The following is a 228,622-nucleotide window of genomic DNA, read 5'->3' on the forward strand; positions in this document are numbered from 1 at the left end:
CAGGGCCACAGCGTCTTCATGGTATCCTGGATCAACCCGGATGCCGGTCTGGCCGAAAAAGGCTGGGACGATTACATCAGCGAAGGCATCGACTTTGCGCTTGATACCATCGAGGAACGGACTGGCGAAAAGGAGATCAACGCCGTCGGTTATTGTGTCGGCGGCACGCTTTTGGCCTCGGCGCTGGCGCTGCATGCGCAGCAGGACAATGAGCGCATCCGCAGCGCCACGCTGCTCGCCGCCCAGACCGATTTCATCCATGCCGGAGACCTCAAGGTCTTCGTGGACGAAGGTCAGCTGGCCGCGCTCGACAGACACATGCAGGCCGTCGGTTATCTTGACGGTTCGATCATGGCCACCGTCTTCAACATGCTGCGCGCCTCCGATCTTATCTGGCCCTATGTGGTCGATAATTATCTGCGCGGCACCGAACCCCTGCCATTCGACCTGCTCTACTGGAACTCCGATTCCACCCGGGTGACGGCCGCCAGCCACTCGTTCTATCTGCGCAACTGTTACCTCGAGAACAATCTCGCCCGCGGTCTGATGCGCGTTGCCGGCAAGCGCATCAATCTCGGCGATATCAACATACCCGTCTACGATCTCGCCACCCGCGATGACCATATCGCACCCGCGAAATCGGTGTTCACGGGTGCTGCCCTGTTTGGCGGGCCGGTGGAATTCGTGCTCGGCGCTTCCGGCCACATTGCCGGCGTCGTGAACCCGCCGCAGCTCGAGAAGTATCAGTATTGGACGGGGCCATCACCAGCCGGAGACTTCGACACCTGGCAGGCCGCCGCCACACCTCACAAGGGTTCGTGGTGGGTGTACTGGCAGAACTGGATCGAAAGCCAGAACGCCGAGAAGGTAAAGGCGCGGAAACCGGAAGACGGCAAGCGCCCGGTGCTCGGCGATGCGCCGGGAACCTATGTTCTTTTGTAGGATATCTGTGAAAAAGATGACCAGTACACGGCAGAAAGGCCTCTTCCACAGGTGTTCCCCGTCACCCTCATCCCTGTGCTTGTCACAGGAATCCAGTAGGCGCCGGTCTACGCGGCGAAAGACTTGCTTCAGCCCAAGGACTTGGGCTGGCTGGTTCTCTGTGACAAGCACAGGGATGAGGGATAAAAAGACCCTGCAAACACACAAGCTCACCTCAAGGCATCATGATCTTCACGCCCCCGCTCGTTCCCGCAACGCTGATCTCCCGCTACAAACGTTTCCTCTTCGACGCAGTTCTGGAAGACGGCACGGCGATAACCGGGTCCTGCCCCAACACCGGCTCCATGCGTGGGCTGACGACGCCGGGTTCCCGCATCTGGCTGTCGCAACATGACAGCCCCACCCGCAAATACCGTCATATGCTGGAAATGGTCGAGGCCGACGGCACCGTCGTCGGCATCAATACCGGCATGCCGAACCGGCTGGCGGAAGAGGCGATCCTGAACGGCCGTATCCCGGAACTCGCCGGCTATTCGATAATCCGCCGAGAACAGAAATACGGGCGCAATTCCCGCATCGATTTCCTGCTATCCGAACCCGGTCGGCCGGACGCCTATGTGGAAGTCAAGAACGTGCATTTCATGCGCGAGAAGGACCTTGCAGAATTCCCCGATACCGCCACCAAACGCGGCGCAAAGCATCTCGAGGAACTGGGCGATGCAGCGGAAGCCGGTCACCGGGCGGTGATGCTTTATCTCATCCAGCGCGGCGATTGCGATCGGATGCGCATCTGCGACGATCTCGATCCGGTCTATGCGCTGGCTTTCCAACGGGCAATGGCGCGGGGCGTGGAGGCCTATGCCGTGAAATGCGCGGTCACCCCGGCACAAATTTCAGTCAACGGAACGGTTAAGATGGACGAGTGGCGTCCGGCTGTTTTATGAACAGGGACGTAAAGAGACAGAAAGCACTATGATGGTCACCTATATCGACGCCGCCTCCGCCCCCCTCAAGAATACAGGCGTCATCCGCCTCTACACCCCTGAGGATTTCGACGGCATGCGCAAGGCGTGCCAGCTGACGGCGCGTTGTCTCGATGAACTCGCCGCAATCGTCAAGCCGGGTGTGACAACGGACGCCATTGACCGTTTCGTCTTCGAATTCGGCGCCGATCACGGCGCGCTGCCGGCAACGCTCAATTATCGTGGTTATACCAAATCCGTCTGCACTTCGATCAACCATGTGGTCTGCCACGGCATTCCCGATGAGAAGCCGCTGCGGGAAGGCGATATCGTCAACATCGATGTTACCTATGTGCTCGATGGCTGGCATGGCGATTCAAGCCGCATGTATCCGGTCGGCCAGATCAAGCGCGCTGCCGAGCGGCTGATGGAAGTGACCTATGAATGCCTGCTGCGTGGTATCGCGGCTGTAAAGCCCGGTGTGCGCACCGGCGCGATCGGCGCGGCGATCCAGACCTATGCGGAAGCCGAACGTTGCTCGGTGGTGCGCGATTTCTGCGGGCACGGCGTTGGGCGGCTGTTCCACGATACGCCAAACATCCTGCATTACGGCCGTCCGGACGAAGGTCCGGAAATCCGGGAAGGCATGATCTTCACCATCGAGCCCATGATCAATCTAGGCAAACCGCATGTGAAAGTGCTTTCCGACGGCTGGACGGCGGTGACGCGCGACCGTTCGCTGTCCGCCCAATATGAACACGCCGTTGGCGTCACGGCCACCGGCTGCGAAATCTTCACGCTGTCGCCCGGCGGCTTCGACCGTCCGGGCCTGCCGCCGCTTACCCCTTCATAAGGCCAGACCGCCCATGGCAAGACGCCCCGCCCCGCCTCCCGCCGAGCTTTCCACGACGTCCGGCTTTCAGGCGGGCGAAGGCGATCTCTTCGACGGGGCGGACGAGCGCGGTTTTTTTGCCGAGCCGCGAAATGCGGTGAAGAAGCCGGTGCCTGTCATCGAACCGCCGGCGGATGCCGCCCATTATCATGGTCACCGGGACCGGCTGCGGGCGCGGTATCGCGATGGCGGCGACGCGGCGCTTGCCGATTATGAGTTGCTGGAGCTTTTACTGTTCCGGCTGATACCGCGGCGCGACACAAAGCCCATCGCCAAGGCGCTCCTTGCCCGTTTCGGCACGCTGGGCGGTGTACTCGGCGCACCTCTGCCGCTGTTGCAGGAGGTGAAGGGCGTGGGCGAAGCCGTGGCGTTCGACCTGAAACTCGTCGCCTCCGTTTCCCAGCGCATGCTGAAAAGCGAAATCCGCAACAAGCAGGTTCTGAGTTCCTGGTCCTCGGTCATCGATTATTGCCACGCCGCCATGGCCCATGAAACACGCGAACAGTTCCGCATTCTGTTATAAGCGGTTGATTTAACTAACAGTCGTCCCTCACCCGAGCTAGCAGCCCCCTCCCACATCGCCAATACATTCAACGTCCGGCGCTGCCGGCGAAGGAGAAGCTATGACTGAAGACCACGAAACTATCGTCGCGAAAATTATGCAATTCGCCGAGGAGAACGAGGCAGTACCAATCACGCAGGTTCTGCGGGAAGCTGAAGCAGATGATTGTTACGTCGACAATATCGCCGCCGTGTGTGGCGGCGAAAACGGTCGTCCGTATGAGGTTCAGTTCGACTACTCGCCCGGTAACGTTAGCTACTGGTCGACACATGAAGAAGCTCGCGCCGAGGCGGCGCGTCTATGGCTAAGTGGACAAGCCTCTCGTGTCGAAGATCACATTGTGTCGGCGGTCAACAAGCGCATCGCCCAGCGCGTTGAGGAATATGACGACCGTATGGCCGCTTACGCCGCTGAACTGAAGGCGGAGATTCGATCGAGGCAGGCCGCCTGACCACCTTTACAATCATCAGCAAACAACAACCTGCCGGCGCCCACCGGCAGGAACGCGCCTATATGCGCCGAACGGAGACTTCATGAAGATTTTGTACTGCCACCCTACGAATGAACGTGGCGCGAAGGACTGCGTCGCTTTCGTTGACGTTGAGCTCAACGACCATATCCGCCTCTACGGCCTACGCCTCGTTAGGCAGCCGGATGGTGCGCACTTCCTGTTCGCACCGCAAGCTGGCCCACGCCGCACCGCCACGTTTTCCAAGCCCCTCGCAGAACGTTTGACTGCCCTTGCGGTTGAGGCTCTGGAGGGCTGCCGATGAGGGATATCGACTGGTTCGGAGCAGACCAGCCCAAGTTCGCGTCCAACACGACTTCGAAGTTTCGCTTCCATCGCACCTTCGGAAACATCCCTCCTAAGAATTACATCGTCGATGGCTTCCTTGCCAAAGGCGAAGTCTCTTGCTTCTTCGGCGAGCCTGGGGCGACGAAGAGTACCATCGCCCTTGATATCGCCTGCCATGTCGCGAGCGGCCGCCCTTGGATGGGCAGAGGCGCGGGCATGTACTGCGAGGCAAATTCCACACAGCCTGCAGAATGGCTAAGGGGTGACGTCCTGTACATCGCTCTTGAGCGCGCCGATCAGGTGCAGCGCCGTGTTGAGGCTTTTACCGATGAGCACAATCTGCAAGAGCCCATGAGGCTCGCCATCTATGACGGCGATCTGGATTTCATCGGCGACGACTCCGACCGACTATCGCAGATCGTTTACGACGTCGAGCAGCAGTCATGGGATGTTGAGCAGGATAATGGAAGCGATGGCTTCAATGTCGACCTGATTGTCATCGACACCCTATCGCGCACCTTAGGCAGCGGCTCCGACAGCGGCGGTGAAGAAACGGCAAAGATAGCCCGTCATCTTCAGCGCACGTTGAAATGGACAGGCGCTCATATCCTCCTTGTCCATCACACCCCAATCGGTGACGACAGCCGTCTGCGCGGGCATGGTAACCTACTTGCCGCATTCGACCAGACCGTGCGCGTTCAAAAGCTCAAGGGCGGTTCGCTGGCCACGGTCCAGAAGGACAACGACGTCGCCGAGAACCTGAAGCCGAAGTTTGCTTACGGAATAAAAAGCCGCGTCGTCCAGGTCGATGAGCGCAGCTGCCGAGAGATCACGGCATCGGTTGTGGTGCCGCTGGATCTCGACCAGGTGAAGCAGAAGCTGCCGAAGATAGCGAGCGCAAGCAACGACAACACTGCGGCGGCCAGCAAGAGCGAAGAGCCAGTGCTTGCGGCCCTATCATCGCTCGGCAGGCCTGCGACCGAGGCGGAGTGGCGTGAAGCGTTCGACACTCACAAAGAAGAAGGCTTGTCAGGCTCGGCGCATCGTAAGCGGTTCTCCGTCGGCAAGCCTAACCTCGAGAAAAAAGGGCTGGTTACGAAGGATGAGAACGGCCTTTGGACCGTTACCGTTACCGCGTTACCAACTGCGTTACCGTAACGCCCTTTGGTAACGGTAACGCTTTTTCACGGGGTTAAGGCGCAGGCGTTACCGCGTTACCGTTACCCCACCCCTTCTTAGAAGGGTGGGTACGTAACGTAACACGTAACGCTTCGCCCAGTCGGATATCGGAATGGATACATCAACAACCATGGGGAATAAGTGATGAGCATGTTGGTTCACGCCGCAAAGGCAGAAACAATACTGACTGTTGTGGGATGCTTTCGAGTAGCGCGCCCACTTCTGGCTTGGCACGTCAGAGACGATGGCACCGTCTGGCCAATTACCATGCATGGCCCGCAAAACCCGGCAAGGTCTGGCATCCTGCTTGAAGATGGAAGCGTCCAGCACATCGGATCTTGCGGTTGTTCATTGGATGCACGAACTTTTGCTAAGATGGTCGCGTTTCGTAATCCACAACCTGGGAATACAGCATGAACCTAGCCACCGACCTTCACGCGCTGGCCGACCGGCTGGCGCGGCTTTGCGTCGAGCCTAGCTGCCCGCTTTATTCATCTCCAATATAGGGTCTCCGCCAGCGTTCACATGATCCAAACTTTCCCACACGCTCCAATTATCCACTGGAGCACCTCCAGCGTCGAAATCTACTTCCGCATTATCGCTCAAATTAAAATGGACGAACCCGAATCCGCCAGAATGTTCAGGAGCTCGAAAGCTCATAACGGGACCATTCTTTGTCAAATGAATTGTCGCAGACTGTTGCCCGTAGCGCCCTCTGCATGCCGTCTCCGGTCCATGGATCTCATCAACTACCCAGTCCACGCCGTAGGACAGCACGTGATCCTGCAGGTCTCCTACATACCAGGTCATCGGATTGGCGAATGATTCAGATTTTAGAACGCCGATAAGAGACCGACCACGATCTAGGTGCTTCATGAAAACAGCAATCGATGCTGACGCGCCAAAACTTATGCGTACGAGTTCGCCACTCACCAGGTCTGCAGTTTGCTTCACTGATAGGTTACTTGTCCGGTGCACTGTCACTTTTCCTTTTTACGAAGTCCTTGATGTTAACGAACGTGTGGGGGGCATGAACAGCTTTTTCCAATTCAATCTTTAGATCATCATCGTTCTGTATGATTAGTAGGAGGTCGCGTAACAAGGACTCAGCAAGAACACCGGTTCGGCCGGACAGCTGCCCATCAAGGAAAATCGCGCACGCAAGCTCTAGATCGTTAAAGAGTTCCCTGACCTGCTCACCCCAAGCTTCAGTGTCACCGCCTGAGCCAGCGTTATGAACCCGGTCAATGCGATCCATTATGCCGATGCGCATAGCACCGACTGCCCCCGCAGACACAGCTAGCTTGTCGTTCCTCATTTGCCGGACAACAAACCATATACTCGCCAAAGCGAGCGGCAGACCGAAAATTGTGATTAGGTTGGCTATTAATTGTGCCCACCATTCGAAATCTATCAGAGACAATGCGTCACCCTACTTTGGCTTCGGTTTCCCGAGCTTATTTGGTATGTGCGTCGTCGTGAAAGACTTCTGAACCTTAATATTTTTACTGCCGTCGTTGAGCGTTTTGCCATCAGCGGTACGCCTGGACCCAGTCGACTTAACTACCTTTTTTTCTGTCATCTCTATCTTTCAAACGTGGCTTGTTCAGCATTCGGAAAGAGACAGCAGGTTGTCATTCCATTGTCCGTCCGCATAAGTCCTTACATACTTCCCGTTTGGACCGTTAACGACACCAATGTTGCCGCGGTTTCCGTTTACATACGTGTAGAACGTATTTGTCTTTGCTTCGATTGAAGCAATGACGTCAGCCCTCGTCCACTTCCAACCACCACCATCAGCGTTCGGATTGCCGAGATGAGTAATACCCTCGTGGCTGCTGTTCCGGTCTTTTTTATTGATGCATGTCACAAGCACATCTGCCATGGCGAATCTCCCTTATACCAAGTGAATTATCTTCTTAAGATTTTTGCAAAGCAACGAAAATTCAGATTTCGAGGTATTTACTCACAGCTAACAATATAACTTTTTATATAATTTGTTATAGTGTATAATTTTACTGGATATATTTCACTTTATACACCTGCGTTAGACATCAAAAAAAATTTCAAAATCGACTACCCGTTTTCGGCCCTTTCTCGGAAAGTATGTGCATCCGGCGCCTCGTCGGTATGCAGCCCTAAACACCCCTCTTTCATAAGGTGACGGCCTAATGGAAAAAGAAACCCCGGTTTTTGACCGGCGCGACACGCCGACTGCACTTGACCTCGATGCTGGCGAATGGTCGCCAAGTCGCGCGCGCATGAAAGCACCAGGCATCACGGTGAGGCTGCCAGGTGATCCGCCTCCGCCCGTCACAGCATGCAGCGCGAAAGAAGAGATTGACCAGTGGCTGACTAATGGACGCGCTTGGTATTCCTCCCAATGGTACGACGGCCAAGCGGCCAACGACAATGCGGATTGGCCGCTGCAGAAGCTTTTGCGAACCGAAGGCAAAGACTACTTCCTTTCGCTCGCAGGTCGGTACCGAGACCTGCACGACACCGCTTCGCGGCCGACGCAGTTGATCGGCAAGGAATGCGAAAACCTCTTCTTCGTAGAGAACCAAGATGCAGAAGGCCGGTCAAAAGGCGTTAAGGTCGTGACAGGCAAGAAGGCGAACGCTGACACCGCACCAACCAAAAAGACATCTGCCGGCGAGACCACCCGCAAGCTTGCGGCACCGGTGCCTAAGAAGTGGAACGGCGACTGGCCAATCCTGGCGGCGATCGATGCAAAGCGAGAACTAGCGATCCTTCGCGCCAAGCTGGCTTATGTCCCGGCCATCCTTGAAGCTTTCGAGTGGTCGGTCGTCGACGGCATGACGCTTGACGAAATCGGCAAGCGACTCGGCGCAGGGAGCAAAGGAGCCAAAGGTGAGGCGCGCGCCAGGATCTTCGACGGGTTCGGGATTGTGGATCGGCATTGGCGCACTCAAGACAGGCTTGCCGCATAGGGGTACCCCATTTCCCCGCGCCACAGGTTATAAGAGAGAGAGGCTCGCAGCGATGCGGGCCTTTATCATTTCCGGCAGCCGTCACTGCCGTGATGGTGGGTTGCCGCGCGCGGTAGCTCACCCCAGTTTCCAATCATGGTGCGCACGGATGTACTGCCACCCTGAAATCCCGCGAGTGGTATCGCGGTTCGATCGCGCGCTCTGCCGACGTCTGTCTCCTCGACGACCGGCAGGGCGCCTGCGATTTTTTTAACCCACTTAATCCCAATTCTCAAAAAATGGAGGCGCCAATGCGACTTTACGAAGTCGTACACCTTTTCGCGCGTCGGCTCGGCTTAAAGGTTGGGCGCGTCCGGGCCATTGCAGGCAAACTGCAAGACGAAGGCAAGCTACAAAAGACCGAAGGCAGTCGCAGGTTTCCACTCGACGTATCAGAGCCAGAAGTAGTCACCTTGCTTCTAGCCTTGCTCGGCGAAAGCGGCATTGCCACAGGCCCGTCGGCTGCAAAAACTTTCGGCGATCTTGCGACGATGAATGGCGAGCGTTTTGCGGTCTTTCTGGAAAACCTGCTTTTCGGTCAGCCGAAACACGTTCGCCACCTCATGGTGCGGCAAAACCCGGCTGGCGTTTCGGTCACTGCTGACAACATGCATTTGCTGTTCGGAGAGCCGCCATCTCGCGGCAACGCCTCACCCGCGCGCATCGTGCCTGGTGAAGCCCTAACCGCGATAGCGGCGGAGCTTCAAGGCCAAGCACCAGAGCAAGCCGATGCTGCCGCAGCCCTCAATGCCATCGGAAGACTTTAATGGACATCAAAGACCTCATCACCGCTGCGGCCAATGCGGCCGGAGCGCAAGAACCGCATGCCGACATTTCCGCGCTCGTGGAACACGGCAAGGAAGCCAGACAGCATGTCTGGGACTGGCACTACGCCGGCACAGCAGAACGCAAGCGACTGGCGGAAAAGCTAGCGGCATCGACCCCAGAGTTTCAGCGAGCCGTGGCCGTAACTGAAAAAGCATTGGCTGAAGAATTGGCCGATAGCAGCGCACGACGCGCCAGAATTCGTGCCGAAAACCCCTCTCTTTTTAAGGACTGAATATGACTGATGTAGCAACACTTATTCGCCAGGTCGGCGACAGATTCGACGCGACCGCCGCCGACCTCGGCACTCGCCTTTCTGACCTTGAGCGGCGCGCAGCGCGCGAAAACGACGACTATGGGCAAGACGCAGGCGAAAGCCTGGCAAGTGCGCTGGTCAACACGCCGGCCTTCAAGGAGCTCAACGGTGGTGCCAATCGTGGCCGCGCCTATGTCGAATCTGCCGCCATCACATCCGGCAATACGACCGTCGGCACTGGTCGATCGCAGGGCACGTCTCTCGTCCCCGCTGACCGACGCCCGGGCATAGTCACACCAGCCCAGCGTGTTCTCACGGTGCGGGACCTCATCGCGCCAGGCAAGACCACTGCCGGCTCGATCGAATTCGTACAGGAAACCGGCTTCACCAATAACGCAGCACCTGTCGCCGAGACTACGCAGAAGCCCTATTCTGACATCACGTTCGACCTGAAGACCGCGTCGGTTCGGACCATTGCGCACCTCTTCAAGCTCTCCAAGCAGATGCTTGATGACGTCGCCGGACTAATCTCCTATCTGGATCTGCGCGGCACAACCGGCTTGAAGCTGGTCGAGGAGCAGCAGCTTCTGTTCGGTAGCGGCACTGGCCAGAATATCCTTGGCCTTATTCCGCAGGCGACCGAATTCGACGAAAGCCTGCGCCAGACCGGCGATACGCGCGTTGACACCATTCGCCGAGCCATCCAGCAGGTGCGTCGCGCGGAGTACACTGCAACCGGCATCGTGATGAATCCCGATGACCTCGCGGAGCTTGAGCTGACCAAGGATGCTGGGGGCAATTACATTATCGTCGACCCAGTAGAGGGAGGACAGGGCCGAATCTGGCGCCTTCCCATCGTGGACACCACGGCTATGCCAGCCGGCCAGTTCCTCGTCGGTGCACTTGCTACCGCTGCGCAGATCTTCGATCGGCAGCAGGTCACGTTCGAACTCAGCACAGAGAACGACAAAGACTTTGAGCTCAATATGGCGACGGCCCGGATCGAGGAGCGTCTTGCCCTCGCGGTCTATCGCCCTGAGTCTCTGGTCACCGGTGATTTCGAGGCCTAAGCGCCAAGCATCCAGATAGCGTGGGTATGAGTGGCCACGCTATCACCGGCCTGCTGCTGAGCCCCGGCAGCAGGCCACCTAGATCGCTAAGCGTAAGCGCAACACACGCTCGACGACGAGCGAACTATTTTCGTGTAAGGGTTCCGGACATTGTCACGCCCGACGCCGAACCAGAATACTCAATTGAGTTGGCAGACTTACGCGTAATCACGACGTTCGCTGTCTCGCCACCCATAGGCTGCGCATAGTCGAACGTGACGCGGTTTCCTGAAACTCGGCCATTCCTAATCTGATAGTCGCCCGTGCCGTTATGAGCGTGGCTTCCCCCGGTAACCGTGGATCCGTTCACATTCATCGTCAAAGTCATGCCCGCCTTTAGGAACATCATGCCAACCTGACCTTCCCAAGTCCCATTAAAAAATTTCGGGCCCGCGACGTCATTTGTGGCATCGCCACCGTCCTTTGAAGTCACGGCGTCTCTGTCTTCATACGCAGTGCACTTTGTAATTTTTACAGTTTTTTTGGTGACAGGCGACGTCCCGAATAAGCTCTCACTATCGGAGTTGCTGGATTTTAGAATCGTCTGATTGGGGGTGTTATCGATCAAGTACTCTACTTTGGAGCATGTCGGAGCAGAACTTCTAACTGTAGCTTCTGCTGAATAGTTCCCCTTGGATCCTTTCGTACTGTCAATAGATATCGTTCCCTTACAACTACCTATTGGCTTTGAGAAATTACAGGAGGCCGCATCGGCACTTGATAAACCTGCCAGAACAATGATTGCCGATAACGTTGCTACACCACCAAAGCGCATGACTGTCTCCCCAGAAATAATGGAGAATTGTCCACACTATGAACACCGAGTCCAGTGGGCATCATTACTTATCTCGCCTCGGCGAGCGATACGCACGACTGAGAGGGGGGTGCCTTGAAAGTATCAGCCTGCCCAGCCGCGGACCGGCGCGGGAATGCACTTTAAATGCAAACACAGTTTTTCGCCTCACGCGTGCGCAAACGCGCGCGCGAGAAAACATCGGGTTTTTTCGCCTGGTACGGGGCCTATCGAAACTCCGAAAGCCACCTTTTTCAGGGACCGGCCGGGGTCATTCGCGTGCATTTTTCCAATTCAAAATATGACCCAGGGAGCTCGATTATAGTCAGCGCGTCCAAGGCTCCCAAGGCGTATCATCGGTCAGACCGTACTTGTTGATAATAGTGGTCGCGGAGGTGCTCCAAATAACTGAAGACATTGCAGCCCCCACTTCGCGCCTAGTCACGAACGCCGGATGTGCATCGGAAAACCCCCTAGCGTAATCGAAATATGACGCGGCTCTAGCCATCAAATCAGATGCGTTCACGATGTAAGCTTCAATATTGCTTTCTGATACAATCGAGGAAGTGGATAGGTGAGAAATCCTCAGACTATCAAGGCGGGATCGCAATATCTGCAGGCTGACCAAAATTTGCCAGATAAACCTGCGGTCCTCAATTTTTGAGAACTCTATCAGTTCCTTAAGGTCGCCCACTATTGACGTTGGTGCAGTTGGAAACGCTAGGGGCGGCGCCGTTTTGGGCAATATATGTCCAGCACAGTGAGAGTGTGCGTTCGCCAATTGTGCAAGGACCGCACTACAGTAATCCATGAGATCTGAAAGCGTTAAGGGAGTGGAAGCCCTGACGGCCGTGTGCTTTGCCTCGTTCCTGTTATTTTCGATCCACGTGGCATGGTCAATCTGCTTTTGTGCCGCGAGCTCAGAAGATTTTATCTGGTCCCGGACCGCCCGAACACTTAGCCATGCCGCACCTACGGCCGCCGCGCCAGTCAATAGCGTCTGATATTCCCTTAGCCACTCAAACGTTCCAATCCACTTTATCACATTAAAGAAAGCTTGAGCGGCCCCAACTTCCGATACCACTAGAACGGATTGGATGGCGACTGACAGCACCACTATGCCCAAAACTACGCCACCCCAAAACTGAGCTGTAGTTCCAAACTTCAGCATCTGCGCGCTCCCCAACAATCTGAACGTCAACGTAATAACGCAAATCAACCAACTTGGAATGGATCAATAATGACCACAGCACAACCTTTTGCCATCGTTGAAGCAGACTTCGCCGACGGCACGTACAAATTCGCACTGACTTGGGATTTGGCCAGTGAATGGGAGAAAACAACAGATCGCTCGATGTATGCGACGCTGCTTCACGCCGTCCGCACTGGCATCGTCAATCTCAATGACGCACGCGAAATTCTGCGCCTCGGACTGATCGGCGGCGGCATGGAGCCTGTGGCTGCGCTGCGTTTGGTTCGTACCTACGTCGAGAACCGCCCTGCGGCAGAGAATTTCCCATTGGTGGTTCGGGTAATGGATGCCGCATTCCATGGAAAGGGCGTGCCCGAAGCCGATGACGAATCCGAGCCTGCCGCAGTAAATGGTTAAGCGTACGATTCAGGGCTGGGACCGCCTAAAGCGCCGTCTCGAAAAGATACCCAAGGCCGTGCGCGAGCAGACCCAACCCGCGATAACGTCTGCCGCACAAGACGTGGCGGACGTTATGAAGGCGCTGGCACCCGTCGACGACGGCGACCTCAAGGATAGCATTGTGGTGACCGCAGGCGGGCAGAGAACACCGCCCCATAGTCAGCCAGGCGGAGCAACCACCGTGCCTGAAAACGCGGCGATGATCACGGCCGGCAATTCCAAGGTCCGTTATGCGCACCTCGTTGAATTTGGGACGCGCGCGCATATCGCCGGCGGCCAGTTCGAAGGCGCAGAGATACCCGCCATACCCGCGCACCCATTCTTTTTCTCGGGCTTTTGCACCGCAAAGAAAAAGGCTGGCCAGAAAATCAAGCGCGCGATGTCGAAGGCGATAAGGAGCACAAAGAATGGCAATTGAGTATGAACGACTTGCCGTGTTGCTTGAAGCGCGCGTCAGCGACTTCGAAAGAAAGATCGCCAATGCCACGCGTAATGCGGAGCGCAATTTCAAGCGCGTCGAAACCACTTCCGCCAGAATGCAGGCCCGTCTGAATTCGACCTATTCGGGAATCGCTGCCAGTGCGGCGAAAGCCTTCGCCCTTATCGGTGGTGCCCAGGGCTTTCGGCAATTGTCGGATAGCGGGACGCGCATTACCAACTCCCTAAAAGTTGCGGGCCTCGCTGGCGAAGAACTGGAAGGCGTGTATCAGAAGCTGTTTACAGCTGCCCAGAAGAACGCTGCGCCGCTAGAAACGTTGGTGCAGCTCTACGGCCGCGTCTCGCTGGTTCAAAAAGAGCTAGGAGTATCGTCGGACGATATCATCAGCCTTTCCAGCAACATAGCCCTAGCACTGCGAGCGTCTGGCCAGTCCAGCCAGGAAGCGTCGGGCGCCCTGTTGCAGCTTTCGCAGGCCCTAGGCGCCGGCGTAGTTCGCGCTGAGGAATTCAATTCGATCCTCGAAGGCGCGCCGACTGTCCTGCAGGCCGCGGCCGCTGGTATCAAGCAGGCCGAAGGATCGGTCGCGAAGCTCCGCCAGATCATGTTGGAAGGAAAGCTTTCGTCTAAGGCATTCTTTGACGGCATCAATGCGGGTGCACCCGTGCTCGAGCAGAAGGTTGCCGGTGCGGTACTGACGGTAGACCAGAGACTTGAGAACCTTCGCACCGCCCTGACGAACTCTGTCCGCAGGTTCAACGAATCCACGCAGGCTGCGAACACGTTCGGCGGCGCGATCGACAACATGGCGAACTTCGTCAACAGCGTCGACATGGATGGCCTGGCTTCCGATATTCAGTACGTTATCGAGAAGCTTAACGCTGGTGCAAAAGCAGCACAAGACTTCGCCGAATGGGTAGGAAAGGCGAGCGGCCTTCAGAACATTGGTCAAGGTGCTATTAGCGCGTTGGACAGCGACGGCGATGGCAAGCTATCAGTTCTCGGTGGCGCGCTGACGGTCAACTCAACTGTTAAAGCCAGCGAAAAGCTCGTCGACAACACCCAGAAGCGGCTGGAACTGGAAAAAGAGATCGCGGATCTCGAATCGCAGCCAGTGCGCCGCGCAAGGGCGAACGGATCTCGACTTGATGGCGCCAGGGCCGAGTTGGCGGCCTTGAATGAACAGGCCACAAAGACAGCGTCCAGCATCATTCAAGACGTGCTGAATGACAAGCCGCTGAAATATCCCACCAGTGCGCCCTCGATTGTGGGGGGCAGCGGAAAGACCCAAACCGTCAACGGCAAGAAATTCACGCCCGTCGACATCACCGACAAGAAATATCAGGTCACAGCCGACAAAGACGGCAAATCCAGCAGGAAGCGGGCTGATGAGTATGCCCGAGAAGTTGAGCAGATCACCAAGCGAACGGCGGCTCTGAACGCTGAGACGGCAGCGCAGGCTGGTCTCAATCCCCTCCTGAATGACTACGGGCATTCCATCGAGTTCGCCCGCGCCAAACAGGAGCTTCTGACCGCGGCGCAAGAGGCTGGCGTTAAAATCACGCCTGAACTGACGGCCAGCATCGAGGATTTAGCGGCAGGGTATGCAAACGCGGTCGTCGAATCCGAGCGGCTTCCCGAAAAGCAGGATGAGATACGCCAGCGCGCTGAAGAGGCGATGGAAACCGCCAAGGATGTTACGCGAGGCATGATTGACGGCTTCATTGAGGGAGCCAGCGCGGCAGACATTCTCGCCGATAGCCTCAAGAAGATCGGCAACGCCCTGATCAACGACGTGTTGAACAACATCTTCAAGATCAACAATGCCGGCGGCAGTGGGGGCGGACTATTTAGCCTGTTCAGTGGCCTCTTTGGTGGTGGCTCGCAGTGGGCGGGAATTAAATCCGGAGCGATCACTGGCGGCCTGTTTGCTAACGGCGGCTACACCGGCGACGGGGGCAAATACCAGCCAGCAGGCGTCGTGCACAGAGGTGAGTACGTATTCGACCAGGCGGCCGTCAAAGCTGCCGGCGGTCCTGCGGCGATGGAGGCCATGAGGCGTGGCCTTAAGGGGTACGCTGATGGCGGCTACGTCGGCGCAATGCCGGCGCTCTCGCCTCCCAGTATTCCGGATATGAAGTCAGTCACGGGCGGATCGGGTGGCGGCGCGGTTAACGTGAATTTCTCTCCCGTTTACAACGTGCAGGGCACCGGCCCCGAGATCGCACAGCTTCGTGCGCAAATGGCCAAGGACAAAGCAGAAATACCGCTTAGAGTGGAAGCAGCAGTTAGAGACGCTCGAAAAAGGAACGTGAAACTTTGATTGAGGAATACAACAGACGACTTTTGACGGTTGAGGGAGAAATGTTCGCCCTCAAAAACGCGACGCATCTTATCGCGTCGATTTTACGCGAAACATTGCCTGAGCAGGGCGTAATACTCGATGAGTTTCTGGAAACGGCAATAAGTTCCTACCGCAACGCGCTGCCATCTGATGAAAGAACGACCGTGTATCTTGAGGCTGCAATAAAGGCCACACGCGGCCTAATGGACGCCCCACGCATGGCGCCGACGTTTTCCGTTATCGACGGCGGCAAAAGCGAAGAGTGAGGCCTAGGGGCAGCCGAGATGTCGGCTTCAGGTCTGCGCAGAAGCGAAACGTGAAGCTCAACTGGACACTCGCCCCAGTCCACCAGTAAAGCGTTTCGCTCAAAGGTATGGCGTAGGTCTCCTCAAAATTGGGGAGACCTAGGGCCCCAAAGTGCCCGTCGTTATTTCAACCCCTACTATCCACACAAAAGTTCAATACACGCCTAATTGCATTCACGGAAGTGTCGTAGTAATACACCAGAAAAAATGGGGATGAGTTATGGGGTTTTGGGAAGAGTTACCGGATCAGTGTCCGCCGGCGAAAGCCGCCGACATTGAAATAGCCGATGCCTATAGATGCGTGACATCTGACTCCCCTACAAAGGACGACTTTCTGTCGCAAGCCGCCAGGAAGCGGCCCCTAAATCCCTTAGCTGATCCGTGCAAGCACGCATCTTGCTCGTTATTTACTTGCGCTGATAAAGCCAAGAATATTGCTTATCGCCTTCCAAAGCCACGCGAGGGCGGCCCGTTCGTTGCGCATTTAACGATCGAATCGGGCGCTGGCGTTTCACTGGAAAAAAACAAGCACGTTGATTTCTGGATGTATGATACTTTTGATCCTGTCGCTGCAATCAAAAAGATAGAGACTGTCTGATGGCCCGCCGTTCAGCTCAATATGAAGCGACGCTAGTTTACATGGATGAGCCCCAACTAATAACTTTGCTTTCTCAAAAGAAGCGAATTGTGGCTGTGGCGATACCCCATGAGGATTCTAGTAGATCGTTCTTCCATGCAACCACCGTCTCAATCGCAGACTGGGATAAGTATCTTTCGGGCACCGTGGATCTTCGATACCTCTTTACCTACCCGAAAGTGAGACTCCATTTCCATTTTGATCTTCATGATATGGTCGATGGGAAAATAATGATGGAACCGTGGCAGGGTGAGATTGCTGAAAAATACATGCCGTCGCCGCGTTTTTTCTCGACCAACCATACTGAAGATTACGAGCATCAGACAATCAAAGCTTCCGATAAAGAGACTCTGCTGATTGATGGTGAGTGGGAGTTGACCGATTTCGGCCAGTTTCAGCAGAAATTCTCGGACGTTTATGCGTTTATTATATCCGCTGAAAACTGGCAGGACGACTCCACACCTACTACGACTAAGCGAAAGATAAAAGAAGCGTTTCTTGATCGACCGTTTCAGGGCGGCTTTAGCTACGTCCATCTTTTCCGCGATCTGGCGGATAATATCCCTCCGAGAGACCAGTTAAATCTTGATAAAATTCAGTACGCATCGCCAGGTCACGTTGATGTTTTAGGAAAAGAAAGCGCTTTCGAAGCCTTGCAGGAAATAATTCCCAACTTCGTCGAAAATAGAAATAGTATTCACGATAGTTACCGCGGCTTCTATCAGTACCTGTCCGAAAATTATTACCTTCGCATGAGCGGTAACGAGTTCAAACCGGGAGATGGTGCCGAAAAGTATATCAACAAAAATGCGCGCGATTTGTCCAAGATGATGCTGGCACCTTCTTACGACACAATCCTCGATCTCGCTGATCACAACGCTTTAGTAGCCGCAAAGATTGTGTTGTCGCTTTATCGCAGATTATCAGATGCTGCGTCTTATTTTGCGCAGGGCCGAGTAGCGTACTCCTGGTGATCCATATAGAGTCGAAGTAACGGTTAGATCGCGCGCACGTCCGTCGCGAAGATAACTTCACGTCGATCGCGCGCCAACCCTTTTTCGGAGGTGATAGGGGGATTTTGCCCGTGGCTGCGCACTAACAGAGTACTATTCGGCGATCTCGAAATCACGGGCCGCAGCGGATGAGAGTGTGTACCCAAGTTTGCGACTTCTAACCGTCACGAAATGGGCCGCCGGTGATCCTGAACAATGTTTCGCTGTAAGGTAGGCGCAGCAAGATTTTACCACTATCAGCTATCGCGCCGAGCGCCGCAGCCCGACAGAGAAGACTTACTCCGCCTTGCTGCCTGCTGCACATGGCATCTGGGCTATCAATCAATCGAACGTTGCCCAGGCCGGCAGCAACGATTGTTGCGCCCTCAGGAAGCGCGCCTATAGGCTGGACTACGATGATCCTAATTCCACCCAGCCATATGCCTATTGATGCGAAAATCACTACCGCGAACGCCAACAGCAATTTCATTCTTGCCCCCCAGACCCAGGGAAGCAAGATGGTTTAGCCTGCCAAGATGGTCAAGGCTTAATGGTCACCCCGTAGCCTTGGGCGGTCTCTCCGGTGTCGATGAACATGACGCCGGCATCTTCAAGGGCCGACTGGATATCGCGTAGAGTCCTGTCGTACGGCGTGGATTTTTCGCTTTCGAAGTTTGCCAGCGTGGCTCGCCCCACTGCTGACGCCTTGGATAAGTCATCTTGCGACCAGTTAATTAGGGCACGCGCTGCCCGGCATTGTGACGCCGTAATAGACATTTTGTATAACTCTATCATTTTTGTGTTGACTTACGGCCAACTCGATGTATTTTGTATCGTGTTATAGCGAAACAATCGCTTCGCAGCAACCGAGGAGAACGTTGAAATGACGCATGCCAGCAGAAGACAAGAACCGGCGCGGAGCAACGCCAGAGAGCAGTTGCCGCGTGCGCTGGTCGGCAGAAGAAGACCGACCTTCCATGATGTTTTCGAGCAGCAAAACCCCCCGAAATTTTCGGTGGGTGATATGCTCAAGTTTCAGAAATCCGACGGCTACGTTTGGTACCTGACAATACTGGGCTTTCGCCCTGGTGGCGTGGTCGATGCGATGTACTATGATGGCCTCCCACATCCATTTCTTTGCACGCTGAGCGAATTGAGCAATCTTCGCATTGTCGAAATCACGACCATATCAAGGGAAGACGTCGAGGATTACCGCGCCGCCCTTGGGATGGATCCAAAACTAGTTAACTGACCTTTCCCAGCCAGCCTCCGCATTCCCGGGCTGGCCAACTTGCCCAGCGCGCCTTTGTGGCTGCGCGGGCCTCTTATACCGGCAGAAATAGCGACGGCGTAGTCACCACCTAAGGCCTCACCAGCAACGAACCGTCGCGGCCCTGCTCCATCTTGGTTGAGCGGGGCCAAACTTTTTCATCAAGCGACATTGGACTTTTTGCAGGCTGGTTCTGAAAGTTACGTCACGAACAATAGAGGAGGACGCATGCGCGCAGCAAACGATAACAGCCCGCTATATCTTTCTGAAGCGTCGATCGCCGCGCGCATCCTTGGCCCCAAGACGAAAACGCAATGGGATGCCCTTGCATTAGTTTGGGAGCGCGAGGGCTTGCCGCGGATTGATCCCCTCACCGGCTGTCGCTATTGGCCGGCTGTACGCGCGTTTCTCGATCGTCGGCACGGATTGACCCAAAGCACCCTGCCCTCATCCATCGATGGCGTGGAGAACTGGTCATGACCGACGCACCTGGCCTGAAGCGGAAGCGCAATAAAGACGGATCGTACCGGGAGTATTGGGAAGCACGCGCCGACATAGCAAAGCGTGGATATCGCCCGTCTTCAGTTCGACTTCACTACCCGGAGACACCCGAAGGCCGCCAGCAACTGGCAGCGCGATGCCGCATTCTCCAGGCTGAAATGCTCGCGTGGTCGGCTACGGGCGAACACAACGCACCGGGTTACGACGGCACGATTAAGAGTCTCTCTCGCGCCTATCAGACAAACGAAGATTCACCGTTCCATTCGATGAAATGGAACAGCCGTGAGAACGTGCTCAAGTCCCTCAAGATTATCGAGGCGACCGTAGGCGCGAGGCACGTCAGCAAGCTGCTGGGCCCGGATTTCAAGCGGTGGCACACGGCATGGGGGCAGCCCAAGGACGGCCAGCTGAAGCCTAGGCCTTGGCGCGCCAAGCACTCCATGGATACTGTCCGCCAGTTGATTGGCTACGGAGTTACCTTGGGTCACGAGGATTGCTTCCGAGCGGACACCATCCTCAGCAAAATCCGGTTCAAGGCGCCGCTGGCTCGCACATCGGTGATGACCATCGAACACGTCAACGCACTGCGAACATCTGCCCATTCAGAAGGCTTCCATTCGGTTGCCCTCGCCACCGTACTGCAGTTCGAACTCGCGCTCCGCCAAAAGGACGTGGTGGGCGAATGGGAACCGCGGGACGAGACTGACGATGGCGGAATCACCTACCGTGACAAACGCTGGGTAAATGGGTTGGTGTGGTCTGACATCGACGATGATTTTATACTGCGCAAGGTCCACACAAAGACCGGCTTCGCTGTCGAACATGATTTGAAGCTGCACCCCGCCGTTCTTGAGGAAATTGACAGGGTTCCCGCCGGTAAGAGGATCGGTCCAATCATCATTTCTGAGGCAACCGGCGCTCCTTATAAGAACCGAAAATTCACCGAGAGGTGGCGTAAGGTCGCCGATAAGGCGGGCCTACCGAAGCATGTCTGGAACATGGATGCGCGCGCTGGCGCCATTACCGAAGCGTATGATCTGGGCGCATCCGAGACCGACGTAATGAAATCTGCGGGACATAAAAACCGCCAGACAAGTGCCCGCTACAATCGCGGCACCATCAACCAGACCAGCCGCGTTGCCGAAATGCGTCTGGCAAAACGCAACGAGAACAACGAGTGAGGGACGCGCCGGGGACGTTTGAGGGACGTCTCCGGCAAACGGTTGATTTTGCTTACTGACTTGAACAAGGGGAACACCTCCGCATCCTGTTCCTCGATAAGCGCAATGTCCTCATTGCCGACGAAGTGCAGGGGCACGGGACCGTGGACCATACACCGGTCTATCCCCGCGAAGTGGTGCGACGCGCTCTCGAACTATCCGCTACAGCCTTGATTTTGATTCACAATCACCCGAGCGGCGACCCGACACCTTCGCGTGCTGATATCGAGATGACCAAGACCATCATCGGTACGGCAAAGTCGCTCGGTATCGCCGTCCACGACCATATCATCATCGGCAAGGATGGCCACGCCAGCTTCAAGGGCCTTCGCCTGATCTGAAGCAGACGCGAAGGTTTACACAGGCCTGCAACCCATAAGCGCACGTCAACACAAAATTAACACCTATAAATTAGCATTTCCGAAAATAATAAATCAAGGCATCGAACCTTGGTGCCTTAAGGAACGGGGGTGCTTTATGCGTAATGCAGTGCGTTTCCTTCGCGATCGGTCCGGCTCGAACGCTGTCGAGTTCGCCATTGTCGCGCCAATCTTCTTTCTCGTCCTCCTGACCATGATTGCCTACGGCATTTATCTGATGGCGGCCTATTCGGTGCAGCAGATCGCCGCCGACGCGGCAAGAACGGCGGTCGCCGGCCTTAACACAACCGAGCGCCAGCAGCTCGCCCGGGATTTCGTCGCCAAGAGCGATCTCGGTTACGCCTTCCTGGATAAAAGACACTTCACGGTCGACGTCGCCACTGATCCCGCCAATGCCAACCAGTTCACGGTGAAAGTCGAATATGACGCCCGTGATCTGCCGATCTGGAGCCTCTACAGCTACACCCTGCCCGAGCCGGTCATCCGGCGTTTTTCCACCATCCGGATCGGAGGAGCATGACATGAGGACCATCCATTCCCTGCTCTCCGGTTTCCTGAGGGATCGCGCCGGCAACATCGCCATCTCCGCCGGCCTGACGGCGCCGCTTTTTATCGGCATCCTGGCGATTGGCGTCGATTACGGTTATCTGACCCTGCAGAAGCGGCAATTGCAGCAGACCGCCGATCTCGCGGCCATTTCGGCAGCAGCCAACGTCACCGACGCGGAAAAGACGGTGCAGCAATATTTTGCACTCAACGGCCTGGACCTCGGCGTCAGGACGGCGCAGGGGCTGCTAACGCCAACCGGGCTGCAGCCTTTCGATCCCCGGAATGAGTTTGCCAAAACCCACGGCTACGCCGAGGTTGTCAAAGGCCATTATGAACCGGATGCCAGCCTCCCGGTCGGACAGCGGTTCGTCGAAAACGCCCAGCCGACCAATGCGGTGAAAGTAAACATCTTCGAAAAGGGCCAGATCTTCTTCGCTTCGGCCTTTACAACGCCGCCAAGGATTTCGGCCGCCGGAACCGCCTCGTCTCAGAAAGTCGCCGCATTCTCGGTGGGATCGCGGCTTGCCAGCCTCAATGACGGCCTCCTGAACAGCCTGCTCGGCGGTCTGCTCGGCACCACGGTCTCGCTCAAGCTCATGGACTATCAGGCCCTCGTCGATGCCGATGTCAACGCGCTGCATGTCGTCGAAGCTCTCGCGATCGATCTTGGCCTCACCGCCGGCACCTACAAGGACGTGCTGCAGACTGAGATTACCTACGGCAAGTTCCTGAACGCGCTGACGAAAACGACGGGCCTGCAGCCAGCCGTCGTCACCGTTCTGAAGACATTGGAAAAAACCGCCGGCAAGAGCAACATCAAGCTCAAGCTAGAAGAGATCGTCAATCTCGGTCCCTTCACCGAAAAGCTCATTGGCAGCGGGGAAAATCTCAAGGTCAATGCCAGCGTCTTCGACCTTCTCAATGCCGCAGCCGTTGCCGGCAATGGCGGCAACCAGCTGGCGCTTGATCTCGGCGCTAATGTTCTCGGCCTCGCCTCGGCCAAGGTGACACTCGCCATCGGCCAGCCGCCGGTCGAAACGCCTTCGCTCGCCGTTGGCGGCCAGGGCACCGTGGTCCGTACCGCCCAGACCCGCCTTGCGGTCAATGTCGTGGTGGATGGGCTCCAGGCAATCGCCGGCCTCAAGGTCAATGTCCCGCTTTATGTGGAAGTCGCCCACGCGGAAGCCCGGCTTGCGGACATTCGCTGCACGGGCGGCGGACAGGGAACCGTTGATGTCGAAGTTGTTCCCGGCGTTGCAGAAATTGCACTTGGCAATGTCGATACCACGGCCTTCGCCAATTTCGGACGGGACCCGCGGGTGACAAAGGCGGCAATCGTGGATTCTGCCCTGCTTGCCGTCAACGGCAGCGCCCTCATCAACGCCACCAACATGACGAAGACCAAGCTGACCTTCACGCAGCTGGATATTGCCCAGGGCAAGATCAAGAGCGTCTCCACGAAGGATACCGTCACGACACTCGTCAGCTCGCTGCTGAAGAACCTTGATCTCGACATCAGGATTCTCTTCCTCAACCTTGGCGGCCTCGGCGTCATCCAGACGGCGCTCGCCAACACGCTGTCCCTCGTCACCGCACCGGTTGATACGCTGCTTTACAACACGCTTCTGGTTCTCGGCGTCAAGATCGGCGAAGCCGATGTTCGTGTTACCGATGTCCGCTGCCAGCAGCCGGCTCTGGTACAGTAAGCCTATAGCCACAGATAAAAATAGCCGCCGGAAATCCGGCGGCTTTATCATTACCAGAGGCTGAAGCGTCCGCGAGCGGGAGCCTCACACTCCCGAAGCCGGACCAGATCTTCAGTCCGGCACGATCAGACCTCGCGCAAGCGCAGAGAGACTTTCAGCTCTTCCATCAAGCGCTGGCGATTGCCAGGCGCTTCTCGTCGCGCCCGCTTTTCATGCGCTCTGACAGCAGGAACGCCAGTTCCAGTGCCTGATCGGCATTGAGGCGCGGGTCGCAATGGGTGTGGTAACGGTCGGACAACGAATCCGCCGTCACGGCGCGCGCGCCACCCGTGCACTCCGTCACGTCCTTGCCGGTCATCTCGATATGGATGCCGCCCGGATGCGTGCCTTCGGCGCGGTGGATCTGGAAGAAGCTTTCGACCTCCGACAGGATACGCTCGAACGGGCGCGTCTTGTAGTGGTTGAGCGTGATCGTGTTGCCATGCATCGGATCGCAGGACCAGACGACCTTGCGGCCTTCCTTCTCGACAGCACGGATGAGCTTCGGCAGGCTGTCCGCCACCTTGTCGTGGCCGAAACGGCAAATCAGCGTCAGACGGCCGGCCTCGTTTGCCGGGTTCAGCGCGTCGATCAGCTCGATCAGATTGTCGGGCGTCAGCGACGGACCACATTTCAGGCCGATCGGGTTCTTGATGCCGCGGAAATATTCCACATGCGCATGGTCGAGCTGACGCGTGCGGTCACCGATCCAGATCATGTGGCCCGACGTGGCGTACCAGTCACCAGAGGTGGAATCGATACGGGTCAAGGCTTCTTCGTAACCAAGCAGCAACGCCTCATGGCTGGTGAAGAAGTCGGTCTCGCGCAGGCTCGGATTGCTGTCCGCGCTGATGCCGATGGCCTTCATGAAGTCCATGGTTTCGGAGATTCGGTCGGCCAGCTTGCGGTAACGGTCGGCCTGCGGGCTGTCCTTGATGAAGCCGAGCATCCACTGGTGAACGTTTTCGAGGTTGGCATAACCGCCCATTGCGAAAGCGCGCAGCAGGTTCAGCGTCGCCGCCGACTGGCGATAGGCGTCGAGCTGACGCTCCGGGCTCGGAATGCGCGAGGCTTCGTTGAATTCGATGCCGTTGATGATGTCACCGCGGTAGGACGGCAGCGTCACGCCATCCTGCACTTCCACGTTGGAAGAGCGCGGCTTGGCGAACTGGCCGGCAATGCGTCCCACCTTTACGACTGGCAGCTGTGCGCCATAGGTCAGCACCACGGCCATCTGCAGGAAGGCACGGAAGAAGTCACGGATATTGTCCGCGCCGTGCTCGAGGAAGCTTTCGGCGCAATCGCCGCCCTGCAGCAGGAAGGCGTTGCCTTCCGCCACATTGGCAAGCTGCTTCTTGAGGCGGCGGGCCTCACCGGCAAATACCAGCGGCGGATAGGTTGCAAGCGTGGCTTCCGTTGCCGCAAGCGCTGCCGCATCAGGATATTCGGGAACCTGCTGGATCGGTTTCTGCCGCCAGCTGCCGGGGGTCCAATTCTGTGCCATGTTCTTACCCTTCTTTCGACCGCGCAACCGCCGCGCGACCGCCTCGGAAATTTGAGCGGCTTATAGCTCCAAGCACAGGCTTTGCATAGACATCCGCGCGCCGCCCGCCCTCTTTCGGACCGTTTTGATCCGCCATGAAGCAGAAAAATGATTTCAAACGATTTAAATAGTTTCCGTGGATGGTTGCCCATCCCTCCGAAGTCACCGACTTCCGGGCTTGATGCAGAGATATCGGCGCAGGGAATGGTGCAGATGCAAGAGAAACACAACAAGCCGGTCCAGTGGCGAGCAAGGCCAGTTCTCCCATTCGGAAACACACCCTCCTCTTCCGTGGCGGATTTCCATGTGTCTAATCTTCTCCATAAGGAACATCGTTTCGGGTAACATGTCTGTCTCCTTTGTTGGAGACGAGTTAGGTTGCGCCCTGCAGCAAGCATAGAGGCAGGACTGAAAGACCCGTTTCATATCTGAACGGAGAGGACAGGCCCTGATGCGGCTAAGATGCTGCCATGATGTGGAGAGGATGCCGTGACAGAAGTGGACTGGGACGAGTTGAGGCTTTTCGACATTGTCGCCACAGAGGGCGGCCTCGCCGGCGCGGCGGGTAAAGCCGGGCTCAGTGCGCCAACGATTGGCCGAAAGATGATGCTTCTTGAACGCAAAATGGGGCGAACGCTCTTTATTCGGAGTCAGAACGGATACCGGCTCGCACCGGACGGCCAGGTCCTGTTCGAGAAAGTAAGGTCCATGCGCAACAGCGCGGCGGAAATCACTCAATGGCACAGCGACGCTTTTTCGCTACCGATCGTTTCTCTGTCGAGTGACATCTGGACTGCCGGTTTCATAGCCACCAATGCGGCGGCCATTCGCGGCCCGTCAGACGCTTTCCGCCTGTGCTGCAAGCAATGTGAGAATGACGACGAGTTGACTTACAGGCGCGGCATGATCGCGATCAGGCACGTCAGGCCAGCCACCGGGAATTTCGCCGTCCGGAAATCGGTCGACGTTGCCTATTGCGCCTATCGCGCGCGCGACGGCTCAAGCAAGAATGTTGAGCAATGGATTTCGATCGGCACCGAGGTCGCGAAATCCGACGCCGAAAAATGGGTGTTCCGGCATCGGGAACCGCTGATCCACACCTGGACGAATGCCCCTGCCCTTTTGCCGAGCCTCATCCAGAGCGGGGCCGGAAAAGGCGTCCTGCCCTGCTTTATTGGTGATAACGTCCCCGGCCTCGTCCGCGACGGCGAGATCATCGAGGAACTGTCCCATCCGCTCTGGATCATCGTCAACGACGACGACCGGCACGCCCCGGAAATGCGACTCGCCATAGATCGCCTCGTCGCTCTCCTGAAGGGCAACGAGGCGTTATTCGATGGCAGCCGCCATTATCAGGCAGAGACGAGCTGGAAGCCGGAGCGGAAGATGAGCTAGACCCGCTCACCGTTTACGACGCGATAGCTCGGCGAATACATCGTCACCAGTTCCTCTGCAGCCGTTGGGTGAACGGCCATGGTGCGGTCGAAGTCATCCTTCGTGCAGCCGGCTTTCAGCGTGATGCCGAGAAGCTGCGCCATCTCGCCGGCCTCATGGCCGAGGATATGCACGCCGACGACCTTGCGGTCAGCGGCATTGACGATCAGCTTCATGATCGTTTTCTCCTGACGGCCAGATAGCGTCGCCTTCATCGGACGGAACTGGGCGCGATAGACTTCCAGTTCCGGATATTTCTTGCCGGCTTCCTCTTCCGAAAGGCCGACAGTGCCGATTTCCGGCTGCGAGAATACCGCCGTCGCAATCAGCTCGTGATCCGGCTTGGTCGGGTTGTTCTTGTATTCCGTCTCGATGAAGCACATCGCCTCGTGGATCGCCACCGGCGTCAGTTGTACCCGGTCGGTGACGTCGCCAAGTGCGAAGATGCTGGGCACGTTCGTGCGCGAATAATCGTCAACGACGATCGCGCCGCGGGCGTCCACCTCCACACCGGCATTCTCGAGACCGAGCCCCTTGGTATTCGGATCGCGGCCAAGCGCCAGCATCACCAGGCCCACATGCAGCGAAGCGCCCTGCTTGGTGCGGGCCACGAAACCGCCGGCGCCGTCCTTGCTGACTTCCTCGATGATGTCTTCCAGAATGATGCGGATGCCCTTGGCCTCCATCGCCTCATGCAGGCCCTTGCGCATATCCTGATCGAAGCGCGACAGGATTTCCTTGCCGCGATAGATCAATGTCGTTTCAACGCCGAGCCCGTGGAAGATATTGGCGAATTCCACCGCGATGTAACCGCCGCCGGCAATCAGGATCGATTTCGGCAGCTCCTCGAGATCGAAAGCCTCGTTGGACGAAATCGTCAACTCGTGGCCGGGCAGCGCCTTGTGTTCGTTCGGCGTGCCGCCGACAGCGATGACGATACGCTCGGCGGTGAAGGTTTCGCCGGTTTTCGTCAGCTTGACGGTATGGGCATCCACGAGTTCCGCCCGGCTGTCGAAAATATCGGCCTTGGCGTTTTCCAGACCCTTACGGTAGAGCCCTTCGAGACGGGTGATTTCCTTGTCCTTCGCCGCGATCAGCTTTTTCCAGTCGAAGCTGCGCTCGCCGACGCTCCAGCCGAAACCTTCAGAATCCTCGAAATGCTCGGGGAACTGCGAGGCGTAGACGAACAGCTTCTTCGGCACGCAGCCGCGGATGACGCAAGTGCCGCCATAGCGGTATTCCTCGGCGATCGCCACGCGCTTGCCGAGCGAGGCAGCCACACGGCCGCTGCGCACGCCGCCGGAACCGCCACCGATGACGAAGAGATCGTAGTCATAAGCTGTCATAGTCAAAACCCCTGATCAAAACCGCCATCAGCCGCAAACGGGCAGCGGTGCATTCACGCCCACATATAGGTGCTGCGGCGCACAAATGAAAAGCCCGGTCTTGCGGCCGGGCTTTGAATATTTCTGAACCTGGAAAAGCGCCTTATGGCTTGGCAGCCGGAGCGCCACCCGTGGCATTGTGATCCGCGGGAAGCGGCTTCAGATCAGCGCCGGCGACCTTCTGCAGTTCGGTCATGCTGGCAGCGTTGAGATCGCGGTTGATACCGGCGGCCCAGATATCGGCAGCCTTCATCAGTTCGCGGGTCGCAATCGGGCCGTCCTTCAACAGCTTCTTGCCAGCTTCGCTGCTGTAGAAGGTGGAGATGGCGTTCAGTTCCTCGACCGAAAAAGCACGTGCATAGGTCAGCGCGGCCTCACGCTCGAGATCGGCGCGGCGCGGTGCAAGCTCAAGCGCCTTGGCGTCAACCGTCGCGGTGATCGCATCCTGAACATTCGGCGAAGCCTGAATAAGTTCTGCCTTCAGACGCTCGGCCAGTCCCGGCAGAATGTCGTCGAAACGGTCGGTAACGCCAAGAGAGGCGATCGCCTGCCGCGCGGCAGCAATATGCGCTTCGGAAATTTCCTGGGCGCGTGCGGCAGTACCGAACACGATGCCGGAAATGAGGATCGAAGCAGCGGCAGCTTTGCCCAGTCCCGCTAGTTTGATCATGAAAATCTCGCTCCTGTTATACTGCCTGCATCACGCGGGCGCCTTCAGGGCCAGCGATAATGGCAAGCGATGCCAAATTTATGAAAAGTCCGTGCTCGACGACACCGGGAATCGTGTTCAGCTCGCGTGCTAGCGCTTCTGCATCAGGAATACGGCCAAAAGATGCGTCGAGAATAAGGTGTCCGCCATCCGTCATGAAGACGCCGTCACCGGAAGAGCGAAGCTTCAACTCACCCGACAGGCCGGACCGCGATGCCAGCTTTTCGATGGCGATGCGGGTCGCAACCTGACCAAACGGATTGATCTCGATGGGCAGAGGAAAGGCGCCCAGCGTCTCCACAACCTTGCTCTGGTCGGCGATGACGATCACGCGTGCGGATGCCGCCGCGACGATCTTCTCGCGCAGCAGTGCACCGCCGCCGCCCTTGACGAGCCGCAACGCGTGGTCAACCTCATCCGCACCGTCAATGGTCAGATCCAGTTCCGGCAATTCATCGAGAGATTTCAGCGGCACGCCAAGCTCGACGCACAGACGCGCGGTGCGCTCGGATGTCGGCACGCCCTCGACCTTGAGGCCGGCGGCGACCTTCTCGGCCAGAAGCCGGACGAATTCCTCGGCCGTCGAACCCGTGCCGATACCGAGCCGCATCCCATCCTGTACATGGGACAATGCGGCCTCGGCGGCCTTGATCTTCATCTGGCGGGCATCCATGTGCCTGAAACTCCGGTAGCTTTGTCGTCGCCGTGCTGTTTACACGGGTCGAAAGCCAAACGAAAGCCTTTTTCAAGGCAACGAACAGAACGTTGTGATGCGGTTGCAAAGACAGGAGGCTTTGCCTAGGCTTGGCGCGAATGAAAGCATGAATAGCTCAGCCCCGCATTCTACAAGAGGCCGTTTCCGTGACATCCCGCCCGCTCGCCCCGCTCGCCATTTTCGATCTCGACGGTACTCTGGTCGATACCGCCGCTGATCTCGTCTCGAGCCTCAACCATACCATTGCCGCCGCCGGGCTAGCGCCCGTCACCTATGACGACCTGACGCATCTCGTCGGCCAGGGCGCACGGGTCATGATCAAGCGCGCCTTTGCACTGCGCGAAACGGAACTGCCGGAAGCCGAAATCGATCCGCTCTACGAACGCTTCATCACCCATTACCGCGCTGAAATGCCCGGCGAAAGCCGCCCCTACCCCGGCATCGTCAAAACGCTGGATGCGCTTTCGCAATCCGGCATCACGCTTGCCGTCTGCACCAACAAGACCGCAGTCCTCGCTGTACCGCTGCTCGAAAAACTCGGCCTGACCCACTATTTCGCCGCCATCACCTGCGGTGACACTTTCGAATTCCGCAAGCCGGATGCACGCCATATTCTCGGCACCATCGAAAAGGCCGGCGGCGATATCAGGCGCACGGTCATGGTCGGCGACAGCATCAACGATATCCTCGCCGCCCGGAATGCAAACGTCCCCTCCATCGGCGTCACCTTCGGTTACACGGATGTACCGATGGCCGAGCTCGAGCCAGATGTCGCCATCGATAATTTCGAAGCCCTGACACCTGATTTGTTCGCGAAGCTGATTGAAAAAGGCGCTGCTGCGGCTTGAGTGCTGCGTGCTGACGAAATCGGGATGGTCGACGAAAAGTTCTTTTTCCCGCGCAAGGCTGTAAGCATCATCGCGGTGGGCGACACAGGCGAAGCTCTACTTTTGCGCGCTATATTGGAGAGCCTGGGAGCCGCGGTTCGCCTGCACCTCCCGGGAACGCCGGAAGATATTCTGGCGTGCCTGAATCAACCTGATAACCCGCCGCCCTATCTCATCATCAGCGGCCATGGCGATCAAAATGGCCTCGTGATCGGAGACATCAATCCCGACGTGACCCAATTGAAATTGCGCGAGGGCAGCCTGCCTGTTGAAGCAATTCTGGGAAAAGTCCACCTGTCGGGCACTGTAATTTTCAGCACGGCGTGCTGCACGGGCTACGATGCTTTCGGGAAGGCCTTTATTGAAGGCGGCGCGAAAGCCTACATTGCTTCGGCGGGTTACCCGGACGGTGCGGCGACGCCACTTTTCGTCCATATGTTGTTTTACGAACTGCTAGTCGGCAAATCATCGCTTGAAGACGCGCTTAGCCGCGCTGCAACGATCGATGACGATGGCGACCTCGCATTCGCACTTTTCAAGCAGTAGCCAGAACCGCAATCGCCGGAACAAAAAAGCGCCGTTTCCGGCGCTTTTTCTAGGTGCGACCTATCAGATCGAAGCAGCCCTTGCCTTCGTCGTCACCGCAAAGGCCTTCTGCACGTAGCTGTCGCGATCATAGACATCATCGAAGAACTGGACCTTGCCGTCCTTATCCGGCCAGGCGGTGAAATAGGCCACATAAACCGGAATCTTTTCCGGCACCTGCACGGCGCGGTTCTTGCCTGACGCAATCTGCTCGCCAACCTTGTCAACGCTGGTGCCGAGAACGGCAGCCGCCATGCGGCGCGGGTCGACCAGGCGGATACAGCCGTGGCTCAGCGCCCGCATGTCGCGGTTGAAGAAGCTTTTGGCCGGCGTGTCATGCATGTAGATGGCATGTGCGTTGGGGAAGAGGATTTTCAGGTCGCCCAGCGCATTGTCGCTGCTCGGCGGCTGGCGCACGGAGACGGCATTGGTCGAGCCATACCAGTTGACGCTGGAGGACGACACGGCGCGGCCATTCACCTGCACTTCGTAACCCATGCGATCGAGGTATGATGGGTCACGGCGCAGCTTCGGCAGCATCTCGTTGATGATAATCGACTGCGGCACGCCCCAATAGGGGTTGAACTCGACGGTCTGAATCTCGTCCTGGAAGAAATAGGTCTGGTTGGCCTTGGAGCCGACCACGACCTTCATGCCGAACTGTTCGACGCCTTCATTGTGGTAATAGGCCATGAAGGCGGGCTGGTTGATGAAGACGTAACGCTGGCCGAGATCGGCCGGCAGCCAGCGGATCTGCTCCATGGCCACCTGCACCTTGGCGATCTTCGCGTCGTTGCTTTCGCCGACCATGGCGCGCACGGTCGCACGACCGATGACGCCATCCGCCTTCAGGCCATTTTCGCTCTGGAACGCCTTCACCAGATCGACGAGATCGGGCGTGTAATCCGGCGTCTGCTGGTAAGCGGAGATCGTTGCGGCATGTTCCGCCTTGAAGGCGGGAGAAGCCCGATGTTCGATAGCCTTGACGACACTCGCCATGTCAGCGCTGCTGTTGCCGGGCTTCAGCACCAGATCGGCGGGAACACGAACGACATGGGCGGCATCGCCCTCGCCACGCAGGCGGGCAAGCTCTGCCTTCAGCGCCTGATACTCGGTGCTGGAGGGCTCGCGGCTGCGCAGATAAGCGGCCACATCTGGGCTCAGGCCAGCAAGCTTCAGCACGGGAGCGAGGTTCACCGTCTTGCGCTTGAAATCATGGTAACCGGACAGCCGGTTCGGATCGACGCGGCCACGGGTCGTATCCTGCACATAGGCGAGAACCTTGGCGGACAGCGCCAGCTCGAACTGCATCTGCGCCCGCTGATAGGCATCGGAAACAGGCGCCGAAGCCGTCTCGACCGGTGTGCCGTTCGATGTGGTGCCGGCAACATTGCTGCTGATACTCGCGGTCACATCCTTGGCCGGTGCGGAAATGCTGTAGTCGGCGGGATCGAGACCGCTTTCGCCAACCGTCTCCAGGAAAGCGATGGCGGCGTTGGCGCGCTCGGTCAGTTCGCCACCGGATACCCACAACGTCTTTCCGCCAGCGCCGTAATAAGCCTCAAGCGCCTTGGCGATCTCGGGCGTGGCGCTGAACTTGAGATTGGCAAGGCCTTCGCCGAAATTCGCGGTGTTCACCGCCCGGGCTGCATCCGCCTTGTAATCATAATAGCGTGGGCCGGAAACGCGGGGCAAAGGCTCGGGATCGGAAGCATCAGCACTCTGACCGGCGCCCGATCCGGATCCGGATGGCGAGGTGACGATGCCGGCCGGCGGCAACTCGCCGCGATCCCGCGCGATCTTGCCGGGCCCGCCGCGCAGGAGGTCCATCAGAGTCACCGCACCGGCGGTGCCGGGAAGAGCGGTGGAAACGGAAAGACCGAGAGCCAGCACCAGTGCTGCCGATGATTTTCCAGATGTGACTTGCAATTTGATCCTCGTAGCACCCAGCACCACCGGGAAAACGGCGGGCATTAGTTTCATGCCTGTCTAGCCGATCAACGGCCTGTTGAAAAGAAAACGCCCAAAGCTCAAAATCGTGCCGAAATGAACCTCATAATACAGCCAAAGCCGTAAAAACGTAATTTCCAGAATTGGCGAGAATGGTTAAATTTCTATTTATTTCATTCACTTTGCTTTGAGCGCCCGCCCCGGTACAAGCCCGGTTTCCCTGCCTTTTCATGACGTAGTAAAAATGCCACGCGGCCGGGTTTTTCGCCTTGCTGCATTCGCTGCAGGCAAATCGCCGCGCAACGACCGGAAATATCTTCCCGCGCCGCATTGCAGCGGCTTTCTTTGCCGCCGCGATGATTCTATATATCGGCCGCGCAAGGCGGGCGAAGGCGCCGTTTTGGCGGAGGAACACGAGTAAAAAGGCAAGATTGATGACAGCCACACGGACGGAAACCGATACATTTGGCCCTATTGAAGTTCAGGCCGATCGCTACTGGGGCGCGCAGGCGCAGCGCTCGCTCGGCAACTTCAAGATCGGCTGGGAAAAGCAGCCCGCCTCTGTCGTTCGCGCGCTCGGCATCGTCAAGCAGGCCGCCGCCCGTGCCAACATGGCGCTTGCCGGCCTCGACCCGAAGATCGGTGAAGCCATCATCGCCGCCGCACAGGAAGTCATCGACGGCAAGCTGACCGAACATTTCCCGCTCGTCGTCTGGCAGACCGGCTCAGGCACCCAGTCCAACATGAACGCCAATGAGGTGATTTCCAACCGCGCAATCGAGATGCTCGGCGGCGAAATGGGCAGCAAGAAGCCGGTTCATCCCAACGACCACGTCAATATGAGCCAGTCTTCGAACGATACCTATCCGACGGCGATGCACATCGCCTGCGTCGAGCAGATCGTTCACCACCTGCTGCCGAGCCTGAAGCACCTGCACAAGGCGCTGGAAGCCAAGGTCAATCAGTTCGAAAAGATCATCAAGATCGGCCGCACCCACACGCAGGATGCAACGCCGCTGACGCTCGGCCAGGAATTCTCCGGTTACGCCGCGCAGGTTGCCTCCGCCATCGCCAACATCGAAACCACCCTGCCTGCGCTGTCCAAGCTCGCCCAGGGCGGCACGGCCGTCGGCACGGGCCTCAATGCCCCTGTTGGTTTTGCCGAAAAGGTCGCCGAGGAAATTTCGAAGATCACCGGCCTTTCCTTCGTCACCGCGCCGAACAAGTTCGAAGCGCTTGCCTCGCATGATTCCATGGTCTTCTCCCATGGCGCGATCAACGCGGCAGCAGCGGCACTCTTCAAGATCGCCAACGACATCCGCTTCCTCGGCTCCGGCCCCCGCGCCGGTCTCGGCGAACTCTCGCTGCCGGAAAACGAGCCCGGCTCGTCCATCATGCCGGGTAAGGTGAACCCCACCCAGTCGGAAGCACTGACGCAGGTTTGCGCCCACATCTTCGGCAACAATGCAGCGCTTTCTTTTGCCGGTTCGCAGGGCCACTTCGAGCTCAACGTCTATAACCCGATGATGGCCTATAACTTCCTGCAGTCCGTCCAGCTTCTGGGCGACGCGGCCGTCTCCTTCACCGACAATTGCGTCGTCGGCATCGAGGCCCGCGAAGACAATATCAAGAAGGGCGTCGAAAACTCGCTGATGCTGGTGACGGCACTGAACGGCAAGCTCGGCTACGACATCTGCGCCAAGATCGCCAAGACCGCCCACAAGAACGGCACGACCCTGCGCGAGGAAGCCGTTGGTGGCGGATACCTCACCAACGAGGAATTCGACCAGTATGTGCGCCCGGAGAACATGATCGGGCCGAAGTAAGCCTGTTTGAATTTTGGTGGAATGCAAAACGGGCCTTCGGGCCCGTTTTTGTTTGCTTGATTGACACGCCGCAGAGAGACAGCGACATCGCTGACCCGAACCGGAATATCTTGTTGCAACCATATTGTCCTGTTGGTTTTTATATAGGCCTCATAAACTGCTCTACCGGGAGAATACCGGATCCAAGTGCCTGATGGAGGAAGACATTATGATCTGCCGCCGCAGCCTTCTTTTTGCCGGGGCATTCCTCGCCACATCAGTGAAAATCCCAAATCTGCTTGCTAAAGACAATCCGCGCCGTCTTGCCCTTTGGGCCGGCAGCCCGCCCGGTGGTGGCGGTCCAAACGGCCCTACGGATATCAGCAAAAAAGGCGCCGTCACCAACATCGCCATACCAGGCCTTGAGATATTTGCCCCTGACAGGCCCAATGGGTCCGCAATGATAATCGCTGGAGGCGGTGGATATAAACGCATCGAGGAGGGCAAGGAATCCAATCCCGCCGCCCGCTGGCTCGCGGCCAGAGGCATTCATACCTTTGTCCTCAGCTACCGCCTGCCGATTGAAGGTTGGGCTGCCGGGCCGCTCGCACCGCTTCAGGATGTGCAACGCGCGTTTCGTCTGGTGCGTGCACACGCCTCGGACTGGCAGATCGATCCGCACAGGGTCGGCGCGCTCGGTTTTTCAGCGGGCGGCCACCTCATGGGGCTTGCCGCCGCCCGCTCGGCTTTTACGTCTTATGATCGTATCGACGACATTGACGGGCAATCAGCCCGCCCGGATATCGCAGCGCTGATCTACCCAGTCATCACGCTTGCCGCTCCCTATGACGATACCTCGACCCGCAGATCGCTTGTCGGCAGACACCCGACAGATAAGGCCACACGCGAATGGTCGGTGGAAAGCCATGTGCGCAAGGATTGCCCGCCAATTTTCCTGGCACAGGCGGATGACGACCGGATCTCCAATCCAGCCAACAGCCGGCTCATGCGAGACGCCTGTGAAAGGGCTGGCGTGGATGTCGAATTTCATCCGATCGCGTCGGGCGGTCACGGCTTTGGCATGGGCAAGGCCGGCACCCCATCGGAAGAGTGGCCAAACTGGTACGAAGTGTGGTTGCGGAAGCATAATTTTCTCGCGTGAGGCCGTTAGCGAACGATAGCAACGTGCATCTTCGGACGGTCGCCCTTCTTCCGTCATCCTCGGGCTTGACCCGAGGATCCGTAACCGCCGAACGATGGATCCTCGGGAGTCAAGCCCGAGGATGACAGAGCAATACGCATCGACGAATGCTCAGCCGAAAGTGCGCATACCGCAAACAAAAAGGGCCGCTTTCGCGACCCTCTTCATAATCCTTCAAACCGTCAAACCAGCCGGCTCTGCTCCACCGCCGCTTCTATGAAGCTGGCGAAAAGTGGATGCGGGTCGAGCGGGCGGCTCTTCAATTCCGGATGGTACTGAACACCGATGAACCACGGATGATCAGGATATTCCACCGTTTCCGGCAGCACACCATCCGGAGACATGCCGGAGAAGACGAGGCCGCATTCTTCCAGCCGGTCCTTGTAGTCCACGTTTACCTCGTAGCGGTGACGGTGGCGCTCGGAAATATCCGTGGAGCCATAAATCTCGGCGATCTTGGTATCCTTCTTCAGCGCCGCCTTATAGGCGCCGAGGCGCATCGTGCCGCCGAGATCACCCTTGGAGGAGCGCTTCTCCAGCTCGTTGCCCTTCACCCATTCGGTCATGAGGCCGACAACCGGCTCGGACGTCGGACCGAATTCGGTCGAAGAGGCATTTTCGATGCCGGCCAGATGACGAGCTGCTTCCACGACCGCCATCTGCATGCCGAAGCAGATGCCGAAATAGGGCACGTTGCGCTCACGCGCAAACTGCGCCGCCATGATCTTGCCTTCCGAACCGCGCTCGCCAAAGCCGCCCGGCACCAGAATGCCGTTGACCTTTTCAAGGTATGGCGTCGGATCTTCCTTTTCGAAGACTTCCGACTCGATCCACTCGAGCTTGACCTTGACGCGGTTGGCGAAGCCGCCGTGATGCAGCGCCTCGATCAGCGACTTATACGCGTCCTTGAGGCCGGTATATTTGCCGACGATCGCAATCGTCACTTCGCCTTCCGGCGTGCGGATACGGTTGCAGACCTCTTCCCACTGCTCCAGACGCGGCTTAGGCGCCGGCTCGATGCCGAAAGCGGCCAGCACTTCCGAATCGAGGCCTTCCTTGTGGTAGGCAATCGGAACGTCATAGATATTCGCCACATCCAGCGCCTGGATGACGGCGGAGGGACGCACGTTGCAGAACAGCGAAAGCTTGCGTCGTTCCGCTTCCGGGATTTCCCGGTCGGCGCGCACCAAAAGGATGTCGGGGTGAATGCCGAGAGCCTGCAGTTCCTTGACGGAGTGCTGGGTCGGCTTGGTCTTCAGCTCGCCCGCTGCCGGAATATAGGGCATCAGCGTCAGGTGAAGATAGATCGCCGTGCCGCGCGGCAGGTCGTTACCGAGCTGACGGATCGCTTCCATGAACGGCATCGCCTCGATGTCACCCACCGTGCCGCCGATCTCGCAGATGACGAAGTCGTAATCGTCATTGCCTTCGATCACGAAATCCTTGATCTCGTTGGTGACGTGCGGAATGACCTGAACCGTTGCGCCGAGATAATCGCCGCGCCGTTCCTTGTCGATGATGTTCTTGTAGATGCGACCTGTGGTGATGTTGTCGGTCTTGGTGGCCGAACGCCCAGTAAAGCGCTCATAGTGGCCAAGGTCGAGGTCCGTCTCGGCACCGTCGTCAGTCACGAACACTTCGCCGTGCTGTGTCGGGCTCATGGTGCCGGGATCGACGTTCAGATAGGGGTCGAGTTTGCGAAGCCGCACCCGATAACCACGGGATTGCAGCAAAGCTCCGAGTGCAGCAGCTGCGATGCCCTTACCGAGAGAGGAGACCACGCCGCCTGTGATGAATACATATCGCGCCATGGGATTCACCGGATACCTTTTTACCTCTGATTCCGCCAGCCCAAATTTCATGCTGTTGCAAATTCGCTGTTGACGAATTCACAATTCAACTGGCCGGAATGCGAACAAAAGAAAACCGGCAGGCTTTTGGCCTGCCGGAGCGTTAAATCAGAACCGGGCTTATTGACCGGTCGGAACTGCGTTCGGATCGGCGGGCTGCGCCGGGGCCGGAGCGGCCGTGCCGGAAGCAGCCGGAGCCGGTGTGGTCTGTGCGGGAGCAGCAGCGCTGTTATTGGTCGGAACACCATTTTCAGCCGGAGCCGGCGTCGAAGGCGTCGTCGACGGGCCGAGCGTGTCGAGAATGCCGTTACCCTGGCCCTGCGTGGCCGGAATACGGTTCAGGATATCGGTCGGACGCGATTCGTAACGGGTCAGAAGACCAAGGCCGAGCGACGTTGCGAAGAACAGCGCCGCAAGGATCGCGGTGGTGCGCGTCAGGGCATTGGCCGTTCCGCGCGCGGACATGAAGCCCGAACCGCCGCCGATACCGAGGCCGCCGCCTTCGGAACGCTGGATCAGGACCACGCCGACAAGCGCCAGCACGATCATGAGGTGAATAACAATCAAAACGGTCTGCATGACAATCCATTCCATGCCCCGCGCGGAGCACCATAAAGAAGGTTTTGCGGCTCTTTACATGAGGCGAAGGCTTATTCCAAGCCCCTTTCCCGATACTCTTTCAGGAAAGCCTCATTCAGGCCGTCAGTCGCTCATATGCCGCATAGATGGACAGGAAGTCCGACGCTTTCAAGCTCGCGCCACCAATCAGCGCGCCATCGACGTTTTCAACGCCCATCAACTCCAGCGCATTGGCCGGCTTTACCGATCCGCCATAAAGGATGCGCATGGTCTTGCCGGCATCGCCGAAGCGCTTGACGAGCTCGTCGCGCATGAAGGCATGGGCCTCGCGCACATCTTGCGTCGTCGGGGTAAGACCGGTGCCAATCGCCCATACGGGTTCATAAGCGATAACGGTATTTTCCGCCGTTGCCTCATCCGGCAGCGAGCCGGCAAGCTGGCGTTTCAAAATATCGAGCGTCTGGCCCGCTTTGCGCTCATCGGCCGTTTCGCCAATGCAGACAATGGCGATGAGATCGGCCGCATGGGCGGCAGATGCCTTGGCGCGAACCAGGTGATCAGTCTCGGCATGGTCGGTGCGGCGCTCGGAGTGGCCAACGATGACGTGGGTACCAAAGCAGTCGGCAATCATCTCGGCGGAAATATCGCCCGTGTGCGCGCCGGAGGCGTTCTGGTGGCAATCCTGAGCGCCGATCATCAGCGGGCTGTCATCGCAGAGCGCAGTGGCGACGTAAAGCAAGGTCGAAGGCGGGCAGATCAGCGCATCCACCTTCTCGGACAGCGCGCCCTTGACACCCTCTGCCATGGCCTTGATCTGGTCGAGCGAGGCACGCGTGCCGTTCATCTTCCAGTTTCCGGCAACAAGCGGTCGAACATTCGGCGTCATGCGTATCCCATTCCCTTTGTCTCGGGGCGCAGCCCTAGCGGCGCCCTATCCCTCAGCCGCTGACGGCCCTTGATCACGACAGAAGCTCTGCCGCAATTTCCCGGATATTCCTTTAACCGCAGCGGGCAGCAATTGGTACAAAAAAGCGGCCCAAGGGTTAAAACCAGCGGCAAATCTGGCAAAATTTGTCGTGACCGAGCCCGCCGCGATCCCTTATCGGCTCAAAATCCAGTTCAGAACCGCCCGCCAGTCGGTCATTCGCACCGGCGTGCCGTGGCTTCCGGTCTCGTAACGCGTGAACCGCGCGGGCTCCCCAGCCTTCAACAACGTGCGGAAGATCGTCGCCTGCTGATCGGCCGAATAAACCTTGTCGGCGCTGCCATGGGTAAACCAGACCGGCTTCTTCGCCTTCGCGAAAGCGCTTTTGGGAAAGTCAGGATCGACCGCGCCACCCAGGATCGCCATTCCCTTGAGATTGGCAACGGCTGCCTTGTCGCGGCTAATGCCATAGCAGATGAAACTGCCCATTGAGGCGCAGGTCAATATGACAGGCTTGCCGTCGGATTTTTTGGCCGCATCCGCAATCAGCGCCGCAATGTCGGCAACGCCGTTCTCATCGAAGGAACGAACACTCGGCACGTAATAGGTGCCGCCATTGGTCACGGCCAGATTTTTCAGCCGGTTGAAATTACCGCCGAACGTATAGTCGTTCATGCCAAGCCGCCGGTCACCGCCGCGCCCATGGATGAAGATGATGGTGAACGCCTGCCCGCTGGCCGGGCCGACGCGACCGACCTCAAGCGCCCTGCCCGCGAACGTCACGGTTTCCAGTGCCTGCACCTTCTTCGGCGCCATATCCACATATTGCCGCTTCACCCGGCGCTCCGGCACCTCGTCGCGGCCGTTGATGTCGCGCATCTCCTTGTAGTCGATGACTTCGGATGCGCCGCCATCGCCCGTGGAAAGCACCGTCTGCGCGGAAAACAACTCGTCCTTGAAAGGCCGCAGCGGCCCGTCAGACGCAAAGGCCGTAACCGGCATTGCCGCCACAGTCAGGCTGAAAAGAGTACAAAACGTGAAATGAGCTGTGGACATGCCTTGGCTAACCGTTCATTCGTGGCTGCGAGACTTGCCATCGCAAGGCCGGCAGCGCAATCCTCCTGTTGCGAAACCCTGACACAATCGTGGCATAGGATGCGCCGCGCTCGCCCAGGCGGACCCCGGTTCAATCGGACGGGAACCACATTTGGCGGTATATTGACGCTGATGGCAAAATGATTCGCATGGCGAAATTCTGACACACGCTTTTGAACTTTGGACATGATGGACGACAGCAACGATCTCTTCTCCGGTCTTCCGGCGGCACGAAACAGCGACACGGACACGAACGAGGACGCGGCGAAGCCCGTGAAGGCCCCGGCGACCGCTGCTGCCAATGTGAACGTGCAGCAGAAACCCGCAGCCGTTGCAGCCGCGGCCCCCGTCGCGTCGTCTGCCCCTCCGCCGCCCGCGTCTCCAGCCGGTGACGACTACGGCGCATCATCGATCCGCGTGCTTGAGGGCCTCGAGCCGGTGCGCATGCGTCCCGGAATGTATATCGGCGGCACGGACGAGAAGGCGCTGCACCACCTCTTCGCCGAAGTCATCGACAACTCCATGGACGAGGCCGTCGCCGGTCACGCCAATTTCATCGAGGTTCATCTCGATGCCGAAGGCTTCCTGACGGTCACCGATAACGGCCGCGGCATTCCCGTGGAGAACCACCCGCAGGTTCCGGGCAAATCGACGCTCGAAGTCATCATGACCAAGCTGCATGCCGGCGGCAAGTTCGACGGTAAGGCCTACGAGACCTCTGGCGGCCTGCACGGCGTTGGCGTCTCCGTGGTGAATGCGCTCTCCGATCTTCTCGAAGTGGAAGTGGCGCGAAACCGCAAGCTTTACCGCCAGCGTTTTTCGCGCGGCCTGCCGATCGGTCCGCTGGAAGAGCTTGGCGACGTGCATAATCGCCGCGGCACCCGCGTGCGTTTCCATCCCGATCCGCAAATCTTCGGCGATCACGCGAAATTCGAACCGGCCCGCATCTTCCGCATGGCCCGCTCCAAAGCCTATCTCTTCGGCGGCGTCGAAATCCGCTGGAGCTGCGATCCCGGCATGGTGCCGGCCGATGGAGAAATCCCCGAAAAGGCGGTGTTCCATTTCCCGGGCGGCCTGAAGGATTATCTCGCCGCCACGCTCGGCAAGGAATTTACCGTCACCCGCGAGATTTTCTCAGGCCGTACCGAAAAGACCGGCGGCCACGGCGCGCTGGAATGGGCGGTGACCTGGTACGGCGGCGACACGCAGATCCATTCCTATTGCAACACCATCCCAACCCCCGAAGGCGGCACGCACGAAGCGGGCCTGCGCATCGCGCTCACCAAGGGCCTGAAGAACTATGCCGACCTGACGCAGAACAAGCGCGCCAAGGACATCACCACCGATGACGTGATGATTTCGGCGGCCGGCATGCTCTCCGTCTTCATCCGCGAGCCGGAATTCGTCGGCCAGACCAAGGACAAGCTCGCCACCGTCGAAGCCCAGCGCATCGTCGAAAACGCGCTGCGCGATCCATTTGACCATTATCTGACCGGCAACCCGGCCGAGGCGGCAAAGCTGCTCGACTGGGTCATCGAGCGCTCGGAAGAGCGTATGCGCCGCCGCAAGGAAAAGGAAGTCAACCGCAAGACCGCCGTGCGCAAGCTGCGCCTGCCCGGCAAACTCGCGGATTGCTCCCAGAACACGGCCGAAGGCGCCGAACTTTTCATTGTCGAGGGTGACTCGGCTGGCGGCTCGGCCAAACAGGCGCGCAACCGCGCCAATCAGGCCATTCTGCCGCTGCGTGGTAAAATCCTCAACGTTGGCAGTGCCAGCCGCGAAAAGCTTTCCGCCAACCAGCAGATCGCCGATCTCATCCAGGCGCTCGGCTGCGGCACCCGCACCAAGTACCGCGAAGAAGACCTGCGCTATGAGCGCATCATCATCATGACCGATGCCGACGTCGACGGCGCCCATATCGCCTCGTTGCTCATCACCTTCTTCTATCAGGAAATGCCGGAACTCATTCGCGGCAACCACCTCTATCTGGCAGTGCCGCCGCTCTACGTCATCCGTCAGGGCGCGAAATCCGCCTATGCCCGCGACGACGCCCACCGCGCCGAGCTGATGGAAACCGTCTTCAAGGGCAAAAAGGTCGAAGTGGGCCGCTTTAAAGGCCTCGGTGAAATGATGGCCGCCCAGCTCAAGGAAACCACCATGGACCCCGAAAAGCGCACCCTGCTGCGCGTCGAGATCGATGACGTGGACTTCGAGGGCACGCGCGAGGCTGTCGACAATCTGATGGGCACCAAGGCCGATGCCCGTTTCCGCTTCATTCAGGAGCGGGCGGCTTTTGCAGATAATCTGGATATTTGATCATCCGGATAGACCTTTGAAAGGCAGCGCATTGGCGCTGCCTTTTGTGTTGATATGGAAACAACATCTTGCGGATAGTACCCGGCACTACGCCGCAATATCCTCACGAACGCCCAGAACGCGGTCGATCAGACCCCATTCCAACGCTTGCTCCGCCGTCATGAAAAAATCCCTATCCATGGCCGCTTCGAATTTCTCATAACTCTGTTTGCAATGTTCGGCGTAAAGCCGCGTCATGCGGTGCTTGGTCTGCTGCATCTCCTCGGCGTGGATCAGCATGTCCGATGCCTGTCCATGGAAACCGCCCAGCGGTTGATGAATGTGGATGCTGGCATTGGGAAGTGCTGTGCGCTCGCCCGGTTCGCCTGCCATTAGCAGGAACGATCCCATGGAACGGGCCGTGCCCATACAGAGTGTGTGAACCGGGGCGCGGATGTAATGCATCGTATCATACATCGCCAGACCGCTCGTCACGACGCCACCCGGAGAATTGATATAAAGATGGATCGGCTTCTTCGGGTTTTCCGCTTCGAGAAACAGCAATTGCGCGCAGACGAGCGCTGAAACTGCATCGTTGACCTCGCCATTGAGAAAGATGATCCTTTCCCGCAGCAGGCGCGAATAAATGTCGAAAGATCTTTCTCCCTTTGATGATTGTTCGACGACCATAGGGACGAGTTGCATCACTTCGCGCATCGGCGAACTCCTGTGTTTGGAAATGTCGGGAAACGAGTGGGATCAGGCGGCGAGCTTGATCGGCGGGCCGTTGTGGTTTGCAGCGGCCTTCATCGTCCGGCCGGTATTTGTGGGCAGTTCATGAATGATGCGAAGGCTGGTGCCGCCCTCGGCATTGGCCGCGATCCTGAAGGTTACGGTGCTTTTCAGAAATGGTGGAATGTCTTCGCGCAGCCGGTAGCGCACTTCCTCGCCGGGTTTGATGTCGATCGCGTCAGGTTCCGCCAGAGCCTCGTTCGGCAGCCAGTTTTCACGGAACGCTGCAATGCTGATGGCGCGCCAGACCTTTTGCGGCGGCTCGTCCAGATCATATTCAAGTTCAATGCCGTTTTTCGGCGCTTCCGCTGCATCCCTGTTCATTGGTCCATATCCTTCAGCAGGAGTTTGAGAGCCTCAATGCGCTGTGGCCAGTAGGCGCGATATTTGCCGAGCCACGCAGCAATGCGTGTCAGCCCCTCCGGATCGACCTCGTAATTGACGAAACGGCCCTGCCGTCTTTCAACCACTAGCCCGGCGCCGCGAAGAACCGAAAGATGCTGCGACATGGCCGGCTGACTGATCTCGATCCCTTCGCGCAGGGCAGAGGCATTCATGGCACCATCCGCCAGCTTTTCGAAAATGGCACGGCGCGTGGGATCGGCCAGTGCCCGGAATATATCGTTCTCTGCCATAAAAACACATAAGCACGCACTTATGTGTTTGGCAAGCCCGTTGTCGCGCCTGTACCGGTTTTTCGTACTGCCGCCGAACCGAAATGAACGCTTTATTCCCTCGCGCGTTTCCATCCCGCCTGATACTCTCCAGGCCGGGAGCGATCAAAACAAGTGACTGCATTTACGGTCTTCATCATCATTCTTCTGCTGCTCGTCGGGCCGAGCCTGTTTGTCGTCATCGGTAAACAGCGGGAAAAATCCATTCCCAAACGCCCCTCCGCCGCCCTGCCCGTCACTGAGGACGAAACTGTGCTGGATCGGCACTGGCAGACCATAAAGAACGGCTGGAGCGAAAAGAATGCGCTGTGCCTGCTACATTCCAATCTCGATGCATTTGCGGTGCGCGTCGCGGCGGCGCGCGCGGCCGGGCGTAGCCTCGATCTCATGTATTACATGTGGAATGCGGACCTGACGGGACGGCTGATGATGCGCGAGGTCATCGCGGCGGCCGATCGCGGCGTGCGGGTACGGCTGCTGCTCGATGATCTCGGCGTCTCCATGTCAGACCGAATTTTCCACGCCATCGACAGCCATCCCAATATCGAACTTCGCCTGTTCAACCCCACCCGGGCGCGGGAGAACATGCTCCATCGCGGCATGGAACTTTTGCTGCGCTTTCGCAGTGTCAATCGCCGCATGCATAACAAGTCCTGGATTGCCGATGGCCGCGCGGTGATCGTTGGCGGTCGAAATATCGGCGACGCCTATTTCGATGCGGCCGAACGGGCGAATTTCCACGATTTCGATATTCTCGGCTTCGGTGACGTCGTGGCCGACGCAACGGAAATATTCGATGATTACTGGAACAGCGCCGTTTCCGTCCCCGTTCGCTCGCTTCTGGCGCGCAGGCCGAGCAAACTCGCAAGATTACGGCGCGAGCTGGACGCACTGCCAAAAAGCGAAGCCGCAAAACCTTATCTGGAGCGCGTTGAAAGCCAGTATGACCGAGATCATTTCCTGATGTCGGACCGCATGCACTGGGTGGATTCCGTGGATGTGCTTGCCGATCCTCCGGAAAAAGCGGCAGGCAAGCGGCGGAAGGGCCACAACTTCCTGATGGAAAGCCTGCTGCCCCTGCTGCAGGCGGCAAGCGACAGCCTGCACGTCACATCCCCTTACTTCATTCCCGGCAAACAGGGCGTTGAGATTTTCCTTGATATTGCCGAACGGGGCGTATCGCTGGCCATCCTCACCAATTCGCTGGCGGCAACGGATGTGGCCGCCGTTCACGCCGGATATGCCCGCTATCGCAAGCCGCTTCTCTCGGGCGGCGTACGCCTGCACGAGCTGCGTTCGCAGGTGGACCAGCCGAACTTCACCCTGCGCGGTTCCGGACAGGCGAGCCTGCACACCAAGGCATTCACGCGTGACGGCATGACAGGTTATATCGGCTCGCTGAATTTCGATCCGCGCTCGGCCTCCCTCAATACGGAGATGGGCGTGGTCTTCACATCGCCGCCGCTGGTCGCTTGCATGGACGAAATATTCGCCGAGGAAATCCGCCGCACGATGAGCTTTGAACTGGAGATCGACAGCAGCAACCGCATCGTCTGGACGACGGAGGAACAGGGCCGTACCAAGACCTACCGGCGCGAGCCAGACGCCGCTATCGGCCGCCGCGTCATCGCCGGCATCATGCGTTTCCTGCCGCTTGAATCTCAGCTTTGAAGACGAGCGTCCGGCTCACGCAGCCGGCCGCACCCCGGACTTCGCCAACTGTATCTGCACCAGCGTATCGAGGTTCTGGTTGACGCGGCAATAGAACTCTTCATCAATGAAGGGCCGCAGCATGAAATCATTGCCGCCAGCCTTCAGGAAACGCGCCGACAGCAGACGGTTGGTGGAGGAGGAAACACCGATGATGCGCAGTTCATGGGAGCCGCGCACGGTGCGGATGCGCCGCGTCAGCTCGAAACCGTCAATATCGGGCATGTTATAGTCGGTGACGACGAGGCCGATATCGGGATTGGCCCTTAGAATATCGAGCGCCTTCGCACCGCTGTCTGCCAGGCTGACGCGGAAATTATAACGCTTGAGACGGCTCGAAAGCAGCGCCCGCGCCGTCGGGCTGTCGTCAACGATAAGCACATGATGGCGGTGGTTGGTGAGGAAGCGACAGACGGATTCCGTCAGCATATCCACGGCGAAGATATTGTCTTTCAGAATATAATCCACCACGTCCTTGGCGATCAGCGTTTCACGCGTCGCCTCGTGGAAGGTGCTGGTGAAAACGATGGTCGGGATCGATAGATCGATCAGATATTCCAGCGCTTCGCCCTTTTCCGCGCCCGGCAGGTTGATGTTGGAAATGGCGAGCGTCACCGGCTCGGAAGAATGTTCGTAGCAGGCCTGCAATTCCTCGAAGGAGCGGCATACTTCCACGGTAACGCCCAGCATCTCGTTGAGCCGCCTGCTCACCATCTGGGTAAATACGTTACTGTCTTCCGCCAGTAAAATGCGGTTATTGGTAAAAGGCACGCCCGAATATTGCATGCCCGTGATGCCCAGGAAATTCATTCTGCCCCGATCCCCCATCGTATGTCAGCGGAAGATAGCAGGCTCATTTTGCGGAATGATTAATAGCATTTTTCCTGAAGCGTCAGTTCAGCATATGCTTACCTAAACGGAAATACGGCCCGCGAGGGGCCGTATTCCGATTTTGGGAGGGGATTTTGGTCTTATGCGCGCAGAAGCGCGTTGTCGGTGTCGAACGGGCTTTCTTCCACCACCTCAGCGTCATAGGACGTGCCGAGAATACGGATCTTCAGCTTGGTGCCGACTGCGGCATATTCCGGCTTGAGCATGGCGAGCGCGATCGACTTGCCGAGACGCCAGCCGAAACCGCCGCTCGTCGCGCGCCCTGCAAGTGCGCCGTTTTCATCGAAGATCGCTTCCGAACCGCGCGCATCGACATCCGTATTGCCCGACACGGTGAGCGTCGAGAAGACCGACTTCAGGCCCGCCTCCTTGTAGGCCACCAGTGCGTCGCGGCCAATGAAGCTCTTCTCCGGGCGCAGGAAACGGTCGAGACCCGATTCATAGGCATTGTATTCCACCGAAAGCTCGCGGCCCATATTGCGATAGGACTTTTCGAGCGACATGGAAACCATGGCGCGGATACCGAAAGGCTTGATGCCGAATTCGGCACCGGCTTCCATCAACCGGTCGAAGATGTAGTTCTGCATCTCGATCGGGTGATGCAACTCCCAGCCGAGTTCACCCACGAAGTTGACGCGCAGCGCATGCGCCGTCGCAACGCCGACGGAAATCTGCTTGCCGGTGAGCCAGGGGAAGTCCTTGTTCTCAAGGCTGGTGCGGGTCAGCTTCTTCAGGAGATCACGCGATTTCGGACCGGCCAGAACCAGCACGCCGTATTTCTGGGTGATCGGCTGCAGCACGACCGAGCCATCGGTCGGCGCCAGACGGAACAGCACGTCGTGGTCATGCGCTTCGAGACCACCGGCCGAAACCATGTAGAAGCGGCCCGGCGCCCATTCATAGACCGTGAACTCCGCCTTCACGCCGCCATTCGGCGTCAGAAGATGGGTGAGCGCGATGCGGCCTCGCTTCTTCGGCACCGCGTTGGCGAGAATGCTGTCGAGCCAGGCACGCGCGCCGGGGCCGGAAACCTCCATCTTCGCGAAGGCCGACATATCGAGCACGCCGACATTCTGATGCACGTTCTTCACTTCGTTGCCGACATGCTCGAAGTAGTTCGAGCGGCGGAACGACCACTTCTCAACGATACGGCCATCATCCAGAGCCGGTGCATGGTTATGACTGGTGATGACATCGGCGCCAACGCCGAGGTCTTCCTCACGCAGCGCGTAACCTTCGGGCGCATACCAGTTGGCGCGCTCCCAGCCATAGACGGAGCCGAACACGCCGCCGAGCTTCTTCAGACGGTCGTAAACCGGCGTCGTCTTCAGCGGGCGGGCGGCAGAGCGCTCTTCATCCGGGTAATGCATGGTGAAGACGTTGGCATAGGCTTCCTCGTTCTTGGCGATGAGGTAACCTTCCGTTGCGTAAGGGCCGAAGCGGCGCGGATCGACACCCATCAGGTCGAGCGTCGGCTCGCCATCGACGATCCATTCGGCTAGCTGCCAGCCAGCACCACCAGCGGCGGTGATGCCGAAGGAGTGGCCTTCATTCAGCCAGAAATTCTTCAGGCCCGGCGCAGGACCGACGATTGGATTGCCATCAGGCGTATAGGCAATCGCGCCGTTATAGACCTTCTTGATGCCCACTTCGCCGAAGGCCGGAACGCGCACCATGGCTGTTTCGATATGCGGCATCAGTCGATCGAGTTCTTCCTGGAACAGCTCATATTCGCTGTCATCGGATGGACCGTCGACATAACAGACCGGCGCGCCAACTTCATAAGGACCGAGGATCAGCCCGCCTGCCTCTTCACGCATGTACCAGGCCGAGTCGGATTCGCGCAGCACGCCCATTTCCGGCAAGCCCTGGCGGCGGCGTTCCTGAATGGCCGGATGCGGCTCGGTGACGATGTACTGATGCTCGACCGGAATGACCGGAATGTTGATGCCGACCATCTCGCCGGTCTTGCGCGCGAACGAGCCCGTGCAGGAGATGATGTGTTCGGCGATGATCTCGCCCTTGTCGGTCGTCACCTTCCAGTGACCGTCTTCAAGCTGCTCGATGGCGGTGACTGTCGTGTTGCGATAGATGGTCGCCCCGCGGTCACGCGCGCCCTTGGCCAGCGCCTGCGTCAGATCGGCGGGCTGGATATAACCATCGTCAGGATGCTGGATAGCGCCGAGCAGGCCGTCCGTCTCGCAGAGCGGCCAGATCTCCTTCACCTGCTCCGGCGTCAGCATGTTGACGCGCACGCCGATGGTCTCGGCAATGCCGGCATAATACATATATTCGTCCCAGCGATCCTTGGTGCGGGCGAGACGGATGTTGGAGACCTTGGAGAAACCGACATTCATGCCGGTCTCTTCCTGCAGTTCCTCGTAGAACTTCACGGAATATTTGTGGATCTGGCCAACCGAGTAGCTCATGTTGAACAGCGGCAGAAGCCCGGCCGCGTGCCAGGTGGAACCGGAGGTCAGCTCCTTGCGCTCGATGAGCACGCTGTCGCTCCAGCCCTTCTTGGCCAGATGATAAAGCGTCGAGACGCCGACGACGCCGCCACCGATCACCACCGCCCGTGCATGTGTCTTCATTTACAGAACCCCTGAAAAGCGCCGGCCTTGCCTTATTCCGCCAGCTTTGGATGGGAGGAATATGAAGCGCTTGCGGGTCGTTCAGCCGCCTGATTGCGACATGGCCATAGGGTGCTGCGACAGGGAAGAAATTGCGGAGCGTGCCGGACGAACGTTGCACAGCTTTGCCGCTCTTTTCTTCTCCCGCCGGAGAGAAGCTGGCGCGGAGGATCGGATGAGGGGCAACGTTGCCGGACTCCGCAGAGCGCGCCCCCTCAACCCGCTGCCGCGACCTTTCTCGCTGCCGGGGAGAAGGGGAAAACCGGCGAGCCCACTGGCCGGAACTCAATGTCCGCGATCAACAGCGATCTACGCTTTCGCGCCGGGTTTCTCCTTCGGCTCTGTCGCCTTGTCGTTTTTCGGCGCCTCTTTCTCTGGCGATGCGGCGCCCGTATGGGCCACCACCGCCTTGTCGCCCTCCTCCGAAAGCAGGGCTGCCAGCATCTGCGGATTGGCGTCGCCTTCCACGTGGATGTTGAGGTTGCGTTGCGGGAACGGGATGGCGATGCCCTCCTCGCGGAAGCGCTGGAGAATGGCGATCCTCAGGGAGTTCTTCACGGCAAGCCCATTCGAGAGGTCTGCGAGATGGAAGCGCAGTTCGAAATCCAGCGAAAAGTCGCCGAAACGGAGGAATTCCACATGCGGCTCGGGATTGCGCAATACCGGCGGCTGGGCGCGCACCAGCTCAAGCAGAATGTCCATGACCCTCTGCGGATCGGAATCATAGGCAACAGAGACCGGGATTTCAGCGCGCATGATGCGGTTGCGGTGCGTCCAGTTACCAACGGAGGAATTGATGAATTCGGAATTCGGCACGATGATCGATTGGCCGCGGAAGGTCTCGATTTCCGTTGCGCGCACCGAAAGCCGCTTGACCGTGCCTTCGGTCGTTCCCGTCACCACCCAGTCGCCAACCTTGAAGGGGCGCTCCACCAGCAGGATGAGGCCGGAGACGAAGTTCGACACGATATTCTGCAAGCCGAAACCGATACCGACCGAAAGGGCGGAAGCGACCAGCGCCAGACTGGAGAGGTTGAGGCCGGCGGAAGACACGCCGAAAATGGCCGCAACCGCAATGCCGAGATATCCGATGCCTGTTTTGACGGAGTTGCGTACGCCGGCATCCACCTGGCCGCGCGCCATGACGTTGCTGTCCAGCCACTTCTGGAACCAGCGGGTGATGATGTAACCGATGGCGAAGACGAGAATGCCGCCGAAAATGCCGATCAGCGAGATCGAGGCATTGCCGACGGTGATGCCCGTCAGCAGGCGATAGGCCCAGCTTTCTATATCGCCGGGCTGGAAGCCCCAGGAAAACAGGATGAGCGGCACACCGAAGGTCAAGGCCACGGCATAGATGCCAAGCCCCGCCACGAGCCCGGCCTGATCGAGCGGCACGGGTCCAAGGCCATAACGGCGGGCAAGGTAACGGCCGACGAGCGATTCGGCGAAGGCGCCCTGCCGGGAAATGGCCTTGCCTGAGAGAATGCCGATATACATGGTGGCCAGCACCGCGCCTGTCGCAACGATCTGCGTGGCGAGGAAGCGCGCAAGACCGACATAACCCGTCAGGCACGCGCCGATGAGAACGAGGCCGCCGATGCGCAGCAGAATGACGAGCCAGCGCGGCAGGCGCTGGTTGCCGGTCTCGTAATCCTGCCCCTCGCCGATCACCGGCCTCAGGAACGATACGGCGAGCAGAATGAGACCGATGATGATCGAGGCGACGAAACTCTTGGCAACGGTGACGATAAGCGGCGAATAAAGCGTCTCGCTGATGGTGCCGAACAGATAATCGAGACCATTCACCAGCGCCATCAAAAGCACGGCCGAGGACAGCTGATGTGCGCCGCGATTGGAAACCTTCAGCAGGCGCCATTCCGGCTGCGTCGGCGCAAAGATCGCATAGCTCAGCCGCGACACGAAATAAACGAAGCCCGTGACCGCCATGGCGCCGAACAGGATCGGCGCGATGTCGGACCGCAACACGTTGAAATTATCAAGGAAAAACGCCGACGTGAGCAGAAACAGGAACAGCGACAGCGACTGCACCATGGTGGACCAGAAGGCCACCGATAGCCGTCTCAAATAGGATGGTGCCCCCGTGAAGGCGCGCCGCTCCATACGACTGCCGAAAAGACGGTAGCCGCCAACCAGAAACAGCAATGCGGCCATGATCGACAGCGTCACCGCCCCGAACATCGGCAGCCGCTTGTAATTCCATACGTAGGCTGCCCAGCTGCTGAAGGCATTGTTGAGGTTGGTGAGTTCCGTCACGAAGGCGGATGAGGCATCACCGAGCGTCTCGGCGGAGACTTCCGTTCGCTTGAACAGCGTTGCGGCAAACAGCGCCCGGCGGACGGCTGTTATATTGTTGGAAATTTGTGCGGCATTATTGGCCGTGGCCTCCACCTCGCCGGCCATGGCATTCACTTCGCCGCGTTCCGCCGTCAGCCGGTTACGCTCGTCCGTCACCATGTCGGCTTCCGGAGGCTGCCCTTCGCCGGGCGCGGCACCCAGTGCATCCAGCCGGGTTTTGATCTGGTCCAGCCGCGCTCGAAGCTTGGTGTTGGTTGCGGCAGCATCGGCGGCGATACCGTCCGCCCGCCCCTTGAGATCGACAAGCTGGGCGTCATCGCGTCCGCCTGCCTCCACCTGTCCCGAAATAAACGCCAGATCCGATTTCCATTTTTCCAGATCGGCTTTTGCCTGCTCGATGGTCGAGGGCTGGATGGCGCCCGGCGCCGTGGGCGTCGTCGCCTCCTGCGCCGAGACAGGCGCAACGCGCAAGACGCTGAAAAGCGCAAAAATCGCGACCAGAAAGGCGGCAAGTCCGCCGCTCCGCCGGCCACGGCCCGCCCGCTTGTGAAGCACTCGCCTGCCGCTCATCCATCCGCCAAACATCAACCGCACATCCACGCCTTTCATCTCTTGCACCGCATCAGGCTATTTAGCGCCTGCAGCGCGGAAAACCACCCGCATGAAGCGAGGTTTTCAGGAGTTTACCTTGCTTTTCCCCGCGCGAATCATCACCTTTGATCGTGCAGCAAACATGGGAGGAAATCATGGAATCTGCTGGCATTGGCTGGATTGCAGCCATCATCATCGGTGGCGTCGCGGGGTGGCTCGCCGAACAATTCATGAAAAGCAATATGGGTGTTTTCATGAACATCCTTCTCGGAATCGTCGGCGCCATCATCGCCAACGCCATCCTTTCGGTCTTCGGAATCGTTTTGACCGGCTGGCTGGGATATTTGATCGCCGGCTTCATCGGCGCTTGCATCCTCATCTTTATCGGGCGGGCGTTCAGGCGCGGATGACGAAAAGAAAAAATCCGTAAAACCCCGGATTTCCAGGCTTTTCCAGCGCGGCCGAAATTTTTTCGTCACAAAAATCGAAGAAATTTCATTTACGCGCTGGACAAGCCCAAACTTCCCCTTTATACGCCCCCTCACACCGCCACACGGTGCCGGTCGGGTGATTAGCTCAGTTGGTAGAGCAGCTGACTCTTAATCAGCGGGTCGTAGGTTCGAGCCCTACATCACCCACCAAATTTCTCCATAATGACAAGACATTGCGATGCCGGATTGAAGCATCGCGTGAGCTTCGGAAGCCTCGTCTTAGGTCGGGCATTCCGCGCGATAGCAGTAAAATTGCTGCGGCAGTCACGACGCCAGCGCTCGAAGCGTCGCGTGTTTTCGCCTGACCTCCTCTAAAGTTCCAGCGTCGGCACAGGCTCTTTTACACCGACAAAACGCGGCGCCAGCGGCCGGCCGGCGATACGGCTTCCAAACTGCTCGGTAAAGGGAACAGGTGCCGCCCGCCTTACCGCCTCGATGGCGGATTCGATGAAGGCCCTGCGTCTTGGACTATCCTCCTGCGGGCGCCCGGCAATCACCACCACCTTGTCCCTTATCCTTCCGTCCTTGTGCAAAATGAACTGCAGCGTCACCACCAGTCCCTCCGTGTCCTCCGGCGGCACCCAGCAGGCGAAGATGGCATCGAACATTTCGTTGAGATTGCCGACAGGCGTAGGGTCCTTGCAGGCGCGCGACTGAGCGGAAGCCTGCGCCAGGAAACCTGTCAGCACGATGGCGCAGGCCACAAGGCCCGAGAGCTTGCCGGTCGGGCAAGCCGGGAATGAAAGAATGAACAAATCTGCTATCCTTTCCTCGCGACACAGCCGCAGGATGGTGAGCCCGTGCCGCCTGTCAGCAAGTGATGGTTAAAATATCAATGAAATAAAAATCGGATATACTGCCTAACCTAGATACAAAATTATGAAGCAAAAATACTCATGAACCTTATAAAATCTATCAAAAAAATATTTATATTACATAATATATTACCCAATAAGCCCCTCTTAATCAAGATATGCATTAAAACCGCACCCCAGAAAGGAAATTGACATAATCCCCGGGCGGTTCTTCAGTCATGCTGCGTCGAGGCACCCAACGATCCCGGGATGCCTCTTCAAATTCTTGCGATGAAGCGGACGAAAGCGCGATTCTCGGCGTTGTGGTGACGTTACTTCCGCAAAGCTGTCTCAATCATCCCTATGATCGAGATTATGAGATTACTCATCACCATATTGCTGTTCGTCCTCGGCGCGGTCGGGAGCGGGGTATGTGCGTTTTTATTATCGGCAGCCCTTGCCGATTCCGGGCTCCTCGGCTCCTGTTTCGAGGGAAGCTGTGCTTTTGCGGCGCTTTTCATGGTGCTTCCGGTCACATGGTTCGTCCTTTTCGCGCTTTATGTCATGGCTCTGCTGATCTGGAGACGAAAACCCTTCCGCAACCGAAGCCTCTGAAAAAGCGCATCCCCGCCTCATCGCTACCGGGCATTCGTTGACAGCGACGGGCACTTGCCGTTAACTCCCGCCTGCTGGGGGATTCGCTGCCAGTGATATCGGGCCCTGCGGGGCATATCCGGTATCACCGGCCTCTGAATGTGCATGTTCCAATTTGCGTTTCGCGTTTGAAGGACATGACGGAAAACAGGGAGACCAAACGATGCGGGCCGCAATCAATTCCCCGTCGCTTTCGATCGACACCATGGACTATCAGGCCGAGTGCCAGTTCGCACTGGAACCCTCCATTCAGGGGCTCATTGAAAAAGCCGAACATGCCGGCTGGAACCGCCAGCAGGCCGCACTCGCCATCGTGGCGCTCGCCAGCGAACATCTCACCGATATGTTATCGACGCTCGCAGCGCCGGACCAACGCCCCCACTCCTGAATGCACCCTGCCGCCGGGGCGGATCAGCGCCCGGGCACTTCTGATATTCATCCCCACACACCGATCCCCAGGCTGGCGTAGGCTAAACGCCTCCACCGCAGGCGCATGATGCGCCTTGCGGAGCCGTGCCGGGCCCCACGCCCGCTGCCACGTGATACGCCCCTGTTTACCCAGCAATGTCGGAATGGCGCTGACAGTCTGCCTTAGTGTTGACACAAGCAGCCAATAATTAGAACATATAGTGAACATTATGGAGGTCAGCGATGAACACAGCAGACGCAACCATAGAAAATGCCCTCACCGTCGTGGCCCGTTCCCGTGACATGCGCGAGCGCGCGCTGGAACGCCGGCGCGAATTGCAGCGGCGCACCGAGGTCATCATCACCCGGCCGCTTTACGTGCTCAAGAAGAGCGAAGGACCGCGGCAATTGTCGCTGAAGCTCGACAGCTGAGGCTGTCTGCCTTTCTGGTGACGTTCAAACGCCTGCAAAACGGCGGCGCGACGCAGCCAGACAATGAAAAATCCCGTGCGGATCACATCGCGCACGGGATTTTCAGAATGAAGAGATCATGGTCCTGTCTTATTGCATGCGTTGCATTGCGGCTTCGGGCTCGCCGGTCGTGGCAACCGCCGCGGCGGGAAGGCGATCGGTCTTTTTCAGGATGACGACGGGCTTGTCAGCCGGTTCCGTCGGCGGAACGATGCTTGCGGTTTTGAATTCGCGGTCGACGGCAGGGACGGAAGCGTTGATCTTTTCATGACCCGCGCATTCCGCAAGCGCTGCGCTGGCGGAAAAACCAAAGACAGCGGCGATAATGAGAACTGATTTCATGTCATTCTCCCTTCGCTTTTATGGCAATCTCCAGTCTAGGTGGAGACGAACCGGATTGAAAATCACACTTTAGAGACACCTTATAAACTTCACGTCGGCAGTCGTCGTTTCGATATGCGAATGGTGCGCCAGAACTGGCCATGCCTTATTATTTCTTCCGCAGATCCAGCGGATTTCCGCAAAGCGGTCTGCGAAATATCATCGCCACGTAACTTCCCTTGAGGGAAATCAGGCTTGGCGTGTAAGTCGAAACCTTAGCCTGGTTGGCGGCCTTGATCGTTCTTCCTTCGAGGGAATTCTGCTGCATTGCACGACTCCTTCCGTAAGCGATAACGAAAATGCACTGGTCTTGTTCCGATCACGGTTTCGTTGGCGCAGTCGAAAGAATGAACGCGTCGCCGCCTGTTTTTTCTTCCGCGACGGCGAGACGAAGCAGGCGGAACACTCCCCAAGTCCCCCATGCTTGAAAAATCCGCCCGAAAGCTATACATGACCAGGCGCGAGGACGACCTCGGCCACATCGGCGACAGCATGCGGGACGGCCCGGTCACACACCGGAGAATAGAATGCGCTCCCTGCAAGATCGTATCCGCCACGCCCTCAGTTTCGAGATCATCGGGCTTCTGCTGGTCATTCCACTTGGCGCATTGCTGTTTGGCATGCCCATGGAGGATATCGGCGTCGTGGGCCTCGTCAGCGCCACGCTCGCGACCATCTGGAATTACGTCTATAATCTCGGTTTCGACCACGCCATGCAGCGCCTGAAGGGCACCACGCTCAAGACACCCGCCATTCGGGTCGGGCACGCGGTGCTGTTCGAACTCGGCCTGCTGATCGTTCTGATGCCCTTCATCGCCTGGTATCTGAATATCAGCCTTGCCCACGCGCTGGTGATGGATATCTCGTTCGCGCTTTTTTACGTGGTCTATGCTTTTGTCTTCAACTGGAGCTACGACCGCGTCTTCCCCCTGCCGGAATGGAAGTCGCAGCAGGACGCCGCCTGAAACGATCGGGAAAATACCGATAGCGTCCGTGCCGGCACCGCGCCTGCACGGACCAACCGTCAGAGAGACTTCAGCGTCCAGGCCACAATCTCGCGCGTCGCGGCGGCAAAGGCCTGGTCGAGTGCTTTCACGAAATTGGCGTTGCCTGAGCCGCTGACGCGGGCGCTGGAACGGAACACCTCCTGCGCCTTCACCGTGCCGTTTCGGTCGTTGAGGAGCTTCACCGAGATTTCGATATTGGCGAGGTTCTTCGCCGTATCGATCTCGAAGGCACGGATATCGCTCACGACCTGATAATCGATCGCCAGCCCCTGCCCCGGCCTGCCGACGCCGCCGAGTTTGCCGGTATCCTCGAACGCTTCCACGAGCTTGGATTGCACCATACGCGGCAGGCGGTCGCTCCACTGCGAATTGCCGAGATATTGCACTTCCGAGCCCGAAAGCCGCACCACGATGTTTTCGCTGTCCAGCGCCTTCAGGGCGGTCGGATCGGCAATCAGCAGCTGACGGCTTTTCAGCGACGGCCCCTGTGTCACCGCCGCCGGCGAGACGGAGAGATCGAAGGTATCGTTCTTCGGCGCGCCCGCGCAGCCCGCCATCATTGCAGCAAGCAGCGGAGCCAGAACGAGGGCGCGGCGTTGGCCGTTCATCGATAGTCTCATTGGCCCATACCCCTCTTAGCGCCTTGTTCTGCCGTCATATTGTTTCACGGTTTCGCCGCCGAAAATCAACCGTTGCGGATCGCGGTCGATATTGGTGATGGCATTGTTGAGATTGTCCACCGTCTGTCGCGTGCTGCCGATCAATGCCTGGAAATCTTTCAGGCCCGAGCTTGAGAAGCGGGTCAGATTGTCGGCGATCGGCCCGATGCGGGCATTGAGATTGTCGGCCACCGCCTTGAAGGAGGTGAGCGTCTCACGCGCCTTGGCAAACAGCGAATTGGCGTCGTCAGTGCCGAGCATGCCGTCCACCTTGGCGAGAATCCCATCAACGCGGCTGGAGGCCAGGTTCAGCTTGCGGCCCATCTCGGTGAAATCGGAAACCGCCTGATCGATATCGGCGCGCCGTGCGCCCACATCATCGGCGATCCGCTTGAAGTTCGCGACAGCATCGCGCGCATCGGCGGTCGCAGAGGAAACGTCGTCAACCACGGTGCCCACCTTGGCGGGATCGACGGAGGCGAGAAGCTCATCCGCGCGCTTGACGACCGTCTGCACTTCCGTGCTTGCCGCCTCGAAATTGCGCGCCGTGCTCTGCACCGTTTCCATGATGCCCTGAATATCGCTCGAAGCCGACGCGACATCCTTCGTCACCTTGTCGACATTGGACAGGATGGAATCGATCTTGCCGGCATCCACTGCCTTTACCAGATCTTCGATGGCGCTCAGCGTGCCGTCGAGGCGCACCGAGACCGACTGTACGGTGGTGGAAAGCGAGCTGAGGCTGGCAATGAAATTCTTGATGCCATCGGAGTTTGCCGCCAGCGCATCGGAGAATTTTTCAGCATTGCGAACCGTCTGCGTCAGCGGGCCGCGCGCATCCTGCACGAAGCCCTGCAATTCGCCGATGGCGCCATCGGCGCGCTTCAGTATCTTGTCGGCGGTGGCAAGCAGGTTGGTGACGCTGGAAAGATCGGCCGTCAGCTCGGCCGGAACACCGCTTTCGACGGCTTTCTGCAGAATGCGCTCGCCATCCTTGTTGCCGCCGGAAAGCTCGATATACGCCGCTCCGGTCAGGCCCTGAATTTCAAGCACGGCGCGTGTGGAAGGGAAAACCGGCGCATCCGCCTGTACCTCGGTAAAGGCGATGGAATAGGCCGGGTCGTCGCGGTCGATTGCAAGCCCGCGCACCGTGCCGACGGGAATACCGTTGAAGCGCACCGGAGAGCCGACCGAAAGGCCATTGGCGGAGCCCGGAATACGCACCACAAGCTGTGCTGTCGGGCCACCGCGGCCGAATTCCGCCATCCAGTAAACGAAGCCGAATGCAGCGGCGATCACGATCAGCGTGAAAATTCCGACTATGGTGTAGTTCGCCTTGGTTTCCATGCTTCTCGTTACTCCACCGGATGTTCCTGCCTGTCGTCCGGAAGAACGACAGAGCGCGCCCGTTTACCGCGGAAATAGGACTGCACCCACGGGTCGTCGCAGGCAAACATGTCCTGCAGCGTCCCTTCCACCAGCACCTTCTTCTGGCCGAGAACCGCAATGCGGTCACAGACGGAGAACAGGCTGTCGAGATCGTGCGTCACCATATAAACGGTCAGGCCGAGCGAATCGCGCAGCCGCGCGATCAGCATATCAAATTCCGCCGCCCCGATGGGATCGAGGCCGGATGTCGGCTCATCGAGGAAGACGAGGTCAGGATCGAGCGACAGCGCCCGGGCAAGCGCTGCGCGCTTGATCATGCCGCCTGACAGTTCGGACGGGTATTTGTCGCCCGCATCGGGCTTCAGCCCCACCATCTCGATCTTGAGATAGGCAAGCTCGTCCATCAGTTTCTTCGGCAGATCGAGATATTCGCGCATCGGCAGCTGGATGTTTTCCTTCACCGTCAGGCCGGAAAACAGCGCGCCCTGCTGGAACAGCACCCCAAGCCGCTGGTCGAGCCTCATGCGCTCGTCCTCGCCCGCCTTGTCATAATCAGAGCCGAGAATGCTGATCGTGCCCGCCTGCCGTGGCAAAAGCCGCAGGACCGTGCGCATCAACACGGATTTTCCGGCCCCGGAGGGACCGATGAAACCCAGGATTTCGCCGCGATAGACATCGAGATTGAGATCTTCCAGCACGTTCCGGCCGTTAAAGCCGACTGTCACGCCCTCGACGGAAAGCACCACCTCGCGGCCGTCTTTTCCGGTGTTTGTCTGCTGCTGCGGTTTCTGGTCCAGTGTTTCCAACGCGCCCTCCCTAGAAATCGATGGCTGCGTAGAAGATGGCAAAAAGACCATCCACCAGAATGACAACGAAGATCGACTTCACCACCGAGGAGGTGACGTGCTGGCCGAGCGATTCCGCCGAGCCGCCCACTTTCATGCCCTCCACCGCCGCGACGATGCCGATGATGAGCGCCATGAACGGCGCCTTGATCATGCCCGCTGCGATGGTCGATTCCTCCACCGCGCCATGCAGACGCGAGAGGAACACCTCAAAAGTGATGCCGGAATAAAGCAGCGCCACGATGGCAGCACCAAAAAGCGCGGCAAAATTGGCGAGAATGGTCAGAAGCGGCAGCGCAATGGTGAGCGCCACCAGTCGCGGGAACACCAGCACGCCCACGGGATTGAGGCCAATCACCTTCAGCGCGTCGATTTCCTCGCGCATCTTCATGGAGCCGATTTCGGCGGTGATGGCGCTGCCGGAGCGGCCGGCAATCATGATCGCAGTCAGCAGAACACCGATTTCACGCAGCTGGAGAATGCCGACCAGATCGACGACGAAGACCTCAGCCCCGAAATATCTGAGCTGGAACGCGCCTTGCTGGGCGATGATGGCACCGATCAGGAACGACATCAGCATGATGATCGGCACGGCGCGCACGCCCATATGGTCGATCTGGTTGACGATTGCCGCCGGCGAGACGCCGCGCCCGCGTCCGAGCTTCATCTGCGCACCGCGCACTGCCGAACCCAGAATATACATGCCCGCCAGGAAATCCGCGCCATTCTGGACCACGGCCTTGCCGATCGGAGAAAAGATGCGCTCCACCAGTCCCTCACGCGCGACCGGCTCCGCCTCCATCTCCGCCTTGTCGGGCAGCTGCCCGATCACCTGCTCGATACGGTCGTTGCCGCTGAGCGTGACTGTCGCACCATTCGCCTCGAGGTCCTTGCGCAGGCGCTGGATGATCCAGGCGCCGGTCGTATCGATGGACTCGACGGAGGAAAGCTCGATCTCCACCGGGCCGGCGGGTCTGCTTTTTTCGATCTTATCGAGATCAGGTAAAACGGCGGAGAGATTACTGTTGCGCCAGGAGCCGCTCATGACATAGCGCAGGCCGCCGCCGGAGACGGTGCCGTCTTCGGTGATTGCGGCCGGGGTCGCCTGTTGCCGTGTGTCCTGTTCTTGCATAATGCTCCGAGCGAATGCAGCCGTCACGAGATTCTTAAAGGTTTCATAACGTTTCGGCCTCCGGCAAGCCACAGTGGCAGCCGACAATTCGTGATAAATTTGGCGTCATGTGTCATTTGACGCCCAATCGGAAGTGAAAAAACATGCCCCGTTACCTTCAAGCCACAACAGAACGTTTCGCCGTTGCTGGCAGCTTCACCATTTCACGCGGCACCCGGACGCATGCGGATGTCGTAACGTGCACCATCCGCGATGGTTCCTTCACCGGCAGAGGTGAATGTGTGCCCTATCCGAGATATGGCGAAAGCATCGAAGGCGTCATTGCCGATATCGAGGCGATGGCGGAGCGGATCGCCGCAGGCCTGACGCGGCAGGAGTTGCAGCAGGCGATGGAACCGGGTGCGGCCCGTAATGCGGTGGATTGCGCGCTTTGGGATATCGAGGCGAAGATGAGCGGCCAGAGCGTCGCCGAGCAGGTCCTCGGACAGGAGGCAGAGCCGCTCGTCACAGCCTATACGATTTCGCTTGCAGACCCGGAGACCATGGCCGCAAAGACCGCAGAGAACGCCGGACGTCCGCTTCTGAAGATCAAGACCGGCACAGCCGACGATGAAGCCCGCCTGCGGGCCGTCCGCGCAGCCGCACCCGAGGCGCGCATCATCATCGATGCCAACGAAGGCTGGAATGACGATAATATCGAATATTATCTGAGGCTTGCGGCAGAGCTGAAGATATCGCTGATCGAACAGCCCCTGCCCGCCGGCAAGGACGCCATTCTCTCCCGTATCGACCATCCGGTGCTGATCTGCGCCGATGAAAGCGTGCATTCCACCAAGGACCTCACCGGCCTGCGCGACCGCTACGACGCGATCAACATCAAGCTCGACAAGACCGGCGGCCTGACGGAGGCGCTTGTCATGAAGGCGGAGGCCGAAAGGCTCGGTTTCACCATCATGGTCGGCTGCATGCTCGGCACCTCGCTGGGCATGGCACCTGCCGTGCTTGCCGCGCAGGGCACGGCCTTTGCCGATCTCGACGGCCCGCTGCTTTTGGCCGAGGATCGGGAGCCTGGGCTGGTTTATGAAGGGTCGCTTGTTTATCCGGCGCGGCCGGAATTGTGGGGATAGAGCTCTCGCTAAGGGTCCGGACTGGGTTGGTGCCTAGAGGCTGCATTCGCACCCTCTCTCCGGTGCGTCACCGGAAGGTTACTGAGAAGCCTCTAAAGCCTCACCTCCGTCATGCCGGACCTAATCCGGCATCCAGCCACGGCGCGTCTGCGCCGTGAGAAATAAGTCTTACGCGATCAAAGACTTGATCGCACTGGATCCCGGCTCAGGGCCGGGATGACGGTATGCGGATGCTACAATTTCAACCAACACTCGTTTACAGGTGAGCCTACCATCAGCGCCCGTCAAACGCTCCAATCACGCCGCGTGCTTGCCAATCAGCCCCGGAATATTCACCGGCTCCATTTCGTCCGATGTCTGCTCGGCAACCACTTCGCTCGTCTGCATCCAGGTGATCAGCTCGAAGCTGCCATCGGCGTTCTCGGCAATCGCCGTGCAGCTTTCCACCCAGTCGCCGGTGTTGATGTAACGTATGCCGTCCATGTCTTCCATGACGGCGTGGTGAATATGGCCACAGATCACGCCGTCGACATTGTTGCGCCGGGCTTCATCCGCCACCACACGCTGGAATTCACCGATGAAGTTGACGGCGTGTTTCACCTGCAGCTTGGCCCAGGCCGAAAACGACCAGTAAGGCAGGCCGATGCGGCGGCGTACGGCGGCGATGGCGATATTGATGGCGATTGCTGCGTCATAGGCCCAGTCGCCGAGATAGGCGAGCAGGCGGGCGTTGCGCACCACCACGTCGAACTCGTCGCCATGGATGATGAGATATTTCCTGCCGTCGGCCGCCTCATGGATCATGCGCTCGGCCACTTCGATGCCGCCGAAATGCATGCCGGGGAACTCCCGCAGGAATTCATCGTGATTGCCGGGAATATACACGATGCGGGTTCCCTTGCGGGCCTTGCGCAGCAGCTTCTGCACCACGTCGTTGCAACCCTGCGGCCAGTACCAGCTGCGGCGCAGGCGCCAGCCGTCGACGATGTCACCAACGAGAATGATCGTTTCGGCCTCGTGATGTCTGAGGAAGTCCAGCAGATAGTCAGTCTTGGCCGCCTTGGAACCAAGATGAACATCCGAAATGAAAAGCGTTCTGAACTGTCTGGTTTCGATTTGACCGGCCACGGATTTCATCCCCCTGTTCGGTTGCGTCCCTGCGGCTTTCTTCCCTCTCAGAACCAGACTCGTGTTTCAGCAACATGACAGCGGCCGTTTTTTGCAGGGAATATGACGAAACGCTTCACGAAAACGCGAATAAGCCGTGGCCGCATTTGCATGAGACGCCCGTAAATAACGGCTGTACCACGGGGAAGTTTGTTGTATTCAGGGGTCCGAAATAAAACCAGATACGACGGTGGAAGACATGACCTCTCACGATAAGAACAACACGCCCGCCAACACGGCAAAGGCCGACATCGAAGAACAGGCGCTCTTTTTCCACCGCTATCCGCGCCCCGGCAAGCTGGAGATCCAGGCCACCAAGCCGCTCGGCAACCAGCGCGATCTGGCGCTCGCCTATTCGCCGGGTGTCGCCGCACCCTGCCTCGCCATCCATGAAAACCCGGAGATGGCGGCGGATTACACCGCCCGCGCCAATCTCGTCGCCGTCATCTCCAACGGCACGGCCGTGCTTGGCCTCGGCAATATCGGACCGCTTGCCTCCAAGCCTGTGATGGAAGGCAAGGCCGTCCTTTTCAAGAAATTCGCCGGTATCGACGTGTTCGATATCGAGATCGACGCGCCCGGCATTAACGACATGGTTTCCACCATCGCGGCGCTGGAACCCACCTTCGGCGGCATCAACCTTGAAGACATCAAGGCGCCGGAGTGTTTCGAGGTGGAGCGCCAGCTGCGCGAGAAGATGAACATCCCCGTCTTCCACGACGACCAGCACGGCACCGCGATCATCGTCGCCGCCGCTGTCACCAACGCTCTGGAACTGGCCGGAAAGTCCCTGTCCAGCGTCAAGATCGTTGCCTCGGGCGCCGGTGCGGCAGCCCTTGCCTGCCTCAACCTCCTCGTTGCGATGGGCGCGAAGAAAGAAAACATCTGGGTCCACGACATCGAGGGCCTCGTTTATGACGGCCGCAATACGCTGATGGACGAGTGGAAGGAAGTTTACGCCCAGAAGACCGACAAGCGCGTGCTGGCCGAAACGATCGACGGCGCCGATGTCTTCCTCGGCCTGTCGGCGGCAGGCGTTCTGAAGCCGGAACTGCTGGAGCGCATGGCGGAGAACCCGCTGATCCTCGCGCTTGCCAACCCCAAGCCAGAAATCATGCCGGAAGAGGCGCGTGCCGCCCGCCCGGACGCGATGATCTGCACCGGCCGTTCGGATTTCCCGAACCAGGTCAACAACGTGCTTTGCTTCCCCTATATCTTCCGCGGCGCGCTCGATTGCGGCGCGACGACGATCAACGAGGAAATGAAGATGGCCGCCGTGCAGGCCATCGCGGAACTCGCGCGTGAGGAAGTTTCCGAAGTGGCCGCCAAGGCTTACAGCGGCGAAACGCCGATCTTCGGCCCGACCTACCTCATCCCCTCGCCCTTCGATCCGCGCCTTATCCTGCGCATTGCCCCGGCCGTTGCCCGTGCTGCCGCCGCAAGCGGCGTTGCCGCCCGGCCGATCACCGATTTCGAAGCCTATCTCGACCAGCTGAACCGCTTCGTCTGGCGCTCGGGTTTCATCATGAAGCCTGTCTTCAACGCCGCAAAGGCCGCCGAAAAGAAGCGCATCATCTTTGCCGAAGGCGAAGACGAGCGCGTGCTGCGCGCCGCCCAGGTGCTCTTGGAAGAAGGCACCGGCATCCCGATCCTCATCGGCCGTCCGCAGATCATCGAAACGCGCCTCAAGCGTTTCGGTCTGCGCATCCGCCCGCATACGGATTTCGCCGTGGTGAACCCGGAAGACGATCCGCGCTACCGCGACTACGTGGACGATTATTTCGCCCTGGTCGGCCGCGCCGGCATCAACCCGGAAGCGGCACGTACCATCGTGCGCACCAACACGACTGTCATCGGTGCGCTGTCGGTCAAGCGTGGCGAAGCCGATGCGCTGATCTGCGGCCTCGAAGGCCGTTACGACCGCCATCTGCGCGATGTGAACCAGATCATCGGCAAGCAGGACGGCGTCCGCTCCTTCGCCGGCCTCAGCCTACTCATCACCCAGCAGGGTGCGCTGTTCCTCACCGATACCTTCGTCAACAACGACCCTACATCGGAAGAAGTGGCCGAAATGGCCATTCTTGCCGCGAAGGAAATCCGCCGCTTCGGCATCACGCCGAAAATCGCGCTCGCCAGCCATTCCAATTTCGGCTCGCGCGATTCCGAAAGCGCCCGCAAGATGCGCCGCGCGCTGAAGATCGTGCAGGCGGCTGCACCCGAACTGGAAGTGGACGGCGAAATGCAGGGCGGCTCGGCCCTGTCAGAAGCGCTGCGCAAACGCGCCATGCCCAACAGCGTGCTGACCGGCGAAGCAAACCTGCTAGTCTTCCCGAACCTCGATGCGGCCAACATCACGCTGGGCGTCACCCGCACCTTGACGGAAGGCCTGCATGTCGGCCCGATCCTGCTCGGCACGGCCCTGCCCGCCCATATCCTGTCGCCCAGCGTCACCTCGCGCGGCGTCGTCAACATGGCGGCCTTTGCCGTGGTGCAGGCCTCGCACCCTTCGGTCTAACACCCCGCTAAATTGATCCAGAAAGCCGCGCGCATTGACGTGCGGCTTTTTAGTTGCGAGTATAGAAAATAATACAGATTTTTAGATTTAATATTTTATTTTATTATTTATGAGCGAACGATATGCTTGATCACGTTGAGATATATGTTTCAGATATCGAAAAATCGTTTCAGTTCTGGTCAAGCATTCTGCAAAAGATTGGCTACGATGTAGCCTCCCGTTGGGAAAGCGGCTTTACTATCGCAAATGACAAGGATGCCTACCTGACCTTCGTACAGGTGGAGAAAAAGCATCGTGAACGCGATTATCATCGTTGCGGCGTTGGGCTCAATCATCTCGCGTTTCAGGTCGCGTCTCGCGGCGTGGTGGACGAACTCAAGATGCATTGCGCCCAAAACCATGTTTCGGTTCTCTATGACGACCGATACCCCTATGCGAACGGCGATAAAAATTATTACGCGCTGTTCGTTGAAGACCCTGACAGGATCAAGGTCGAATTCGTGTCCGCCGAATAGGTGGAAAAGCGACACGCGGTCGGCGTTAACGCAGTTTTGAACATGCTGTTGCCGCAATGCGTCAACAGCTTATGTTATCTTCCTGAAACACGGATTTCCTGAAGCATAACACCCCTGCCACCGGCCAGGGACATCAAACGGATCGCACAATTGACCCGGCGCAGCCGCATCATCGGCCTTCTGCTTCCCCTTGTTTTCATTGCTCCTGCCGCCGCTCTTGCGGATCAGGTGTGCGATACGCTTTATCAACAGTTGCGAGAACCACCCCGTGTCATCGGCAACACGGGCGAGGTGCGGCGCTATGCCAATGCGCTTGCCCACCAGAACATCGTCATCCGCAAGATCAGGAACGACATGCGCAGCTATGGCTGCTCGTCCGGCAGCGTCATCGTTTATGGCAATCCCAATGCCGGGCTCTGCGCCGAGATCGGCGATGCGCTGGTGGATGCCGAGGCCGAACGCGACGCGATCATCCGCGATCGCGACGACGCCATGGCGGCGGCGAGGAGCGACGACGGCGATACCAGGCGCGAGCGCATTCTTGCCGCCCTCGATGCCAATGGCTGCACCCCCGCTGAGGAGATGAACCGTCAAGCATCGCCTGCACCCGATGTGACGCGTTATCCCGATGCCTTCAGGCAGAACGGCGGTGAGCCGGGACAGGCGGGCCTTTCCCCTTACCTCAACGCCGCGGAGGGCGGGCTTCGCACACTCTGCGTGCGCACCTGCGACGGCTCATTCTTCCCGATCGCCTCCAACGCATCGCCGCTCGATTTCCGCGTCCAGGCCGAACAGTGCCAGAAAATGTGCCCGGGAACCGAGACGGAGCTCTATTTCCACTCCATGACGGATCAGGAAACAGCAGACATGGTGTCCGCTGAAACCGGCAAACCCTACAAGGACCTGCCGACCGCCTTCGCCTATCGCAATGCCTCAAGGAAAGCGCCCGGCTGCGCCTGCAACATGGCCGCCTATCACGAGGAGATGCAAAAGCAGGAACAGGCGTCGCGGCCGGAAGCCGAAAAGCCCTATTCCAGCATCACCACCATTCCATCGCCCCAAGGTGACAAGGCTCCGAAGCCCGCCGAGCAGCAGGCCGCAAAGCCGCCGGAACAACCTGTTCCTGAGCGCGACTATGACCCGAACGACACAAAAGTGCGTGTCATCGGGCCCAAATTCCTGCCGGACCAGACCGGCAAGATCGACCTGAAGAACCCGGCGCTGAAGGGTATCCAGCCACAGCAGTGAAGTCTCTTCTGCACGCGGAATGGTGCGAGCGCGTGCCCCTTGTTTCCTCTCCCCGGCGGGGAGAAGTCCGCGGCAGCGGGATGAGGGGGCAAGCTCTCCGAAAATCTCCGCCGTTACCCCCTCATCCGACCCTTCGGGCCACCTTTTCCCCGGCGAGGAGAAGAAATGCGCGGCAACGTCCCGCCCTGTTCGCAGGCCTCCGGGTCTACACCCCACCCCAGCGGTTACGAAACACAAGCTCTTCCAGCGGCACGCGCTGCCGCCAGCCCTTCACCGCCAGTTCCGGTTCGGTATAAAGCGTATCGACACGACCGAGGCACAGCCAGGCGACAATCTCGATATGATCGGGGATATCCAGAATGGCCCTGATATCGCTGTCATGGAAAATGCTGACCCAGCCGACGCCGACGCCTTCGGCGCGCGCCGCGAGCCAGAGGTTCTGGATGGCGCAGACGGTGGAATAGACATCCGTGCGTGCATTATGGGTGCGACCCAGCACCACCTTGCCACCCCGTGTCGGATCGCAGGTGACGCAGATGCTGAGCGGCGCCTTGCGGATGCCTTCGAGCTTCATGCTGCGATAAAGCGCCTGCTTTTCACCCGCAAACATCGCCGCCGCCTCTTCATTGGCGCGGCTGAAGGCTTCCCACGCCGCCTGGCGCACGGCGCTATCGGTAACGAGGGTGAAATTCCACGGCTGCATGAAACCGACAGAGGGAGCGGCATGCGCCGCTTTCAGGAGGCGCTCGATGAGATCATCCGGCAGCGGCTCTGGCAGGAACTGGTCGCGCACATCACGCCGCGTCTCGATGGCGCGGTAGATCGCTTCGCGCTCGTCCGCGGAAAACGGGCGGGCGGGTGAAAGCGCGTGGTCGAGCGGGTTAGCGTCCGGTGGCGTAGTGACGGGCGGTTCGGTCGGCATCGTTTATCCCTAACAATGCGGCGGGCCGGTGCCGAAACCATGAGAGGTTTGCAGCGACAACGCGCTTTCCAGCGACCTGCCGCCGTCCGCGCGGTTCGGTCCATCCTGCCAGGCCGGTCTTCTGACTAAGCTTCATCCGCCCTGTTTCGCCTTCCCGAATTGCTTCAGTGGCATGAGAAACAGAGCATCCGCCTCACAGCGTTGGGCACGTTCCGGTATTTCACCGGATTCCCGATTCTCCCGCCGAAGGGCGGGCACCTGACGGGTGAAGCTATGGGCAAAAAAGCTTGCGAACACAAGTGTCGTGCAGGTGGTGCGGCAATGTGGCCTGCCGCACCTTACCTTCATCACTCCGCCGGGAAATATCTGACATAAGCGAACTCGTCGCCATCAGGTGACCAGTTGGGAGAGTTCATCGTGCCCTGCCCGCCAAACAGCTCGAAAAGCGTTTCGACATTGCCGCCATCCATATCCATCAGCCGCACCCGCACGTCGAGATCGCGGGGATGATCGAACACGTCGCCGTCATAGGAAATGAAGACAACCTTGTCCCCTCTTGGTGACGGGTGCGGAAACCAGTCGCCATAGGAGCTGTCGGTGATGCGCTCCACCGCTGAGCCATCCACCCGCACCCGCCAGATTTGCATCCGTCCGGTGCGGCTGGAATTGAAATAGATCCACGCGCCGTCGGGCGAATAATCCGGCCCGTCATTGCGGCCCTCACCATGGGTAAGGCGTGTCTCAACGCCGCTGTCTATGTCCATGGAATAGATATCGAAAATCTGATCGCGAATGCCGCAATAGGCGAAGCTTTTCCCATCCGGTGACCAGCCGTGCCAGTAGGAAGGAAGGTTCTCCGTCATCAGCCGCGGCGTGCCGCCCGCCGCGGACAGGAGATAGATGGCGCTCTTGCCGAATTCCACCTTGTCGGAAATGGCATAAAGCGAACCGTCAGGCGAAATGCCGTGGTCGTTGTTGCAGAGCGTGGCAAAGCCGGTATCGACCTTCTCCGGCGACGCGTCACCGGAAAGGGACAGGCGATAAAGCAGCCCATCGCTGTTCAACAGCAGATATTGTCCATCCGGCGACCAGTTCGGCGCTTCGAAAAGATCGGGCGTCTGCCACACCACCCGCATCTGCCGGGTGCGGATGTTGAAGATTTCGATGGAGCTGCGCATTCTGCCTCCCGGGCGGGTCCGTGTTCTCATTCATAGCGCTTGGTGACGCAGACATTCCGTTTGCATCCACCATCGCCTTGATTATGATCCTAGGGCGGCAGGCACCGTCCTGCAAATTCAAACCGGAAAAAACGCTAGCGCCCCGGCACCGTCCGCGGCCCGCCCCGTTTCTCCCAGATCAGAGGTTCCGCGATGAATACCATCGCCGATCACGGCATCCGCTTCGGGCGGATCGCCGCCATGCTTCCTGTCACGAATATCGAAAAGGCCCATGATTTTTATGTCGGTGTGCTGGGTTTCGAAAAGACCTTCGCAAACGGCAACCCCGTCGGCTTCATGATCCTGAAACAGGGCAATGCCGAGCTGCATCTGACATTACAGCCGGCCCACAGGGCAGCTCCTTTCAACGTGGCGCATATGATGGTGAGCGATGTCGATGCGCTGCATGCGATTTGCAAAAGCCATGGGCTGCGCATCATCAAAGGGCTGCAGGACAAGGATTATGGTCTGAGGGCCTTTGTGTTTGAAGACCCTGACGGCAATCGTATCGATGTGGGGCAGGTTATTTGAGGTGAGCGGCGCGGAGTTTTCCGCGCCAATCAAGACGCTCCGCTGTGGATCGAGCGCATGACACTTGTTTCTTCTCCCCGAGGGGGAGAAGTCCGCGGCAGCGGGATGAGGGGGCAAGCAAGCTTCATCATATACGGAGGGGTTGCCCCCTCATCCGACCCTTTGGGCCACCTTCTCCCCGGCGGGGAGAAGAAATATGCCGCACCGTCTCACAATGCGCTTGCCCAATTCATTAAGCAGGGACGGCGTTAAACGCGCCTTTCCAAAACGCCCTACCGATCCCGGAACCGGTTGGTGATCGGATAACGCCGGTCGCGCCCAAAGTTCTTCTTGGTGATCTTCACACCCGGCGCCGATTGCCGGCGCTTGTATTCGGCGAGATAGAGCAGATGCTCCACCCGGTGCACGGTCGCCACATCATGGCCGCGCGCCAGAATTTCCTCGACCGACATTTCCTTCTCGACAAGGCACTCGAGAATATCGTCCAGCACCGGGTACGGCGGCAGCGAATCCTGGTCGGTCTGGTTGGGGCGCAATTCGGCCGATGGAGCCTTGGCGATAATGTTGGCGGGGATCACTTCGCCGGAAGGGCCGAGCGCGCCCGGCGGCACATGGGCGTTGCGCCAGGCGGAAATGGCATAGACCTGCATCTTGTAGAGGTCCTTGATGGGGTTGAAACCACCATTCATGTCGCCATAAAGCGTCGCGTAACCCACCGACATCTCCGACTTGTTGCCCGTCGTCACCACCATGGATCCGAACTTGTTGGAAACGGCCATCAGGATGGTGCCGCGCGTGCGGCTCTGCAGGTTTTCTTCGGTAATGCCCTCTTCCGTGCCCTCGAAAAGTTCTGACAGCGCAGACAGGAAACCTTCCACCGGCTCCACGATCGGCACGATATCGTAACGGCAGCCGAGCGCTTTCGCACAATCGGCGGCGTCCTTCAGCGATTCTTCCGAGGTATAGCGGTAAGGCAGCATGATGCAGCGTACCCGCTCCTCGCCCAGCGCATCGACGGCAAGGGCGGCGCAGATCGCCGAATCGATGCCGCCGGAAAGGCCAAGAACCACGCTCTTGAAACCGTTCTTGTTGACGTAATCGCGAAAGCCCAGCATGCAGGCGCGGTAATCCGCCTCCTCACCCTCGGGAATCTTGGAAAATGGCCCGCTTTCGCAGCGCCAGCCATCCGCTGTGCGTTTCCAGTCGGTGACGGCAAGCGTGGCTTCGAACTGGCTCATCTGGAAGGCAAGCGTCTTGTCGGCGTTGAAACCGAAGCTCGCACCATCGAACACCAGCTCGTCCTGCCCACCCAGCTGGTTGGCGAAAACCAGCGGCAGGCCGCTTTCAATCACCTGTCTGAGTACCACCTGATGGCGCACGTCCAGCTTGCCGCGGTAATAGGGCGACCCGTTCGGCACCAGCAGGATTTCCGCGCCGCTTTCGGCCAGCGTCTCGCAAACACCCATGTCGTTCCAGATTTCCTCGCAGATCGGAATGCCGATCCGCACACCACGGAAATTATAGGGACCGGAAATCGAGCCTTCGGCGAAAACACGTTTTTCGTCGAACTCGCCGTAATTCGGCAAGTCGATCTTGTCGCGCAGCGCAATGATCTTGCCGCCATCGAGAAGCGCCACGGAATTGTGCCGGCCCGTCTCGCCCTGTCGCGGAAAACCGATAACGATACCCGGCCCGCCATCGGCGGTTTCCGCCGCCAGTTCTTCTACCGCTTTCAGACATGCTTTCAGAAAAGCAGGTTTCAGCACCAGATCCTCTGGCGGATAGCCTGAAATGAAGAGTTCGGTGAGAAGCAGAAGATCGGCGCCCTGCGTTGCCGCATCGGCCCTTGCTTCACGCGCCTTGGCGAGATTGCCCGCCACGTCGCCAACGGTGGGATTGAACTGCCCGACGGCAATCCGGAGATGGTTCTCTATATCGTGTCTGTCGCTCATAACCCTTCAATACCGCGCCCGTGATCGCTCCGCAACGCAGCAATTCCCACTTGCATTCATTCGTGCGCTCCTCGACACAGCCGCCCTCACGCGAAGGTTATCGCGCTTATATGCACATCTCATAAAGTTCATGTCGCGTTCATCGCGCTTATGTGACAGTTACATGACACTTTTGCGACACCCGATTCACCTCCCCGGATCGGTGCTGGCGCCTGAAATACCGGAGTATGGGTTTGAGAGATTCGGCGCCAAAAACAACGGCTTCCGAAAAGGCTGGTTTTGTCTTTTCGCCTGCATGGACAAGGAGCCTTTCGAAGCTTTCTGGCACGGCCTACACGCTTGCCAACCTGACGGTCGCGTCCGTCGTGCTGGTCGTGGCGTTGGAATGGGTCGTCCGCGGCTCGCTTCAGGATGTCGGCACTTTCATCACCTCCTCCGCGCGTCCGGGCATGACAACCATTGCCGCCGTGCTCGCCCTTCTCGTCGCGCTGGATTCGATCCTCGGCCGGCGTTATCTTTCACTGATTGCGGTCGCGCCGCTCTGCGCACTGGTGGGGCTGATCTCAGCGCAGAAACAGACCTATCTTTCCGATCCGCTTTATCCCTCAGACCTGTTGTTCGGGCGGCAGATTCTCGAACTTTTGCCAACCATGCTGAAGGCGCAGCCGTTTACGGCGATGCTGGTGGGTCTCGGCCTCAGCGCCGCAATTGCCTCTCTCGCGGCTCTCTGGCTGCTGGCGCACCGTCATTCGCCGGTGTTGCGCTGGCGTGAGCGCGCCGCCGGCCTTGCGCTGGCGCTGCCGCTTCTCGCCAGCATCGCCTCGCTGATGGACTATTCGCATTATTCCTGGGTGCGCGATCGCCTCAACATCATCCCCATGATGTGGGATCAGCAGGAAAACTACCGCCACAACGGCTTCCTGATGGCCTTCGCCTTCAATATTCCCATGGCCAATGTCTCGGCGCCGGAGGGTTACGGCGAAAACAGCATCGCCGATCTCACCTCGGAACCGGCATCTTTCGCCGCCAACAAGGGTGATTACCCTGACGTCATCATGCTGATGAGCGAATCCCTGTGGGATCCGACCCGGCTTGAAAACGTGAATCTCTCGGCCGATCCCATGCCGACCATCCGCGCCAAACAGTCCGGCAACGTGTTTTCGCCCGAGTTCGGCGGCATGACGGCAAATGTGGAATTCGAGGCCTTGACCGGCTTTTCGAACGCCTTCCTGCCCTATGGCAGCATTCCCTACCAGCAATATATCCGCCGCCCGGTGCCCTCTCTCGCCAGCTTCTTCCGCGGCGAAGGTTATTCCGCCATCGCAGTTCATCCGTTCCAGGAATGGTTCTGGAACCGCAAGCAGGTCTATAAAAATTTCGGCTTCGAGGAATTCCGCTCCGAAGAGACGCTACCGGCCATGGAAAAACGCGGCAATTTTGCCTCCGACGACGCGCTGATGGAAGAGATCATGGCGACGGCGGACCGGACGCAGAACCCGCTCTTCCTCTTTGCCGTCACCCTGCAGGGACACGGCCCCTATGAGACAAACCGTTACGCCGAAAACACCATCGGCATTGAGGGCGAACTCTCGGCTTCGGCCTCGCAGGCGCTCGCCACCTATTCTCAAGGGGTGGTGGAAGCGGACGAAGCGCTGCTGAAGCTGATGCGCTGGGCAAAGAAGCGCGATCGTGAGACCATCATCGTCCTCTTCGGCGATCATCTGCCGCCGCTCGGCCAGACCTTCGTGGAAAGCGGCTATATGCCGGGCATGGTGGCAAGCCGCCGCGCACCGCTTGAGGTGATGAAGAAGGAGCACGAGACGCCGCTCGTCGTGTGGTCTTCGAAGAAGGGCGTGCGTAAGAATATCGGCACCATCAGCCCGGCGCTTTTGCCCTATCACGTGCTGAAGACCGCAGGCTTTTCCGATCCTTTCTATACCGGCACGCTGGGTGAAGTTCAGCAGGCCTTTTCCGTGATCGACCGGCACATGCTGGTGACGGCCGGTGGCGATGCCCTGCCTGACTGGTCGATCGCGCCGAACGCGGTCCCTGACGTGGTGCGCAATTATCGCCTGCTGCAATTCGACATGATGTTCGGCAAGCAATATGGAAAAGAGCGCTTTTTCCCCGGCTTCAATTGGCTGCACGAGGGCGCGCCGTCGGTGTAATGAATTTCGGCGAGGGACGCCTGAACGCATGGTGGCGGAAAACGTTTGAATTCCGCCATCATGCGGGTTTATCTCGGGAAAGCTCCGCACCGCCAATCAGAACCGGAGACACGCCCGTGTCAGATATCTCCGACTATATCGTCTCTCATTTCAAGCGCTCCTCTCGTGAAATCGGCGAGGTGGAACGGCGCATTCTCGAGCTGGCGCACCAAAAAAAGCTGGTTTCGAGCGATATTAATGCGGAATTTTCCGCCGGCGCCAGTTTCGGCGACAGGCTGGCAGACAAGATTGCCAGGGTCGGCGGTTCCTGGAGTTTCATCCTCGGCTTCTGCTTCTTCCTGATTTTCTGGGCTATCATCAACACCATCGTACTGACCACCCGCGCTTTCGATCCCTACCCCTTCATCTTCCTCAACCTGCTTCTTTCCATGCTGGCGGCCATTCAGGCGCCGATCATCATGATGTCGCAGAATCGTCAGGCCGCCCGCGACCGCTTCGAGGCCGCCAAGGATTATGAGGTGAATCTGAAGGCAGAACTGGAAGTGCTTTCACTGCATGAAAAGATCGATGTGAAAGTGCTGGCCGAACTGGCTGCGCTGCGGCAGGACCTTGCAGCACTTCACCGCCACGTCACCCGCAAGGAAGACTGACACCGGAAAAATTCACCCCCGCTTTTCCCCGCTCCGCGACAGGCTGTTATATTGATCGCAGTCCTGCCGGGTGGACGCCAGACGTGGCGGAAACCAAGGGACGGTCCTGGTGGTGGAACGCTGGCAACGTTCGTGGAAAGGACCATGTCGCAGGGTGCAGTGCACGGTCCTTGCGAGATACGGCATGGTGAAAGACCCGGCTGCGCAACGCATCCGACCCACACCAAACCAAATCAAGGCGCAGCCGGGCAATCGCCCGACCTCTCTAGCGATCACCCGTTCGGCAGTGCCGTGCGGGATGAAGCTGTTGGGGTTTTAGAGTACAGCGGAGCGGGGGTGCGTGAGGTTTTACCCCCCTCTGCCCTGCCGGGCATCTCCCCCTCAAGGGGGGAGATCGGCCAGAGGCCCTTTCGCCACTTTACCCTCGACATTGAGATGGCCGAAACCTAGCCGCATGTCGATCTCCCCCCTTGAGGGGGAGATGCCCGGCAGGGCAGAGGGGGGTAAAGCCATACGCACCCTACGACAGATGCAAACGGACCCCCGCGCCGAATATCCCCACCCAGTTACGAATCCGTCAGATTCTTGCGCTACAGATTGACGCAGGCGTTTGTTGCATTGCACTCTAGCGGGCAAGGCAAACGGGGGAATCACTCCCCATCGTCAAAATGGCATCACGACCATTTCGCGGCGACGCCATGCCGGATGCGACATCCGGTATCGAAATGCATTCTATTCCGGGGTTTTTCATGCACCAGTTCGATCTGATTGTTGTCGGCAGCGGTCCGGCGGGAAGACGGGCCGCCATTCAGGCCGCCAAGCTCGAAAAGAAGGTTCTGGTCATCGAGAAAGGCAGCCGCGTCGGCGGCGTTTCGGTGCATACCGGCACCATCCCTTCCAAGACCCTGCGCGAAACGGCGCTCAACCTCACCGGCTGGCGCGAGCGCGGTTTTTACGGTCGCTCCTACCGCGTCAAGCAGGAGATCGACGCCGAGGACCTGCGCCGCCGCCTGCTCATCACCCTGGATCACGAAGTGGAAGTGCTGGAACACCAGTTCGCCCGCAACCGCGTGCAGCACATTCGCGGCACGGCAAGCTTCGTTGACGCCAACACCATGAAGGTGGTGAAGAACGACGGTGAGATCATGAATGTCACCGGCACTTCCATTCTGTTGACCATCGGCACCCGCCCCTACCGGCCGCCGCATATTCCCTTCGATGGCGAAGCGGTGCTCGATTCGGACGAGATTCTCGAAATCAAGGAACTGCCGCGCTCCATGATCGTGGTTGGCGCCGGCGTCATCGGCATCGAATATGCCACCATCTTCAGCGCGCTCGACACGCAGGTGACGGTGGTGGAACCGCGCGAAACCATGCTCGAATTCATCGACAAGGAAATCGTCGAGGATTTCGCCTATCAGCTGCGCGACCGCAACATGAAGCTGATCTTCGGCCAGAAGGCGGAAAAGGTGGAGCGCGACGAGAGCGGCAAGTGCCTCGTCTCGCTCGGCAATGGCCGCGTTCTGAAGGCCGAGACCGTTCTCTTCGCCGCCGGCCGTGTCGGCGCCACCGACACGCTCAACCTTTCGGCCTGCGGGCTGGAAGCCGACAGCCGGGGTCGCCTGAAAGTCGATCCTGAAACCTTCCAGACGTCCGTGCCGAACATCTATGCCGCCGGCGATATCATCGGTTTCCCGAGCCTTGCCTCCACGTCCATGGAACAGGGCCGCATCGCCGCCCGCCATGCCGTTGGCGCACCGGCCGGCGAACCGCCGCAGTTCTTCCCTTACGGCATCTATGCCGTGCCGGAGATCTCGACCTGCGGCCTGACGGAAGAGGAAGTCATCGAACGCAACATTCCCTATGAATGCGGTATCGCCCATTTTCGCGAGACCTCCCGCGGCCACATCATGGGTCTCGACAGCGGCCTCCTGAAGATGATCTTCTCGCTGAAAACCCGCCGCCTGCTCGGCGTCCATATCGTCGGCGAAGGCGCCACCGAACTGGTGCATATTGGCCAGGCGGTGCTGAACCTCAAAGGCACGGTGGAATATTTCGTCGAGAATACGTTCAACTACCCGACACTGGCGGAAGCCTACAAGATTGCCGGGCTTGATGCGTGGAACCGCATGGGTGAGATCAAGAAGGATTGAGGTTGCACGGGGGCGGCTTTTGAGACGGCGGAGTTGCCGTAATCGGCCTTCTGAGAAAGCACAGCATCCCCATCCCGGCCTTGAGCCGGGATCCAGCGCGATCAAGTCTTTGATAGCGAAATACTCTTTCACAGCGCCGACTCGCCGTCACTGGATGCCGGGTCAAGCCCGCCATGACGGAGGAAAGGTTTTCGCCCCTAAAGAGACTTTCTCACCTGCGAACCAACCGTATACAGCCAGCCCGCCCCTCACCACCGAATACTGTACCGCGCACTTACCCCCGGCCGGAAATGATCCGCATAACCCTGATCCAGCGTCCCGCGCACCGTCAGGTGATCGCCCAGCTTCTGTTCCACCGCGACACCGCTGCTGAACTCGTTGAAACTGTTGCGGCTCGCCCCCGTCAGCACGAAGGCCGTGCCGGTTTCCGAGCGGGACAGGCGCAGCGATTGTGAGACATCAAGCCCGTTCCATTGCTGCGCCGTGCCGTCATACCGCACGGTGAAATTGCGGTTCGCCTCGATATCCAGCTCCGGTGTGACGATGCGCTTCTGCTGCGAGGTCATGGAAACGCTGCTCGACCCTGTCAGGGCGTTGAACATGACGCCGACATCCCGCGCAAGCGAGACGCCCGGCAGTTGTTCGGCCAGCAACGTAACATTACCCCACAGCCGCACCGGCGTATCCACCACCCGCCCCGTCTTTGAGGCATTCATGCCCATTTCCAGCCCGGCCCGGATCGGGGTATCGACCGGCAGTTTCGCGCCGATGCGCGCCGTATAGGACCGATCGGAATTCTTGACCGGCTTCCAGATCAGCCCCGCCTCATCGGCATGGGCGGCCGCGGCTGCGGTGAAGAACGATAATACAAGGGCAGAACCCGTTCGGAGCGACATACTTGTCCCCTGGCAAATTAAGGGCGCACCGGGAGAACCCGGCAAGCACGGTAAAAGCTAAGGCCAATGGTTTGGCTGCGATGAAGCCACATTCAAGCGGCGCAATGCCCGAACGGCCGCTTGATACGACCAGGCAAATCATGCTGCGCAGGGTGCCAGATGAACGGGAGATGAACAAGAGCATATGCAGCAAAAAATCATGCTGCACTGCATTGTGATCGGGAAGCTTCACATGGCCAGGTATCCCGGCCGCTTGACGAATCGGCGTTTTCCAACGGATATTCGTGAGCGCGTGGCCTGCGCCTAACCTCCACGACCTTCCCCAGCAGGGTCTTCCACGGAGGCAAAGGGACTAGTGTCTCAGGCAATTGTCTTGGTCCGATCGTTTCGGGCGGGTTGCTGGGGAACTGCGTCTGAGACGTGAAAGGCCTGACAATGACGCAAATAGCAATTTAAAACGTCGGGTGAGAGCTCGCGCGGCCAAAACAGGCGAATCTTATACAGCTGCTCTCCAGCATATTCGCAGAATACCGGACGCTCCTATCAGCAACTCAATAAGGGTGGCGGTCGCGCAGACATCCTTGGTCAACGATCCTCGTGATATCTCCGCCCTAAAAAACTGCGGACAGGAAATACGCCGTCTTATGAACGATGCCCATCTTGCTGGCGCACGTCTCATACACTTCCCTGAAGGGGCAACGTGCTGGCCGCATAAACGGATCATGTCAGAGACTGGTCCGCGGGAAATAGGCCCTTCCGACTGGACACGCTTTGAATGGGACACTCTGCGCAAAGAACTGGAGGCGACCAGAAAACTGGCGCGCAAGCTGAAACTCTGGACAGTTCTCGGTGCTGTCCATCGACCGACGCCGCCCCACAGACCATATAAAAGCCTGTACGTCATCTCAGATCGTGGCGCGATTATAACCCGCTATGATGAACGTCTGTTGTCGAAAACCAAAATCTCGTTCATGTACTCGCCGGGACACCTCCCCGTGACGTTCGACGTTGATGGGTTCCGCTTCGGTTGCGCGCTTGGCATGGAGGCGCATTACCCGGAAATATTCATGGAATATGAGAAGCTCAGTGTTGATTGCATGCTGTTTTCTACCGCAGGTGAAGACGCTTCAAATGCCCCTGCATTTGCCGCCGAGATATTGGGGCATGCAGCAAGCAACACCTACTGGGCCAGCTATTCCACAATTGCCACCCAAAGTCCCGGCGCCCCATCGGCAATAGCAGCGCCGGATGGTCAATGGGCGGCTCAATGCCCGGTCAGTGGTTTACCGGCCATTGCGGTGGCGGACGTCATCATCAATCGAGAACATCCCGCGCGACCATGGCGGCAAAAAGCGCGTGGCGATCTATATGCACCTCACCAGGTGGATAACGATCCTAGAAGCGATAGCCGGAACCAGTTCTAGCAATCTACACCTGCCAGTGGCGCTGATTTGTGCCACTGGCTACGTCGCTCAGGGCGGAACCATTCGCATCTTCCCAAACAAAAAGGCCGCAGCTTTCGCCACGGCCCTTCAATTCAAATCAGCTTGCGCTGAAGAAGATTATTCGGCGTCGCCTTCAGCAGCCTTCTTCTTGGCCGGAGCCTTCTTCTTCGGAGCGGCTTCTTCGCCTTCAGCGGCGTCGTCAGCCTTGGCAGCAGCCTTTTTCTTGGCAGGCGCCTTCTTCTTGGTTTCCGTGGCTTCTTCGCCGTCGTCAGCCAGCAGCTCTTCCTTGGAAACGGTCTTGTCCGTTACCGAGATTTCGGTGAGCAGCTTATCGATGACCTTTTCTTCGAAGATCGGAGCGCGCAGAGAAGCGGAAGCGCCGGGGGTGTTGCGGAAGAAATCGAGAATTTCCTTCTGCTGGCCCGGGAACTGCTGCAGCTGCTGGAACAGCGCGCGCTGCATTTCCTCTTCGGTCACTTCGACACCGGCCTTTTCGCCGATTTCGGAGAGAACGAGGCCAAGACGGACGCGGCGTTCAGCCAGCTTGCGATATTCTTCGCGGGCTTCTTCTTCGGTCGTGTCTTCGTCAGCGAAGGTCTTGCCGGACTGAGCGAGATCGGTGTTGATCTGGCGCCAGATGTTGTCGAACTCGGCGTCAACCAGGCCAGCCGGCGTGTCGAACTTGTACATCTCGTCCAGCTGGTCGAGGATCTGCCGCTTGACCTTCTGACGGGTGACGTTGCCGTACTGGCTTTCGATCTGACCCTTGACGATTTCCTTCAGCTTTTCAGCCGATTCCAAGCCAAGCTTTTCGGCCAGTTCGTCGTTGATTTCAACCGGAGCGGCAGCAGCAACTTCCTTGACGGTGATGTCGAAGTTGGCTTCCTTGCCGGCAAGGTTCGCCGCCGGGTAATCGGCCGGGAACGTCACGGTGATGGTCTTTTCGTCGCCGGCCTTGACGCCAACCAGCTGGTCTTCGAAGCCGGGGATGAAGCGGCCCGAACCGAGAACCAGTTCAGCGTCTTCAGCAGCGCCGCCGTCGAAGGCAACGCCGTCTACCTTGCCGAGGTAGTTCATGGTGACGCGGTCGCCTTCAGCGGCCTTGCCGTTCTTGGTCTCGTAGGTGCGGGCGCTTTCGGCGATCTTGAGGATCTGCTCGTTGATTTCGTCTTCGGTCACTTCCACAACTTCGCGGGTAACCTTGATGCCGTCATTAGCCTTCAGTTCGATGGCCGGAATGATTTCGTAGGCAACGGTGAATTCGAAGTCGGATTCGGCCGACAGGATCTTTTCAGCTTCCTGCTCGTCTTCGGTCATGGAGATCGCAGGCTGCGTTGCAGACTTCTCGCCGCGGCTGGAGAGGATTTCGGACGGCTTTTCACGAACCAGCTCGTTGACGAGGTCGGCCATGATGGACTTGCCGTACATCTTCTTCAGGTGGCCAACCGGCACCTTGCCGGGACGGAAACCGTTGATGCGAACCTTGTCCTTGGCGTCGACCAGGCGCTCGTCCAGACGGGCCTTCATGTCGGCAGCCGGAATAACGACCTTAAGTTCGCGCTTCAGCCCTTCAGCGAGCGTTTCGATAACCTGCATTTTCCTAACCTTCACATCATGGCGGCGGTGCTCAGACAGCCGTTGGTTTACTTTCGAGCACTGCGCCGGAAACATCGTTCCCCGGCCGTGGCTTCCGTTATTTCTTACGCAAGCGCCTGCCGGACACCGTTACGCCTGCACCGGAGAATAAAGACCAAAGGGGAGAAATGAACCCCGAAGCTCCCCGCATCCTGTAAGGATGCACTCTGGCGCAAGCGTGGCACAGCCATGCCTTGCTTGTGGTGCGGGTAGAGAGACTCGAACTCCCACGCCGAAGCGTTGGTACCTAAAACCAATGCGTCTACCAATTCCGCCATACCCGCACGTTGGGCGGCGGTATGTCACAATGTTCAGAAAGGGTCAAGCACGCCGTTCCGTTGCCTTTCGTTTCGCCCGGACTTTTCTTGCCGGCCGGGCTGGGCAGAAGGAGGCGCGGCCCGCTTTCGCGACCGGCCAATGGATTTTCGGAACACGAAAGCCTCCAGGATACAGGGACGGCAGCGGCGTAGCGCGCCATCGTCCTCCCCGATTACCGACCCCCTTCATATGGCCGCTTCATGCTAACACGCGGCTGCATTGACATTATATATATTATGGCATGGCGGGCACATGATGGCGCCGGTACCGCCGCACGCAGCCGCCGCATGACGCACCGCCGCAGGGCTGCAGGCGGATGACTCCATCAAAAGCACACAAATTGGTCACAAATTATGCATGAATCGCCGCAATCGGGGCATTTTACCGGATTGCATTGCGTTTAATGCATAGGTGGCATCTTGCTTTGTCTGTTTTTGTTTTGATTAAACCGATTATATTCGTGGTCATACAGAGATCGAGTTCAGCCCCGGACCAAAGCCTCCCAAGACTGGCCGCGGCGACTGAACAGCACGAAGAGGAAGATGAAAATGAACATTGCACGCTCGCTCACCAACTGGCGCAAGTATCGTCAGACCGTAACCGAACTCGGCCGCATGACCGACCGCGAACTGAATGACCTCGGCATTGGCCGTCAGGACATCCGGCGCGTCGCCAAGACCGCCGTCGGCTTCTAATTGGACGTCCCGCCGCTCTGCGGCGGATGCGAGACGACCTACCCAAAAAGGCCTGAGGCTTCCGCCTCTGGCCTTTTTTCGTTTTGGGCGGCTCCCCACCTCGAAGCAATTCTTCTGTACCGCCTGCTGGGCCGACGGATAAATGCATTGATGCCGAGTGTTGGCGTACGGCAGGATGATGTCCGGGCCTGCTCCGATTGCCCTCTCACGCCGCAGAGCCCCTTCGAAAGCCGTCTAAGGCCGCCATACCCCTCGAAGCCGCCTCAGAGGCAGGCATTTCCGCTCATATTTTGCCCATATTATACCCAAAGCCGCAAATTTAGACGACATACTGCACAAATGCATGGCAGTAGCCTAAATTCTGCACTGCACAACATGGCTTCATGTCTATATATAAACCTCAACAGCCGAGAGCACAGAGAAACCGCTGAGCCGGCAGACGAAATCAACAGAGATAGATTGAGGAAACGACCATGAACCCTATCCGCATCGCAAAGAACTGGATCTCCTACCGCCGCACGATCAACGAACTCGGCAGCCTCTCCAACCAGGCTCTGAGCGACATCGGCCTGACCCGTTACGACATCCGTAACGTAGCAGCCCGTTCGTTCCGCTAAGGCGTAAACGATCGTCCCGCTGCCCGACCTCCAGGGCGCGACGATTGAGCGACAGGTTAAGAAAGCGGCGCCTCTGGCGCCGTTTTTGATTCTGGAGTTTCCGCTGCAAGCGGCTTTTTTCCGAAGATGCACTCCTGGCTTCCGCCACCATTCGGTTTTACAGGGCCGGCCGGCATTTCGGATACGGGCGCTACGCCAAATACATCGGGTTCGAGATCGCCGCTTGTTTCTTCTCCCCGCCGGGGAGAAGGTGGCCCGGAGGGTGGGATGAGGGGGCTAGCTCCCCTGATATCTCCAACCTCGCCCCCTCATCCCGCTGCCGCGACCTTCTCCCCGGCGGGGAGAAGAAGCAGGCAGCATCCGCCCGCTTCAAAATGCGCGCCTGCTCCTCGATCCCGGCGGGAGCTTCGTAGCCCACTAGCCTCCATCCGCCAAAACCATTTGGCTGCCCCCGCCATGCATGCTAGTGCATCGGCAAACAATGCCGCGTCCTTTTAGGACCCGCGCGGAACTCTCACTCGAATGACGGCCGCCGGACGGGAGCCTTGGCCCCGCGGCCGCCCATGGACATCGACATGCAGGACAAGACCATTTCTCCCATTCACGTCGTCGGCGGCGGGCTGGCCGGCTCGGAAGCCGCATGGCAGATTGCGGAGAGCGGCGTTCCCGTCATCCTGCACGAAATGCGCGGTGTGCGCGGCACCGATGCGCATAAGGGCGATACGCTGGCGGAACTGGTCTGTTCCAACTCCTTCCGCTCCGACGATGCGACGGCCAATGCGGTTGGTGTCATCCATGCGGAAATGCGGCTTGCCGGCTCGCTGATCATGGCCTGCGCCGATAAACACCAGGTGCCGGCCGGCGGCGCGCTTGCCGTTGACCGCGACGGATTTTCCGAGGCCGTGACGAAAACGCTGGAGGGTCACCCACTGGTGACGATCCTCCGCGAAGAGGTGAACGGCCTGCCGCCGAAGGAATGGGGCAACACGATCATCGCGACCGGGCCTCTGACCTCGCCGGATCTTGCCGCCGCCATCCAGGCCGAGACGGGTGAGGATGCGCTCGCCTTTTTCGACGCCATCGCCCCGATCGTCCACCGCGACAGCATCAACATGGATATCTGCTGGTACCAGTCGCGTTACGACAAGGTCGGCCCCGGCGGCACGGGTAAGGACTACATCAACTGCCCCCTGGATGAGCAGCAATATAACGCCTTCATCGACGCGCTGATCGCCGGCGACACGGTCGGTTTCAAGGAATGGGAAGGCACGCCCTATTTCGACGGCTGCCTGCCGATCGAAATCATGGCCGAGCGCGGACGCGAAACGCTGCGACATGGCCCGATGAAGCCGATGGGCCTCACCAATGCCCACAACCCCACCGTCAAGGCCTATGCCGTCGTCCAGCTGCGCCAGGACAATGCGCTCGGCACGCTCTACAACATGGTCGGTTTCCAGACGAAGCTGAAATACGGCGTTCAGGCGGATGTGTTCCGCATGATACCCGGCCTCGAAAATGCGGAATTCGCGCGCCTCGGCGGCCTGCACCGCAACACCTATATCGATTCCCCCACCCTGCTTGACCCCTCGCTGAAGCTGAAATCCCGGCCGGACCTGCGTTTCGCCGGCCAGATCACCGGTTGTGAGGGTTATGTGGAAAGCGCCTCCGTCGGCCTCCTCGCCGGCCGCTTCGCCGCCGCCGAGCAAAAGGGCGAAATCCCGAGCCTGCCGCCGGCCACCACCGCGCTAGGTTCGCTGCTCAACCACATCACCGGCGGCCACCTGTCTTCCGATGATGAACCGGGCAAACGCTCCTTCCAGCCGATGAACATCAATTTCGGCCTCTTCCCCGAACTGGAGCCAGGCTCGATCGTCAAGCCAGAAGGCGTCAAGCGTTTTCGCGGCAAGGACAAGACGATCATGAAACGTCAGCTGATCGCGGCGCGGGCGTTGAAGGATTGTGCAGCGTGGCTCGCGACGCCCAAAGGCGGCGCGGCGACCTGACTGACGCCGAGACATGGCAACCTGGCATGACCGCCGTCGTTACATCACGTTCCATTTGCCAAAATCGGATTTGCCGGTCTGATAGGGATAATGCCTTGAGAAGAAGGGATTGACTGCGGCAACATGCTCGAAGGTGATCGTCGTTCCAAAGAGGATTGAGAACAACGGCTTGTAGCTGTAGCGCCCGGAGACAACGATGATCGCTTCCTTGGGGCCAAATCCACCGTCAGTCACTGCCTTTTGCCATCGCACGTCCTCGGCCGATCCAAAGAAATTATATGGCCTGAATTGTTCTTTAGGCGTGCCGCCGGTCAGCTCAACGCTTCGCAAAGTCAGATTGAGCTTATCCGTTGCGAGGATGCCGTTGCCCGCGATGATCGCGAATTGGGACACACCGGTTCTGACCCGTGTCTCGAACTCCGGAAATCGTGCCGACCATCTGGCCGCATTATCGATCACGGTGACAAAACGATCATAACTGATCCAGCCTCGCCCGACCTCGACAATGACTGCCAGAAAAAGAATGAGGACCGGCGCCAGAAGTCCCATTTCGACGGCAGCGGCGCCGGATCGGCAGGAAAAGAGCCGGAAGATGCGGTGTGAACCCATGCCGATCATTCCGTCACCCGTACGGCCGTGACCGCCAGAGACACATTCTGCAGCTGACGAACGCCTCCGAACTTGGGCACAAGCAGATGTGTCGTCGGCATGACGAAATTCCAGTTGTAGCCGATCGCAAGTATATATTGGCCGGCAGAACTGTTCGGCGCCTGAAAGCGGTTGACGATGGGGAAGGAGATCGGCGTCGCGACGATGTCGTCATCGGCTATAGGAACAAGCGTTATCTTCAGGGTTTCCGTGTCCGTCGCCCCGATAAACTTGGCCGCGATCGCACGCCGAAGCGCGTCCGCAGTCACCTGCTCCCGCTGCATCGCCGCTTTACGAAGATATTCTATGCCTGCAGTCGTGGCCGTCGACAGGTTGAGATGATAAAGGAACAACAGACCGATTTCCAATATCCCGAAGATCAGAATGAGGAAGAGCGGCATCAATATCGCGACCTCAATCGCTGCTGCCGCCTGCCTGTCATCGGCAAAACGCCGATAATGCCCGAGCCACCGGTTATTGAAACGAGAGGACGTTGGACGTTTTTTTGGCCGTCGAGCTTCGACGCGGTTACCGGCGCTCATCGCCGTACCTTCCGATATATCTCAGTTCGAACCCGGTGATGATGCCGCCGACGCTGTCACTGAAACCCGATGCGGCGATGGTGAGCTTGTATACGGAGTAGGTGTCGACCGTGAATTTCTTCTGGTAATAGCGCCACTTGATGGCCTGATCGACGGGATTTTCCATGCCCGGTCCCTGCCGCATGTTAAAGACCGGTTTTACAGTGCCCAATTGTGGCAGAAGCTGCTGCAGGGTGACATCGATGCCATTCGTCTGCTCAGCGGTAATCAGCCTGCCGGGATTGGAAGGGTCCTTGAAATGACTCTTACGGCCGTTGTACCACACGGATATCTCATAGTAGCCGGGATGAAGCTCCACTTTTTTGAAGATGGAGCTGTTGGCGTTCATGGGCTTTTTACCTCCCTGCCTCACCGCGCCCCAGTCGCTGTCCAGCTCGATCACGTAGCGCGTCGGCAAGGACGCATTATTGCCCATGGAGTCGTCGACCATATCTCTGCGCGTGTTGGCCGCCTTGTCTGTGTCTTTGATATCGCAGGCCTTGTCGTTGAGGGTTTCCTTGTCTTTCTCAACTTTCTGCGCAAACCCGTCCGGATAGCCATCCCAGTCGTGATTCTTGCGGCAGCAGGGGCTGCTCCAGTCCTGCAATTCGATACCGGGGTCTGTCCCGCCGTCCCAGCGGATCTCGGTATAGCGATAGACCCCCCAGCAACCGCCGGGGGTCCTTGCGGTGACCCCGTTTTTTAGAACGCGCTCTTTATCGAGTGAGGTTTTCTCAAAATCATTATTGACCAGCACTTCACCATCATAGGGATAAGGCGGGATGCCCTGGCAAGTGTAGTTCAAACGATACTTGAATTCGTCGAGGCTGAGCATCTTGGCAAACAGCAGATTATAGCCGAACTCCGCCTTCATATCCGTACGCAGCCAGTCAATGACAACATCGCGGGTGATCACCTTTTGTTTTGTAGACTGGATCATCGAATCGAAGGTTGTAAGCACGGCTTCCCGGCGGTCCTCATCTTCAGGCGTATCGGTACGCGTGGGCTTGGTCGATCGTTCGCAGGCCAGCGCCATGACGCGCTTTGACTGGTTGTAATAGACCAGCGCCCGGCCGCCTTCGAAAAGCACCCCTAACAGAAGGACGAAGAGGGGCAGCAACAGTGCGGTCATAATGGCGAAAGCGCCCTTGCGGTCCTTGAGCAGCGAGAAAAACGCTCCCCTTTCCCGTGCTGCTTTTTTTATCCACCTGCTCGTCATCAAAACACCGTCTCATGTCGCTCATCACCATGGGAAAGGCGCGCTGTGAAAAGCGACTGGCCTGCGACGCTAAATATGTCCGGCTAACGCCGGTTGATTGAAAATAGCTCTTTGGCAGCCTGCGGCGCTGCTTTTCGGGCAACGTCGCCTGACCACTGAAATACAGGGGTCAATTAACACGCAAACCGTAAATCAAAGCTCAATCGGAACTGAAAAATATGACGCAAATTCATATGCTTAGTTTATTTATTAATAAATTAGCTATCTTCGATAGAAGCGTATGAGCGTGTGACGCCGGTACAGGATTTGCATCCACATTGACATGCGTAAACACAAACTTGGGCTTGCCCCTTGTCCCTCCAGCCAAGCTCGGGCAAAACAGCCCATCCAATCACGAGACAATGCCAGGAGATAAGATATGGACGTCCGCGCCGCCGTTGCCATTCAGGCAGGAAAACCGCTCGAGGTCATGACCGTTCAGCTCGAAGGTCCCCGGGCCGGCGAAGTGCTGATCGAGGTCAAGGCGACCGGCATCTGCCACACCGATGACTTCACCCTTTCCGGCGCCGATCCGGAAGGCCTGTTTCCGGCCATTCTCGGCCATGAAGGCGCCGGCATCGTCGTGGATGTCGGAGCGGGCGTTACCTCCGTCAAGAAGGGCGATCATGTCATTCCGCTCTACACGCCGGAATGCCGCGAGTGTTATTCGTGCACCTCGCGCAAGACCAATCTCTGCACCTCCATCCGCGCCACGCAGGGCCAGGGCGTGATGCCGGACGGCACCTCGCGATTCTCGATCGGCAAGGACAAGATCCATCACTACATGGGCTGCTCGACCTTCTCGAACTACACGGTTCTGCCGGAAATCGCCGTCGCCAAGATCAACCCGGACGCCCCCTTCGACAAGGTCTGCTACATCGGCTGCGGCGTCACCACGGGCATCGGTGCGGTCATCAACACCGCCAAGGTCGAAATCGGCTCCACGGCCATCGTCTTCGGTCTCGGCGGCATCGGCCTCAACGTGCTGCAGGGCCTGCGTCTTGCCGGCGCGGACATGATCATCGGTGTCGACATCAACCCGGACCGCAAGGCCTGGGGCGAAAAATTCGGCATGACCCACTTCGTCAACCCGAAGGAAGTCGGCGACGATATCGTGCCCTATCTCGTCAACATGACGAAGCGCAACGGCGACCTGATCGGCGGCGCGGATTACACCTTCGACTGCACCGGCAATACCAGGGTCATGCGCCAGGCGCTGGAAGCCTCCCATCGCGGCTGGGGCAAGTCGGTCATCATTGGCGTTGCGGGTGCTGGCCAGGAAATCTCCACGCGTCCGTTCCAGCTCGTCACCGGCCGCAACTGGATGGGCACCGCATTCGGCGGCGCGCGCGGCCGCACGGATGTGCCGAAGATCGTCGACTGGTACATGGAAGGCAAGATCCAGATCGACCCGATGATCACCCACACCATGCCGCTCGAAGACATCAACAAGGGCTTCGATCTGATGCACAGGGGCGAAAGCATCCGCGGCGTCGTCGTGTACTGATCGGCTGGCAACGTCAGCAGGCGCGCAGCACGCGCGCCTGCCCATTCATGCAAATGTGATCGCTCCTTCGGCCTTGCAGCCAGCGCGATTAACGGGACGGTAAATCTATCGTTGTAATCCCATAACGCGCGGTGGGGTTGAAAAATCTCTTCCTCAGGCCGAGTGACGCCAGACAGCGGAGAGCGCCCCTGAAAATCGTATCGATCGATAACGGAAACCGCGCCGCCGCCATCAGTCTTCTGACGAAAGGTTTCCCTGAAAAGAGCGAGGCCTTCTGGTCCCGCGGGCTTGCGCTGATCGCCGAACATCACGAACGCCGGCAACTCGGTCCCGTCGGGCAATTGCTGATGAAAGGTGACGCCACCGCCGGTGTATTGCTGACAATCAAAAGCCGCCTGCCGGATACCGGCACTGTCGTCATCAATCTGTCCAGCTGGTATGTCGAGCCGGCTTGCAGATGGTTCGCGCCGCGCATGCTGCAAATGGCGTCGTCTTCAAAGGATGAGGTCTTCACCGACCTCACCCCCTCGGCCGAAGCCTGCAGGCTGAATGAGAGGCTGGGCTTTCACACGGTGACGGATTGCACGCTTTTTTATCCCCTGCCGTTGAAGGCGTTGCGCCCCTCGAGCGCCCGCCTCATAACGCTTGCCTCCGCTCAACCCGGTACGCTGACCAGCGAGACGCGTGAGATGCTTGAAGATCACGCGCGCCTCGGCTGCATCGTCGCCATCATGCAGGCGGATGGCCGTCATTACCCGCTGGTCTTTCTGAAAACGGCGACCAAAAGGGCGCCCTCCGCGCGCCTCATCTATTGCGAGGACCGCGCAGTCGTACAAAGACACATTTCCGCGATCGCCCGCCATCTCCTTCGCCACGGCAGATTTGCCATGACGATGGCTGCACTCGAGGGTGAACGAAACGCGGGCGGCTTCGCTGCACATAAATCTGCGCCGATACAAGTAAAAGGCGCATGGAACCCACAATTTATTAACGAAACATACTCAGAGTTGGTGTTATTGCCACCCTAGGTATTTTAGTGGTGCTGGGGTTGTCCTGACCGAAACCTGGCCTTTACAGATAAACGGGGTTCCGGTGCGGGAGCCATGGAAAATATACGGGGAGATCGGGGAATGAACATGCTTGCAGCAAAAACAAGCGAAATAGAGATTGCTGATACCATTCACTCCTATCTTTCGGACCGTTTCCCTGCCTATGCACCTTTTTCGGCGGACACGCCACTTCTCGAGGGAGGCGTCATCGATTCGCTCGGCTTTCTGGAGCTGATGATCTTTCTTGGTGAAGGCTTCGGCATCATTCTCGACGACGAACATTTCACCCCCGACAACCTTGGCACGCCCGCCGATCTCGTCTCCTTCGTCCTCAGGGAACGGAGGAGATGACACCTCCTTACCTGCTGCACCACCTGCTGGGCGCGCGCGCGGCAAGCGACGGGCAGGCGATCGTTTATAAAGACACATCCCTGAGCTACCGGCAATTTGCCGAAGCGGCGGAACGATGCGCGGCTGCCTTGCAGCAGGCCGGGGCGCAACGCGGCGACCGGGTCGTCATTTTTCTGCCGCGAGGCACGGAAGAATGCTGGTCGATCTTCGGCGTCAGCATGGCCGGATGCGTCTTCGTGCCGGTCAATGCGCTGCTGAAGGCGCAGCAGATACGCCATATCATCGTGGATTGCGGCGCCGAACTTGTCATCAGCAATGCGACCATGCGCGACGAGCTGAGCGCGGCGCTGGAAGGTCTGGCCGGTGTCCGCGTGCTTCTGGCGAACGATATCGCCGAAGGCGGCAAGACGTCAGTCAAAAGCCCGGCGGCAATCGGCGAAGACCTCGCGGCGATCCTCTATACATCCGGTTCTACCGGCTCACCCAAGGGCGTGATGCTGTCGCATCGCAATCTCCTGGCCGGCGCGCGCATCGTGCGCACCTATCTGGAGATTACCGGCAAGGATCGCATTCTTTCCCTTCTGCCCTTCAGCTTTGACTATGGCCTCAACCAGCTGCTGACGGCAGTGGAACAGGGCGCGACAACAATCATCTCCACCTTTAGGCTCGGTGACGATATCGTCCGCGACCTGCGCGACCATGCCGTGACCGGGCTTGCCGGGGTGCCGACAGTCTGGGCGATCCTGACGAGGGCGGCGCCGTCGCTTGCCAGGACGCCGCTTCCGCATCTGCGTTACATCACCAATTCTGGCGGGCGCGTGCCGCAGGAAACTGTGAAGGCACTGCGCGAAAAGCTGCCGGACACGAAAATCTACCTGATGTACGGCCTGACCGAAGCCTTCCGCTCCACCTTCCTGCCGCCGGATGAAATCGATCGCCGCCCGACCTCCATCGGCAAGGCCATTCCCGAATGTGAGATATTCATCGTCACCGCTGAGGGACAGCGGGCAAAGCCCGGCGAACCCGGCATTCTCGTGCATCGAGGCCCGACCGTTTCGCTGGGCTACTGGAACCGGCCGGAAGACACGGCGAAAGTCCTGCGCCCGCATCCCTTCATTCCGGCGGCACTGGGCGGAGAAACCGTATGTTACTCCGGCGATCTGGCGGTGGAAGACGAAGACGGGTTCTTCAGCTTCGTTGCCCGTAACGATGCGATGATCAAGTCTTCGGGTTATCGCATCAGCCCGACCGAAGTCGAAGAAAGCCTGATGTCGACAGGCTTGTTCCAGCAGGTCGCCGTCATCGGCCTTCCGGACCCCTTTGCGGGGGAAAAGGTGCATGCCGTGGCGACTGCCGCCAATGAAAATATCGATGTTTCCGCGGCACTGAAGAAGGCCGCTGAAATGCTCGCCCCCTTCATGATCCCGCGCGCCATCGAGCTGGTCGACCGGTTGCCCGTCACCGCCAATGGCAAGGTGGACTACCGCGCGCTTGTGCGCGAACGGACGGACAATGGCGCCCACGGATAAACCCCAGAGCCACGGTCCCGCCCTTGCGGCCGCGTCATTCGATATCAGTGAAAACGATCTTGTGATCGGCGGGCTTGCCGTGCGCGATATCGTCGCCGAAACCGGAACTCCATGCTTTCTCTATGATGCTGGCGCGATGCGCCGCGCCTACCGCGATCTCCAGGCGACGCTCTCCGGTTTTGCCGATATCTATTATTCGGTGAAGGCCAATCCCCTGCCCGCCATCATCGCACTCTTCCGGCAGGAAGGCGCCGGCGCGGAAATCGCTTCCGCTGGCGAATATCGCGCCGCTATAAAGGCTGGTGTCGCGCCGGAAAACATCATCTTTGCCGGGCCCGGCAAAAGCAGAGCCGAATTGCACGAAGTGATCACGGGCGGCATCGGCGAAATCCATATCGAAAGCGCCGAGGAAATTGCCCGCATCGAGGCAATCGGCAAACCCGTCAAGGCCTCTGTCCGCATCAATCCGGTGCCGGATGCGCAAGCCGGCGCCATGCGTATGGGCGGCAAGGCCACCGCTTTTGGTTTCGATGAGGAAGAACTGGAAAATATCCTGCCGCTTTTCCGGCGCGCGGGCGTTATCGATCTCGTCGGCATCCATATCTATGGCGGCACTCAGATCCTCGATGCGGACATGCTTGTCTCGCAATGGCGACATGCCATCTCAATTGCCGCCCGCATGGCGGAAATGCTCGGCAAGCCGCTTGAAACCATCGATCTCGGCGGCGGCCTCGGCATCCCTTACTTCGCCGGCGAAGCACCGCTCGATCTCGCGAAGGTAAAAGCCGCCGTCCCCGATCTGAAGGCACTGCTGAAAGCGCATCCGCTGATCGCCGACGCCCATGTCATCGTCGAGCCCGGCCGCTTCCTCGCCGGTCCGGGCGGGATCTATACGGCCGAAGTCAATTCCGTGAAGACCTCGCGCGGAACCACCTTCGTTGTGACGGATGGCGGCATGCACCATCACCTGGCCGCTTCGGGCAATCTCGGTCAGATCGTCAAGCGCAACTACCCCATCGTTGCGCCCGCCATGATGCAGGCCGACCACGCGGAGACTGCAAGCATCGTCGGCCCGCTCTGCACGCCACTCGATACGCTGGCTCGCAATGCGGCATTGCCGAGGCTCCAGGCCGGTGACCTCATCGCCATCCTGCAGTCAGGCGCCTATGGCGCAAGCGCCAGTCCCGGGGGTTTTCTAAGCCACGCGGTGGCGAAGGAAGTGCTGGTGGAAAATGGGGCGTTTGAGATGATCGGGCGATAATCACCTTCGCAGCAGCCTGTCCCCCACAGCGAATTTCGATTTCAGCAGGCACTCGTCATATTCCGCCTCAGCCATGGAATCGAAGACGATGCCGCCGCCGACATTAAAGACGGCGCGACCGTCATCGAACAGTGTCATCGTACGGATCGCCACCGAAAAGCGCATTTCACCACCAGGAGACATGAGGCCGATGGCGCCGCAATAGGCGTCGCGGGGCGTCGCTTCCAGTTCGCGCAGGATTTTCATCGCCCACATTTTGGGCGCACCGGTAACCGATCCGCAGGGAAACAACGCGGCGAAAATGTCTTCCACCGTCATGCCAGGCAACAGTTTCGCCCTGATATGGCTGACCATCTGGTGCACGGTCGGATAGGTCTCGATATCGAAAAGCCGTGGCACATCGAGGCTGCCGACCTCGGTGATGCGGGAAATATCGTTGCGCAAGAGATCAACGATCATCCGGTTTTCGGCGAGCGTCTTTTCATCCGCAAGCATTGCCGCGATGATCGCCCTGTCCTCCTCCGCATCCGCTCCGCGCGGCGTCGTTCCCTTCATGGGATGGGTTTCGATGAACCCCTGCCCGTCAACCGAGAAAAACAGTTCCGGCGAGCGTGACAGGATGACCGGGCCGCCGAGATCGACCAGCGCGCCATATTTCACCGGCTGGCGCTCGATCAATGACCAGAATGCCGTCAGCGGATCGCCGCTCCAGCGGGCATGGACGGGCATGGTCAGATTGCCCTGATAACAGTCGCCCCGGCGTATATGGTCGTGCAACAGCTCGAAACGCCGCCGATACTCGGGAAGTGTCCATGCCGGGACCGGATCGGCAAGAAACGCATCCGCGCCCGGAACTTCGTCAGGCCGCGCAAAGCGGCCGTCATCCGGCTGCGGGCCGGAAAAGACCCCGAAATTCAGGAACGGCACGTTGCGCGGTTCGGCCGCAAAAGACGCAAGCTTCGGCTCGAACAGGAAACCGGCCTCATAAGACACATAGCCAGCTAAATATTTTCCGGCACGGCGCAGTTCTTCCATGCGCTTCAGCGCTGCAAAAAATGCTTCTCGCTCATCCGCGACGATGATTTCCTCCGGCTCGGTGAAGGCTGTCACCGTGCCGGTCGTGTCATCCCGGAAAAGAACGTAAGGCGCATGTGCCAAGGAAAAATCCGTAGAAGGTAAATCTAGAGACTGCAGGGCGTCGGAAAGATACCTTTCCATCGTCATCCCCGGTTCCCGGATCAAATCCGAGGATGTCCCGAGGATCTACCACCCGTTGACTTTAGCGATCTCGGCAGATCCTCGGCACGAGACCGAGGATGACGTCGAGTGTGGAGACAGGTCACGAGGCATTAAACCGGGTCTATATCGCCCCGCGCCCACATTTCGATGGTTTCCGCATAAAAATCGGCGAAACGGCCTTCCTCGATCGACTTGCGGATACCCTGCATCAGCTCCTGATAATAGGCAAGATTGTGCCAGGAGAGCAGCATGCCGCCCAGCGCCTCGTTGGCGCGTACGAGGTGATGCAGATAGGCGCGGGAGTAATCGCGCGAGGCCGGGCAGTTGGATTGTTCGTCGAGCGGGCGCATATCCTCGGCATGGCGGGCATTGCGGATATTGACCTTGCCGCGGCGCGTAAAGGCCAGACCATGACGGCCGGAACGCGTCGGCATCACGCAGTCGAACATGTCGATGCCGCGCGCCACCGATTTCAGGATATCGTCAGGCGTGCCGACGCCCATCAGGTAACGCGGCTTTTCAGTGGGCAGCACCGGCAGGGTAATATCGAGCATGCCCAGCATCACATCCTGCGGCTCACCGACGGCAAGGCCGCCGACCGCATAACCCTTGAGATCGAGCTGCTTCAGCCCTTCGGCGGAGCGAATGCGCAGGTCCGGCTGGTCGCCGCCCTGCACGATGCCGAACATGGCCTTGCCGGGCTGGTCGCCAAAGGCGACGCGGCAGCGCTCGGCCCAGCGCAGCGACATTTCCATGGCGCGCTCGATTTCCTTGCGCTCGGCCGGCAGCGCGATGCACTCATCGAGCTGCATCTGGATGTCCGAATCGAGCAGTCCCTGAATTTCGATCGAGCGTTCCGGTGACATGTGGTGCAGCGAACCGTCCACATGGCTCTTGAAGGTCACGCCCTTCTCGTCCAGCTTGCGCAGGCCGGACAGCGACATGACCTGAAAACCGCCGCTATCGGTGAGGATCGGGTGCGGCCAGCGGATCAGCTCATGCAGGCCGCCAAGGCGGGCGACACGCTCGGGACCGGGCCGCAGCATCAGGTGATAGGTATTGCCGAGAATGATATCCGCCCCCAGCTCGCGCACCTGATCAAGATACATGGCCTTGACGGTGCCGACAGTGCCGACGGGCATGAAGGCGGGCGTGCGGATGACGCCACGCGGCATGGCGACTTCGCCGAGGCGCGCGCCGCCGCTCGTGGCTTTCAGGGTGAAGGTGAATTTGTCGTGCATCAGTTTTTCCGGAACAACAGGCTGGAATCGCCATAGGAATAGAAACGGTATCCTGTTTCGATGGCGTGCTTATATGCGTCACGCATCGTTTCGAGACCGCAGAAAGCCGAAACCAGCATGAACAGCGTCGATTTCGGCAGGTGGAAATTGGTCATCAGCATATCGACCGCGCGGAAACGATAACCGGGCGTGATGAAAATGCCGGTCGCATCGGACCACGGGTGAATGGTGCCATCCTCCGCAGCCGCGCTTTCGATCAGACGCAGCGACGTCGTGCCCACGCAGACAATGCGCCCGCCCCGCGCCTTGACCGCATTCAGCCTGTCGGCTGTTTCCTGCGAGACGTGGCCGATTTCGAAATGCATCTTGTGATCGTCGGTATCATCAGCCTTGACCGGCAGGAAGGTGCCTGCCCCAACGTGAAGCGTCACGAAATGCCGCTCGATACCGGCCTTGTCGAGCGCCGCAAATAGCTCAGGCGTGAAATGCAGCCCGGCGGTAGGCGCGGCAACGGCGCCCTTCTCGCGGGCGTAGATGGTCTGGTAGTCGGTCTGGTCCTGCGCATCTTCCGGCCGTTTGGCCGCGATATAGGGCGGCAGGGGAATATGGCCGACGGAGGCAATGGCCTCGTCCAGAACGGGACCGGAGACGTCGAACAGCAGCGTGATCTCGCCCTCCTCGCCCTTCTGCTCGACGGTGGCCTCCAGATGGGCAAGGCCGCAGGCGTTGTCGCGCTCATAACCGAAACGGATGCGGTCGCCCTGCTTGATGCGCTTGCCGGGACGCGCGAAAGCCTTCCAGCGGGACTGATCGGCGCGCATGTGCAGCGTGGCCGAAACGGCCGTCTCCGGCGCGCCTTCGCGCAGCCTGACACCTTCAAGCTGGGCGGGAATGACGCGGGTGTCGTTGAAAACAAGCGCATCGCCGGCCCGCAGGAAGGACGGCAGGTCGAAAACGCGATGGTCTTCCATGCGATTTTCATTCGGATCGACCACCAGCAGGCGCGCGCTGTCGCGCGGGTTGGCCGGGCGAAGGGCGATATTCTCCTCGGGCAGGTCGAAATCGAACAGGTCTACACGCATTGCAAGGGCTCTCGAAAATATCAAAACCCGCCCTCAATGGGGCGGGCGGTGTGTAGTGACAAGGCTTCGTCTAACGAGACGTCATCCTCGGGCTTGTCCCGAGGATCCAACCACGTTGCCGTTGGGGATCGTTAGATCCTCGGGACATCCTCGGGCTTGATCCGGGGACCGAGGATGACGGCTGAGAGGTTGGCACCCTTGTCATCAATGTGAAACGCCCCGCAGTTTCCTGCGGAGCGGGTAAACACGTTATACGCTACCTTCAAGCCGCCGAAGCGAGCTTCATGGACACGATCGAATCGGGGTCCTTCACCGGCTCGCCGCGCTTGACCTTGTCGATGGCTTCCATGCCCTCGATGACCTGGCCCCAGACGGTGTACTGCTTGTTGAGCCACGGGGAATCCGTGAAGCAGATGAAGAACTGCGAGTTGGCGGAGTTCGGGTTCTGCGAACGGGCCATGGAGCAGGTGCCGCGCACATGCGGGATGGCGGAGAATTCTGCCTTCAGGTCCGGCTTTTCGGAGCCGCCCATGCCGGCGCGGGCCGGGTTGAAGCTTTCGGAACCCTTCTTGCCGAATTTCACGTCGCCGGTCTGGGCCATGAAGTCTTCGATGACGCGGTGGAAAACGACGCCGTCATAAGCACCTTCCGATACCAGTTCCTTGATGCGGGCAACGTGGCCCGGAGCAACTTCCGGAAGCAGCTGGATCACGACCTTGCCGGTCGTCGTTTCCATGATGATGGTGTTTTCCGGATCCTTGATCTCGGCCATGATTATTCTCCTCTGTTCGGGCTCTATTGCCCTGTCTTACTTCTTGCCGACAGTGACCTTGATCATCCGGTCGGGGTTGGAAACTTCGCCGTTGCTGCCCTGCCCGCGCTTGATCTTGTCCACGGCTTCCATGCCGGACACGACCTTGCCGACCACGGTGTACTGGCCGTTCAGGAACGGACCGTCGGCAAACATGATGAAGAACTGCGAATTGGCGGAATTCGGATCCTGCGAACGGGCCATGCCGACCACGCCGCGCGTGAACGGAACCTTGGAGAATTCGGCCGGAATATCCGGCAGGTCGGAGCCGCCAGTACCTGCGCGCTGGGCGCTGAAGCCCTTCTCCATGTTGCCATACTGCACGTCGCCGGTCTGCGCCATGAAGCCGTCGATGACGCGGTGGAAGGCGACGTTGTCGTAAGCGCCCTTCTTGGCCAGCGCCTCGATCTGCGCCACGTGCTTCGGCGCGACGTCGGGCATAAGCTCGATGACAACGGGGCCGTCCTTCAGCTGGACGGTGAGAAGTTCGGCGGCAGACGCAAAGGTGCTGGCGGCAAGCGCGCCCGCAAACATGGCGCCGGCAAAGGCAAATCGAACGAGTTTCATCGGATTGGCTCCAAATGTAAGGCTGAAGTCAGCGCTTCAGCTTGGCGTTAAGGGCTTCAAGCACGGCTTTCGGCACGAAGGCTTCGACATTGCCGCCCATGGCGGCGATCTGCCGAACCAATGTGGCTGTAATGGGTCGCGACGAGGTGCCGGCGGGCAGGAACACGGTCTGGATATCGGGCGCCATCTGGCGGTTCATGCCCGCCATCTGCATTTCATAATCGAGATCGGTGCCGTCACGCAGGCCGCGCAGCAGAAGTCGCGCGCCATGCTGACGGGCCGCATCGACAACCAGATTATCGAAGGAGACGACGTCCATGCGCGCCGCTTCGCCCGGCAGCTGCTCCGCAAGCGCCTGCTTTATCAGCGCTGCCCGTTCCTCGAAACTGAACATCGGCGCTTTTCCGGGATGAATGCCAACCGCGACAATGACCTTTGACGCCACGTTCAGCGCCTGGAGAAGCACATCCAGATGTCCGTTGGTCATCGGATCGAAGGATCCTGGATAAAAGGCAATCGTCATATCGCTCTCAGATGGTGGGCGCGTCTCGACGCTTCAGCATATGTGCCGCCTTTTGTCATGGAGAAGCACGCGGCGCAAGACTTTATAACCACCCCTCACAAGCGCGGCCGTGCCGTGAACCCCCGATGAACGGGCCGTTCAGTGCGGTTTCAGAGCCATTTTGTTTAAATGCACAGCATCGGGAAACCGAAATGCCTTTCGCCCGTTAAGCAACCGGAGAATCGAAAATGCTGGCCTTCATGATCGTCGTTTCGGTCATCTCGTCATTCGCAGCCGAGTATCTTTTCCTCGAATGACGGCCTCAGCCAGTTTCCTGAACGCCAGATGAACGAGCCATTCAAGGAAGTTTCACCGGGGCGATGCTAATCGATTTTTATGATTGACGCGGAACATGATCGGACATGGTGCGTTAACAAGAAACCAAAGGAACAGACAAATGTTTGTAAGAGAAAAACAGTCTACTTCGGCGAAAATCAGCGTCATCAGCACCGCCTGGACAGTTCTGGTTATCGCAATGGTAGCAACGACGTTTAGCCTTTATGAACAGAAGCCTGAAAAGCTTGGACCTGACTATCCGCAACTGACCGCCCGCTACCAGTATATGAATTATTACTGATAACGGGGAGAAACTCTCGAAACTCCGGAGACGACATCATGTTCACATTTCTGACGATGCTTCTTGCCCTGATCAGCGTAATGTTCGTGATGTCAATGATCTCTGTCGTCGCTGAGATGCGACGCGAGGACGAGGAGTTCAAGGCGATGATCCGGCGCGACCGCGCTTTCTGAGTGCGGCAGGCTGGCATAAATCCGCTTTAAGAATGATTTTTCTCAACCGCCCTGGACCCTCCGGGCGGTTTTGTTTTGAAAGGCCTGCGATGGCCGCCCTCGTTCCTCTGCTTGTGACGAGAATCCAGTCAACACACGTCTGTGCGACGGAAAGACTCTTTTCAGCCCAAGGACTTGGGCGGGCTCGATTCCTGTCACAAGCACAGGAATGACGGTGTGGACGCCGCTGATATCCATCCGTTGCCTCCATTTCGGCACCTCCAATCACACAACCGTTTTCAAAACCCCGTTTTTCCAAGGGAAATTCCCTTCAATTTCCGAATGGATTGATTTAAGGAACGCCGATACGTTGCGGGCCGGACAGCCGGCGACCGCGATGACGTTCCTGTGAGGTTTGCATAACGATGCTCGATTCCCTGAGAAATGCTTCTCGAACCATGGCAGCCAAGCTGCTGCTTCTCCTGCTTGTTGTTTCTTTTGGCATCTGGGGCGTTTCCGCATCGCTTGTCACCGCCAATTCCCACGCCGTCATGACGGTGGGTGACCAGACGGTCAGCCCGGAGGAATTCCGCCTCGCCTATCAGCGGCAGATTTCCGATCTCAGCCGCCAGTTCGGCACAAGGCTGACGACCGAACAGGCCAAGGCCTTCGGCATCGACCGCCAGGTCTTCAGCCAGCTTGCAGCCGGGGCATCGCTTGACGAACTCGCTTCGAAGATGAACCTCGGTCTTTCGGAAGACCGTCTTGCCAAACTCATTGCCGAAGACCCCGCCTTCAAATCGGTCAATGGCCAGTTCGACCGCAACCTCTTTACGGAGCGCCTGCGCAATTCCGGTTTCCGCGAGGACGACTACATCAAGGAACGCAGCAAGGTCGCCGTGCGCAGCCAGATCGTTGAAGCCGTCTCGGACGGTTTTGCCGCACCGCAGGTTCTCGTGGATGCCCTGAAGCAATATCGCAACGAGCAGCGCGCCGTTGATTATGTCATTCTTTCAAACGCCGTCATCCCGCCGGTCAAGGCCCCCGGCGACGACGTGCTCGCCCCCTGGTTCGAGACGAACAAGACGAAATATCGCGCGCCGGAATTCCGCAAATTCACCTATGTGAAGCTGGAACCTTCCGACATCGCGGAGCCAGCCTCGGTAACGGACGCCCAGATCGCCGATTATTATAACAGCCACAAGGACAGCTTCCGCACCGCCGGCCGCCGCACGGTCGAGCAGCTGACCTTCCCGGACAAGGAAATGGCCGCCGCCGCTGCCGAACAGATCAGGCTCGGCAACACCACCTATGACCAGGTGGTGAAGGATCAGGGCAAGACGCCGTCCGACGTCACGCTTGGCGAATTCACAAAGGATACCATCCCCGACCAGTCGATTGCCGATGCCGCTTTTGCGATCCAGAAGGATGGGGGCGTTTCGCCGGTGGTTGAAGGCTCGTTCGGCCCGGTACTCCTGCGCGTCACGGGCATCAAGCCGGAAACCACCCGCACGCTGGAAGAGGCAAAGGAAGACATCCGCAAGGATCTCGCCACCGCCGCCGCCGCGGAAGAAATCACCAATGTGCACGACCGTTACGAGGATCTGCGCGCCGGCGGTTCTTCGCTTGCGGACGCCGCACAGCAGCTGAACCTGAAACCGGTCACCATTGCCGCCATCGACGCAGCCGGTCTCGACGAAAAGGGCGATGCGGTCGAAGGCCTGCCCTCCCCGCAGCTCGCCCAGGACGTGTTCAAGACCGAACCCGGAACCGAGGCCCTGCCGATCAATCTCGGCCGCGAAGGTTACATCTGGTTCGACGTCGAGCAGATCATCCCTGCCCGCGACCGCACGCTTGCCGAAGTCCGCGACGATGTCGTGGCCGACTGGACGGCAGAGCAGCAGCGCACCGCACTTGCCGCCAAGGCCGACGAGCTGAAGGCCCGCGTTGAAAAGGGCGAGACGCTGGAGGCTGTCGCGGGTGAGCTGAGCCTTGCAGTCGAACAGAAATCCGGCCTGCGCCGCACCAGCGAAGATGCGATTTTCGGTCGCCAGACCATCGCCGCCGTCTTCTCGGGCGCCGAAGGCGTAGTCGGCACCGCGGCCGATGCCGATGGTTCCAGCCGCATCCTCTTCAAGGTCACCTCTGTCGACACCAACGCGACGCCGGACGCGCTCGCCAATGACGACCAGCAGTTTGCCGCCATTGCCCGCGCGGCCGGCGACGACATGCTGGACCAGATGGTCAACCGCCTGCAGAATGACTATGGTGTGACGATCAACCAGGCCCTCGCCGATCAGGCGATGGTCGGCTTCTAACCCGGGAGGCGACGAGATGGCCGAACTGAAGCCGCTGATCGCCAGGGTCGCGAATGGAGAAAGCCTGAACCGCGAGGATGCGCGCACGGCTTTCGACATTCTGATGTCGGGCGAAGCCACGCCGTCGCAGATCGGCGGTTTCCTGATGGCGCTGCGCGTGCGCGGTGAAACGGTCGACGAAATCGTCGGCGCCGTCTCCTCCATGCGTTCCCGGATGTTGCCGGTTTCCGCCCCCGCCAATGCCATCGATATCGTCGGCACCGGCGGCGACGGCATCGGCACCTACAACATCTCGACACTCGCCTCGATCATCGTCGCCGGCACGGGCCTGCCGGTCGCCAAGCACGGCAACCGGGCATTGAGTTCCAAATCCGGCACGGCAGATGCGCTTTCCGCACTCGGCGTGAAGCTCGATATCGGTCCCGATCTCATCGCCCGCTGCATCAGCGAGGCGGGTCTCGGCTTCATGTTCGCGCAGATGCACCATTCCGCCATGCGCCACGTTGGCCCGAGCCGCGTCGAACTCGGCACGCGCACGATCTTCAACCTGCTCGGCCCCCTCTCCAACCCGGCCGGCGCAAAACGGCAATTGCTCGGCGTGTTTTCGCCACGCTGGCTGGTGCCGCTTGCCGAAGTGCTGCGTGACCTGGGTTCAGAAAGCATCTGGGTCGTGCATGGCGACGGCATGGATGAAGTCACCACCACGGGCGTCACCCGTGTGGCGGCGCTCGAAGGCGGCAATATCCGCACCTTCGAGCTGACCCCAAAAGATTTCGGCGTTGAGCCGGCGCGGATGGACGACCTCAAGGGCGGCGACGGCATTGCCAATGCGGCGGCGCTGCGCGAGGTTCTTTCAGGCAAGCGCAATGCCTATCGCGACGTATCGCTTTGCAACGCAGCCGCAGCGCTTGTCATCGCCGGCAAGGCGGAAACGCTTGGCCAGGCCATGACGATTGCCAGCGATGCCCTCGACAGCGGCAAGGCCGCCGCCGCGCTGGAGCGTCTGGTCGCCGTATCAAACGAGGAATGAGAGCGAGACCATGAGCGACATTCTCAAGAAGATCGAGACTTACAAGCTCGAAGAAATCGCCGCCGCCAAGGCGAAGGTTTCACTGGCCGATCTGAAGGCCATGGCTGCCGACCAGAGCGCACCCCGCGGTTTTTACAGGGCGCTGAAAACAAAGCAGGCCGAGGGCAAGTTCGGCCTTATCGCCGAAATCAAGAAGGCCAGCCCCTCCAAGGGCCTCATCCGCCCCGATTTCGATCCGCCGGCGCTGGCTGCGGCCTATGAGGCTGGCGGCGCTGCATGTCTTTCTGTCCTGACAGACAGGCCGAGCTTTCAAGGCGCTCCGGAGTTCCTGACCGCCGCCCGCAATGCCTGCGCCCTGCCCGCGCTGCGCAAGGATTTCATGTTCGACACCTATCAGGTGCACGAAGCCCGCGCCTGGGGCGCGGACTGCATTCTCCTCATCATGGCCTCGCTGTCGGATGACGACGCGAAACGGCTGGAAGACGAGGCTTTCGCGCTTGGCATGGATGTGCTGATCGAAGTGCACGACGAAGAGGAAACGGAACGGGCGCTGAAGCTCGACTCGCCGCTTTTCGGCATCAACAATCGTAATCTTCGCACTTTCGAGGTTGGCCTCGAAACCAGCGAAAGGCTGGCGGGACTGGTGCCCGCCGACAGGCTGCTGGTGGGCGAAAGCGGCATCTTCACCTTCGAGGATTGCCAGCGCCTGAAAAAAAGCGGCATCAGCACCTTCCTCGTCGGTGAAAGCCTGATGCGCAAGGACGATGTGACGGCGGCCACCACGGCGCTGCTGACGGGCCAGTCCGGCATTCTGGCAGCGGAATAAACCCGGATGAGCGACGCCCAGAAGCTCACCCATATCGACGCGGCCGGTGAAGCGCATATGGTCGATGTTGGCGACAAGGCGGAAACCGTGCGTGTTGCGGTGGCCGAAGGCTTCGTGAAAATGAAGCCGGAAACGCTGGCGCTTATCCACGACGGCAACGCCAAGAAGGGCGATGTCATCGGCACCGCACGGCTGGCCGGCATCATGGCCGCGAAGCAGACCGCCAATCTCATTCCGCTCTGCCACCCGCTGATGCTGACCAAGGTGGCGGTGGACATAACCGAAGATGCCACCCTGCCCGGCCTCCGCGTTGAGGCCAGGGTGAAACTGTCAGGCAAGACCGGCGTGGAAATGGAAGCGCTGACCGCCGTCTCCATCGCCTGCCTGACGATCTATGACATGGCGAAGGCCGCCGACAAGGCGATGGAGATCATCAATATCCGCCTGCTTGAAAAGAGCGGCGGCAAATCCGGTGATTTCAAAGCCAGCGATTTCGGGCGACAGGAGAACTGAATGAAGCCGCTGCTGCCCGTGGATGAGGCCATCGCGCGCCTTCTGGACGCAGCGGTTCCGGTCACCGACACCGAAACTCTGCCGCTCGCCGAATGCGACGGCCGCGTTCTCTCGGTCGATCTCATCGCAAGCCTCACCCAGCCCCCCTTCGATGCCTCAGCCATGGACGGTTATGCATTGCGCAGCGCCGATGCACCGGCCATCGGCTCGGTCCTCGCCGTCATCGGCCAGGCCGCCGCCGGTCATGCTTTTGCCGGCACGGTGGGTGAAGGACAGGCGGTGCGCATCTTCACCGGCGCGCCCGTGCCGCAGGACGCGGATACGATCCTCATTCAGGAGGATGCCGAAGTCCTGGAAGGCGGAAAGATCCGCACGGCCTTCGATGTCACCGCCGGGCGACATATCCGACCGCGCGGGCAGGATTTTACCAAAGGCGAAACGGTGCTGGAGGCTGGAAGGGAACTCGGCTTTGCCGATCTCACGCTGGCGGCGGCGACGAACCACGCCACGCTTACCGTCTATCGCAGGCCACGCATCGCCATCCTCGCCACCGGCGACGAGTTGCTGCCGCCTGGAAGCGTTCCGCAGCCGGCACAGATCATCGCGTCCAACACCTTTGGCGTCGCCGCGCTGGCCCGCAAGGCCGGTGCAGAGGTACTGGATCTCGGCATTATCCCCGATGATGCCGCGCTGATCCGCGCCGCCATCGGCGAGGCCGTTGCGGCGAAGGTTGATGTGCTGGTGACACTCGGCGGCGCCTCCGTCGGAGACCACGATCTGGTGCAGGCTGCATTGAAGGCGGAGGGCATGCAGCTCGATTTCTGGCGCATCGCCATGCGCCCGGGAAAACCGCTGATGGTGGGCTCCATCGGCAGCATGCAGGTTCTCGGCCTGCCCGGAAACCCGGTGGCCAGTCTCGTTTGTGGTCTGCTTTTCCTCGAACCCTTGGTCAGCCGGATTGGCCGGCGCGTGCCGCCGCAACGCATCGCGACCGCAAGAACCGCGACGGCGCTGAAGGCCAACGACCACCGCCAGGATTATCTTCGCGCCCGCCTGGTTAGCGGTCAAGGCGGCGTGGTCGTGGCGGAGCCTTACGCCAGACAGGATTCATCCATGATGAACATCTTGGCCCATTCCGACGTCCTGATCATACGTCCTCCCCATGCGCCGCAGGCTGACGCCGGGGCCGAATGCCCGGTCATCAAACTCAGGGCCTGAACCCGCAGCCAAACGACGACAACACGCTTTCACGGCACTCGGATGAGGCATTTGTGCACCCGCCTGCTGACATCGCCCGGAACGGCGCCGCGTTCAATCCCCTCAGGTCCGCCAGACAAACTGTAACGTTGCGCCTTTGGAGACGGCCGACAAATATCGGCGTCCCCAAAACCATGTCTTGGCGAATGGAAATTCCTCGCCCCTTGAGCTTTTTTCCTCTCCACGAATCACGTTGCTGTGCCAAAATAAATCAGCTGCAAAGCGTTATCGGGATTGACAGAATAAATGCGAAACTGTCACCAAGGCGGATAGTAGAGGTCAAAAATTCCGGAAATTCCAAAAAATGAAAATTACTTATAATTATCAATTAAATAAGATAAAAATCGTACAAAATAGAATTTCCTGCAATAAAAATTAGTTCTCCATAAATTAAGCTTTCCAAAACAGCCTCCATAATAATAATCATAGTCTATAAGCAGACTCACTGGAGTTTCTTGATGAACACGGCATCCACGCCCAAGACCACGGGACCCGACATTGCCGGGCAGATTGCCCACGCCATGCGGAGCATGGGTGTTTCGCCGATCCCGCGCAACTACAGCCTTTTCTACGAAGCCTATATCGGTTCGAACCCTGCGCTGACCAAGGATCTGGCGGCGCTGGGAAACCGGGTGACGCAGGACGATCTGGACGAGCTATCCGCGCGTTACGGTGATGGCGGTCCCGCGCGCTTCATCGACGATGCGCATGAAAAGCTGCGACGCGAACTGGAAGCCCTTCTGGGGACCTTACGGCGGGAACAATCCTCCATCGAGAACTACAACAGGATCCTCGGCGAGACGCGGCAGCGTATCGATGACAAGAATGCCGCCAGCAGCAATATTCTGAGAAACGCAATTGCGTTGCTGGCCGAGGCCACCGGCTCGAAGATCATCGACGGCGAAAAGGCGTTCAACGACGTCAACCGCCATGCCGAGGAAATGCACCAGGTGCGCCTGGAGCTGGATGAATACAAGCGCATCGCCAATACCGATTCGCTGACCCGCCTTTCCAACCGGCGGGCTTTCGACGACCGGCTGGCAACCGTTTATGATACCTCCATCGGCCTGCAATATACGTCGCTCGTCCTGCTCGATATCGATCACTTCAAGCGGATCAACGACACGTTCGGCCATCCGGTAGGCGACAAGATTCTGGCTACCGTCGCTTCGGTCATTCGGGCGAATGTCCGCAAGGACGGCTTCGTCGCCAGAAGCGGCGGCGAGGAATTCGCCATCATTCTCGACGGCAATACGCCGGAGGAAGTCATGGTGATGTGCGAGCGCATCCGCCTGTCGCTGGAGAGCACACCCTTCCGCAATTCGAGATCAGGCGCGGATTACGGCACGGTAACGATCTCGATCGGTTTTGCCGCTGCCGCGCAGGCCACCAATCCGACCGAACTTTACGCCCATGCGGATACGGCGCTCTACCACGCCAAGGAAACCGGCCGGAACCGCTCGGTCTTCTACGAGGACGGTATGCAGAAGAACTATACCGGCAAAAACTGGCTGATTTATCGGACTTGAGGCAAATTGCGCCGATTTGGGCGCATTAAAAACACAGCGCTGTCCCCGCCCTCATTCCTGACAAGCATAGGAATGAGGGCGAGAGGGGGAAGCCTCACCACATCGTCTTCGCCGCGCGCGCCGCCCATTCGCGATCATAGGTCTCCTGATCGAATTCCGCCTTGGCCGCCTTGAGCAGCAGACCCGGCGTCGGAAGCGACGACGGGTCGACAAAATTGTCGGGATTCCACAATTCAGACCGCATCAGCGCCCGTGCACACTGGAAATAGACTTCGTCGATCGTGACCACGATGACGGTGCGCGGATGTTTGCCATCCATCTCGAAGCTCTGCAACAACGTGGGGTCAACGGAAACCAAGGCGCGGCCATTGATGCGCATGGTCGTATTCGAGCCGGGGATCAGGAACATCAGCGCCACGCGCGGATCCCGCACGATGTTGAGAAGCGAATCCACGCGGTTATTGCCACGCCAGTCCGGCAGCAGCACGGTCTTGTCATCGGCCACGCGCACCACACCGCCCTTGTCGCCGCGCGGTGAACAGTCCATGCCCTCCGGCCCCACCGTCGCCAGAGCGAGAAACGGTGACGTTTCGATCATCAGCCTGTATTCGGCCGTCAGCGCGGCTGTCACCTTGGCGATGGATGCCTTGCTCGTGCCGTCATAGATGGCCTTCAATTCCTCGACCGTGCGAATGATCGTCATGTCAGTTCCTATCCCTCGAAATCACCCTGCGACACCGCCGGGCGCAATCCCTTACTCTTCCGCCGCCTCCGCCTTTTCCCGCTCCGCCCGCTCACGCGCCGTGCGCGCGGCGACGAGATCGGCTGGCTGGGCGTTGCCGCGGATCAGCGAACGGCCGGCATAAATGCCGCCGACGACCTCCATGGCGAAACGCTCCTCGTCGCGGTCGCGGAATTCCTCCACCAGACGGGCGGCGTCTTCCCGCTCCTCGCCCATGGCGCCCAGAACCTCCTCGCTGAAATTCAGCGCCGATTCCAGCGTCTCGCGAATCTGGTAATCCACGCCGGCCTTCAGCAGATCGATGGCGTGGCCGCGGTCATAGGCGCGGGCGAGAACCGGAACCAGCGGGAATTCATGCTTGACGATCTCCGCGATCCGGACGGCTGCTTCCTTGTCGTCGACGCAGATGAGAACAGCACGCGCCGTGCTGGCGCCGGCGGCATGGAGGATTTCCGCCCGCGAGCCATCGCCATAATAGACCTTGAAACCGAATTCCGCCGCATCGCGCACGAAGTCGGCATCCTTGTCGATCAAAGACAGCGTGTAACCGCGCGCCAGAAGCGGCTGGCTGACGATCTGGCCGAAACGTCCGAAACCAATCAGGAGAATGCTGCCCTCGACATTTTCAGGCACGTCGAGATCGTCAGTATTGGGCACCGCCGCCGGCACCAGCCGGTCGTGCAGGATGACCATCAGCGGCGTCAGGACCATGGAGATGATGATCGTCGCCGTCAGGATGGCATTGGCCTCCCGGTCGAGAATGCCGGCGCTGACAGCGGCAGAATAGAGCACGAAGGCGAATTCGCCGCCCTGCGCCATCAGCACCGCCCGTTCCAGGCTTTCACGCCTGGTGGTGCCGAGCGCCCGCGCCACGCCATAGATGAGGAAGGCCTTGAGCAGCATGTATCCGGCGACACTGACCAACACCAATTGCCAGTTGGAGGCAATGACGGCAAGATCGATCGCCATGCCGACGCCGAGGAAGAACAGGCCGAGCAGAATGCCGCGAAACGGCTCGATATCCGCCTCCAGCTGATGGCGGAAGGAGGATTCCGACAGCAGCACGCCGGCCAGGAAAGCGCCCATCGCCATGGAAAGGCCGCTGACCTGCATCAGAAGCGCCGAACCCAGCACCACCAGCAGCGCCGCAGCCGTCATCACCTCGCGCGCACCGGAGGCCGCCAGCAGGCGGAAGAACGGGTTGAGCAGATAACGTCCGGCAAGGATGAGCGCACCGACGGCGGCAAGCGCAATGCCGACGGAAACCCAGCGCTCCGACGCCGTGACATCTTCCCCGCCCGAACCGAGGAAGGCGACGAGCGCCAGCAGCGGAACGATGGCCAGATCCTCGAACAGCAGGATGGCGATGATGCGCTGCCCTTTCAGGCTGGACATGCTGTTGCGCTCCTGCAGCATCTGCATGACGATCGCCGTCGACGTCAGCACGAAGCCCGTGCCAGCGACGAAGGACATGATGACAGGAAAGCCGAGACCGACCCCGATCAACGTCAGGCCGCCCATGCAGACCAGCACCTGCAATGCGCCGAGTCCGAAAATATCCTGCCGCATGGACCACAGCCGCGACGGCTGCATTTCAAGGCCGATGATGAACAGGAACATCACCACGCCGAGTTCCGCTATGTGCAAAATGGCCTGCGAATCGGAAAAGAAACCAAGACCGTAAGGCCCGATCACCAGGCCGGCGGCGAGATAACCCAGCACAGAGCCGAGGCCGATGCGCTTGAAGATCGGCGCGGCGACAACGCCTGCCGCCAGCAATACGACCACCTGGGCCAGATCATTTCCGTTCGCTTCTACGGCCACACGCCACCCCGTTTAAATAGTGAGACAAGAGCTTTGCCCTCGTCCGATTATCGGCAACGCGCGAGAACATTTCCTCCGTCATGCCGGACTAGATCCGGCATCCAGCCACGGCGCGTCTGCGCCGTGAAAGGACTCTCCCGCGATCAAGGACTTGATCGCGCTGGACCCCGGATCAAGTCCGGGGTGACGAAGAGCGAATGCAACAACGTTGCCAAACGCAGCAGTTCTTCGACCCCTTTGCCATCATTCTCACGAGGGCGTCTCCCTCGCTGTTTTCTCTACCGGTACCGTGGCTCCCTGCTCAAGCCTTTTTCGGCAAGCTCCCGTTCATAATCCGCAAACAGCCTGTCCCCGGTCTCACCCAGTTCCTTCAGGTATTTCCAGGTGTAAATGCCACTGTCATGGCCGTCGTCAAAAACGATGCGCACCGCATAGTTGCCTGTCGCGACCATGGAGCGGATGGCGACATCGCGTTTGCCCGGCACCGTGACCTTTTGTCCCGGCCCGTGGCCCTGCACTTCTGCCGAAGGCGAAAGCACGCGCAGCATCTCGGCCTTCAGCCGGTAAACGCTTCCATCGTCGAAGGAAACGGTCAATTCGCGCCGGTCTTTCGACACAAGCAGCTCTGTCGGCCAGGCATCACTCATTTTTCACTTCCGCAAGCTCATCACATGCGTCAGAATTACGGACTTGCCTCAGGATAGGCAAGCCACTACATCATTTGAGGGGCACATCGCGCAATGAGGATGGAGACGTGAACAGTTTCCCCGGATCGCTTGGAAAAGCGCAGTTCCTGACGGAAAACAACGCACCGATGGTGGACCCTTTCGGCCGCGCCATCACCTATCTGCGCGTTTCCGTGACCGACCGCTGCGATTTTCGCTGTACCTACTGCATGTCCGAACACATGACCTTCCTGCCGAAGAAGGACCTTCTGACGCTCGAAGAACTCGACCGGCTCTGTTCCGTCTTCATAACGCGCGGCGTCCGCAAGCTCAGGCTGACCGGCGGTGAGCCGCTGGTGCGCAAGAACATCATGTCCCTGGTGAGGAACCTCGGGCGGCATGTCGAGAGCGGTGCGCTCGAGGAATTGACACTGACCACCAACGGCTCACAGCTGGCGAAATTCGCAGCCGAACTCGCCGATTGCGGCGTGCGCCGCATCAATGTCTCCCTCGATACGCTCGACAGCGATAAATTCCGCCATATCACCCGCTGGGGGGATATCGACCGGGTGATGGAGGGGCTCGATGCCGCACAGGCGGCAGGCATCAAGGTGAAACTCAACGCCGTTGCGCTGAAGGACTTCAACGATGCCGAAATGCCGGAGCTGATGCGCTTCGCCCACGGCCGCGGCATGGACCTGACGGTCATCGAGACCATGCCGATGGGCGAGATCGAGGAAGACCGCACCGACCGTTATCTGCCGCTTTCAAAGTTGCGCAGCGATCTCGAGCAGAGCTTCACGCTCATCGACAGCGATTACCAGACCGGCGGCCCGGCCCGTTACGTGACGGTGAAGGAAACCGGCGGCCGGCTGGGCTTCATCACGCCCATGACCCATAATTTCTGCGAAAGCTGCAATCGTGTCCGTCTCACCTGCACCGGCACGCTCTATATGTGTCTCGGCCAGGACGACGCTGCCGATCTGCGCACGGCGCTGCGCGCTTCCGACAGCGACGCCTATCTTTCCAGCGCCATCGATGAAGCCCTTCTGCGCAAGCCGAAAGGACACGATTTCATCATCGACCGCACCCACAACCGACCCGCAGTCTCCCGCCATATGAGCGTGACAGGCGGCTGAGGCTGGCTGAACGTCTTTCTCATCCACCCACCCATATAAACGGTTGAATTGCCCGCTCTGCCGTGCAACGTCTCTTTATATGGAGGAATGCGTGGTTGCGCCGTAACGGCGGCTCCAGATCGCCCGGAGGGGCGGACGGAGTAAACCGCGCATGGTCTGGGATATTTGGGAATGGCATTGACGGACAATACGCGCGGCGCGCTTTTCATGGCGCTCGCAATGGCAAGCTTCACGGCCAACGACGCGCTGACGAAGTCCGTCACCCCCTACATCAACACCGGTCAGATCATGTTCGTCCGCGGCATCATGACCGTGGTGCTGATCTATATCGCGGCCCGGCATTTCGGCGCGCTCCGGCCCCTGAAAACCCTTTTGCGCCCCATCATCATCCTGCGCTGTCTCTGCGAGGTGACCGCCGCCGTTCTTTATCTGACGGCGCTCGGCCTCATCGAATTTTCCAATGCCTCGGCCATATTGCAGTCCCTGCCGCTGGTGGTGACGCTGGGTGCGGCGTTGTTCCTGCGCGAACCTGTGGGCTGGCGGCGCTGGGTGGCGATCATCGTCGGTTTCATCGGCGTGCTCGTCATCATCCGGCCCGGCCCGGAAGGCTTTACGCCGGGCGCGCTGCTGGTTGTCGCATCGCTGGCCGTCACCGCCGCGCGTGATCTGCTGACGCGGAAAATGTATGCCGATGTGCCTTCGCTTGCGATCACCGTCATCACCGCCTTCGTCAACATGGCAGTGGGCGGCCTCTTAATCCTGCCCTTCGGCGGCTGGCAGCCCATGAACGTCACGATCGTCTCGCATCTGGCCGCCTCGGCCATTCTGGTGCTGGTCGGCTACCAGGCGATCATATTGTCGATGAGATCGGGCGAAATTTCCTTCGTCGCGCCGTTCCGTTATACCGGCCTGCTCTGGGGTTTCATGATCGGCATATTCTTCTTCAACGAGAAGATCGACAATTACACCATCATCGGCGCCATGATCATCATCGGTTCGGGCCTTTATACCTTCTACCGGGAAAGCCTCCGAAAGCGCTCGCAGATGGCCAAGCGCGCGGCCGCCACCCCCACTGCCGTGACCACCGTACGGCCGGCTTCCGTAACGAAAGCTGCCGTTACGGAAGAGGCGGGAGAATGACATGAACGGCGGCCGTTTTCTGGACAGAACCACCCCACCCCACATCATCACGCTGGTCGTCATCGCCGGTGTCGCGGCGCTGTGCATGAATGTGTTCCTGCCCTCGCTTGCAACGATGGCAGTGTATTTCGAGGCCGATTACGCGGTGATGCAATTCGCCGTCTCGGGTTATCTCGCCGCCACCGCCTGCCTGCAGCTCGTCATCGGCCCGCTCTCCGACCTCTTCGGGCGCCGCCCCGTCATGCTCGCCAGCATCGCCGTCATGATCGTAGCGACGCTTGTGTGCATGCTGGCGCCCAATATCACTGTCTTCATGATCGGGCGCGTGGCGCAGGCGGCCGTCGTTTCCGGCTTCGTGCTCGCCCGCGCGATCGTGCGCGACATGGTGCCCATGGAACAGGCGGCCTCGATGATCGGCTATGTGACGATGGGCATGTCCGTGGTGCCGATGGTGGGACCAACGGTTGGCGGCCTGCTCAATGACATCTCGGGCTGGCAATCGAGCTTCGCCCTCCTCTGCCTGCTTGGCCTCGGCATCCTGGCGCTCGCCTGGCTCGATCTCGGCGAAACCAACCACAACAGATCGGCAAGCTTCTCGCAGCAGTTCCATGCCTGGCCGGAACTTCTGCGCTCGCCGCTGTTCTGGGGTTACGCCCTGACCTCGACCTTCTCATCGGGCATGTTCTTCTCCTTTCTCGGCGGCGCGCCTTTTGTCGGCAGCGTGCTTTATGGGCTTTCGCCGGCCATGCTCGGCCTGCAATTCTTCTTCATGGCCAGCGGATACATGCTCGGCAACTTCATCTCCGGTCGTTATGCCAGCGAAATCGGCATCACCCGCATGATGCTGTCGGGCAATGTCATCGGCATTGCCGGCATCATCGCCGCCATCGCGCTGATCTCGGTCGGGGCGGAAAGCGCCTATGCGTTTTTTGTGCCGCTCGCCCTGATCGGCGTCGGCAACGGCGTGACGCTGCCCAGCGCCAATGCCGGCATGGTCAGCGTCCAGCCGCATTTGGCTGGCTCAGCCTCCGGTCTCGGCGGCGCCATGACCATTGGCGGCGGCGCGGCACTCTCGGTTCTCGCCTCCTCGGTTCTTTCAAAAGAGGATGGAACCTGGCCGCTTCTTCTGGTGATGCTGGCGACCGGCCTTGTCGCGTTCCTCACCACCTATATCGTAAGGCTGCAGGAAAAGCGGGAATGACGGCCCCTTTTGAAATACCGGGCCTGGTACTCGCCGGTGGGCTTTCGCGGCGTATGGGCAGCAACAAGGCGATGGTGCAATTGGGCGATGCGCCTCTCATGTCCCATGTCATCAGCCGCATCACGCCGCAGGTCTGCGACGTCACCATCAATGCGGCCAATGGCTGGGCGGAAAGTTTCGGCCTGCCGCTGCTGCCCGATACGCTGAACGGCCACGCCGGTCCGCTCGCGGGCGTTCTGGCCGGCATGCGCCATTTCCAGCATCGCGGCGACGCGGTCAGCCACTTTCTGACAGCGCCCGCCGACAGCCCGTTTTTCCCTGACGATCTTGTGATGCGGCTTTGCGAACACCTGTCCGACAATGCAATCGTCATTGCCGCCTCCAGCGGCCAGCTTCATCCGGTCTTTGCGTTGTGGCCGGTCGCTCTCGCCGATGATCTCGATGCATGGCTGAAGAACGATGCCAACCGGCGCATCCGCGCTTATCTTGCCCGGCATGTCACCATTGGGGTTGCTTTTGCGCCGCTGGAAACGGCAAAGGGCAGCCTCGATCCGTTCTTCAACATCAACACGCCGGATGAGCTTGCACTGGCGCGCAGCTATCTGGAGAGCATGGAAGCATGACGGCACAAAAGGTCTTTGGCATCGCCGGCTGGAAGAACTCAGGCAAAACTGGTCTTGCCGTGCGCATCGTCACCGAACTGACCGCGCGCGGCTACCGTGTCTCCACCATCAAGCACGCCCATCACGATTTCGATATTGACAAGGTCGGCGCCGATAGCTGGCGTCACCGGCAGGCCGGCGCGCACGAGGTCACCATCGTTTCCGGCACCCGCTTCGCCATCATGCATGAATTGCGCGGCGAACCGGAGCCCTTCTTCGAAGACATCCTCTCCCGCCTCGCGCCGTGCGACCTGGTGCTGATCGAAGGTTATAAATACGAACCGGTCCCGAAAATCGAAGCGCGCCGGGTTGAGGCGGCGAAAACGGAACCGCTGGCGCCGCTCGATCCGCATATCGTCGCCATTGCCGCCGATCACGCGGTGACGGACACGGCGCTTCCGGTTTTTGATCTCGACGATACCGGCGCGATTGCCGACTTCATCGAGACGACGGTGGGTCTGGTCAGGGGTTAGACACGTAGCGGTTCGACGTGACTTGGGCTGCATCCCAAATCCGTCATACCGGCCTTGAGCCGGTATCCAGCCAGCCCAAGTCCTTGGGCTGAGGAGACTCATTCCGCCGCGCAGACGCACGTCGGCTGGATGCCGGATCGGGTCCGGCATGACGGAGGAGAAAACCGCGAGAAACCAATGCCCACTAAGCCCGAGGCACCCATTCCAGAACTTTTTCCGCACGCATCACCCCATAAAATGAAAAAGCCGGGCTCATCACCCGGCTTCATCATTCCTTGAGACGCAATACCTATTCAAGGAAAGTGGATGGGTTCACCGGCGTCGCATCCTTGCGAACTTCGAAGTGAACCTGCGGACGTTTGGCGCTGCCGGTCATGCCCGAGGTGGCGATGGTCTGGCCGCGCTGAACCTTCTGGCCACGCTGCACGTCGAGATTGGCAGCGTTGCCATATACCGTGACCTTGCCGTCGTCATGGCGGACAAGAACCGTGTTGCCGAGCTGCTTCAGGCCATTGCCGGCATAGATGACGACACCGTTTTCAGCGGCCTTGATCGGCGTGCCCTCGGGAACCGAAATGTTGATGCCGTCGTTGCGGCTGCCTTCGACATTGTCACCGAAATTATTGATGACCGCGCCGCGCACCGGCCAGCGATATTTGCCGATGCCGGTGGATTCCGGTGCGACCGACGCCATGTCGGCCTTTTTCTCGATATCGCTGACACTGGCGGTGGCCGGAGTTGCGGGCGCAGCCGGAGCGGCGGCGGCGGCCGGCGCCTTATAGGGCTCTGGCTTGACGGATGCGGTTTCGACGGGCTTTGCGGCTTCCTTGGCGGGAACGGAAGCGGTCTTGATGGCATCCGTCGAAGCACCCGGCATGTTGAGCGTCTGGCCGACGCGGATGCTTTCGTTGCCGAGACCGTTTGCCGCCTTGAGAGCAGCCACCGACACCCCGTTTGCACGGGCGATCTTGGCGAGGCTGTCGCCCGGCTGAACCTTGTAGCCACCAGAAGGCGGCAGCGGCTTGCCGCCCGGAGGCGTCAGTTTGCCAGCTTCAGCAGAAACCTTGTCACGGGCGGCGGCCTGCGACGGCAGCACGGCCACGTTTCCATCCGGCGCACGCAGCGGTGTCGGCTGGTCGCCATTGCGGTTGAGCGCAATATCGCCGGCGGCATCCTTGGCGGCGTTGCGGACCTGGCCGAACTTCGGAATGAGGATCGACTGGCCGGCCTGCGCGGCGGAAGCGGTCTTCAGGCCATTGACCCGCAGCAGTTCCTTTTCCGGAACGCCGTAGCGGTTGGAGAGGGTCGCAATGCTTTCGCCGGGACGCAGGGTCACGGAGGCGGCGCCATCGGTGTGCCAGCCGTTTTTGTCGGAACGAACGGTCGCGGTGGTCAGGTTGTCAGCGGCGGGTGCGGCAGCCTGCCGTGCGGGCGCTGCCAGAGACGGCGCGGCCTTGGGCTGGGCGGACGGGAAAGGCTGGGCCATGGCTTCGTTGCGGGTCGACGGATCGCGGCTCGCCACGGCTGTCGGCGCGGACAGCTCGGAACGCTGCACCGGCGAGGCCGAGGCACGGGCCGTGGACGGCTGAACGCCACCGTAACCACCCGATTGCTGCGGATAGGAATTGCCGGCCATGTTCTGGTTGGCATAACCTCCCTGTGGCGCGGCAGAGGCGTAACCGCCATTCATGTCGCCCTGCGGAACCGGGGCCTGCCCGTAAGCACCGCCGCCCTGACGGGCAGGAATTGACGCCGTGGTCATCTGATCCGGTCCACTGGAAAAGAGGCCGCTGAACCGCGTTGCATCCGAGCTACAGCCCGTTGCGACGCTTGCCAGCAATGCCGCTGCGAACATTTTTGCGACTGATTTTCCGATTTTAGACGAATGTCTCATACGCATGACTCGATCTACACTGACGCCAACCCGCCGCATCGAGATCGATCCGGCACAAATTTCAATTCTTGCAAGGCCCATTTCCCGAGGTGGGGAAAACCATGCGTCGATGTTTATGATTAAAGCGCGTTAGTGTTACCACGCCGTTAAAACGTTAAGCCGTTTGGCGCTTTTTTGACACTTCGATAACCATGACGAAGAGAGGATGCGCCATGACGAAACAATAAAATCTCTTAAAATCAGATGTTTGCGAAAATTCAGAACATTAGGAGACCAAAATACAATGTCTCGAAAATTTTCATTTTGTCACAAATGACGCGCAATATGGGTGCTGAGCGGCAGGTAGGGCGCCTCGAACAGTTCTTCCTTCTCGAAGCGGCTGCCGGTCTTGGAAAAGCGCGTCATCACGCAGCGATCACCTTCAACGATGATCGGCGCGATCATCATGCCGCCGGAAACGATCTGCTCGGCAAAGAAACGGGGCATGGTGGTGAACGCCGCCGTGGAAACGATTCGGTCAAAAGTGCCCTCACCCACCAGGCCGTTGCTGCCATCCGCCTGGCGGATGACGACGTTGCGGATTGCAAGATCATCGAGACAGTTTTGCGCCTGCTGCACCAGCGTCTTGTACCGTTCCAGCGAAAAGACGCGCTCAACCCGGCGGGCAATGATCGCCGTCATGAAACCGCTGCCGGTACCGATTTCCAGCACGCGCTGGCCGGGTTTCAGCTGCAGGCGGGCGAGGATTTTCACCGCCATGTCGGCCCCTTCCATGAAGGAACCGCAGTCGATCGGGATGGTGCGGCTGGAATAGGCGTCGGCGGCAAATTGCGGCGGCACGAATTTGGATCGTGGCGTCTGCTCAACCGCCGTCAGCAGGTCGAGATCGGAAATCCCCTCGCCCCGCAAGCGCAGAACGAGAGCTGCAAAACCTTCCTTTTCGACCATGGCAGATTTCAATCGGCGACTCCGAATCCAAGCGCTTGCGCAACCCGATCCTTCACCGTGTAATCCGTCAGGTCAAGCTTCAGCGGCGTGACGGAAATCTTGCCATGCTTTAAGGCGTGGATATCGGTGCCTTCGCGGAAGGTACCCATGCGTTCGCCGAAACGCAGCCAGTAATAGGGAAAACCGCGGCCATCCTGGCGTTCTTCCACCGTCAGGCCGAAATCGAGCTTGCCCTGCCCCGTGACGGACACGCCCTGCACATCCTTTGGCGCGCAATTGGGAAAATTGAGATTGAGGAAGGTGCCGTCAGGCAGATCGACATCGATGAGCTTGCGAATGAGATCGGGCGCATAGGTCTCGGCCACCTCCCACGGCACGACGCGGCCTTCGGCATGGCTAAAGGCCTGGCTGAGCGCAAAAGACCGCACGCCCTGCAGCGTACCTTCAATGGCCCCGGCAATCGTGCCGGAATAGGTCACGTCATCGGCCATGTTGGCGCCGGCATTGACACCTGACAGTACGAGATCTGGCTTTTCCGGCAGAACCTCGCGAATGCCCATGATAACGCAATCAGTCGGCGTGCCGCGCAGAGCGAAATGCTTGTCGGAAACCTTGCGAAGACGCAACGGCTCGGACAGCGTCAGGGAGTGAGCAAGCCCGCTCTGGTCTGTCTCCGGCGCAACGATCCAGACGTCGTCGGAGAGCGTGCGAGCGATACGCTCCAGCACGGCCAGCCCTTCGGCGTGGATACCGTCGTCGTTTGTCAGCAAAATCCGCATGTTTTCCTCCCGCTCTTCATTTTGCTCAGGCAGAACACTCCCCGAACCGTCATCCCGGCCTTGAGCCGGGATCCAGTCGACGCGCGACTGCGCCACGGGAATAGTCCTTTTCAGCCCAACGACTTGGGCTGGATGGATGCCGGATCAAGTCCGGCATGTCGGCATCTTTGAAATCAAGCCGCCTTTTCGATCCGCGTAAGACCGCCCATATAGGGCAGCAGCACATCAGGAATTGTGACAGAGCCATCGTCGTTCAGGTAATTTTCGAGAACGGCGATCAGGCAGCGGCCGACAGCCGTGCCGGAACCGTTCAGCGTATGCACGAACTTCGTCGCCTTGTCGTCCTTGCCGCGATAGCGCGCATTCATGCGGCGCGCCTGGAAATCGCCGCAGACCGAGCAGGACGAGATTTCGCGATAGGTATTCTGACCGGGCAGCCACACTTCCAGATCGTAGGTCTTGCGCGCGCCAAAGCCCATGTCACCGGTGCAGAGCGTCATGGTGCGGAAATGCAGGCCCAGCCGCTTCAGCACCTCCTCGGCGCATGCCGTCATGCGCTCATGCTCGGCGACAGCGCTTTCCGCATCCGTGATGGAGACGAGCTCGCACTTCCAGAACTGGTGCTGGCGCAGCATGCCGCGCGTGTCACGGCCTGCCGAACCCGCTTCCGAGCGGAAGGACGGTGTGAGTGCGGTGAAACGCAGGGGCAGCTTTTCCTGCTCGAGGATTTCGCCGGCCACGAGGTTGGTCAGGGTCACCTCCGCCGTCGGGATCAACCAGCGGCCATCGGTGGTCTTGAACAGGTCCTCGGAGAATTTCGGCAATTGCCCGGTGCCGAACATCGCCTCGTCACGCACCATCAGCGGCGAAGAAACTTCGGTATAGCCATGTTCCGAGGTGTGCAGGTCGATCATGAACTGGCCGAGCGCCCGCTCCAGCCGCGCGAGCTGGCTGGTGAGAACGGTGAAACGCGAACCCGAAAGTTTGGCGGCCCGCTCGAAATCCATATAACCAAGCGCTTCGCCGATTTCGAAATGTTCCTTGGCCTCATGGTTCCAGCCGGGCTTCTGGCCGACGACGCGGGTCACCACATTGTCATGCTCGTCCTTGCCATCGGGCACATCGTCGAAGGGCATGTTCGGCAGGCGCGACAGGGCGTCGTTCAACTCAGCGGTGACCTGACGGTCCTCCTCCTCGGCGCGCGGCATCTTGTCCTTGAGGTCGGCGACCTCGGCTTTAAGTTTTTCCGCAAGCTCCATGTTCTTCTGCGCCATGGCGGCGCCGATTTCCTTGGAGGCGGCATTGCGGCGGGACTGCATGTCCTGCAGGGACTGGATGACGGAACGGCGCTTTTCATCGAGCGCGATCAGACCTGCGGCCGCAGGCTCCGCGCCACGGCGTGCGAGCGCCGCGTCAAAAGCTTCGGGGTTTTCACGTATCCATTTAATGTCGTGCATCGTCGTTCCAGACCGTTGTTGCATCACCGGTGTTTTACAGCAAAACGCCGGGCAGAAGCCCGGCGCGAGGAGATGTCTTGAGCGGCGAGACCTTCGAAAACTCAGGTCTCCTCCAGCTCCGTGCTTGCGGATTCCGCAGCGCGCTTCCTCTCCACGAGTCGAGCCATGTAGATGGAAATCTCGTAGAGAATGATCGCAGGCAGTGCAAGACCGATCTGGGACATCGGGTCCGGCGGGGTCAGCACGGCGGCGACCACAAAGGCCATGACAATCGCGAACTTGCGCTTCTCACGCAGCCAGTCGCTGGTCAGAAGGCCCACGCGCGCCAGAAGCGTCGTAACCACGGGCAGCTGGAACACCAGACCGAAGGATAGCACCAGCGTCATGATGAGGCTCAGATATTCCGACACCTTCGGCATCAGCGAAATCGCAACCTCGCCATCTTCTGGCAATTGCTGCATGGCGAGGAAGAACCACATGACCATGGGCGTGAAGAAGAAATAGACGAGCGCCGCTCCGATGAGGAACAGGATCGGCGATGCGACGAGGAACGGCAGGAAAGCGGCGCGCTCGTTCTTGTAGAGGCCGGGCGCCACGAATTTATAAAGCTGCGAGGCGATCACCGGAAAGGAGATGACCATCGCGCCGAACATGGCGACCTTGATCTGCGTGAAGAAGAATTCCTGCGGCGCGGTATAGATCAGCGACGACTTCGTCACATCAAGGCCAGCCCAGAGAACCGCCCACTTATAGGGAATGACAAGCAGGTTGAAGAGATGCTTGGCAACGGCAAAACAGGCGATGAAGGCAACGAAGAACGCACCCAGCGACCAAATCAGCCGTGTGCGCAGTTCCATCAGATGTTCGATAAGCGGCTGCGGCTTGTCCTCGATGTCCCCGCTCATGCTTCATCCTTTTTGGGCTTTGCAGCCTTGGTTCTCGCCGGCTTCACCGGCTTGGCATCGGCGGCCACGACAGGCTTTTCAGCCACGACTTTCCTGGCGGCCGCTTTTCTCGCGACGGCTTTTACGGTCGGCTTTTCAGCTGAAGTCTCCGTGGAATTGACAGCAACGGGTTCGGACGCCGCGACCGCTTTGGCGCGGCTGGCGCGTTTCGGCTTGGCGGCAACCGCTTCCGCCTCGACGGTCGCAATCGATTTAGCCCGGGCACGCTTCGGCTTTTCCGCCGGTACGACCGGTGCCGCAACGGGGGCGCTGGCAGTCACGGGCGGGGTATCCGGCAGCTTCATCTCAGGCTCGGGAATGCTGACGAGCGGTGCAACCGGCTCACTGGTCGCCGGTGCGGCGGTCGACGTAGCAGGCGAGGATGACAGGCCCTCAGGCGGCGTGGTCGCCTTCTGAAGATCGGACTTGATCTCGTTGCCAAGCTGGCGAAGCGGGTTCATCGCATCACGCAGCGAGTTGGTCGGGTTGAGATCGCGGACATCCGATATGGTCTGGCGCACATCGTCCATGTCGGCCTCTTTGAGGGCCTCATCGAACTGGGTACGGAAATCCCCCGCCATCTTGCGAAGGCCAGCCATGGTCTTGCCAAAGGCGCGGATCATGGGCGGCAAGTCTTTCGGCCCGACAACCACGATCAGTACGACCGCAATCACCAGCAGCTCGCTCCAGCCGATATCAAACATAATATGCTCCCGAGACCCTAACGCGCGTCAGTCTCAAACCAAACGGCAGGGCCGCTTACTTGATCTCGTCAGCCTTGTGGTCGACGGTCTTCGTGTTGGCATCGGCCGGCGGCGGCGTCTGGTCTTCGTCAGCCATGCCCTTCTTGAAGCTCTTGATGCCCTTGGCGACATCGCCCATCAATTCCGGGATCTTGCCGCGTCCGAAAAGGACGAGAACAATCACCAGCACGATGAGCCAATGCCACACACTAAAAGAACCCATAACTGAAACTCCTGAATTTCGCTTTCAGACGATGTAAGACGTTTGAAAGGCTTTTTCAAACAACAAATTGCCGCTTCAACAGGGTGTGAGCATAAAGTTTTTGCGTCGTGTCGCCCGCGCGATAACGATCTCAATCGTCGCCGTCGCCACCACCAGGCGCAAGCAGGCCCAGCTCTTCCAGATCAAGTTGCGTGATCGGGTCTTCATCCTCACGCAATTCGTCGCTCATCATCGGCAGGGGCACGCCGAAATTGGAAGGTATGCGGCCGGAAAGCAGCCCTGCTCCCTTCAGCTCCTCGAGCCCCGGCAGGTCGCGCAACTCCTCGAGGCCGAAATGGTCGAGAAACTCAACCGTGGTACCGATCGTCACCGGCCTGCCGGGGGTGCGACGGCGGCCACGAAACCGGACCCAGCCCGCCTCCATCAAGACGTCAAGCGTGCCGCGTGAGGTCTGAACACCGCGGATTTCCTCGATTTCAGCGCGTGTCACCGGCTGATGATATGCGATAATCGCCAGAACTTCCAGCGCCGCGCGAGAGAGCTTCTTCGGTTCCTTTTCCTCGGCGCGGATGACGAAAGAAAGATCGCCGGCAGTGCGGAAGGCCCATTGCCCGCCCACCTGCACGAGATTGACGCCCCGGCCCGCATAAGCGGCTTTCAGATGCTGAAGAACGGCGTCGACATCCATGCCGCGCGGCAGGCGCTCCGCAATGAAACCCGGAGAGACCGGCTCGGCCGAGGCGAAAACCAAAGCCTCGGCGATCCGCTCGGCCTCTTTCAACTGGCGCTCGGAAAATACCGTGGGTTCTAATCCCACCCCATCCGTCGCGATCGTCGCCCCGGCTGTCTCATCATTATCAGTCATTGTCAGTCCTCTCGGCGACCGCACGATCATCCCTCGTGCCACGGCGCATATAGATGGGCTTGAAAGCCCCCTCCTGCCGGATTTGCAGCGACCCCTCGCGCACCAGCTCCAGTGACGCGGCAAAGGCGCTGGCGATCGCCGTCACCCGCATCGCGGGATCGGGGACATATTGCAGCAGATATTGATCGAGCGCGGTCCATTCTCCGACATCGCCGAGGAGACCGGTTAAAAGCTCCCGCGCCTCGACCAGCGACCAGACCTGCCGTTTTTCAATCGTGACCTGGGTGATCGCCTGTCTCTGCCGCAGATTGGCGTAGGCGCTGAGCAGGTCATAAAGGCTCGCCTCGTAGGCAGAGCGGTTGATGTGCGGAATATGCTCCGGCGCACCACGGGCAAATACATCGCGGCCGAGCTGGGCGCGGTTGACGAGGCGTTCCGCCGCCTCGCGCATCGCTTCCAGCCGCTTCAGCCGGAAGGCAAGGGTTGCGGCCATTTCCTCACCCGAGGGGCCGTCATCCTTGGATTGCTGCGGAATGAGAAGCTTGGACTTCAGGAAGGCGAGCCACGCCGCCATGACCAGATAATCGGCCGCCAGCTCGATACGCACGCGCCGCGCGCTTTCCACGAATTGCAGATATTGCTCGGCAAGCGCCAGCACTGAAATGCGCGACAGGTCCACCTTCTGCGTGCGGGCAAGATGCAGCAGCAGATCGAGCGGTCCTTCGAAACCCGCGACATCGATGACCAGTCCGGCCTCGCCCGTCAGCCGCTCCGGCGTCACATCCTGCCAGAGCTTGTCCATCGGCGTCGAATTGCGAGATTTGTCTGCGGCCATCGTCCCATCCGCCGGATCTTCCGGCCTTGATCCCGAGTAAGCGGCCGCCCGACTGTCAGGAAACGGCCCACATGGCGTTGAATTCGGCTCTCAGTTCCGCTTCGTCGGATGGGTCCGCAGTCGGGAAACCCGCTTCAACTGCCCGCACCCGCTCCAGCGACCGGCCGGAAAGAACGGGAACCTCTTTCACAACCTCGAGCATTTCACCCATCACGCCGTTGCAATGCAAGACTATATCGCAGCCACCAGCAACAATATTCGCAGCTCTTTCACCCAGCGTACCCTTCAACGCGTTCATCGAACTGTCGTCGGACATCAGCAGGCCGTCAAATCCGATCCGCCCGCGAATAATCTCCTCGATCACCTTCGGTGAAGTCGTCGCCGGCCGTTCGCGGTCGACGGCGTTGAATACCAGATGCGCGCTCATCGCCATCAATTCGCGGTTCAGTGCACGGAAGGGCACGAAGTCATGCGCATCCAGTTCATCGAGCGGCACGTCGACCACAGGCAGTTCATGATGCGAATCCACCATGCCGCGACCATGACCCGGCATATGTTTTATGACAGGCAGCATGCCACCCGCCTTCAGCCCGTCGGCCGCCGCCTGCCCCATCTCGGCCACCATGGTCGGCGTATAGCCATAGGCACGGTTGCCGATGACATTGCTGGCGCCTTCCACCGGCACGTCGAGCACCGGCAGGCAATCGACATTGATGCCGAGTTTCATCAGGTCAAACGCGTGCAGTCGCGACATCAGCCAGGCGGCACGCAAACCGGCACCCCGGTCGCGCTCATAGATTTCACCGAGAATGCGGGCATTCGGATAAGCCTGCAGGATCGGCGGCTTGATACGCTGAACCCGTCCGCCCTCCTGATCAATCAGCACCGGCGCATCTGCCCGCCCGACGGCATCGCGCATGGCGGCGACGAGATCGGTGATCTGCTGCGGCTCGCCAATATTGCGCCCGAACAGGATGAAACCCCAGGGCTGCTCATCGCGGTAAAGGGCAATCTCGTCGGCAGTCAGCGAAAGCCCGCTGCATCCGAGGATCATAGCTTTGCAATCGGTCATGGTGTCACGCCTGTTACAGAATAGATGGGAAGAACTTTGCCTGCTCCTCGGCCAATGCCGGGGCAGCGACGTTTACCGTCCGTCACCCCGGCCTCCGAGCCGGGGTCCAGCGCGATCAAGTCCTTGATCGCGTAAGACTCGTTTCACGGCGCAGACGCGCCGTGGCTGGATGCCGGATCAAGTCCGGCATGACGGAGGTTGGCTGCTCCGTCACTGTCGTTAGACAATCAGCGCCGGGGTACTACCCCCGGCGCATCTCTGTCACCGCGCCACCAGGCAGCTGCCACCGGCCGAACGGAACTTTTCGCACAGCGCCACGGCTTCGTTCTTGTCACCGGCCGGGATACGGACGCGGTAGAAGGTGCCCTTGCCGGCGATTTCGGCAGCCTTGATGTCGACGCCGCGTCCACCGATGACCGAGCCGAACTTGGCCGACATGTTCTGGTAGGACTTCTGCGCTTCCGCCTGGCTCGGCAGCGACGCGATCTGGATATAGTAGCCACCGGCGGACGGCGTGCTGGTCGCAGCCGGCATAGCGGCTGCGGTCTGCTGCTGCGCGGCCTGCGGCTGAGCAGGCGCAGTCGTCGTCGGACGAACATTGCCCTGATTGGTCACCGTCGCCACGACGTTTGCGGGCTGCGAGGACGGACGTGTTGCCGGAAGCGGCGCGGCGGACTGCGCAGCCGGCTTGGTGGCGGCAGGCGTGTTTGCCTGCGGCTGAGCCTGTTCCGGCGCGACCGGAACCCGCGATGCGGCGATGACGGCGGGAGCGCCCTCACCCGGCTTGGCGGTCTGCGGCGCAGCAAGTTCCTCGACCTTGTCAGCCTTCGGCGGCTGGGCTGCCGGCACCTCGACTTCCTGTGCGACAAGCGTGCCGTCAGGCTTGACGATCATGGTGCGCACCTTGCGCGGGGAAACGCCGGTCGCAGCCGAACCTTCGTTCTGCGCGGCCTTTTCTTCCGGCGAAAGCAGGCGCGGATCCTCGGTCTCGCCAACCGGCGTGCCAGCGGCTTCCATATCGGCGTCGTTTTCGCCTTCCAGCGGCAATTGTTCAGGAATCAGAGTCCGCTGAACCACGTCCACGGGCTGTTCGTTGCTGGAAATCAGCGCCGGCTGCTTCGGATCGGCAGCGCTGCCGCCGGCAACGCGATCATATACCGCCTTGTCCTGGTTCGGCACGACACGACCGCCCGGATTTTCCGGCACGACCTTCATCGGGTCGTTATCGGCGGAGATGATGACCGGCGCGCCATTGGAACCGGTGCTCGACGAACCGCCGGAGACCAGCGCGTAAACACCGCCGCCGATCAGCACCAGGCCGATGGCAGCCGCAACCGGCATGATCCAGCGGCGACCGCCGCGTTCATCCTCGTCACGATAAGCAGCCTGATTGTCGACGTACGTATTTTCGGGCTCGCGAGGCGCATTGCCACGGGAAGCGGCAGCCTCCTGCATGGAGCGGCGGAAATCCTCTTCCAGCGCCCGTTCGAACTCGTCGGCCTCTTCCGGAGCCTGAACAGGACGAGCCTGGGCAGCTCCTCGGTTTTCCGCGTGCTTGTGGCGGTCGAGACCACCGGCAACAGCAGGAGCAAACAGCGTCGCAAGCTCGGTGTCGATGTCGAGGTCTTCCTCATGGCGGCGGGGAGCCGGCTTCGGCTCAAAAACGCCAACCGGCAGTTCCGGTACATCCATCTCGACGATGGTTTCCGGATGCTCTTCCGTCTCACCGATCTGCGAGGGATCGAAAGGCAGGCTTTCCAGCGTCTGTGGCGCGACAGGCTGGGGAGCGGCCGGGCGCGGCTGAACGGGAGCGGCAGCAACGGGTGCGGCGGCAACGGCAGCAACAGGTGCGGCAACGGGCGCAGGCCGGGGCTGCGGTGCGGGCTGCACCTTCACCGGCTGCGGTGCGGGTGCCTGAACGGCCACCGGCGCGGCCGGCTGCTGGCGAACCGGCTGCGGTGCAGGCGCTGGCGCGACCTCCGCTTCAGCGATGTCGGACAGATCCAGATCGAGATCGTCAAGCGCAAGCTCGAAATCATCATCGTTGAAGCCGGCGAAATCGAGCTCCTCGGCGGGTGCTGCGGGCGCTGCATCGGCAACCGGCGCTGCCTTCACCGGAGCGGCAGTAACCACGGGCGGTTCGACCTTGGCAGCCTGCGCTGCGGGGACCGCCTGCACGAGCGGCGCTTCACCGCGACCGGGAATGGAATATTTCGCGACGTCGTAAATCAACTCGTCCATCGGCGAGAGATGTTTCGCCGCCGGCTTCTCGGCAATCTCAACCGCCAGAGGCTCTGCGGCAGGCGTAAAGACCTCGGCGACCGAAGGCGTGAAGGATGGCGCGGTCTCTTCCGCCTGGACGACGGCAGGCACGGGAGCGACTTCGACCTGCGGCTCTACCCGGGCCGCGACAGGCTGCCGTTCGGAGCGCGGCTCAACCCGCTTCGGGTCGGCGGCCGAAACATCGCGGCGGGCGCCGAAATTGGCAAGCGGCAACCGCAGGCTCGAAAATTCCAGCGAAGACCGGCCGCCATGCGATGGCGGACGAACGGAAATCGGAGCAGGGGCCTGTTCGGCGACGGCGATTTCCACTTCATCGGCGAGATCGAGGCTCTGGGACTCCGGTGTAGCAGCATAAGCGGCGGCAGCAATATTGCTGGAGACATCTGCCGGAAGCTCCGGCATGGCGTGCCATTCCGGCTGGACGGGTTCCGCGGCCTGCGGCTCTTCCCATGCCACCTGTGAGGCAGCCTGCTCGTAGACCATCGGCTCGGCAGGACGCGCCTGGCGCGAATGCACATCGAAAACTTCAGCCACCGCGCCGGCATCATCGCGGAAATCCGCCCGGATATCCTGCGTGGGGGTTTCGACGTAATTGTGGATATAGGCCTCATTGACCTCTGGAAGCAGCTCTTCCGTCACTTCGGGAGCGAATGTCACCTCGGGTTCCGGTTCAGCTGCCGGCGCAAGTGCGGGCTCGCGGCGAGCGAAAACGGATTCGACCCGCTGCATGAAATCGCTCGGATGGATGCCTGCACGAACATCGTTTGCCGGATCAAGAACGATCGGATCGGCATGCGGCGCATCGTAAACCTCGAATTCCCGAAGCAGCTCGTCCTCGAGATTAAATTCGGGTTCGCGGCGGGCAACCGGTGAGGCAGCGCGTGGCGCAGCTTCGGAACCCGCATGCGAAGGACGATCTTCGAAGCCGACGATACGCGCCAGTTCTGCCAGAGGATCGTTGTCAGCGAAGCCTTCGGACCGGGCGTCCCGGTTATACGCGACATTTTTTTCGACCATTACGTGTTCCACCATCTACGCATTGCAGCTCTTGCCAGCGTATTGTGAGCAAATAATGGTGAGATGTTATCGCATTTCGTCAGGTGCGTCCGCTCCTAAAAGCGTCAGTCCAGACCTCAGAACATTCGCGACAGCATTCACCAGCCCAAGTCTGGCAATGCTCAATTCTCGGTTTTTATCGTTAATAAAACGTAATTCCTGATGGTCTTTACCCTTGTTCCAGTGTCCATGGAAGGAACTGGCGAGATCATAGAGGTAAAAAGCAAGCCGGTGCGGCTCATGCGAAAGGGCCGCGGATTCGATCAGGCGCGGATATTCCGCGAGTTTTGCAACCAGCTGCAACTCATTGATATCGCTGATCAAAGATACAGATGCCGCCATCTCCTCAGCCGAAGGAGAAAGCCCCGGAAACGCTTCCTGCGCCTGCCGAAAGATCGACATTGAGCGGGCATGCGCATATTGCACGTAAAAGACCGGATTATCCTTCGATTGTTCGGTCACTTTCGCAAAATCGAAGTCCAGCGGCTCGGAATTCTTCCGATAAAGCATCATGAATCGCACCGGATCGCGACCCACTTCGTCGACAACGTCGCGCAGGGTCACGAAGTCGCCGGAGCGCTTCGACATCTTCACCGGCTCACCGTCGCGGAACAGCTTGACGAGCTGGCACAGAAGAACAGTCAGCTTCGACTTGCCCTCGGAGACGGCGCGCGCGACGGCTTCAAGACGCTTGACGTAACCGCCATGGTCGGCGCCGAGCACATAGATCATCTCGGAAAAACCACGGTCGAACTTGTTCTTGAAATAGGCGACGTCGGCGGCGAAATAGGTGTAGGAACCGTCCGACTTCATCAGCGCGCGGTCCATATCGTCGCCCACTTCGGTGGAGCGGAACAGCGTCTGTTCGCGGTCTTCCCAGTCATCAGGCAATTCGCCCTTCGGCGGCGGCAGCGTGCCCTTGTAGACATGGCCCTTGAAGGTGAGGTCGTTGATGGCCGAGAGGATCGGCCCGCCATTGCCCTCATGCAGCGTGCGCTCCGAGAAGAACACGTCGTGCCGGACGTTGAGAAGTGCCAGATCCTCGCGGATCATCGCCATCATCGCGTCGATCGCCTTGTCCTTGACGATAGGCATCCACTTCTCTTCAGGCATGGCGCGCAGCTTGATGCCATATTCATCGGCCAGCGCCTGGCCGACGGGAACGAGGTAATCACCGGGATAGAGACCGGACGGGATGGTGCCGATATCTTCGCCCAGCGCCTCGCGATACCGCAGGAACACCGAACGGGCCAGCACATCGATCTGCGAGCCGGCATCGTTGATGTAATATTCTTTGGTGACGCCGTAACCAGCAAATGCGAGCAGGTTCGCCAGCGTGTCGCCGACAACGGCGCCACGGCAATGGCCGACATGCATCGGGCCGGTCGGGTTGGCCGAGACATATTCGACGTTGATCTTCTGGCCCGCACCGATGGTGGAGCGGCCGAAATCGATACCCTGGTTGATCATATCTGCCAGCAGACGCTGCCAGTAACCAACCGACACCTTGAGATTGATAAAGCCGGGACCCGCGACATTGACGCTATCGACATCGCCATCCGCCTGAAGCGCCGGCACGATGAGTTCGGCCAGGGCGCGCGGATTGGTGCCGAGCGGTTTCGCCAGCACCATGGCGGCATTGGTTGCGACATCGCCGTGGCTGAGATCACGCGGGGATTCGACGGTAATTCGACTGAAATCGACCTTTTCGCGGTTCTCTTTCACGAGGTCGAGGGTCTCGAGCGCGTTTTTGATCCTGGTATCGAAATCGGCAAAAATGTTCATCGTTCCAACCTGCGCGAAGGGCTTCTGTTCATGTCCGGTATTTTAGCCGGTCGGCTTCGCGATCGCCCGCTGCCCTATCTCAAATCGGGGGTGTGGTCAAACAGCCGCTGGTGGGCGCGCAGTGCATAACTATCGGTCATGCCGGCCAGATAGTCGCCCACATGCCGGGCTTTTGCGGCCACGCTCATGCCGGAAATGCTGTCCACCCAGTAGTGGCTCTGCATTTCCGCCGGCGTTTCCATATATCGGTGGAAAAGATCGGTGACGATCTGCGTCGCGCCGGCGCGAATGCGCATGATGTCCGGGTGCCGGTAGATATGGGCAAACAGCAGCTTCTTGATCTGCCGGTCGGTCTCGGCCATTTCGGGCGAAAAGGTGGCGACAGTAAAATCGGCGGCCCTGATGTCGGCAGGCCGCTGCGGCTTCAGCAGGGCAAGATTTTGCTGCGCCACGCCGATCACATCCTCAACCATGTGAGTGATCTGGCGGCGCATGATCTCGTTGGCGAAACGTTCCTTGTCGAGCACGGGATATTTCGCCCGCACCTGCGCCATGAGGCCGCTGAGGAATGGTACCTCCTCCAGCATCTCGAAGGTGAGATAACCGGCGCGCAGACCGTCATCGATATCGTGGGTATTGTAGGCGATGTCATCGGCAATCGCCGCCACCTGCGCCTCAAGGCTGGCATAGCTGCCGATCTCGAGATCCTGCAACTCGCAATATTCGAGGATGGGCAGCGGAACCGGCCCCTTGATCCCCTCACCCTTCGCGTTCACCAGCGGGCCATTATGCTTGACGAGACCTTCCAGCGTTTCCCAGGTCAGGTTGATGCCGTCATATTCGGCGTAGCGGCGCTCCAGCTTGGTGACGATACGCAGCGACTGTGCATTGTGGTCAAACCCGCCATAGGGCAGCAGCACCGCATCGAGTGCGTCTTCGCCGGTATGGCCGAAAGGCGTGTGGCCGAAATCATGCACCAGAGCCACGCCTTCGGCCAGATCCTCGTCCAGCTTCAGCGCGCGGGCCAGAGCGCGGGCGATCTGCGCCACCTCAATGGTGTGGGTAAGCCGCGTGCGGTAATGGTCTCCGTCGGGGCTGATGAAGACCTGCGTCTTGTGCTTCAGGCGGCGAAAGGCTGTCGTGTGGACGATGCGGTCCCGGTCACGCTGGAATTCGGAACGCGTCAGGCTTCCTTCTTCCGGAAACAGACGCCCGCGCGTCGTCCATGGATCCGAGGCGAAAACCGCCCTCTCCCCACTTCCGAAACCCAATGCGCGCTGGTCTATGATCATGCATCCACCTGTTGACTTCTTATGGCCGCGACTTCCTTTTGGTCTCGGCCATTGACCTTTTCATTCAGCCTTCATACCTATCGCAGAGGTCAGCGCAAAGCATCATCGCCGCGCAGACGCCCTCACACAGGCTATAGACCGTTAATTTGACCGGTTTATAATAGTGACAACGAGATTATTGCTCTCCGGTTCTTGACCCCGGCAGGAGGAACGACATGGAAAACAGCGACATTACCCTTTCGGAAGCAGCAGCGAAGCGAATCGCCCAGATCGTCGCCGCCGACGCCGGCAAACAGGCGCTGCGCGTCTCCGTCGAAGGCGGCGGCTGCTCGGGCTTCTCCTACAAGTTCGATCTGGCCGAAGACCCCGCCGATGACGACATCGTGATTGCGCGCGGTGATGCCAAGGTGCTGATCGACAGCCTTTCGGTCGTCTATATGGCGGGCTCTGAAATCGACTTCGTCGATAATCTGCTCGGCCAGTCCTTCCAGATCAAGAACCCGAATGCCGTGGCAAGCTGCGGCTGCGGCACCAGCTTCTCGATCTGACGATATCTATCCACCACATCCTCGCCACCACCTTCCAAAAACGGTGGCAATCGCTTTTGCATCGGGTAAAAGTACCCTCACAAAAGGGAAACTCCGATGAAGATTGCCACCTGGAACATCAACGGCGTCAAGGCGCGCATCGAAAACCTCTGCCAGTGGCTGAAGGATTCTTCGCCTGATATCGTCTGCCTTCAGGAGATCAAGTCGGTCGATGAGGGGTTTCCGCGGCTGGAGATTGAGGCGCTTGGTTATCACGTCGAGACCCACGGCCAGAAGGGCTTCAACGGCGTTGCCCTGCTTTCCAAAGTCAAGCCTGATGAGGTCAATCGTGGCCTGCCGGGTGATGATGCCGACGAGCAGGCGCGTTTCATCGAAGGCGTGTTTTCCGTCGACGGTGGCGCCATCCGCGTCTGCTCGCTTTACCTGCCGAACGGCAATCCGCCTGACGATCCGGTCAAATATCCCTACAAGCTCGCCTGGATGGAGCGGCTGCGGCGCTTTGCCGAAGATCGCCTCGCGTTCGAGGAGCCGCTGATCCTCGCGGGGGACTACAACGTCATTCCCGAACCGTTCGATTGTCACGACCCCCGCGTGTGGGAAGGTGACGCGCTGTTTCTGCCGAAGACCCGCGCAGCCTTCCGCAAGCTGGAGAACCTTGGCTTTACCGATGCCGCACGTGCGACGACGGATGAAGCAGGACTATATTCCTTCTGGGATTATCAGGCCGGCGCGTGGCCGAAAAATAACGGCATCCGCATCGACCATCTGATGCTGTCAGCCGAAGCGGCCGACAGGCTGGAATCGGTCAGCATCGAAAAACATGTGCGTGCGTGGGAAAAACCATCCGACCACGTGCCGGTCTGCGGTTATTTCGATTTCAGCCCCGCTGGCTGACAGGCCATCTTTACCGAGCTCTGGCGCGGCAATTTTCAATCCGGATCGTCAATCCGCATGGTCTGCGCCATTGCGATTGCCGCGCGGCGATCGTTCTCACCCGCCAGCGAAAAGGCCTGCTCCTGCAGGTTCTGAATCCAGGTGCAGTCCGCCGCCGTGCATTTATCCAGCGCCGCCGTCATGAAGGCGAGGCCCTGCGTCGTCTGGCCTTCCTGGAAGATCAGGTTGCCGAAAATCGACATGGCGCCGGCATGGCCGTGTTTGCGGGCCTGGTTGAGCCATTTCTTTGCCTGCTGCACATCTGCGCGGCCACCCTCGCCTGCAAGAATCATCTCTGCCAGACGGAATTGGGCCTCAGCCACACCGAAGGTGGAAGCAACCTGGAAATAAAGCTGCCGGGCCTGTGAAAGGTCCATTTTGACGGGGCTTCCGGGAATGCCGTGGCGGTAATAATCAGCGAGAGACAGCAGCGCATTGACGAAAAAGCCCGTATCCTCCGATCCCGGTTCGACACCCTGATTGGCGATTTCGCTGTAGATCTTGAAAGCTTCGAAGTCGTTCTTGGCGACGCCATCGCCATAGGCATACATGTTGGCAAGCGCCCAGCGTGAGCCGGTATGGCCCTTTTCGGCCGCGTAGCGATAGGCCTCGACAGCTTCACCCTTGTTTCCGTTCTTGTAGGCCTTGAAGCCGAACTTGAACAGGTCGAAGGGGCCGGATTCCTTGGTCACGCCCGCATTGATGTCAAAAGCCGCGGCAGGCATTGCGAGCGACGCAAGCAACATGCCCATGAGGAGCGGCTTTAAAACGTTGGCTTCACATTTCAGCATTTCAGCGAACTTCTCTCACTCTTCCCGGCATATAGCCAATACTTGCGGAATACTGCAAAGCCGAACCCCGCCGGGTCGCGATTTTTCGAACACACTGCGTCTTTCCGGCAGCACTTTCCAGCGCACCACCGGTGATCTCCTGCGGCAATTGCCCAAATTTTCCAGTTAGACAGATATAGGCATAATTTCCGGCAATATAACGGCGTTCCGCCATCCACCGGTCAGCGCCAAACAAGAAATCCGGATGAAATTCCCGTATTACTTGCTTAAACCCTGAATCCAAACCTGTTTTCACTTTCTGCAACCCCGCGGGCCCACATCAAACGCCTGCATGTTCTTCCGATCCCGCTGCCCTAAACATAAGCCAAGCACCCTGTTTGTGGCGGGAAATGGACAGATATGCTCACATTCCAACGCGACCCCACGCTTGCAGAAAAGTGTTGCCAAATCGTCACAAAACTTTCGGGCCAGAAAATTTTGTCGAGAAGGAATCATAGTCGGACATGAAAAAAGGCCCGGTTGGTAAACCGGACCTTTATTTTAGCATCGGCGAAAGGATCAGATCAGAACTTGACCTTCACACCCGTCGAGATGGCTGCCACGAGGTCGTTGCCGAAATCGTAGCCTGCCTCGTTGCCGCAGGTGAAACCAGCGCCGCAGGGTCCGCCATTGATGGAGGAGCTACCCGAGGTCAGGAGGCCGAGAGCGCCGGCAATCTTGAACTCGATGTTCTTGTTGGGCGAATAGACAATCTGCGTGCCGAGCGTCCACGTATCTGTCTGGGTGCCGATGACCGTGGACGTACCGCGATCCCAGGTCAGGCTGACGGCTCCGCTCCACTGTTCGTTGAACTTGTGACCAACGCCGCCGGAGATCGTCCAGCCGTCGCGATAGAACAGGTCAAGCGTGTTCAGGGTGTCTGCGCCACTTGGGACGCAGGGAGATGTGCCGACCGCGCAGAAAGGAATGACCTGAATCTGGCTCCAGTCAGTCCACTTCACGGAACCGAAAGCAAGCCAGTCTGGCGCTATGCCGGATTGAACTTTTAGTTCGATGCTGTCTGGCATGGAAACAGAGCCATAGATCGGCACGAGCTTGCCGCCGTATTTTGCAAGCGTCGGAGATATGGACGGCGGTGTCTGTGGGATCCCTCTAACATCGGCGAAGCCGGTCAAATCGTGATCGACAGCGCTGTTATAAACAAGGCTGGCGCGGAACGCGATCTCGGGAATCTCGTAGGCCATGCCGGCGCGCCAGCCCCAGCCGTCACCTTCCATCTCAAGTTTGCCGACGCCGCTGAAGCTGGACCAGGCCGGATTGAGGCCCAGAACGGCCGGCCCCAGAACCTGACGATACTTATAGCCGCTCAATTCCTGATAGAAGCCGCCGCCGATAATCGAGAAGTCACCCTTGCCAAGATCGAACTTCACCCGGCAGGTGGTCGCGTAATTGTGCGACTTGACCTTGGTTTCGATATTGTAGCTCGATCCCTGCCAGATACCGGGATTGAGATGCGCGCCCCAGGGCTGTGAATAGTCGAACATGCAGTCGCCGAAATCGCCGATCGATGCCTTGGCCCCGATGCGGGTCGACCAGAAGTTTTCGGAATCATCTGCCGTCCTGGACCAGGATGCAGGCAAGGGACCACTTTTCAGCGGATTGTCCCGCGCATTCTCTACCTTGCGCTGCGGTGCGACGAAGGTCGCGGAGCTGTCGAGAACGTAATCGGACGGATCGAACAACAGATCGATATTATAACCGCCGCGCTCGAGACCGCCGGCCAGTGAAGGCGTTACCGCCGCGATGCTGACTGCGAAACATACCGCGCCGCGAAAAATTGCAGTTTTTGCCATCTCTCTCCCCAATCAAGGCAATGTGATCATCAAAAGAGTGAAGCGCTTCGCGGAAAATGACAATCTGCCGCACACTGGCACAGTTCTGCGACACTTCTCCATTTTTTACGTAAGAATTTCATGTCGATCCCCTTGCATAATCATTTTAGGTTATTTTTCTAATTAAACGGAAGCGACGCGACACAAAATGAAACAATTTCCCACGCGTGACGGGAATTGTCGCCAAATAACCACACACGCGCGTTTCCCGAAGAAAGCCGCTTATCACGCCGTTTTTGTTGGCTTTTTTGACTGTTCGGGAGATTTTCGAGCGCGAGATGGCGAGAAATGATCGCCCTCCCGCGAGCAACATGATTCGTCGTTGCAACGCAGCAATCGATAGACGGCGACCCTGTCGCTCCATAACAAAAACGCCCCGTTTTTAGCGGGGCGTTTTTGTTCATGCAAAGCCGCAAGCGGCATGTCACCCCGCTTCGCTTACCCGCGTGAGCGCTGTTCTCAGGCTTGCGAGCTGAATTTTAAGCTCAGCCTTGCGCTCGCGTTCGGCGGCAACGACTTCCGGATCGGCATTGGCCACGAATTTCTCGTTCGACAACTTCTTGTCGATGCGTTCCATTTCCGCGTCCACCTTGCCGATCGCCTTCTCGAGACGAGCCTTTTCGGCCGCAAGATCGACCAGATTGCCAAGCGGCAGGCAGATGGTCGCCTCACCGACGATGATCTGGGCCGACCCCTTCGGCGCGACATCGGCGGCACGGATTTCATCGGCCCGCGCCAGACGCCGGATAGCGGCGGCGTGGCGATCGAGCCGTGCTTCCGTGGAGGTATTGGCGCCAACGACCACCAGCGAGGCAGTGGCACCCGGCGGCACGTTCATCTCGGCGCGCGTCGAACGAATGCCGGACACGAGATCGATCAGCCAGTTGATTTCCGCAGCCGCGGCGTCGTCGCGGAACTCCGGCTCCGGCCAGTCGGTAAGGCAAAGCAGATCATCGCGCTCCTTGCCCTCACCGGCCGTATGCGCCCAAAGCTCTTCCGTCATGAACGGCATGAAAGGATGCAGCAGCTTGTAGATCTCATCCAGAACATAAGCCGCGCAGGCCTGCGATTCCGACTTGGCCTTTTCATCGTCGCCGCCGAAGACCGGCTTCAGCAGTTCCAGATACCAGTCGCAGAACTGGTTCCAGACGAAACGGTAGAGAATGCCTGACGCATCGTTGAAGCGGAAGTTCTCAAGTGCCGCCGTCACATCGCGGGCCGTGTTGGCAAGCTCGGTCAGGATCCAGCGGTTGATCGTCAGCGAGGCGGTTTCCGGCAGGAAATGCGGGTCACGCTTCACGCCATTCATCTCGGCAAAGCGCGTCGCATTCCAGAGCTTCGTGCCGAAATTGCGGTAACCCGCAATACGTGCCGGATCGAGTTTCACGTCGCGACCCTGCGCCGCCATGATGGCAAGCGTGAAACGCAGCGCATCGGCACCATATTCATCGATCAGTTCCAGCGGGTCGATGACGTTGCCCTTGGATTTCGACATCTTCTGGCCGTTCTTGTCGCGAACCAGCGCATGAATATAGACCGTGCTGAACGGCTCAACCGGGTTACCGGCGTCGTCCTTCATGAAATGCAGGCCCATCTGCATCATCCGCACCACCCAGAAGGGGATGATGTCGAAGCCGGTGACAAGCACGTTTGTCGGATAATAGCGCGCCAGTTCCGGCGTCTGTTCCGGCCAGCCGAGCGTCGAAAACGGCCAGAGCGCAGAAGAGAACCAGGTGTCGAGCACATCTTCGTCGCGCGTCAGGATTTCGCCCGGAGCGAAGTTCTCAAGCTTTTCCTCGACCCAGGCCTTCCACGGGCCTTCATGGGCGATGTAATGCTGGATGGCCGCCTGCAGCGCCTCTTCCTCGGTCTTCTCGACGAACACCTGCCCGTCCGGGCCGTACCATGCCGGAATCTGGTGTCCCCACCACAATTGCCGCGAGATACACCAGGGCTGGATGTTCTCCATCCATTGGAAATAGGTGTTTTCCCAGTTCTTCGGCACGAAATTGGTGCGGCCTTCGCGAACCGAGGCAATCGCCGGCTGCGCCAGCGTCTTGTTGTCGACCCACCACTGGTCCGTCAGGCGCGGCTCGATCGGCACGCCGCCGCGGTCGCCATGCGGCACCACATGCTTGTGCGGCTCGATCCTGTCGAGCAGGCCGGCTTCCTCAAAAATTTCGACGATGATCTTGCGGGCGGCAAAACGGTCCTGACCTTCCAGCCGGTCCCATGCGCCGTGCAGCGCCGCCGGATGGTCGAGGCCTTCGAGGAAATCCTCGTTCTCCTTGATGGAAATGGTACCATCGATATTCATGACATTTATGGCGCGCAGGCCACAGCGCTTGCCGACTTCGAAGTCATTGAAGTCATGCGCGGGCGTGATCTTGACCGCACCCGTGCCGGCGGTCGGATCGGCGTAGTCATCGGCGACGATGGGAATCCTGCGACCGACAATGGGCAGGATGACGTGTTTGCCGACGATGCCCTTGTACCGCTCGTCTTCCGGGTTCACGGCAATACCGGTATCGCCAAGCATGGTTTCCGGACGCGTCGTGGCGACAACGATATAGTCGCGGGTCTCGAACTCGGTGGGCTTGCCCTCCTCGTCGAATGCGGTCGGGTACTGATAGGTAACGCCCTTTTCGAGCGGATAGCGCAGGTGCCAGAGATTACCCTTGACCTCGATCTGCTCGACTTCCATGTCGGAAATCGCAGTCAGCAGCTTGGGATCCCAGTTGACGAGGCGCTTGTCCTTGTAGATCAGGCCCTGCTTGTAGAGCGTGACGAAAACTTCGAGAACAGCCTCGGAGAGACCTTCATCCATGGTGAAGCGTTCGCGCGACCAGTCGCAGGACGCGCCGAGACGTTTCAGCTGGTTGAAGATCAGGCCGCCGGATTCGGCCTTCCATTCCCACACCTTCTCCACGAAGGCCTCGCGGCCCATGTCGCGACGGCCTGGAAGCTGCTGCTCCATCAGCTTGCGCTCGACGACCATCTGCGTGGCGATGCCGGCATGGTCCATGCCCGGCTGCCACAGCACATCCTTGCCGCGCATGCGCTCGAAGCGGACCAGAATATCCTGCAGCGTGTTGTTGAGCGCATGGCCCATGTGCAGGGACCCCGTCACATTCGGCGGCGGGATGACGATGGTGAAGGTTTCCGCGCCCGGCTTGGCGTTGGCGCCGGCACGAAAAGCGTTAGCCTCGTCCCAGGCTTTGGCGATCTTCGGTTCGACGGTGGCGGAATCGTAGGTCTTTTCGAGCATTTCCTGACCTGAATTTTAGAGTTCTTGTGTGGATTTTTTAAATAAGGATGGACAGTCGAGAGTCAACAGAAACCGACCCTCAGGACGCTCCGTGAGCGACCCGATGGCCGACTATGCCCCGATAACGCTTTCATCTTCAATAAAAAAGCCGCCCCTGTGCCGGGCGGCCCCTGTTTAACGCCAATGCCACGCCTCCCGACGCGGGCGGGAGGCACGCGGCCCTGCGGCCAGCGTAAAATCAGCGGCGCGAGCCGCGCGCCACGCGCTCGATTTCTTCGCGCACGAGACGCTCAACCAGGGTTGGCAGATTGTCTTCCAGCCATTCCTGCAGCATCGGACGCAGCATCTCGGCCGCCATGTCCTCGATCGAACGACGTTCGACGCCATCGAAAACCTCGGCCAGCTCACTGAAGGAACGCGCGATCTGCGCGCCCGCGGCGGCCGAGATGAGGTTGAGCGACAGGTCGGAGCCGGCCTGCGCTTTGTCTTCCGGCTGCGGCGCAACCAGATCGAGTGACGGTGCCTCGGCAATGGGTTCCTGCACGTCGATGTCGAAAACCTCCTCGGCGACAGCGGTTTCAATCGCACCGCGCAGCGCCATATGATCAAAATGGTTTTCCGGTACAGGCGCGCTTTCAATGGCAGCGGCAGCGGCCCGGTCCTCGGAAGCAGCGGTCGCCTGCTGTTCTGCAGCAGTTGCCGCAGCCGCCACCATCAGCGGCCGTACATCCGTCGGACGCTGTGGGGCGGGCCGTTCGGTCTGCGCCACGGCGGGAGAAGAGGAAGCCGGAGAAGCCTGCATCGCCGCGCGCTGGCCCTGCGAGGCGAAGGCCTGCGGCCCCATGGCGGCGTTGCGGTCTGCGGCAGCGCGAACCCGCGCGGCGACATCGGCGAGCGACATCGTCTTTTCGACGGGGATTTCCTGGGGCTCGGCCAGGGATTGTTCATAAGCCGGTGAAAAATCCTGTGCAGGCCGTGCGCCAAAGGCCTGGTTTGCCGGCGGAGGGACGCGGGCCGGCGGGCTGGCTGGCTCCGTCATGTAAGTTGCGTCGCCTGCCGCCTCGTCCTCATCGTCATAAACCGGCGGTAACTGGCCGGAAAATGCGCCGGCGGGCCCTGGCTCGTTGCTTTCGATGATCCGGCGTATCGACGCCAGAATCTCTTCCATGGACGGTTCACGCGCTACGCTTGGCTGAGCCATATCAATCCCCGGTTTCCACTCTCTAGCACCCGGCCTCGCATCACTTCGGATGCCAGGGGCACTTCGCACCTGTTCAATCTGCACATCACGGCAGCGGCAGCCGAAAACAACCGCCGCGCCGACAGTCTGCAACAGGCCTGAGAAAGACGCTCCGCATCTTCGCAACCCGCTGCAGGGGTCATGCGGGGCAGAAATACGCACACCCCGAATCACCTTAGTTTAGGGTAGCATAGCCACGAACTAAATCACTGATTCGACAAGTTTCGTGATGATACACAGCTTTGTGGGCGCGATGTTCTCGAAGACGCACACGGGATGAATTTCCAATCCTCACAAAAACGCCGGGGTGGAAATTCCACCCCGGCGTCAAGAACAGAATGATGGTACGGTGATCAGAAAACGAATTCGGCTGCCTTGGCGAAACCCGGCAGCGGCTTGACCGAAGCATTGAAGAAGGTCGCGGCCGACGTGCTGGCGCCATCGCGGCGATAGACGGTGGCCTTTGCGGCATTGCCGTATCCGACAACGACGACGAGACGCCCGCCATCGCGCAACTGCTCGGTAAGTGCCGCCGGCACTTCCTCGACAGCGCCGTTCACGAAAATCAGATCGTAAGGCGCTTCGCTCGCATAACCTTTTTCGAGATCGCCGGTGACGACAGCGACATTGTCATAGCCAAGCGAAGCGAGCGTTTCGGTCGCCTGTGCGGCGAGCGCTTCATCGCATTCGAGCGAAACGACGGAGCCGGCAAGCTGGGACAGGATGGCGGCCGCATAACCGGAACCACCGCCGACTTCCAGGACCACGTCCTCCCTCGAAACGGCCGCGAGCTGCAGCAGCTTCGCGAGCGGCGAGGCCTTCATGACATAACGTGCCGGGCGGCCATCCCGGGCGGGACAGATCTGCAAATCCTCATCCACATAGGCAATCTGCCGTGCACCCGTCGGCACGAATGCCTCGCGCGGCACACTCAAAAACGCCTTCAGCACCGAATGCGAAGTCACGTCGGTCGTACGCAGCTGGCTGTCGACCATATTGGCGCGCGCGGTTTCGAAATCCATCATGTCGTTATCGCCTCAATTTCACGGATGCCGGTCGGGAAGTCCCGGCTCCAAAAGCTCAAAACGGCGCGGGCCTCCCCTCGCCTTTGAGTAATCTCATAATTGGCCAAGAGCGCGCTTTCAAGCGCGGTAAGACGGATGTGGGGTAAAAAGCAGGATGGCAGCGGTTTTCTTCGCGGAACAAACGGCGAGACGTCGCCAATCGTGACGCGGAACAGGAAAAATCATCGTACCGTGGGAGAATTTTGGAGGCCTCGCCCGGAATTGAACCGGGGTACAAGGATTTGCAGTCCTCTGCGTCACCACTCCGCCACGAGGCCTCACACGCTCATCAATGGAGCGATGGCGGGCATTTAGAACGAATCCATTTGGGGCGCAAGAGGGATCGTTCCGAATGTCGTGTTTTTTCAGCCGGGTACGTGGAGTTCAACCGCCCACCTTGTCTAAGTCACTAAGATGACATGGCTTTTGGCGTCATACCGTTGCTCCGGACGAAAAATTGCCCGCAGCCGAATGACTTTCGACTGCGGGCAACCCGTGCATTTTCAGGAACGGTCGATCAAATCCGTCCCATCAGAACCAGGATCAGCACGATGACCAGCACCAGTCCGAGACCGCCCGAAGGGCCGTAACCGTAATTATGATAACCCCAGCTTGGCAGCGCGCCGATGAGGAACAGAATGAGCAGGATGACAAGGATGGTGCCGAGCATGTTTAACCCTCCACTATTGGCATGTGTCCGACTGCTTCAATGACGCAGCGCGTGAAAAGTTCCCTCTTCCGGCCTCTCCAGCAGGCTGAAAGAATGACGGCAGACGTGCCGTTTCAACAGGTTACACCGCTTTTGCACAGACATGCTGGTCCGGCCGGAAGGGGCGTGCCGTCCCCCGCGCCTGGCGGATCAATGTCCCGGACAGTGAAGATGAGGAACTGTGCATAGTCTCGCGCGTCGCATCCATCGCGAGTTCTGGATCGCTGCAATTTATTCGAGGTAATTTCTCGCTCTATGTCTATTTTCGGTTGTCCGCCATAGTGAAGACAGTCCCCCGTACCCTGAAACCGGCGGGAGACGGAGAGATCCGGCTTCGCTGGCAGTGCGCCGGATCTCTCCCGCCCCCTCCCTCGCTCCGTCCTACTCCTGCCGCAGGCAGGTCGGCACACGTACATGTGACCGACGACCATGCGTGCTACCCCTTGCCTCGTCTCAGCCTCTCCGGATAGACCCCCGTGACGGGAGGGAGAAACGAGAATCATATGTCCGGTTTTGCGAACCTCATCCCGCTTTTCATCTTTGGCTTCCTCGTCTATTTTTTCTTTCGCTGGGTCGCGCGCGACATTCAGAACCCAAAGCGCAAGTAGTCGGAAGGAATAATACTGCCGCATCCGCCGCTTCCGGGAACCTCCGCGCCTCCATATCGTTTTTGCAGATGGACCTCGGAGGACAGGATGAAAACGCTCGCATCATCGGCCGCAATAGCCCTTTCGCTCGCGCTTGCGGGATGCACGACCGCCGGTCCGGCACCCTATGTGGAGCCCATTCCCGGGAGCATCATCTATAAAGGCCAGCCGCGCACAAAGCTGACGAAGTCACCGATCGGCAGCACCTTCACCCATGAGTTCCGCATAGACAGCAGCACAAGGGCGGTGGAAACCTATCGCATCGCGCCGGATCGCTCACTGGAACTCATTGACCGGCGCATCCTTCGCGAATGGCTGTTCGGACGCGACGACTGACCGCACCGGTCGGCTCCGAAACGGATTGCGCATCCCGCCTGCTTCGTTTAGAGCCGGGCGCGAAACCAACATGGATGAGCGATGAACACGCGCTGGCAGAAACCCGTCCTGATCGCCTTCGAAACGCCGGGTGATTATACGAGCATCGAAACAACCCAGGCCGCCTCCTGGGCCCTGATCGAGGACTGGCCGGTGGAGGATGGCGAGGCGCTAGACAAGGCGCTGCTGGTCTGCGCCGCCGTGGATGCCGGCAGGAAAAAGCCTGAAGACGCGCGCAAGGCCTTCATCGCCGCCGCGATCGAAGCGGGGCTCGACATCAAGGCGTAACGGCCCCGTCACGCGTCGCGACGGAGGCGCCAGGGGCGCTAACGTCAAGTTCATGGTTCGATCGATCGATACAGAGGAAAGCGTCCGGATATATGAAAAAAGCCCTGTTCATCTTTCTTCTCTCCTGCCTGGCGATCGGCCTTCTCGGCCACCTCGTCGTGGCGTTCGTCGTCACCGGCTGACACGCCGTAAATCAGGCGTTAAGAATCCCTAAATTTCATTCTGCTGTTATGGAACCGCGTTAAACTTTTTCCGTTCTCTTTTCGATCGAACAAGGAGGATTGAAATGCGTGACGGACTGAACGGTTTTCTTGAGATTTCGATGATCGGCTTCGTGGTTGCAAGCTGCCTCTTCATGGTGAACCTGCCGATCTGATCGGGGAACGAGCTTCGCAGGAGAGCATTGCGGTAAAGCTGGTGATGATGCCACCGGCACAGAAAATGCGGCCTTTTGGGCCGCATTTCTTTTTCATAGGACTTTCAGGATCAGGCAGAAAGCTTGGCGGCGATTTTCGCCACATGCGCGCCCTGGAAGCGCGCACCTTCAAGTTCGACTTCGGATGGCTGGCGGGAGCCGTCGCCATCGGTAATGGTGGAAGCGCCGTAAGGGGAGCCGCCCTTGATTTCATCGACACCCATCTGGCCCTGGAAGGCATAGGGCAGACCGACGACGGCCATGCCGTGGTGCAGGAAGGTCGGCAGGAAACCGAGAATAGTCGATTCCTGGCCGCCATGCTGGGTGGCGGAAGAGGTGAAGGCGGAACCTACCTTGCCGACGAGCTTGCCGCCGAACCACAGGCCGCCCGTCTGGTCCCAGAAATTGCGCATCTGCGAAGCGACCGTGCCGAAGCGGGTGCCGGCGCCGACGATGATGGCATCGTATTCAGCCAGTTCGTCCACGGTGGCGATCGGCGCCGCCTGGTCGAGCTTGAAATGCGAAGACTTGGCAACCGCTTCCGGCACCAGTTCCGGAACGCGCTTGACGACGACGTCTGCGCCCGCCGATTTTGCACCCTCGGCAACAGCATAGGCCATCGTTTCGATGTGACCGTAGGAAGAGTAATAGAGCACCAGAACTTTCGTCATTTTCTTTGTTTCCTTTGGGTTTATCGTTTCCGGCGTCCCGGCCAGAAGCCTTTTCAAAAACGTGATGATGATTAGCGGCGACCCGTTACAAGCATGTGATGAAAATCTAGCTCACAGGCTCCTTCCACGCCAGCGGCCTATCGGCATACGCACTGTTCACCATAAGTGAACGGAAAAGCGAGACGTCAACTATTTGCCGAAATACATTTTTTCAAAACCGCTTTGCAATCATCGGGCGCGGGGCTAACGTCTGATAAAACAGATGACGAGTACACCCATGTCCAATCCCTCTTCCGCTCAATCCGTCGTGACCGCCGCCATGCTCGCCATTGGCGACGAGTTGCTTTCGGGCCGTACCAAGGACAAGAATATCGGCCACCTCGCGGACGTGCTGACCATGTCCGGCATCGACCTCAAGGAAGTGCGTATCGTTGCCGATGAGGAGGACGCGATCGTCGAAGCGCTGAATGCGCTACGCAGCCGCTATGATTATGTCTTCACCTCGGGCGGCATAGGCCCTACCCATGACGACATCACCGCGGATGCGGTGTCCGTGGCGTTTGGCCTTCCCTGCGAGCACGATGCCGAAGCCTTGCGGATACTTGGCGACATGTATCGTGCCCGTGAGATGGAATTCACCGATGCGCGCAAGCGCATGGCGCGCATGCCGAAAGGTGCTGCCCACATCGCCAACCCCGTTTCCGTCGCCCCCGGCTTCATCATCGGCAATGTCTATGTCATGGCCGGCGTGCCGCAGGTGTTCCAGGCGATGCTCGACAACGTCATGCCGACGCTCCGCACCGGCGCCAAGGTGATGTCGCAGGCCGTACGCTCACCGTATGGCGAAGGCGATATCGGCACGCCGCTGACGGCCATCCAGAAAGCCCATCCCGAAACCAGCATCGGTTCCTATCCGAAATATGACGGGCAACGCTTTTCGACGGAAATCGTGGTGCGCGCCCGGGATGCAGGCGTGCTGAAGGCCGCGGCGGATGCGGTCGCGGCCATGATCGAAGCGATCGGACAGGAGAAAAGACTGGCGGCAGGCAAGGGCGACGCAACGGCTTGAGCGAGAAAGGGCCTTTGACGAACGGGCTTTGACCGAAATCAAGGTGGCGGCCTGCAAAGGCGGCCACTCTCCCCACAGAAATTAGATGTCACCGAGGAGAGATAAATGGGTTACAAAACGATATTGGCAGTGGTCGACAATGTTTCGAACACACAGAAGCTCGGCGAATTCGTGGTGAGCCTTGCAGACCAGTTTTCCTCGCATGTCATCGGCCTGCACATGGAAACGCTGGCCGCCGTTCCCCTCGTCGCGCCGATGGAAATTCCCGATCCCGCCACCGTGCAGGCCCTGCAGGATGTGGCACACAAGGAAACCACCGATGTCGGCACGCTTTTCGAGCGCACGCTGTCGGCCAACGGCATCTCGCATGAATGGCGAAGCTTCGTTACCTCGGTGGGTTACGCCTCCGCCTCTGCCATCGACAGCGCCCGTTGCGCCGATCTCGTCGTCGCCCGCCAGAGCAGTTCCTCGGCTTTGTCGGACAGCCGCACCGATATTGACAGCTTTCTCTATGAAAGCGGCCGTCCCGTTCTCCTCGTCCCGCATGTGCTCACCGTCGCCAAACCGATCAAACGCGTCCTGATCGCCTGGAATGGCTCTCGCGAGGCGACGCGCGCCACTTTCGACGCCCTGCCCTTTCTGAAAGCCGCCGACAGCGTCGAGATATTCTCCGTCGACCAGGCAGAAAGCGAAACGCAGTCCTCCGGGTTTGCCGGTACGGAACTGGCCGCCACGCTCGCCCGCCACGGCGTGAACGTGACGGTGACCTCACAGGAAAAGATTGCCGGCCTTTCGCCGCAGGCGGCTATCGAAAATCGCCTTTCCGATAACAGCATCGACCTTCTGGTCATGGGCGCTTACGGCCATTCCCGCTGGTGGGAACTGCTGTTCGGCGGCGTTACCCGCACGCTGCTCGATTCCATGACGGCGATGACGCTGCTGTCGCGTTGAATATGGATGCGGCGCAAATGGCGCCGCCAGCCCCCGCGATCTCGCTCGAAAGGAGCGTCCGCCACTGGTTTCTTCTCCCCGCCGGGGAGAAGTCCGCGGCAGCGGGATGAGGGGGCGAGGGTAGAGATAGACCGAGAGCCAGCCCCCTCATCCGACCCTTCGGGCCACCTTCTCCCCCTAAGGGAGAAGAAACAAGCGGCATTCTCTCAGCCAAAATCACGCTGGATAAGCGCAAAGCTTGCCTTTTTGCCGGTCTTGCGGCTATTAGCCAAAGCCATCGACAATTTTGACCAGATGGTAGACGACATGTCCCTTCCCGATAAAGCCTTTCCCGTTTCCTGGGACCAGTTTCACCGCGACGCCCGTGCGCTTGCCTGGCGTCTTGCCGGTCTCGACAAAGAGTTCCGGGCAATCGTCTGCATCACCCGCGGCGGCCTCGTTCCGGCGGCGATCATTTCCCGCGAACTAAACATCCGCATGATCGATACGGTCTGCATCGCCACCCGCCATGACTACGTCAACCAGGGTGATACCGTCCTCTTGAAAGGCGTAGCCCCCGAGCTGACTGTTGATGCCGGCGAAGGCGTGCTTGTTGTTGACGATCTGACCGATACCGGCAAGACGGCGCTCGAAGTGCGCGAAATGCTGCCGAAGGCGCATTTTGCCTGCGTTTACGCCAAACCGAAGGGCGTGCCGACCATCGATACTTTCGTCACCGAAGTGAGCCAGGACACCTGGATCTATTTCCCCTGGGACATGGGCTTCACCTATCAGGAGCCGATCGCCAAGGGATCGCGCGGCTGAGTGCCTGAAGAATGGCGCTTTTTCTTTCCGTCATGCCGGACTAGATCCGGCATCCAGCCACGGCGCGTCTGCGCCGTGAGTCTCTCCCGATCAAGGACTTGATCGCGCTGGACCCCGGATCTGGTCCGGGGTGACGTATTGCGGATGCACCAACCGCGCAAGACTTCCCCCAGCAATATACACTCTTTCGCCGTCCCACCCGGGGCGGCTTTTTTGTGTGAAAAGGCCTTTTTGCCGACAACGGAAAACACGGAAAAACCGCAGTGTCGCCATTATGCCTCACCCCGGAAATGCGGGGTTTTGCCTTTCCGTTGCGGAAACCAGCCTGGCGCAAGCTTCAAATTTTTCCGCCAAGTCACTGATTTTTCTGAGAGCTTTTCCTATCCCCGTTTTCCACAGGCACTCCACACAATATCTTGTGGTTAAAAATGGGTTTCAATCTATGGCTTGACGAATCTGTGTCGCGAGAGGAAAGTGACAAATATGTTGCGGCGGCAACGAACCGGAAAGTAACGAGGCCGGTTCTTCTCCATCTTTAGCGCGCACGTCCAGACGGCGTCCCGGCCATGAGGGGGCGGTTCGCCGATGGCTTTTCTGCGCCTTCGGAACCGCCAAAAACATTACGCGGGGACTGGCAGCAAGAATGTGTTAATACTATATATAGTAGGCTTGCAGCCATCTTAAACACGAGATACAGGGATGACATCCAAGGATGAACATCCCATCAGATCGGCAACAACCGGCTGCGCGAAGGCATCGCACGGCTGGAACGAATTTTTGCGCCCTTCACCGGGCGCCCAATGGACGAGGACAGAAACCATGCGCATTGAACGCCGCTTCACGAAGCCCGGCCAATCGCCTTATGCGGAGATCGACTTCCGCAAGGCCGTCAGTGAAATCAAGAACCCGGATGGATCCATCGTGTTCCGTCTGGCTGACATCGACGTTCCCGCGCAGTTCAGCCAGGTTGCCACCGACGTTCTGGCGCAGAAATATTTCCGCAAGGCCGGCGTGCCGAAGTTCCTGAAGAAGGTTGAGGAAAATGACGTTCCTTCCTTCCTCTGGCGCTCCGTGCCCGATGAAAAGGCTCTGAAGGATGTTCCGGAAGCCGAGCGCTACGGCTCCGAGACCGATGCACGCCAGGTTTTCGATCGCCTGGCAGGCACCTGGGCCTATTGGGGCTGGAAGGGCAAATATTTCTCGTCCGAAGAAGATGCCCTCGCCTTCCGCGACGAGCTTGCTTATATGCTCGCCACCCAGCGTGTTGCCCCCAACTCCCCGCAATGGTTCAACACCGGCCTGCACTGGGCCTATGGCATTGATGGTCCCGGCCAGGGCCACTTTTATGTCGACCCCTTCACCGGCAAGCTGACCAAGTCCAAGTCGGCTTACGAACATCCGCAGCCGCATGCCTGCTTCATCCAGTCCGTTGAGGACGACCTCGTTAATGAAGGCGGCATCATGGATCTGTGGGTGCGTGAAGCGCGCCTGTTCAAATACGGCTCCGGCACCGGCTCCAACTTCTCTTATCTGCGTGGCGAAGGCGAAAAACTCTCCGGCGGCGGCAAATCGTCAGGCCTGATGAGCTTCCTCAAGATCGGTGACCGCGCAGCCGGCGCCATCAAGTCCGGCGGCACGACCCGCCGCGCAGCGAAGATGGTCGTCGTTGATGCCGACCACCCCGATATCGAAGCCTATATCGACTGGAAGGTGAACGAGGAGCAGAAGGTTGCCGCTCTCGTCACCGGTTCCAAGATCGTCGCCAAGCACCTGAAGGCGATCATGAAGGCCTGCGTCAACTGCGAAGCTGACAACGGCGATTGCTTCGACCCGGCCAAGAACCCTGCCCTGAAGCGCGAAATCCGCGCCGCCAAGAAGGACATGGTGCCGGAAAACTACGTCAAGCGCGTCATCCAGTTCGCCGAGCAGGGTTACAAGGACATCCAGTTCAAGACCTATGACACGGACTGGGATTCGGAAGCCTACCTCACTGTGTCGGGCCAGAACTCCAACAACTCCGTCTCGCTGAAGGACGATTTCCTGCGCGCTGTCGAAAATGACGGTGACTGGAACCTGACCGCCCGCAAGGACGGCAAGGTCATGAAGACGCTGAAGGCCCGCGACCTCTGGGAAAAGATTTCCCACGCCGCCTGGGCGTCTGCCGACCCGGGTCTGCACTTCAACACGACGATGAACGACTGGCACACCTCGCCGGCGGCCGGCCCGATCCGCGCTTCCAACCCGTGCTCGGAATACATGTTCCTCGATGACACGGCCTGCAACCTTGCCTCGCTGAACCTTCTGCAGTTCAAGGATCAGGCGACGAAGCGCATCGATATCGCCGATTATGAACACGCCGTCCGCCTCTGGACCGTCGTGCTCGAAGTGTCCGTCATGATGGCGCAGTTCCCGTCGCGCCAGATCGCCGAACTCTCCTATGAGTACCGCACGCTGGGCCTCGGTTACGCCAATATCGGCGGCCTCCTGATGTCCTCCGGCATTCCCTATGACAGCGCCGAAGGCCGCGCCATTGCCGGTGCGCTCACCGCCATCATGACCGGCGTGTCCTATGCCACCTCGGCCGAAATGGCCGGCGAGCTTGGCCCCTTCCCGGGCTTTGCGCCGAACCGCGAAAACATGCTGCGCGTCATCCGCAACCACCGCCGCGCCGCCCTTGGCCAGTCGGAAGGTTATGAGGGCCTGTCGGTCAACCCGGTCGCACTCGTCCATGGCGACTGCCCGGATCAGGACCTGATCGCCCACGCAACGGCCGCCTGGGACAAGGCGCTGGAACTTGGCGAAAAGCACGGCTACCGCAACGCCCAGACCACCGTTATCGCACCCACAGGCACGATCGGCCTCGTGATGGATTGCGACACGACCGGTATCGAACCCGATTTCGCGCTGGTGAAGTTCAAGAAGCTCGCCGGTGGCGGTTACTTCAAGATCATCAACCGCGCCGTTCCGGATGCGCTGCGTTCGCTCGGTTACTCCGAAAGCCAGATCGCCGAGATCGAGGCCTATGCCGTCGGCCATGGCAATCTCAACCAGGCTCCCGGCATCAACCCCTCGACGCTGAAGGCCAAGGGCTTTACCGATGAGAAGATCGAAGCCGTCAACGGCGCGCTGAAGAGCGCCTTCGACATCAAGTTCGTCTTCAACCAGTGGACGCTCGGCGCCGACTTCCTCAAGGAAACGCTGAAGGTTTCCGACGAGCAGCTCTCCGACATGAGCTTCAACCTGCTCGAGCACCTCGGCTTCGGCAAGAAGGACATCGAAGCGGCCAACGTTCACGTCTGCGGCGCGATGACGCTGGAAGGCGCACCGTTCCTGAAGAACGAGCACCTGCCCGTCTTCGATTGCGCCAACCCCTGCGGCAAGATCGGCAAGCGTTACCTCTCCGTCGAATCGCATATCCGCATGATGGCGGCGGCTCAGCCCTTCATCTCCGGTGCGATCTCCAAGACGATCAACATGCCGAACGATGCGACGGTTGAGGATTGCGGCGCAGCCTACATGCTCTCCTGGAAGCTGGCGCTGAAGGCCAACGCCCTTTACCGTGATGGTTCCAAGCTTTCCCAGCCGCTCAACGCGTCGCTGGTGGAAGATGAGGACGAAGAAGACCTGATCGAAGAACTGATCCAGCAGCCCGCCGCACAGCAGGCCGTGACGATCACCGAAAAGATCGTCGAGCGCGTCATCGAGCGCGTCTCACGCGAGCGTGAAAAGCTGCCGAACCGCCGTCAGGGTTACACCCAGAAGGCAACTGTGGGCGGTCACAAGGTCTATCTGCGCACCGGTGAATTCGGTGATGGCCGCATCGGCGAAATCTTCATCGACATGCACAAGGAAGGCGCCGCCTTCCGCGCGATGATGAACAACTTCGCCATCGCCATTTCGCTCGGCCTGCAATATGGCGTGCCGCTGGAAGAATATGTGGAGGCCTTCACCTTCACCAAGTTCGAACCGGCCGGCATGGTGCAGGGCAACGACGCGATCAAGAACGCCACGTCGATCCTCGACTACGTGTTCCGCGAACTCGCCGTCTCCTATCTCGGCCGCCATGATCTCGCTCATGTCGATACGTCCGACTTCTCCAACACGGCGCTCGGCAAGGGTATCCAGGAAGGCAAGACCAACCTCGTTTCCACCGGCTGGACCCGCGGTTACAAGCCGACCATCGTGTCCCGCAATGACGGCGAGCGCACCGCTTCCGAGCCCAAGGGATCGGCGACGGCAGCCCCTGCCCGCGCCTCGGCCAACGTGACCTCCTTTGCAGGCTCTGCCGCCCGCAAGCTGGAACCGACAGTCGCCATCGCAACCTCCGAAATCGTCTCCTTCAAGCGGGACTATGAAGAGCGCGCCAAGGAACTGGCCGAAGAAATCGCCGAAGAAGTGATCGACGAGGTCGTCCAGGAAGCCCAGCAGACGGCAACCGCCCTCTTCTCCGACAAGGCCGCCGCAGACGCTGCTTCGGCCAAGACGGAAGCCAAGAAGGTCGAAAACGAACGCCGCATGCGCTCGATCGCTCAAGGGTATACGGGCAACATGTGCTCGGAATGCCAGAACTTCACGATGGTGCGGAACGGCACTTGCGAGAAGTGCGATACTTGTGGTGCGACGAGCGGTTGCAGCTAAAAACTACGCTTTATATTCTATTACATAGAAGAGTTTTTATATTCACCCGCCCTTAAGGCGGGTGAATTCGTAATAGGAACAAAGTAGGATATGGCATACTTAGAGTACATTCCAACAAAAACAATGTATCACTACACTCCAGAGAGCGGCCTTAAGGGAATTATAAGCTCTCACGAGTTGTGGCTTTCGGATCTCCAAGCCTCCAATGACCCAAGAGATATCCAAATGGGTTTGGACACTCTTCAACGTGTGACTTATGAAATAGGCCAAAAAGAATATACTAGTGAAAATGCGAGGGCTCTCGCACAGATGACCTCAAAGATGACGGCGTATTTCAAAGACGCACGTTGTTATACCGCTTGTTTCACTCCTAACGGAGACGACATCAACATGTGGAGAGAATATGGGGGCACCGGTGACGGATACGCGATAGGCTTTCGGCCCAGAGCTATAACCGACATGCATGGACGGATTTATAAGGTCCGTTATGTCGACGAAGCCAGCGAAGAGTACCTATACAACCTCATTTCTGAGGTCGTTAAGCCAATTGAAATCTATGGAGAGAGTATTTTTCGTGATGTTGAAAAAGAGATCGAGATTGGCACGGCTCTGATTTCCATCGTTAATTCCCTAAAACACCTGACTTGGGAGTACGAAGGGGAAATTCGGCTTACCTACGCTTCGGGAAACAACCCCCCACCAAATAATATCCCGATATCCGTTTCTTTGAACGGCCGCGAGGAACTGAAGTGCTCCCCGATTTTGGGCCAACGGGAGCTGGAATTTTCCGGGGTTATGGCTCATGTCGGCGGTGATGCCGATGAGCCGCTCATGAGCGAAATCGGCACTTTGTTGCCGATCGCGCTGTGTGGCCGGAACTCATTATAGTCTCTACGCCAATCCTCCATCTTTGCCCGCGCGTCGTCAAGGCTCATGAACCAGTGAGCGTTCAGGCACTCGGCGCGGAACTTGCCATTAAAACTCTCGATGTAGCTGTTGTCGGTCGGTTTGCCTGGCCGCGAGAAGTCAAGCACGACACCTTTGTGATAGGCCCAGAGGTCAAGGTCTCGGGAGATGAATTCGCTGCCATTATCCACACGTATGGTCGCCGGATATCCGATCTGTCGGCAGACCCGCTCCAATGTCTGAACGACATCCTCGCCTTTGTAGCTAAAGCGAGCATCCACCACTGGCGAGAAGCGAGAGAAGGTATCAACAACCGTCAGAACCCTGATCTTGCGACCAGTGGCCAGTTGGTCATGAACGAAATCCATCGCCCAGACATGGTTGGAATGGCTAGGCTCCGTGCGGTCAGCCCGCAGCTTCGCCTTGACCCGGCGCTTGGGAACCTTGTTGCGGAGCTGGAGGTCCATCTCCTTGTAAAGACGATAGATTCGCTTCGGGTTCACAGACCAGCCTTCACGCTTGATAAGGATATGCACACGCCTGTAGCCGTAGCGTATCCGCGTCTGGCAGATGTCCTTGATCTTCAGCTTTAACTCGGCCTGCTCGCCACGCCTGGACTTGTAGACATAGAGCGACCGGTCGACTTTCAACACCGAGCATGCACGCCGGATCGAAACCTTCCAGTCCGCCTTGATCGTGTCGACAAGCTTGCGCTTGCGGGCAGGCCTCAAAGCTTTTTTGAAAGCACATCCTGCAGCATGGCCTTGTCCAGCGACAGGTCGGCAACAATCCGCTTCAGCTTGGCATTCTCCTCCTCAAGCTGTCGTAGCCGCTTCATCTCCGAGGGCATCAAGCCCGCGTATTTTTTGCGCCAATTGTAAAACGTCGCGTCCGAAATTCCCGCCTTGCGGCAGACCTCGCCGATGGGCGTTCCATCCTCTGCCTGCTTCAAAACAAACGCGATCTGCGCTTCCGAAAACTTCGAGGCCTTCATCGAATTCTCCTCTTCTTCCCACAAGGAATCATAAGTGGAAAATTCCAGTTCTAAATGGCCTAATTCATTGGGGGCACGTCAGAACCATGGGTGCCGTATAAAACAAGGAACTCGAACGACGGCGAGGTAAAATACCATGCCTTGCCGTTTGGCAAGTTTATTGGTGAGCAAAACGATCATCGAGAAGCGATAAAGGAAATAGTAATCGGGCCTAAAGCAACCCTGAGCGAAGGCGACATCCGTAAACTTCTCTTGGCGAATGGTTTTTCGGGCGTCGATATTCGAAGATCGGCTTGCGCTTTTCGTTAAGTCGAGTTTCTGGCCATGGCCGCAATAGCGCTCATCGAAACGGCCGCCGCGCTCCGTAAAGGCGCGGCCTGACCCGCCTCACCCGATAAAATCCACCAGCAGCTTCACATTCAACGCCGCAATCACCACCGCGATCAGCCATGCGAAGCCTGAGAGCCAGAGCGGTGAGCGCAGCTCGCCCATCTTGGCCTTGTCACCGGTGAACATCACCAGCGGGAAGACGGCGAAGGAGAGTTGAAGGCTTAAGACCACCTGCGTCAGGATCAGCAGTTCGCCCGTGCCGCTATCGCCATAGAAGATGGTCACGCCCGCGGCGGGGATGATGGCGATGGCGCGGGTGATGAGGCGGCGCAGCCAGGGGGCGAGCCGCATCTTGAGAAAACCTTCCATCACGATCTGGCCGGCAAGCGTTGCCGTGACGGTGGAATTGATGCCGCAGCACAAAAGCGCCACGCCGAACAGCGTCGGCGCAATCGCAAGGCCGAGCAGCGGCGCCAGCAGATTATGCGCCTCGCCGAGTTCGGCGACATTAGTCTGCCCCGCCTTGTTGAAGGTCGCCGCCGCCAGAATGAGGATCGATGCGTTGATGAGAAGCGCGAACATCAGGGCGATGGTGGAATCGAGGGTCGCGAATTTCAGCGCCTCGCGCTTTTCGGCAATTGTCTCGCCGATTTCGCGGGTCTGCACGATGCCCGAATGCAGATAGAGATTATGCGGCATGACGGTCGCGCCGAGAATGCCGAGCGCCAGATAGAGCATGTCAGGATTGGTGACGATTTCGGTCGTCGGCGCAAAACCAAGGATCACTTGCCCCCAGTCAGGATCGGCGAGCGCTACCTGAATGGCGAAACACACGGCAATGACACCAAGCAGCGTGATGACCAGCGCCTCCACCCAGCGGAAACCGAGCCTCTGCAGATAAAGGATCAGGAACACATCGAGTGCGGTAATGAGAACACCGAGTTCGAGCGGAATGCCGAAGATGAGGTTGAGGCCGATGGCCGTGCCGATCACCTCGGCAATATCGGTGGCGATGATGGCGATCTCGGCGAGCAGCCACAGCAGCATGGCCACCGGCTTCGGATAGGCGTCACGGCAGGCCTGGGCGAGATCGCGGCCGGAGGCAATCGCAAGACGGGCGCAGAGCGATTGCAGCACGATCGCCATGATGTTCGAGACCAGCGCAACCGTCAGCAGCGTATAGCCGAACCTGGAGCCGCCGGCGAGCGACGTCGCCCAGTTTCCGGGATCCATATAACCGACGGCAACGAGATAGCCGGGGCCGAAAAACGCCATCGCCCGGCGAAACGTGCCGGCATTCGGCTTGACGCGGATCGAGCTGTGAACGTCGGACAACGAGAGATCGTCGCCGTTTCGCCGCCATCCAAAGACTGGCTTCTCCATACTATGCGCTTTCTGAACGGAAATATGATTAATGCAATTGCAAATCATTCGCATAAAGAGACGCAGGACGCAAGCTGACTTTTGACGCCGCGATGTGGCGCTTAGCCCTCTCCCGGCACTGGGACCGGTCACGCGGGTGCTGGACGATTGACAATGTGGTTACCTGACACCGCGCGCCATTGCCTCGCCATGTCAGCCGTCGCTAGAAAGATCGGTGCCATCAGAAATTTGAAAGTGCGTCAGTCCAGCTGAGGAGAAGCGTATGAATATTGTCGCCCATGTCGAAATCCCCGTGACCGATCTTGATCGGGCGATCCGCTTCTATCGCGCGGTTTTTAATGTGCCCTTTGCCGAAATCGTCGCGATCCACGATAGCAGAATGGCCTATTTCCCTTTTGACGAAAACAGCAATGGCGCCAGTGCCGCGCTTGCCGAAGGCCCGGCCTATGTACCGACGCGAGATGGAGCGATCGTCTATTTCAGCGTCGCTGATGTGGATGATGTTATTGCCAAAGCTCTTGCCGGTGGAAGCGAGCTCCTATTTCCCAAAACGGCGGTGAATGATGCGCTCTTCGTCGCGGAGATTTCCGACAGCGAGGGAAACCGGATCGCCATTCAATCCGCCTGATCGGCCTTCCCGAGACTAAATGACCGGACTCACGTCCTTGTCATCACCTGTTCGCCACCCACACGGAACGGTCGCGGTAGCGCTGGCGTTGACCTTTCACCGAAACGCTTAAACCTGGGGAAGTTCATGCGACAGCACCGGAATAACGACGTGGTGAACCATCCAAGCCGGTGGCCGAACTATATCATGGGGCACAGAAAGCCCCGCGAATGGCTGATGACGATCAGCGGTGTCCTGCTGCTCTTCGTCGTCGCGGCCGCCGTCGCCATGGGTTACCTCGTCAGCAGCCATCCCGGCAAGCCGGAAGCAAACCCCGGCATTGTCGAAGAACAGGCAGTAAAAGGCTAAGAGACGTGCGGGTCGGTTAGCTGAGGCCAGCAAGATGACCGCTGAACTGCGCCTCGTGCAGACGGCTGTAATGGCCCTTGGCAGCCAGGAGTTCGGCATGAGCGCCGGTTTCGGCGATGCCGCTCTGGTCAACGACCACGATGCGCGAGGCATCGCGGATCGTCGCCAGCCGGTGGGCGATGACGAGGGTGGTGCGGCCTTTGGCAAGCTCGGTCAGCGATTGCTGGATGGCCCGCTCGGTTTCCGTGTCGAGCGCCGAGGTGGCCTCATCGAGAATGAGGATCGGCGGATTTTTCAGGAACATGCGGGCAATCGCAAGACGCTGCTTCTGTCCGCCGGACAGCTTTACGCCGCGTTCGCCAATGACGGTGTCGAGCCCGAGCGGCATGGCCTCAATGACGCCGTCCAGCCGCGCGCGCCTAGCGGCATCCATGATCTCCGCATCCGAAGCGCCAAGCCGTCCATATTCGATGTTCTCACGGATCGTGCCGCCGAACAGGAAGACATCCTGCTGCACGATGCCGATCTGATTGCGCAGCGAGGCGAGCTTCATTTTGCGGATATCCACGCCGTCAATGGTGATTGCACCGCTGGTCACATCGTAAAAGCGCGGCAGCAGTGAGCAGAGCGTCGTCTTGCCCGCACCGGAAGGGCCGACGAAGGCCACGGTCTCGCCGGCACTGATCTTCAGGTCGATATTGCTGAGAACCTGCTTGCCCTCGGCATAACCGAAGCCCACATGGCGGTATTCGATATCGCCGCGCAGCAGCGGCGCTTCCACCGCATCGGGCGCATCGACAATATCGGGCGCGGTGTCGAGAAGCTCGGTGAACCGGCGGAAACCGGCAATGCCCTTGGGATAGGTCTCGATGACCGAATTGATTTTTTCCACCGGGCGGAAAAACACGCCGACCAGCAGCAGGAAGCCGACGAAGCCACCTTCTGTCAGGTCGCCATTCAGAACGAACCAGGCGCCGCAGATCATCACGATCATCTGTGTCAGCCGCATGCTCATGTAGCTCAGCGAGGTGCTGGCCGCCATGATCTTGTAGGCGTCAAGCTTGGTGCGGCGGTATTTCTGGTTGTCTTTTTCGAACAGCGCCCTCTCGTGATCCTCATTGGCAAAGGCCTGCACCACTCGCATGCCGCCGACATTTTCCTCGATACGGGCGTTGAAATCCCCCACACGGCCGTATAGCGCGCGAAAATTCTGCGTCATGCGGCCGCCATACCGGCTGGTGACCCAGGCAGTGACGGGCACGACGGCGGCGGTGATGAGCGCCAGCGGCACATTGACCGACAGCATCAGCAGGAACGCGCCGATAAAGGTCATGATGGCGATGAACAGGTCTTCGGGCCCATGGTGGGCCACCTCGCCGATCTCTTCCAGATCCTTGGTCAGCCGCCCGACCAGATGGCCGGTCTTCTGGTTGTCGAAATACCGGAAGGAAAGCTTTTGCAGATGATCGAAGGCCAGACGGCGCATGTCGGTTTCGATATTGATCCCAAGCATGTGTCCCCAGTAGGTGACAGTCGCCATCAATCCGGTATTCAGTACATAGATGAGGAGCAGCCCGACGGAGGCGGCCAGGATGATAGCCCATTCACCGCCCGGCAGCAGCACGTCGACAAAGGCCTTCACCGCCATCGGGAAGCCGAGTTCCAGTACGCCCGACAAGACAGCGCAGGAAAAATCGAGAATGAACAGACCGCGATAGGGGCGATAATAGGCGAAGAAGCGGCGGAGCATGGCGTGACCTGGAGATCGGGCGCGGCAACCTTACGCCGCAAGAAAAACGGAGTTCAATTGTCATATTTCAATGCGCGCGCCAAGACCGATGTTCTATTTTTACCAAAATCGTTCAATAGGTTCAGCAATAAACACACAACGGTAATGTGATCCGATTATATTGCACTTATATGTATCGGTGTGACAGAGTGAATGCACCCTTCGGGGAGAATGCGAGAAAGAGCCTGCCGTGAGTAAGAATGACAGCCGTAAGCAGAGTGGCGAACCGAGATGGCTTGGTCCGGCCAGCCCGACGCGGATCGCCCTGATCCCGCCCATTTCGGCTGCGCGCTGGCTGCTCGTTCTCGTTGCCCTGGCCGGCATCTACTTCTTCCACGGCTTCCTGGTTCCGGTTCTCGCCGCCCTCGTCATCGGTTTCGCCAGCTGGCCGGTCTATACACGGCTTCTTCGGCAGGTGGGCGGCAACACCACGCTCGGCGCCACCATCGCCATCATTCTCATCCTCGCCTTCCTTGTCGTCCCGATCTTCATCGCCGCTTCCTACACGGCCAGCGAAATCCGCGAATGGTTCGGCTGGGCAGTGCATGTCAACAAGACCGGCGCCCCCGTGCCGGACTGGATCGCCGCCCTTCCCGCCGTCGGCCCATGGCTTGGCGAACAATGGGTGAAATATATCGGCACGCCGGGCGCCATCGGTGAGGTGATCCAGCTCGTCAGCGGCGCCAATATCGGCAATATCTACAGGGCGATCCTCGCCGCCGGCAATGGCGCGTTCCATCTGGTGCTGACGTTGCTGTTCATGCTGATCGCGCTGTTCTTCGTCTATCGTAACGGGGCCGGTTTCACCCGTCAGGTCGATCTGGTCGGTGAGCGTATCCTGCCGACGCGGTGGGAACGCATTTCCCGCGTCGTGCCCGCCACCATCAGCTCCACGGTCACCGGCATGACGCTGATCGCCATCGGCGAAGGCATCATCCTCGGCATCGCCTACTGGATCGCCGGTGTCCCCTCGCCCGTCACGCTCGGCGTGCTGACAGGCGTCATGGCCCTCATTCCGGGCGGTGCGCCTCTGTCCTTCACGCTGGTGTCCATCTATCTGGTCGCCAGCGGCTCGCCCGCCCACGGGTTGGCCCTGTTTGTCTGGGGTTCGGTGGAACTCTTCATCGTTGACAAGACCATCCGCCCGAAACTCGTCGGCGGGCCCATCAAGCTGCCATTCCTGCCGACGTTTTTCGGCCTCGTCGGCGGCGTCAAGACCATGGGTTTCCTCGGCCTCTTCATCGGCCCGGTGCTGATGGCGCTTCTGGTTGCGATCTGGCGCGAATGGGTTCGTGAGGTCGAACTTTCCGCGGCCGCCGAAGCTCCGACACCGCCTCCTGCGCAGGGTGACGCCCTGGACGAGGTCGCCGTGCTCGAGGACAATAGCGAGGAAACGACGGCGTTTCGGAAGGCCGCTTTCTGATTGAGGCCTGCGCCGGACGCCGCAGCTCCGGTAACGACAGATATCCGCGAACCTCGCATCCGCCCATGCTCGGCCTCGTTGCGCATCCGCAACTATCGCTTCTCCGGTACGGGACCTGATCCTCGGCACGTTGCGATCATTCTTAGTTCTAAGTTTTCATTCAGGTCTGAAACGGATGGAGAGCGGGAAATGCACCATCGCCGTCATCCTCACGTCAGATAAATCACTCGGATGCAGATCCTCGTGACACACCGAGGATGACGTTGGGTGTTTGGCGCGATCCGTCGCTCGCGCTGCGTTTCATGTCGCGTGGATTCCTTCGTTTTGGACACCGCAAAGCGGCCGCGAACCTGTACCGCCGACTTAAAGCACCTTCTCCATGAAGAGGCTGAGCGGATCAGGCTTATAGGGCGCAAAAGCCTCGATCTCCACGAAACCCGCCTTGCGGTAAAGCCCTATCGCCTCCGGCTGGCTGATGCCGGTCTCGAGACGAATGGCAGAAAGGCCAAGCTCCTCACCACGCGCGATGAGCGTATCCATGATCAGCTTGCCGATGCGCAGACCCCGCGCCTCCGGATCGACGAACATGCGCTTGACCTCAGCCGTGCCATCGCCCGCTTCCACCAGCGCCCCGCAGCCGACCACGCGGCTACCCTGCCGCACCACGAAAAAAGAGACATTATCCTTCTCAAGCGCGCCGATATCGACCAGATGATTGCTTTCTGCGGGGTAAAGCGACGCCATATAGGCATTGGAAAGGTCGATGAGGCGCAGAACCGCGTCCTGACGGGGTGTCTCAAGCTTGATTTCGATGGCCAATGCGATGCCTGCCTTCTCTCAAAAAAATGCGTATTTCGTCGTAATGTCACTGCAATCGGGATAGATGAGCTTCTAGAGCATAATTCCCGACAGAGGCAACACACACCATGAAAACAGCCCTCGTTCTCATGACCTTTCTCGGTTGCGACGACAGCGCCACCGATTGCCATTACCTCGCCACCTCGCAACAGCGGTGGACGAGCATCGAACTGTGCGACGCTGTGTCGGAAAAGGAGCTGGAGCGTTTTGCGAACGCGTCCTATCCGGTGGTCGTGGCCGTGTGTCAGACACCGGGTGAACAGAGCCCGCAAACGGCCGGCACGCAGTCCGGCACTCCAGCACCGGCCGATGCCCAGCAGGCCACGGCGGAAGTGACGCCGAAAGAAGAGGAAAGTCTCACCAAACAGGCGATCGGCCGCGTCAGCCGCGTCCTTCCTTCCACCGAAGGCATAAAGCACTTCCTTGGAACGCCTGTGAGGATGGTCGAAAACAGCTATTCATGGATTGCCAAACGGTTCGATAAGTGATTGCGGGCAACCGATCTTCCCTCATTCCTGTGCTTGTCACAGGAATCCAGTCGACGCGCGTCTGCGCGGCGGAGAGAGTCCTTCCAGCCCAAGGATTTGGGCTGGTAGGACTCCTGTGACGAGCACAGGGATGAGGATGAGAGGATGCCCACTCCGGGAAAATTATGATACTCATGCGATTTGTATCAGCCGAAAATTAACCCGACCTCACGCCGCCTCCACCGCCAGCGCCTGCGCATAATATCTCGCCTTCTGCCGTTCTTCCGCAATGCTCAGCTTGCGCACCGCGTGCAACAGTTCGAACAGCGTTTCGGAACCGCTCACGTCACGGAAATGCGACAGCAGTTCGGCAGAGACGGAGGCGGCCGCCTCAGGAAGCTGCGAGCGGGCGGCACGGCGCCACATCAGCGTCGCTTCGCTGAAGACGTCAACGACGTCGCCCGACAGACCAATGGACTGGAACAGCGCCTTCAGCGCATGCGGCCGGCCCGTGGCCAGAATGGCGCGCACCTTGCGGTCATCAAGACCGGAGAGATTGACCATGGCCGCCGTGAAGAACTCAAGCCGGCCCGAACAGACGGCATGGATGAGCAATGCGGGCGTCAGCTCCAGCCTCTGGCGCAGATGCTCCACCAGTGCCGGCAGTTCCGGCGAGGAAACGCTCGATGCGATCAGGATGGTGGCGGAATCTTCCGCTTCGCGGAAAAGACTGTCGGCGCGGTTGCGCGTGATCAGCGCATGAACCAGCGCGGAATCCGCAAGTGCCTCGCTCACGCGTCCCACAAGCAGATGACGCGCATCGGCAGGCAAGGCCTCGCGGCGGAGCAGGAGATCACGGATATCGGCGTCGCAACCGTGACGTTCGGCGATGCGCCGGAGCGAAAACGGTGTGATGAAGGCTTCGTCATTTTCTAGCAGGATGGTGGTTTCGGGCAGGTCGCCAACTTCCGCAAGCGCGGCGCAGACCCCGCGCGGCAGGCCGGGCCTGGCGGCGATGAGCGCGCGGGTCAAGCTTTCACCACGCCCCGCCAGATCGACCAGATCGGCCTCGGCCAGAACCGGCGAACGGGCGATTACCGTGCAGGCGATTTCCGGCTGGTCTTCGGCAAGGGAAACGATAATGGCGCGCGGCGCATCATGGGCGTCCGCAAGCGCTTCGGCAAGCGCCAGCCGCACGCGCGGCGAAGGATCGTCGAGAAGATAGGTCATCGCCATATAGGCGGCATCGCGGTTTTCGCGCGCCATGCCGGAATGCAGATAGGCACGGCCGAGAGCATTGGCGGCATTCGCCCGCTCGGTCGATCCAGCCTTTTCAGACCAGCGAAGAAATGCCTGTACGATCACCTGAGCCTCGAAACACATTCATACAATGGATGGCGGCATCATCGCCGCCACCATGTATAAAACTCTAGGCGCAAATGGTTTACGTTTGGTTCACCATAAAAATTAACCCTCGGCGAAGAAGGCCTATATTTACGGCGCAGTAGAGGGGCGCTGCAGCTGGAATACATCGCTGCCGCCATCGCAGTAATCCATATAGCCCATGCGCGCCACGGGACGGGCAAGTCCCATGTCGATGCGCCCATCGTGAATGATCGTTTCATCGATGTGGATCGCCATGACCTGACCGATGACCATCCAGGAATCGGCTGGCTCGCCGTCAATGTCCCTGAGCTGCTGAATCTGGGTTACCCGGCATTCGAGAACCGCCAGTGCCTCACCCACAAAAGGCGCATCCACCACGCGGCCATCGACAGCGGTAAGACCGGCAAGGGCGAATTCATCGACATCATAAGCGACGGGTGCAGAAGACGCATTCATCCGGTCTACCAGATGGCGGCTGACGAGATTGGCGGTAAAGACGCCGGTCTCCTCGACATTGCGCAGACTGTCCTTCCTGCCGCTGGAGGAGAACATCACGAGCTTCGGCCGGTCCGAAATCGCGTTGAAGAAGGAATAGGGCGAGAGGTTGAGGGAACCTTCCCTGCCCTTCGAGCCGATCCAGCCGATCGGGCGCGGCGCGACGATGGCCTTGAACGGATCATGCGGCAGGCCGTGCTGGTTGGTGTCCGTGGTGTAGAACATCAGACTTCCCCAACCCAGGTGACGACATCGGCAAGCTCCGGCCGAGGCCGTTCCACCGGCGGGAATGTCGTCGAACCGACATGAATGAACCCCGCGACCTTCTCCGCCGCATCGACGTGGATTTCCGCGAGAAAGGCCGGATCGAAAGCGAGCCATTCCGTCAGCCAGTTCGCTGCGAAACCGCTGGCATTGGCTGCGAAGATGAGATTGAGGCACACCGCGCCGGCCGACATGATCTGTTCCCACTCCGGAATCTTGAAATGCGGCTTTGCAGTGCTGATGACGGCAATGACGACGGGTGCGCGGGTGAAACGGGTGCGCTCGGCTTCCTGCTGCTGCAGGTCGAGGTCCGGGTTCTTTTCGAGTGCGATCCGAAGCGCCGTTTCACCGAGACGGACGCGCTCCTCGCCGCGGAAAACCACGAAACGCCACGGCGCAAGCTTACCATGGTCAGGCACGCGCACGGCGAGCCGCAGGATATCTTCAATTTCCGCCTTCGCGGGTCCCGGCTCGGCAAGTTGCAGGGCCGGCGTGGAACGGCGAACCCTGAGGTAATCGAGGAGCTTGATATCACTTGTCATGATCAATAATCTTCCATTCTGCTGTCATCGCAAAAACATGGGCCTTGAAATAGCCACGGCATTGGTTTTGAAGTGATCCGGGAAAATCAAGAAGTCAATCGGTATCGAAAATGTCGGCAATCAAAATCGCGGCGCGTCTGAGCATTGCATGTGCCGCGCTTGGCCTGTTATCGCAAGCTGCTTTTTCGCAGGACGCCTTCAAGGACTTCAAGCAACTCGGCGGCACGCCTAAAATGCCGAAACTCAATGCTTTCACCGCTCCCTCCGCCCCCAACGCGCCGACTAGCACCGCCCGCGACATAGTCATGGAAGCCAAGCTGACCGGCGAAGGCGAAGCGGTGAAGGAAGGCCTGTCCTGGCGCGTATTCAGCCCCATCCCCGGCACCGACGGTAAATTGCCGATGCTGGCAAGCTCAGAGGGCGGCTCGGCGGAATTCCATCTGGTGCCGGGCGAATATTTCGTCAACGTCGCTTTCGGCCGCGCAGGTGTCACCAAGAAGCTCAACGTGCCTGCCTCCGGCAGCGTCCAGAAACAGGTGCTGATTCTCGATGCCGGTGGTTTCGTGCTGAACGCCGTTGCAGGGTCCGACAAGCAGATTTCCGCCAACCAGCTGAAATTCTCTATCTATTCCTCCGACGCCCGTCCCGATGGCGAACGCGGGCTGGTTATGGAAGACATTAAACCGAACACCATCGTGCGCCTCAATGCCGGCACATATCACGTCGTTTCCCAATACGGTAACGCCAACGCCTCCGTGCGCGCCGATATCCAGGTGGAAGCCGGCAAGCTTACCGAAGCGACCCTTCAGCACCGGGCGGCACAGATCACCCTCAAGCTGGTATCCGAAGCGGGCGGCGAAGCCATTGCCGATACGGCCTGGTCGGTGCTGAACGGCGGCGGTGACGTTGTCAATGAAAGCGTCAGCGCCTTTTCGACCATGGTGCTGGCCGAAGGCGAATATACCGCCATCGCCCGCAACAAGGACAAGGTCTACCAGCGCAACTTCAAGGTAACCGCCGGCCGGGATTCGGATGTGGAAGTGCTGATGAAGGATCAGGCGCCGGAAGAGATGTCCGGGGATTTCGAGTAGGCGTCACCCACATCCATCCGTCATGCCGGACTTGATCCGGTATCCAGCGACGACGCGTCTGCGTCGTGAAGAGAGTCTTTCGCGATCAACGACTTGATCGCGCTGGGCCCCGGATCTAGTCCGGGATGACGGAGGTGAATGCGTCGCCTTTGGCAGTGAAATTACCCGCACATCCCCACAAACAAAACGGCCCCCGAAGGGGCCGTAACTGTTATTAGGCAACCTGCTTCTTCGCCGCAAGCTTGCGCTTCACATCCGGCGGCGTCGCTTCGTCCACGAGGCTGGTGATTGCCTCCTCAAGCGACATCGATGTCTGGTTCTGCGAGCCGAGACGGCGGATGTTGACGGTGCGCTCTTCCGCTTCCTTGCGGCCGCAGACCATGATGACAGGAACCTTGGTCACCGAGTGCTCGCGGATCTTGTAGTTGATCTTTTCGTTGCGGAAGTCGGTCTCGACCGCCATGCCCGCTTCGCGCAGCGCTTCCGCAACCTCACGACCATAATCATCCGCATCAGAGGTGATCGTCGCGACCACGACCTGGAGCGGTGCGAACCATAGCGGCATGTGACCGGCGAAGTTCTCGATCAGGATACCCAGGAAGCGCTCCATCGAGCCGCATATGGCGCGATGGATCATCACCGGCTGCGTCTTTTCCGAGTTCTGGTCGATATAGAAGGCGCCGAAACGCTCAGGCAGGTTGAAGTCCACCTGCGTCGTGCCGCACTGCCATTCGCGGCCGATGGCGTCCTTCAGGGTATATTCGAACTTCGGTCCGTAGAAGGCACCCTCACCCGGCAGGATGCCGGTCTTGATGCGTCCCTCCGACTGTTCCTCGATGGTCTTCAGAACCTCCATCATCACGCTTTCGGCGCGATCCCACAGATCGTCGGAACCAACGCGCTTTTCCGGGCGCGTGGAGAGCTTGACGACAATTTCGCTGAAGCCGAAATCTTCGTAGACGGAAAGGATCAGATCGTTGATCCGCAGGCATTCCGCCGCCATCTGCTCTTCCGTGCAGAAGACATGCGCATCATCCTGCGTGAAGCCACGAACACGCATCAGGCCGTGCAAAGCGCCGGACGCTTCATAACGGTGCACATTGCCGAATTCAGCAAGACGAACCGGCATTTCGCGGTAAGACTTCAAGCCATGCTTGAAAATCTGCACGTGACCGGGGCAGTTCATCGGCTTGAGCGCAAAGACGCGCTGATCGGCTTCCTCGTCATCGGGATGGGTAAAGGCATGGGCGGATTTCACCGCGAACATGTTTTCCTGATACCAGCCCCAGTGACCGGAGGTTTCCCACAGCGACTTGTCGAGCACCTGCGGCGCGTTGACTTCCTGATAGGTGTTGGCGAGCCGCCGGCGCATATAGGCCGTCAGCGTCTGGAACATGCGCCAGCCCTTGCCGTGCCAGAACACGACGCCCGGACCTTCTTCCTGGAAATGGAACAGGTCCATTTCGCGGCCGAGACGGCGGTGGTCGCGTTTTTCGGCTTCGGCCAGAACGTGAAGGTAATTATCGAGTTCCTCCTGCGTCGCCCAGGCGGTGCCATAGATGCGTGACAGCATTGCATTGTTGCTGTCGCCGCGCCAATAGGCGCCGGCCACCTTCATCAGTTTGAAGGCAGTGCCGATCTGGCCGGTGGAAGCCATATGCGGGCCACGGCAAAGATCGAACCAGTCGCCCTGATAATAGATCTTCAGGTCCTGACCTTCCGGAATCGCATCGACCAGCTCGACCTTGTAATTCTCGCCCTTGGCGGCGAAGACTTCCTTGGCCTTTTCACGCGACCAGACTTCACGGGTAAACGGCTTGTTGCGCTGAATGATTTCCTTCATGCGCTTTTCGATCTTCGGCAGATCTTCCGGCGTGAAGGGCTCGTTCTTGGCGAAGTCGTAATAAAAGCCGTTCTCGATAACAGGGCCGATCGTCACCTGCGTGCCGGGCCACAGTTCCTGCACGGCCTCGGCCATGACGTGAGCGGCATCGTGGCGGATGAGCTCAAGTGCACGCTTGTCTTCGCGCGTGACGATCTCGATCTTGCCATCGGTGATGGTGTCGGACAAATCGCGCAGGGTGCCATCAAGCGTTATGGCGACGGCTTTCTTGGCGAGCGATTTGGAGATGGATTCGGCAACCTCGCGGCCGGTCGTGCCGGGGGCGTAGCTGCGGACGGAACCATCGGGAAATGTAAGGGAAACGGCTTCAGACATCGTTTAGTGCTCCTGTCCAGTCCCGCCAACGAATGCGGGTGGTGTTGGAATAATGATTTGCCCGCGACAGGCGGGCACGCAGGCTGATAAAGGCTTTTGCCATTGCAGTCAAAGGTGAAGGCCGCTCAGCGAAGCATTTCCGCGAGACCATTGACCGTGTTGGCGTTGCGGGTCGTGCCGATACCGAGCCTTCTTGTGGTCAGCGCAGACAGCAGCCTGCTCTCGCTCGGTTTGCCCTTGAAATCGATCCACAAGTCACCGCCGATTACGGCGATCGTCTCCTGTCGGCGGTACTTATCGAGAAATCCAAGGATACCTTCGCCAAGCGGTTCACGCATCACCCGCACGCAGACATCCGGCGGATTGCCCTTGGCGAAGGGATTGTCCGCCGCCAGCTTCAGCCAGTCGCCGCCGGAACGAACGAGAATATCGACATGTTTGCCGAAGCGATCTTCGAAGGCGCGCTCCAGCCTGTCCTCTATCTCGCGGACAGGTGCCGCTTCAGCGCGAAAAACAAGATTTCCGGTCGCGACAAGCGTCCTGCAGTCGGTAAATCCCAGCTCTTCCGCCATGGCCCTGAGATCGGCCATGATAAGCCGCTTGCCCACGCCGAGAACGATGCTGTGCAGCAGGGCCACATAGTCATTCATCGATGTCGGCTCCAGTAGCGCCACGGCATCCACCAGCGCCTGCTTCCATCAAGTACTTCCGGCACCGGATCCAGACCGCTTGTGCCGCCCGGTCCGCAGCGCGCCACACGAAATAGCGTCATCCAGCCGCCGGCCCAAAGCCCGTGGCGGGCAATCGCCTCGTAGCCATATTCCGAACAGGTGGGGATATGGCGGCAGGAGTTTCCGATGAAGCCGGAAAGCGTCAATTGATAAAGCCTGATAAAGCCGACACCGAAAAGCCGTCCTGGCGTCCTGGCAAAGCTGCCCGTCCAGTTACGTGATCGCCCGGCTTTCACCTCGGCCTGCTGGTGCCGGCAGCCCGGTTCGCCGCACATTGCCTAACCCGCGGCGTCGAGAGCCTGCCGCCCTTCGATCTGGTCGAGCGCATCGACCACGGCTTCGAAGGTCAGCATGGTGGAGGCGTGGCGGGCCTTGAAATCCCTGACCGGTGACAGAACGCGCATGTCCTCGAAACGGCCCGTCGGGCCATCGCCACCCTGTTTCAACATGGCAAGCATGTCTTCCCGCGCCTGCCGGACTTCGCCGCTGGAGGCCCCGACGATGTGGTGTGCCATGATGGAGGCGGAGGCCTGGCCGAGCGCACAGGCACGAACCTCGTGCGAAAACGCCGTTACGATACCGTCTTCGACTTTCAGATAGACCTTCAGCTTCGAACCGCACAGCCGGGAGTGTTTCTCGGCGCTGGCGTCAGCATCCTCAAGAACGCCGATGAGCGGGATATTCCCGGCAAAGTCCAGAATGCGATTATTGTAGATATCGTCCATCATTGGTGCCCGGCGCGCTCAAGAATGCCCAAAACAGGACAGGTCAAATTTTTCTAACACAGCGTTTGTCGCAGTGAAGCTTTCCTGCCCTTCATTCTCATTATATGCTAACGAGCTTTCTGGACATCAAGCCGTGATCAAATTAACGGCTCCGATACCGAAAAAACAGCATCGGCCTTGCCAAAATGCTATAAAACAACCAGATAGCAGCAACTGCGAACATGGGTTCGCGATGTAAAACGAATTCAGGTGCGGCCTTTACCCGCATCGGGAGAGACGGAATGGATGCGATCGTGAAGAATTTCCCCGGCGCTGGCGCAAAACCCGACGTGGCCGAAGCTCGCCCGAGCCAGGCCGAAGCGGAAGAAGCAGTGCGCGTTCTCTTGCGCTGGGCTGGAGAAAATCCCGCCCGCGAAGGACTTCTGGATACGCCGAAGCGCGTCGCCAAGGCCTACCGCGAGCTTTTTGCCGGTTACGAGCTGAATGTTCAGGACGTGCTCGGCACGACCTTCGAGGAAGTCGGCGGTTATGACGATGTGGTGCTGGTGCGCGACATTCCGTTCTTCTCCCATTGCGAACACCATATGGTGCCGATCGTCGGCAAGGCGCATGTCGCCTATCTTCCGGCCGGTCGCGTGCTTGGCCTGTCGAAGATCGCCCGCGTTGTCGAAATCTTCGGCCGCCGCCTGCAGACGCAGGAAAACATGACCGCGCAGATCGCAAGATCGATTGAGGAAACCCTGAAACCGCGCGGCGTGGCCGTCATGATCGATGCCGAACATATGTGCATGTCCATGCGCGGCGTCAACAAGCAGGGGTCGACCACCCTCACCACCTCCTTTACCGGCACGTTCAAGAACGACCCGGCCGAACAGGTGCGCTTCATGACTATGGTGCGGAACCGTTAAGCACCGGCCCGAAAGCCGTAATGCGGCTTTCGGAAAATCCGATGCGCAAGAAAATTCAGAGTGGCGGGCACTCGTCCGTTTCATCCGCCCCTCTCATCGTTCCGCCAGATGATTTTCCGAGGTTGCCATGTCCATTCCCTTTCCGTCCGCGCCCGCGGACAAGGAAGCGCTTGAAAACGCAGGTCTCTTTTCGCCGAAATTCGACGCCCACGGCCTCGTCACAGCCGTAGTCACCGACGCGCGCGATGGCGAACTGCTGATGGTCGCCCATATGAATGCACAGGCCCTGTCGCTGACGCTTGAGACCGGCATCGCCCACTATTACAGCCGTTCGCGCGACAAGATCTGGAAGAAGGGCGAAACGTCGGGCAACCTGCAGACCGTGAAGGAATTCCGCACCGATTGCGATCAGGACGCCGTGTGGCTGAAGGTCTCGGTCGCGGGCCACGATGCCACCTGCCACACCGGCCGCCGCTCCTGCTTCTACCGCACGGTCGAAATGGCTGATGGCCAGGCGGTGACGAAAATCACCGACGATACGCGCCATTTCGATCCGGCGACGACCTATTCAGGCACATAAACCGCCGCCTTCCATCGGCCGCACCAATTTGCTACCAATATAGCGGGTTCCGGGGCCAAGGGCGGAACCCGAAGAACTGGCAGGGAGTGCGGTCATGTTGGGATGGGGAAATCGTCAGAACCACCTTGCGGCGGGTAATACCGACGTCATCGGCAATGAACCGCCCGTTACACAGATCGTCGATAAACACCGGATAGCGCTCGCGCTTGGCGGTGGCGCAGCCCGCGGCTGGGCCCATATCGGTGTCCTGCGGGCCCTCGATGAAGCGGGCGTCAAGATCGGCATGATCGCCGGCACCTCAATCGGCGCACTGGTTGGCGGATGTTATCTCGCCGGCAAGCTCGATGAGCTTGAGGAATTCGCCCGTTCGCTGACGATGCGCCGCATTGCCGGCCTGCTGGATCTCACGATCGGCGGCGGCGGGCTCTTCGGCGGAATGCGGCTCACAAAACGCATGCAGGAGCATCTAGAAGGGCTGCGCGTCGAAAGCCTCGATCATCCCTTCATCGCCGTCGCGACGGAGTTGCGCACGGGTCATGAAGTCTGGATTCATCAGGGTGATCTCGTGACCGCCTTGCGTTCATCCTATGCGCTGCCCGGCATCTTCGAACCCGTGCAATGCAACGGCCGCACCCTCATCGATGGCGCCCTCGTCAATCCCGTGCCGGTTTCGGTCTGCCGGGCCTATGAGCAGGCGCTGGTCGTGGCGGTAAACCTCAATTACGATCTCTTCGGCCGCTCCGCCGTCGTCAAGCACGCCGCTGCACCTCCCGGCGGCGCACCGCACGACAGCGCGCCGCGCCCCGGCCTGCCGGGCGTCATGGTGCAGGCCTTCAACATCATCCAGGACAGGATATCGCGCTCGCGTCTTGCAGGTGATCCGCCCGATCTGATGCTTCATCCCCGCATCAACGATATCGGCCTGTCGGAATTCCATCGCGCCAGTGAAGCCATCGATAGGGGATATCAGGAAACGCGCGCGCGCATTCCGGAACTGGAGCGCATGCAGCAGGCGTTCCGGCGGTGAGGCGAGAAGCTCCCTCATTCCTGTGCCTGTCACGGGAATCCAGCCGATGCGCGTCTGCGTGGCGGTAGGAACTGCTTTCAGCCCAAGGACTTGGGCTGACTAGATTCCTGTGACGAGCACAGGAATGAGGGAGAGGACACTAACTCACCCGGCAATATAAGCCTTGATATGCTCCGCTTCGGCCTCGATTTCACCGATCCGCGCCTTCACCACGTCGCCGATGGAGATGATGCCGGCAAGGCGGCCATTCTCTTCGACCGGCACATGCCTGAAGCGCCCGCCCGTCATGATTTCCATCAGCTCATCGGTGGTGGAATCGTGGTGACAGCGGATGACATTTTTGGTCATGGCCACTGAAACGGATTGCTGGAGGGAAGCGGCACCCTGGCCCGCCACGGCCTTTACGAGATCGCGTTCCGTGAAGATGCCGAGAACGACACCATCGCCATCGGTCACGACGACGGAACCGATCTTATGCGCGTGCAGCGTGGCCGCCGCCTCACCGATGCTGACCTCAGGATTGACAGTCACGACGTCCCGGCCCTTGCGGTCGAGAAGATCCTTTACGAATGTTGGCATGCCTTCCTCCTCTTTGCAGCGATCCGCAGTGCCGCAGTCTCCCCCGGCGGTTGCAAATCATGAGGTATGGTGCGCTGAGGCCCGCGTGAATGCAATCCCGGATGGGACGCCCGAAAGCAAATTTGCGCCACGCCCGACAAGGAGCGTGATCGGCCTAGCGTAACGGGCGATCGAAAAGGCCGAAGAACAGGAAGCCGAGCAGAAACCCGAAAACATGGGCATCCCAGGCGATCTGACCGCCGACGTCGCCGAACAGCGGCACGCCGACCGCAATCAGCACATTGCCGAACAGCCACATCAGCGTGAAGATCAGCACCGTACGGTTGGAGAGCGCCGCAAGAATGCTCTGCCGCGGCATCAGATGGCCGAAAGACGCGCTATATCCGCCCCGCGCCGGAAAGGCGAACCGGCAGGCCGCTCCCATCAGCGCCGAAACGACACCGGACGCTCCGATCAGCACCGTCACGTCCCCCCAGTTCAGAACGGCGTGGCCAAAGGCCGAAACGGCGGCGGAAATGCACCATAACAGCACGAAACGCACTGTTCCGATCCGGCGCAGAACCGGCGCGCCGAAGGCCATCAGCCACAATCCGTTAAAGAGGATATGCTCGATACCGCCATGCAGGAAAGAATAGGTCACCGGCGTCCACAGCCATTCCAGCCCCTGCTGGGAAAACGGCACCGCATAACGCAGCGGAATGAAGCCGAAGGTGAAGATGAACCAGCCATTGCCTTCCTCCGACAGAAGATAGGCGGGAACGACATAAGCAACGATCAGCACGACCAAGATGCCCACCAGCAGCGATGGCAGATTGAAGACGGGATTGTTCGCATCGTCTTTCGGCTCCGGCGTTTCCGAAACCGGCGGCTGTTCGCCGTCCTCGTAGGACATGGTTCATCCCTGTCTTGGTCGAATTTTGCGTTTCCCGAGCAATATAGGAAGCCTGAAAGAAAAAAAAGCCGTCCCGCCTTCGAAGCGCGCGACGCCGGAACCGTAACCGGAAAAGGCGCCGGGCCAAAAACGGTCCGGCTTGCAGGCCCACCGTAAAGGAACGTGCGGTGCCATTAAATTGTGCTGAAGGAGCTTTCCCCGACAGGGCCGCACCGATGCCACGACAAATGCCGTCAGGCAATATCAACCCTTTGTTAACCTTAACAAATCCAGTTGGCACGAAAATCGCTACACCTCCAGATACAGACGTTCGGATGGACATGATGTCCCAAAAACGAACATGGAGAGATGCTATGAAGAGCATGGCCGGACTGGAGATATATGCCTATTGGGATGAATTGCGCGGCAAGAGCGCCGCTCCACGCCGCGAGGACATTGAACCCTCGAAGCTCAAGACTCATCTCGGCGACCTTTTCATCCTGACAGACAAAGGAGAGGAAACACCCTTCTTCCGTCTTGCCGGCACCCGTCTTTGCGACCTGTTCGGCCGCGAATTGCGGGACCGCCCGTTTTCAGAACTCTGGCCGGCGGCCGGCGCGTCCTTTCCCTGTCGCGTGGCGCTCGGCATCCTGCAACATCAATTGCCCGTGGTCTTCGACATCGATGCTGACGACGGCTACGGCGACACGCCCCTGGCGTTCGAAATGCTGCTGCTGCCACTGCGCACGGAAGCAGGTGTCGCCCCGCGGCTCCTCGGCGCGCTGCTTCCACAGCAGCCACGGCACCACACATTGATGGTGCCGATACACCGTCTGTCGATGAAAAGCAGCCGGCTGCTGCGTATGGACATCAACCCGGCCGGATATTCGGCCAATGCCGCAGCCGCGTTACGAACGGGTAGATGCTGAGGCGTCCAGGATCGACGAAGCGATGCTGAAAGCCCATGGCCGCACCGAGCGCGGGGCAACGAAACGTAACGATTTGGTCGATTAGAAAAATTGTAGAGATTAGGTAATACAGTCTGTTAACTCGCACAGGGTAGAAACGGACGATCATCATTCATTACAATTTGCGCTGCCCATGTTTTCGTCCCGTTCGGTCAACACCGCCCAAATTCTGCGCCCGGTTGAGGAAGTTCGCCTCGACGACGCCGTGCGTGTGTCCTTCAATGGCCGGCTCATGTTGCCCGATCACGAAGAATATGATTGCACCGCCACCGAGATGACCGCCGAGAGAGCACAATTCACCTGCCCGGGTGTCGCCCGCAATGGCGATCGCGTCATCGCCTATCTCCAGCATATCGGCCGGATCGAAGGCACGGTGACGTCGCTGACTGCATCCGGTTTCCTCATCGCCATCAATGCGCCCGAGCGCAAACGCGAAAAGCTCGCCGCCCAGCTCGCATGGATCGCCAAGCGTCAGTTGCTGGGCCTGCCGGAAGACCGTCGCCACGACCGCCTGACGCCGCGCAATGCCAGGGCGCAGCTGGTTCTCGAAGACGGCATGCTCGTCGCCTGCCGCCTGATCGACCTGTCGCTCTCGGGCGCAGCAATCGAGATAGAACACCGGCCGCCGCTCGGAAGCCGCGTCCAGCTTGGCAAAAACATGAGTGGCAAGATCGTGCGTCACTTCATGGAAGGCGTCGCCGTTGAATTCGATCGTGTCCAGTCACCCGACGCATTGATCGAGTTTCTGTAAAATGGCCCCGCACGGCCCGACGCCATTCCTCCGCAAAGCGTGAAGTCAGGCAGCGTACAAGGCTGCAGTCAGTCCATCGCACCATGATGGGCAGTCGGGACCGGGCGGCTTTTTCAACGCACCTTTACCGCAGCCTCGCCTCCTCGTCCCTGCCCGAAAATCCGGTCGGCGTGTGTTCGCGACGCGGATATCCCCGTTCAAAAACAAGTCCGCGGACGCAGTTTGCCGCTTTCGACCTGTCGCCCAAACAACGTCCCGACAGGAACGCTCCCCTTGGTAATTTGCGGCACGACCGGGGCACGGACGTAGCCTGCAACACGCCGTCCGAACTTTTTTTCGAGAAAAAAGCAGTTTTTTTGAAGTTTTTTTCGGCGCTTTTTCGACGCGCGCCAGCAAGGAACACCCATCCCAAAACGGGAAATCCCCTACATCGCCCGCTTCCGCTACGGCGATGAACATGGGTATGAAAACACCTGCGAACGAAAAATCGCTGTCGATACAGCGGCATAAATGGCTACCAAAAACCTAAAGCCGGAATGCGTAAAATTCTAATAAAATTTGCTTCAAACACGTGTAAAAAACACTTCAAATACAGTTCAAAACATCGGCTAATTTGCTGAAATTTAAGCTCAAATTGCGCCACGCAAATTTCCGCCGGGTCAAAAAATACCTGCGAATGTCTCCTCAACACGGGGAGACAAGCAATGAACAACAACCGTATCGTTTTCATCCTGATCGCGTTCATCGTCGGCGCCTTCGCACAGCAGGCCAGCGCATCGCCGGCAGCGGTCATGCGCGTCATCGGCAAGGCCAATCCACCGATCGGCCACTATGAATTCTGCCAGACCTATCAGAGCGAGTGCCAGCCGACTTCGCTGGACAATGGCCCGATGAAGCTGACGGAAGAGCGCTGGAAGACGATGCTTGACGTCAACTACACCGTCAACACCACGATCACGCCGATGACCGACATGGAAATCTACGGCGTCGAAGAACGCTGGGCCTATCCTACCACCGTCGGCGATTGCGAAGATTTCGTATTGCTGAAGCGCAAGATGCTGATGAACAAGGGTTTCTCCGCCTCCAACCTGCTGATCACCGTCGTTCTGCAGCCGAATGGCGAAGGCCATGCCGTTCTGACCGTTCGCACCGACCGTGGCGACTTCGTTCTCGACAATATGCGCAACAAGGTCATGAACTGGTCGGAAACCGAATATACCTATCTGAAGCGTCAGGACACCGCCAACCCGGGTCGCTGGGTGAAAATTCAGGATGGCCGCGCCACCAATGCAGTCGGCGGCATCAACTGACCAACCCGTCTCCCCAAATAAAAAAGCCGGCCACCAAAAGGTGCCGGCTTTTTCATTTTCGTCCATCATGCGTCAGAGCAGACCAAGTTCGGCCAGTTCGCGCCTGAGATCGGAAGGCATGTCCTCGCCGCCTCCTCCACCCCCGAGATCGCGCGGCGCCTCGTCATCCTTCAGGTAGCGCCAGCCCTGAAACGGCCGCTTCGGCGCAGGTGAGGTCTCGATCACCTCGGGTCCGAGAACGAGATCGCAGCGCGAAATACCGTCGTCTCCCTTGAAAGAACGGATATCGAGCAGCTTCTGTCGAGCCTGCACCTGCCCCTTGATGACCCAGTAGAGTGAGCCGCCTTCAAGCAGTTCCTCTACCCGTTTGGGGATCATGCGGGTGGTGTGGACGCTGTGCGGCTCCAGGCCCGCAGCCATGGCGGTGAGCGATCGCTGCGCGACCCAATCCCTCAGGTCCTGGAGTGAATCCGCGCCGACGCAAAGTTTGATGAGATGTAGAGGCATGTCTCTATCAATGCCTTTTTGCGGCGGGCGTCAAGCATGCCGGACATGCCGGGCGCCCAGCCCGCTCAACACTCCACAACGTTGACGGCAAGGCCGCCGGTTGAGGTTTCCTTGTATTTCTCGCTCATGTCGTTGCCGGTCTGGCGCATGGTTTCGATACAGGCATCCAGCGGCACGAAGTGCTGACCGTCGCCTTTCAGCGCCAGCGACGCCGCCGTGACCGCCTTGACCGCGCCCAGTGCGTTGCGTTCGATGCAGGGCACCTGCACCAATCCGGCGATCGGGTCGCAGGTCATGCCGAGATGATGTTCGAGCGCGATTTCCGCCGCATTCTCGATCTGCTCGGGCGATCCGCCCATCACCGCCGCGAGACCTGCCGCCGCCATGGCCGCAGCCGATCCCACTTCCCCCTGACAGCCCACCTCCGCGCCGGAAATCGACGCGTTATGCTTGATGATGCCGCCAATCGCTGCCGCCGTGAGGAGAAAGTCCCGCACGTCGTCGACGGTGGCATCCTCATGGAAATGCCGGAAATACCGCACCGTCGCCGGCACCACGCCCGCAGCGCCATTGGTGGGCGCGGTGACGACACGGCCGCCGGCCGCGTTCTCTTCGTTCACGGCCATGGCATAGACGCTCAACCAGTCATTCGCCATGACGGGATTCAACCGGTTGCTACGCCATTCCGCATTCAGTTTTTCATAGATCGAACGGGCACGGCGACGCACCTTGAGGCCGCCGGGCATGATGCCGTCCACCTTCAGCCCGCGCTCGATACATCCGTTCATCGCGTCCCAAATCTGGTCCAGCCGTTCATTCAGCTCTTCGCGCGAAACAACCGTCTCCTCGTTCGCCCGTTTCATCTGGGCGATGGTGCGGCCGGACCGCGCGGCCATTTCCAGCATTTCCTTCGCCGTGGCGAAAGGATAGGGCACGCGCGGGCCGTTATCGATGGTCTTGCCGCGCTGCTTGATCGCCTCCAGTTCCGTGTCGGTGACGACAAAGCCACCGCCGACGGAATAATAGATGCGCTTGACCAGCAGCCTGCCCTGGTTATCGAAAGCGGAGAAGGTCATGCCGTTCGCATGGCCCGGCAGCGGGTTCTTCTTGTCGAAGACGAGATCTTCGGCCGTCCTGAACTCGTAGGTCGGATGGCCGGGCGGCGTAACCGTACCGGCCTTCTCCACCGCCTCTATGATGGCGTCCATCGCGTCGGGATCGACAAGGTCCGGCCGCTCGCCGGTCAGGCCGAGAATGACTGCCCGGCCGGTGCCATGACCAATGCCGGTGAAGGCGAGAGACCCGTGCAGGCTGACCTTCAGGCGCGCAACGGCGGCACCGGCGGGGCGCGGCCACTCGTCGCTGAGGATCAGCGCCAGAAAGCGGTTGGCCGCCGTCATCGGTCCCATCGTATGCGAACTGGAAGGGCCGATACCGATCTTGAAGACGTCAAAGACCGAAAGAAACATTGAGTTTTTCCTGCGTAATGGATTCCGTCACATCATATCCAAAGCTGGAACTTATCGCCACAAAAGAGCGGCACCGGCTTTTGCAGCTGCGACATGGGCCTCCCGGAAACGAAAACAGCACGGTTTCCAGAGGAAAACCGCGCCGTTTCAAAACCCGTCAATCAGGAGAGATGCTTATGGGCTGCCAAAAATGTACGTCAATGCGAGAAAAGCGGCAAAGCCTGCGAGTGCGCGCAACGTGACGCCCCAGCAGGATTTCTGAGCGGTTTCTTCCATGATTACTCCAGCTATTCACTCTCCGGGCGATCTTCAAGACCCGGCCCGTGGAGGAAGCATTTATTAAAATCCGGCGCGGAAGGCAAATGCAAAAAGCGGCTAAATGAAGGCGTTTTCGACGGGCTGCCATTCGCGCCTTGCATAGGTATGTTAAAAAACAAAGCGTTAGCGCGACCCTGAAACCAGTGCCATTTCTGGCCTCGCCGCAATTTAGGCTAAAGTGTAACCGTTTTTTAAAGGTTTCATACAAACACCTGTTGAAAACGGCGGACGCGGGCACGTTGCGGTCGCAATTCTTCCGCTGAAACCCATCTTGAATGGCTGCGACCGCTGCTTTATCGACCATGGTCAAACAGCAACGATGCGAGTCCCACATGCAGACATCCTCTTTCCCCGACCGTGAAACTGTTGCTTCGAAACTGACCTCGCTTGCGAGTGAGGATAAGGCCTGGGTGTCGTTGCTGATGGAGAACGCGCTGCAGGACGAGAACCTGCTGGCAGGCCTTAACCTTTATCTCGACCAGCAGGCCGGCGCCCGTTTCCTTAATAGCCTGAAGCTTGAAGCCACCGGTGAATGGCTGGGTGGCCACGCCCCTGCCCGTCTGCAAATCCGCTTCGCGGAAATTGCGAAGGCAAGCCAGCATCCTGCTTATCTCGCCTTCCGCAAGGGGCTGACGGCTTCCGCCGGCCTTGAAAAAGCCTATCCCAAGGCGCCGATCTGACCCGCTCGACTAATCCGGCACCCTGTCGACCACGGCGATGATCGGCCCCATGGGGAACAATGAATCTCGCCTCTTCATCTCGGGAATATCGACGCTGGAAATGGTGCCGTCGAGATAGAGCGCATTCGGTGAATCCAGCACATCCCTGAACAGGGTGGCGAAATCGTAAAAGCGCACGGTATTGTCCGAAATGGCAAAATGTACCATGCCATCGCGAGAGACTCCGACGCCGTTGCGGCGCTTCAAGCTGTCGCTGTCGGGCAGAAAACGCGGATGCACTCCGCCGTCGATAACAAGCATCGGCCCGGACTGGGTGGCAAAATCGGGCTTCGGGTCGGCCGTCAGATAGGCTTCGGTCGCCAGCACGCCCGCCCTGTGATCCTTCAGGTAAAACACGCCATTCGGAAGAAGATGGAAATTGCCCCAGCCACCGCGGGTGCTGAGTGGCGAACGTTCCACGCCGTTTTCGATAAACAGCCCGACGGGGGAATAATCGGAATGATACATGCCGCCATTCATGGCGAAGACACTGAACATGTGCTGACGCCAGAGCGCGGAGGATAGATCGGCGAAAGAACGATATCCCTGTCCTGAGACATGGTCGCGGTCGTAAATCCGGATGGTGCTTTTCGCCGGATCGAAACTGCAGACGGTATAGCGGCCGCCCGCATGATCCACGATTCTGCAGAAATCCACCTGCCCGCCCGCTTCGGCCGCAAATGGAAGCAGCAACGGCAACAGCAGCTTCGCCAGTCTTTTCATCGATCTGTTCATGCCCACCCCGTGATTCTCTTCAGGGGAACATTCGCAGGGAAATTCGGTCAAAGAAAAGGCGTCACCCTGGCTTCAGGGAGACGCCGGACTTTCAGAAGGGGAGATGTCGTCAGCGACGGGCGGCGCGGTCGACGCTACGGCCGGCATCCTGGGTCGCATCCACGGCGTTCGCCGTATCCCGGCCCATGCCGCGAATGGTGTTGCCGCAAGAACTGAGCGTCACGACGGTCAGCAGAGCCACGAAAACGGTCGAAAGAATGCGTGTGATCATTTGAAACTACTCCCCTATGACTTGCCGTCCGAGGCAAGCGCCGATGTGATATGCGTCACAATAACGTGAGTCCCAAAATTCGGTTCCAGCGGCGTTTCAAAAAATCCTGTCGATGAAAATTAACATGGTTTTGAGCTTCGCGAGGGAAACTGCGCGTGGATCGTGGCTTGAGAAATCCAGTGGGTGACATGACTGACATCAATAATCGGCTTCTGGTGATGACGGCGGGCGGCGTGAACCCTAACGTCATGATCAATGCGCTGGCAGCGCGATTTCCCGACATCCATGTGTTCATGGAACAGCCCGAAAGCAAATCGGCCATCCTCAAGCGCCGGGCAAGACGCCTCGGCTGGATTGTCGCAGTGGGCCAGCTGGCGACGATGGTCGCATCGCGGCTCGGCAAACGCTTCACGGTACGAAGAAGCAAAGAGATCATTGCGGAGCATGGTCTCCTGCCTGATCTGGGCGGCACCATTCCAGTCACGCATTTCGCCTCGCTGAACGATGAAGAATGTCGCAAGGCCGCCAATCTCCTGAAACCGGCTGTCATCTTCACCATTTCCTGCCGTCTGCTGACGCCGGCGCCGCTCAGGGACCTGCACTGCCCCATCATCAATTTTCACGCCGGCATCAACCCGGCCTATCGCGGCCAGATGGGTGGATACTGGGCGCTGGTGGAAAAGGACCGGGGCAATTTCGGCGCAACCGTGCATCTCGTTGACAAGGGTGTGGATACCGGCGCCACACTTTACGAAAAACGGCTGAAACCCTCACCGTCCGACACCATCGCCACCTATCCCCTTCTCTTGACAGCAGCCTCGGTCGATATCGCCATCAATGCCATCGAAGACGCCTTGTCCGGCAGCCTTGCGCCGCAGCCGCCCTCGCCCGGAAAGTCGGTGCTCCGCTTTCCACCAACAATCTGGACATGGCTCTGGAACGGTCTGACGAAACGGGTCTGGTAGCGCCGCCGGCACCGCGCTCGGCTCAAGCTTCGTCGCAGATGCAGGGCTGTCTTGCCGCAACAGGCACAGACTTGGCCTCAAAAACGGTGCATGATAATCAAAAGGATCATGCACACATTGCCCGATATCTCCGCCACTTCCGTCATCCCCGCCTCCATCGAGGCCTCACCCGCGCAGGTGCTTGGCCCGGCAAGTCTTGCCGGTCTTTTTCCGCAGGGCGTGCGCGTTTATCTGACAGATACCGGAGCCGCCTCGCAGGTGAAGCTGGTCGATGCCGCAAAGCATCTGCGTGATCTCGGTTATGAGCCCGTTCCGCACCTTGCGGCGCGCCGTATCGCCTCTCGCATCGATTTCGAGGAACAGGTGAAGCGGCTTGCCGGCGACGCCGGCGTGACCGACGTGCTGGCGGTCGGCGGTGGCGTCGAGAAGCCAGAGGGCCCGTTCACGTCTACCATCGACATGCTTTCCACGGGCATTTTCGACCGTTGCGGCATCAGGCATATCGCAATTGCCGGTCATCCGGAAGGCAGCCCCGATTTCAACGACGAAACGGCGACGGCCGCGTTGCGGCTGAAACGCGATTTTGGCGAAAGAACCGACGCCGCCATGCGCATCGTCACCCAGTTCGGTTTTGATTCCGCCCGCTTCATCGCCTGGGCAGAAGGGCTTGCCGCATCCGGTATCGATCTGCCGGTGCATATCGGCGTTTCCGGCCCGGCCAAGATCACCACGCTCCTGAAATACGCCGCGCTCTGCGGTGTCGGCAATTCCATTGCCTATCTCAAGAAAAACGCGCTTTCCCTGACCACGCTTGCCAGGGGTCATTCACCGGAAAGCATCGTCGGGCCGATCGAACGGCACTGGCGGGACAATCCGCAAGGACCGATCCGGCAGATCCATGTCTTTCCCTTCGGCGGGCTGAAGGCGTCGTCAGACTGGCTGGTCAGTCGTGGCAGCTGGCGGACCGAAAACGCGGATCACGCCGCAGCCACGGGTTCGGTGGCGATCTAAGCGGCGCGTCGACGGCGCATGATGGCCGTGACGCGTTCCTTCGCCTCATGCCGCCTTCGCAACCTCGACAAAGGCATTGCGGATGCTTTCCGCCACTGCGAGCACCGGCCGCGACGCCTTGTCGCCCATAATCAGGCGAATATCGAAATAGCCGAGTTCCGGCAGGCCTTCCTTCTCGCCCAGAATGACCATGTCGTTCAGCACATAGGATCGTGGCAGCGGCGCGATGGCGAGATCTGCGGCAATCGCCGCACGCTGTGCCATCGTGTGGCCGCTGAGATAGGCCACGCGGAAATTGCGCCCACGTTTTTCCAGCGAATGAATCGCCTCCGAACGCCAGATGCAGCCCTCTTCCCATATCGAGATCGGCAGCGGATCGCGCAGATAGGCCGTGCCGCATTTCGCACCCGCCCAGACGAGCCGTTCGCGCATCAGCACCTCGCCGGTGTCCCTCAGTGGATGTGAAGCACAGTTGACGAGGGCGAGATCAAGACGCTGCTCGTCCATCCGCTTATAGAGATTGGAGCTGGCATCGATTGTGACGTCGATCATGATGCCGGGGAAAGCCTCGGCGAAACGCTTGAGAATGCCCGGCAGCAGCCCGCGCTCGCCAATATCCTCCGGTGCGCCGAGACGCACCACACCGGACAATTCGGGCATGACGAAACGCGACACGGCCTCGTTGGACAAGGCAATCATGCGGCGCGCATAAGTCAGAAGCGTCTCCCCATGAGCCGTCAATGTCACCGAACGCGCATCGCGCAGGAACAGCGTCGTTTTCAGCTGCTCTTCGAGCTTCTTGATCTGCATCGAAACGGCCGATGGTGTTCTGAACACGACTTCGGCGGCGGTCGAGAAGTTTCCCGTTTCCGCAATGGCGACGAAGGTCCTCAATATGTCGTTATCCAGCAACGGCAGCGGTTGGCGGAAAGTCACGGTCATGGCACGCACCTTCAAATATTTTGATTTATAGATGGATATCATTTCGTTTGATTGAATGTCAACAACGGCGCACCATCCTCACATCAATCGTGGTTCAGGAAAGGATGAAGACATGACCATGATACATTACCTGCCCGCGGCGAACCGCTCCCCGCATCGCCCGTCATCCGCCGGCTGGCTGCAGCGCCTGTCAGGCAATATCGCCTCCCATTATGCGTCATGGCGCCGTGCGAGGATGCTCCGCGCGCTGGAAGCGCTCCCGCCTGAAACATTGAAGGATATCGGATGGCCCACAACCGACAACTACGGCAGAAGCGTCATTCGCAAATGACCGCCGGCCGATGGCTCGCAGCCTTTCTTACGCCCGCGAGCCATCGCCCTCTGCAGGTAAATGGCGGCCCCCGGGCGTAAATTGGCCTGCCTGTTTTACATGCGACGCGACGCCCTTTAAAAAGGCTTGTCGCAAAATTTGCATATTTCAAAAGCTATTTTTTGACAGCCCCGATTCCACGGCGTATTTTTCGTTAAAGATGTCGCATACAGGACATCCAGAAGACCAATTCCAAGGGAGGAATTGCGTATTCGCAACGGAGCACGGGCAAATGAGCAGAAACTCCCAGAAGAAGCGCTCAATCGTCTTTTTTCTCATTCCGCAATTTACCATGCTGCCCTTCGCCGCAGCGGTTGAAACGCTTCGCATCGCCAACCGAATGTTGGGCTACCAGGCCTATGAATGGCGCATCGCCTCGCTCGATGGCCAGAAGGTCATGTCATCGAGCGGCATCTGTCTTGAGGCCGATACCTGTCTTGCAGATGAGCGGCGTTATGTCAGCGGCGAAAACCGCCCGGAAATGGCAATCATCTGTTCGGGCATCGATGTGGATCAACACATCAACAAATCGGTCAACGCCTGGCTGCGCGAAGCCTATAATCGCGGTATCGCCATCGGCAGCCTCTGTACCGCCGCCCATATCCTTGCGCAGGCTGGCCTCCTCAACGGCAAACGTTGCGCGATCCACTGGGAAAACCTGCCCGGCTTTTCCGAAGCCTTCCCGCAGGTGGAAGTCTACGCAGATCTCTTCGAAGTCGACAGCAACATCTATACCTGCGCCGGCGGCACGGCCTCGCTCGACATGATGCTGAGCCTGATCGGCCAGGATTTCGGCGAGAACCTCGTCAACCGCGTCTGCGAACAGCAATTGACCGACCGCGTGCGCAGCCCCAACGACCGCCAGCGCCTGCCGCTGCGCGCCCGCCTTGGCGTGCAGAACAGCAAGGTTCTGTCGATCATCGAATTGATGGAAGGCAATCTTGCCGAGCCGCTGTCGCTGCTCGATATCGCCGACGCCGCCGATCTGTCGCGCCGGCAGGTGGAACGCCTCTTCCGCCAGGAAATGGGCCGCTCGCCCGCCCGCTATTACCTTGAAATCCGCCTTGACCGCGCCCGTCACCTGCTGGTGCAATCGGCCATGCCGGTGGTGGAAGTCGCCGTCGCCTGCGGGTTCGTGTCAGCGTCGCATTTCTCGAAGTGTTATCGCGAAATCTACAATCGCACCCCGCAGCAGGAGCGCGCCGAGCGCAAGCTGCTGATCAGTGCTTCGCGCATGGCAATGGCGAGCCAGGCAGGCAAGGCCGCCCATTGAAGGCGGAGTTGAAGGTCCCGAGCGCGACAGGACTTGTCTCAGAGCAAAAACCTGTCCTCCGTCATGCCGGACTAGGTCCGGCATCCATTCACGGCGCGTCTGCGCCGTGAGAAGAGTATTTCGCGATCAAGGACCTGATCGCACTGGCCCCCGAATTTAGTCCGGGTGACGAAGTGCGGATGATGGAACTGTGGCAGATCGCAGGTTCAGCGAGCAGCCAGCAAATCAGACCAGTTCACCCAAACGGCCGAACCGCATGGGCGAGGTCCTCCGCCGTCATGCCGGCGCCCGCTCTGTCGCCCGCCTCGCCATGCAACCAGACCCCGGCTGCAGCCGCTTCGAAGGCAGGTGCACCCTGCGCCAATAGCGCGCCGATGATACCGGCCAGAACGTCACCCGATCCTGCCGTCGCAAGGCTCGCCGGGGCGTTCGTATTGACCAGCGCCCGGCCATCGGGCGAAGCGATCACCGTGTCCGCACCCTTATAGACCAGGACTGCGCCGCTGCGCGCCGCAGCGACCTGCGCCTTCTCGATCTTGCTCAGCGTCCCATCGGCCGCCAGATCGGCAAACAGCCGGGCGAACTCGCCCTCATGCGGTGTCAGCACGAATTTGCCCGCACCGGAAGTGATACGCTCGAACAGGACATCCGTATCATCCCTGAAGGCCGTGATCGCATCAGCATCCAGCACCACCGACTTGTCACCAAGCAGCGACACGAAGTGCCGCGCCTTTTCGAGATCGCCGAAGCCAGGGCCGAGAACGAAGGCGCCGTGACGCTCATCGTCAAGCCACACGCGCAGATCGTCGGCATTGTCCATCGGAACGTTCATCACGGCCGTCAATGTGACAGACAGCACGTCGAGCGCCGCTTTCGGCGCTGCGACAGTAACGATCCCCGCCCCCGCCTTCAGCGCTGAAAGCGCGGTCATGCGGCTAGCACCCGTCGCATGGGCGGGGCCCGAAAAGACCGTCAGGTGCCCCCTGCGGAATTTATGGGTCTCCATACCGGCGCGCGGCAAGGCATCCCGCCAGACAAACGGATCGTTTTCCGCCACCGATCCCTTATGAGCCTCGAGGATACGCAACGGTATGCCGATATCGAAAACCTCCAGCGCTCCGCAAAGCTCCCGCCCCGGCATCAGCAGATGACCCGGCTTGCGCGCCATGAAGGTGATCGTGCGCTCCGCCCTGAACGATGCGCCAAGCGCCACGCCACGCCGGCCGCAAAGCCCCGAGGGCAGATCCACGGCAAGAACCGGCACCTTCGCCTGCATGACCGCCTCGATCAGCCGGACTAGCTCCGGCGGAACATCGCGGGACAACCCGGCTCCGAACACGGCGTCGATCACCACGTCGCCGGAAAGAGGCGTATAGGCATCAAGCGGCAGCGGCGTCACGCCGCTCCGCTCCAAGGCCACGCATGCATCCCCCTTGAGAAGGCCGATATCGCCGAGATGATGGACAACGACTTTAGCGCCGCTTTGCGCCAGCGCCCGCGCCGCGACATAACCGTCACCGCCGTTATTCCCGCTGCCGCACAGGACGACGAAGCGCAGCGTCTGCGGGTAATGCCGAAGCGCCGAAGCAGCCACCGCCTGCCCCGCACGCTCCATCAAATCGTAAAGCGGGATGCCGGATTGGCCGGCTGCCGCATCGATGCGCGCCATCACAGCCGGGTCGAGAAGGAGGAACTCGGAAATGGAGGTCATGCCCCATCATTCCTTCAAAACGCAGGAAAGGCAATCGATACAAAAATAAGCAAAATTCGGAGACCAAAAAATACTCAAATGCATATAATATGTGCAATAGCTCAACCCGCGACCACAGCATAATCGAATTTTAAAAATTTCTAATATTAAAGAAAACCGCAGAAATGCTGATGGATTTTTCGGATTCTAGTGACGAATTGCCGGTAGAACCGCAAAAAGCGAATGCATTTTGTGCGGGAAAGGCCGCGGGGCGAAGTTTTTTCTTCAAGCCCGCTTCCGATCTGGCACAATACGTGCATTCTTGTGGCAGAGCGGGAGTTACCTGCTTTAACGGGAGAAGCGGAGAGATATTTTCTCATGAAAAAGATCGAAGCGATCATTAAGCCTTTCAAGCTCGACGAAGTGAAGGAAGCCCTTCAGGAAGTCGGACTTCAGGGAATCACGGTCACGGAAGCAAAAGGCTTTGGTCGTCAGAAAGGCCACACGGAACTCTACCGCGGTGCAGAGTACGTCGTGGACTTTTTGCCGAAAGTGAAAGTCGAAGTCGTACTGGCGGATGAGAATGCGGAAGCCGTCATCGAGGCGATCCGCAATGCGGCGCAGACCGGACGCATCGGCGACGGAAAGATTTTCGTTTCCAATGTCGAGGAAGTCATCCGCATCCGTACCGGTGAAACAGGCGTGGACGCCATATAATTAAAAAAGTCCCGAGCCGGGGAGGCTTGGGTTTTCACCTCGTCATCATCACACTCAAGGAAAAGTTTAAATGACGACCGCAAACGATATCTTGAAGCAGATCAAGGATAACGACATCAAGTTCGTGGACCTGCGCTTTACCGACCCCAAGGGCAAGCTGCAGCACGTCACCATGGACGTGGTATGCGTCGACGAAGACATGTTCGCCGACGGCGTCATGTTCGACGGCTCCTCGATCGCCGGCTGGAAGGCCATCAACGAGTCCGACATGGTGCTGATGCCAGATCCGGCCACCGCCCATGTCGACCCGTTCTTCGCCCAGTCCACCCTGGTCGTCCTTTGCGATATTCTCGACCCGGTCTCGGGCGAAGCCTATAACCGCGACCCGCGCGGCACCGCCAAGAAGGCCGAAGCCTACCTCAAGGCATCAGGTATCGGCGACACGGTTTTCGTCGGTCCCGAGCCTGAATTCTTCGTCTTCGACGATGTGAAATACAAGGCAGACCCCTACAACACCGGCTTCAAGCTCGATTCGTCCGAACTGCCGTCCAATGATGACACCGACTACGAGACCGGCAACCTCGGCCACCGTCCGCGCGTCAAGGGCGGTTATTTCCCGGTTCCGCCGATCGACAGCCTGCAGGACATGCGCTCCGAAATGCTGACGGTTCTCGCCGAAATGGGCGTCGTCGTCGAGAAGCATCACCACGAAGTGGCTGCCGCACAGCACGAGCTGGGCGTGAAGTTCGACACGCTGGTCTCCAGCGCCGACAAGATGCAGATCTACAAGTACGTTGTGCACCAGGTCGCCAATGCCTATGGCAAGACGGCAACCTTCATGCCGAAGCCGATCTTCGGCGACAACGGCTCGGGCATGCACGTTCACCAGTCGATCTGGAAGGGCGGCAAGCCGACCTTCGCAGGCGATGAATATGCAGGCCTTTCCGAGACCTGCCTCTATTACATCGGCGGCATCATCAAGCACGCCAAGGCGATCAATGCCTTCACCAACCCCACCACCAACTCCTACAAGCGTCTGGTGCCGGGTTATGAAGCGCCGGTTCTGCTCGCTTACTCCGCGCGCAACCGTTCCGCATCCTGCCGTATTCCCTTCGGCTCCAACCCGAAGGCAAAGCGCGTCGAAGTCCGTTTCCCGGACCCGACCCAGAACCCCTATCTCGGTTTTGCGGCCATGCTGATGGCCGGCCTCGACGGCATCAAGAACAAGATCCATCCCGGCAAGCCGATGGACAAGGACCTTTACGACCTTCCTGCCAAGGAACTGAAGAAGATCCCGACCGTCTGCGGTTCGCTGCGTGAAGCGCTGGAAAGCCTCGACAAGGACCGCAAGTTCCTGACCGCCGGCGGCGTGTTTGACGACGACCAGATCGATAGCTTCATCGAACTGAAGATGCAGGAAGTCATGCGTTTCGAAATGACCCCTCACCCGGTCGAATTCGACATGTACTACTCGGCCTGATCGGCCCTGCGGGCGCTCCACCGGGGCGCTCCATTCATCGCGGCGGTTTTCCCCGGAAAGCCGCCGTTTTCTTTTGAAGTTCAACCCTGACCGTGAAGAATGCCGAACACGCCAGCCACGCAGCAAACCCGCCTCACGGACTGGCTCATCTTTCTGGCCGTTCCCTTCTTTTTCGCCAGCAACGTCGTTTTCGGCCGCGGCGTCGTCGGTGAGGTCTCGCCTTTCATCGCCGCCTTCATCCGCTGGATGGGCTCGACGCTCATCATCGCGCCCTTCATGATCGCCGACTGGCGCAACTGCCTTGCTTTCGTGCGGCACAAGACGCTGCTCTGGCTCGTCCTCGGCATTCTCGGCATGGGCATCTGCGGCGGCGTGGTCTATTGGGGCCTCACCATGACCACGGCCGCCAACGGCACGCTGATCTACACCACCTCCTCGCTGTTCATCATCCTGTTCCAGCGCATCTTTCAGGGCCGGCCGATCCGCAAGCTTGAAGTGGCGGGCATGATTATCGCCTTCGCCGGCGTCGCCGCCATCGTGCTCAAGGGCGATATCTCCGCTCTCCGGCACATGAATTTCAACATCGGCGACTTTGCAATTTTGACCGCGGCCATTGCGTTTGCGATCTATTCCGTGCTGCTGCGCGATCCGGCGGCGCGGCAGATGGCGTCCTTCAGTCTCTTTGGACTGATTGCATTTTCCGGCGCGCTTGTCCTTCTGCCGCCGGCAGCACTGGAACTGGCACAGGGCGGCATGCTGCCTGCCACGCCTGTTGCATGGGCAAAGATCGGCGGCATCATCCTGTTCGCCTCACTTCTGGCCTTTTATTGCTTTACCCACACGGTGCGCGTTTTCGGTCCCGCCACGGCGGGAATTACGCTGTACATGATGCCGCCGGTCTCGATCCTCATGGCGACGGTGTTTCTCGGCGAATCCTTCGAGACCTATCATGCCATCGGCATCGTATTGGTCACCGGCGGCGTCATCATCGCCACCGCGCCGATCGGCAAAGGGCGCTGAACACGAACGGCAGAGCAGCGTCAAAGCGCCAGGTCTTGATATTTCGCGTTCCGATACCAACTAGTATTGGGAAAGGAAGTACATGCCATGAAACAAAGAAACGCAAAATTCACGCTTGGCGAGATCGTTCGCCACAAGGTGTTTCCGTTCCGCGGTGTGGTAATCGACGTGGACCCGGAATATGCCAATACCGAGGAATGGTGGAACGCCATTCCCGCGGAAATCAGGCCGGAACGCGACCAGCCCTTCTATCATCTTCTCGCCGAAAACGAGGAGACGGAATATGTCGCCTATGTTTCCGAACAGAACCTCGTCCACGACGAGAACGAGACGCCGCTCCGAAATCCCAATATCGGCCGCATCTTTGACAAGGCGCCGAACGGCGAATGGCGCCCGAAAATGTCCACGGCGCACTGACGCCCGCCAAGCATCTCCCTCCTCCCGGGGATATCGAACGCGCATAAAAAAACCGGTCTGTCGCCAGACCGGTTTTCTGTTTTTTCGAGCTTGCGCGGCAATCAGGGCTTCGGCGCGCCCTTGGCAGCGTCCTGAGCAGCTTCGAGCTTCTTGCGAGCTTCTTCCGCCTTCTTCTGCATGCCTTCCTGCAGGCTTCGCTGGCTTTCGGCCAGCTGCGACTGGGTGATTGCCGGGCCGTCATAAGCGCCGGTGAAACCGGAAAGCGCGATCTTGATGGGGTTCGGTGCGCGGCGGAAGTTGATGGAGGTGAAGACCACCTCGCTACCCTTCTTCAGCGAAGCGATCATGGCGTCCGTCAGCGGCACTTCAGCCGTGCACTTGTCGGGAAGGCAAACGGCGTAATCGAGCTTCTGACCCTTACCGCCATCGATCTGCATCATCACACCCGGAGGAATGAGACGCGCGGTCGGAACGGAAACCTGCAGCAGCTTGCGGTTGACCTTGCCTTCAACGGTAATGAGGCCAACGGCCGTGATCATCTGGCCGTTCTGGGCGAGAACCACGTTCTGCACAACGCAGACATCGTTGTCTTCCTGCTTGGAGCAGGTCTTGAACCAGCCGAGCGGCGGAGCGCCAGCGCCCTGAGCAGCCGGAGCAGCATCCTGCGCCTGCGAGATGGCCGGAGCGGACACAGCGCCGAGAGAGAGGACCAGAGCGGACAGAGCCGTCCGGGTGAATGTGTTTGCCTTGTGCATCATAAGAGTTCCGTCTCCTGAATGTCTGCCAGAACAGAACCGCTCAAGGTCCTGTTCGTCGATGGCGGTATCCTTCTGCCCGTTCAACTGTCGTTTAAATGAGGCAAATGCGTGACCCGTCTCTTCCGGTCCCCCTGTTACATGCCGTTCGCGGCGATATCCAGCACTTCTTTAACTTTTTCTTGAGCGGAGCCAAGATTTCCCGCGCTTGCATGGGTCATGCAATGTCCGTGTGCTACATATCTGCCAGAATCATGACGATAAACGGTCCTGACGCACATCGGACGGACAGTTGAGACAGGACAGTGACATGCGCAACCTTGCGGCCCTCATCCCCGCATTGTTTCTTTTGGGATCATCCCTGCTTCCCGGCGGGAGTGCGGTAGCGCAACCGCTGCACGCCATCTCGATGCATGGCACGCCAGCGCTTCCCGCAGATTTTTCACACCTTCCTTATGTCAATCCTGACGTGAAGAAAGGCGGCCGCATTTCTTATGGCGTGGTCGGCACCTTCGACAGCCTGAACCCCTTCGTTCTTAAGGGAATGCGCACCACCGCCCGTGGTGTTTGGGATCCGGAATTCGGCAATCTTCTTTACGAGCCGCTGATGTCTCGCTCCAGCGACGAGCCCTTCAGCCTCTACGGGCTGCTCGCCGAAACCGTGGAGTGGGACGACGAGCGCAGCTTCGTTCAGTTCAACATCAACCCCAAGGCGAAATGGTCGGATGGCGAGCCGGTAACGCCTGATGACGTGATCTTCACCTTCAATCTCCTGAAGGAAAAGGGCCGCCCGCCATTCAACAGCCGTCTCGACGGCGTAGCCAAGATGGAGAAGACCGGCGAACGCAGCGTGCGCTTCACCTTCAACGAAAAGGCGAATCGCGAAACGCCTCTCATCCTCGCCTCTTCAACGCCGATCCTGCCGAAACACGCGACCGATCCGGAAAAATTCGAGCAGGCGGGCCTCGGTGCGGTTGTCGGCTCCGGCCCTTACCGAATCAAGACGCTGCGCCCGGGTGAACGAATCATCTGGGAGAGAAACCCCGACTACTGGGGCAAGGACATTCACGGCAAAGTCGGTTTCGATAATTACGACGAGATCAGCATCACCTATTTCCTCCAGGTCACGACCATGTTCGAGGCCTTCAAGAAGGGCGATATCGACATCTACCCGGAAGGCGATGCCATCAATGGCACCTCCGATACCTCTCACTGGGGGCAGGCCTATAATTTCCCCGCCGTGCATCGCGGCGATATCGTCAAGGACGTATTCCAGCCGCGCCTGCCGACCGGCATGTTCGGTCTCGTCTTCAACACCCGCCGTGCCGTCTTCGCTGACGAAAAGGTACGCGAAGGCCTTACCTATGCCTTCGATTTCGAGTGGATGAACAAAAACATCCTCGGCGGCTCCTTCAAGCGGACGCAGAGCTACTGGCAGAACTCGCCGCTCGGCGCCTATGGCAACGCCGCCGACGCGCGCGAGCTGGCGCTGCTCGGTGACGCGGCAAAGTCCATGCCGCCGGAGCTTCTGGCCGGCACCTATGCGCTGCCGACCACGGACGGCACGGGCGCCGACCGCAAGGTTCTGAAAATGGCCGTCGACAAGCTGAAAGAGGCTGGCTACAGCATCAAGAACGGCAGGATGTCCGATGCCAATGGCCGCCAGCTCGCTTTCGAAATCATGACGCAGAACCCGGCGCAGGAGCGTATCGCGCTGGCCTATCAGCGTTCGCTGAACCTGATCGGCGTCGCCATGGGCATTCGCTCGGTTGATGACGGGCAATACCAGTCGCGCTCGAACAGCTTCGATTACGACATGATCATCCGCTCCCTGCCCTCGTCGCTTTCGCCCGGCATGGAGCAGCTGAACCGCTGGAACTCACTCTCGCGTGATGCGCAGGGCAGCTTCAACTATGCAGGTGTTGCCAATCCCGATATAGACCGGATGATAGAGGCGCTGTTGCAGGCCCGCTCGACGGAAGATTTCCAGGCGGCCGTGCGCGCTTATGACCGCCTGCTTGTGGCCGGACATTATATCATTCCGCTCTATTATATCGGCGCCCAATGGGTCGCCCGCTGGAAATATATCGACCGCCCGGATATCACTCCAATACAGGGCAATCAGAAACAGACCTGGTGGGACGCGCGGGCGCAATAACCTGCCACCGTCATGTCTATCATATAAGGAACATCAGCCATGGAACGCATCGTTGTTGACGTCGTATCGGACATGGTCTGCCCGTGGTGTTATCTCGGCAAGGCCCGGCTCGATCTCGCCATTGCCGAGGTGCAGGATGAAATCAGCGTCGACGTGAACTGGCGTCCCTACCGCCTCAACCCGGACTATCCGCCGGAAGGAGTCGACCAGAAAGCCGCTCTCGAGGAAAAGCTCGGCAAGGAGCGTCTGGAACAGGCCCATGCCACGTTGGTTCAGCTCGGCAGGGAAGTCGGCATTACCTACGATTTCGACGCGATCAAGATCGGGCCGAACACGCTCGATGCCCATCGCCTGTCGCTCTGGGCCCATTCCGAAGGCCGCGACGTCCAGGAACGCGTCGTGACCGGCCTGTTCAAGGCCAATTTCGAGGAAGGCCGCAATATCGGTGATCACACCGTGCTGATCGACGTTGCCGCAAAGGCCGGCATGGATGCGAAAGTCGTCGAGCGGCTGCTGGCTTCGGACGCGGACAAGGATACGGTCGTCGCTGAAATCGATGCCGCCCAGCAGATGGGTGTCGCCGGCGTGCCCTTTTTCATCATCGACCAGAAATACGCCATAAGCGGTGCACAAACACCCGATGTCCTGATTGCTGCATTGCGGGATATTGCAAAAATCAAGGCGGACGAGCATAGATCGATGAACTGACGGTCAAATCACCGGCGGTTTTCAACAACTCCATTTTGCCGGTGTTTCCGTGTCCGACCAGACCCTGAAAGGCATTCTGCTCGCCTTTGCAGCCTTCGCTGCCTATGCCTGGAGCGATGCCAGCGTTAAACTCATTGAAGGCCAGATTTCGCCGATCGAATCGGCCTTCTTCGGAGCCCTGTTCGGCCTCGTCGCCCTGCCCTTCATCCGCAAACGCAATGACAGCTGGCTGGATGTGGTGAAAACAACCAACCGGCCGCTCTGGATCATCCGCTTTTTTTCGGCCGGCACCGGCGCTGTCGGCAGCGTGACTGCCTTTACCCATCTTTCCATGGCGGAAGCTTTCGCGCTGATCTTCCTGCTTCCGTCCTTCGTCACCATCATGTCGGTGATGTTTCTCAAGGAACAGGTGGGCATTCGCCGCTGGTCGGCCGTCATCATCGGTTTTCTGGGTGTGCTCATCATCCTGCGGCCCGGATTCCGTGAACTGGGCATAGGCCATCTGGGCGCCATCATCGCCGGCTTCAGCGGCGCGCTCAGCATCGTGATCTTCCGCGCCATGGGCCCATCGGAAAAGAATGTTTCGCTTTACGGTGCGGGCGTGCTGGGCTGTCTCGTCATCAGCGGCGTTGCCATGGTGCCGAGCTTCGTCATGCCGGGTGGCGAACAATGGCTGCTGCTGGCAGGATACGGCCTGCTCGGCGCGCTTGGCAACATTCTGGTCATGTACGCCGCCCAATATGCGCCCGCCGCCATGATCGGCCCGACGCAATATAGCCAGATGCTCTGGGCCATTCTGTTCGGTTATCTGATTTTTGGCGATCGTATCGACGGCTGGATGTTGATCGGCATTGCCCTCATCGTCGGATCCGGCCTGCTGACATTGCTCCGCGAGAAACAGAGAAAGGTGCCATTGCCCGCCTCCATCGCCGCGACAGACCAGAACGTGGCTGTCGGTATTACGCCGGAAGACAGTCACTAGCCCCAGAGAGCGAAAAAACCGGCGGCGCTTCAGGCACCGCCGGTCCGGCGTTCAATCAATCGCAAACCCTGACCCGATACATGTCGCCCCAGGCGTTCTGCCTCCAGGCTACATGGCAGCGGGGATAGACGGGTTCATAAACGACCGGCGGGCCATAAGCCGGCGCAGCATAGACGGGCGGACCATAAGCAGGCGCGTAATAGGCGGGGCCGTAGGCATAGCCCGGGTGTCTTGCACCCGCAATCAGCGCTCCGCCAATGATCGTGCCGGCAATGCCGGCCGCAAGGCCGCGGCCGAAATTATTGCGCGCTTCCGCCTGACTGGTGGTGGCAATTGTGGTGCCCGCAATTGTCAAAGCAACCAGACCAGCGGTGGCAAACCTGTTGATATTGGTCCACATCGTCCTGCTCCTTCATCACGCGGCGGCATCCACTCATCCGCCGCACCGGGTATGAGGGAAAGATTACGCCCGCGAAGAGTACCGGTAGATGTCCGTTTCGTTACATTGCGGTAATTTTCGCTGAAGGCAGTGAGTGGAGTTTTCGAGGGATTGGCTAATGGATAATGAGCCAAAGATGGGTGTGGTTTACCCCCCTCTGCCCTGCCGGGCATCTCCCCCACAAGGAGGGAGATCGGCAAGACGCACTGTCGCCACTTCATTCTCTAACGTTGATATTGGCAAAACCTTGCCGCATATCGATCTCCCCACCTGTGGGGGAGATGCCCGGCAGGGCAGAGGGGGGTAAAGCCCCACCCAGCTTCAAAAAACTCTCAAACTATCAACGCCGCATCAGGACCGAGCCAGCTCCGCCAGCTGCGTCATGATCATCGCCGCACCCGTCAGCCGCTTTTCCGGCGTCGGCAGATCGCGGTTGAGGAACAGGCTGTGATCGGGACGGATCTTCGCCATCGATCCCTGCTTGCCAATGTAACCGACAAGCGCCGCCGGGTTCGGGAATTCCTTGTTGCGGAATTGAACGACAACGCCCTTCGGCCCGGCATCCAGCTTCTCGACATTGGCAATGCGGCAGAGCGACTTGATGTAGACGATCTTGAGAAGATGCTGCACTTCTTTCGGCAGCGGGCCGAAACGGTCGATCATTTCAGCGCCGAAACCGTCGATCTCGCTGATATCGGCAAGCTCGCCAAGCCGGCGGTAAAGGCCCATGCGAAGATGCAGATCGGGAACGTAATCTTCCGGGATCATGACGGATGTGCCGACCGAAATCTGCGGCGACCAGCCGCTATCCTGCACCTGCTCGTCACCCTTCACTTCGGCGACAGCCTCTTCCAGCATCTGCTGATAAAGCTCGAAACCGACTTCCTTGATATGGCCGGACTGCTCTTCCCCGAGCAGATTGCCCGCACCACGAATATCAAGATCGTGACTTGCTAGCTGGAAGCCGGCGCCGAGCGTATCGAGCGATTGCAGCACCTTCAGCCGGCGCTCGGCAGTCGTGGTCAGCACCTTGTTGACCGGCAGGGTGAAGAGCGCGAAGGCGCGCACCTTGGAGCGGCCTACACGGCCACGCAGCTGGTAAAGCTGGGCAAGACCGAACATATCGGCGCGATGCACGATCAGCGTATTGGCGGTTGGAACGTCAAGGCCGGATTCGACGATGGTGGTCGACAGCAGAACATCATATTTGCCGTCGTAGAAGGCGTTCATGATGTCTTCCAGCTCGCCCGCCGCCATCTGCCCATGCGCCACCGCCACCTTCAGTTCCGGCACATCCGATTGCAGGAAGGCGTGGATATCAGCGAGATCGGCAAGCCGCGGGCAAACGTAAAAACTCTGGCCGCCGCGGTAATGCTCGCGCATCAGCGTCTCGCGAATGACGAGCGGGTCAAACGGCGAAATGAAAGTGCGCACCGCCATGCGGTCGACAGGCGGCGTGGTGATGAGCGACAGTTCGCGAACACCGGTCATCGCCAGCTGCAGCGTACGTGGAATTGGCGTCGCAGAAAGCGTCAGCACATGCACATCGCTTTTCAGCTCCTTCAGCCGCTCCTTGTGCTTGACGCCGAAATGCTGCTCTTCATCGATGATGAGCAGGCCGAGATTGGCAAAGCTGATGCCCGCACCAAGCAGCGCATGCGTGCCGACGACGATATCGGTCTTGCCATCGGCAACTTCCTTCTTGGTCAGCGCCAGTTCCTTGGAGCCGACGAGACGGGAAGCCTGCTGCACGCGGATGGGCAACCCGCGGAAACGCTCCGAGAAAGTCCGGAAATGCTGGCGGGCGAGCAGCGTGGTCGGCACCACGACAGCCACCTGCACGCCATTCATGGCGGCAAGGAAGGCGGCGCGCAGCGCCACTTCGGTCTTGCCGAAACCGACGTCGCCGCAGATGAGACGGTCCATCGGCCGGCCGGCCGCGAGATCCTCCCGCACCGCCTCGATGGCGTTCAGCTGGTCCTCGGTTTCGTCGTAGGGGAAACGGGCAGCAAACTCATCATAGAGCCCGTCCGGCGCAATGAGTTCCGGCGCATGGCGCACGAGACGCGCCGCTGCGATGCGGATAAGCTCATCGGCCATGTCGAGCAGGCGCTTCTTGAGCTTGGCCTTGCGCATCTGCCATGCGCCGCCGCCGAGCTTGTCGAGCGTTGCCTCCGCCGCGTCCGAGCCGTACCGCGAGAGGAGATCGATGTTTTCAACCGGCAGAAACAGCTTGGCGTCATCGGCATAGTGCAGTTCGAGACAGGCGCGCGGTGCGCCCGCCGCCTCGATGGTCTGCAGGCCGACAAAACGACCAATGCCGTGTTCGGCATGAACGACGAGCGAGCCCTCGTCCAGACCAGCCACTTCCGAAATGAAATCCGCACCGCGCTTGCGACGCTTGGAACGCCGCACCATGCGGTCGCCGAGAATGTCCTGCTCGCCGATAACGGCAAGATTCCCGGTTTCGAAACCGGCTTCAAGGCTAAGAACCGCCGAGGCCGCCTCGCCTTTGCCAAGCTTCTCCACCTCTTTTAGCGAGGTAACCGGCTTGATCTTCTCAAGCCCGTGTTCGTTCAGCACCTGCAGCAACCGGTCGAGCGAGCCTTCCGACCAGCCTGTTATCAGCACCTTCCAGCCCTTGGCGCGGCGCTCGGCTATGTGCTTCACAGCCAGGGCAAAGACATTGACCCGCTCTTCGCTTTCGCCTTCGGTTGGCTGCCGCGCCCAGCGCGGGCCGACATGCGCGTCCAGCGTGGCGACGGGTCTTCCCTCGCTATCCTGCTCATTGAAGGGCGTCAGACGCACCGCATTGACGGCAGAAAGGGCCGTATCGAAATCCTTGCCGTTGAGATAAAGCTGACCGGGAGACACGGGCTTGTAGGGCGCACCCTGCGTCGATCCCTTCGTCTCGCCGGAAGCACGCCGCGCCTCGTAATAATCGAGCACCAGCTTGGAGCGCTCCTTGGCCGCCTCGCGTGCCGTGTGATCGGTGACGATGCGGAAACCCTTCAGATAATCGAAGGCTGTCTCCAGCTTCTCGTAAAACAGCGGCAGCCAGTGCTCCATGCCGGCATAACGGCGGCCCTCGGAAACGGCCTGATAAAGCGCATCGTCGCGCGTCGCCGCACCGAACAGCGAGAGATAATTCTTGCGAAACCGGCTGATCGTATCGGGCGTCAGCGTCACTTCGCTCATGGGGTTCAGATCGAGCGAGCGCGCCTGGCCGATGGTCCGCTGGCTGGCGGGATCGAAGGTACGGATGCTTTCCAGCGTATCGCCGAAGAAATCGAGCCGCACAGGCTCCTCGGTGCCCGGCACGAAAACATCGAGAATACCGCCGCGCACGGCGAACTCGCCCACCTCACGCACCGTCGCAACCCGGTCGAAACCGTTGCGCTCCAGCCGCGCGGCAATATCCTCCATGCGGATCTGGTTACCGGGTCTGGCAGAGAAACCAAGGCTTTCGATGATGTCGCGCGGGGCCATCTTCTGCAGCATCGCGTTGACGGTGACCAGCACGATGGCCGGATGCGGTTTCTTCGCGTGGCTGATGAGACCGGCAAGCGCAGCCAGGCGACGCGCCGACGTGTCGGCGCTTGGTGACACGCGGTCATAGGGAAGGCAGTCCCAGGCCGGCAGCGTCATGACCGGAATATCGGGCGCAACAAAGCCGAGAATTTGTTCGAGATCGGCGATGCGCTGGCCATCCGACATCACATAGGCAACCGAGGTGCCTGCGCGCGCCATCTCGGCAAGCAGCAGCGCCTCCATGCCTGCGGGCACGTTTCCGATGCTCAGCGGCGTATCGGCCGACGACACCAGCTTTGCATCGAATCCGGCTATCATGGTTTCAGGCTTTCACATTGTCTGCGGTGACGAGATCGAAATCGGGACGGTAGGAGGCGATCTTTTCAAACAGCGGGGTCTGGAATTTTTCAGGAATGGCAAGCGCCCCCGTCACCATCTTGACGAGGTCGTTATCCTCTTCCGCCATGATGACTTCAAGCTCATCGAGCTGGTCATCGGAAAGCAGCGCGATATTGTCTTCCGCGAATTGCCCGAGAACGAGGTCCATCTCGCGAATGCCGCGGTGCCAGCAGCGGTAAAGTATCCGCCGGCGTCTCGGATCGAGGTCGGCACTCGTGCGCACCAGTCCAGTCATCGCATTCACCTTTCGGTTGACCATTCAACAGCACGTTGATCGCGACCTCCTATAGAACAGGAGGCGAACGCTTGGGAACCGGTTTTTATCGAAATAATACCACGGCCACGAAAATCTGCCGGTGATAACCCGGCTTTGTGACCTGCGAAGTCTTGCATAAGCCGTCCCCTTCCCCGATTTTGCTGCCCATGCGCCCGGCCATTCTCGATCCGCTGTTTGCCTCCGTCTCCACGCTTGCCGGCGTGGGGCCGAAGCTTGCCGATCTCCTGGCAAAACTTCTGGGACGGGAGAATGCGGACGATACGCGCGTTATCGACCTATTGTTCCATGCGCCCTCCAACGTCATCGACCGCCGCAACCGTCCCGGCATCGCGCTTGCAGCACCCGGCGCCATTGTCACCATTCAGGGACGTGTCGACCGCCATCAGCCGCCACCGCCGGGTAACCGCAACGCGCCCTATCGCGTCTTCCTGCACGATGAAACCGGCGAACTGGCGCTGACCTTCTTTCGCGCCAAGGGCGACTGGCTGTCAAAGGCCCTGCCCGTCGATGAAGAGGTTCTCGTCAGCGGCAAGGTGGACTGGTTCAACGGCCGCGCCTCCATGGTGCATCCGGATTTCATGGTGAAGCTTTCCGAGGCGGAAAATCTGCCCCTTGTGGAAGCGGTTTATCCCATGACCGCCGGCCTTTCCGCCAAGGTGTTGCGCAAGGCGATCGAAGGCGGGCTCTCGAAGCTGCCGGTTTTCCCGGAATGGATCGATGAGACGCTCAAGACCCGGCAGGGCTTCGGTGACGTGGCATCAAGCTTCCGCGAATTGCACGATCCGCGCGACAGCGCCGATATCGATCCTCAGGCGCCGGCGCGCAGACGGCTTGCCTATGACGAATTCCTCGCCGGGCAGCTCTCACTGGCGCTGGTGCGCCAGCGGCTGCGCAAGGTGGCGGGCCAGCCAATCCGCGCCAAAGGCGATATCGCCGCAAAGATCCTGTCGCAACTGCCCTTCTCGCTGACGGCAACCCAGAGCGCCGCCGTCAAGGATATCCTGACCGACATGGCTGGCGAAGACCGCATGTTGCGGCTGCTGCAGGGCGATGTCGGTGCGGGCAAGACGCTGGTGGCGCTGATGGCCATGGCGACGGCGGTGGAAGCCGGCGGACAGGCGGTGCTGATGGCGCCCACCGAAATCCTTGCCCGTCAGCATTACGCCACCATTTCCAAACTCGCGCAGGCCGTGGGCCTCACGGTGGAAGTGCTGACCGGACGTACCAAGGGCAAGGAACGCCGCGAGATAGAGGATCGCGTCGCCTCGGGCGAAGCGCAGATCGTCATCGGCACCCATGCGCTGTTCCAGGACAGCGTCACCTATAAGAACCTTGTGCTCGCCGTGGTGGACGAACAGCATCGTTTCGGCGTGCACCAGCGCCTGCGCCTCACCGCCAAGGGCATCACGCCACATATGCTGGTCATGACCGCAACGCCCATTCCACGCACGCTGGTACTGGCCGCCTTCGGGGACATGGATGTCTCCAAGCTCACCGAAAAACCGGCGGGCCGCAAACCCATCCAGACCGTCACGATCCCCACCGAACGCATCGGCGATATTGTTGAGCGGCTGCGCGCAGCGCTGAAGGACGGCAAAAAAGCCTACTGGATTTGCCCGCTGGTGGAGGAGACGGAGGAGTCCGACCTCATGTCGGCAGAAGAGCGCCACGCGGTTCTCTCGCAGATGCTCGGCGCCAACATCGGCCTCATTCACGGGCGTATGAGCGGCCCGGAGAAGGACGCCGCCATGCTCGCCTTCAAGAACGGCGAAACCCGCCTGCTGGTGGCAACTACGGTGGTCGAGGTCGGCGTCGATGTGCCAGATGCCACCATCATGGTCATCGAACACGCCGAACGTTTCGGCCTCGCCCAGCTGCACCAGCTGCGAGGCCGCGTCGGACGCGGCGACGAGGCCTCCACTTGTATCCTGCTCTACAAGGGCCCGCTCAGCGAAAACGGCCGCGCACGGCTCTCCATCCTGCGCGACAGCGAGGACGGCTTCCTGATCGCCGAGGAAGATTTGAAGCTGCGCGGCGAAGGTGAATTGCTCGGCACGCGTCAATCAGGCACGCCTGGCTTCCGCATCGCCAGCCTTGAGGCCCACGCCGATCTTCTCGAAATTGCCCGCAAGGACGCAGCCTACGTCATCGAGCGCGACCCGGAACTGATAGGTCCACGCGGCGATGCGCTACGCACCCTCCTCTACCTGCACCGCCGCGACGAAGCGATTCGTTTCCTGCACGCCGGCTGAAAGAGAACACCCATGAACATGATCGACCCGCGCCGCCCGCCACCCGCCTTCCGCAAGGGCTACGCGCTCTGCTCGCCGCAGAATATCCTCCAGCCCGAGACATTTGCGAAGAGCGAGAAGAAGGCGATTGGCAAGGCGTTCAAGAAGCCCGGCCGCAAAAAGGCATGGAGCCGGGCGCTGGAAGAAGGCTGGAGCGTGAGGCTGGTCTATATGCGGCTCTTCGTGCCGGTGTTCCACGCCACGACCACAGGAACAGACGTGGATGATCTGGACGACGAGGATTGATATGGTCCATTGAATGGACTAATATAACGCTAACTTTAACGCCCGAGGTTAGCCGTGCAGATATCCGTGACTGATGCAAAAAGTCAGCTTACCGAACTGGTGCGCCGCGCCGAAGCCGGTGATGAGGTCATTCTCACCCGTCATGGCCACGCAGCCGTGCGGCTGGTTCCGGTCACCGTCGTGGCGGATAAAACATCCCGTAGCGCCGCGCTCGCAAAAGTGCGCGCGACTGTCGCCAACAAAGGCGATAATGGCCCGGATGCCGCGCATAGTCAGGATTTTCTCTATGACGAGCACGGCCTTCCGAAATGATCGTTATCGATACGTCGGCTCTGATGACGATCCTGCTCGATGAACCCAAAGCGGATGCCTGCGCCTCAGCGCTCGAAACTGATGAACCTCTGCTCATTTCAGCGGGGACGCTTGCGGAGGCCATGATCGTGGCGCAGCGGCGCGACCGTAGCCGAGAACTAGAGATGCTGATCGAAGGTCTGGGCGCCGAAATCAAACCCGTCACCCCCAAATCGGCGCATGGCGTTTCGGAAGCTTATCGCATTTGGGGCAAGGGCGTTCATCCTGCCGGACTAAATTTCGGCGACTGCTTTGCCTACGAGCTGGCGAAAACAGAGGGTTGCCGTTTGCTTTATGTCGGTAACGACTTTTCGCAGACGGACATCCCGGGCGTTCTCTAGATTAGACCGGCGCGATCATCTTCGGCGGCTTGAAATCCGGCGCCACAAGACCACCCGAGATCAGCAGCTTCGCCGCATCCTCCGGGGTCATGTCCAGCATCACGATCTTGTCCTTGGGCACGAACAGCAGGAAGCCCGCCGTCGGCACCGGTGTGGGCGGCAGGAAGACGGCGACCATCTGCTGGCCCATCTCGTTGAAGCGATGGGCGAGTTCGCCCTTTGCCTCGGAAGCCACAAACACCATCGCCCATGTGCCTGACGACGGGAACTCGATCAGGCCAACCTTCTTGAAGGAGTTCGAGTGCTCCTTCAGGACGGATTCGAAAAGCTGTTTGATGCTTTTATAGATCGGCCGCACCAACGGCATGCGGTTGAGGATGGATTCACCGACGCCGACAATCCATTTCCCGATCAGGTTATTGCCGAGAAAGCCGATGAGGGTGATGCCGATGACAGCGATCAGCAGGCCGAAGCCGGGAATGGCCACATCGAAATATTGCTCGGGATCGTAACGGGCGGGAATATAGGGCTTCACCCAGCTATCCGCCCATTGCAGGAAGCTCCACACAAGCCACATGGTAATGGTGACGGGTGCGAGGATCAGAACGCCCGTAAGGAAGCTGTTGCGCAACCGTGTCGCAAAGGAAATTTTGGGAGGAATGTCGGTCATTTACCGTTCGCGTTAAGCGCTGTCGCTATCGAAACCCGGATGAAAACTGACAATGCCGGATGGCGTTCCCCCATGCAAGCGAAGAACTGTGAAATATTCGTCAGGAATCCCCATAGCGCTTAGGCCCTCGACGGCTTGAAAACCGAAGCGTCCATAATAATCGGGATCGCCGGCAACGACACATCCCGATGCGCTCAGCCGATCAAGCGCAGCAAGCCCTTCACGCACCAGCCGGGAGCCGATACCCTCGCCCTGCCGTTCCCGCGTCACCGAAAGAGGCGCAAGGCAAAACCAGCCGCTGTCGCCGCTTGAAAGTGTCACGGGCGAAAAGCCGATATGGCCGACGATCCCTTCGCTGTCTTCGGCCACGAGCGAAACCGTGAGCGCACCGGCCTCCCGCAGCCGCGCCACGATCAGATGTTCGGTCTTGTCGCTATGCTCGACGTTACGAAAGGCTTCTTCCGTAACGCGGGCAATCGCCTCTTCGTCACCCTGGCGCTCCGGCCGGATGATCATTCCACCGTGACCGATTTTGCAAGGTTGCGCGGCTGGTCAACATCCGTACCCATGAAAACGGCGGTGTGATAGGCCAGCAGCTGAATGGGCAGCGAGAAGACTATCGGTGCGATCAGTTCGTCGACGGTCGGCAGCGTGATCGTCGCCATGGTGTCGAGCTTGGAAGCGGCAGCTCCCTTCTCATCCGTGATGAAGATGATACGGCCGCCGCGGGCGGCAACCTCCTGCATGTTGGAGACGGTCTTTTCGAAGAAACGATCATGCGGTGCAATCACGATGACGGGCATGTTCTCGTCGATCAGCGCGATGGGGCCGTGCTTCAGCTCGCCGGCAGCATAACCTTCGGCGTGAATATAGGAAATTTCCTTGAGCTTCAGCGCGCCTTCCAGCGCCAGCGGGAAGCTGGTGCCCCGGCCGAGATAAAGCACGTCCTTGAAGCGCGACAGATCGCGCGACAGGCCCTCTATCTGGGGCTGTATGATGTTGAGCACCTGGCTCATGATGCGCGGCATCTCGATCAGATGTTGCACAAGTTCCTTTTCCTGACCGGGCTTCAGAGTGCCGCGCGCCTTGCCGGCGGCGATGGCGAGCGAAGCAAGCACCGCAAGCTGGCAGGTGAAGGCCTTGGTGGAAGCGACGCCGATTTCCGGTCCGGCAAGGATCGGGAAGATGGCGTCCGATTCCCGGGCAATGGTCGATTCCCGCACATTGACGATGGCGCCGATCTTGAGATCGCTTTCCTTGCAATAGCGCAGCGATGCCAGCGTATCGGCTGTCTCACCCGATTGCGAGATGAAGAGCGCCGCCTGCGTTGGCTGAAGTGGCATTTCGCGATAGCGGAACTCGGAGGCCACATCGATCTCCACCGGCAGGCGCGCATAACGCTCGAACCAGTATTTGCCGATCAGGCCGGAAAGATAAGCCGTGCCGCAGGCGGAGATCGCAAGTCCGGAAAGCTTGGCGAAATCGATGGCCTTATCGGCCTCTTTCACGGTCTTGGAGGCGAAATCCACATAATGGCTGAGCGCATGGGAAATGACTTCCGGCTGCTCGTAGATTTCCTTTTCCATGAAGTGGCGATGGTTGCCCTTGTCGACCACATAGGCCGTCGCCTGCGATATCTGCCGCTCGCGCTTCACCGGCTTGCCGGAGAAATCGATGATCTCGGCGCCCTGCCGGGTCACGATGGCGCAGTCGCCGTCCACCAGATAGGTGATCTCGTTGGTGAAGGGCGACAGCGCAATGGCGTCGGAACCCAGGAACATTTCTCCGCGGCCATAACCGACGGCAAGCGGCGGGCCGGAACGCGCCGAAAGCAGCGTGCCGGGATCGTCCTTGAACATCACCACCAGCGCATAAGCACCGGTCACGCGGTTCAGCATCTTCAGCATCGCTTCGCGATGGCCAAGGCCCTCGCGGGTGTATTTCGCCAGAAGCTGCGCCACCACTTCGGTGTCGGTCTGGGTGGTGAAGGTCGCGCCCTCGGCGGTCAGTTCTTCGCACAGTTCGGCGAAGTTTTCGATGATGCCGTTATGGACGACGGCCACGCCATCGACGAAGTGCGGGTGAGCGTTGGTTTCATTCGGCACGCCGTGGGTCGCCCAGCGTGTATGCGCGATGCCGACCACGCCCGGAAGCGGCTTTTCGGACACCAGCTTTTCAAGATTGAAGAGCTTGCCCTCGGCACGGCGGCGATCCATCGCGCCATTGTCGATCGTTGCAACGCCGGCTGAATCGTAGCCACGATATTCGAGACGCTTCAGTGCATCGACAAGCCGTTCCGCAACGGGCTCAGTTCCGACAATTCCGACAATTCCGCACATATATATCTCCAGACGGCGATCTTTTCGCCGAAACTTCTAATCTTTCCCGTGCAATCCGCAATTATGGCGCCGGTCACTTTCGGTATCGCTTCGTAACGTCCTTCAAGGCGACTTTTTCTTCGCTTCCTTCAGCGCCTTCGCCCGCTCGCGCACCACGGTTGCGCGGCCCGGCTTCACCTCCTGGCGCGCACGCCCAAAAGCCAGCGCATCATCGGGCACGTCATCGGTGATGACGCTGCCGGAGGCGATGTAGGCCCCCTCGCCAATCGTCACGGGAGCAACCAGCGACGAATTGGAACCAACGAAGCTGTTCGCGCCGATCCGCGTCTCAGCCTTGTTGTAACCGTCATAATTGCAGGTGATGGTGCCGGCACCGATATTGCTGCCCGCGCCAACGAAGGCGTCGCCGATATAGGTGAGATGATTGACCTTGGCCCCCTCGCCGATCTCGGCCTTCTTGACCTCGCAGAAATTACCCACCTTGGAGTTGGCGTGCAGGTTGGCCCCCGGTCGCAGCCGGGCATAGGGACCAACAGTGGCACCTTCCGCGACATGCGCGCCTTCGAGGTGTGAGAAGGCATGGATCACGGCACCCGGTTCGACCGTCACGCCGGGACCAAAAACGACATTGGGCTCGATCAGCGCGTCCTGACCGATCACCGTATCAAAGGAGAGGAAGACGGTTTCAGGCGCGATCATCGATACGCCGTCGACCATCAATTCATGGCGGCGGCGCTCCTGCCAGAGTTTTTCGATAAAGGCCAGTTCGGCGCGGTTGTTGCAGCCGACCAGTTCTGTTTCCGGTGCATCGATGGCGACGGCGCGGCGGCCGAGCGACCGGGCAATTTCGACCACGTCCGTCAGATAATATTCGCCCTTCACATTGCCGTTGCCGATCCGGTCGAGCAGATCAAGGGCATTGCGGCCATTGATCGCCATCAGACCACTATTGCACCAGGTCACCCTGCGCTCTTCGTCGGTCGCATCCTTTTCCTCGCGGATCGCCACCAGCTCGCCATTCTCGACCAGCAACCGGCCATAACCCGTGGGCCGGTCGGTATGAAAACCGATCACCGCGACATCGGCGCCGGAAGCAATGGCCTCGCGGGCCCGGTCGAGCGTGGCGGAGGTAATGAGCGGCACGTCGCCATAAGCGATGATGAGATCGTCGAAGCCGCGTTCGATTGCCGCACGTGCGGCAAGCACGGCATGGCCGGTGCCTTTGCGTTCCTTCTGAAGAAAAGTCTCAACCTGAAGTCCCGGCAGGCTCGCTGCCGTGGCAACATTGTCGGCGTCACGTCCGACGACGAGCGCCACCGTGCCCACGCCCGATCCAGCCACCGCCTCGACCACATGCGCAATCATCGGACGGCCGGCGACCGGATGCAGCACCTTGGATTTCGACGACTTCATGCGCGTGCTGTCGCCCGCTGCGAGAATAACGGCTAGAGAGCTGCGCTCCATAAGACCTCCAACACCCCGTCGGCGACTGCCTGGCAGCCGATACAGCGGCACATGTTTGACTTTGCGCCGTCCGGCAAAACGGACGGGCGCATCGGTAATTTCATTCCGGATTGCTATAACGGCGGCCCGCTTAAGAAACCATGCAAATCTGCACCAAATTTCCGCACCGGTTTTCATCAAACGTGATTGGAGCGGGATCACATCCTGCTCCCACCGTCTGATTTATCGCCGGGAGTTGCGGGCAGTGAATTCCAGTACCTGCTGGCGACCGTTCTCAATCAATCTTTCCATCTCGCGACGCGCGGCGGCCTCGTCATGCAGACGAAAGGCTTCCACGAGCTTCAGGTGCGAAGCTGAAACATCGGAAATTTCATTGGGATCGGTGTCCGGATTGCTCATCCGGAAAATGCCCGCCAGAGCCGCCTTTATCAGCGAACCAACGGTGCGCATGAACGGGTTGCCCGACATTTCGGTGATGAGGACATGGAAATTCATGTCCGCGAGCGCGCGCTTTTCTTTCGAATAAGCAGTATTGCCCATCTCATTGGCATAGGCGGCAAGCTTTGCGATATCCGCATCCTTTGCCCTGATGGCGGCAAGCCCGGCGCCATAGGGTTCGAAGGCTTTGCGGATGTCGTAGAGATGCAGCAGGAACTCATCGCTGACGCCGGCCTCGAAGTGCCATAGCAGCACTTCGCTGTCGAACATGTTCCAGCTTTCGCGCTCCGTCACCCGCGTACCAATCCGCGCCTTGGGGGAAATCATGCCCTTGGCCGTCAGCGTCTTCATCGCTTCGCGCAGCACGGTGCGCGAAACTTTAAGCCGCTCCATCAGCTCCGCATCGCCTGGCAGGATGTCGCCGGTCCTGAAGTTGCCGGACACGATGTCGAGACCGAGCTTGTGAACGACCTGTGCATGATTTGTCCGCAGCTTTCGTAGACCGATCGCCGCATCGAGCATTCCGCGCTGCAAGTGCCATGTCCTTCCGTTCGGTTGGCGATTTTAAAAATCGCGCCAGACGTGTATCTTCAGTCAGAATATAGTGAAAGACATCAAGTTGCCGGAAAAGCAAAGGCAAACTTCATCTACGCAATAAAACCCATGAAAATAAGCAAGGCTGCACATGCGTCGATGTACAGCCCCGATCTTTGCGAACGCAATTTCCCACGTCATCCTCGCCCTTCAGGCGAGGATCCATAGACATGGCGAGTATCATCCGGGTCAAGGCCGAGGATGACACCCTGTCCCACAACGCAGATTATTGCGGCAGCTTGTCGTCCACGCCGGCAACGTAGAAGTTGAGGCCGAGCAGGACCTTATCCTCAGCCTTTTCACCAGCCTTCAGCCATTCCGAGCCGTCCTGCTTCTTCACCGGGCCGGTGAAGGGGTGCAGTTCGCCGGACTTGATCTTGGCTTCGGTGTCCTCGGCCATCTTCTTCACGTCGTCAGGCATGTTGGTGTAGGGCGCCATGGTCAGGATACCGTCCTTCAGGCCGTCCCAGACCGATTCCGACTTCCAGGTGCCATCGAGAAGAGCCTGCGTGCGCTTGATGTAATAAGCGCCCCAGGTATCCTTGATCGCGGTCAGCTGCGTCTCAGGACCGGCCTTGATCATGTCGGAGGCCTGGCCGAATGCCTTGATGCCGCGCTCGGCTGCAACCTGCATCGGTGCCGTCGTGTCGGTGTGCTGCGTCAGGATATCGACGCCCTGGTCGATCAGCGCCTTCGCGGCATCGGCTTCCTTGCCGGGGTCGAACCAGGTGTTGGCCCAGACGACCTTGACCTTGAATTCGGGATTAACGGACTGCGCGCCGAGAACGAAGGCGTCGATGCCCATCACCACTTCCGGGATCGGGAAGGACGCGATGTAACCGGCAACGCCCTTTTTCGACATTTTCGCGGCGATCTGGCCCTGAATGTAACGGCCTTCATAGAAACGCGAATTGTAGGTCGCGACGTTTTCGGCCGTCTTGAAGCCGGTTGCGTGCTCGAACTTCACCTTAGGGAATTTCTGGGCAACCTTCACGGTCGCATCCATGAAGCCGAAGGAGGTGGTGAACACCAGTTCGCAGCCGGAGCGGGCCATGCGCTCGATGGCGCGTTCAGCATCCGGGCCTTCCGGAACGCTTTCGAGGAACGGCGTTTCGATCTTGTCGCCGAAGTGCTTCTGCAGCTCTTCGCGGCCGATATCATGCGCCTGCGTCCAGCCGCCATCGGTGCGGCTACCGACATAGATGAAGCAGACCTTCTTGGCGTCGGCGGCTTCAGCGGAGGAAACAACGCCTCCCAGCGCCGCGATGGAAGCGGCAAGTGCGATGACCAGTTTTTTCATTTTTACCCCTGTTGGTTTGGAGACGTGAGAATGCTTTACCTGTCCGGCACGAAGGACTTGCCCAGCGATGCCGGTGTATTGATCAACGTCGTGCGGCGATTATGCGAGATGATGACCAGCACGACAATAGTTGCAAGGTAAGGTAGCGCCGACAAAAGCTGCGACGGCACCCCGATGCCGAAGGCCTGCGCGTGCAATTGCCCGATGGTGACGGCGCCGAACAGATAACCGCCAGCGAGCACCCGCCATGGACGCCAGGACGCGAAGACAACAAGTGCCAGCGCAATCCAGCCACGCCCGGCCGACATGTTTTCCACCCATTGCGGCGTATAAACCAGCGAAAGCTGCGCGCCAGCGAGACCGGCACAGGCACCGCCGAACATGACAGTCAGATAACGTGTGCGTATGACGTTGATCCCGAGCGCATGGGCCGAGGCATGACTATCGCCGATGGCGCGTATCTTCAGGCCCGCCCGGCTTTTGAACAGGAACCAGCCTATGCCGGCCACCAGCCCTATGGAAAGGTAGAAGATCAGATCCTGCCGGAAGAGCAGCGGGCCGATGAAGGGTATGTCCGACAGAACGGGAAAGACGATCGGCTGCAGCTTGACGCCTGGCAGGCCAACGAAGCTTTCGCCCAGCATACCGGATACGCCGAGGCCCAGAATGGTGAGCGCAAGACCCGTCGCCACCTGATTGGTGACCAGCGTCAATGTCAGAAAACCGAACAGCAGCGAAAAAACCGCACCCGAAGCAATGCCGGCCAGAATGCCGAGATAGGGCGAGCCCGTCATATGGGCGGTCGCGAAAGCGCAGACCGCACCCATGATCATCATGCCTTCGACGCCGAGATTGAGCACACCGGATCGCTCCACCACCAGTTCGCCGGAGGCGGCTATGACGAGCGGCGTCGCGGCGGTGATGACGGTGAGGAGAATGGCCTGAAGCATATCCATCATGCCGCTCCCTGCTTGTGATGCGCCTTGCCGGCAAAAACGACCTTGATGCGATAGAAGATGAGGGTATCGCAGGAGAGCACGAAGAACAGCATCAGACCCTGGAACACACGCGTTACCTTGTCCGATACACCGATCGAAAGCTGCGCCGCCTCGCCGCCGAGATAGGTCAGCGCCAGCACCAGCCCCGACAGGATAATGCCGAGCGGGTTAAGACGGCCGAGAAACGCGACGATGATGGCTGTAAAACCATAGCCCGGCGAAATGCTGGGCTGGAGGTGGCCGATGGAGCCGGAGGCTTCCGAAATGCCCGCAAGACCGGCCAGCGCGCCCGATAGCAGCAGCGAAAACCACACCATGCGGCTCGACGAGAAACCGGCAAATCGCCCTGCCCGGGCCGACTGGCCAAGCACGGTGACTTCGAAGCCCTTCAGCATGTAGCGCATCATGAACCACAGCGCGACCGCCGCGACGATGGCGAAAACGAAGCCCCAGTGCGCCCGGCCCGATGCCAGCATCTCCGGCAACACGGCGCTATCGTTGAACGGCTTGGTCTGCGGGAAATTATAACCGCCCGGATCACGCCAGATTCCGCGCGTCAGCCAGTCGAGGAAAAGCTGTGCAACGTAGACCAGCATCAGGCTGACGAGGATTTCGTTGGTATTGAACTTCGTCTTCAGGAGAGCGGGAATACCCGCATAGAGCGCCCCGCCGAGAGCTCCCATCACCAGCATGAGCGGCAGAAGCAGCGGCGAATGCCAGTCCGGATAAAGAACCGGCAGTATGGAGCCGGTAATCGCACCGATGGTGAATTGCCCTTCCGCTCCGATGTTCCAGTTATTGGAGCGATAACAGATCGACAGGCCGACACCGATCAGGATCAGCGGCGCGGCCTTGATCGCCAGCTCGTGCAGGGACCAGACTTCGAGCAATGGTTCCACGAAGAAGGCATAAAGCGCATGGGCCGGGTTCTTCCCGAGCATGGCGAACATGACAGCACCGACCAGTAGGGTCAGCACCAGCGCCAGAAGCGGCGAAAGAAATGTAAAAAGCCGGGAAACCCCTGCGCGTTTTTCAAGCTCAATGCGCATGCTGGGCGGCTCCCGAATGTGTCGTGTGAATGCCGCCCATCAACAGGCCGATCTTTTCGAGCGTCATTTCCTCCACCGGATGGGCCTCGGAAAGCCTGCCGTCGGAGATGACCGCGATATTGGTGGCGACTTCAAAGATTTCATCCAGATCCTGACTGATGACGATGACCGCCGAGCCCGCCTTGGCAAGATCGACAAGTGCCTGACGGATGCGGCTTGCAGCACCCGCATCCACGCCCCACGTCGGCTGGTTGACGACAAGCACGGCCGGCTGGCGGTCGAGCTCGCGTCCCACGATGAACTTCTGCAGATTGCCGCCTGAGAGCGAGCCTGCCAGCGGATCGGCCCCGCTTTTGCGCACATCCATGGTTTCAGATATGCGCCGCGCCGCTGCCCTGATGGCCGACCCCCTGACAATACGCAGGAAACCGCCGGTCAGGAACGCCTTGCGATCGGAGCGGGCCCGCGCGAGCAACAGATTGTCGGAGAGGCTCATTCCGGGAACGGCGGCGTGGCCATGGCGCTCTTCCGGTACGAAACCCGCCCCCATCAGCCGGCGACCGTTGATGCCGATCCGGCCGACCGGCTTGCCGCGGAGATGGATCGCATCGTTATTATAAACCGGGTATTCCCCCGAAAGCGCGTCGAACAGCTCACCCTGCCCGTTTCCCGCGACCCCGGCGATCGCCAGCACCTCCCCGACGCGCACGGTCATCGAAATCGATTTCAATGCCACGGCGAACGGCGTGCGCGGCGCAACCGAAAGCCCCATGACTTCGATCTGCGGCGCACCCAGCGCTTCGCCCGTCGCGCGCAACACACTGGCGACATCGCTGCCCACCATCATGCGCGCCAGCGATGCCGGTGTCTCCCGGCGCGGATCGCAGGCACCGGTCACCTTGCCATGGCGCAGAACCGTGGCGCGGTCGCAGATGCGTTGAACCTCTTCGAGACGATGGCTGATATAAAGCACGGAACGGCCTTCGGCCTTCAGCTTCTCCAGCGTCTCGAAAAGCTTGTCGGCCTCCTGCGGCGTCAGAACCGAGGTCGGTTCGTCAAGAATGATAAGGCGCGGGTTCTGCAGCAGAGCACGGACAATTTCGATGCGCTGGCGCTCGCCGACCGAAAGATCGGCCACATGCGCATTGGGGTCGAGCGGCAGGCCATAGGCGCGCGACAGGGTCTCCGCTTCCCTGGCGATTTCCTTCAATGAAATTTTCGGATCGAGCGACAGGGCAATGTTCTCGGCAACCGTCAGCGCCTCGAACAGCGAAAAATGCTGGAAGACCATGCCGATGCCGAGCCTGCGGGCTTCGCTTGGCGAACCCACCGAAACCGGCTCACCCTGCCAGATGATTTCGCCCTCGGTCGGTGCGAGAACGCCGAACAGCATCTTGACGAGCGTGGATTTACCCGCGCCGTTTTCACCCAGGAGCGCATGGATTTCACCCGGCGCAATATCGAGATCGATACCGTTGCAGGCGGCGAAATTGCCGAACAGCTTGGTCAGCTTGCGAACGGACAGGAGAGGCACGGCCTCCGGCGCCAAAGTTCCAGTCACGAGTTCCCTCTCTCACCAACCGTCCATGCCTTCTTCGAGGCGTTTCAGACGGTCGCGGTCATTGTTCCCAATCCCGCACCAAAAAGTATGCAATGATACGTGATCAGAACTTATTGATAACGGTTTTGCTGCTGCGCACAACTGAAAAAGAAGCTGCTTAAATGCAATTTGCACAAGCAATAAACGGCTTTACCTCTTCATCATTTCGCGCCGAGCGTTGGGAAAAACTGTAAAATTCCTCCGATGCAATACAGGTAGATGCCGCTAGCCACGAACCCCACCACCGCCCATGTCGGCGTCTGGAAATGCATCAGCAGCGCGTAACCACCAAGGGCGCACCACATGGCCACGACAAGAAGATTAAGGGACCGCAGCCGCTTCACCCGCACGGGATGCAGGAAATTGATCGGCAGAAATGTCAGGAACACCGAAACAGTCACGACTGTCATGGCGGTGGTGGCGCTGGCATCCATCACGAAGAGCGTGAAGATCACCATGTTCCACACCACGGGGAAGCCCGAGAAGAAATATTCGTCCGTCTTCATCCCCATGTCGGCATAGTAGATAGCACTGGACACCACGATCATGCCCGCCGCCACAAAGGACCATGGCTCTCCAATCATGCCGCTCTGATAGAGCGCGAAGGCAGGCAGAAGCACATAGGTCACGTAATCGATGATGTTGTCGAGCGTATCGCCCGACCAGTTTGGCAGCACTTCCTTGACCCGCACCTTCCGGGCGATAGGGCCGTCTATCCCATCCACCAGCAGCGCAAGACCAAGCCACCAGAACATATCGACAAAACGGTGTTCGGAAGCAGCGACGACGCCAAGGAAGGCCAGAAAGGAACCGGACGCCGTTAGAATATGAACGGAAAAGGCGCGGATTTCCGCATAGGGAACACGCTTGTAGTTGAAAATTTTCATGGTCAACGTCTGCGCCCCGCTTTTCATCCGCCCTGCTTATTCCGGTATGCGGCCATTCACCACGCTTTGCAACCGGCTCAGTCGGCTTATCCTAAGACTAATGTGGCGGCAGACCCAATGAATCTTCACAACCGGATGTTCCCGGCCGGAAGTGGATTTGCCGATGCAAAGCCTTTATGATGCTCTGGAAATAACAACGGATCAGGACAATGAGACACTTCGATATCGCCATAACAGGTGCAGGACTTGCGGGTCAGATCGCGGCCATCGCACTGGCACGGGCGGGTCGCCACGTGGCGCTCGTAGCACCTTCCACCGACAGGAAGGACCGGCGCACCACGGCGCTGATGGACCAGTCTATCCGCTTCCTGGACCGTCTCGGCCTGTGGTCACGCATCGCGCCTTCGGCCGCCCGCCTTTCCACCATGCAGATCATAGACGGAACCGACCGTCTGTTGCGAGCACCGACAGTGCAGTTCCGTTCCTCCGAAATCGGCCTGGATGCATTTGGCTGGAACATCCCCAACGAGGCCTTGCTCGGTGTTCTCAGCGAAGCGGTGGAGCAGGAACACAATATTACCCGCCTCGACACCTTCGCCGAGACGATCGATATCGGCAACGACCGCGTGACGGTGACGCTTGCGGACGGCGAAACGCTCTCTGCCGATTTCCTCATCGGGGCAGATGGCAGGAAGTCGATGGTCCGGGATGCAGCCGGCATCGGCGTGAAATCCTGGTCCTATCCGCAGACCGCCGTCGTTTTGAACTTCGGCCACAGCCGACAGCATGGAAATGTTTCGACGGAATTCCACACGCCCACCGGCCCTTTCACGCAGGTTCCCCTTTTCGGCAACCGCTCCAGCCTCGTCTGGGTCGTCACCCCGCAACAGGCGGAAGAACTGACTGCCCTGCCACTGGAAGCGCTGAGCCTTCGGGTCGAGGAACGCATGCAGTCCATGCTGGGCGCCCTTACCGTCGAGGATAGCGTCCAGGCATGGCCGCTCTCTTCCATGACCGCCCATCGCTTCGGCAAGGGCCGTGTCGCCCTGATCGGCGAGGCGGCACATGGTTTTCCGCCCATCGGCGCACAGGGACTGAACCTCAGCCTGCGCGACATCATCTCACTTACGGAATTGCTGAGCGCCGTTTCCGACCGCCCCATTGCTGCCGATGCCGGCAGCAGCTTCGACCGCAGGCGGCGGGCGGATGTCTATAGCCGCACACTGAGCGTCGATCTCCTGAACCGCTCGCTGCTTTCGGATTTCCTGCCCATCCAGATGGCGCGCGCAGCCGGCCTGCACGTACTTTCCGGCATTGGTACGCTCCGAAGCATTGTCATGCGCGAAGGCATCGAACCCGGCCGGGGCCTGAAGGCCCTGCCCTCACTGCTGTTCGGCAGCTTCAAAAAGGCTGGATGAAATAAACCACGCCCGTCAGCGTGAGAACCGACAGCACCGTCGAAATCAGGATCGTCGCCGACGCCCGCTCCTGCCACACATGATATTGCTGGCCGATGACGAAGACATTCGTCGCGGTCGGCAAAGCAGCCAGCAGCACGGCGGAATAGATCCACACTGGCTCGAATCGCCCGAGCGACGACAGCACGAGATAAACGGCGAGCGGATGCAGGATGAGTTTTGCCGGCACGATGTAGCTGATCTCCACCGGCACCCGCTTCATCGGCCGAAGTGCCAGCGTCACGCCCATTGCAAACAGCGCACAGGGTGCGGCTGATTGCGCCAGATAATCCACCAGCCGCTGCACCGCCTCCGGCGGTTGCCATGACAGCGAAGCGGCCAGGAAACCGGCGATGACGGATACGATGAAGGGATGGGTGATGACCTTGCGGGCCACATCCAGCGCAAGCTTCGCCGGGGAACGCTTGTCGCCGCCTGCAACGGCCATCATCGCCGGCGCGACAATGAAATGCGCGGCGTTTTCGAGGCAGACGATGAGCGCCACAGGCACCGCCGCCTTTTCGCCGAGCGCCAGAAGCGCAATGCCCGGGCCCATATAGCCGATATTGCCGTAACTTGCCGCGAAACTCTGGATCGTCGTTTCAGCGAGGCTATTTTTCCGGACAAAACGACCGATCAGGAACACAAGCAAGAAAATGCCATAGGTACAGACGAGGCTGGCGGCAACGAAATCCATCCGCGCCAGTTCTTCCACCGGCGTTTTCGACACCAGCTTGAAAAACAGCGCCGGCAGCGCCGCGTAGATGATGAAGGTGTTCAGCCAGCCCATCGCCTCGACCGGCTGTTTCGTGATGCGCGCAGCGCCGTAGCCGATCAAGATGAGGCCGAAAAACGGCAACAGCAATCCCACGATGTCAGTCACTATGTCTCCCCCGCAAGCAACTCCAGCGGGAGGCTTAGCCGATTTGCATCAGGATCGGAAAGCTCTCCTGGAACCAGATCGCCACATTGGTGATAAAACCGGATATGAAAGCGAGGCCGGTCAGCACCAGCAACACGCCGAGGAGCTTTTCCACGAGGCCGAGATGGCGACGGAAGCGGACGAGGAAACGCATGAAGGAGCCGGAAAACGCCGCCGCGATCCAGAACGGTACCGCAAGGCCAAGGGAATAAACCGCAAGCAACATTGCGCCGTCGCCGACCGTGTCGCGTGAAGCAGCAACGCCGAGAATCGCGCCAAGAACCGGGCCGATGCAGGGCGTCCAGCCAAAGGCGAAGGCGAGTCCCATGATATAGGCTCCGGACAGCGTCGCCGGCTTGCCCGCGCCCTGAAACCGGGCCTCGCGCGAAAACAGGCCGATACGGAACACGCCCAGGAAATTCAGGCCCATCAGGATGATGATGAAACCGCCGATCTTGGCGAGAATGTCGAGATTCTGGCGCAGAAGCGTGCCTATCGTCGAGGCGCCCGCGCCCAGCGCCACGAAGACGGTGGCAAAACCGAGTGTGAAAAAGAAGGCCGAAAACAGAACGGCCCTGCGAATCTCCGGCCGTGGTGCCGCGTCTTCCGTCCTGAACTGCTCGACCGACACACCCGCCATATAACAGAGATAAGGCGGCACCAGCGGCAGAACGCAGGGCGACAGAAACGAAAGAGCGCCAGCCAAAAGCGCGCTGAACAGGGAAATATCGGCAATCGACAAGAGAAACTCCGCATCCCGCAAAGCCGCCGCGATTCTTGAGAGCCGCCACCGCTTCACGCTTCATTTTCACGCATGTCATTGCCGCAAAACGATTTCAGCCGCCAGGCAGACACACTTGACGCCGGTTTTATCCCCGGCCGCCCCCTCTCTCCAATCACCTTTTCGGGGTGCGACAAAAAAAACCGGATTGATCGCCGAAAGCGCTTTTTTTGGGTTGACCGAACGGATCGCTCTACATATGTTCCGCGCACTTCCGAAGGGCAGCCAAGCCCGCCACGGGAGAGCGTAGCTCAGCCGGTAGAGCAACTGACTTTTAATCAGTAGGTCCAGGGTTCGAATCCCTGCGCTCTCACCACCTCACCCATGGACTTACCCAACCGGCAGGCAATCATCCCGCCGGGTGTTCAAAGCGTTTCCAACATCAATACAGGAAACAAAAGCGCGCCAACACGGGCGCCTAGCGGTACGCGTAGATGTAACGTGATATATTGTCATAAAGGCTGGAAAGATAAGCGGGCAGTCGCCTCAGTCGGGTAAATGTAGACGGGCAAATTGGACACAGGCTGCATTTCGCAAGGCACCATAAGCGGGAAACAATGAACCGCCGCGTCCTACAACAATGGGAACGTTGCGTCCACGGTCACGCTCCACTGTCCGTCGTCAGGAGTGCCGTGGCTGTAAGCCGGCAAGGAATGGTCGCAATCACTTCCGCGCGGCGGTACGGCGGCAGCGCCAGTTCCAGTCTCTCGGTTCACCGGTGTCCATATGGACCGATTCGGTATGGCAATAGGTGCCGACACCCCCGCGGTTCGGCAGGGAACGCAGATAGGTTGCGAGTTCCCACTTGGAGACACCCTTGATCTGTATGTCAGCCGCATCGCAGGTATAATGTTTTGAACCCTGCCTTATTCCCTTTGGCGGACGGTAGCCCGAGGTGACAATGGCCGGGCTGTTATAATGTCGCTCCACATCCTTGATCATACTGATCAGCTCCGGCTTGAAACAACCGACTTCAACGCGATCTGTCTGCAGGAAAAGCCCGTTCGGCGTGACGCGGGTCAGGCCGGAGAGCGAGGCAAGCTTCATCAGCCCGGTGGGTTCATCGTCCTCTTCATCGAGATGAGCGTCGTCGAATTCGTCGGACATCATCGAGCGACCGGAGAGCGCAATACCCATCGTCTTGTCCGCCGCTCCCGGAAGTGCGGCCACCTGCGTGCCACCTGCCGAACCGCTTTCGATCATTTTCGGCAGGCGCTTCTTGGCTGCACCGGCGAAAAATGCTGCAAGCGTAACGCCCTTGCCTTCGCCTTCCTGCTTCTCGTCGCCCATGGCGGCACTGGTCGCGGGCTGCACCGAAGCAAGCTGTTCCGATGCGGTTTGTGGCACCGGCACGGCAGCGGGCTGGCGGTTCTCGCTGTGCTGCTCCGGTACCTGCGCGGCTGACGGCACAGCAACAGGCGCGGATACCGGCTGCGGTTGCGCCACCTGCACAGGGGCGGAGTAAACGCTGCTGAGCGCAGGTGTGATTTTCTGGGAAGGCACGCCCGCCGCGGCCGCGCCGGGCGCCGTGGCGGCCGGGGAAGGCACTGCGGATGCGGTAGAATAGATGCTTGATGTTCCAGCGGAAATTCCCGTTGGCTGCGTCGTCAGTCCGGCGATATCGGCGGCAGCGCCGTAACCCTGTGCCGGACCGCCCGCTGCCTGATGCTGCGCCGGAGCCGTGGTCGCGCCAGCCGCTGACGCCACGGCGGGATCCACATAATGCCCCTGCTGCGCACCGGCCGCCGGTGCAGCAGTTGCGGCCGTCTGCTGCTTCTGCTGTCCGGCAACTTCCGGCTTTTTGGCAGTGGCGGCCATCTCCTCGTCAGTCACCGCCGAAACGCATCCGGAAAGCCCCAGCAACGAAACCGCGATGACGAGACGCCGACAAGAAACGCGTCCCTTTGCGCCCTCGACAGTTTTCATGGGTGGCCTCCGTATCTTTTATTTCCAACAGCAGCACGGGAACGGAATCGTGTGCTTCCCCCAAAACGGGACTGGCCGTTTCGATTCGCGGACTATGCCTCATCCCCTCAGGACAAGGCAAGAGCGCCCGAAAAACGCTGCTGCTCACCGGAAAATCCCTACCAGGAACCGGTATTCTGCATAGATATCCACGGTTCGGCTGGTGCGAGGCTTTCGCCTTTCTGCAAAATTTCGAAAGAAATACCATCCGGTGAACGTACGAAGGCCATATGCCCGTCTCGCGGTGGCCGGTTGATGATGATGCCGTTGTGCTGCAGATGCGCGCAGAAGTCGTAGATATTATCGACCTCATAAGCGAGGTGGCCGAAATTGCGGCCGCCGGTATAATCTTCACTATCCCAGTTATAGGTGAGTTCGAGGCACGGCGCCTTGTTTTCCTTCGCCGCAGCAACGTCGTCGCGAGCTGCAAGAAACACCAGAGTGAAGCGGCCTTTTTCGTTCTCGATTCGGCGTATTTCGGCAAGGCCGAGCAGGTCGACATAGAATTTAAGTGATTCGCCAAGGTCTTTGACGCGAACCATCGTGTGCAGATACCGCATTTTTTTCCTCTCCATTACACGGGTCCGAAGCCGTTAAACGCATGATCGCAAGCCCCGGACAAGGACGGCGACATAAAAGCAGCTGCGTAAATCAAAAACTAGGGCTTGCGTGAAACCGTTACCAAGATGTTAATCTGGCGCACAGGAATCAGTTGACCGGTGTATGGCGCGTAATCGAGGGGTTGGCAGGATATGGCTGATAGGATGTCATCGAAAACGATAGTCGATGTCGAGGACCTTTCGGGCGATGCCGTGGACCTGACCGAGATCACCGGCGTCGTGAAGTGGTTCGATGTCGCCAAGGGTTTCGGCTTCATCGTGCCCGACAACGGCACACAGGATGTGCTGCTGCATGTTTCCTGCCTGCGCCGCGACGGTTACCAGACGATCCTTGAAGGCACGCGCATTGTCGCCCTCATCCAGCGGCGCGACCGTGGCTTTCAGGCATTTCGCATTCTCTCCATGGATCAGTCCACCGCCGTTCACCCCTCGCAGCTGCCGCCGGTGCGCACCCATGTGCAGGTAACGCCGTCCAGCGGACTGGAGCGCGCCATCGTCAAGTGGTTCAACCGCACCAAGGGTTTCGGTTTCCTGACGCGTGGCGAAGGAACGGAAGATATTTTCGTGCATATGGAGACACTGCGCCGTTTCGGCCTGACCGAACTTCGCCCCGGGCAGGTTGTGCTGGTGCGTTATGGCGATGGCGACAAAGGCCTGATGGCCGCGGAAATCCACCCGGATAACCCGGTTTCGATCGGGATGTCGCATTGATGTCCGCCCTGCCCGATATGGTGAAGAGCGCCGTTATGGCGCTTCTTTTTTTCACGGTGGCTAGCGCCGCCCAGGCGCAGCAACAGCAGACATTCACCTCCGAACCGCTGCAGATTGAAACCGCCGGGGGAAAAAGCCACGATTTGACTGTGGAACTGGCGCTTAACAATGCCCAGCGCGAACAGGGCCTGATGTTCCGCAAGAGCATGCCACCAGAAAACGGCATGTTGTTCAATTTCGGTGAACCGCGTGATGTCGCCATGTGGATGCGGAACACGCTTATTCCGCTCGACATGCTTTTCATTGGCCGTGACGGCCGCATCACCCACATTCACGAAAACGCGGTTCCACATTCGGAAGCCATCATCAGCTCCCGCGGGCCAGTGAAATTCGTGCTTGAACTGAATGGCGGCGCTGCGAAACGCTACGGCATCAAGCCTGGCGATATTGTGCGCAGCGCGCAAATCGGCAACCGGAAGTGACGTTGCCGCGTTATTGCGTCTGAATGAGCCGGACGATGTTTCGCCCGGCTGGCGCAATGTTCAGTAGACCGGCTCTATATGGCTCAGAATCCTGCAGTTGGAAATGGAAGCGGCAAGGTTGATGGCGATGTCGATCGCCTCGACCGAATCAGCCGTGCCTTCCAGATAGATCACGTCATTTTCGACAGTGGCGGAAATGCGCGACTTTTCGAGACCTGATTCGAAGGCCAGTGCCGAGGTAATGGCCTGGCATACGCCTGCCATGCGGTCACCAAAGAAGCTTTCCTGAATACCTGACAGATTGAACATATGTGTTCTCCTTCTTATGGACATTACAACGCCTTTGGTGGCGGTTTTGTTCATCTCCGGTTCATCTATTTGTTCATCTTCCATTCATCTTGAAAAATTGGAACCCCCCAATCGATCACATTTTAGGTGATCGGGAACCATTTCGTGAGGCGGGCATTTCGCGCATGGGAGTGAAAAGAGAGTGAAAACCGCCATGAAGGCGCGTGAAACAGGAGGAGAATGACATGCTGATCAACAGAACGGAGCCGTGTCACCACGCCTCGTGGATGAAGCCGGTGGCGATCCACCTGCCCTTGTCCGCAGCAGTGGAAATCTACAGCCCGCTGGTAGCGCTGGACATGCTGATGTACCGCTGGCCGGAAGAACACGGCCCGGAATATGAAGAAGCACGCAGAAACTGCCTCGATGCCATCGCCGGACGATGCGACATCGAAAAAGCGCGGGAGTCGTTTCTCATCGCAAGCAGCCACGCTCATATTCTCAACATGCACTGACGTTCATTATCCGCGTTGATGACTGGCCCTTCTCCGCGAAGGGCTTTTCTTTTGGCGTTCACTGTTTCAGGCACGAGGTCGCGCGTGGAAAACTCCCGCCTGCCGCCGGTGACATGTAACTGTCACGCAAACGTTATAATCGGCAGAGACAAATTCCGTGGAATCACCGGGCGGACAAACCGCCGGAAGCTCGGGAGTGGACCTGGCCAGCATGGAAACCGTCTTTGCCCTTTGCGCAATTCTGCTCGTCGCTTTCAACCTTCTCGGTATCTGCCTTGCCGGGTGGCGGCTAAAGCGGCGCGACCCGGAAAATTCCCTTGCGCGGCAAAAACCGCCTGTCTCGATCGTTGTGCCACTGCGCGGTGTGGAAAGTTTCACCCCTCTTACGCTGTCACGCGCCTTCGAGCTCGATTGGCCGGATTACGAACTGCTTTTCTGTGTTGCAGATGAATTCGACCCCGTCATTGCGCAAGTACGCAAAGCCCAGAGCGCCTTTCCTTCCGTTTCAGCGCAATTGCTCATCGGCGACGACCGGATCAGTGCCAATCCAAAACTGAACAATTGCGTCAAGGGCTGGCTGGCCGCCCGGCATGAATGGGTCATCCTCGCCGATTCGAACGTATTGATGCCGAAATCCTACGTGACGCGCATGATGTCGGCCTGGCGGAAAGACAGCGGCCTCGTGTGCTCCCCGCCGCTGGGCTCGCGGCCGACGGGTTTCTGGGCGCATGTGGAATGCGCCTTCCTCAACGGCGCGCAGGGCCGCTGGCAATATGCGGCAGAAGCCATCGGAATGGGATTCGCGCAGGGCAAATCCATGTTGTGGAACAAACCGTTCCTCGAGGACCATGGGGGTATCCGCGCCCTCGCCGCCGAAATCGCCGAAGACGCCGCCTCGACGAAGCTGGTGCGAAACGCTGGCCGCAGGGTGCATCTTGTCTCCGCCCCTTTCGAGCAACCGCTCGGCCAGCGTCACGCCGGCGAAATCTGGTCACGCCAGGCCCGCTGGGCGCGGCTAAGGCGCGTGACCTTCCCGCAATATTTCGCGCCGGAAATCCTGACGGGCGCACTTCCCCCGCTTCTGTTCGCACTCACCGCGGCGGCCATGATGGATGTGAACCTCTTAGCGACCGCCCTCGCCGTCCTTGTCCTCATATACGGCCCCGAATTGGCCCTGACCGCCCTCAACGGGTGGCCAATATCGCTCCATACCCTGCCGGCCATGATCGCACGGGACATCATCATGCCCGTCATCTGGACGAGAAGCTGGATTGGCAGCGCAGTGGCATGGCGCGGCAATGTCATGACAATCGGTACGGCGGAAAGCACTTTGGCCGGCCCGCCAGCGGAATAATGACGATTTATGGGAAGAGGTTACGCCGGAAAGCTGATGCTTTGCCTTAAAATGGTCGGAGTGGAGAGATTCGAAATCGCCATCTCTCCACTTTTCAATAGCTTAAATCATTGATTTAAAAATACAATATAAATATTAGTGATATCTAATTTGTGACATTGTGACGAACTATTTTTTGTGACCGAAAATAAGCGGCGCTCGATGGCCAACATGCGTGTCTATATTGTGATTCGGTATTCAGATTGAGGCCGGTTCGCTGGTAAAGGCTTAGAATGCACTCCCAGCCGCTATAACAGTTATCCGAAGTTCGGTGCATAAGACCGTCATTGACGACTTGTGCGTTCCGAGGTCACCTGTAACAATAGCGCACTTGGGTAGACTCCCGTTTTGCGCGCGGTTAGCCATCGCTATGATAGGTAGCTTTTCGTTAGCCGCACGGTTCAGGCGCGCTGTAGTCGTGGCTAAAAGCGCGGCGAGATTCTCTACTGTTTGATAGATCGCTTCGTCACAATCGATAATCTCGATATCTGAATTCTCAAATTCGTCAGCCAGATTTTTATCGAAGTGTCGAATTTGCTTAAAGACATCGCTCGTAATCGCGATGCGGGTTTCCTTGGCAGCTTCGAAAAGGGCAGCTTTGCGGTTATCTCCCGCTCCCCCAATTTCTAGGCAGGCTTCCAAATCCAGAACGTATTTTACACCGACATAATCTCCCACGATTTAGTGCTCCAGCTTACGCTCACCGATCTGGGCCAGTTCGGTGAGTGTTTTGGGCGCTAAGTTGGTTAGTCGGTATGCGTCATAGATGGAAATTGAATGCTTCTTCACCGCCTTGCCTAGAACACTTGGGAGAAGATATCCGAAGCGACCGATCTGGGCACCAATTCCGCCGCCTCCCGAGGACGCTTCCGCTTCCTCCTCCTCTTCTATTTGAGGAATCCGGGGCGGCAGTGCCGACAGCCATTGCCTGTAGAAATCGTCCGCAAGTCCCAGTTCTGTAATCCGAAGCGCGGCAGCGCTTTTACTTACACCAAAATGATGCGCCACGGCGTCGGCACGTGCGCGCACGCTTCGACCGCTCACTTGATTGTATTGCTGGACGAACGCAGCGCGAGGCATCATAACTGCCGCCGTCACCTTGTTACAGAAGCGTTCGACTTCATTTTCAAGGATATTCGGATCGGAAATTCCGGTCCTTCCAAGAATAACATGCACAATTTCGTGCATGAGAGTAAATAGCTTAGTGGCTGGACGCTGGCTTGCTGTATTAATAAGTATAAGGGGAAAGTGACTCTTTTCCGAAAAGCAAAAACCCCGGAATCCGTCGTCACTAATTTTTTCGCAGAGGACGATGGCCCCCTCTTTTTCAATTGCTACGCGGGTTTCACGAAAAGTAGCAACAGGATCGACAGTCCCATCGGCACGTTTAACAGGCACATAATATTTCTGTAGAACCTTGGCCGCAGCCTCCACACCGCCAGCGATATTCACGCTCCCTATCAGATCATTTTCGAAGTCCTCATCGAAAATGTCGTCTTCTAGGTAGGAGAGGATAGATCGTGCTCTTTCTACGCGAGCGAGGCCTGCGGAAGATAGAACGGCTGGCCTATTCCCGGACGTGCGAAAATCCGGAAGATTTGGCTCAATTCTAAGGTTACGAAAGAAAAGGAATTGTGTGGGAACCGCGAGGGCATGTGCCAGAGCTACGACTTTGCCTTTCGGCAAAGCGGTCGGTTCTCGCTCAACTGCCGCCAACAAATCTATAGTCATATTTGCAGCATCTGCCACAGCTACACTGGTCAGTTGGCGTGCTTTGCGGATAAATGCAACAGTTTCAGGTTGAGGAGTGAGCTTCAGTGCCATGTCACGCTTTAGGGTCAGTAGATTGTGTTACGTTGAAAGATTTCAGCGACCTATTATCAATATCATTTGGCGTTAATTTGGCGTTACCCGTTTTCCGCGAATTGGTGGTTTTCAATCGTCGCAGCATTGTAAACCGAATCCCGGCACTTCAATCAATCGTTGAAAGCAGAAAATATATAGAACCAACGCAGAAACAAGAGCATTTGGCAGCGCTGACCCTTGCAAAAGTAAATTTGCTGGCTTGCGATAAGGAGCTGGACGAAAAAATCACTCTATGTTCGGTGATCACCTTCGTTTTTTCAGTCGCTTCATTGATGTGGATTTTTCTGGGCGTCTACAACCCGCAGTGCTTAGAAGGCTGGATGGTGTTTGCCGCTGTATGGCTGAATTTTCTGCCTCTTCCGTTGTCGATCGGATACCTTTGGTGGAAGAGCCAAGTCTTAGTAAATGACATAAGGAAAGATTTGAACGAGCTAATGGATAAACTTATGTGAATGTTGAGAAGAAGATACTTCGACTTCGTAGAACACATTGACGCGACAAACTACGTCTGCCGAGCGCTCACGCGCCAGCACGCTGAAGTCAACAGCCCCAAAGACAGAAAAATAAAGACCTGCCGATGAGGGCAGGTTTGACTCATAGAGGGCCACCGGAGGCGTTTGTCTGTTGGGGTTGCCCACTTACTCACCGACGCCGTAACGCTCGTCAATGAGTCTGTGTGTGGCTCTACGGCCTAGCCTTTTGCCTTGAACGTCGAAGCGCACGTAATGGGTGAAAAGGGAGGTGGGTTCGACGGACCGCTCTCTCTGGTGGGCTTCAGGCCGAGTTCCAGCTTTGAGGCCGGGTCCTGCCAGTCCGCACAAGGCGTCTCTACGTTCCATCATCGACCTTATCTGCCGGACGCGACCGGGGTTGATCCTTATGAGGGATTCCCCAGAATGACAAACATCCGAATGTCACTCTACGTATGCAGACCGGCGACAATAGCCCGCCCCCGGATTCAGTTTGGCCTTAACCCGTCCCCGTTTAGAGACGCCTCAGAGCGAGGCTATTCGCAACGCCTTGAGACTAGGGGAACCAAAAAAGCTTCCAAAAGAAACCTCCTGACTATCCCCTCAGATGAGGACACAATAAAAATAGAGCAGCGTAGTCGAAATTCAAGTCTTCTTCGTAATCTATCAACAAGTAATTCTTTGGTGATTAACTAGTTTAACCTTTTGCCAACCGGACCAGATCAGTGGAAATGAAGCTGATCTTCTCAGTTCCAAGATGGCGGCTCGTCGCGCTTCGCGCTTTCGAAAGATACTTGGCCCACCCTTCCCCATCATGAAGATGATCAAGATAGCTCTGCGTCTGCCGGACAATCCTTGCTGCTTTCAGCTTGCCACCCGTCCGGCCAAGGGCTTTGTCGATGGTGAGAATGCGTTCTTCGTCCAGATCGTCACCAACCACCACAACGCCGTGCGCATGAAGCTTTCCTGTCCGGGAGACTTCGAGGACGAAAAGATGAGGAAGCGAATAACCAAGCGCTTTTCGAAGCTCCCTGCCAATGTAACCGGAAATGAGCCGAGTAGGATCACCGGAAGCTTTTAGGGTGGCTTGAAGCCGCTCGCTGAAGTTGATCGTGAAAGCAAGCGCGCCAGCATTTTCGGCAGCGATATGGGCCTGAAGCAGCTTCTGCCCTTCAGACAGGTAACGCCATTGCTTCGGAGCTTGAAGGGTGAAAGCGGAGGCAGGTGTTTCTGTTTCTGCGGGGTGTGGGATGGTTTGTTGACGGGGTGTTGTAACGTGTTGGGGTGCTACTAGCCTAGCATCTTGTGGAGTTACGGCCAACCCTTGCGCCGTAAGGGCTTCAGCGCTGTCAGCCGTTTCGCTTTTTGTCGCAATTTTGCTGGTCGGCCCGTCATTGACGAGGCGACGGAGCAACGGCGACTGGCCGGAATATCGGGGAGCGTTGGACAAGGGCGACGAGCCTCAAATGTTGATACGAGCGACGGCAGGTGGTTTTAGTTTTGGGCGTAATGGCGCAAGAGCGCCACCAATTCGCGGGCAACAGACGACGCGAACGTGCGCTCGTGTCCGGTGTTGAGATTTTTCAGCCGGACCGAAACGCCGACACGCGCTACCTCGATTTCAGCATCCACGTCCAACTTGCTACCCTTCCGGGCAAGCGCGTTTTCGATGGCCTGCGCGATATCCAGCGTCTGCTCCGGAGTCCAGATGTGGACGCCAGCGCCGTAATCAAGATGGATGGCGCCATCTTCAAGATTGGCGATGTCGATATCGCCAAGCCCGATCTGATGGCCGAGTCCAAGGCGCTTGATTTCATCGGTGATGAGGCCGCCGACGAGATCGGCAACCGTGACACCCTTATGGGCTGCGAGTTGTCGCGCCTGTTCGGCGCGTTCTTCGGGAAGGCGGATTGCTGCGGTAGCCAATGCGATAACTCCTGTTTCAGTGCATTGAATGCGTTAGATGCATCAATATAGCACTGGCCGGAGAATCATTCAAGGAATCGCATGGCGAAAATCAAATAAATCAATGAAATTGTTGATTTAAACGCATGGAAAGCATATATTTCCGAGGCTGCAGGCGACGGCAGCTAAACGCTACAAGGGGGAGCCGCCGACGAGCCGCTTCCCCTTTTATTTTGGCTGCTTCGTTAGCGGGACCGCGAATTGCCCCAATTCCCCGGTCTGGCTTGTCTAGCGAGTTCAGAAGCAACAACGCCGCGCATTGTTGCCTCCATTTCCTTGGACACTTTTGCGGCAAGATCGGCATTTTGCTCGGGAGTGCCAGAGCTACCATTAACGGTAACAGGCGCGGAAATCGAGATCGCTTGAACCGGGGCTGCGCTCACGCCACCGGAAAAGCCCGCCGAGAGCCTTGGTGTATCTGCGACGTATCCGCCGCTCTCAAAGCCTTTGAGCGCTCCACGGTGCATCCGGTCGAGGTTCTGGACGCCGAGACGTTCAACTGCGCGTTTGCTCAAGACATACTCGCCCTTGTGAACCACGCCAGCCGGTTCACTCTTGCCGCCATCGCCGGTATAGCCGCCGCTCTCAAAGCCAAACAGGCCACCGAGAAGACCGCCAAGAATGCCACCCATGCCACCGGACGAACTACCACCAGAGCCGCCGAACAGACCGGCAAGAGGGCCGGTTCCGAGAAGCGCGGCTTGCAGGCCGACTTTGACGAGCGACTGCAAGATGCCTTGAAGTGCCTGCTGCCATGTCGTGGTGCCGGTGATGATGCCGGAGAGCGCGTCCACCATTTGTCCGCCAAAGAAATTCCCGGCTTCGGAAAGCTGTTCCTGCTTCAGTCGCAAGGCTTCGGTGCTGGTTTCGGCTGCGGCCATTCCCTGCGCAAGTTGGGCAATCTCGCTGCGTTGCTGTGGTGACAGGGCGATGCCTGCACGCTGCGCTTCAGCAAGCATCTGCTGCTCATACCGGAGCGCCGCTGCCGCCTGCTCGGTCAAACCAAGCGCTTGCTGTTCGGTGCGCTGTGCGTTGGTGTATTCCCGTGCGCCCGCCGTGATCTGGGAATAAGCATCTGCCTGCCGGGTTGCGACCTGCGTCAATCGCTCGATTTCGGCGGCGGTATCCTTGGAACGGGCGGAACTATCCTCCACATGCCAAGGCTCATGGCTCATAGGGAAAGACAGGCCGAAGTTACTGGCGTTCGCATGCACCCATTTGCGGGCAGCGTCGGAACCATAACCCAGGTCGGCGGCGTTGCCCTTGTTGTGCTGGCTGTTACCGGGCGGTGCAACCCACTTCCGGGCGGCTTCAGGGGAGCCATATTTTTTCAGGGCTTCAAGCCAAAGCTGCTGCTGGCGCTCCACCGAACGGAAACCGGAATTGACCGTGACGCTGCCCTGCAATTCCTTCGGCATGCTGGCGATCATGGCGGCAAGGTTTTTTTGAAAATTCGCCTGCATGCCGGTTACATGGCTGGCGCTCTTGCCAGATGCCAAAACGGAAGACAGGTAGGTGGCCGGGTCATCGGTTGCCGATTTCAGATTGACCGAAGCCAGCGCCTTACCACGCATTTCATTCGCAAGGGCGATCTCACGCTGGCCCTGTGCCATCGAAAGCGACTTCCGATAGACGGCATCAATCTGGGCTTTCTTATCCAAATCGGCCAGCGACTTCGCCAGTTCCGGGACTTCGTTCTTCAGCGCCCGGATCGCATCGCCAAAGGATTTGATGTTTTCCGTTGCCTTGGCGGCGGCGCTGTTGGTGCCGCCCATGGCATTGTTGAGGTCAACAATCGGCGGCGCTGCGCCCTTGGCGTCCTGTCCGGTTTTGTAGACGAAATTCTCGTCATAGCCCTGTCGCCGGTCCAGAATGTCGCGAAGCTTTACCGCTTCGGCTGTAAGGCGCTCGACTTCCTGCCGGGACTGCCGGAGGTTCATTTCGTCTGCTGGCGTTCCCATCGTGGTAGATTGCAGATCGGCAAGGCGCTGCTTCTCCGCCTGCAACTCCGAATAGACGTCAGAGAGCGCCCGCTGCACGTTGCGTGTCGATTGCTCATCAATCTGGTTCCACCTGTCCAAAAAGTCATCCATCGCGCCGACAAGGCCGACGATAGACTGCTTCAGCCCTGTGCCGATGGTCGTGGTGATCTTCAGAAATTTTCGATCGAGTTCATCAGCGCGCTGGATGACCTCGTCATTAATGATAAGGCCAAGGTCGTGCGCCTCTTTTATGGTAGCACGGATACCCGCCGCGCCACGAGACAGAAGCTCCACGAAGCGCTCACCGCCCGTTCCGCCGAACAACTCGTCGCTGATACGAATCTGGGCGGCACGGTCGAATTGCTGAAGCCGGTCCACGATCTCGACAAGCAGGGCGCTAGGGTCGGCAAGCTTCTTTTTCAGGTCGGCGGCGGTGTATTCAAGGCGCTGGAAGGCTTCGGCGGCGGAACCGCTACCAGTGACGATCCACTCATCAGCCCGGAGGTTCAATTCTTTCATGCCATCGACAAGGGCATCCACCGGAATGCGCGCCTGATTGGCAACGTGTGAAAGCTCTTGAAACGCCTGATTAGACAAACCGGCACGCTTCGCCTCGCTTCCGATATTGGCGATGCCCTTTGTCAGTTCCCCCACGCGCCCGATGATCGCATCAAGCCCACCGATAGCAAGCCCGCCGATGATGCCACCGGCCAAGCCTTTGCCGAAAGCACCAACCGTCTTCATGGCGCTACCCATGGCCTTCTCTATACCGGAACCAGCCTTTTCGGCGTCGGTCTGCATCTGTTTAAAGCCGGTTCGGGAACGCTGTTTCTGGCGCTCCATATCCCGCTCATACCGGTCAAAACGCGCCGCGAGCGTAATAAGCAACTGCTGGCCTTCGTCTGCCATTTTAAAACTCCTATGCTGCGGCCTGCATCAGCCGGTCAAAATCATCTTCAGGGAGGTCATAGATTGACCGCTGGTTATCGCTCTGGATGGCACGGGACACTGCCATGGCGGCCGCAACAGCGCCGTCGATACGATCTGTGCGTTTGTCCTTGTGCATTCGAACAAGGCCGGTATCGCCACGGCTGGCGACGACGCTATCAAAATGGTGCCGAAGAACCGGGTGGGCGTTGTGGCGGATCATGCGACCGTTGACGGTGCGCTCAAGGTCGCCAATCGCCGGTCCCATGGTGAGCGGTGCCTGTCGCATTTCGATAGCTGGCAAGCCGTCATCGTGAAGGCGCTGCATGGTCTTGCGGGCAAGATACGGATCGAAGGCGATCTCACGCACGTCATAGGTGGCGCAAAGATCGCGTATATGCTGTTCGATGGCTTCCGGTTCGATCACGGGGCCGTCAATCGTGATGACGTGGCCGTCAGCCTTCCATTGCTCGTAAGGCACGGCGTCTTTGACGGCTCTGGCTTTCAGGTCATCACCCGGAACGAAGAACCACGGGTGCGTGAAGATACGCCCGTCGCCGTGCTTCCAAGCGGCAACAATTGCTGTCAGGTCGCCATTAACCGACATGTCCACGCCAATGTAACAAGGCAGGCTTTCGAGTTCGGCCAGATCGAAATTAGGGTCGTGGCCTTCGTCATAAATACCCATGTCGAACAAGGGTTCGCGGGATGCGCCCTGCCAGATATTCAGGTTGTATTGCAGGAAGGCGAAGCGCTCTTGCGGTCTGTCTCTGGCGTCGGTGACAAGGTTCTCAAATTCCTCAATCGACACGAAGCCGTCAGCAAGGCCGGGGTTCGCCTTGTGCCATGTCGCCGGGTCG

At 59.1% G+C, this 228,622-nt stretch carries 218 protein-coding genes, 4 tRNA genes, 2 pseudogenes and 1 riboswitch (2 of these 225 running past the window's edge); of the genes and pseudogenes, 109 read left to right on the forward strand and 115 right to left on the reverse strand.

The annotated features are described in order from the left end of the window. The 7 genes and pseudogenes from HQN82_RS05835 to HQN82_RS05865 form a co-directional block, all read left to right on the forward strand. Window positions 1–942 carry the 3' portion of a PHA/PHB synthase family protein gene (locus HQN82_RS05835; RefSeq protein WP_173614639.1) on the forward strand. It extends 918 nt beyond the left edge of the window, so the window shows 942 of its 1,860 coding nt (coding positions 919–1,860); its start codon lies beyond the left edge, outside the window; its stop codon occupies window positions 940–942. A gap of 224 nt (window positions 943–1,166) precedes the next feature. Next, window positions 1,167–1,886, forward strand: a complete 720-nt coding sequence (gene sfsA / locus HQN82_RS05840) for a DNA/RNA nuclease SfsA (RefSeq protein ID WP_173614640.1) — start codon at window positions 1,167–1,169, stop codon at window positions 1,884–1,886. 31 nt (window positions 1,887–1,917) lie between these two features. Further along, window positions 1,918–2,757: a type I methionyl aminopeptidase gene (map, locus tag HQN82_RS05845; protein ID WP_006697403.1), complete on the forward strand. Its 840-nt coding sequence runs from the start codon at window positions 1,918–1,920 to the stop codon at window positions 2,755–2,757. A gap of 13 nt (window positions 2,758–2,770) precedes the next feature. After that, window positions 2,771–3,313, forward strand: a pseudogene (locus HQN82_RS05850) (JAB domain-containing protein); the annotation flags it as partial. A gap of 106 nt (window positions 3,314–3,419) precedes the next feature. Continuing rightward, window positions 3,420–3,809 (forward strand): hypothetical protein, encoded by a 390-nt coding sequence (locus tag HQN82_RS05855; protein ID WP_173614641.1) that lies wholly within the window; start codon window positions 3,420–3,422, stop codon window positions 3,807–3,809. A gap of 82 nt (window positions 3,810–3,891) precedes the next feature. After that, a complete protein-coding gene (locus HQN82_RS05860) occupies window positions 3,892–4,131 on the forward strand; it encodes a hypothetical protein (protein ID WP_173614642.1) in 240 nt (79 codons plus the stop codon). Then, complete coding sequence (locus HQN82_RS05865) at window positions 4,128–5,312, forward strand: AAA family ATPase (RefSeq protein WP_173614643.1); 1,185 nt, start codon at window positions 4,128–4,130, stop codon at window positions 5,310–5,312. The genes HQN82_RS05860 and HQN82_RS05865 overlap by 4 nt, the downstream gene beginning before the upstream one ends. Before the next feature lie 495 nt (window positions 5,313–5,807). On the opposite strand, the gene HQN82_RS05870 is transcribed toward HQN82_RS05865, so the two are convergent. The 3 genes from HQN82_RS05870 to HQN82_RS05880 all read right to left on the reverse strand — a co-directional run bounded on the left by HQN82_RS05870 (window position 5,808) and on the right by HQN82_RS05880 (window position 7,218). Then, complete coding sequence (locus tag HQN82_RS05870) at window positions 5,808–6,287, reverse strand: hypothetical protein (protein ID WP_173614644.1); 480 nt, start codon at window positions 6,285–6,287, stop codon at window positions 5,808–5,810. 7 nt (window positions 6,288–6,294) lie between these two features. Then, complete coding sequence (locus tag HQN82_RS05875; RefSeq protein ID WP_234904869.1) at window positions 6,295–6,756, reverse strand: hypothetical protein; 462 nt, start codon at window positions 6,754–6,756, stop codon at window positions 6,295–6,297. A gap of 183 nt (window positions 6,757–6,939) precedes the next feature. Further along, window positions 6,940–7,218 (reverse strand): DUF3892 domain-containing protein, encoded by a 279-nt coding sequence (locus HQN82_RS05880; RefSeq protein WP_173614645.1) that lies wholly within the window; start codon window positions 7,216–7,218, stop codon window positions 6,940–6,942. A gap of 286 nt (window positions 7,219–7,504) precedes the next feature. Here HQN82_RS05880 and HQN82_RS05885 point away from each other — a divergent pair, with 286 nt between their 5' ends. The 4 genes from HQN82_RS05885 (at window position 7,505) to HQN82_RS05900 (ending at window position 10,477) form a co-directional block, all read left to right on the forward strand. After that, window positions 7,505–8,287, forward strand: coding sequence for a hypothetical protein (locus HQN82_RS05885; protein WP_173614646.1), 783 nt, complete (start codon window positions 7,505–7,507; stop codon window positions 8,285–8,287). A gap of 290 nt (window positions 8,288–8,577) precedes the next feature. After that, window positions 8,578–9,093 (forward strand): hypothetical protein, encoded by a 516-nt coding sequence (locus HQN82_RS05890; RefSeq protein WP_173614647.1) that lies wholly within the window; start codon window positions 8,578–8,580, stop codon window positions 9,091–9,093. After that, on the forward strand, window positions 9,093–9,386 hold the full coding sequence (locus tag HQN82_RS05895) for a hypothetical protein (protein WP_173614648.1): 294 nt from the start codon (window positions 9,093–9,095) through the stop codon (window positions 9,384–9,386). Before HQN82_RS05890 ends, HQN82_RS05895 begins: the two co-directional genes overlap by 1 nt. Before the next feature lie 2 nt (window positions 9,387–9,388). Beyond that, entirely contained in the window at window positions 9,389–10,477 is a 1,089-nt protein-coding gene (locus HQN82_RS05900; protein WP_173614649.1) for a phage major capsid protein, read from the forward strand. 124 nt (window positions 10,478–10,601) lie between these two features. On the opposite strand, the gene HQN82_RS05905 is transcribed toward HQN82_RS05900, so the two are convergent. After that, window positions 10,602–11,291 carry a hypothetical protein gene (locus HQN82_RS05905; protein ID WP_173614650.1) on the reverse strand — a complete coding sequence of 230 codons (690 nt, stop codon included), beginning with the start codon at window positions 11,289–11,291 and terminating at the stop codon, window positions 10,602–10,604. A 343-nt stretch (window positions 11,292–11,634) separates the two neighbouring features. Next, the gene (locus tag HQN82_RS05910) at window positions 11,635–12,480 is read right to left on the reverse strand and encodes a hypothetical protein (protein WP_173614651.1); all 846 of its coding nucleotides are present in this window, start codon (window positions 12,478–12,480) and stop codon (window positions 11,635–11,637) included. Window positions 12,481–12,549: 69 nt separating this feature from the next. On the opposite strand from HQN82_RS05910, the gene HQN82_RS05915 reads away from it, so the two are divergent. The 6 genes from HQN82_RS05915 (at window position 12,550) to HQN82_RS05940 (ending at window position 17,656) form a co-directional block, all read left to right on the forward strand. Then, window positions 12,550–12,918, forward strand: a complete 369-nt coding sequence (locus HQN82_RS05915) for a gene transfer agent family protein (protein WP_173614652.1) — start codon at window positions 12,550–12,552, stop codon at window positions 12,916–12,918. Continuing rightward, window positions 12,911–13,378, forward strand: coding sequence for an HK97-gp10 family putative phage morphogenesis protein (locus tag HQN82_RS05920; protein WP_173614653.1), 468 nt, complete (start codon window positions 12,911–12,913; stop codon window positions 13,376–13,378). Before HQN82_RS05915 ends, HQN82_RS05920 begins: the two co-directional genes overlap by 8 nt. Continuing rightward, window positions 13,368–15,719, forward strand: coding sequence for a tape measure protein (locus HQN82_RS05925; protein ID WP_173614654.1), 2,352 nt, complete (start codon window positions 13,368–13,370; stop codon window positions 15,717–15,719). The genes HQN82_RS05920 and HQN82_RS05925 overlap by 11 nt, the downstream gene beginning before the upstream one ends. Continuing rightward, window positions 15,716–16,006, forward strand: a complete 291-nt coding sequence (locus HQN82_RS05930) for a hypothetical protein (RefSeq protein WP_173614655.1) — start codon at window positions 15,716–15,718, stop codon at window positions 16,004–16,006. The genes HQN82_RS05925 and HQN82_RS05930 overlap by 4 nt, the downstream gene beginning before the upstream one ends. A 259-nt stretch (window positions 16,007–16,265) precedes the next feature. Beyond that, window positions 16,266–16,643 carry a hypothetical protein gene (locus tag HQN82_RS05935; protein ID WP_173614656.1) on the forward strand — a complete coding sequence of 126 codons (378 nt, stop codon included), beginning with the start codon at window positions 16,266–16,268 and terminating at the stop codon, window positions 16,641–16,643. Further along, on the forward strand, window positions 16,643–17,656 hold the full coding sequence (locus HQN82_RS05940; protein ID WP_173614657.1) for a hypothetical protein: 1,014 nt from the start codon (window positions 16,643–16,645) through the stop codon (window positions 17,654–17,656). Before HQN82_RS05935 ends, HQN82_RS05940 begins: the two co-directional genes overlap by 1 nt. A gap of 196 nt (window positions 17,657–17,852) precedes the next feature. On the opposite strand, the gene HQN82_RS05945 is transcribed toward HQN82_RS05940, so the two are convergent. Then, entirely contained in the window at window positions 17,853–18,164 is a 312-nt protein-coding gene (locus tag HQN82_RS05945) for a hypothetical protein (RefSeq protein WP_173614658.1), read from the reverse strand. A gap of 50 nt (window positions 18,165–18,214) precedes the next feature. Next, on the reverse strand, window positions 18,215–18,469 hold the full coding sequence (locus HQN82_RS25700) for a helix-turn-helix domain-containing protein (RefSeq protein ID WP_427832744.1): 255 nt from the start codon (window positions 18,467–18,469) through the stop codon (window positions 18,215–18,217). Between the two features lie 88 nt (window positions 18,470–18,557). Between HQN82_RS25700 and HQN82_RS05950 the strand changes: the two genes are divergently transcribed. The 6 genes and pseudogenes from HQN82_RS05950 to HQN82_RS05975 all read left to right on the forward strand — a co-directional run bounded on the left by HQN82_RS05950 (window position 18,558) and on the right by HQN82_RS05975 (window position 23,300). Continuing rightward, the gene (locus HQN82_RS05950) at window positions 18,558–18,926 is read left to right on the forward strand and encodes a hypothetical protein (RefSeq protein ID WP_173614659.1); all 369 of its coding nucleotides are present in this window, start codon (window positions 18,558–18,560) and stop codon (window positions 18,924–18,926) included. A gap of 246 nt (window positions 18,927–19,172) precedes the next feature. Next, window positions 19,173–19,424 carry a hypothetical protein gene (locus tag HQN82_RS05955; protein WP_173614660.1) on the forward strand — a complete coding sequence of 84 codons (252 nt, stop codon included), beginning with the start codon at window positions 19,173–19,175 and terminating at the stop codon, window positions 19,422–19,424. Then, window positions 19,421–20,626, forward strand: coding sequence for a site-specific integrase (locus HQN82_RS05960; protein ID WP_173614661.1), 1,206 nt, complete (start codon window positions 19,421–19,423; stop codon window positions 20,624–20,626). The genes HQN82_RS05955 and HQN82_RS05960 overlap by 4 nt, the downstream gene beginning before the upstream one ends. Before the next feature lie 62 nt (window positions 20,627–20,688). Further along, window positions 20,689–21,006: pseudogene (locus HQN82_RS05965) on the forward strand (JAB domain-containing protein); the annotation flags it as partial. Between the two features lie 136 nt (window positions 21,007–21,142). Then, window positions 21,143–21,565: a TadE/TadG family type IV pilus assembly protein gene (locus HQN82_RS05970; RefSeq protein ID WP_004441978.1), complete on the forward strand. Its 423-nt coding sequence runs from the start codon at window positions 21,143–21,145 to the stop codon at window positions 21,563–21,565. Window position 21,566: 1 nt separating this feature from the next. Then, entirely contained in the window at window positions 21,567–23,300 is a 1,734-nt protein-coding gene (locus HQN82_RS05975; RefSeq protein ID WP_034498925.1) for a TadG family pilus assembly protein, read from the forward strand. Between the two features lie 166 nt (window positions 23,301–23,466). Here HQN82_RS05975 and HQN82_RS05980 read toward each other — a convergent pair whose 3' ends face one another. After that, entirely contained in the window at window positions 23,467–24,843 is a 1,377-nt protein-coding gene (locus HQN82_RS05980; RefSeq protein WP_004441981.1) for a class II 3-deoxy-7-phosphoheptulonate synthase, read from the reverse strand. A 528-nt stretch (window positions 24,844–25,371) separates the two neighbouring features. Here HQN82_RS05980 and HQN82_RS05985 point away from each other — a divergent pair. After that, a complete protein-coding gene (locus tag HQN82_RS05985) occupies window positions 25,372–26,277 on the forward strand; it encodes a LysR family transcriptional regulator (RefSeq protein ID WP_112765834.1) in 906 nt (301 codons plus the stop codon). Here the strand turns inward: HQN82_RS05985 and gor are convergent. The 3 genes from gor to rpiA all read right to left on the reverse strand — a co-directional run bounded on the left by gor (window position 26,274) and on the right by rpiA (window position 29,083). Further along, window positions 26,274–27,662 carry a glutathione-disulfide reductase gene (gene gor, locus HQN82_RS05990; RefSeq protein ID WP_037093218.1) on the reverse strand — a complete coding sequence of 463 codons (1,389 nt, stop codon included), beginning with the start codon at window positions 27,660–27,662 and terminating at the stop codon, window positions 26,274–26,276. The two genes, HQN82_RS05985 and gor, sit on opposite strands and share 4 nt — an antisense overlap. 142 nt (window positions 27,663–27,804) lie before the next feature. Further along, window positions 27,805–28,371 carry a DUF2059 domain-containing protein gene (locus tag HQN82_RS05995; RefSeq protein WP_006697398.1) on the reverse strand — a complete coding sequence of 189 codons (567 nt, stop codon included), beginning with the start codon at window positions 28,369–28,371 and terminating at the stop codon, window positions 27,805–27,807. Window positions 28,372–28,387: 16 nt separating this feature from the next. Continuing rightward, window positions 28,388–29,083: a ribose-5-phosphate isomerase RpiA gene (gene rpiA, locus HQN82_RS06000; protein WP_006697397.1), complete on the reverse strand. Its 696-nt coding sequence runs from the start codon at window positions 29,081–29,083 to the stop codon at window positions 28,388–28,390. 188 nt (window positions 29,084–29,271) lie between these two features. On the opposite strand from rpiA, the gene HQN82_RS06005 reads away from it, so the two are divergent. Together HQN82_RS06005 and HQN82_RS06010 are read left to right on the forward strand one after the other, a co-directional pair. After that, a complete protein-coding gene (locus HQN82_RS06005; RefSeq protein WP_112765835.1) occupies window positions 29,272–29,973 on the forward strand; it encodes an HAD family hydrolase in 702 nt (233 codons plus the stop codon). A gap of 24 nt (window positions 29,974–29,997) precedes the next feature. After that, entirely contained in the window at window positions 29,998–30,558 is a 561-nt protein-coding gene (locus HQN82_RS06010; RefSeq protein WP_004441995.1) for a CHAT domain-containing protein, read from the forward strand. A 63-nt stretch (window positions 30,559–30,621) separates the two neighbouring features. Here HQN82_RS06010 and HQN82_RS06015 read toward each other — a convergent pair whose 3' ends face one another. Beyond that, entirely contained in the window at window positions 30,622–32,580 is a 1,959-nt protein-coding gene (locus tag HQN82_RS06015) for a L,D-transpeptidase family protein (protein ID WP_486598875.1), read from the reverse strand. A gap of 70 nt (window positions 32,581–32,650) precedes the next feature. Beyond that, on the reverse strand, window positions 32,651–32,992 hold the full coding sequence (locus tag HQN82_RS06020) for a hypothetical protein (RefSeq protein ID WP_137068715.1): 342 nt from the start codon (window positions 32,990–32,992) through the stop codon (window positions 32,651–32,653). Between HQN82_RS06020 and fumC the strand changes: the two genes are divergently transcribed. Then, window positions 32,982–34,373 carry a class II fumarate hydratase gene (gene fumC / locus HQN82_RS06025; RefSeq protein ID WP_112765919.1) on the forward strand — a complete coding sequence of 464 codons (1,392 nt, stop codon included), beginning with the start codon at window positions 32,982–32,984 and terminating at the stop codon, window positions 34,371–34,373. The genes HQN82_RS06020 and fumC overlap by 11 nt on opposite strands. A gap of 208 nt (window positions 34,374–34,581) precedes the next feature. Beyond that, window positions 34,582–35,514, forward strand: a complete 933-nt coding sequence (locus HQN82_RS06030; protein WP_173614662.1) for an alpha/beta hydrolase — start codon at window positions 34,582–34,584, stop codon at window positions 35,512–35,514. 221 nt (window positions 35,515–35,735) lie between these two features. Here HQN82_RS06030 and pyrG read toward each other — a convergent pair whose 3' ends face one another. The 4 genes from pyrG to HQN82_RS06050 form a co-directional block, all read right to left on the reverse strand. Beyond that, a complete protein-coding gene (pyrG, locus tag HQN82_RS06035; RefSeq protein WP_006697393.1) occupies window positions 35,736–37,364 on the reverse strand; it encodes a CTP synthase in 1,629 nt (542 codons plus the stop codon). 159 nt (window positions 37,365–37,523) lie between these two features. Beyond that, entirely contained in the window at window positions 37,524–37,982 is a 459-nt protein-coding gene (gene secG, locus HQN82_RS06040; RefSeq protein WP_137068717.1) for a preprotein translocase subunit SecG, read from the reverse strand. Between the two features lie 115 nt (window positions 37,983–38,097). Beyond that, a complete protein-coding gene (tpiA, locus tag HQN82_RS06045) occupies window positions 38,098–38,868 on the reverse strand; it encodes a triose-phosphate isomerase (RefSeq protein ID WP_112554441.1) in 771 nt (256 codons plus the stop codon). 213 nt (window positions 38,869–39,081) lie between these two features. After that, the gene (locus HQN82_RS06050; RefSeq protein ID WP_173614663.1) at window positions 39,082–39,963 is read right to left on the reverse strand and encodes a dienelactone hydrolase family protein; all 882 of its coding nucleotides are present in this window, start codon (window positions 39,961–39,963) and stop codon (window positions 39,082–39,084) included. A 225-nt stretch (window positions 39,964–40,188) separates the two neighbouring features. Here HQN82_RS06050 and parE point away from each other — a divergent pair, with 225 nt between their 5' ends. Then, the gene (gene parE / locus HQN82_RS06055; RefSeq protein WP_077986281.1) at window positions 40,189–42,318 is read left to right on the forward strand and encodes a DNA topoisomerase IV subunit B; all 2,130 of its coding nucleotides are present in this window, start codon (window positions 40,189–40,191) and stop codon (window positions 42,316–42,318) included. A gap of 87 nt (window positions 42,319–42,405) precedes the next feature. Here the strand turns inward: parE and HQN82_RS06060 are convergent, their stop codons facing one another. From HQN82_RS06060 to HQN82_RS06070, 3 genes are read right to left on the reverse strand one after another with little or no spacing between them, the layout of a single operon-like run. Beyond that, on the reverse strand, window positions 42,406–43,014 hold the full coding sequence (locus HQN82_RS06060) for an ATP-dependent Clp protease proteolytic subunit (RefSeq protein WP_173614664.1): 609 nt from the start codon (window positions 43,012–43,014) through the stop codon (window positions 42,406–42,408). Window positions 43,015–43,056: 42 nt separating this feature from the next. Further along, window positions 43,057–43,413 (reverse strand): SRPBCC family protein, encoded by a 357-nt coding sequence (locus HQN82_RS06065; RefSeq protein WP_173614665.1) that lies wholly within the window; start codon window positions 43,411–43,413, stop codon window positions 43,057–43,059. Continuing rightward, window positions 43,410–43,724, reverse strand: a complete 315-nt coding sequence (locus tag HQN82_RS06070) for an ArsR/SmtB family transcription factor (protein ID WP_173614666.1) — start codon at window positions 43,722–43,724, stop codon at window positions 43,410–43,412. The genes HQN82_RS06065 and HQN82_RS06070 overlap by 4 nt, the downstream gene beginning before the upstream one ends. Window positions 43,725–43,877: 153 nt before the next feature. Between HQN82_RS06070 and HQN82_RS06075 the strand changes: the two genes are divergently transcribed. Then, window positions 43,878–45,434 carry a phospholipase D family protein gene (locus HQN82_RS06075; protein WP_173614667.1) on the forward strand — a complete coding sequence of 519 codons (1,557 nt, stop codon included), beginning with the start codon at window positions 43,878–43,880 and terminating at the stop codon, window positions 45,432–45,434. Between the two features lie 15 nt (window positions 45,435–45,449). Here HQN82_RS06075 and HQN82_RS06080 read toward each other — a convergent pair whose 3' ends face one another. From HQN82_RS06080 to HQN82_RS06090, 3 genes are all read right to left on the reverse strand, one after another. Then, window positions 45,450–46,283 (reverse strand): response regulator, encoded by an 834-nt coding sequence (locus HQN82_RS06080; RefSeq protein WP_004442009.1) that lies wholly within the window; start codon window positions 46,281–46,283, stop codon window positions 45,450–45,452. A 161-nt stretch (window positions 46,284–46,444) separates the two neighbouring features. Beyond that, the gene (locus HQN82_RS06085) at window positions 46,445–48,958 is read right to left on the reverse strand and encodes a GcvT family protein (protein WP_060942363.1); all 2,514 of its coding nucleotides are present in this window, start codon (window positions 48,956–48,958) and stop codon (window positions 46,445–46,447) included. 348 nt (window positions 48,959–49,306) lie between these two features. Beyond that, window positions 49,307–51,925 (reverse strand): mechanosensitive ion channel family protein, encoded by a 2,619-nt coding sequence (locus HQN82_RS06090; RefSeq protein WP_173614668.1) that lies wholly within the window; start codon window positions 51,923–51,925, stop codon window positions 49,307–49,309. A gap of 137 nt (window positions 51,926–52,062) precedes the next feature. Here HQN82_RS06090 and HQN82_RS06095 point away from each other — a divergent pair, with 137 nt between their 5' ends. Continuing rightward, window positions 52,063–52,317 carry a GlsB/YeaQ/YmgE family stress response membrane protein gene (locus HQN82_RS06095; protein WP_004442014.1) on the forward strand — a complete coding sequence of 85 codons (255 nt, stop codon included), beginning with the start codon at window positions 52,063–52,065 and terminating at the stop codon, window positions 52,315–52,317. A 155-nt stretch (window positions 52,318–52,472) separates the two neighbouring features. Then, window positions 52,473–52,548, forward strand: a tRNA-Lys gene (locus HQN82_RS06100). Between the two features lie 161 nt (window positions 52,549–52,709). Here the strand turns inward: HQN82_RS06100 and HQN82_RS06105 are convergent. Continuing rightward, a complete protein-coding gene (locus HQN82_RS06105) occupies window positions 52,710–53,153 on the reverse strand; it encodes an energy transducer TonB family protein (protein WP_234904870.1) in 444 nt (147 codons plus the stop codon). A 402-nt stretch (window positions 53,154–53,555) separates the two neighbouring features. Here HQN82_RS06105 and HQN82_RS06110 point away from each other — a divergent pair, with 402 nt between their 5' ends. The 3 genes from HQN82_RS06110 (at window position 53,556) to HQN82_RS06120 (ending at window position 54,686) form a co-directional block, all read left to right on the forward strand. Then, window positions 53,556–53,807 (forward strand): hypothetical protein, encoded by a 252-nt coding sequence (locus HQN82_RS06110; RefSeq protein WP_004442017.1) that lies wholly within the window; start codon window positions 53,556–53,558, stop codon window positions 53,805–53,807. A gap of 202 nt (window positions 53,808–54,009) precedes the next feature. Next, on the forward strand, window positions 54,010–54,234 hold the full coding sequence (locus HQN82_RS06115; RefSeq protein WP_004442019.1) for a hypothetical protein: 225 nt from the start codon (window positions 54,010–54,012) through the stop codon (window positions 54,232–54,234). A 263-nt stretch (window positions 54,235–54,497) separates the two neighbouring features. Next, the gene (locus HQN82_RS06120; protein WP_004442020.1) at window positions 54,498–54,686 is read left to right on the forward strand and encodes a hypothetical protein; all 189 of its coding nucleotides are present in this window, start codon (window positions 54,498–54,500) and stop codon (window positions 54,684–54,686) included. 129 nt (window positions 54,687–54,815) lie between these two features. Here HQN82_RS06120 and HQN82_RS06125 read toward each other — a convergent pair whose 3' ends face one another. Both HQN82_RS06125 and HQN82_RS06130 read right to left on the reverse strand, forming a co-directional pair. Continuing rightward, window positions 54,816–55,067, reverse strand: coding sequence for a hypothetical protein (locus HQN82_RS06125; RefSeq protein WP_004442021.1), 252 nt, complete (start codon window positions 55,065–55,067; stop codon window positions 54,816–54,818). A 148-nt stretch (window positions 55,068–55,215) separates the two neighbouring features. Beyond that, on the reverse strand, window positions 55,216–55,374 hold the full coding sequence (locus HQN82_RS06130) for a hypothetical protein (protein ID WP_004442022.1): 159 nt from the start codon (window positions 55,372–55,374) through the stop codon (window positions 55,216–55,218). A gap of 259 nt (window positions 55,375–55,633) precedes the next feature. Between HQN82_RS06130 and HQN82_RS06135 the strand changes: the two genes are divergently transcribed. Next, on the forward strand, window positions 55,634–56,071 hold the full coding sequence (locus tag HQN82_RS06135; RefSeq protein WP_004442023.1) for a PACE efflux transporter: 438 nt from the start codon (window positions 55,634–55,636) through the stop codon (window positions 56,069–56,071). A 59-nt stretch (window positions 56,072–56,130) separates the two neighbouring features. Here HQN82_RS06135 and HQN82_RS06140 read toward each other — a convergent pair whose 3' ends face one another. From HQN82_RS06140 to HQN82_RS06155, 4 genes are read right to left on the reverse strand one after another with little or no spacing between them, the layout of a single operon-like run. Further along, the gene (locus HQN82_RS06140) at window positions 56,131–56,733 is read right to left on the reverse strand and encodes an ABC-type transport auxiliary lipoprotein family protein (RefSeq protein WP_034498940.1); all 603 of its coding nucleotides are present in this window, start codon (window positions 56,731–56,733) and stop codon (window positions 56,131–56,133) included. A gap of 15 nt (window positions 56,734–56,748) precedes the next feature. After that, entirely contained in the window at window positions 56,749–58,119 is a 1,371-nt protein-coding gene (locus tag HQN82_RS06145) for an MlaD family protein (protein ID WP_004442026.1), read from the reverse strand. Between the two features lie 8 nt (window positions 58,120–58,127). Further along, window positions 58,128–58,967 carry an ABC transporter ATP-binding protein gene (locus HQN82_RS06150; RefSeq protein WP_037093204.1) on the reverse strand — a complete coding sequence of 280 codons (840 nt, stop codon included), beginning with the start codon at window positions 58,965–58,967 and terminating at the stop codon, window positions 58,128–58,130. 10 nt (window positions 58,968–58,977) lie between these two features. Next, window positions 58,978–60,138, reverse strand: a complete 1,161-nt coding sequence (locus HQN82_RS06155; protein ID WP_004442030.1) for an ABC transporter permease — start codon at window positions 60,136–60,138, stop codon at window positions 58,978–58,980. Window positions 60,139–60,281: 143 nt separating this feature from the next. On the opposite strand from HQN82_RS06155, the gene dgcA reads away from it, so the two are divergent. Further along, a complete protein-coding gene (dgcA, locus tag HQN82_RS06160) occupies window positions 60,282–61,265 on the forward strand; it encodes an N-acetyl-D-Glu racemase DgcA (protein WP_112765843.1) in 984 nt (327 codons plus the stop codon). 297 nt (window positions 61,266–61,562) lie between these two features. On the opposite strand, the gene HQN82_RS06165 is transcribed toward dgcA, so the two are convergent. Then, entirely contained in the window at window positions 61,563–62,402 is an 840-nt protein-coding gene (locus tag HQN82_RS06165; protein WP_006697377.1) for a UDP-2,3-diacylglucosamine diphosphatase, read from the reverse strand. Window positions 62,403–62,631: 229 nt separating this feature from the next. On the opposite strand from HQN82_RS06165, the gene HQN82_RS06170 reads away from it, so the two are divergent. From HQN82_RS06170 to HQN82_RS06180, 3 genes are all read left to right on the forward strand, one after another. Continuing rightward, complete coding sequence (locus HQN82_RS06170; RefSeq protein WP_173614669.1) at window positions 62,632–64,947, forward strand: NADP-dependent malic enzyme; 2,316 nt, start codon at window positions 62,632–62,634, stop codon at window positions 64,945–64,947. 122 nt (window positions 64,948–65,069) lie between these two features. Then, window positions 65,070–65,462 carry a VOC family protein gene (locus tag HQN82_RS06175; RefSeq protein WP_004442037.1) on the forward strand — a complete coding sequence of 131 codons (393 nt, stop codon included), beginning with the start codon at window positions 65,070–65,072 and terminating at the stop codon, window positions 65,460–65,462. 150 nt (window positions 65,463–65,612) lie between these two features. After that, window positions 65,613–66,710 carry a DUF2865 domain-containing protein gene (locus tag HQN82_RS06180; RefSeq protein WP_173614670.1) on the forward strand — a complete coding sequence of 366 codons (1,098 nt, stop codon included), beginning with the start codon at window positions 65,613–65,615 and terminating at the stop codon, window positions 66,708–66,710. 205 nt (window positions 66,711–66,915) lie between these two features. On the opposite strand, the gene bluB is transcribed toward HQN82_RS06180, so the two are convergent. Continuing rightward, window positions 66,916–67,632, reverse strand: a complete 717-nt coding sequence (gene bluB, locus HQN82_RS06185; protein WP_112765845.1) for a 5,6-dimethylbenzimidazole synthase — start codon at window positions 67,630–67,632, stop codon at window positions 66,916–66,918. 94 nt (window positions 67,633–67,726) lie between these two features. Continuing rightward, window positions 67,727–67,909: riboswitch (cobalamin riboswitch) on the reverse strand. Window positions 67,910–67,979: 70 nt separating this feature from the next. Further along, on the reverse strand, window positions 67,980–68,810 hold the full coding sequence (locus tag HQN82_RS06190; protein WP_112765846.1) for a TolB family protein: 831 nt from the start codon (window positions 68,808–68,810) through the stop codon (window positions 67,980–67,982). A gap of 192 nt (window positions 68,811–69,002) precedes the next feature. On the opposite strand from HQN82_RS06190, the gene HQN82_RS06195 reads away from it, so the two are divergent. Beyond that, window positions 69,003–69,380, forward strand: coding sequence for a glyoxalase superfamily protein (locus tag HQN82_RS06195; RefSeq protein ID WP_112765847.1), 378 nt, complete (start codon window positions 69,003–69,005; stop codon window positions 69,378–69,380). Between the two features lie 272 nt (window positions 69,381–69,652). On the opposite strand, the gene HQN82_RS06200 is transcribed toward HQN82_RS06195, so the two are convergent. Next, window positions 69,653–71,332 (reverse strand): NAD+ synthase, encoded by a 1,680-nt coding sequence (locus HQN82_RS06200; protein ID WP_112765848.1) that lies wholly within the window; start codon window positions 71,330–71,332, stop codon window positions 69,653–69,655. Between the two features lie 227 nt (window positions 71,333–71,559). Between HQN82_RS06200 and HQN82_RS06205 the strand changes: the two genes are divergently transcribed. The 3 genes from HQN82_RS06205 to sthA all read left to right on the forward strand — a co-directional run bounded on the left by HQN82_RS06205 (window position 71,560) and on the right by sthA (window position 76,303). Continuing rightward, window positions 71,560–73,500: an LTA synthase family protein gene (locus HQN82_RS06205; protein ID WP_162699324.1), complete on the forward strand. Its 1,941-nt coding sequence runs from the start codon at window positions 71,560–71,562 to the stop codon at window positions 73,498–73,500. Between the two features lie 116 nt (window positions 73,501–73,616). Then, a complete protein-coding gene (locus tag HQN82_RS06210) occupies window positions 73,617–74,150 on the forward strand; it encodes a DUF1003 domain-containing protein (RefSeq protein ID WP_035210951.1) in 534 nt (177 codons plus the stop codon). Between the two features lie 749 nt (window positions 74,151–74,899). Further along, window positions 74,900–76,303, forward strand: a complete 1,404-nt coding sequence (gene sthA, locus HQN82_RS06215; protein WP_004442050.1) for a Si-specific NAD(P)(+) transhydrogenase — start codon at window positions 74,900–74,902, stop codon at window positions 76,301–76,303. A 248-nt stretch (window positions 76,304–76,551) separates the two neighbouring features. On the opposite strand, the gene HQN82_RS06220 is transcribed toward sthA, so the two are convergent. Further along, window positions 76,552–77,199, reverse strand: coding sequence for a hypothetical protein (locus HQN82_RS06220; protein WP_112765849.1), 648 nt, complete (start codon window positions 77,197–77,199; stop codon window positions 76,552–76,554). 413 nt (window positions 77,200–77,612) lie between these two features. On the opposite strand from HQN82_RS06220, the gene HQN82_RS06225 reads away from it, so the two are divergent. Beyond that, entirely contained in the window at window positions 77,613–78,623 is a 1,011-nt protein-coding gene (locus HQN82_RS06225; protein WP_173615002.1) for a carbon-nitrogen hydrolase family protein, read from the forward strand. 138 nt (window positions 78,624–78,761) lie between these two features. Here the strand turns inward: HQN82_RS06225 and tig are convergent, their stop codons facing one another. Further along, window positions 78,762–80,240: a trigger factor gene (gene tig / locus HQN82_RS06230; protein WP_112765850.1), complete on the reverse strand. Its 1,479-nt coding sequence runs from the start codon at window positions 80,238–80,240 to the stop codon at window positions 78,762–78,764. 240 nt (window positions 80,241–80,480) lie between these two features. Beyond that, a tRNA-Leu gene (locus HQN82_RS06235) sits at window positions 80,481–80,563 on the reverse strand. Window positions 80,564–81,145: 582 nt separating this feature from the next. On the opposite strand from HQN82_RS06235, the gene HQN82_RS06240 reads away from it, so the two are divergent. From HQN82_RS06240 to trmFO, 3 genes are all read left to right on the forward strand, one after another. Further along, on the forward strand, window positions 81,146–81,292 hold the full coding sequence (locus tag HQN82_RS06240; RefSeq protein ID WP_004442060.1) for a DUF1127 domain-containing protein: 147 nt from the start codon (window positions 81,146–81,148) through the stop codon (window positions 81,290–81,292). A 473-nt stretch (window positions 81,293–81,765) separates the two neighbouring features. Continuing rightward, window positions 81,766–81,909: a DUF1127 domain-containing protein gene (locus tag HQN82_RS06245; protein WP_003495735.1), complete on the forward strand. Its 144-nt coding sequence runs from the start codon at window positions 81,766–81,768 to the stop codon at window positions 81,907–81,909. 563 nt (window positions 81,910–82,472) lie between these two features. Next, window positions 82,473–83,912, forward strand: coding sequence for a methylenetetrahydrofolate--tRNA-(uracil(54)-C(5))-methyltransferase (FADH(2)-oxidizing) TrmFO (trmFO, locus tag HQN82_RS06250; RefSeq protein ID WP_162699333.1), 1,440 nt, complete (start codon window positions 82,473–82,475; stop codon window positions 83,910–83,912). A 39-nt stretch (window positions 83,913–83,951) separates the two neighbouring features. Here trmFO and HQN82_RS06255 read toward each other — a convergent pair whose 3' ends face one another. From HQN82_RS06255 to HQN82_RS06265, 3 genes are read right to left on the reverse strand one after another with little or no spacing between them, the layout of a single operon-like run. After that, window positions 83,952–84,521 carry a TadE family protein gene (locus tag HQN82_RS06255; protein ID WP_112765927.1) on the reverse strand — a complete coding sequence of 190 codons (570 nt, stop codon included), beginning with the start codon at window positions 84,519–84,521 and terminating at the stop codon, window positions 83,952–83,954. Between the two features lie 5 nt (window positions 84,522–84,526). After that, complete coding sequence (locus tag HQN82_RS06260; RefSeq protein ID WP_112765852.1) at window positions 84,527–85,102, reverse strand: TadE/TadG family type IV pilus assembly protein; 576 nt, start codon at window positions 85,100–85,102, stop codon at window positions 84,527–84,529. Then, a complete protein-coding gene (locus HQN82_RS06265) occupies window positions 85,089–86,360 on the reverse strand; it encodes a pilus assembly protein (RefSeq protein WP_112765853.1) in 1,272 nt (423 codons plus the stop codon). The genes HQN82_RS06260 and HQN82_RS06265 overlap by 14 nt, the downstream gene beginning before the upstream one ends. Before the next feature lie 418 nt (window positions 86,361–86,778). On the opposite strand from HQN82_RS06265, the gene HQN82_RS06270 reads away from it, so the two are divergent. The 5 genes from HQN82_RS06270 (at window position 86,779) to HQN82_RS06290 (ending at window position 92,096) form a co-directional block, all read left to right on the forward strand. Further along, the gene (locus HQN82_RS06270) at window positions 86,779–87,906 is read left to right on the forward strand and encodes an S-(hydroxymethyl)glutathione dehydrogenase/class III alcohol dehydrogenase (protein ID WP_065653610.1); all 1,128 of its coding nucleotides are present in this window, start codon (window positions 86,779–86,781) and stop codon (window positions 87,904–87,906) included. A 137-nt stretch (window positions 87,907–88,043) separates the two neighbouring features. Continuing rightward, window positions 88,044–88,934 (forward strand): hypothetical protein, encoded by an 891-nt coding sequence (locus tag HQN82_RS06275; protein ID WP_345791259.1) that lies wholly within the window; start codon window positions 88,044–88,046, stop codon window positions 88,932–88,934. A gap of 108 nt (window positions 88,935–89,042) precedes the next feature. Then, the gene (locus HQN82_RS06280; RefSeq protein WP_173615004.1) at window positions 89,043–89,306 is read left to right on the forward strand and encodes an acyl carrier protein; all 264 of its coding nucleotides are present in this window, start codon (window positions 89,043–89,045) and stop codon (window positions 89,304–89,306) included. After that, complete coding sequence (locus HQN82_RS06285) at window positions 89,303–90,835, forward strand: AMP-binding protein (protein WP_112765855.1); 1,533 nt, start codon at window positions 89,303–89,305, stop codon at window positions 90,833–90,835. Before HQN82_RS06280 ends, HQN82_RS06285 begins: the two co-directional genes overlap by 4 nt. After that, window positions 90,819–92,096: a type III PLP-dependent enzyme gene (locus HQN82_RS06290; protein ID WP_162699325.1), complete on the forward strand. Its 1,278-nt coding sequence runs from the start codon at window positions 90,819–90,821 to the stop codon at window positions 92,094–92,096. Before HQN82_RS06285 ends, HQN82_RS06290 begins: the two co-directional genes overlap by 17 nt. Here the strand turns inward: HQN82_RS06290 and HQN82_RS06295 are convergent, their stop codons facing one another. The 6 genes from HQN82_RS06295 to coaD all read right to left on the reverse strand — a co-directional run bounded on the left by HQN82_RS06295 (window position 92,097) and on the right by coaD (window position 97,559). Further along, a complete protein-coding gene (locus HQN82_RS06295; protein ID WP_048902825.1) occupies window positions 92,097–93,254 on the reverse strand; it encodes an aminodeoxychorismate synthase component I in 1,158 nt (385 codons plus the stop codon). A gap of 191 nt (window positions 93,255–93,445) precedes the next feature. Then, window positions 93,446–94,576: a tRNA guanosine(34) transglycosylase Tgt gene (gene tgt, locus HQN82_RS06300; protein WP_004442089.1), complete on the reverse strand. Its 1,131-nt coding sequence runs from the start codon at window positions 94,574–94,576 to the stop codon at window positions 93,446–93,448. Then, entirely contained in the window at window positions 94,576–95,658 is a 1,083-nt protein-coding gene (gene queA / locus HQN82_RS06305; RefSeq protein WP_022556255.1) for a tRNA preQ1(34) S-adenosylmethionine ribosyltransferase-isomerase QueA, read from the reverse strand. Before queA ends, tgt begins: the two co-directional genes overlap by 1 nt. 262 nt (window positions 95,659–95,920) lie before the next feature. Continuing rightward, the gene (locus HQN82_RS06310; RefSeq protein ID WP_004442093.1) at window positions 95,921–96,430 is read right to left on the reverse strand and encodes a peptidylprolyl isomerase; all 510 of its coding nucleotides are present in this window, start codon (window positions 96,428–96,430) and stop codon (window positions 95,921–95,923) included. A gap of 36 nt (window positions 96,431–96,466) precedes the next feature. After that, the gene (locus HQN82_RS06315) at window positions 96,467–97,036 is read right to left on the reverse strand and encodes a peptidylprolyl isomerase (protein WP_004442095.1); all 570 of its coding nucleotides are present in this window, start codon (window positions 97,034–97,036) and stop codon (window positions 96,467–96,469) included. Window positions 97,037–97,064: 28 nt separating this feature from the next. Then, entirely contained in the window at window positions 97,065–97,559 is a 495-nt protein-coding gene (coaD, locus tag HQN82_RS06320; RefSeq protein ID WP_006698870.1) for a pantetheine-phosphate adenylyltransferase, read from the reverse strand. A 436-nt stretch (window positions 97,560–97,995) separates the two neighbouring features. Here coaD and HQN82_RS06325 point away from each other — a divergent pair, with 436 nt between their 5' ends. From HQN82_RS06325 to HQN82_RS06355, 8 genes are all read left to right on the forward strand, one after another. Continuing rightward, a complete protein-coding gene (locus HQN82_RS06325; RefSeq protein WP_004442101.1) occupies window positions 97,996–98,175 on the forward strand; it encodes a hypothetical protein in 180 nt (59 codons plus the stop codon). 38 nt (window positions 98,176–98,213) lie between these two features. Beyond that, a complete protein-coding gene (locus HQN82_RS25655; RefSeq protein WP_004442104.1) occupies window positions 98,214–98,348 on the forward strand; it encodes a hypothetical protein in 135 nt (44 codons plus the stop codon). Window positions 98,349–98,752: 404 nt separating this feature from the next. After that, entirely contained in the window at window positions 98,753–100,645 is a 1,893-nt protein-coding gene (locus HQN82_RS06330) for a peptidyl-prolyl cis-trans isomerase (RefSeq protein ID WP_022556257.1), read from the forward strand. 16 nt (window positions 100,646–100,661) lie between these two features. Further along, on the forward strand, window positions 100,662–101,675 hold the full coding sequence (gene trpD, locus HQN82_RS06335) for an anthranilate phosphoribosyltransferase (protein WP_173614671.1): 1,014 nt from the start codon (window positions 100,662–100,664) through the stop codon (window positions 101,673–101,675). 10 nt (window positions 101,676–101,685) lie between these two features. After that, window positions 101,686–102,501, forward strand: a complete 816-nt coding sequence (trpC, locus tag HQN82_RS06340; RefSeq protein WP_173614672.1) for an indole-3-glycerol phosphate synthase TrpC — start codon at window positions 101,686–101,688, stop codon at window positions 102,499–102,501. A gap of 6 nt (window positions 102,502–102,507) precedes the next feature. Further along, window positions 102,508–103,014, forward strand: coding sequence for a cyclic pyranopterin monophosphate synthase MoaC (gene moaC / locus HQN82_RS06345; RefSeq protein ID WP_035211519.1), 507 nt, complete (start codon window positions 102,508–102,510; stop codon window positions 103,012–103,014). After that, window positions 103,015–104,232, forward strand: coding sequence for a molybdopterin molybdotransferase MoeA (locus HQN82_RS06350; protein ID WP_173614673.1), 1,218 nt, complete (start codon window positions 103,015–103,017; stop codon window positions 104,230–104,232). A gap of 497 nt (window positions 104,233–104,729) precedes the next feature. Then, complete coding sequence (locus HQN82_RS06355) at window positions 104,730–105,800, forward strand: GGDEF domain-containing protein (protein WP_004442120.1); 1,071 nt, start codon at window positions 104,730–104,732, stop codon at window positions 105,798–105,800. A gap of 94 nt (window positions 105,801–105,894) precedes the next feature. Here HQN82_RS06355 and HQN82_RS06360 read toward each other — a convergent pair whose 3' ends face one another. From HQN82_RS06360 to HQN82_RS06370, 3 genes are all read right to left on the reverse strand, one after another. Next, window positions 105,895–106,503: a pyridoxamine 5'-phosphate oxidase family protein gene (locus tag HQN82_RS06360; RefSeq protein WP_173614674.1), complete on the reverse strand. Its 609-nt coding sequence runs from the start codon at window positions 106,501–106,503 to the stop codon at window positions 105,895–105,897. Window positions 106,504–106,554: 51 nt separating this feature from the next. After that, entirely contained in the window at window positions 106,555–108,366 is a 1,812-nt protein-coding gene (locus tag HQN82_RS06365) for a monovalent cation:proton antiporter-2 (CPA2) family protein (RefSeq protein ID WP_022556261.1), read from the reverse strand. Window positions 108,367–108,644: 278 nt separating this feature from the next. Next, window positions 108,645–109,013 carry a gamma-butyrobetaine hydroxylase family protein gene (locus HQN82_RS06370; RefSeq protein WP_004442123.1) on the reverse strand — a complete coding sequence of 123 codons (369 nt, stop codon included), beginning with the start codon at window positions 109,011–109,013 and terminating at the stop codon, window positions 108,645–108,647. A gap of 107 nt (window positions 109,014–109,120) precedes the next feature. Between HQN82_RS06370 and moaA the strand changes: the two genes are divergently transcribed. The 5 genes from moaA (at window position 109,121) to mobB (ending at window position 113,646) form a co-directional block, all read left to right on the forward strand. Beyond that, the gene (gene moaA / locus HQN82_RS06375; protein WP_044460021.1) at window positions 109,121–110,170 is read left to right on the forward strand and encodes a GTP 3',8-cyclase MoaA; all 1,050 of its coding nucleotides are present in this window, start codon (window positions 109,121–109,123) and stop codon (window positions 110,168–110,170) included. Between the two features lie 171 nt (window positions 110,171–110,341). Continuing rightward, window positions 110,342–111,310 (forward strand): DMT family transporter, encoded by a 969-nt coding sequence (locus HQN82_RS06380; protein WP_045533712.1) that lies wholly within the window; start codon window positions 110,342–110,344, stop codon window positions 111,308–111,310. Window position 111,311: 1 nt separating this feature from the next. Next, window positions 111,312–112,511 carry a multidrug effflux MFS transporter gene (locus tag HQN82_RS06385; protein ID WP_173614675.1) on the forward strand — a complete coding sequence of 400 codons (1,200 nt, stop codon included), beginning with the start codon at window positions 111,312–111,314 and terminating at the stop codon, window positions 112,509–112,511. Then, entirely contained in the window at window positions 112,508–113,134 is a 627-nt protein-coding gene (gene mobA, locus HQN82_RS06390; RefSeq protein ID WP_173614676.1) for a molybdenum cofactor guanylyltransferase MobA, read from the forward strand. The genes HQN82_RS06385 and mobA overlap by 4 nt, the downstream gene beginning before the upstream one ends. Beyond that, window positions 113,131–113,646, forward strand: a complete 516-nt coding sequence (gene mobB / locus HQN82_RS06395) for a molybdopterin-guanine dinucleotide biosynthesis protein B (protein ID WP_173614677.1) — start codon at window positions 113,131–113,133, stop codon at window positions 113,644–113,646. Before mobA ends, mobB begins: the two co-directional genes overlap by 4 nt. Window positions 113,647–113,935: 289 nt before the next feature. Here mobB and HQN82_RS06400 read toward each other — a convergent pair whose 3' ends face one another. The 13 genes from HQN82_RS06400 to HQN82_RS06460 form a co-directional block, all read right to left on the reverse strand. Beyond that, window positions 113,936–115,501, reverse strand: coding sequence for a peptidoglycan DD-metalloendopeptidase family protein (locus tag HQN82_RS06400; protein ID WP_037093448.1), 1,566 nt, complete (start codon window positions 115,499–115,501; stop codon window positions 113,936–113,938). 345 nt (window positions 115,502–115,846) lie between these two features. Beyond that, complete coding sequence (locus tag HQN82_RS06405; protein ID WP_022556269.1) at window positions 115,847–116,500, reverse strand: protein-L-isoaspartate(D-aspartate) O-methyltransferase; 654 nt, start codon at window positions 116,498–116,500, stop codon at window positions 115,847–115,849. After that, window positions 116,497–117,267, reverse strand: coding sequence for a 5'/3'-nucleotidase SurE (gene surE, locus HQN82_RS06410; protein ID WP_004442133.1), 771 nt, complete (start codon window positions 117,265–117,267; stop codon window positions 116,497–116,499). The genes HQN82_RS06405 and surE overlap by 4 nt, the downstream gene beginning before the upstream one ends. Window positions 117,268–117,440: 173 nt before the next feature. Beyond that, window positions 117,441–118,724, reverse strand: a complete 1,284-nt coding sequence (gene serS, locus HQN82_RS06415) for a serine--tRNA ligase (protein ID WP_112765867.1) — start codon at window positions 118,722–118,724, stop codon at window positions 117,441–117,443. A gap of 101 nt (window positions 118,725–118,825) precedes the next feature. Continuing rightward, complete coding sequence (gene tatC / locus HQN82_RS06420; protein ID WP_022556270.1) at window positions 118,826–119,629, reverse strand: twin-arginine translocase subunit TatC; 804 nt, start codon at window positions 119,627–119,629, stop codon at window positions 118,826–118,828. Then, entirely contained in the window at window positions 119,626–120,372 is a 747-nt protein-coding gene (gene tatB / locus HQN82_RS06425; RefSeq protein WP_173614678.1) for a Sec-independent protein translocase protein TatB, read from the reverse strand. Before tatB ends, tatC begins: the two co-directional genes overlap by 4 nt. Window positions 120,373–120,427: 55 nt before the next feature. Next, complete coding sequence (locus HQN82_RS06430; protein ID WP_003509722.1) at window positions 120,428–120,634, reverse strand: twin-arginine translocase TatA/TatE family subunit; 207 nt, start codon at window positions 120,632–120,634, stop codon at window positions 120,428–120,430. Between the two features lie 130 nt (window positions 120,635–120,764). Beyond that, entirely contained in the window at window positions 120,765–121,499 is a 735-nt protein-coding gene (scpB, locus tag HQN82_RS06435) for an SMC-Scp complex subunit ScpB (protein WP_112765869.1), read from the reverse strand. After that, entirely contained in the window at window positions 121,492–122,334 is an 843-nt protein-coding gene (locus HQN82_RS06440; RefSeq protein WP_173614679.1) for a segregation and condensation protein A, read from the reverse strand. Before HQN82_RS06440 ends, scpB begins: the two co-directional genes overlap by 8 nt. Window positions 122,335–122,389: 55 nt before the next feature. Further along, window positions 122,390–123,406 carry a beta-N-acetylhexosaminidase gene (gene nagZ, locus HQN82_RS06445; protein ID WP_173614680.1) on the reverse strand — a complete coding sequence of 339 codons (1,017 nt, stop codon included), beginning with the start codon at window positions 123,404–123,406 and terminating at the stop codon, window positions 122,390–122,392. Window positions 123,407–123,667: 261 nt separating this feature from the next. Next, window positions 123,668–126,706, reverse strand: coding sequence for an SPOR domain-containing protein (locus HQN82_RS06450; RefSeq protein WP_173614681.1), 3,039 nt, complete (start codon window positions 126,704–126,706; stop codon window positions 123,668–123,670). Between the two features lie 66 nt (window positions 126,707–126,772). Further along, the gene (argS, locus tag HQN82_RS06455) at window positions 126,773–128,530 is read right to left on the reverse strand and encodes an arginine--tRNA ligase (RefSeq protein WP_004442158.1); all 1,758 of its coding nucleotides are present in this window, start codon (window positions 128,528–128,530) and stop codon (window positions 126,773–126,775) included. 74 nt (window positions 128,531–128,604) lie between these two features. Beyond that, the gene (locus tag HQN82_RS06460) at window positions 128,605–129,822 is read right to left on the reverse strand and encodes a deoxyguanosinetriphosphate triphosphohydrolase (protein WP_112765873.1); all 1,218 of its coding nucleotides are present in this window, start codon (window positions 129,820–129,822) and stop codon (window positions 128,605–128,607) included. A gap of 215 nt (window positions 129,823–130,037) precedes the next feature. Between HQN82_RS06460 and erpA the strand changes: the two genes are divergently transcribed. Both erpA and xth read left to right on the forward strand, forming a co-directional pair. Further along, window positions 130,038–130,370, forward strand: coding sequence for an iron-sulfur cluster insertion protein ErpA (gene erpA / locus HQN82_RS06465; RefSeq protein ID WP_003515615.1), 333 nt, complete (start codon window positions 130,038–130,040; stop codon window positions 130,368–130,370). 96 nt (window positions 130,371–130,466) lie between these two features. Continuing rightward, window positions 130,467–131,264, forward strand: a complete 798-nt coding sequence (xth, locus tag HQN82_RS06470; protein ID WP_004442163.1) for an exodeoxyribonuclease III — start codon at window positions 130,467–130,469, stop codon at window positions 131,262–131,264. Window positions 131,265–131,299: 35 nt separating this feature from the next. Here the strand turns inward: xth and exoR are convergent, their stop codons facing one another. The 8 genes from exoR to HQN82_RS06510 all read right to left on the reverse strand — a co-directional run bounded on the left by exoR (window position 131,300) and on the right by HQN82_RS06510 (window position 140,228). Then, complete coding sequence (gene exoR / locus HQN82_RS06475; RefSeq protein ID WP_004442165.1) at window positions 131,300–132,094, reverse strand: exopolysaccharide production regulator ExoR; 795 nt, start codon at window positions 132,092–132,094, stop codon at window positions 131,300–131,302. Window position 132,095: 1 nt separating this feature from the next. Continuing rightward, window positions 132,096–132,389 (reverse strand): hypothetical protein, encoded by a 294-nt coding sequence (locus HQN82_RS06480; protein ID WP_234904872.1) that lies wholly within the window; start codon window positions 132,387–132,389, stop codon window positions 132,096–132,098. A gap of 268 nt (window positions 132,390–132,657) precedes the next feature. After that, window positions 132,658–133,947: an outer membrane protein transport protein gene (locus HQN82_RS06485; RefSeq protein ID WP_004442167.1), complete on the reverse strand. Its 1,290-nt coding sequence runs from the start codon at window positions 133,945–133,947 to the stop codon at window positions 132,658–132,660. A 463-nt stretch (window positions 133,948–134,410) separates the two neighbouring features. Beyond that, window positions 134,411–137,254 (reverse strand): valine--tRNA ligase, encoded by a 2,844-nt coding sequence (locus HQN82_RS06490; protein ID WP_173614683.1) that lies wholly within the window; start codon window positions 137,252–137,254, stop codon window positions 134,411–134,413. 238 nt (window positions 137,255–137,492) lie between these two features. After that, window positions 137,493–138,455 carry a cell division protein PopZ gene (gene popZ / locus HQN82_RS06495; RefSeq protein WP_173614684.1) on the reverse strand — a complete coding sequence of 321 codons (963 nt, stop codon included), beginning with the start codon at window positions 138,453–138,455 and terminating at the stop codon, window positions 137,493–137,495. A gap of 392 nt (window positions 138,456–138,847) precedes the next feature. Then, complete coding sequence (locus tag HQN82_RS06500) at window positions 138,848–139,519, reverse strand: protein-L-isoaspartate O-methyltransferase family protein (protein ID WP_022556281.1); 672 nt, start codon at window positions 139,517–139,519, stop codon at window positions 138,848–138,850. 243 nt (window positions 139,520–139,762) lie between these two features. Next, a tRNA-Cys gene (locus HQN82_RS06505) sits at window positions 139,763–139,836 on the reverse strand. Window positions 139,837–140,075: 239 nt separating this feature from the next. Continuing rightward, window positions 140,076–140,228 carry a DUF3309 family protein gene (locus tag HQN82_RS06510; protein ID WP_004442177.1) on the reverse strand — a complete coding sequence of 51 codons (153 nt, stop codon included), beginning with the start codon at window positions 140,226–140,228 and terminating at the stop codon, window positions 140,076–140,078. A 734-nt stretch (window positions 140,229–140,962) separates the two neighbouring features. On the opposite strand from HQN82_RS06510, the gene HQN82_RS06515 reads away from it, so the two are divergent. After that, a complete protein-coding gene (locus HQN82_RS06515) occupies window positions 140,963–141,250 on the forward strand; it encodes a hypothetical protein (RefSeq protein ID WP_004442182.1) in 288 nt (95 codons plus the stop codon). Between the two features lie 81 nt (window positions 141,251–141,331). Further along, window positions 141,332–141,577 (forward strand): DUF982 domain-containing protein, encoded by a 246-nt coding sequence (locus HQN82_RS06520; protein ID WP_004442183.1) that lies wholly within the window; start codon window positions 141,332–141,334, stop codon window positions 141,575–141,577. A 486-nt stretch (window positions 141,578–142,063) separates the two neighbouring features. On the opposite strand, the gene wrbA is transcribed toward HQN82_RS06520, so the two are convergent. Continuing rightward, window positions 142,064–142,663 (reverse strand): NAD(P)H:quinone oxidoreductase type IV, encoded by a 600-nt coding sequence (gene wrbA / locus HQN82_RS06525; RefSeq protein ID WP_004442185.1) that lies wholly within the window; start codon window positions 142,661–142,663, stop codon window positions 142,064–142,066. Window positions 142,664–142,940: 277 nt separating this feature from the next. Between wrbA and HQN82_RS06530 the strand changes: the two genes are divergently transcribed. The 5 genes from HQN82_RS06530 (at window position 142,941) to HQN82_RS06550 (ending at window position 151,013) form a co-directional block, all read left to right on the forward strand. After that, window positions 142,941–143,732: a competence/damage-inducible protein A gene (locus tag HQN82_RS06530; protein ID WP_006698846.1), complete on the forward strand. Its 792-nt coding sequence runs from the start codon at window positions 142,941–142,943 to the stop codon at window positions 143,730–143,732. 105 nt (window positions 143,733–143,837) lie between these two features. After that, entirely contained in the window at window positions 143,838–144,683 is an 846-nt protein-coding gene (locus tag HQN82_RS06535; protein ID WP_004442189.1) for a universal stress protein, read from the forward strand. Window positions 144,684–144,989: 306 nt separating this feature from the next. Beyond that, entirely contained in the window at window positions 144,990–145,487 is a 498-nt protein-coding gene (gene gpt, locus HQN82_RS06540; RefSeq protein WP_006698845.1) for a xanthine phosphoribosyltransferase, read from the forward strand. An 819-nt stretch (window positions 145,488–146,306) separates the two neighbouring features. Beyond that, on the forward strand, window positions 146,307–150,125 hold the full coding sequence (locus tag HQN82_RS06545; RefSeq protein WP_044460026.1) for a vitamin B12-dependent ribonucleotide reductase: 3,819 nt from the start codon (window positions 146,307–146,309) through the stop codon (window positions 150,123–150,125). Between the two features lie 90 nt (window positions 150,126–150,215). Beyond that, window positions 150,216–151,013, forward strand: a complete 798-nt coding sequence (locus HQN82_RS06550; RefSeq protein ID WP_173614685.1) for a DUF2971 domain-containing protein — start codon at window positions 150,216–150,218, stop codon at window positions 151,011–151,013. Here HQN82_RS06550 and HQN82_RS06555 read toward each other — a convergent pair. After that, window positions 150,926–152,025, reverse strand: a protein-coding gene (locus HQN82_RS06555) for an IS3 family transposase (protein ID WP_144115371.1) whose coding sequence is annotated in 2 segments (ribosomal slippage) — window positions 150,926–151,773 and window positions 151,773–152,025 — 1,101 coding nt in all. Because the reading frame shifts where the segments join, the coding sequence is not laid out codon by codon here. The genes HQN82_RS06550 and HQN82_RS06555 overlap by 88 nt on opposite strands. Before the next feature lie 387 nt (window positions 152,026–152,412). Beyond that, window positions 152,413–153,738, reverse strand: coding sequence for an Nramp family divalent metal transporter (locus HQN82_RS06560; RefSeq protein WP_162699380.1), 1,326 nt, complete (start codon window positions 153,736–153,738; stop codon window positions 152,413–152,415). A gap of 262 nt (window positions 153,739–154,000) precedes the next feature. On the opposite strand from HQN82_RS06560, the gene HQN82_RS06565 reads away from it, so the two are divergent. After that, entirely contained in the window at window positions 154,001–154,366 is a 366-nt protein-coding gene (locus HQN82_RS06565; protein WP_112554506.1) for a VOC family protein, read from the forward strand. Between the two features lie 126 nt (window positions 154,367–154,492). Further along, window positions 154,493–154,714: a hypothetical protein gene (locus HQN82_RS06570; RefSeq protein ID WP_112766380.1), complete on the forward strand. Its 222-nt coding sequence runs from the start codon at window positions 154,493–154,495 to the stop codon at window positions 154,712–154,714. Between the two features lie 16 nt (window positions 154,715–154,730). Here the strand turns inward: HQN82_RS06570 and HQN82_RS06575 are convergent, their stop codons facing one another. Beyond that, window positions 154,731–156,464, reverse strand: coding sequence for an ABC transporter ATP-binding protein (locus HQN82_RS06575; RefSeq protein ID WP_107327925.1), 1,734 nt, complete (start codon window positions 156,462–156,464; stop codon window positions 154,731–154,733). A 229-nt stretch (window positions 156,465–156,693) separates the two neighbouring features. On the opposite strand from HQN82_RS06575, the gene HQN82_RS06580 reads away from it, so the two are divergent. Beyond that, window positions 156,694–157,926, forward strand: coding sequence for an AI-2E family transporter (locus HQN82_RS06580; protein WP_006698841.1), 1,233 nt, complete (start codon window positions 156,694–156,696; stop codon window positions 157,924–157,926). A gap of 363 nt (window positions 157,927–158,289) precedes the next feature. Here HQN82_RS06580 and HQN82_RS06585 read toward each other — a convergent pair whose 3' ends face one another. After that, window positions 158,290–158,745, reverse strand: coding sequence for a GNAT family N-acetyltransferase (locus HQN82_RS06585; RefSeq protein ID WP_022556287.1), 456 nt, complete (start codon window positions 158,743–158,745; stop codon window positions 158,290–158,292). A 107-nt stretch (window positions 158,746–158,852) separates the two neighbouring features. Between HQN82_RS06585 and HQN82_RS06590 the strand changes: the two genes are divergently transcribed. After that, window positions 158,853–159,272 carry a hypothetical protein gene (locus HQN82_RS06590; protein ID WP_004442223.1) on the forward strand — a complete coding sequence of 140 codons (420 nt, stop codon included), beginning with the start codon at window positions 158,853–158,855 and terminating at the stop codon, window positions 159,270–159,272. 207 nt (window positions 159,273–159,479) lie between these two features. Here the strand turns inward: HQN82_RS06590 and HQN82_RS06595 are convergent, their stop codons facing one another. From HQN82_RS06595 to HQN82_RS06605, 3 genes are all read right to left on the reverse strand, one after another. After that, window positions 159,480–160,634, reverse strand: coding sequence for a DUF2336 domain-containing protein (locus HQN82_RS06595; protein ID WP_037093663.1), 1,155 nt, complete (start codon window positions 160,632–160,634; stop codon window positions 159,480–159,482). 111 nt (window positions 160,635–160,745) lie between these two features. Continuing rightward, entirely contained in the window at window positions 160,746–161,357 is a 612-nt protein-coding gene (locus HQN82_RS06600) for a flavin reductase family protein (protein WP_004442227.1), read from the reverse strand. Then, on the reverse strand, window positions 161,357–161,938 hold the full coding sequence (locus HQN82_RS06605) for a nitroreductase family protein (RefSeq protein WP_112766379.1): 582 nt from the start codon (window positions 161,936–161,938) through the stop codon (window positions 161,357–161,359). The genes HQN82_RS06600 and HQN82_RS06605 overlap by 1 nt, the downstream gene beginning before the upstream one ends. 110 nt (window positions 161,939–162,048) lie before the next feature. On the opposite strand from HQN82_RS06605, the gene HQN82_RS06610 reads away from it, so the two are divergent. Further along, the gene (locus tag HQN82_RS06610; protein ID WP_077986312.1) at window positions 162,049–163,029 is read left to right on the forward strand and encodes a hypothetical protein; all 981 of its coding nucleotides are present in this window, start codon (window positions 162,049–162,051) and stop codon (window positions 163,027–163,029) included. 214 nt (window positions 163,030–163,243) lie between these two features. Here HQN82_RS06610 and thrS read toward each other — a convergent pair whose 3' ends face one another. From thrS to HQN82_RS06630, 4 genes are all read right to left on the reverse strand, one after another. Further along, complete coding sequence (gene thrS, locus HQN82_RS06615) at window positions 163,244–165,247, reverse strand: threonine--tRNA ligase (protein WP_173614686.1); 2,004 nt, start codon at window positions 165,245–165,247, stop codon at window positions 163,244–163,246. A 125-nt stretch (window positions 165,248–165,372) separates the two neighbouring features. Then, on the reverse strand, window positions 165,373–165,897 hold the full coding sequence (locus tag HQN82_RS06620) for a DUF1697 domain-containing protein (protein ID WP_173614687.1): 525 nt from the start codon (window positions 165,895–165,897) through the stop codon (window positions 165,373–165,375). Then, window positions 165,894–166,253: a membrane protein insertion efficiency factor YidD gene (gene yidD / locus HQN82_RS06625; protein WP_173614688.1), complete on the reverse strand. Its 360-nt coding sequence runs from the start codon at window positions 166,251–166,253 to the stop codon at window positions 165,894–165,896. Before yidD ends, HQN82_RS06620 begins: the two co-directional genes overlap by 4 nt. A gap of 3 nt (window positions 166,254–166,256) precedes the next feature. After that, window positions 166,257–166,703 carry an iron-sulfur cluster assembly scaffold protein gene (locus tag HQN82_RS06630; protein ID WP_035210771.1) on the reverse strand — a complete coding sequence of 149 codons (447 nt, stop codon included), beginning with the start codon at window positions 166,701–166,703 and terminating at the stop codon, window positions 166,257–166,259. A 281-nt stretch (window positions 166,704–166,984) separates the two neighbouring features. On the opposite strand from HQN82_RS06630, the gene folE reads away from it, so the two are divergent. The 3 genes from folE (at window position 166,985) to HQN82_RS06645 (ending at window position 169,218) form a co-directional block, all read left to right on the forward strand. Further along, complete coding sequence (gene folE, locus HQN82_RS06635) at window positions 166,985–167,611, forward strand: GTP cyclohydrolase I FolE (RefSeq protein ID WP_003495569.1); 627 nt, start codon at window positions 166,985–166,987, stop codon at window positions 167,609–167,611. A 127-nt stretch (window positions 167,612–167,738) separates the two neighbouring features. After that, window positions 167,739–168,191, forward strand: coding sequence for a phosphoribosyl-AMP cyclohydrolase (gene hisI / locus HQN82_RS06640; protein ID WP_173614689.1), 453 nt, complete (start codon window positions 167,739–167,741; stop codon window positions 168,189–168,191). A 94-nt stretch (window positions 168,192–168,285) separates the two neighbouring features. Further along, on the forward strand, window positions 168,286–169,218 hold the full coding sequence (locus HQN82_RS06645; RefSeq protein ID WP_004442259.1) for a patatin-like phospholipase family protein: 933 nt from the start codon (window positions 168,286–168,288) through the stop codon (window positions 169,216–169,218). 144 nt (window positions 169,219–169,362) lie between these two features. Here the strand turns inward: HQN82_RS06645 and HQN82_RS06650 are convergent, their stop codons facing one another. Then, a complete protein-coding gene (locus HQN82_RS06650; RefSeq protein WP_006698832.1) occupies window positions 169,363–169,797 on the reverse strand; it encodes a CBS domain-containing protein in 435 nt (144 codons plus the stop codon). Window positions 169,798–169,951: 154 nt separating this feature from the next. Further along, window positions 169,952–170,689, reverse strand: coding sequence for a rhomboid family intramembrane serine protease (locus HQN82_RS06655; RefSeq protein ID WP_035210731.1), 738 nt, complete (start codon window positions 170,687–170,689; stop codon window positions 169,952–169,954). Window positions 170,690–171,042: 353 nt separating this feature from the next. Here HQN82_RS06655 and HQN82_RS06660 point away from each other — a divergent pair, with 353 nt between their 5' ends. The 3 genes from HQN82_RS06660 to HQN82_RS06670 all read left to right on the forward strand — a co-directional run bounded on the left by HQN82_RS06660 (window position 171,043) and on the right by HQN82_RS06670 (window position 173,697). After that, window positions 171,043–171,597 carry a PAS domain-containing protein gene (locus HQN82_RS06660; protein WP_173614690.1) on the forward strand — a complete coding sequence of 185 codons (555 nt, stop codon included), beginning with the start codon at window positions 171,043–171,045 and terminating at the stop codon, window positions 171,595–171,597. A gap of 172 nt (window positions 171,598–171,769) precedes the next feature. Continuing rightward, window positions 171,770–172,387 (forward strand): PilZ domain-containing protein, encoded by a 618-nt coding sequence (locus tag HQN82_RS06665; protein ID WP_022556297.1) that lies wholly within the window; start codon window positions 171,770–171,772, stop codon window positions 172,385–172,387. A 704-nt stretch (window positions 172,388–173,091) separates the two neighbouring features. Further along, window positions 173,092–173,697: a transglutaminase-like cysteine peptidase gene (locus tag HQN82_RS06670; RefSeq protein WP_004442271.1), complete on the forward strand. Its 606-nt coding sequence runs from the start codon at window positions 173,092–173,094 to the stop codon at window positions 173,695–173,697. Window positions 173,698–173,769: 72 nt separating this feature from the next. Here the strand turns inward: HQN82_RS06670 and HQN82_RS06675 are convergent, their stop codons facing one another. Together HQN82_RS06675 and HQN82_RS06680 are read right to left on the reverse strand one after the other, a co-directional pair. Next, entirely contained in the window at window positions 173,770–174,204 is a 435-nt protein-coding gene (locus HQN82_RS06675; RefSeq protein WP_004442274.1) for a DUF1489 family protein, read from the reverse strand. Window positions 174,205–174,269: 65 nt separating this feature from the next. Then, window positions 174,270–175,673: an L-serine ammonia-lyase gene (locus tag HQN82_RS06680; RefSeq protein WP_037092522.1), complete on the reverse strand. Its 1,404-nt coding sequence runs from the start codon at window positions 175,671–175,673 to the stop codon at window positions 174,270–174,272. A 650-nt stretch (window positions 175,674–176,323) separates the two neighbouring features. Here HQN82_RS06680 and HQN82_RS06685 point away from each other — a divergent pair. Then, complete coding sequence (locus HQN82_RS06685; protein WP_045533750.1) at window positions 176,324–176,671, forward strand: hypothetical protein; 348 nt, start codon at window positions 176,324–176,326, stop codon at window positions 176,669–176,671. A 9-nt stretch (window positions 176,672–176,680) separates the two neighbouring features. Here HQN82_RS06685 and HQN82_RS06690 read toward each other — a convergent pair whose 3' ends face one another. Together HQN82_RS06690 and HQN82_RS06695 are read right to left on the reverse strand one after the other, a co-directional pair. Beyond that, window positions 176,681–177,445 carry a phosphodiester glycosidase family protein gene (locus tag HQN82_RS06690; RefSeq protein WP_112766374.1) on the reverse strand — a complete coding sequence of 255 codons (765 nt, stop codon included), beginning with the start codon at window positions 177,443–177,445 and terminating at the stop codon, window positions 176,681–176,683. A gap of 109 nt (window positions 177,446–177,554) precedes the next feature. After that, on the reverse strand, window positions 177,555–177,716 hold the full coding sequence (locus HQN82_RS06695) for an entericidin domain-containing protein (protein WP_004442283.1): 162 nt from the start codon (window positions 177,714–177,716) through the stop codon (window positions 177,555–177,557). 188 nt (window positions 177,717–177,904) lie between these two features. Between HQN82_RS06695 and HQN82_RS06700 the strand changes: the two genes are divergently transcribed. Beyond that, the gene (locus HQN82_RS06700; protein ID WP_173614691.1) at window positions 177,905–178,681 is read left to right on the forward strand and encodes a formyl transferase; all 777 of its coding nucleotides are present in this window, start codon (window positions 177,905–177,907) and stop codon (window positions 178,679–178,681) included. A gap of 90 nt (window positions 178,682–178,771) precedes the next feature. Next, window positions 178,772–179,692: a methylenetetrahydrofolate reductase gene (locus HQN82_RS06705; RefSeq protein ID WP_137068760.1), complete on the forward strand. Its 921-nt coding sequence runs from the start codon at window positions 178,772–178,774 to the stop codon at window positions 179,690–179,692. Window positions 179,693–179,737: 45 nt separating this feature from the next. Here the strand turns inward: HQN82_RS06705 and HQN82_RS06710 are convergent, their stop codons facing one another. Beyond that, window positions 179,738–180,676, reverse strand: a complete 939-nt coding sequence (locus HQN82_RS06710) for a LysR family transcriptional regulator (protein WP_169692031.1) — start codon at window positions 180,674–180,676, stop codon at window positions 179,738–179,740. A gap of 70 nt (window positions 180,677–180,746) precedes the next feature. Here HQN82_RS06710 and HQN82_RS06715 point away from each other — a divergent pair, with 70 nt between their 5' ends. After that, window positions 180,747–180,965, forward strand: a complete 219-nt coding sequence (locus HQN82_RS06715; protein WP_004442294.1) for a DUF1127 domain-containing protein — start codon at window positions 180,747–180,749, stop codon at window positions 180,963–180,965. A 271-nt stretch (window positions 180,966–181,236) separates the two neighbouring features. Next, window positions 181,237–182,277 carry a GlxA family transcriptional regulator gene (locus HQN82_RS06720; protein ID WP_004442297.1) on the forward strand — a complete coding sequence of 347 codons (1,041 nt, stop codon included), beginning with the start codon at window positions 181,237–181,239 and terminating at the stop codon, window positions 182,275–182,277. A 235-nt stretch (window positions 182,278–182,512) separates the two neighbouring features. Here the strand turns inward: HQN82_RS06720 and HQN82_RS06725 are convergent, their stop codons facing one another. Next, window positions 182,513–183,988 carry an NAD(P)H-hydrate dehydratase gene (locus HQN82_RS06725; protein ID WP_112766372.1) on the reverse strand — a complete coding sequence of 492 codons (1,476 nt, stop codon included), beginning with the start codon at window positions 183,986–183,988 and terminating at the stop codon, window positions 182,513–182,515. Between the two features lie 357 nt (window positions 183,989–184,345). Between HQN82_RS06725 and HQN82_RS06730 the strand changes: the two genes are divergently transcribed. The 4 genes from HQN82_RS06730 to hspQ all read left to right on the forward strand — a co-directional run bounded on the left by HQN82_RS06730 (window position 184,346) and on the right by hspQ (window position 187,601). Then, the gene (locus HQN82_RS06730; protein ID WP_003515720.1) at window positions 184,346–184,684 is read left to right on the forward strand and encodes a P-II family nitrogen regulator; all 339 of its coding nucleotides are present in this window, start codon (window positions 184,346–184,348) and stop codon (window positions 184,682–184,684) included. Between the two features lie 70 nt (window positions 184,685–184,754). After that, on the forward strand, window positions 184,755–186,164 hold the full coding sequence (gene glnA, locus HQN82_RS06735; protein ID WP_004442307.1) for a type I glutamate--ammonia ligase: 1,410 nt from the start codon (window positions 184,755–184,757) through the stop codon (window positions 186,162–186,164). A gap of 99 nt (window positions 186,165–186,263) precedes the next feature. Beyond that, on the forward strand, window positions 186,264–187,184 hold the full coding sequence (locus HQN82_RS06740; protein ID WP_037092514.1) for a DMT family transporter: 921 nt from the start codon (window positions 186,264–186,266) through the stop codon (window positions 187,182–187,184). Window positions 187,185–187,271: 87 nt separating this feature from the next. Further along, a complete protein-coding gene (gene hspQ / locus HQN82_RS06745) occupies window positions 187,272–187,601 on the forward strand; it encodes a heat shock protein HspQ (protein ID WP_004442310.1) in 330 nt (109 codons plus the stop codon). A gap of 101 nt (window positions 187,602–187,702) precedes the next feature. Here the strand turns inward: hspQ and HQN82_RS06750 are convergent, their stop codons facing one another. Continuing rightward, window positions 187,703–188,359 (reverse strand): invasion associated locus B family protein, encoded by a 657-nt coding sequence (locus tag HQN82_RS06750; RefSeq protein ID WP_004442311.1) that lies wholly within the window; start codon window positions 188,357–188,359, stop codon window positions 187,703–187,705. A 307-nt stretch (window positions 188,360–188,666) separates the two neighbouring features. Between HQN82_RS06750 and HQN82_RS06755 the strand changes: the two genes are divergently transcribed. From HQN82_RS06755 to HQN82_RS06765, 3 genes are read left to right on the forward strand one after another with little or no spacing between them, the layout of a single operon-like run. Beyond that, a complete protein-coding gene (locus tag HQN82_RS06755; protein WP_173614692.1) occupies window positions 188,667–190,514 on the forward strand; it encodes an extracellular solute-binding protein in 1,848 nt (615 codons plus the stop codon). 39 nt (window positions 190,515–190,553) lie between these two features. Further along, window positions 190,554–191,222, forward strand: a complete 669-nt coding sequence (locus HQN82_RS06760) for a DsbA family oxidoreductase (protein WP_022556308.1) — start codon at window positions 190,554–190,556, stop codon at window positions 191,220–191,222. A gap of 49 nt (window positions 191,223–191,271) precedes the next feature. After that, entirely contained in the window at window positions 191,272–192,204 is a 933-nt protein-coding gene (locus HQN82_RS06765) for a DMT family transporter (RefSeq protein ID WP_004442314.1), read from the forward strand. Window positions 192,205–192,259: 55 nt separating this feature from the next. On the opposite strand, the gene HQN82_RS06770 is transcribed toward HQN82_RS06765, so the two are convergent. The 3 genes from HQN82_RS06770 to HQN82_RS06780 form a co-directional block, all read right to left on the reverse strand. Next, window positions 192,260–192,604 carry a hypothetical protein gene (locus tag HQN82_RS06770; protein WP_004442315.1) on the reverse strand — a complete coding sequence of 115 codons (345 nt, stop codon included), beginning with the start codon at window positions 192,602–192,604 and terminating at the stop codon, window positions 192,260–192,262. A gap of 390 nt (window positions 192,605–192,994) precedes the next feature. Beyond that, window positions 192,995–196,492, reverse strand: a complete 3,498-nt coding sequence (gene mfd, locus HQN82_RS06775) for a transcription-repair coupling factor (protein WP_037092505.1) — start codon at window positions 196,490–196,492, stop codon at window positions 192,995–192,997. Window positions 196,493–196,496: 4 nt separating this feature from the next. Then, on the reverse strand, window positions 196,497–196,808 hold the full coding sequence (locus HQN82_RS06780; RefSeq protein ID WP_004442318.1) for an FAD assembly factor SdhE: 312 nt from the start codon (window positions 196,806–196,808) through the stop codon (window positions 196,497–196,499). 188 nt (window positions 196,809–196,996) lie between these two features. On the opposite strand from HQN82_RS06780, the gene recG reads away from it, so the two are divergent. Genes recG through HQN82_RS06800 form a run of 4 tightly spaced genes read left to right on the forward strand, consistent with a single transcriptional unit; the run spans window position 196,997 to window position 200,079 of the window. After that, window positions 196,997–199,102, forward strand: a complete 2,106-nt coding sequence (recG, locus tag HQN82_RS06785) for an ATP-dependent DNA helicase RecG (RefSeq protein WP_173614693.1) — start codon at window positions 196,997–196,999, stop codon at window positions 199,100–199,102. 12 nt (window positions 199,103–199,114) lie between these two features. Beyond that, complete coding sequence (locus HQN82_RS06790) at window positions 199,115–199,387, forward strand: hypothetical protein (protein WP_004442322.1); 273 nt, start codon at window positions 199,115–199,117, stop codon at window positions 199,385–199,387. A gap of 54 nt (window positions 199,388–199,441) precedes the next feature. Beyond that, the gene (locus HQN82_RS06795; RefSeq protein WP_004442323.1) at window positions 199,442–199,699 is read left to right on the forward strand and encodes a type II toxin-antitoxin system Phd/YefM family antitoxin; all 258 of its coding nucleotides are present in this window, start codon (window positions 199,442–199,444) and stop codon (window positions 199,697–199,699) included. Next, complete coding sequence (locus HQN82_RS06800) at window positions 199,696–200,079, forward strand: type II toxin-antitoxin system VapC family toxin (protein ID WP_035210753.1); 384 nt, start codon at window positions 199,696–199,698, stop codon at window positions 200,077–200,079. Before HQN82_RS06795 ends, HQN82_RS06800 begins: the two co-directional genes overlap by 4 nt. A gap of 1 nt (window position 200,080) precedes the next feature. Here HQN82_RS06800 and HQN82_RS06805 read toward each other — a convergent pair whose 3' ends face one another. The 10 genes from HQN82_RS06805 to pcsA form a co-directional block, all read right to left on the reverse strand. Then, on the reverse strand, window positions 200,081–200,749 hold the full coding sequence (locus tag HQN82_RS06805; protein ID WP_004442327.1) for a DUF502 domain-containing protein: 669 nt from the start codon (window positions 200,747–200,749) through the stop codon (window positions 200,081–200,083). A gap of 12 nt (window positions 200,750–200,761) precedes the next feature. Continuing rightward, window positions 200,762–201,265: a GNAT family N-acetyltransferase gene (locus HQN82_RS06810; protein WP_112766368.1), complete on the reverse strand. Its 504-nt coding sequence runs from the start codon at window positions 201,263–201,265 to the stop codon at window positions 200,762–200,764. Further along, complete coding sequence (glmS, locus tag HQN82_RS06815; RefSeq protein ID WP_173614694.1) at window positions 201,262–203,088, reverse strand: glutamine--fructose-6-phosphate transaminase (isomerizing); 1,827 nt, start codon at window positions 203,086–203,088, stop codon at window positions 201,262–201,264. The genes HQN82_RS06810 and glmS overlap by 4 nt, the downstream gene beginning before the upstream one ends. A gap of 102 nt (window positions 203,089–203,190) precedes the next feature. Then, window positions 203,191–204,552, reverse strand: coding sequence for a bifunctional UDP-N-acetylglucosamine diphosphorylase/glucosamine-1-phosphate N-acetyltransferase GlmU (glmU, locus tag HQN82_RS06820; RefSeq protein ID WP_173614695.1), 1,362 nt, complete (start codon window positions 204,550–204,552; stop codon window positions 203,191–203,193). Between the two features lie 222 nt (window positions 204,553–204,774). Further along, window positions 204,775–205,512, reverse strand: coding sequence for a FadR/GntR family transcriptional regulator (locus tag HQN82_RS06825; protein ID WP_006698813.1), 738 nt, complete (start codon window positions 205,510–205,512; stop codon window positions 204,775–204,777). Between the two features lie 298 nt (window positions 205,513–205,810). Continuing rightward, complete coding sequence (locus tag HQN82_RS06830; RefSeq protein WP_004442334.1) at window positions 205,811–206,884, reverse strand: BMP family ABC transporter substrate-binding protein; 1,074 nt, start codon at window positions 206,882–206,884, stop codon at window positions 205,811–205,813. A gap of 35 nt (window positions 206,885–206,919) precedes the next feature. Continuing rightward, complete coding sequence (locus HQN82_RS06835; protein ID WP_004442337.1) at window positions 206,920–207,840, reverse strand: ABC transporter permease; 921 nt, start codon at window positions 207,838–207,840, stop codon at window positions 206,920–206,922. Further along, window positions 207,840–208,931 carry an ABC transporter permease gene (locus HQN82_RS06840; RefSeq protein ID WP_112766365.1) on the reverse strand — a complete coding sequence of 364 codons (1,092 nt, stop codon included), beginning with the start codon at window positions 208,929–208,931 and terminating at the stop codon, window positions 207,840–207,842. The genes HQN82_RS06835 and HQN82_RS06840 overlap by 1 nt, the downstream gene beginning before the upstream one ends. Next, the gene (locus tag HQN82_RS06845; protein ID WP_173615005.1) at window positions 208,921–210,480 is read right to left on the reverse strand and encodes an ABC transporter ATP-binding protein; all 1,560 of its coding nucleotides are present in this window, start codon (window positions 210,478–210,480) and stop codon (window positions 208,921–208,923) included. The genes HQN82_RS06840 and HQN82_RS06845 overlap by 11 nt, the downstream gene beginning before the upstream one ends. A 212-nt stretch (window positions 210,481–210,692) precedes the next feature. Continuing rightward, window positions 210,693–211,418 (reverse strand): phosphatidylcholine synthase, encoded by a 726-nt coding sequence (gene pcsA / locus HQN82_RS06850; protein ID WP_112766383.1) that lies wholly within the window; start codon window positions 211,416–211,418, stop codon window positions 210,693–210,695. Between the two features lie 209 nt (window positions 211,419–211,627). Here pcsA and HQN82_RS06855 point away from each other — a divergent pair, with 209 nt between their 5' ends. Continuing rightward, window positions 211,628–212,836: a UbiH/UbiF family hydroxylase gene (locus HQN82_RS06855; protein ID WP_112766364.1), complete on the forward strand. Its 1,209-nt coding sequence runs from the start codon at window positions 211,628–211,630 to the stop codon at window positions 212,834–212,836. Here HQN82_RS06855 and HQN82_RS06860 read toward each other — a convergent pair. After that, a complete protein-coding gene (locus HQN82_RS06860; RefSeq protein WP_035210762.1) occupies window positions 212,820–213,758 on the reverse strand; it encodes an AEC family transporter in 939 nt (312 codons plus the stop codon). The two genes, HQN82_RS06855 and HQN82_RS06860, sit on opposite strands and share 17 nt — an antisense overlap. A gap of 34 nt (window positions 213,759–213,792) precedes the next feature. After that, complete coding sequence (locus HQN82_RS06865) at window positions 213,793–214,539, reverse strand: cytochrome c biogenesis CcdA family protein (protein WP_173614696.1); 747 nt, start codon at window positions 214,537–214,539, stop codon at window positions 213,793–213,795. Window positions 214,540–214,818: 279 nt separating this feature from the next. Here HQN82_RS06865 and HQN82_RS06870 point away from each other — a divergent pair. Continuing rightward, window positions 214,819–214,894 (forward strand) — tRNA-Lys (locus tag HQN82_RS06870). Window positions 214,895–215,241: 347 nt separating this feature from the next. Here HQN82_RS06870 and HQN82_RS06875 read toward each other — a convergent pair. Both HQN82_RS06875 and HQN82_RS06880 read right to left on the reverse strand, forming a co-directional pair. Then, on the reverse strand, window positions 215,242–216,504 hold the full coding sequence (locus HQN82_RS06875) for a D-Ala-D-Ala carboxypeptidase family metallohydrolase (protein ID WP_173614697.1): 1,263 nt from the start codon (window positions 216,502–216,504) through the stop codon (window positions 215,242–215,244). Window positions 216,505–216,662: 158 nt separating this feature from the next. After that, the gene (locus HQN82_RS06880) at window positions 216,663–217,103 is read right to left on the reverse strand and encodes a VOC family protein (protein ID WP_112766362.1); all 441 of its coding nucleotides are present in this window, start codon (window positions 217,101–217,103) and stop codon (window positions 216,663–216,665) included. Between the two features lie 192 nt (window positions 217,104–217,295). Between HQN82_RS06880 and HQN82_RS06885 the strand changes: the two genes are divergently transcribed. Next, the gene (locus HQN82_RS06885; protein ID WP_004442353.1) at window positions 217,296–217,874 is read left to right on the forward strand and encodes a cold-shock protein; all 579 of its coding nucleotides are present in this window, start codon (window positions 217,296–217,298) and stop codon (window positions 217,872–217,874) included. After that, complete coding sequence (locus HQN82_RS06890; RefSeq protein WP_162699377.1) at window positions 217,874–218,356, forward strand: DUF192 domain-containing protein; 483 nt, start codon at window positions 217,874–217,876, stop codon at window positions 218,354–218,356. The genes HQN82_RS06885 and HQN82_RS06890 overlap by 1 nt, the downstream gene beginning before the upstream one ends. A 60-nt stretch (window positions 218,357–218,416) precedes the next feature. Here HQN82_RS06890 and HQN82_RS06895 read toward each other — a convergent pair whose 3' ends face one another. Next, window positions 218,417–218,665, reverse strand: coding sequence for a BON domain-containing protein (locus HQN82_RS06895; protein WP_003522642.1), 249 nt, complete (start codon window positions 218,663–218,665; stop codon window positions 218,417–218,419). Window positions 218,666–218,889: 224 nt separating this feature from the next. On the opposite strand from HQN82_RS06895, the gene HQN82_RS06900 reads away from it, so the two are divergent. Both HQN82_RS06900 and HQN82_RS06905 read left to right on the forward strand, forming a co-directional pair. Continuing rightward, window positions 218,890–219,159, forward strand: coding sequence for a DUF982 domain-containing protein (locus HQN82_RS06900; RefSeq protein ID WP_004442357.1), 270 nt, complete (start codon window positions 218,890–218,892; stop codon window positions 219,157–219,159). Window positions 219,160–219,370: 211 nt separating this feature from the next. After that, window positions 219,371–220,513: a ceramide glucosyltransferase gene (locus HQN82_RS06905; RefSeq protein WP_004442359.1), complete on the forward strand. Its 1,143-nt coding sequence runs from the start codon at window positions 219,371–219,373 to the stop codon at window positions 220,511–220,513. A gap of 267 nt (window positions 220,514–220,780) precedes the next feature. Here HQN82_RS06905 and HQN82_RS06910 read toward each other — a convergent pair whose 3' ends face one another. Further along, entirely contained in the window at window positions 220,781–221,230 is a 450-nt protein-coding gene (locus HQN82_RS06910) for a hypothetical protein (protein ID WP_112391641.1), read from the reverse strand. 3 nt (window positions 221,231–221,233) lie between these two features. Next, window positions 221,234–222,376: an ImmA/IrrE family metallo-endopeptidase gene (locus HQN82_RS06915; protein WP_173614698.1), complete on the reverse strand. Its 1,143-nt coding sequence runs from the start codon at window positions 222,374–222,376 to the stop codon at window positions 221,234–221,236. A 32-nt stretch (window positions 222,377–222,408) separates the two neighbouring features. On the opposite strand from HQN82_RS06915, the gene HQN82_RS06920 reads away from it, so the two are divergent. Continuing rightward, window positions 222,409–222,870: a hypothetical protein gene (locus tag HQN82_RS06920; RefSeq protein WP_173614699.1), complete on the forward strand. Its 462-nt coding sequence runs from the start codon at window positions 222,409–222,411 to the stop codon at window positions 222,868–222,870. A gap of 715 nt (window positions 222,871–223,585) precedes the next feature. Here HQN82_RS06920 and HQN82_RS06925 read toward each other — a convergent pair. The 4 genes from HQN82_RS06925 to HQN82_RS06940 all read right to left on the reverse strand — a co-directional run. After that, window positions 223,586–224,338 (reverse strand): superantigen-like protein SSL4, encoded by a 753-nt coding sequence (locus HQN82_RS06925; RefSeq protein WP_173614700.1) that lies wholly within the window; start codon window positions 224,336–224,338, stop codon window positions 223,586–223,588. Window positions 224,339–224,382: 44 nt separating this feature from the next. Beyond that, window positions 224,383–224,814 (reverse strand): hypothetical protein, encoded by a 432-nt coding sequence (locus HQN82_RS06930; RefSeq protein WP_173614701.1) that lies wholly within the window; start codon window positions 224,812–224,814, stop codon window positions 224,383–224,385. Window positions 224,815–225,038: 224 nt separating this feature from the next. After that, on the reverse strand, window positions 225,039–227,744 hold the full coding sequence (locus tag HQN82_RS06935) for a D-alanyl-D-alanine carboxypeptidase family protein (protein ID WP_173614702.1): 2,706 nt from the start codon (window positions 227,742–227,744) through the stop codon (window positions 225,039–225,041). Between the two features lie 10 nt (window positions 227,745–227,754). After that, a protein-coding gene (locus tag HQN82_RS06940) for a terminase large subunit (protein ID WP_173614703.1) crosses the window boundary here: on the reverse strand, window positions 227,755–228,622 show its 3' portion. It continues 752 nt past the right edge of the window; only the last 868 of its 1,620 coding nucleotides appear in the window; its start codon lies off the right edge, out of view; it ends in the stop codon at window positions 227,755–227,757.

The organism is Agrobacterium pusense, from assembly GCF_013285525.1.
In the GTDB taxonomy this organism is placed as follows: domain Bacteria; phylum Pseudomonadota; class Alphaproteobacteria; order Rhizobiales; family Rhizobiaceae; genus Agrobacterium; species Agrobacterium pusense.

Coding starts and splice junctions, on each gene's coding strand:
- sfsA (WP_173614640.1), top strand. CDS start 1,167: ATGATCTTCACGCCCCCGCTCGTTCCCGCAACGCTGATCTCCCGCTAC.
- map (WP_006697403.1), top strand. CDS start 1,918: ATGGTCACCTATATCGACGCCGCCTCCGCCCCCCTCAAGAATACAGGC.
- HQN82_RS05855 (WP_173614641.1), top strand. CDS start 3,420: ATGACTGAAGACCACGAAACTATCGTCGCGAAAATTATGCAATTCGCC.
- HQN82_RS05860 (WP_173614642.1), top strand. CDS start 3,892: ATGAAGATTTTGTACTGCCACCCTACGAATGAACGTGGCGCGAAGGAC.
- HQN82_RS05865 (WP_173614643.1), top strand. CDS start 4,128: ATGAGGGATATCGACTGGTTCGGAGCAGACCAGCCCAAGTTCGCGTCC.
- HQN82_RS05880 (WP_173614645.1), bottom strand. CDS start 7,218: ATGGCAGATGTGCTTGTGACATGCATCAATAAAAAAGACCGGAACAGC.
- HQN82_RS05885 (WP_173614646.1), top strand. CDS start 7,505: ATGGAAAAAGAAACCCCGGTTTTTGACCGGCGCGACACGCCGACTGCA.
- HQN82_RS05890 (WP_173614647.1), top strand. CDS start 8,578: ATGCGACTTTACGAAGTCGTACACCTTTTCGCGCGTCGGCTCGGCTTA.
- HQN82_RS05895 (WP_173614648.1), top strand. CDS start 9,093: ATGGACATCAAAGACCTCATCACCGCTGCGGCCAATGCGGCCGGAGCG.
- HQN82_RS05900 (WP_173614649.1), top strand. CDS start 9,389: ATGACTGATGTAGCAACACTTATTCGCCAGGTCGGCGACAGATTCGAC.
- HQN82_RS05905 (WP_173614650.1), bottom strand. CDS start 11,291: ATGCGCTTTGGTGGTGTAGCAACGTTATCGGCAATCATTGTTCTGGCA.
- HQN82_RS05910 (WP_173614651.1), bottom strand. CDS start 12,480: ATGCTGAAGTTTGGAACTACAGCTCAGTTTTGGGGTGGCGTAGTTTTG.
- HQN82_RS05915 (WP_173614652.1), top strand. CDS start 12,550: ATGACCACAGCACAACCTTTTGCCATCGTTGAAGCAGACTTCGCCGAC.
- HQN82_RS05920 (WP_173614653.1), top strand. CDS start 12,911: ATGGTTAAGCGTACGATTCAGGGCTGGGACCGCCTAAAGCGCCGTCTC.
- HQN82_RS05925 (WP_173614654.1), top strand. CDS start 13,368: ATGGCAATTGAGTATGAACGACTTGCCGTGTTGCTTGAAGCGCGCGTC.
- HQN82_RS05935 (WP_173614656.1), top strand. CDS start 16,266: ATGGGGTTTTGGGAAGAGTTACCGGATCAGTGTCCGCCGGCGAAAGCC.
- HQN82_RS05940 (WP_173614657.1), top strand. CDS start 16,643: ATGGCCCGCCGTTCAGCTCAATATGAAGCGACGCTAGTTTACATGGAT.
- HQN82_RS05945 (WP_173614658.1), bottom strand. CDS start 18,164: ATGAAATTGCTGTTGGCGTTCGCGGTAGTGATTTTCGCATCAATAGGC.
- HQN82_RS25700 (WP_427832744.1), bottom strand. CDS start 18,469: ATGATAGAGTTATACAAAATGTCTATTACGGCGTCACAATGCCGGGCA.
- HQN82_RS05950 (WP_173614659.1), top strand. CDS start 18,558: ATGACGCATGCCAGCAGAAGACAAGAACCGGCGCGGAGCAACGCCAGA.
- HQN82_RS05955 (WP_173614660.1), top strand. CDS start 19,173: ATGCGCGCAGCAAACGATAACAGCCCGCTATATCTTTCTGAAGCGTCG.
- HQN82_RS05960 (WP_173614661.1), top strand. CDS start 19,421: ATGACCGACGCACCTGGCCTGAAGCGGAAGCGCAATAAAGACGGATCG.
- HQN82_RS05970 (WP_004441978.1), top strand. CDS start 21,143: ATGCGTAATGCAGTGCGTTTCCTTCGCGATCGGTCCGGCTCGAACGCT.
- HQN82_RS05975 (WP_034498925.1), top strand. CDS start 21,567: ATGAGGACCATCCATTCCCTGCTCTCCGGTTTCCTGAGGGATCGCGCC.
- HQN82_RS05980 (WP_004441981.1), bottom strand. CDS start 24,843: ATGGCACAGAATTGGACCCCCGGCAGCTGGCGGCAGAAACCGATCCAG.
- gor (WP_037093218.1), bottom strand. CDS start 27,662: ATGACAGCTTATGACTACGATCTCTTCGTCATCGGTGGCGGTTCCGGC.
- HQN82_RS05995 (WP_006697398.1), bottom strand. CDS start 28,371: ATGATCAAACTAGCGGGACTGGGCAAAGCTGCCGCTGCTTCGATCCTC.
- rpiA (WP_006697397.1), bottom strand. CDS start 29,083: ATGGATGCCCGCCAGATGAAGATCAAGGCCGCCGAGGCCGCATTGTCC.
- HQN82_RS06010 (WP_004441995.1), top strand. CDS start 29,998: ATGGTCGACGAAAAGTTCTTTTTCCCGCGCAAGGCTGTAAGCATCATC.
- HQN82_RS06015 (WP_486598875.1), bottom strand. CDS start 32,580: ATGAAACTAATGCCCGCCGTTTTCCCGGTGGTGCTGGGTGCTACGAGG.
- fumC (WP_112765919.1), top strand. CDS start 32,982: ATGACAGCCACACGGACGGAAACCGATACATTTGGCCCTATTGAAGTT.
- HQN82_RS06030 (WP_173614662.1), top strand. CDS start 34,582: ATGATCTGCCGCCGCAGCCTTCTTTTTGCCGGGGCATTCCTCGCCACA.
- pyrG (WP_006697393.1), bottom strand. CDS start 37,364: ATGGCGCGATATGTATTCATCACAGGCGGCGTGGTCTCCTCTCTCGGT.
- secG (WP_137068717.1), bottom strand. CDS start 37,982: ATGCAGACCGTTTTGATTGTTATTCACCTCATGATCGTGCTGGCGCTT.
- tpiA (WP_112554441.1), bottom strand. CDS start 38,868: ATGACGCCGAATGTTCGACCGCTTGTTGCCGGAAACTGGAAGATGAAC.
- HQN82_RS06050 (WP_173614663.1), bottom strand. CDS start 39,963: ATGTCCACAGCTCATTTCACGTTTTGTACTCTTTTCAGCCTGACTGTG.
- parE (WP_077986281.1), top strand. CDS start 40,189: ATGATGGACGACAGCAACGATCTCTTCTCCGGTCTTCCGGCGGCACGA.
- HQN82_RS06060 (WP_173614664.1), bottom strand. CDS start 43,014: ATGCGCGAAGTGATGCAACTCGTCCCTATGGTCGTCGAACAATCATCA.
- HQN82_RS06065 (WP_173614665.1), bottom strand. CDS start 43,413: ATGAACAGGGATGCAGCGGAAGCGCCGAAAAACGGCATTGAACTTGAA.
- HQN82_RS06070 (WP_173614666.1), bottom strand. CDS start 43,724: ATGGCAGAGAACGATATATTCCGGGCACTGGCCGATCCCACGCGCCGT.
- HQN82_RS06080 (WP_004442009.1), bottom strand. CDS start 46,283: ATGAATTTCCTGGGCATCACGGGCATGCAATATTCGGGCGTGCCTTTT.
- HQN82_RS06085 (WP_060942363.1), bottom strand. CDS start 48,958: ATGAAGACACATGCACGGGCGGTGGTGATCGGTGGCGGCGTCGTCGGC.
- HQN82_RS06090 (WP_173614668.1), bottom strand. CDS start 51,925: ATGAAAGGCGTGGATGTGCGGTTGATGTTTGGCGGATGGATGAGCGGC.
- HQN82_RS06095 (WP_004442014.1), top strand. CDS start 52,063: ATGGAATCTGCTGGCATTGGCTGGATTGCAGCCATCATCATCGGTGGC.
- HQN82_RS06110 (WP_004442017.1), top strand. CDS start 53,556: ATGATCGAGATTATGAGATTACTCATCACCATATTGCTGTTCGTCCTC.
- HQN82_RS06115 (WP_004442019.1), top strand. CDS start 54,010: ATGCGGGCCGCAATCAATTCCCCGTCGCTTTCGATCGACACCATGGAC.
- HQN82_RS06120 (WP_004442020.1), top strand. CDS start 54,498: ATGAACACAGCAGACGCAACCATAGAAAATGCCCTCACCGTCGTGGCC.
- HQN82_RS06125 (WP_004442021.1), bottom strand. CDS start 55,067: ATGAAATCAGTTCTCATTATCGCCGCTGTCTTTGGTTTTTCCGCCAGC.
- HQN82_RS06130 (WP_004442022.1), bottom strand. CDS start 55,374: ATGCAGCAGAATTCCCTCGAAGGAAGAACGATCAAGGCCGCCAACCAG.
- HQN82_RS06135 (WP_004442023.1), top strand. CDS start 55,634: ATGCGCTCCCTGCAAGATCGTATCCGCCACGCCCTCAGTTTCGAGATC.
- HQN82_RS06140 (WP_034498940.1), bottom strand. CDS start 56,733: ATGAGACTATCGATGAACGGCCAACGCCGCGCCCTCGTTCTGGCTCCG.
- HQN82_RS06145 (WP_004442026.1), bottom strand. CDS start 58,119: ATGGAAACCAAGGCGAACTACACCATAGTCGGAATTTTCACGCTGATC.
- HQN82_RS06155 (WP_004442030.1), bottom strand. CDS start 60,138: ATGCAAGAACAGGACACACGGCAACAGGCGACCCCGGCCGCAATCACC.
- dgcA (WP_112765843.1), top strand. CDS start 60,282: ATGCCCCGTTACCTTCAAGCCACAACAGAACGTTTCGCCGTTGCTGGC.
- HQN82_RS06165 (WP_006697377.1), bottom strand. CDS start 62,402: ATGAAATCCGTGGCCGGTCAAATCGAAACCAGACAGTTCAGAACGCTT.
- HQN82_RS06170 (WP_173614669.1), top strand. CDS start 62,632: ATGACCTCTCACGATAAGAACAACACGCCCGCCAACACGGCAAAGGCC.
- HQN82_RS06175 (WP_004442037.1), top strand. CDS start 65,070: ATGCTTGATCACGTTGAGATATATGTTTCAGATATCGAAAAATCGTTT.
- bluB (WP_112765845.1), bottom strand. CDS start 67,632: ATGCCGACCGAACCGCCCGTCACTACGCCACCGGACGCTAACCCGCTC.
- HQN82_RS06190 (WP_112765846.1), bottom strand. CDS start 68,810: ATGCGCAGCTCCATCGAAATCTTCAACATCCGCACCCGGCAGATGCGG.
- HQN82_RS06195 (WP_112765847.1), top strand. CDS start 69,003: ATGAATACCATCGCCGATCACGGCATCCGCTTCGGGCGGATCGCCGCC.
- HQN82_RS06200 (WP_112765848.1), bottom strand. CDS start 71,332: ATGAGCGACAGACACGATATAGAGAACCATCTCCGGATTGCCGTCGGG.
- HQN82_RS06205 (WP_162699324.1), top strand. CDS start 71,560: ATGGGTTTGAGAGATTCGGCGCCAAAAACAACGGCTTCCGAAAAGGCT.
- sthA (WP_004442050.1), top strand. CDS start 74,900: ATGCACCAGTTCGATCTGATTGTTGTCGGCAGCGGTCCGGCGGGAAGA.
- HQN82_RS06220 (WP_112765849.1), bottom strand. CDS start 77,199: ATGTCGCTCCGAACGGGTTCTGCCCTTGTATTATCGTTCTTCACCGCA.
- tig (WP_112765850.1), bottom strand. CDS start 80,240: ATGCAGGTTATCGAAACGCTCGCTGAAGGGCTGAAGCGCGAACTTAAG.
- HQN82_RS06240 (WP_004442060.1), top strand. CDS start 81,146: ATGAACATTGCACGCTCGCTCACCAACTGGCGCAAGTATCGTCAGACC.
- HQN82_RS06245 (WP_003495735.1), top strand. CDS start 81,766: ATGAACCCTATCCGCATCGCAAAGAACTGGATCTCCTACCGCCGCACG.
- trmFO (WP_162699333.1), top strand. CDS start 82,473: ATGGACATCGACATGCAGGACAAGACCATTTCTCCCATTCACGTCGTC.
- HQN82_RS06255 (WP_112765927.1), bottom strand. CDS start 84,521: ATGGGTTCACACCGCATCTTCCGGCTCTTTTCCTGCCGATCCGGCGCC.
- HQN82_RS06260 (WP_112765852.1), bottom strand. CDS start 85,102: ATGAGCGCCGGTAACCGCGTCGAAGCTCGACGGCCAAAAAAACGTCCA.
- HQN82_RS06265 (WP_112765853.1), bottom strand. CDS start 86,360: ATGACGAGCAGGTGGATAAAAAAAGCAGCACGGGAAAGGGGAGCGTTT.
- HQN82_RS06270 (WP_065653610.1), top strand. CDS start 86,779: ATGGACGTCCGCGCCGCCGTTGCCATTCAGGCAGGAAAACCGCTCGAG.
- HQN82_RS06280 (WP_173615004.1), top strand. CDS start 89,043: ATGCTTGCAGCAAAAACAAGCGAAATAGAGATTGCTGATACCATTCAC.
- HQN82_RS06285 (WP_112765855.1), top strand. CDS start 89,303: ATGACACCTCCTTACCTGCTGCACCACCTGCTGGGCGCGCGCGCGGCA.
- HQN82_RS06290 (WP_162699325.1), top strand. CDS start 90,819: ATGGCGCCCACGGATAAACCCCAGAGCCACGGTCCCGCCCTTGCGGCC.
- tgt (WP_004442089.1), bottom strand. CDS start 94,576: ATGCACGACAAATTCACCTTCACCCTGAAAGCCACGAGCGGCGGCGCG.
- queA (WP_022556255.1), bottom strand. CDS start 95,658: ATGCGTGTAGACCTGTTCGATTTCGACCTGCCCGAGGAGAATATCGCC.
- HQN82_RS06310 (WP_004442093.1), bottom strand. CDS start 96,430: ATGGCCGAGATCAAGGATCCGGAAAACACCATCATCATGGAAACGACG.
- HQN82_RS06315 (WP_004442095.1), bottom strand. CDS start 97,036: ATGAAACTCGTTCGATTTGCCTTTGCCGGCGCCATGTTTGCGGGCGCG.
- coaD (WP_006698870.1), bottom strand. CDS start 97,559: ATGACGATTGCCTTTTATCCAGGATCCTTCGATCCGATGACCAACGGA.
- HQN82_RS06325 (WP_004442101.1), top strand. CDS start 97,996: ATGTTTGTAAGAGAAAAACAGTCTACTTCGGCGAAAATCAGCGTCATC.
- HQN82_RS25655 (WP_004442104.1), top strand. CDS start 98,214: ATGTTCACATTTCTGACGATGCTTCTTGCCCTGATCAGCGTAATGTTC.
- HQN82_RS06330 (WP_022556257.1), top strand. CDS start 98,753: ATGCTCGATTCCCTGAGAAATGCTTCTCGAACCATGGCAGCCAAGCTG.
- trpD (WP_173614671.1), top strand. CDS start 100,662: ATGGCCGAACTGAAGCCGCTGATCGCCAGGGTCGCGAATGGAGAAAGC.
- trpC (WP_173614672.1), top strand. CDS start 101,686: ATGAGCGACATTCTCAAGAAGATCGAGACTTACAAGCTCGAAGAAATC.
- moaC (WP_035211519.1), top strand. CDS start 102,508: ATGAGCGACGCCCAGAAGCTCACCCATATCGACGCGGCCGGTGAAGCG.
- HQN82_RS06350 (WP_173614673.1), top strand. CDS start 103,015: ATGAAGCCGCTGCTGCCCGTGGATGAGGCCATCGCGCGCCTTCTGGAC.
- HQN82_RS06355 (WP_004442120.1), top strand. CDS start 104,730: ATGAACACGGCATCCACGCCCAAGACCACGGGACCCGACATTGCCGGG.
- HQN82_RS06360 (WP_173614674.1), bottom strand. CDS start 106,503: ATGACGATCATTCGCACGGTCGAGGAATTGAAGGCCATCTATGACGGC.
- HQN82_RS06370 (WP_004442123.1), bottom strand. CDS start 109,013: ATGAGTGATGCCTGGCCGACAGAGCTGCTTGTGTCGAAAGACCGGCGC.
- HQN82_RS06380 (WP_045533712.1), top strand. CDS start 110,342: ATGGCATTGACGGACAATACGCGCGGCGCGCTTTTCATGGCGCTCGCA.
- HQN82_RS06385 (WP_173614675.1), top strand. CDS start 111,312: ATGAACGGCGGCCGTTTTCTGGACAGAACCACCCCACCCCACATCATC.
- mobA (WP_173614676.1), top strand. CDS start 112,508: ATGACGGCCCCTTTTGAAATACCGGGCCTGGTACTCGCCGGTGGGCTT.
- mobB (WP_173614677.1), top strand. CDS start 113,131: ATGACGGCACAAAAGGTCTTTGGCATCGCCGGCTGGAAGAACTCAGGC.
- HQN82_RS06400 (WP_037093448.1), bottom strand. CDS start 115,501: ATGTTCGCAGCGGCATTGCTGGCAAGCGTCGCAACGGGCTGTAGCTCG.
- surE (WP_004442133.1), bottom strand. CDS start 117,267: ATGCGGATTTTGCTGACAAACGACGACGGTATCCACGCCGAAGGGCTG.
- serS (WP_112765867.1), bottom strand. CDS start 118,724: ATGCACGACATTAAATGGATACGTGAAAACCCCGAAGCTTTTGACGCG.
- tatC (WP_022556270.1), bottom strand. CDS start 119,629: ATGAGCGGGGACATCGAGGACAAGCCGCAGCCGCTTATCGAACATCTG.
- tatB (WP_173614678.1), bottom strand. CDS start 120,372: ATGTTTGATATCGGCTGGAGCGAGCTGCTGGTGATTGCGGTCGTACTG.
- HQN82_RS06430 (WP_003509722.1), bottom strand. CDS start 120,634: ATGGGTTCTTTTAGTGTGTGGCATTGGCTCATCGTGCTGGTGATTGTT.
- scpB (WP_112765869.1), bottom strand. CDS start 121,499: ATGACTGATAATGATGAGACAGCCGGGGCGACGATCGCGACGGATGGG.
- HQN82_RS06440 (WP_173614679.1), bottom strand. CDS start 122,334: ATGGCCGCAGACAAATCTCGCAATTCGACGCCGATGGACAAGCTCTGG.
- nagZ (WP_173614680.1), bottom strand. CDS start 123,406: ATGACCGATTGCAAAGCTATGATCCTCGGATGCAGCGGGCTTTCGCTG.
- HQN82_RS06450 (WP_173614681.1), bottom strand. CDS start 126,706: ATGGTCGAAAAAAATGTCGCGTATAACCGGGACGCCCGGTCCGAAGGC.
- argS (WP_004442158.1), bottom strand. CDS start 128,530: ATGAACATTTTTGCCGATTTCGATACCAGGATCAAAAACGCGCTCGAG.
- HQN82_RS06460 (WP_112765873.1), bottom strand. CDS start 129,822: ATGATCATAGACCAGCGCGCATTGGGTTTCGGAAGTGGGGAGAGGGCG.
- erpA (WP_003515615.1), top strand. CDS start 130,038: ATGGAAAACAGCGACATTACCCTTTCGGAAGCAGCAGCGAAGCGAATC.
- xth (WP_004442163.1), top strand. CDS start 130,467: ATGAAGATTGCCACCTGGAACATCAACGGCGTCAAGGCGCGCATCGAA.
- exoR (WP_004442165.1), bottom strand. CDS start 132,094: ATGCTGAAATGTGAAGCCAACGTTTTAAAGCCGCTCCTCATGGGCATG.
- HQN82_RS06485 (WP_004442167.1), bottom strand. CDS start 133,947: ATGGCAAAAACTGCAATTTTTCGCGGCGCGGTATGTTTCGCAGTCAGC.
- HQN82_RS06490 (WP_173614683.1), bottom strand. CDS start 137,254: ATGCTCGAAAAGACCTACGATTCCGCCACCGTCGAACCGAAGATCGCC.
- popZ (WP_173614684.1), bottom strand. CDS start 138,455: ATGGCTCAGCCAAGCGTAGCGCGTGAACCGTCCATGGAAGAGATTCTG.
- HQN82_RS06500 (WP_022556281.1), bottom strand. CDS start 139,519: ATGATGGATTTCGAAACCGCGCGCGCCAATATGGTCGACAGCCAGCTG.
- HQN82_RS06510 (WP_004442177.1), bottom strand. CDS start 140,228: ATGCTCGGCACCATCCTTGTCATCCTGCTCATTCTGTTCCTCATCGGC.
- HQN82_RS06515 (WP_004442182.1), top strand. CDS start 140,963: ATGAAAACGCTCGCATCATCGGCCGCAATAGCCCTTTCGCTCGCGCTT.
- HQN82_RS06520 (WP_004442183.1), top strand. CDS start 141,332: ATGAACACGCGCTGGCAGAAACCCGTCCTGATCGCCTTCGAAACGCCG.
- wrbA (WP_004442185.1), bottom strand. CDS start 142,663: ATGACGAAAGTTCTGGTGCTCTATTACTCTTCCTACGGTCACATCGAA.
- HQN82_RS06530 (WP_006698846.1), top strand. CDS start 142,941: ATGTCCAATCCCTCTTCCGCTCAATCCGTCGTGACCGCCGCCATGCTC.
- HQN82_RS06535 (WP_004442189.1), top strand. CDS start 143,838: ATGGGTTACAAAACGATATTGGCAGTGGTCGACAATGTTTCGAACACA.
- gpt (WP_006698845.1), top strand. CDS start 144,990: ATGTCCCTTCCCGATAAAGCCTTTCCCGTTTCCTGGGACCAGTTTCAC.
- HQN82_RS06545 (WP_044460026.1), top strand. CDS start 146,307: ATGCGCATTGAACGCCGCTTCACGAAGCCCGGCCAATCGCCTTATGCG.
- HQN82_RS06550 (WP_173614685.1), top strand. CDS start 150,216: ATGGCATACTTAGAGTACATTCCAACAAAAACAATGTATCACTACACT.
- HQN82_RS06560 (WP_162699380.1), bottom strand. CDS start 153,738: ATGGAGAAGCCAGTCTTTGGATGGCGGCGAAACGGCGACGATCTCTCG.
- HQN82_RS06565 (WP_112554506.1), top strand. CDS start 154,001: ATGAATATTGTCGCCCATGTCGAAATCCCCGTGACCGATCTTGATCGG.
- HQN82_RS06570 (WP_112766380.1), top strand. CDS start 154,493: ATGCGACAGCACCGGAATAACGACGTGGTGAACCATCCAAGCCGGTGG.
- HQN82_RS06575 (WP_107327925.1), bottom strand. CDS start 156,464: ATGCTCCGCCGCTTCTTCGCCTATTATCGCCCCTATCGCGGTCTGTTC.
- HQN82_RS06590 (WP_004442223.1), top strand. CDS start 158,853: ATGAAAACAGCCCTCGTTCTCATGACCTTTCTCGGTTGCGACGACAGC.
- HQN82_RS06595 (WP_037093663.1), bottom strand. CDS start 160,634: ATGTGTTTCGAGGCTCAGGTGATCGTACAGGCATTTCTTCGCTGGTCT.
- HQN82_RS06600 (WP_004442227.1), bottom strand. CDS start 161,357: ATGTTCTACACCACGGACACCAACCAGCACGGCCTGCCGCATGATCCG.
- HQN82_RS06605 (WP_112766379.1), bottom strand. CDS start 161,938: ATGACAAGTGATATCAAGCTCCTCGATTACCTCAGGGTTCGCCGTTCC.
- HQN82_RS06610 (WP_077986312.1), top strand. CDS start 162,049: ATGTCGGCAATCAAAATCGCGGCGCGTCTGAGCATTGCATGTGCCGCG.
- thrS (WP_173614686.1), bottom strand. CDS start 165,247: ATGTCTGAAGCCGTTTCCCTTACATTTCCCGATGGTTCCGTCCGCAGC.
- HQN82_RS06620 (WP_173614687.1), bottom strand. CDS start 165,897: ATGAATGACTATGTGGCCCTGCTGCACAGCATCGTTCTCGGCGTGGGC.
- yidD (WP_173614688.1), bottom strand. CDS start 166,253: ATGTGCGGCGAACCGGGCTGCCGGCACCAGCAGGCCGAGGTGAAAGCC.
- HQN82_RS06630 (WP_035210771.1), bottom strand. CDS start 166,703: ATGGACGATATCTACAATAATCGCATTCTGGACTTTGCCGGGAATATC.
- folE (WP_003495569.1), top strand. CDS start 166,985: ATGGATGCGATCGTGAAGAATTTCCCCGGCGCTGGCGCAAAACCCGAC.
- hisI (WP_173614689.1), top strand. CDS start 167,739: ATGTCCATTCCCTTTCCGTCCGCGCCCGCGGACAAGGAAGCGCTTGAA.
- HQN82_RS06645 (WP_004442259.1), top strand. CDS start 168,286: ATGTTGGGATGGGGAAATCGTCAGAACCACCTTGCGGCGGGTAATACC.
- HQN82_RS06650 (WP_006698832.1), bottom strand. CDS start 169,797: ATGCCAACATTCGTAAAGGATCTTCTCGACCGCAAGGGCCGGGACGTC.
- HQN82_RS06655 (WP_035210731.1), bottom strand. CDS start 170,689: ATGTCCTACGAGGACGGCGAACAGCCGCCGGTTTCGGAAACGCCGGAG.
- HQN82_RS06660 (WP_173614690.1), top strand. CDS start 171,043: ATGAAGAGCATGGCCGGACTGGAGATATATGCCTATTGGGATGAATTG.
- HQN82_RS06665 (WP_022556297.1), top strand. CDS start 171,770: ATGTTTTCGTCCCGTTCGGTCAACACCGCCCAAATTCTGCGCCCGGTT.
- HQN82_RS06670 (WP_004442271.1), top strand. CDS start 173,092: ATGAACAACAACCGTATCGTTTTCATCCTGATCGCGTTCATCGTCGGC.
- HQN82_RS06675 (WP_004442274.1), bottom strand. CDS start 174,204: ATGCCTCTACATCTCATCAAACTTTGCGTCGGCGCGGATTCACTCCAG.
- HQN82_RS06680 (WP_037092522.1), bottom strand. CDS start 175,673: ATGTTTCTTTCGGTCTTTGACGTCTTCAAGATCGGTATCGGCCCTTCC.
- HQN82_RS06685 (WP_045533750.1), top strand. CDS start 176,324: ATGCAGACATCCTCTTTCCCCGACCGTGAAACTGTTGCTTCGAAACTG.
- HQN82_RS06690 (WP_112766374.1), bottom strand. CDS start 177,445: ATGAACAGATCGATGAAAAGACTGGCGAAGCTGCTGTTGCCGTTGCTG.
- HQN82_RS06695 (WP_004442283.1), bottom strand. CDS start 177,716: ATGATCACACGCATTCTTTCGACCGTTTTCGTGGCTCTGCTGACCGTC.
- HQN82_RS06700 (WP_173614691.1), top strand. CDS start 177,905: ATGACTGACATCAATAATCGGCTTCTGGTGATGACGGCGGGCGGCGTG.
- HQN82_RS06705 (WP_137068760.1), top strand. CDS start 178,772: ATGATAATCAAAAGGATCATGCACACATTGCCCGATATCTCCGCCACT.
- HQN82_RS06710 (WP_169692031.1), bottom strand. CDS start 180,676: ATGATATCCATCTATAAATCAAAATATTTGAAGGTGCGTGCCATGACC.
- HQN82_RS06715 (WP_004442294.1), top strand. CDS start 180,747: ATGACCATGATACATTACCTGCCCGCGGCGAACCGCTCCCCGCATCGC.
- HQN82_RS06720 (WP_004442297.1), top strand. CDS start 181,237: ATGAGCAGAAACTCCCAGAAGAAGCGCTCAATCGTCTTTTTTCTCATT.
- HQN82_RS06725 (WP_112766372.1), bottom strand. CDS start 183,988: ATGACCTCCATTTCCGAGTTCCTCCTTCTCGACCCGGCTGTGATGGCG.
- HQN82_RS06730 (WP_003515720.1), top strand. CDS start 184,346: ATGAAAAAGATCGAAGCGATCATTAAGCCTTTCAAGCTCGACGAAGTG.
- glnA (WP_004442307.1), top strand. CDS start 184,755: ATGACGACCGCAAACGATATCTTGAAGCAGATCAAGGATAACGACATC.
- HQN82_RS06740 (WP_037092514.1), top strand. CDS start 186,264: ATGCCGAACACGCCAGCCACGCAGCAAACCCGCCTCACGGACTGGCTC.
- hspQ (WP_004442310.1), top strand. CDS start 187,272: ATGAAACAAAGAAACGCAAAATTCACGCTTGGCGAGATCGTTCGCCAC.
- HQN82_RS06750 (WP_004442311.1), bottom strand. CDS start 188,359: ATGATGCACAAGGCAAACACATTCACCCGGACGGCTCTGTCCGCTCTG.
- HQN82_RS06755 (WP_173614692.1), top strand. CDS start 188,667: ATGCGCAACCTTGCGGCCCTCATCCCCGCATTGTTTCTTTTGGGATCA.
- HQN82_RS06760 (WP_022556308.1), top strand. CDS start 190,554: ATGGAACGCATCGTTGTTGACGTCGTATCGGACATGGTCTGCCCGTGG.
- HQN82_RS06770 (WP_004442315.1), bottom strand. CDS start 192,604: ATGTGGACCAATATCAACAGGTTTGCCACCGCTGGTCTGGTTGCTTTG.
- mfd (WP_037092505.1), bottom strand. CDS start 196,492: ATGATAGCCGGATTCGATGCAAAGCTGGTGTCGTCGGCCGATACGCCG.
- HQN82_RS06780 (WP_004442318.1), bottom strand. CDS start 196,808: ATGACTGGACTGGTGCGCACGAGTGCCGACCTCGATCCGAGACGCCGG.
- recG (WP_173614693.1), top strand. CDS start 196,997: ATGCGCCCGGCCATTCTCGATCCGCTGTTTGCCTCCGTCTCCACGCTT.
- HQN82_RS06790 (WP_004442322.1), top strand. CDS start 199,115: ATGAACATGATCGACCCGCGCCGCCCGCCACCCGCCTTCCGCAAGGGC.
- HQN82_RS06800 (WP_035210753.1), top strand. CDS start 199,696: ATGATCGTTATCGATACGTCGGCTCTGATGACGATCCTGCTCGATGAA.
- HQN82_RS06805 (WP_004442327.1), bottom strand. CDS start 200,749: ATGACCGACATTCCTCCCAAAATTTCCTTTGCGACACGGTTGCGCAAC.
- HQN82_RS06810 (WP_112766368.1), bottom strand. CDS start 201,265: ATGATCATCCGGCCGGAGCGCCAGGGTGACGAAGAGGCGATTGCCCGC.
- glmS (WP_173614694.1), bottom strand. CDS start 203,088: ATGTGCGGAATTGTCGGAATTGTCGGAACTGAGCCCGTTGCGGAACGG.
- glmU (WP_173614695.1), bottom strand. CDS start 204,552: ATGGAGCGCAGCTCTCTAGCCGTTATTCTCGCAGCGGGCGACAGCACG.
- HQN82_RS06825 (WP_006698813.1), bottom strand. CDS start 205,512: ATGCTCGATGCGGCGATCGGTCTACGAAAGCTGCGGACAAATCATGCA.
- HQN82_RS06830 (WP_004442334.1), bottom strand. CDS start 206,884: ATGAAAAAACTGGTCATCGCACTTGCCGCTTCCATCGCGGCGCTGGGA.
- HQN82_RS06835 (WP_004442337.1), bottom strand. CDS start 207,840: ATGGATATGCTTCAGGCCATTCTCCTCACCGTCATCACCGCCGCGACG.
- HQN82_RS06840 (WP_112766365.1), bottom strand. CDS start 208,931: ATGCGCATTGAGCTTGAAAAACGCGCAGGGGTTTCCCGGCTTTTTACA.
- pcsA (WP_112766383.1), bottom strand. CDS start 211,418: ATGAAAATTTTCAACTACAAGCGTGTTCCCTATGCGGAAATCCGCGCC.
- HQN82_RS06855 (WP_112766364.1), top strand. CDS start 211,628: ATGAGACACTTCGATATCGCCATAACAGGTGCAGGACTTGCGGGTCAG.
- HQN82_RS06875 (WP_173614697.1), bottom strand. CDS start 216,504: ATGAAAACTGTCGAGGGCGCAAAGGGACGCGTTTCTTGTCGGCGTCTC.
- HQN82_RS06880 (WP_112766362.1), bottom strand. CDS start 217,103: ATGCGGTATCTGCACACGATGGTTCGCGTCAAAGACCTTGGCGAATCA.
- HQN82_RS06885 (WP_004442353.1), top strand. CDS start 217,296: ATGGCTGATAGGATGTCATCGAAAACGATAGTCGATGTCGAGGACCTT.
- HQN82_RS06890 (WP_162699377.1), top strand. CDS start 217,874: ATGTCCGCCCTGCCCGATATGGTGAAGAGCGCCGTTATGGCGCTTCTT.
- HQN82_RS06895 (WP_003522642.1), bottom strand. CDS start 218,665: ATGTTCAATCTGTCAGGTATTCAGGAAAGCTTCTTTGGTGACCGCATG.
- HQN82_RS06900 (WP_004442357.1), top strand. CDS start 218,890: ATGCTGATCAACAGAACGGAGCCGTGTCACCACGCCTCGTGGATGAAG.
- HQN82_RS06905 (WP_004442359.1), top strand. CDS start 219,371: ATGGAAACCGTCTTTGCCCTTTGCGCAATTCTGCTCGTCGCTTTCAAC.
- HQN82_RS06915 (WP_173614698.1), bottom strand. CDS start 222,376: ATGGCACTGAAGCTCACTCCTCAACCTGAAACTGTTGCATTTATCCGC.
- HQN82_RS06935 (WP_173614702.1), bottom strand. CDS start 227,744: ATGGCAGACGAAGGCCAGCAGTTGCTTATTACGCTCGCGGCGCGTTTT.